The organism is Pseudomonas sp. DCB_BI (genome assembly GCF_026240995.1).
Lineage (GTDB): Bacteria > Pseudomonadota > Gammaproteobacteria > Pseudomonadales > Pseudomonadaceae > Aquipseudomonas.
Window position 1 is genome coordinate 1 of sequence record NZ_JAPFCG010000012.1, and the last position, 189,846, is coordinate 189,846.

The 189,846-nt window shown below is 61.0% G+C and carries 169 protein-coding genes, 2 tRNA genes and 1 other RNA gene; 104 read left to right on the forward strand and 68 right to left on the reverse strand.

The window, feature by feature from the left end:
* Positions 1-514: 514 nt before the first annotated feature.
* From lnt to OO258_RS14380, 4 genes are read right to left on the reverse strand one after another with little or no spacing between them, the layout of a single operon-like run.
* A complete protein-coding gene (lnt, locus tag OO258_RS14365; protein ID WP_266031107.1) occupies positions 515-2,032 on the reverse strand; it encodes an apolipoprotein N-acyltransferase in 1,518 nt (505 codons plus the stop codon).
* An 8-nt stretch (positions 2,033-2,040) separates the two neighbouring features.
* Entirely contained in the window at positions 2,041-2,880 is an 840-nt protein-coding gene (locus tag OO258_RS14370) for an HlyC/CorC family transporter (protein WP_110746040.1), read from the reverse strand.
* Between the two features lie 25 nt (positions 2,881-2,905).
* Positions 2,906-3,379 carry an rRNA maturation RNase YbeY gene (gene ybeY / locus OO258_RS14375; protein WP_266031109.1) on the reverse strand — a complete coding sequence of 158 codons (474 nt, stop codon included), beginning with the start codon at positions 3,377-3,379 and terminating at the stop codon, positions 2,906-2,908.
* The gene (locus tag OO258_RS14380; RefSeq protein WP_266031111.1) at positions 3,372-4,370 is read right to left on the reverse strand and encodes a PhoH family protein; all 999 of its coding nucleotides are present in this window, start codon (positions 4,368-4,370) and stop codon (positions 3,372-3,374) included. The genes ybeY and OO258_RS14380 overlap by 8 nt, the downstream gene beginning before the upstream one ends.
* Positions 4,371-4,550: 180 nt before the next feature.
* Here OO258_RS14380 and OO258_RS14385 point away from each other — a divergent pair, with 180 nt between their 5' ends.
* Positions 4,551-4,877 carry a DUF1820 family protein gene (locus tag OO258_RS14385; RefSeq protein WP_016489346.1) on the forward strand — a complete coding sequence of 109 codons (327 nt, stop codon included), beginning with the start codon at positions 4,551-4,553 and terminating at the stop codon, positions 4,875-4,877.
* 3 nt (positions 4,878-4,880) lie between these two features.
* Here the strand turns inward: OO258_RS14385 and OO258_RS14390 are convergent, their stop codons facing one another.
* The 4 genes from OO258_RS14390 to OO258_RS14405 all read right to left on the reverse strand — a co-directional run bounded on the left by OO258_RS14390 (position 4,881) and on the right by OO258_RS14405 (position 8,362).
* A complete protein-coding gene (locus tag OO258_RS14390; RefSeq protein ID WP_110746043.1) occupies positions 4,881-5,426 on the reverse strand; it encodes a tetratricopeptide repeat protein in 546 nt (181 codons plus the stop codon).
* A gap of 200 nt (positions 5,427-5,626) precedes the next feature.
* The gene (hemL, locus tag OO258_RS14395) at positions 5,627-6,910 is read right to left on the reverse strand and encodes a glutamate-1-semialdehyde 2,1-aminomutase (protein WP_110746044.1); all 1,284 of its coding nucleotides are present in this window, start codon (positions 6,908-6,910) and stop codon (positions 5,627-5,629) included.
* 17 nt (positions 6,911-6,927) lie between these two features.
* Positions 6,928-7,551: a thiamine phosphate synthase gene (thiE, locus tag OO258_RS14400; RefSeq protein ID WP_266031115.1), complete on the reverse strand. Its 624-nt coding sequence runs from the start codon at positions 7,549-7,551 to the stop codon at positions 6,928-6,930.
* Positions 7,552-7,564: 13 nt separating this feature from the next.
* The gene (locus tag OO258_RS14405) at positions 7,565-8,362 is read right to left on the reverse strand and encodes a hydroxymethylpyrimidine/phosphomethylpyrimidine kinase (protein WP_266031117.1); all 798 of its coding nucleotides are present in this window, start codon (positions 8,360-8,362) and stop codon (positions 7,565-7,567) included.
* Between the two features lie 265 nt (positions 8,363-8,627).
* On the opposite strand from OO258_RS14405, the gene OO258_RS14410 reads away from it, so the two are divergent.
* From OO258_RS14410 to OO258_RS14425, 4 genes are all read left to right on the forward strand, one after another.
* A complete protein-coding gene (locus tag OO258_RS14410) occupies positions 8,628-10,619 on the forward strand; it encodes a hybrid sensor histidine kinase/response regulator (protein ID WP_266031119.1) in 1,992 nt (663 codons plus the stop codon).
* Positions 10,620-10,776: 157 nt separating this feature from the next.
* On the forward strand, positions 10,777-12,429 hold the full coding sequence (locus OO258_RS14415) for an acyl-CoA dehydrogenase family protein (RefSeq protein WP_266031121.1): 1,653 nt from the start codon (positions 10,777-10,779) through the stop codon (positions 12,427-12,429).
* Positions 12,430-12,556: 127 nt separating this feature from the next.
* The gene (amn, locus tag OO258_RS14420; protein ID WP_110746049.1) at positions 12,557-14,020 is read left to right on the forward strand and encodes an AMP nucleosidase; all 1,464 of its coding nucleotides are present in this window, start codon (positions 12,557-12,559) and stop codon (positions 14,018-14,020) included.
* A 6-nt stretch (positions 14,021-14,026) separates the two neighbouring features.
* Entirely contained in the window at positions 14,027-14,659 is a 633-nt protein-coding gene (locus tag OO258_RS14425; RefSeq protein ID WP_266031123.1) for a pseudouridine synthase, read from the forward strand.
* 114 nt (positions 14,660-14,773) lie between these two features.
* On the opposite strand, the gene OO258_RS14430 is transcribed toward OO258_RS14425, so the two are convergent.
* Positions 14,774-14,977 carry a DUF2788 domain-containing protein gene (locus tag OO258_RS14430; RefSeq protein WP_110746051.1) on the reverse strand — a complete coding sequence of 68 codons (204 nt, stop codon included), beginning with the start codon at positions 14,975-14,977 and terminating at the stop codon, positions 14,774-14,776.
* A gap of 54 nt (positions 14,978-15,031) precedes the next feature.
* A complete protein-coding gene (locus OO258_RS14435) occupies positions 15,032-15,508 on the reverse strand; it encodes an Lrp/AsnC family transcriptional regulator (RefSeq protein WP_003249795.1) in 477 nt (158 codons plus the stop codon).
* Between the two features lie 395 nt (positions 15,509-15,903).
* Between OO258_RS14435 and OO258_RS14440 the strand changes: the two genes are divergently transcribed.
* A complete protein-coding gene (locus OO258_RS14440) occupies positions 15,904-16,746 on the forward strand; it encodes a DUF6515 family protein (RefSeq protein WP_266031125.1) in 843 nt (280 codons plus the stop codon).
* A 7-nt stretch (positions 16,747-16,753) separates the two neighbouring features.
* Here the strand turns inward: OO258_RS14440 and OO258_RS14445 are convergent, their stop codons facing one another.
* Both OO258_RS14445 and OO258_RS14450 read right to left on the reverse strand, forming a co-directional pair.
* Positions 16,754-17,626: a cation diffusion facilitator family transporter gene (locus OO258_RS14445; protein WP_323054382.1), complete on the reverse strand. Its 873-nt coding sequence runs from the start codon at positions 17,624-17,626 to the stop codon at positions 16,754-16,756.
* A 22-nt stretch (positions 17,627-17,648) separates the two neighbouring features.
* Positions 17,649-18,068 (reverse strand): polyribonucleotide nucleotidyltransferase, encoded by a 420-nt coding sequence (locus tag OO258_RS14450; protein ID WP_110746385.1) that lies wholly within the window; start codon positions 18,066-18,068, stop codon positions 17,649-17,651.
* Between the two features lie 116 nt (positions 18,069-18,184).
* On the opposite strand from OO258_RS14450, the gene hrpB reads away from it, so the two are divergent.
* Positions 18,185-20,713, forward strand: a complete 2,529-nt coding sequence (gene hrpB, locus OO258_RS14455) for an ATP-dependent helicase HrpB (protein ID WP_266031126.1) — start codon at positions 18,185-18,187, stop codon at positions 20,711-20,713.
* Between the two features lie 9 nt (positions 20,714-20,722).
* Here the strand turns inward: hrpB and OO258_RS14460 are convergent, their stop codons facing one another.
* The gene (locus OO258_RS14460) at positions 20,723-21,214 is read right to left on the reverse strand and encodes a hypothetical protein (protein ID WP_266031127.1); all 492 of its coding nucleotides are present in this window, start codon (positions 21,212-21,214) and stop codon (positions 20,723-20,725) included.
* 98 nt (positions 21,215-21,312) lie between these two features.
* Positions 21,313-21,969 carry a YciC family protein gene (locus OO258_RS14465; RefSeq protein WP_266031128.1) on the reverse strand — a complete coding sequence of 219 codons (657 nt, stop codon included), beginning with the start codon at positions 21,967-21,969 and terminating at the stop codon, positions 21,313-21,315.
* 167 nt (positions 21,970-22,136) lie between these two features.
* Here OO258_RS14465 and OO258_RS14470 point away from each other — a divergent pair, with 167 nt between their 5' ends.
* From OO258_RS14470 to OO258_RS14490, 5 genes are all read left to right on the forward strand, one after another.
* Positions 22,137-22,895, forward strand: coding sequence for a DUF2076 domain-containing protein (locus OO258_RS14470; protein ID WP_266031129.1), 759 nt, complete (start codon positions 22,137-22,139; stop codon positions 22,893-22,895).
* A gap of 160 nt (positions 22,896-23,055) precedes the next feature.
* Positions 23,056-23,535, forward strand: a complete 480-nt coding sequence (locus OO258_RS14475; RefSeq protein WP_016489324.1) for an NYN domain-containing protein — start codon at positions 23,056-23,058, stop codon at positions 23,533-23,535.
* 8 nt (positions 23,536-23,543) lie between these two features.
* Positions 23,544-24,149, forward strand: a complete 606-nt coding sequence (locus OO258_RS14480) for a PolC-type DNA polymerase III (protein ID WP_266031132.1) — start codon at positions 23,544-23,546, stop codon at positions 24,147-24,149.
* Positions 24,150-24,266: 117 nt separating this feature from the next.
* Entirely contained in the window at positions 24,267-25,187 is a 921-nt protein-coding gene (gene yedA / locus OO258_RS14485; RefSeq protein ID WP_266031135.1) for a drug/metabolite exporter YedA, read from the forward strand.
* Between the two features lie 54 nt (positions 25,188-25,241).
* Positions 25,242-26,564 (forward strand): DEAD/DEAH box helicase, encoded by a 1,323-nt coding sequence (locus tag OO258_RS14490; protein ID WP_266031137.1) that lies wholly within the window; start codon positions 25,242-25,244, stop codon positions 26,562-26,564.
* Between the two features lie 693 nt (positions 26,565-27,257).
* Here the strand turns inward: OO258_RS14490 and OO258_RS14495 are convergent.
* The 3 genes from OO258_RS14495 to OO258_RS14505 form a co-directional block, all read right to left on the reverse strand.
* Positions 27,258-28,496, reverse strand: a complete 1,239-nt coding sequence (locus tag OO258_RS14495) for a TIGR03862 family flavoprotein (RefSeq protein WP_266031139.1) — start codon at positions 28,494-28,496, stop codon at positions 27,258-27,260.
* 148 nt (positions 28,497-28,644) lie between these two features.
* Positions 28,645-29,559, reverse strand: coding sequence for a histone deacetylase (locus OO258_RS14500; RefSeq protein WP_266031140.1), 915 nt, complete (start codon positions 29,557-29,559; stop codon positions 28,645-28,647).
* A gap of 111 nt (positions 29,560-29,670) precedes the next feature.
* Complete coding sequence (locus OO258_RS14505; protein WP_266031141.1) at positions 29,671-30,357, reverse strand: histidine phosphatase family protein; 687 nt, start codon at positions 30,355-30,357, stop codon at positions 29,671-29,673.
* Positions 30,358-30,536: 179 nt separating this feature from the next.
* On the opposite strand from OO258_RS14505, the gene OO258_RS14510 reads away from it, so the two are divergent.
* The 4 genes from OO258_RS14510 to OO258_RS14525 all read left to right on the forward strand — a co-directional run bounded on the left by OO258_RS14510 (position 30,537) and on the right by OO258_RS14525 (position 33,887).
* The gene (locus tag OO258_RS14510; RefSeq protein WP_110746260.1) at positions 30,537-31,106 is read left to right on the forward strand and encodes a GNAT family N-acetyltransferase; all 570 of its coding nucleotides are present in this window, start codon (positions 30,537-30,539) and stop codon (positions 31,104-31,106) included.
* 149 nt (positions 31,107-31,255) lie between these two features.
* Positions 31,256-32,125 (forward strand): acyl-CoA thioesterase II, encoded by an 870-nt coding sequence (gene tesB / locus OO258_RS14515; RefSeq protein ID WP_110746262.1) that lies wholly within the window; start codon positions 31,256-31,258, stop codon positions 32,123-32,125.
* Entirely contained in the window at positions 32,122-32,712 is a 591-nt protein-coding gene (locus tag OO258_RS14520; RefSeq protein WP_266031144.1) for an HAD family hydrolase, read from the forward strand. Before tesB ends, OO258_RS14520 begins: the two co-directional genes overlap by 4 nt.
* Before the next feature lie 164 nt (positions 32,713-32,876).
* Positions 32,877-33,887, forward strand: coding sequence for a zinc-dependent alcohol dehydrogenase family protein (locus OO258_RS14525; protein ID WP_266031146.1), 1,011 nt, complete (start codon positions 32,877-32,879; stop codon positions 33,885-33,887).
* 83 nt (positions 33,888-33,970) lie between these two features.
* On the opposite strand, the gene OO258_RS14530 is transcribed toward OO258_RS14525, so the two are convergent.
* On the reverse strand, positions 33,971-34,672 hold the full coding sequence (locus OO258_RS14530; RefSeq protein ID WP_110746269.1) for a FadR/GntR family transcriptional regulator: 702 nt from the start codon (positions 34,670-34,672) through the stop codon (positions 33,971-33,973).
* Between the two features lie 259 nt (positions 34,673-34,931).
* On the opposite strand from OO258_RS14530, the gene OO258_RS14535 reads away from it, so the two are divergent.
* Positions 34,932-36,284, forward strand: a complete 1,353-nt coding sequence (locus OO258_RS14535) for an MFS transporter (RefSeq protein WP_266031149.1) — start codon at positions 34,932-34,934, stop codon at positions 36,282-36,284.
* Between the two features lie 19 nt (positions 36,285-36,303).
* Positions 36,304-37,659 carry a glucarate dehydratase gene (gudD, locus tag OO258_RS14540; protein ID WP_266031151.1) on the forward strand — a complete coding sequence of 452 codons (1,356 nt, stop codon included), beginning with the start codon at positions 36,304-36,306 and terminating at the stop codon, positions 37,657-37,659.
* 411 nt (positions 37,660-38,070) lie between these two features.
* On the opposite strand, the gene OO258_RS14545 is transcribed toward gudD, so the two are convergent.
* Positions 38,071-38,958 carry a LysR substrate-binding domain-containing protein gene (locus OO258_RS14545; protein WP_266031153.1) on the reverse strand — a complete coding sequence of 296 codons (888 nt, stop codon included), beginning with the start codon at positions 38,956-38,958 and terminating at the stop codon, positions 38,071-38,073.
* 99 nt (positions 38,959-39,057) lie between these two features.
* Between OO258_RS14545 and OO258_RS14550 the strand changes: the two genes are divergently transcribed.
* From OO258_RS14550 to OO258_RS14670, 25 genes are all read left to right on the forward strand, one after another.
* A complete protein-coding gene (locus OO258_RS14550; protein WP_266031154.1) occupies positions 39,058-40,008 on the forward strand; it encodes a 2-hydroxyacid dehydrogenase in 951 nt (316 codons plus the stop codon).
* A 94-nt stretch (positions 40,009-40,102) separates the two neighbouring features.
* On the forward strand, positions 40,103-41,446 hold the full coding sequence (locus OO258_RS14555) for an MFS transporter (RefSeq protein WP_014754540.1): 1,344 nt from the start codon (positions 40,103-40,105) through the stop codon (positions 41,444-41,446).
* Between the two features lie 416 nt (positions 41,447-41,862).
* Positions 41,863-43,254, forward strand: a complete 1,392-nt coding sequence (locus tag OO258_RS14560; RefSeq protein ID WP_110746284.1) for an amino acid permease — start codon at positions 41,863-41,865, stop codon at positions 43,252-43,254.
* Positions 43,255-44,159: 905 nt separating this feature from the next.
* Complete coding sequence (locus OO258_RS14565; RefSeq protein ID WP_110746287.1) at positions 44,160-44,426, forward strand: hypothetical protein; 267 nt, start codon at positions 44,160-44,162, stop codon at positions 44,424-44,426.
* The gene (locus OO258_RS14570; RefSeq protein WP_266031156.1) at positions 44,416-45,180 is read left to right on the forward strand and encodes a DotI/IcmL family type IV secretion protein; all 765 of its coding nucleotides are present in this window, start codon (positions 44,416-44,418) and stop codon (positions 45,178-45,180) included. The genes OO258_RS14565 and OO258_RS14570 overlap by 11 nt, the downstream gene beginning before the upstream one ends.
* 2 nt (positions 45,181-45,182) lie before the next feature.
* Entirely contained in the window at positions 45,183-46,196 is a 1,014-nt protein-coding gene (locus OO258_RS14575) for a DotH/IcmK family type IV secretion protein (RefSeq protein ID WP_266031158.1), read from the forward strand.
* Complete coding sequence (locus OO258_RS14580) at positions 46,193-47,623, forward strand: DotG/IcmE/VirB10 family protein (protein WP_266031159.1); 1,431 nt, start codon at positions 46,193-46,195, stop codon at positions 47,621-47,623. The genes OO258_RS14575 and OO258_RS14580 overlap by 4 nt, the downstream gene beginning before the upstream one ends.
* Before the next feature lie 10 nt (positions 47,624-47,633).
* A complete protein-coding gene (locus tag OO258_RS14585) occupies positions 47,634-48,257 on the forward strand; it encodes a hypothetical protein (protein WP_266031160.1) in 624 nt (207 codons plus the stop codon).
* A gap of 15 nt (positions 48,258-48,272) precedes the next feature.
* Positions 48,273-48,857, forward strand: a complete 585-nt coding sequence (locus OO258_RS14590) for a hypothetical protein (protein WP_019097480.1) — start codon at positions 48,273-48,275, stop codon at positions 48,855-48,857.
* A 37-nt stretch (positions 48,858-48,894) separates the two neighbouring features.
* A complete protein-coding gene (locus OO258_RS14595; RefSeq protein WP_110746298.1) occupies positions 48,895-49,275 on the forward strand; it encodes a hypothetical protein in 381 nt (126 codons plus the stop codon).
* Positions 49,276-49,348: 73 nt separating this feature from the next.
* Positions 49,349-50,095, forward strand: coding sequence for an HNH endonuclease (locus tag OO258_RS14600; protein WP_110746300.1), 747 nt, complete (start codon positions 49,349-49,351; stop codon positions 50,093-50,095).
* Between the two features lie 63 nt (positions 50,096-50,158).
* Positions 50,159-53,221: a type IV secretion protein DotO gene (locus OO258_RS14605; RefSeq protein ID WP_110746303.1), complete on the forward strand. Its 3,063-nt coding sequence runs from the start codon at positions 50,159-50,161 to the stop codon at positions 53,219-53,221.
* Positions 53,222-53,232: 11 nt separating this feature from the next.
* Complete coding sequence (locus OO258_RS14610) at positions 53,233-56,184, forward strand: type IV secretion protein DotL (protein WP_266031163.1); 2,952 nt, start codon at positions 53,233-53,235, stop codon at positions 56,182-56,184.
* A gap of 188 nt (positions 56,185-56,372) precedes the next feature.
* On the forward strand, positions 56,373-56,918 hold the full coding sequence (locus OO258_RS14615; protein WP_266031164.1) for a hypothetical protein: 546 nt from the start codon (positions 56,373-56,375) through the stop codon (positions 56,916-56,918).
* Between the two features lie 2 nt (positions 56,919-56,920).
* A complete protein-coding gene (locus OO258_RS14620; RefSeq protein WP_266031165.1) occupies positions 56,921-57,445 on the forward strand; it encodes a transglycosylase SLT domain-containing protein in 525 nt (174 codons plus the stop codon).
* 81 nt (positions 57,446-57,526) lie between these two features.
* On the forward strand, positions 57,527-58,027 hold the full coding sequence (locus OO258_RS14625; RefSeq protein ID WP_223279199.1) for a DotD/TraH family lipoprotein: 501 nt from the start codon (positions 57,527-57,529) through the stop codon (positions 58,025-58,027).
* 14 nt (positions 58,028-58,041) lie between these two features.
* Positions 58,042-58,935 carry a type IV secretory system conjugative DNA transfer family protein gene (locus OO258_RS14630; protein ID WP_266031167.1) on the forward strand — a complete coding sequence of 298 codons (894 nt, stop codon included), beginning with the start codon at positions 58,042-58,044 and terminating at the stop codon, positions 58,933-58,935.
* Complete coding sequence (locus OO258_RS14635; protein WP_014592463.1) at positions 58,932-60,131, forward strand: ATPase, T2SS/T4P/T4SS family; 1,200 nt, start codon at positions 58,932-58,934, stop codon at positions 60,129-60,131. Before OO258_RS14630 ends, OO258_RS14635 begins: the two co-directional genes overlap by 4 nt.
* 103 nt (positions 60,132-60,234) lie before the next feature.
* Positions 60,235-60,453 (forward strand): hypothetical protein, encoded by a 219-nt coding sequence (locus tag OO258_RS14640; RefSeq protein WP_266031169.1) that lies wholly within the window; start codon positions 60,235-60,237, stop codon positions 60,451-60,453.
* Positions 60,454-60,508: 55 nt separating this feature from the next.
* The gene (locus OO258_RS14645; protein WP_266031171.1) at positions 60,509-61,819 is read left to right on the forward strand and encodes a type IV secretion protein; all 1,311 of its coding nucleotides are present in this window, start codon (positions 60,509-60,511) and stop codon (positions 61,817-61,819) included.
* A 134-nt stretch (positions 61,820-61,953) separates the two neighbouring features.
* Positions 61,954-62,922 (forward strand): hypothetical protein, encoded by a 969-nt coding sequence (locus OO258_RS14650; RefSeq protein ID WP_266031172.1) that lies wholly within the window; start codon positions 61,954-61,956, stop codon positions 62,920-62,922.
* Positions 62,923-62,934: 12 nt separating this feature from the next.
* The gene (locus OO258_RS14655; protein WP_266031173.1) at positions 62,935-63,729 is read left to right on the forward strand and encodes a hypothetical protein; all 795 of its coding nucleotides are present in this window, start codon (positions 62,935-62,937) and stop codon (positions 63,727-63,729) included.
* A 288-nt stretch (positions 63,730-64,017) separates the two neighbouring features.
* The gene (locus OO258_RS14660) at positions 64,018-64,821 is read left to right on the forward strand and encodes a hypothetical protein (RefSeq protein ID WP_256590642.1); all 804 of its coding nucleotides are present in this window, start codon (positions 64,018-64,020) and stop codon (positions 64,819-64,821) included.
* Between the two features lie 5 nt (positions 64,822-64,826).
* Positions 64,827-65,399: a hypothetical protein gene (locus tag OO258_RS14665; protein WP_266031174.1), complete on the forward strand. Its 573-nt coding sequence runs from the start codon at positions 64,827-64,829 to the stop codon at positions 65,397-65,399.
* 36 nt (positions 65,400-65,435) lie between these two features.
* Positions 65,436-66,299, forward strand: a complete 864-nt coding sequence (locus tag OO258_RS14670; protein ID WP_110746326.1) for a hypothetical protein — start codon at positions 65,436-65,438, stop codon at positions 66,297-66,299.
* A gap of 36 nt (positions 66,300-66,335) precedes the next feature.
* On the opposite strand, the gene OO258_RS14675 is transcribed toward OO258_RS14670, so the two are convergent.
* Both OO258_RS14675 and OO258_RS14680 read right to left on the reverse strand, forming a co-directional pair.
* A complete protein-coding gene (locus OO258_RS14675; RefSeq protein ID WP_110746328.1) occupies positions 66,336-66,689 on the reverse strand; it encodes a hypothetical protein in 354 nt (117 codons plus the stop codon).
* A gap of 10 nt (positions 66,690-66,699) precedes the next feature.
* Positions 66,700-67,245 carry a hypothetical protein gene (locus OO258_RS14680; protein ID WP_256590644.1) on the reverse strand — a complete coding sequence of 182 codons (546 nt, stop codon included), beginning with the start codon at positions 67,243-67,245 and terminating at the stop codon, positions 66,700-66,702.
* A 976-nt stretch (positions 67,246-68,221) separates the two neighbouring features.
* Here OO258_RS14680 and OO258_RS14685 point away from each other — a divergent pair.
* The 5 genes from OO258_RS14685 (at position 68,222) to OO258_RS14705 (ending at position 74,687) form a co-directional block, all read left to right on the forward strand.
* Positions 68,222-71,209 (forward strand): DotA/TraY family protein, encoded by a 2,988-nt coding sequence (locus OO258_RS14685; RefSeq protein ID WP_266031175.1) that lies wholly within the window; start codon positions 68,222-68,224, stop codon positions 71,207-71,209.
* Between the two features lie 170 nt (positions 71,210-71,379).
* Complete coding sequence (locus tag OO258_RS14690) at positions 71,380-71,766, forward strand: hypothetical protein (RefSeq protein ID WP_110746335.1); 387 nt, start codon at positions 71,380-71,382, stop codon at positions 71,764-71,766.
* 73 nt (positions 71,767-71,839) lie between these two features.
* Complete coding sequence (locus tag OO258_RS14695) at positions 71,840-72,292, forward strand: hypothetical protein (protein WP_266031177.1); 453 nt, start codon at positions 71,840-71,842, stop codon at positions 72,290-72,292.
* Positions 72,293-72,320: 28 nt separating this feature from the next.
* Complete coding sequence (locus OO258_RS14700) at positions 72,321-74,144, forward strand: T6SS phospholipase effector Tle1-like catalytic domain-containing protein (protein WP_266031179.1); 1,824 nt, start codon at positions 72,321-72,323, stop codon at positions 74,142-74,144.
* Between the two features lie 111 nt (positions 74,145-74,255).
* On the forward strand, positions 74,256-74,687 hold the full coding sequence (locus OO258_RS14705; RefSeq protein ID WP_266031181.1) for a hypothetical protein: 432 nt from the start codon (positions 74,256-74,258) through the stop codon (positions 74,685-74,687).
* Between the two features lie 32 nt (positions 74,688-74,719).
* Here the strand turns inward: OO258_RS14705 and OO258_RS14710 are convergent, their stop codons facing one another.
* Both OO258_RS14710 and OO258_RS14715 read right to left on the reverse strand, forming a co-directional pair.
* Positions 74,720-75,973: a DUF6685 family protein gene (locus OO258_RS14710; protein ID WP_266031183.1), complete on the reverse strand. Its 1,254-nt coding sequence runs from the start codon at positions 75,971-75,973 to the stop codon at positions 74,720-74,722.
* Between the two features lie 38 nt (positions 75,974-76,011).
* Complete coding sequence (locus OO258_RS14715) at positions 76,012-76,545, reverse strand: hypothetical protein (protein ID WP_266031185.1); 534 nt, start codon at positions 76,543-76,545, stop codon at positions 76,012-76,014.
* A 291-nt stretch (positions 76,546-76,836) separates the two neighbouring features.
* Between OO258_RS14715 and OO258_RS14720 the strand changes: the two genes are divergently transcribed.
* Both OO258_RS14720 and OO258_RS14725 read left to right on the forward strand, forming a co-directional pair.
* Positions 76,837-77,328 (forward strand): hypothetical protein, encoded by a 492-nt coding sequence (locus tag OO258_RS14720; RefSeq protein ID WP_110746350.1) that lies wholly within the window; start codon positions 76,837-76,839, stop codon positions 77,326-77,328.
* Positions 77,325-77,978, forward strand: a complete 654-nt coding sequence (locus OO258_RS14725; RefSeq protein ID WP_266031187.1) for an OmpA family protein — start codon at positions 77,325-77,327, stop codon at positions 77,976-77,978. Before OO258_RS14720 ends, OO258_RS14725 begins: the two co-directional genes overlap by 4 nt.
* Before the next feature lie 20 nt (positions 77,979-77,998).
* Here the strand turns inward: OO258_RS14725 and OO258_RS14730 are convergent, their stop codons facing one another.
* A complete protein-coding gene (locus tag OO258_RS14730; RefSeq protein ID WP_014592445.1) occupies positions 77,999-78,346 on the reverse strand; it encodes a hypothetical protein in 348 nt (115 codons plus the stop codon).
* A gap of 145 nt (positions 78,347-78,491) precedes the next feature.
* Between OO258_RS14730 and OO258_RS14735 the strand changes: the two genes are divergently transcribed.
* Positions 78,492-79,073 (forward strand): hypothetical protein, encoded by a 582-nt coding sequence (locus OO258_RS14735; protein ID WP_266031189.1) that lies wholly within the window; start codon positions 78,492-78,494, stop codon positions 79,071-79,073.
* A 199-nt stretch (positions 79,074-79,272) separates the two neighbouring features.
* Entirely contained in the window at positions 79,273-80,019 is a 747-nt protein-coding gene (locus tag OO258_RS14740) for a hypothetical protein (RefSeq protein ID WP_266031191.1), read from the forward strand.
* Between the two features lie 71 nt (positions 80,020-80,090).
* Here OO258_RS14740 and OO258_RS14745 read toward each other — a convergent pair whose 3' ends face one another.
* From OO258_RS14745 to OO258_RS14790, 10 genes are all read right to left on the reverse strand, one after another.
* Positions 80,091-80,519: a hypothetical protein gene (locus OO258_RS14745; RefSeq protein WP_266031194.1), complete on the reverse strand. Its 429-nt coding sequence runs from the start codon at positions 80,517-80,519 to the stop codon at positions 80,091-80,093.
* A gap of 15 nt (positions 80,520-80,534) precedes the next feature.
* Entirely contained in the window at positions 80,535-80,960 is a 426-nt protein-coding gene (locus OO258_RS14750) for a hypothetical protein (RefSeq protein ID WP_266031196.1), read from the reverse strand.
* Between the two features lie 88 nt (positions 80,961-81,048).
* Positions 81,049-82,251 (reverse strand): hypothetical protein, encoded by a 1,203-nt coding sequence (locus OO258_RS14755; protein WP_266031198.1) that lies wholly within the window; start codon positions 82,249-82,251, stop codon positions 81,049-81,051.
* Between the two features lie 144 nt (positions 82,252-82,395).
* On the reverse strand, positions 82,396-83,532 hold the full coding sequence (locus OO258_RS14760) for a M23 family metallopeptidase (RefSeq protein ID WP_110746366.1): 1,137 nt from the start codon (positions 83,530-83,532) through the stop codon (positions 82,396-82,398).
* A 13-nt stretch (positions 83,533-83,545) separates the two neighbouring features.
* Positions 83,546-84,721: a hypothetical protein gene (locus OO258_RS14765; RefSeq protein WP_266031201.1), complete on the reverse strand. Its 1,176-nt coding sequence runs from the start codon at positions 84,719-84,721 to the stop codon at positions 83,546-83,548.
* Between the two features lie 7 nt (positions 84,722-84,728).
* Positions 84,729-85,820 (reverse strand): hypothetical protein, encoded by a 1,092-nt coding sequence (locus tag OO258_RS14770; RefSeq protein ID WP_266031203.1) that lies wholly within the window; start codon positions 85,818-85,820, stop codon positions 84,729-84,731.
* A gap of 46 nt (positions 85,821-85,866) precedes the next feature.
* Complete coding sequence (locus OO258_RS14775; RefSeq protein ID WP_266031205.1) at positions 85,867-86,622, reverse strand: hypothetical protein; 756 nt, start codon at positions 86,620-86,622, stop codon at positions 85,867-85,869.
* Positions 86,623-86,634: 12 nt separating this feature from the next.
* Positions 86,635-87,492 carry a hypothetical protein gene (locus tag OO258_RS14780; RefSeq protein ID WP_266031207.1) on the reverse strand — a complete coding sequence of 286 codons (858 nt, stop codon included), beginning with the start codon at positions 87,490-87,492 and terminating at the stop codon, positions 86,635-86,637.
* A complete protein-coding gene (locus OO258_RS14785; RefSeq protein WP_266031209.1) occupies positions 87,485-88,003 on the reverse strand; it encodes a type IV secretion protein IcmW in 519 nt (172 codons plus the stop codon). The genes OO258_RS14780 and OO258_RS14785 overlap by 8 nt, the downstream gene beginning before the upstream one ends.
* A 350-nt stretch (positions 88,004-88,353) precedes the next feature.
* Complete coding sequence (locus OO258_RS14790; protein WP_266031211.1) at positions 88,354-89,124, reverse strand: nuclease-related domain-containing protein; 771 nt, start codon at positions 89,122-89,124, stop codon at positions 88,354-88,356.
* A gap of 169 nt (positions 89,125-89,293) precedes the next feature.
* Here OO258_RS14790 and OO258_RS14795 point away from each other — a divergent pair, with 169 nt between their 5' ends.
* Entirely contained in the window at positions 89,294-91,687 is a 2,394-nt protein-coding gene (locus tag OO258_RS14795; protein ID WP_266031213.1) for a TonB-dependent siderophore receptor, read from the forward strand.
* Between the two features lie 128 nt (positions 91,688-91,815).
* Here the strand turns inward: OO258_RS14795 and OO258_RS14800 are convergent, their stop codons facing one another.
* Positions 91,816-92,463: a TetR/AcrR family transcriptional regulator gene (locus OO258_RS14800; protein ID WP_266031215.1), complete on the reverse strand. Its 648-nt coding sequence runs from the start codon at positions 92,461-92,463 to the stop codon at positions 91,816-91,818.
* A gap of 123 nt (positions 92,464-92,586) precedes the next feature.
* Between OO258_RS14800 and OO258_RS14805 the strand changes: the two genes are divergently transcribed.
* From OO258_RS14805 to OO258_RS14835, 7 genes are all read left to right on the forward strand, one after another.
* Complete coding sequence (locus tag OO258_RS14805; RefSeq protein WP_266031217.1) at positions 92,587-94,623, forward strand: NADH:flavin oxidoreductase; 2,037 nt, start codon at positions 92,587-92,589, stop codon at positions 94,621-94,623.
* 101 nt (positions 94,624-94,724) lie between these two features.
* The gene (locus OO258_RS14810) at positions 94,725-96,032 is read left to right on the forward strand and encodes a M24 family metallopeptidase (protein WP_014592431.1); all 1,308 of its coding nucleotides are present in this window, start codon (positions 94,725-94,727) and stop codon (positions 96,030-96,032) included.
* A gap of 13 nt (positions 96,033-96,045) precedes the next feature.
* Entirely contained in the window at positions 96,046-96,855 is an 810-nt protein-coding gene (locus OO258_RS14815; protein ID WP_004576155.1) for an amino acid ABC transporter ATP-binding protein, read from the forward strand.
* Positions 96,855-97,496, forward strand: a complete 642-nt coding sequence (locus OO258_RS14820) for an amino acid ABC transporter permease (protein WP_004576156.1) — start codon at positions 96,855-96,857, stop codon at positions 97,494-97,496. Before OO258_RS14815 ends, OO258_RS14820 begins: the two co-directional genes overlap by 1 nt.
* Positions 97,493-98,158: an amino acid ABC transporter permease gene (locus OO258_RS14825; RefSeq protein WP_266031220.1), complete on the forward strand. Its 666-nt coding sequence runs from the start codon at positions 97,493-97,495 to the stop codon at positions 98,156-98,158. The genes OO258_RS14820 and OO258_RS14825 overlap by 4 nt, the downstream gene beginning before the upstream one ends.
* 57 nt (positions 98,159-98,215) lie before the next feature.
* Positions 98,216-99,049: a substrate-binding periplasmic protein gene (locus tag OO258_RS14830; protein ID WP_004576158.1), complete on the forward strand. Its 834-nt coding sequence runs from the start codon at positions 98,216-98,218 to the stop codon at positions 99,047-99,049.
* Positions 99,050-99,279: 230 nt separating this feature from the next.
* Positions 99,280-100,287: an Ldh family oxidoreductase gene (locus tag OO258_RS14835; protein ID WP_266031223.1), complete on the forward strand. Its 1,008-nt coding sequence runs from the start codon at positions 99,280-99,282 to the stop codon at positions 100,285-100,287.
* Between the two features lie 330 nt (positions 100,288-100,617).
* Here OO258_RS14835 and OO258_RS14840 read toward each other — a convergent pair whose 3' ends face one another.
* The 3 genes from OO258_RS14840 to OO258_RS14850 all read right to left on the reverse strand — a co-directional run bounded on the left by OO258_RS14840 (position 100,618) and on the right by OO258_RS14850 (position 104,960).
* Entirely contained in the window at positions 100,618-102,486 is a 1,869-nt protein-coding gene (locus tag OO258_RS14840) for a DUF2075 domain-containing protein (protein ID WP_266031225.1), read from the reverse strand.
* A gap of 24 nt (positions 102,487-102,510) precedes the next feature.
* Positions 102,511-102,894, reverse strand: coding sequence for a nucleotide pyrophosphohydrolase (locus OO258_RS14845; RefSeq protein WP_266031227.1), 384 nt, complete (start codon positions 102,892-102,894; stop codon positions 102,511-102,513).
* A 623-nt stretch (positions 102,895-103,517) separates the two neighbouring features.
* The gene (locus OO258_RS14850; protein WP_266031229.1) at positions 103,518-104,960 is read right to left on the reverse strand and encodes a hypothetical protein; all 1,443 of its coding nucleotides are present in this window, start codon (positions 104,958-104,960) and stop codon (positions 103,518-103,520) included.
* Between the two features lie 711 nt (positions 104,961-105,671).
* Here OO258_RS14850 and OO258_RS14855 point away from each other — a divergent pair.
* The gene (locus tag OO258_RS14855) at positions 105,672-106,925 is read left to right on the forward strand and encodes a HEPN domain-containing protein (protein WP_266031231.1); all 1,254 of its coding nucleotides are present in this window, start codon (positions 105,672-105,674) and stop codon (positions 106,923-106,925) included.
* Positions 106,926-107,012: 87 nt separating this feature from the next.
* Here the strand turns inward: OO258_RS14855 and OO258_RS14860 are convergent, their stop codons facing one another.
* The 9 genes from OO258_RS14860 to OO258_RS14900 form a co-directional block, all read right to left on the reverse strand.
* Positions 107,013-107,972 carry a hypothetical protein gene (locus OO258_RS14860; protein ID WP_266031233.1) on the reverse strand — a complete coding sequence of 320 codons (960 nt, stop codon included), beginning with the start codon at positions 107,970-107,972 and terminating at the stop codon, positions 107,013-107,015.
* 77 nt (positions 107,973-108,049) lie between these two features.
* Positions 108,050-108,334, reverse strand: coding sequence for a hypothetical protein (locus tag OO258_RS14865; RefSeq protein ID WP_027610092.1), 285 nt, complete (start codon positions 108,332-108,334; stop codon positions 108,050-108,052).
* Positions 108,331-109,308, reverse strand: coding sequence for an integrase domain-containing protein (locus OO258_RS14870; RefSeq protein WP_266031237.1), 978 nt, complete (start codon positions 109,306-109,308; stop codon positions 108,331-108,333). The genes OO258_RS14865 and OO258_RS14870 overlap by 4 nt, the downstream gene beginning before the upstream one ends.
* A gap of 943 nt (positions 109,309-110,251) precedes the next feature.
* The gene (locus OO258_RS14875; RefSeq protein ID WP_266031239.1) at positions 110,252-111,508 is read right to left on the reverse strand and encodes an integrase domain-containing protein; all 1,257 of its coding nucleotides are present in this window, start codon (positions 111,506-111,508) and stop codon (positions 110,252-110,254) included.
* Between the two features lie 185 nt (positions 111,509-111,693).
* Positions 111,694-112,085: a transfer-messenger RNA gene (gene ssrA / locus OO258_RS14880) on the reverse strand.
* Positions 112,086-112,184: 99 nt separating this feature from the next.
* Positions 112,185-112,475 (reverse strand): hypothetical protein, encoded by a 291-nt coding sequence (locus tag OO258_RS14885; RefSeq protein ID WP_110748155.1) that lies wholly within the window; start codon positions 112,473-112,475, stop codon positions 112,185-112,187.
* A gap of 608 nt (positions 112,476-113,083) precedes the next feature.
* Positions 113,084-115,894, reverse strand: coding sequence for an FAD-binding and (Fe-S)-binding domain-containing protein (locus OO258_RS14890; RefSeq protein WP_266031242.1), 2,811 nt, complete (start codon positions 115,892-115,894; stop codon positions 113,084-113,086).
* A gap of 75 nt (positions 115,895-115,969) precedes the next feature.
* The gene (gene lldD, locus OO258_RS14895) at positions 115,970-117,115 is read right to left on the reverse strand and encodes an FMN-dependent L-lactate dehydrogenase LldD (protein WP_110746127.1); all 1,146 of its coding nucleotides are present in this window, start codon (positions 117,113-117,115) and stop codon (positions 115,970-115,972) included.
* 63 nt (positions 117,116-117,178) lie between these two features.
* Positions 117,179-118,849, reverse strand: coding sequence for a lactate permease LctP family transporter (locus OO258_RS14900; RefSeq protein WP_110746129.1), 1,671 nt, complete (start codon positions 118,847-118,849; stop codon positions 117,179-117,181).
* A 256-nt stretch (positions 118,850-119,105) separates the two neighbouring features.
* Here OO258_RS14900 and OO258_RS14905 point away from each other — a divergent pair, with 256 nt between their 5' ends.
* Positions 119,106-119,873, forward strand: a complete 768-nt coding sequence (locus OO258_RS14905) for an FCD domain-containing protein (RefSeq protein ID WP_003249911.1) — start codon at positions 119,106-119,108, stop codon at positions 119,871-119,873.
* Positions 119,874-120,005: 132 nt separating this feature from the next.
* On the opposite strand, the gene smpB is transcribed toward OO258_RS14905, so the two are convergent.
* Positions 120,006-120,488, reverse strand: coding sequence for an SsrA-binding protein SmpB (smpB, locus tag OO258_RS14910; RefSeq protein WP_266031246.1), 483 nt, complete (start codon positions 120,486-120,488; stop codon positions 120,006-120,008).
* Between the two features lie 163 nt (positions 120,489-120,651).
* Between smpB and OO258_RS14915 the strand changes: the two genes are divergently transcribed.
* The gene (locus OO258_RS14915; protein WP_110746133.1) at positions 120,652-121,086 is read left to right on the forward strand and encodes a type II toxin-antitoxin system RatA family toxin; all 435 of its coding nucleotides are present in this window, start codon (positions 120,652-120,654) and stop codon (positions 121,084-121,086) included.
* Positions 121,087-121,147: 61 nt separating this feature from the next.
* On the opposite strand, the gene OO258_RS14920 is transcribed toward OO258_RS14915, so the two are convergent.
* A complete protein-coding gene (locus OO258_RS14920) occupies positions 121,148-121,684 on the reverse strand; it encodes an outer membrane protein assembly factor BamE (RefSeq protein WP_266031249.1) in 537 nt (178 codons plus the stop codon).
* Between the two features lie 97 nt (positions 121,685-121,781).
* Between OO258_RS14920 and fur the strand changes: the two genes are divergently transcribed.
* Positions 121,782-122,186, forward strand: a complete 405-nt coding sequence (fur, locus tag OO258_RS14925) for a ferric iron uptake transcriptional regulator (RefSeq protein ID WP_110746137.1) — start codon at positions 121,782-121,784, stop codon at positions 122,184-122,186.
* Positions 122,187-122,376: 190 nt separating this feature from the next.
* On the opposite strand, the gene recN is transcribed toward fur, so the two are convergent.
* Positions 122,377-124,050, reverse strand: a complete 1,674-nt coding sequence (gene recN / locus OO258_RS14930) for a DNA repair protein RecN (protein WP_266031252.1) — start codon at positions 124,048-124,050, stop codon at positions 122,377-122,379.
* A gap of 192 nt (positions 124,051-124,242) precedes the next feature.
* Between recN and grpE the strand changes: the two genes are divergently transcribed.
* The 8 genes from grpE to OO258_RS14970 all read left to right on the forward strand — a co-directional run bounded on the left by grpE (position 124,243) and on the right by OO258_RS14970 (position 134,663).
* The gene (gene grpE, locus OO258_RS14935; RefSeq protein ID WP_110746141.1) at positions 124,243-124,800 is read left to right on the forward strand and encodes a nucleotide exchange factor GrpE; all 558 of its coding nucleotides are present in this window, start codon (positions 124,243-124,245) and stop codon (positions 124,798-124,800) included.
* 101 nt (positions 124,801-124,901) lie between these two features.
* Positions 124,902-126,827, forward strand: coding sequence for a molecular chaperone DnaK (dnaK, locus tag OO258_RS14940; protein ID WP_266031254.1), 1,926 nt, complete (start codon positions 124,902-124,904; stop codon positions 126,825-126,827).
* A 197-nt stretch (positions 126,828-127,024) separates the two neighbouring features.
* On the forward strand, positions 127,025-128,149 hold the full coding sequence (gene dnaJ, locus OO258_RS14945; RefSeq protein ID WP_110746145.1) for a molecular chaperone DnaJ: 1,125 nt from the start codon (positions 127,025-127,027) through the stop codon (positions 128,147-128,149).
* A 13-nt stretch (positions 128,150-128,162) separates the two neighbouring features.
* On the forward strand, positions 128,163-128,966 hold the full coding sequence (gene dapB / locus OO258_RS14950) for a 4-hydroxy-tetrahydrodipicolinate reductase (protein ID WP_266031257.1): 804 nt from the start codon (positions 128,163-128,165) through the stop codon (positions 128,964-128,966).
* Positions 128,967-129,293: 327 nt separating this feature from the next.
* Positions 129,294-130,430, forward strand: coding sequence for a glutamine-hydrolyzing carbamoyl-phosphate synthase small subunit (gene carA / locus OO258_RS14955; protein ID WP_110746147.1), 1,137 nt, complete (start codon positions 129,294-129,296; stop codon positions 130,428-130,430).
* Between the two features lie 105 nt (positions 130,431-130,535).
* Positions 130,536-133,757 carry a carbamoyl-phosphate synthase large subunit gene (gene carB / locus OO258_RS14960; RefSeq protein ID WP_110746149.1) on the forward strand — a complete coding sequence of 1,074 codons (3,222 nt, stop codon included), beginning with the start codon at positions 130,536-130,538 and terminating at the stop codon, positions 133,755-133,757.
* A gap of 2 nt (positions 133,758-133,759) precedes the next feature.
* Entirely contained in the window at positions 133,760-134,236 is a 477-nt protein-coding gene (gene greA, locus OO258_RS14965) for a transcription elongation factor GreA (RefSeq protein ID WP_024717413.1), read from the forward strand.
* Positions 134,214-134,663 carry an MFS transporter gene (locus OO258_RS14970; protein ID WP_110746151.1) on the forward strand — a complete coding sequence of 150 codons (450 nt, stop codon included), beginning with the start codon at positions 134,214-134,216 and terminating at the stop codon, positions 134,661-134,663. Before greA ends, OO258_RS14970 begins: the two co-directional genes overlap by 23 nt.
* 12 nt (positions 134,664-134,675) lie before the next feature.
* Here the strand turns inward: OO258_RS14970 and yhbY are convergent, their stop codons facing one another.
* The gene (gene yhbY / locus OO258_RS14975; protein WP_003249945.1) at positions 134,676-134,984 is read right to left on the reverse strand and encodes a ribosome assembly RNA-binding protein YhbY; all 309 of its coding nucleotides are present in this window, start codon (positions 134,982-134,984) and stop codon (positions 134,676-134,678) included.
* Positions 134,985-135,086: 102 nt separating this feature from the next.
* On the opposite strand from yhbY, the gene rlmE reads away from it, so the two are divergent.
* The 16 genes from rlmE to OO258_RS15055 all read left to right on the forward strand — a co-directional run bounded on the left by rlmE (position 135,087) and on the right by OO258_RS15055 (position 151,053).
* Positions 135,087-135,713: a 23S rRNA (uridine(2552)-2'-O)-methyltransferase RlmE gene (gene rlmE, locus OO258_RS14980; RefSeq protein WP_110746153.1), complete on the forward strand. Its 627-nt coding sequence runs from the start codon at positions 135,087-135,089 to the stop codon at positions 135,711-135,713.
* A gap of 203 nt (positions 135,714-135,916) precedes the next feature.
* Positions 135,917-137,821: an ATP-dependent zinc metalloprotease FtsH gene (gene ftsH, locus OO258_RS14985; protein ID WP_110746155.1), complete on the forward strand. Its 1,905-nt coding sequence runs from the start codon at positions 135,917-135,919 to the stop codon at positions 137,819-137,821.
* Positions 137,822-137,829: 8 nt separating this feature from the next.
* Complete coding sequence (gene folP, locus OO258_RS14990; RefSeq protein ID WP_266031262.1) at positions 137,830-138,681, forward strand: dihydropteroate synthase; 852 nt, start codon at positions 137,830-137,832, stop codon at positions 138,679-138,681.
* Between the two features lie 16 nt (positions 138,682-138,697).
* Positions 138,698-140,038, forward strand: a complete 1,341-nt coding sequence (gene glmM, locus OO258_RS14995; protein ID WP_266031264.1) for a phosphoglucosamine mutase — start codon at positions 138,698-138,700, stop codon at positions 140,036-140,038.
* Between the two features lie 65 nt (positions 140,039-140,103).
* Positions 140,104-140,859 carry a triose-phosphate isomerase gene (tpiA, locus tag OO258_RS15000; protein ID WP_266031266.1) on the forward strand — a complete coding sequence of 252 codons (756 nt, stop codon included), beginning with the start codon at positions 140,104-140,106 and terminating at the stop codon, positions 140,857-140,859.
* 4 nt (positions 140,860-140,863) lie between these two features.
* Positions 140,864-141,262, forward strand: coding sequence for a preprotein translocase subunit SecG (gene secG, locus OO258_RS15005; RefSeq protein ID WP_110746164.1), 399 nt, complete (start codon positions 140,864-140,866; stop codon positions 141,260-141,262).
* A 21-nt stretch (positions 141,263-141,283) separates the two neighbouring features.
* Positions 141,284-141,369: transfer RNA gene (locus OO258_RS15010), tRNA-Leu, on the forward strand.
* A gap of 100 nt (positions 141,370-141,469) precedes the next feature.
* Positions 141,470-141,546 (forward strand) — tRNA-Met (locus OO258_RS15015).
* Between the two features lie 130 nt (positions 141,547-141,676).
* Positions 141,677-142,135 carry a ribosome maturation factor RimP gene (gene rimP / locus OO258_RS15020; RefSeq protein ID WP_060509592.1) on the forward strand — a complete coding sequence of 153 codons (459 nt, stop codon included), beginning with the start codon at positions 141,677-141,679 and terminating at the stop codon, positions 142,133-142,135.
* A 59-nt stretch (positions 142,136-142,194) separates the two neighbouring features.
* Positions 142,195-143,676: a transcription termination factor NusA gene (gene nusA / locus OO258_RS15025; protein WP_009685349.1), complete on the forward strand. Its 1,482-nt coding sequence runs from the start codon at positions 142,195-142,197 to the stop codon at positions 143,674-143,676.
* Between the two features lie 27 nt (positions 143,677-143,703).
* On the forward strand, positions 143,704-146,232 hold the full coding sequence (gene infB, locus OO258_RS15030; RefSeq protein ID WP_266031269.1) for a translation initiation factor IF-2: 2,529 nt from the start codon (positions 143,704-143,706) through the stop codon (positions 146,230-146,232).
* 116 nt (positions 146,233-146,348) lie between these two features.
* Positions 146,349-146,747, forward strand: a complete 399-nt coding sequence (gene rbfA / locus OO258_RS15035; protein WP_051101213.1) for a 30S ribosome-binding factor RbfA — start codon at positions 146,349-146,351, stop codon at positions 146,745-146,747.
* 3 nt (positions 146,748-146,750) lie between these two features.
* Complete coding sequence (gene truB, locus OO258_RS15040; protein ID WP_110746168.1) at positions 146,751-147,668, forward strand: tRNA pseudouridine(55) synthase TruB; 918 nt, start codon at positions 146,751-146,753, stop codon at positions 147,666-147,668.
* A 147-nt stretch (positions 147,669-147,815) separates the two neighbouring features.
* The gene (gene rpsO, locus OO258_RS15045; RefSeq protein ID WP_003249971.1) at positions 147,816-148,085 is read left to right on the forward strand and encodes a 30S ribosomal protein S15; all 270 of its coding nucleotides are present in this window, start codon (positions 147,816-147,818) and stop codon (positions 148,083-148,085) included.
* 250 nt (positions 148,086-148,335) lie between these two features.
* Positions 148,336-150,441 (forward strand): polyribonucleotide nucleotidyltransferase, encoded by a 2,106-nt coding sequence (gene pnp / locus OO258_RS15050; RefSeq protein WP_110746170.1) that lies wholly within the window; start codon positions 148,336-148,338, stop codon positions 150,439-150,441.
* A gap of 261 nt (positions 150,442-150,702) precedes the next feature.
* Positions 150,703-151,053, forward strand: coding sequence for a BON domain-containing protein (locus tag OO258_RS15055; protein ID WP_012274238.1), 351 nt, complete (start codon positions 150,703-150,705; stop codon positions 151,051-151,053).
* A 75-nt stretch (positions 151,054-151,128) separates the two neighbouring features.
* Here the strand turns inward: OO258_RS15055 and OO258_RS15060 are convergent, their stop codons facing one another.
* Positions 151,129-151,431 (reverse strand): putative quinol monooxygenase, encoded by a 303-nt coding sequence (locus tag OO258_RS15060; RefSeq protein ID WP_266031274.1) that lies wholly within the window; start codon positions 151,429-151,431, stop codon positions 151,129-151,131.
* A 60-nt stretch (positions 151,432-151,491) separates the two neighbouring features.
* On the opposite strand from OO258_RS15060, the gene OO258_RS15065 reads away from it, so the two are divergent.
* Entirely contained in the window at positions 151,492-151,905 is a 414-nt protein-coding gene (locus OO258_RS15065) for a VOC family protein (protein ID WP_266031276.1), read from the forward strand.
* A gap of 98 nt (positions 151,906-152,003) precedes the next feature.
* Here the strand turns inward: OO258_RS15065 and OO258_RS15070 are convergent, their stop codons facing one another.
* From OO258_RS15070 to dksA, 13 genes are all read right to left on the reverse strand, one after another.
* Positions 152,004-154,940: a DUF748 domain-containing protein gene (locus tag OO258_RS15070; RefSeq protein WP_266031277.1), complete on the reverse strand. Its 2,937-nt coding sequence runs from the start codon at positions 154,938-154,940 to the stop codon at positions 152,004-152,006.
* Between the two features lie 78 nt (positions 154,941-155,018).
* Complete coding sequence (locus OO258_RS15075) at positions 155,019-155,888, reverse strand: oxygenase MpaB family protein (protein ID WP_266031278.1); 870 nt, start codon at positions 155,886-155,888, stop codon at positions 155,019-155,021.
* A 42-nt stretch (positions 155,889-155,930) separates the two neighbouring features.
* Complete coding sequence (gene acs, locus OO258_RS15080; protein ID WP_266031280.1) at positions 155,931-157,865, reverse strand: acetate--CoA ligase; 1,935 nt, start codon at positions 157,863-157,865, stop codon at positions 155,931-155,933.
* Between the two features lie 197 nt (positions 157,866-158,062).
* Complete coding sequence (gene pgi / locus OO258_RS15085) at positions 158,063-159,727, reverse strand: glucose-6-phosphate isomerase (protein ID WP_266031282.1); 1,665 nt, start codon at positions 159,725-159,727, stop codon at positions 158,063-158,065.
* Positions 159,728-159,903: 176 nt separating this feature from the next.
* Entirely contained in the window at positions 159,904-160,767 is an 864-nt protein-coding gene (gene panC, locus OO258_RS15090) for a pantoate--beta-alanine ligase (protein WP_266031284.1), read from the reverse strand.
* Positions 160,764-161,564: a 3-methyl-2-oxobutanoate hydroxymethyltransferase gene (panB, locus tag OO258_RS15095; RefSeq protein ID WP_266031286.1), complete on the reverse strand. Its 801-nt coding sequence runs from the start codon at positions 161,562-161,564 to the stop codon at positions 160,764-160,766. Before panB ends, panC begins: the two co-directional genes overlap by 4 nt.
* 262 nt (positions 161,565-161,826) lie before the next feature.
* Positions 161,827-162,306 (reverse strand): 2-amino-4-hydroxy-6-hydroxymethyldihydropteridine diphosphokinase, encoded by a 480-nt coding sequence (folK, locus tag OO258_RS15100; RefSeq protein WP_266031288.1) that lies wholly within the window; start codon positions 162,304-162,306, stop codon positions 161,827-161,829.
* Complete coding sequence (locus OO258_RS15105) at positions 162,303-163,691, reverse strand: polynucleotide adenylyltransferase PcnB (RefSeq protein WP_266031290.1); 1,389 nt, start codon at positions 163,689-163,691, stop codon at positions 162,303-162,305. Before OO258_RS15105 ends, folK begins: the two co-directional genes overlap by 4 nt.
* A 962-nt stretch (positions 163,692-164,653) precedes the next feature.
* On the reverse strand, positions 164,654-166,102 hold the full coding sequence (locus OO258_RS15110; protein WP_266031292.1) for a sigma-54-dependent transcriptional regulator: 1,449 nt from the start codon (positions 166,100-166,102) through the stop codon (positions 164,654-164,656).
* Between the two features lie 4 nt (positions 166,103-166,106).
* Positions 166,107-169,082 carry a sensor histidine kinase gene (locus OO258_RS15115; protein WP_177410769.1) on the reverse strand — a complete coding sequence of 992 codons (2,976 nt, stop codon included), beginning with the start codon at positions 169,080-169,082 and terminating at the stop codon, positions 166,107-166,109.
* Entirely contained in the window at positions 169,066-169,242 is a 177-nt protein-coding gene (locus OO258_RS15120) for a hypothetical protein (RefSeq protein ID WP_003250005.1), read from the reverse strand. Before OO258_RS15120 ends, OO258_RS15115 begins: the two co-directional genes overlap by 17 nt.
* Before the next feature lie 244 nt (positions 169,243-169,486).
* Entirely contained in the window at positions 169,487-170,374 is an 888-nt protein-coding gene (gene gluQRS / locus OO258_RS15125; RefSeq protein ID WP_266031317.1) for a tRNA glutamyl-Q(34) synthetase GluQRS, read from the reverse strand.
* A gap of 63 nt (positions 170,375-170,437) precedes the next feature.
* Complete coding sequence (gene dksA / locus OO258_RS15130) at positions 170,438-170,884, reverse strand: RNA polymerase-binding protein DksA (protein WP_016501618.1); 447 nt, start codon at positions 170,882-170,884, stop codon at positions 170,438-170,440.
* 210 nt (positions 170,885-171,094) lie between these two features.
* Between dksA and OO258_RS15135 the strand changes: the two genes are divergently transcribed.
* Together OO258_RS15135 and sfsA are read left to right on the forward strand one after the other, a co-directional pair.
* Positions 171,095-172,267 carry a pyridoxal phosphate-dependent aminotransferase gene (locus OO258_RS15135; RefSeq protein ID WP_266031295.1) on the forward strand — a complete coding sequence of 391 codons (1,173 nt, stop codon included), beginning with the start codon at positions 171,095-171,097 and terminating at the stop codon, positions 172,265-172,267.
* Positions 172,267-172,980, forward strand: coding sequence for a DNA/RNA nuclease SfsA (sfsA, locus tag OO258_RS15140; protein ID WP_266031296.1), 714 nt, complete (start codon positions 172,267-172,269; stop codon positions 172,978-172,980). Before OO258_RS15135 ends, sfsA begins: the two co-directional genes overlap by 1 nt.
* Here the strand turns inward: sfsA and OO258_RS15145 are convergent.
* Positions 172,970-173,287 (reverse strand): Rieske (2Fe-2S) protein, encoded by a 318-nt coding sequence (locus tag OO258_RS15145; protein ID WP_266031298.1) that lies wholly within the window; start codon positions 173,285-173,287, stop codon positions 172,970-172,972. The two genes, sfsA and OO258_RS15145, sit on opposite strands and share 11 nt — an antisense overlap.
* Before the next feature lie 148 nt (positions 173,288-173,435).
* Here OO258_RS15145 and OO258_RS15150 point away from each other — a divergent pair, with 148 nt between their 5' ends.
* From OO258_RS15150 to OO258_RS15165, 4 genes are read left to right on the forward strand one after another with little or no spacing between them, the layout of a single operon-like run.
* The gene (locus OO258_RS15150) at positions 173,436-174,320 is read left to right on the forward strand and encodes a heme/hemin ABC transporter substrate-binding protein (protein ID WP_266031300.1); all 885 of its coding nucleotides are present in this window, start codon (positions 173,436-173,438) and stop codon (positions 174,318-174,320) included.
* Between the two features lie 50 nt (positions 174,321-174,370).
* Positions 174,371-175,354, forward strand: coding sequence for a FecCD family ABC transporter permease (locus OO258_RS15155; RefSeq protein ID WP_266031318.1), 984 nt, complete (start codon positions 174,371-174,373; stop codon positions 175,352-175,354).
* Positions 175,354-176,121 carry a heme ABC transporter ATP-binding protein gene (locus OO258_RS15160; protein ID WP_266031301.1) on the forward strand — a complete coding sequence of 256 codons (768 nt, stop codon included), beginning with the start codon at positions 175,354-175,356 and terminating at the stop codon, positions 176,119-176,121. The genes OO258_RS15155 and OO258_RS15160 overlap by 1 nt, the downstream gene beginning before the upstream one ends.
* A 51-nt stretch (positions 176,122-176,172) precedes the next feature.
* Complete coding sequence (locus OO258_RS15165; protein ID WP_266031303.1) at positions 176,173-177,057, forward strand: ChaN family lipoprotein; 885 nt, start codon at positions 176,173-176,175, stop codon at positions 177,055-177,057.
* A 181-nt stretch (positions 177,058-177,238) separates the two neighbouring features.
* On the opposite strand, the gene OO258_RS15170 is transcribed toward OO258_RS15165, so the two are convergent.
* Both OO258_RS15170 and OO258_RS15175 read right to left on the reverse strand, forming a co-directional pair.
* A complete protein-coding gene (locus OO258_RS15170) occupies positions 177,239-177,517 on the reverse strand; it encodes a TfoX/Sxy family protein (protein WP_110746216.1) in 279 nt (92 codons plus the stop codon).
* Between the two features lie 245 nt (positions 177,518-177,762).
* Positions 177,763-179,325 carry an AAA family ATPase gene (locus tag OO258_RS15175; RefSeq protein ID WP_110746219.1) on the reverse strand — a complete coding sequence of 521 codons (1,563 nt, stop codon included), beginning with the start codon at positions 179,323-179,325 and terminating at the stop codon, positions 177,763-177,765.
* Between the two features lie 115 nt (positions 179,326-179,440).
* On the opposite strand from OO258_RS15175, the gene mrcB reads away from it, so the two are divergent.
* The 9 genes from mrcB (at position 179,441) to msrQ (ending at position 189,318) form a co-directional block, all read left to right on the forward strand.
* A complete protein-coding gene (gene mrcB / locus OO258_RS15180; protein ID WP_266031306.1) occupies positions 179,441-181,762 on the forward strand; it encodes a penicillin-binding protein 1B in 2,322 nt (773 codons plus the stop codon).
* Positions 181,763-181,777: 15 nt separating this feature from the next.
* Positions 181,778-182,581: a tetratricopeptide repeat protein gene (locus tag OO258_RS15185; RefSeq protein WP_110746223.1), complete on the forward strand. Its 804-nt coding sequence runs from the start codon at positions 181,778-181,780 to the stop codon at positions 182,579-182,581.
* On the forward strand, positions 182,581-182,913 hold the full coding sequence (locus OO258_RS15190) for a YqcC family protein (RefSeq protein ID WP_110746225.1): 333 nt from the start codon (positions 182,581-182,583) through the stop codon (positions 182,911-182,913). The genes OO258_RS15185 and OO258_RS15190 overlap by 1 nt, the downstream gene beginning before the upstream one ends.
* A gap of 408 nt (positions 182,914-183,321) precedes the next feature.
* Positions 183,322-185,046, forward strand: a complete 1,725-nt coding sequence (locus OO258_RS15195) for an acetolactate synthase 3 large subunit (RefSeq protein WP_110746234.1) — start codon at positions 183,322-183,324, stop codon at positions 185,044-185,046.
* Between the two features lies 1 nt (position 185,047).
* The gene (gene ilvN, locus OO258_RS15200; RefSeq protein WP_003250040.1) at positions 185,048-185,539 is read left to right on the forward strand and encodes an acetolactate synthase small subunit; all 492 of its coding nucleotides are present in this window, start codon (positions 185,048-185,050) and stop codon (positions 185,537-185,539) included.
* A gap of 56 nt (positions 185,540-185,595) precedes the next feature.
* Positions 185,596-186,612 carry a ketol-acid reductoisomerase gene (ilvC, locus tag OO258_RS15205; protein ID WP_056795202.1) on the forward strand — a complete coding sequence of 339 codons (1,017 nt, stop codon included), beginning with the start codon at positions 185,596-185,598 and terminating at the stop codon, positions 186,610-186,612.
* A gap of 150 nt (positions 186,613-186,762) precedes the next feature.
* Positions 186,763-187,614, forward strand: a complete 852-nt coding sequence (gene pssA / locus OO258_RS15210; RefSeq protein ID WP_201199954.1) for a CDP-diacylglycerol--serine O-phosphatidyltransferase — start codon at positions 186,763-186,765, stop codon at positions 187,612-187,614.
* A gap of 79 nt (positions 187,615-187,693) precedes the next feature.
* Positions 187,694-188,707, forward strand: coding sequence for a protein-methionine-sulfoxide reductase catalytic subunit MsrP (gene msrP / locus OO258_RS15215; RefSeq protein ID WP_266031312.1), 1,014 nt, complete (start codon positions 187,694-187,696; stop codon positions 188,705-188,707).
* Positions 188,707-189,318, forward strand: coding sequence for a protein-methionine-sulfoxide reductase heme-binding subunit MsrQ (msrQ, locus tag OO258_RS15220; protein ID WP_266031313.1), 612 nt, complete (start codon positions 188,707-188,709; stop codon positions 189,316-189,318). The genes msrP and msrQ overlap by 1 nt, the downstream gene beginning before the upstream one ends.
* Positions 189,319-189,846 lie beyond the last annotated feature (528 nt).

Genomic DNA, 189,846 nt, shown 5'->3' on the forward strand with positions numbered 1-189,846 from the left:
CCCCCCCCCCCCCCCCACCCCCACCACCCCCCGAGCCTCCCCCCCTACTGCATCAGCCTCACGCCAGCGGGGGTGCCTGTGGGAGCGGGCTTGCCCCGCGAAGAATCCAACACAGTGCATGGCACGGGCTTCGCCCGTGGTCGCGGGACAAGCCCGCTCCCACAGGGATTGCGCTAGCTTCTAGAAATTGAGCAAGCCAGTTGTTTCCCCAGGTACTGCATCAGCCTCAAGCCTGCGGGGTGCCTGTGGAAGCGGGCTTGCCCCGCGAAGAATCCAACACAGTGCATGGCACGGGCTTCGCCCGTGTTCGGGACAAGCCCGCTCCCACAGGGTGCCGCGCTAGATTCTAGAAATTGAGCAAGCAGGTCGTTTCCCCAGGTACTGCATCAGCCTCAAGCCTGCGGGATACCTGTGGGAGCGGGCTTGCCCCGCGAAGAATCCAACACGGTGCATGGCACCGGCTCCGCCGGTGTTCGCGGCTAAAGCCGCTCCCACAGGGGCCGCGTAACGCCACTTAGACGGTCTTGGCTATGCGCCCGGCCAGCAACGCCCACCCCAGCAGGAGCACGCAGGCAATCGCCAGCGGCCATGAGCGCCATTGCAGATACGGTGTCAGTTGCTGCATCGGCACCACCTCGCCATACAGCACCGCCTGCTGGAACTGCGGCACTTGCGCGGTAATGCGGCCAAACGGGTCGATTAGCGCGGTCACGCCGTTGTTGGTGGCGCGGATCATCCAGCGGCCTGCTTCCAGCGCACGCATCTGCGCCATCTGCAAGTGTTGCAGCGGGCCGATGGAGGTGCCGAACCAGGTGTCGTTGCTGATGGTCAGCAACAGGTCGCTACGTGCCGCCAGGCCTGCGGCAAACTCTGGGTAGACCACTTCGTAGCAGATGTACGGCGCAATCTGGTAGCCCTTGGCCTGCAGCAACGGCTGGTCCTCCGGCCCGCGGGCGAAGTCCGACATGGGCAGGTTGAAGAACTCGATGGCGCCACGCAGCATGTCCTGTAGCGGCACGTACTCGCCGAACGGCACCAGTTTCTGCTTGAGGTAGGTGCCATCGCCTTCGCCGGTCACGGTGATGCCGTTGTAGTAGCGACGCTGGTGATGCACCACTTCACGCACTGGCACGCCAGTGATCAGCGCCGAATGCCGCTCGGCGGCGAAGCGGCCCATCACGTCGATGTAGCCCTGGGCCTGGTCTTTCAGCACCGGTACGGCGGTTTCCGGCCAGATCAGCAGGTCTGCAGGCTTGGAGCTGAAGCTAAGGTCACGGTATAGCGCCAGTTGCGCATCGATGTGCGCCGGGTCCCATTTCAGGTCCTGCTCGACGTTACCCTGGATTGCCGCCACTTTCAGCGGGTCGCCGGCCGGTTTGGTCCAGGCATGGCCCTTGAGCGCAAGGCCCAGTGCCCAAGGCGCCAACAGCAGTACAGCGGCAATGGCCAGGAACGATGGGCGGGCGCGCAGGCGGTGCAGGTTGCACAGCAGGGCGGCAGTGAGTGCCAGGGTGAAGGAAATCAGCCACACCCCGCCCAGCGGCGCCAGGCCTGCCAGCGGACCATCAAGCTGGCTGTAGCCGGCGTATAGCCAGGGGAAGCCGGTGAGGAACCAGCCCCGGAAAGCTTCCTGCAGCAGCCATAGCGCGGCGAAGCACAGGGCATCGGCCAGTGGCGCCTCATTGCGCCTTAGCCAGCGTGCCCACAACCAGGTGGGCAAGGCAAAGAACCACGCCAGGGCGGCGAAAAATGCCAGCAACAGCAGGATCGCCAGCAACGGCGAGGCGCCGCCGTAGGTGTTCATGCTGACGTAGATCCACCAGGTGCCGGCGCCATACAGGCCAAAACCGAACCACCAGCCGCGCCACATGGCCTGGCGCGGGCTTAGCTCGCGCAGGCCAAGGTAGAGGATGCCGATGGACAACAGCGCCAGCGGCCAGATGTCGAACGGCGCCAGGGCAAGGAGGGTGGAGGCGCCGGCCGCCAAGGCCAGCAGGTTACCGGGCCAGCCGGGGCGGGTGATCCAACGCATGTTTTTCCTTAACGGCTGATCGGGGTCAGGCGCAGCAAATGTATCCGCCGGCTGTCGGCGTTGAGAATACGGAACTTGTAAGACCCGATCTCGGTGGTTTCGTTACGCTTGGGCAAATGGCCAAACGCACTCATCACCAGGCCGCCCACCGTGTCGAACTCGTCATCGGAAAACTCGCTGTCGAAGAACTCGTTGAAGTTCTCGATCGGGGTAAGCGCCTTGACCAGGAAATCACCGCTGGGTAGCGGCTTGATGTAGCTGTCTTCCTCGACGTCGTGCTCGTCCTCGATATCGCCGACGATCTGCTCCAGTACGTCTTCGATAGTGACCAGGCCAGCCACGCCGCCGTATTCATCGATGACGATGGCCATGTGGTTGTGGTTGGCGCGGAACTCGCGCAGCAACACGTTCAGTCGCTTGGACTCGGGCACGAACGTGGCCGGGCGCAGCAGGTCCTTGATGTTGAAGCTGTCGCCGTTTTCCTTGAGGATCAGTGGCAGCAGGTCTTTGGCGAGCAGGATCCCGAGCACATCGTCGTGGCTTTCGCCGATCACCGGGTAACGCGAGTGCGCGGCGTCGATCACTGCCGGCAGGAATTCGCGCGGCGACTGGCTGGCCTTGATGCTGATCATCTGCGAACGCGGGACCATGATGTCGCGAACCTGCAGGTCCGCGACCTGTATGGCACCTTCGACGATGGTCAATGCTTCGCTATCCAGCAGCTTGTTCTGATGGGCTTCGCGCAGCAGCTCAAGCAGCTCCTGGCGGTTTTTCGGCTCATGGACAAAAGCCTGGGTCAGTTTACCCAGCCAGGACTTCTGCCCGTTGCTCGATCGATCTTCGCTCATGGCGGTTCTCGTGATCCTTCGTGTATCAGTGTGTGTTGGTGTCGGTTTCATCGCCAGCGTACGGGTCGGGGTGACCCAGTTCTGCCAGCAATTCTCGTTCCAGGCCTTCCATTTCCTCGGCTTCCTCATCATCGATGTGGTCGTAGCCAAGCAGGTGCAGGCAGCCGTGGATGACCAGGTGCGCCCAGTGAGCTTCCAGCGACTTGCCTTGTTCGGCGGCTTCGCGCTCAACCACCGGCACGCAGATGACCAGGTCGCCCAGCAGCGGAATGTCGAGCAGGTCATCGGGCACGTCGGCCGGGAACGACAGCACGTTGGTCGCGTAGTCCTTGTGCCGGTAGGTGTGGTTCAGCTCGCGACCTTCGGCTTCGTCGACCAGGCGAATGGTCATTTCCGAATCGGCGCTGCGCTGGCGCAATGCAAGTTCGCACCAGCGGCGGAAGGCGGTGTCATCCGGGGCGGCAGCATCCGTGGCCCGTTGTATATCAAGTTCAAGCATCTTTGCCGGGCGCCTCGGGCTTGGCCTGGCGGGCTTCGAAGCGGTCGTAGGCTTCGACAATGCGCTGCACCAGTGGGTGACGAACCACATCTTTGGGTTGGAAGTGGGTAAAGCTGATCCCGGGAACGTCCTTCAGTACCTCGATGACGTGCGCCAGACCCGACTTGGTGCCACGCGGCAGGTCGACCTGGGTGATGTCACCAGTAATGACGGCGGTGGAGCCGAAGCCGATGCGGGTGAGGAACATCTTCATCTGCTCGAGCGTCGTGTTCTGGCTTTCGTCGAGGATGATGAAGCTGTTGTTCAGGGTGCGGCCACGCATGTAGGCCAGCGGGGCGATCTCGATCACCTGGCGCTCGATCAGCTTGGCCACGTGCTCGAAACCGAGCATCTCGTACAGGGCGTCGTACAGCGGGCGCAGGTAAGGGTCGATTTTCTGCGCCAGGTCACCGGGCAGGAAACCGAGCTTTTCGCCCGCTTCGACCGCCGGTCGCACCAGCAGGATGCGGCGTACCTGTTCGCGCTCCAGCGCGTCCACCGCGCAGGCGACGGCCAGGTAGGTCTTGCCGGTACCGGCCGGGCCGATGCCGAAGTTGATATCGTTGGCGAGGATTTCCTTGACGTAGCGCTGCTGGTTGAGCCCGCGCGGGCGGATATTGCCCTTGCGCGTGCGCAGCGACACGCTGACCTCATTGACGGCCGGGTTGTCGATGTGCTCGACGGCCGATTCCTGCAGGTACAGGTGCACGGTTTCCGGCGACAGGTCGCTGGCCTTGGTCTCGCGGTAGAGACGGCGCAGCAGCTGTTCGGCAGCGGAGGTGGTTTTGGGTTCGCCGATCAGTTCGAACTGATTGCCACGGTTGCGGATTTCGATGGCCAGGCGCTGTTCGATCAGGCGCAAGTGCTCGTCGAACTGGCCGCACAAGTTGGCGAAACGATGGGCCTCGAAGGGTTCGAGGATGAAACGATGGGGTTGTATGGGTGCGTTCAAGGTCGTTTTTAGCCGCTCGACGGCGATGGAGGTGAACTCAAGAATAACCCTTGAATGGCAGTGGCGAAAGCACTGAAACGATCAAGGGTACTCATGGACTGTTCCGGCAGGCAAAGCAGATCAGCAAGGCCATCTGTTATCATGCACCCCTTTTCTTACGCATGTGTTATCCCACCAGACATGAGCAAGCGCGAACCCGCCATCTACAAAGTGATCTTCCTCAACCAGGGGCAGGTCTTCGAGATGTACGCCAAGCAGATCTACCAGAGCGATTTGTGGGGCTTTCTGGAAATCGAGGAATTCGTTTTCGGCGAGCGCTCGCAGCTGGTGGTGGACCCGAGCGAGGAGAAGCTCAAGAGCCAGTTCGAGGGGGTGATCCGCAGCTTTGTGCCGATGCATTCCATCGTGCGCATCGATGAGGTGGAGCGGCTGGGCACGGCGAAGATCAGCGAAGCCAAGGGCGGCGGCAATGTCATGCCGTTCCCGATGCCAATGCCGGAAAAATGACCCTCAGGGGAGTGGCGAGAACGGCGTGCGCCCTTCGGCGTTCTGCAGCTCCAGCAGGTACTTGCGGAAAATCTGGCCGAGCACCTGGGTCGCATGCTCAAGCTCGTCGCGGGGCATTTGCTCGGTGACTTCGTCGGCCATGTCCAGCGCATCCTCGGCGCCGTTGACCGCGGCCATCTTCAACAGGATGTAGGCCTGCACATTGTTGGCCTTGACCCCTTCGCCATGGAAGAACATCGCGCCCAGCCGGTATTGGGCATCGGCGTGGCCCTGCAGTGAGGCCTTCTGGAACCAGTCCAGCGCCTTGTTCAGGTTTTTTGGCGTTTGCGTGTAGTAATACTCGCCCAGTTCGAACTGCGCCTGGGCATCCCCCGCGGTCGCCGTCTGCTCGCAGGACTTGAGGGCGTTTGCCAGGTCTTCAGGCTGAACGTTCAAGGTGCAGCGGCTCGTTGCCGGAATCAGCAGCGAGTTACCGCCCTCCGCCAAAGCCAGCAGGGGCTGAAGAAGCAACAGGCAGCCCAGGGTCAGGGCGCGGCCGGTGCGGTTCATGGGGATCGACTTACCTCTGCAAAGCTGCGGCCAATGTCTTTGGTGGCACATTATGGGATAAGCAGCGCCAACCTTACAAAGTTTTACTCGAATTTCTGCTTGGTTGGGGAAGTCAGCTGATTGTGCATGGGCAATTATTGCCTGTACCGGCCTCTTCGCGGGGCAAGTCCGCGCCTATAGAGACCGGTGCAGGCTGGCAATTACTTCAGTGCAGCAAAGGCCTTTTCAGCCGCATCCAGGGTGATCTGCAGCTCCTTGTCGCCATGGGCGATGGAGGTGAAGCCGGCCTCGAAGGCGCTTGGCGCCAGGTACACGCCACCGTCGAGCATCAGGTGGAAGAAGCGCTTGAATCGCTCGGCATCGCTGGCCATCACGTCGTCGAAAGTGACGATATCGTCGGCGCCGCTGAAGTACAGGCCAAACATGGCACCGGCCTGGGTGGTGACGAACGGTACACCAGCAGCATCGGCGCGCTGCTGCAGGCCGTCGAGCATGCGACTGGTGTAGTCGGTCAGTTCAGCGTGGAAGCCCGGGCGGCTGATCAGCTTCAGGGTGGTCAGGCCAGCGGCCATGGCCAGCGGGTTACCCGACAGGGTGCCGGCCTGGTAGACCGGGCCGAGCGGGGCGATGCAGCCCATGATTTCGCGCTTGCCACCGAAGCAGCCGACCGGCATGCCACCGCCGACGATCTTGCCGAAGGTCGACAGGTCCGGCTTGATGCCGTAATGGCCTTGGGCGCCGCCCAGGGAAACGCGGAAGCCGGTCATCACTTCGTCGAAGATCAGCACCACGCCGTGCTTGTCGCACTGCTCGCGCAGGCCTTCGAGGAAGCCTGGTGCTGGTGGTACGCAGTTCATGTTACCCGCTACTGGCTCGACGATGATGCACGCCACAGTCTTGCCGACTTCGGCCAAGGTTTTTTCGACCGCGGCGATGTCGTTGAACGGCAGGGTCAGGGTGTGCTTGGCGAAATCCGCCGGCACCCCTGCCGAGCTCGGGACGCCCTGGGTCAGCAGGCCGGAACCGGCTTTTACCAGCAGGCTGTCGGAATGGCCGTGGTAGCAGCCTTCGAACTTGATGATGGCGTCGCGGCCGGTATAGCCGCGGGCCAGGCGGATGGCGCTCATGGTGGCTTCAGTGCCCGAGCTGACCATACGTACCATTTCCATCGACGGCACGATTGAGCAGACCAGGTCGGCCATTTCGGTTTCCATGGCGGTCGGGGCGCCATAGGACAGGCCGTGCTCGAGCTGCTTGCGAACCGAATCAAGTACGTCCGGATGGCCGTGGCCGAGGATCATCGGGCCCCACGAGCCGACGTAGTCGACGTAGCGCTTGTCGTCCTCGTCAACGACGTAGGCGCCTTCGGCATGTTTGAAGAACAGCGGCGTGCCGCCAACGCTCTTGAAGGCGCGGACCGGCGAGTTGACGCCGCCTGGGATGTGCTTCTGGGCTTTGGCGAACAGGTCTTCGGAACGGGACATGAAAGGTTCTCTCGAAATCAGGATGCTAACAAGGCATTGAAGGCGCGGGCGCGGCGGGTGACTTCCTGCGCGCTGTCGGCACCGAACAGGCCATGGATCACCGCCAGCAGGTCGGCGCCATGGGCGACCAGCGGGGCGGCGTTGTCGAGGGTGATGCCGCCGATCACGGCAATCGGCAGTTTCACTTGGGCGCGCGCCTGCTCCAGCAGTTCGACGTTGGCGGCGGGCGCACCCGGTTTGGTAACAGAATTGAAGAAACGGCCAAACGCCACGTAGCTGGCGCCTTCACTGGCGGCCTGGACGGCCAGGTCGAGGTTGGCGTGGCAGGTGGAGCCGATGATCGCCTTGCGGCCAAGCAGGGCGCGGGCGGGCGTCAACGGGCCATCGGTCTGGCCCAAGTGCACACCCACGCCCAGGCGTGCCGCCAGTTCGGCGTCGTCGTTGATGATCAGCTGGGTGCCGTAGCGCTCGCAGAGCTTCAGCAGCCCTTCGGCTTCGCGCAGGCGGCGCGCCGCGTCGTCGCTTTTGTCGCGGTACTGCAGCAGGCACACGCCGCCTTCAAGCGCCGCTTCGACATGGGACAGCAAACGGCCGGCGAGCAACTGGCTGTCGGTGATGGCATACAGACCGCGTAACTTCATTGAAAGCCTCGTATCAGGAGCAGAAGTCCAGGGGCAGGCGACGTGGCACATACTGGCCCTTGCCCAGCTGTTCGGCATCACGCAGGGTGCGCCAGGTATAGTCCAGGGCGCTGCGCACGGCGCTTTCCAGCTGTTCGCCGAGGGCGAGGCGGCCGGCCAGGGCGCTGGCCAGGGTGCAGCCTGAACCATGGTAGCTGCCCGGCAGGCGCTGGCAGGTCCAGGTGTGAAGCTGGCCGTCCTGGGTGTACAGGCGGTTGTGAATTTCGTCTTCGTCGCCGTGACCACCGGTAATCAGCAGGTGTCTGCAGAACGGCAAGAGTCTCTCGGCACACTCGTCGGCGCTGCCTTCAGGCAGTTCAGCGAGTATCCGCGCTTCTGGCAGGTTCGGCGTCGCGATGGTCGCCAGGGGCAGCAGGCGTTCGCGCAGCGCGTAGCCCACTTCGTCCTTGCCCAGGCGGCCGCCGCCACCGGCACGCAGCACCGGGTCGCAGACCAGCGGCAGGTGCGGGTGGGCGGCGAGCAGTTCGGCGACGGTGTCTACCATCTCGATCGAGCCGAGCATGCCCAGCTTGACTGCGGCTACCGTGGAATCGGCCAGCACGGCATTGGCCTGGGCCAGCACCCACTCGCGGTCGAGCACGCGGAAGTCGGAAACATTGACAGTATCCTGTACGGTCAAGGCGGTCACTGCAGGTGCAGCGTGACAGCCTTGGGCGATCAGGGCTTCGATATCTGCCTGCAAGCCGGCGCCGCCACTTGGGTCGTGGCCGGAGAGACAGAGGACAACGGGGCGGGAGCTGTAGGTATTCATGGTCGGCGAGCTTACCACCAAACCTGTTTGGGCGGATCGTCCGACAAAACGGATTTGTTGATCGATCGGTCAGTTTATTGCTCGGCTAGTATCTGTAAGTGCTGATTTAGAGCCTTTTCTTTGTGTTTTGGTATCGCCGGTTGCCAGGTTGTGAAGCTATGCTAGAGTGCTCGGATAACTCTACAAACGGGTTCTGCAGGATCACGTCGTCTCAAACGGATGGGGGGCAACCGCGACGCGACCGGACAGGCCATGCTGGGGCTGTATGCGCTATTTGCTGATTGTGCTTCTGGGTTTGCTGCCCGTGCTGGCCGGAGCGGTCGATTTCGACGACGCGACCGGGCATGTTCCGTTGGGCAAGGCCATGCAGGTTTACGAAGACCTCGACGGCAGCGCCAGCATCGCTCAGGTCAGCGCCCCTGGCTTCGCCAAACGCTTTCGCCTCCATCAGGACGACGTGCTGAACGCCGGCTATTCCAAGTCGGTGTTCTGGCTCAAGGTCGATTTACGTCCCATTGCCGCGCCTGGCGCTGCCCCCCGGCAATGGCTGCTGGAGCTGGCCTACCCACCGCTGGACCACCTTGAGCTGTTTTTGCCCGATCACGACGGGGTGTACCGCCTGGCCCAGCGTACCGGCGATGCGTTGCCTTACGACAGTCGGCAGATCCGCCAGAACAACTATCTGTTCGAACTGCAACTGCCGCCTGGCCAGGTGACGACCGCTTACCTGCGGCTGCACAGTCAAGGTTCTGTGCAGGCGCCGCTGGCGTTGTGGTCCCCCGAGGCCTACATGGAGGCGCAACCTACTCGCCTGTACGTGCTGGGGATGATCTATGGCGTGTTGTTGGTGATGCTGGTTTACAACCTGTTCATCTACCTCAGCGTGCGCGATGTCAGTTACCTCTACTACATTCTCTATATCGCTTCGTTCGGCTTTTATCAGGTCTCGGTGAATGGCGCGGGTGTGGCTTACTTCTGGCCAGACAGCCCGTGGTGGGCGAACGCCTCGACACCGCTGTTCATTGGTGCTGCTGGGCTGTTCGGTTGCCAGTTCGCCCGGCACTTCCTGCAGGTGGGTAGCATCAGCCGTGGTCTCGACCGGTTGTTGCTGGCGCTGATGCTGGGCGGGGCAGTGGTCATGGTGCTGGCGGTGAGCATGCCTTATGGCCTGGCCCTGCGCATGGCCACGCTGCTGGCGTTGCTGTTTACCGTGAGCATTTTCGGCGCCGGGCTGTATGCCTGGTGGCGCGGCTTGCGCGTGGCGCGCTGGTTCATCATTGCCTGGACGGCATTCCTGCTGGGGGGCCTGGTCAACACCTTGATGGTGCTGGGGTACCTGCCGAACGTGTTCATCACGATGTATGCCAGCCAGCTGGGCTCGGCGCTGGAGGTGGCGCTGCTGTCGCTGGCGCTGGCCGACCGCATCAATAGCTTGCGCGAGCAACAGGCGCAGGCCTTGCGCGAAACGGGCCGCACGCTGGAGCAACTGAACCTGCAACTGGCCAGGAGCAACCGGTTGAAGGACGAATTCCTGGCCAGCGTGACCCACGAACTGCGCACGCCGATGAATGGAGTGATTGGCTCGCTGGAGCTGATGCATACGCTACCGATGGAGGCCGAGATGGCCCAGTACCATGGTACGGCGGTAGGGTCGGCGCAGGGCATGATGGACATGGTTGATTCAATACTTACCCTGTCAGAATTGCAGGCAGGCCGCTTGCGTGCCCAGCCGGCGCCGTTCAGCCTGCGTTCGCTGATGCAGGCTTTGCGCGCCGGTTATGCGGGGCAAGCGTTGAGTAAAGGCGTGTACCTGAGCCTGGACATCCCGGCCGATTTGCCCGATGGGCTGTTGGGTGATGGGCCGAAGTTGGCGCGTTGCCTCGAGTGCCTGGTCGACAACGGCTTGAAATTCACCCATCAGGGCGGCGTGGTGATCCAGGTGCGCGGGCGCCGCGTGGGGCCGGATGATCTGGCGCTGACCTTTACTGTCAGTGACAGTGGAATTGGGTTTGATGACCTGGACCAGGCGACCTTGTATCAGCGCTTCTTCCAGGTGGATGGCTCGATGACCCGGCGTTATGGCGGGTTGGGGATCGGGTTGTCGATTTGCCGGCAGATGGGGGAGTTGCTTGGCGCGCGGTTGGCGCACGAGTCGACGCGCGGATTGGGGAGCCGGTTCGAATTGAGTTTGAACATGGCGGTGGCGCAGGTGCAGATGAGCCCGAATATGCTGCAGACACGGCGCTCGATCTCATAGGGGCTGAAGAGGTTGCGGTGAACACCTGTCAGCCCAGGTGCATTGCCAAGGCATGCGCCACCCCCACCACATGTTTAGTCATTAATGCCCCTTTGACTACCCCGCAAGCAGTGCTTCACTGGGTCTCTCAAGCCTACCCGGATTCAGGAGCCCCCCGATGAACCTGCACCAGTACGCTGAAACCCACGAAGTTACCAACCAGCCTCCGTCCCTCGACGGTGCCAACCTGTACCGCCTCGACCTGCCATTGCAGGAGTGGGCACGGCGTTTCGGCGCGGGCTGGGCAGAGTCGCGGATAGATGCCTACGGCGCCCTGGCGGGCGGCCCGCTGATGCAGGCAGGTTTTCTGGCCAACGCGCACAAGCCCGAGTTCATCAGCCACGACCGCTATGGCCATCGCATCGACCTGGTGGAGTTTCACCCGGCCTATCACGAGCTGATGCGTACCGCCGTCGAGCATGGCCTGCCGTCGCTGCCGTGGGCAGAGCCCCGCGCTGGCGCCCATGTGGCGCGGGCTTCGATGACCTACCTGCACAGCCAGGCCGAAGCCGGCACTGGCTGCCCGCTGACCATGACCTTCGCCGCGGTGCCGGCGCTGCGCCTGCAACCGGAACTGGCCGAGTACTGGCTGCCGAAAATCCTTTCCTGCGAATATGACCCGCGCAATGTCGGCGACCGGCACAAGGCCGGGGTCACCCTGGGCATGGCCATGACTGAAAAGCAGGGGGGCACCGATGTGCGGGCCAATACCACCAGGGCCTACCCGGTCAGTGCGCCGGGGCCGGGCCAGGCCTATGAGCTGGTTGGCCACAAGTGGTTCTGCTCGGCGCCCATGTGCGATGCCTTCCTGACCCTGGCGCAAACCGAGAAAGGCCTGAGCTGCTTCTTGCTGCCGCGCCATCGACCGGACGATAGCCGTAACCAGTTCTACATCCAGCGCCTGAAGAACAAGCTGGGCAACAGCTCCAATGCATCCAGCGAAGTGGAGTTCCGCGGCGCGCTGGCGTGGATGATCGGCGAAGAAGGGCGCGGCGTGCCGACCATCATCGAAATGGTCGCCATGACCCGTTTCGACTGCATGGTCGGTTCCAGCGCGCTGATGCGCCAGGCGTTGACCCAGGCCACCCACCACTGCGCGCACCGCAAGGTCGGAGGGCGTGTGTTGAATGAGCAGCCGTTGATGCAGAACGTACTCGCCGACCTCGCTCTGGAGAGCGAGGCTGCGCTGGCCCTTAGCCTGCGCATGGGGCAGGCGCTTGAGCAACTGGATGATCCGCAGCAGGCGCACTTCGCCCGTTTGGTGACCGCCGTGGGCAAGTACTGGATCTGCAAGCGTGCGCCGGCAATGATCAACGAGGCCGCCGAATGCCTGGGTGGTGCGGGTTATGTGGAGGACAGCATCCTGCCGCGGCTGTACCGCGAAGCGCCGGTCAACTCGACGTGGGAAGGCTCGGGCAATGTGCAGTGCCTGGATGTGCTGCGGGCCTTGTCCAAGGAGCCCGGGGTGCTCGACGCACTGTTCGCCGAACTGGGCGACGGGCACGGCGACCCGCGCTTGGCCGCGCATATCGGCAACCTCAAGGGGGCGTTTGCCGATACGGGCGACATTCAGTACCGTGCGCGGCAGTTGACCGAGGATATTGCCTTGGCGCTGCAGGCCAAGCTGCTGCTGGAGGCGGGGAATGCAGTGGTCAGTGATGCGTTTATCGGCAGCCGGTTGACGGGTAGCGGGCGGGTGTATGGGGCGTTGCCGCGCGGTGTGGATGTGGACGCGCTGGTGGCAAGGGCTACGCCTGCCTGGGCGGGCTGAGCACGCAACCGGGCAAGTTCGGCACCGGTGGGAGCATGCCTGCTGATCAACACTGATCAATGGGGGTGTAATTAGTCTGGAAGGCAGGCAAGATGGTTCTCATGCATGTCCAGACAGGAAGCACAGTGTGAGCCACGCTTTTATCGTCGTTGATACTCCCGAACAGGCCGTCGACCGTCTGGCGGCTTTGCATGAACAGGCCACAGGGGCCCTTAGCCAGGCCCTGAAGCGTTACCTGAAGGACCGTACCGAGCCTGATGCCGAAGAGCGCAACCTGTTTCGCTACCCGGCACTGCGCCTGACCTACTACAGCCACGGCGAAGTCGCCGCTACCACGCGGGCCTATGCCAAGGTCCAGGTGGCCGGCACCTACAGCGTCACCGTTACCCAGCCCGCCGCATTCCGTGGCTATCTGCTGGAGCAGCTGCGCCCGCTGATGCACGACTACACCGTCACGGTGGAAGTCGGGGTCAGCGAGCAGAACATCCCTTACCCCTACGTGGTCGACCAGGGCGACGAGCTGGCCGGCAGCGGCATTACCGCTGCCCAGCTGGCACGGGTATTCCCCAGCACCGACCTTTCAGCCGCCACCGACAACATTGCCGATGGTCTGTGCGACTGGGAGCGTGCCGAAGTCTTGCCGCTGGCGCTGTTCGACGCCGCGCGCGTCGATTTCTCGCTGCGCCGCCTGGTGCACTACACCGGTAGCGACTGGCGGCATGTGCAGCCGTGGATCCTGCTGACCAACTACCACCGGTATGTCGACCAGTTCATCAGCCACGGCCTGGAGCAACTGCGTGACGACCCGCGCTTCGTACGCATGGTCTTGCCGGGCAATGTGGTGATCGAGAAGGGCATGGACCATGGTGAGACCCAAGCGCTGGTAGCCAGCGTGGTCTGGCACCGTTACCAGATGCCGGCCTACCACCTCATCGCCGGGGATGGTGACGGCGTTACCCTGGTCAATATCGGCGTGGGCCCGTCCAATGCCAAGAACATCACCGACCACTTGGCCGTACTGCGCCCGCACTGCTGGCTGATGATCGGCCACTGTGGCGGCCTGCGTCAGTCCCAGACCATCGGCGACTACGTGCTGGCCCACGCCTACATGCGCCGTGACGGCATCCTCGATCGCGTAGTGCCGCCAAATATCCCTATCCCGGCACTGGCCGAAGTGCAATTGGCGTTGCAGGAGGCCGCCGCGCAGGTTACCGGCGAGCGTGGCGAGCAGTTGAAGAAACGCCTGCGTACTGGCACCGTGCTGACCTACGATGATCGCAACTGGGAGCTGCGCTGGGCTCAGGAGCGTCCGTTGATCAACCTGTCGCGTGCGGTGGCGGTGGACATGGAAAGCGGCACCATTGCCGCCCAGGGTTACCGCTTGCGGGTGCCATACGGCACCTTGCTGTGTGTGTCCGACAAACCGCTGCACAGCGAGATCAAGCTGCCGGGTTCGGCCAACGCCTTCTACAACCGGGCGGTCAGCCAGCACCTGAAGATCGGCATTGCGGCCCTCGACCTGTTGCGCACCGAGCTCAATTCGCTGCACTCGCGTAAACTGCGCAGCTTCGATGAGCCGCCGTTCCGCTGAGGATCCATGCCACTGCCACCCCGTAACAAGCCGCGCCGCCCCCAGGCGCGGCCTGCCATTGGCCCGCGTCGCCAGCCCAAGGCACCGCCGGCCGAGCCGCGCCTGATCCTGTTCAATAAACCCTTCGACGTGCTGACCCAGTTCAGCGACGGTGAAGGGCGCGCGACCCTCAAGGATTTCATCGACATCCCGGGCGTGTACCCGGCCGGGCGGCTGGACCGTGACAGTGAAGGCTTGCTGTTGCTGACCAACGATGGCGGGTTGCAGGCCCGGATTGCCGACCCCAGGCACAAGCTGGCCAAGACCTACTGGGTGCAGGTGGAGGGTGAGCCGAGTGACGAGCAGTTGCAGCGCTTGCGTGATGGCGTGGAGCTGAACGATGGGCCGACCTTGCCGGCAGAGGCGCGGCGCCTGGAAGAACCCGAACTGTGGCCACGCAACCCGCCGGTACGCTTTCGCAAGAGCGTGCCGACCCGCTGGCTGGAGCTGGTGATCCGTGAGGGGCGTAACCGCCAGGTACGGCGGATGACGGCGGCGGTGGGGCTGCCGACCTTGCGCCTGGTGCGGGTGCGGATCGGGGATTGGGCGCTGGATGGGCTGGCGCAGGGTTGCTGGCGGGAGGTCCCTGCCAAGCTTTAGCTCAGATCAAAGGCCTGGTCGCGGGCACGCCCGCTCCCACAGGGACGGCGCAATACTTGAAGGCAGCGCCAAATCTGTGGGAGCGGGCGTGCCCGCGAATGGCCCTGGAATTTTTTACACGCCTTCGAGAAACCCCACCACCACGCTCTTGATGATAAAGGCCAACACCCCAAGCCCCAGCACGAAGAACAGGATCAGCGTGCCGAACTTGCCTGCCTTGGACTTTTTCGCCAGGTCCCAGACGATGAAGCCCATGAAACCGATCAGCACGGTGACCAGGACGATCATCATCCACTCTTCGAATACGGCGGGATCCATCGGTGTTCTCCAGGCGGGTTGAGCGCTCGATTATACGCCTGCTGGCGCGGGCGATTAACGCAGGTGGGTCAAGGGCAGCTCGGTGCTGGCCAGCACCTGGTTGAGCACGAAGCTCGAGCGCACGCTGGTGACGCCTTCGATGCGCGTCAGGCTGCCCAGCAGCAGTTTCTGGTAGTGATCCATGTCGGGCACCACCACTTTCAGCTGGTAATCGGCATCCATGCCAGTGACCAGGCTGCATTCGAGTACCTGTGGCAGGTTGCGGATGGCGGCTTCGAAAGTTTCGAAACGCTCCGGGGTGTGGCGGTCCATGCCGATCAGCACGTAAGCGGTCAGGCTCAGGCCCAGCTTCTTGCGGTCGAGCAGTGCCACCTGGCGCGAGATGTAGCCGTCGTCTTCCAGTTGCTTGACCCGACGCGAGCATGGCGAGGGCGATAGGCCGATGCGCTCGGCCAGTTCCTGGTTGGAAATGCGCGCATCGCGCTGCAATTCGGCGAGGATGCTCAGGTCGTAGCGGTCAAGTTTGCTCATGGCATTTGCCTTTTCTGTTCGAATTGCGGCGAATTATCAATCCAGGGTGAAAAATTGCGCAAGTGCTATTTATCCAAGCAATCTTCGCAATCCTCTGTCGCAACCTGTCCGGTATCTTTATCAACAGAATCACTGCCCGGACATCAGTCCACGGCGACGCGCCCTAGGCGGGCGGTCGCGGCCAGCCATCCAACAGGATCTGCAGGCCCCCGGGCTACACAGCTTCCAGAAGACGCTGTGAGGTGAGCCGGCGCCACAAGTGCCGAGCACGGACGACAATTCCTGAAGGGAGGCCCTGTGGCCTCCCTTTTTTAATGTCTGGAAATTTAATTGGCCTGTGTGACGGGCGCGGTAGACTGGTTGCGGGTGCAGTTTTTTCTAGCGAGAGGAATACCATGAAGTCGCGCATCTGGCAGTTGGCAGGTGTTGGTTTGCTGGGTTTGAGCATCAGCCTTGGAGCCTTGGCCGAAGGGCCGGGCGAGGGGCAGGGTGAACGCGGCCAGCAGCTGCAAGGTGAAGGTGGGCCTGGGCCGGGCCGATCGCTCAACTCGCGCGACGAAGTGCGCCAGACCCAGCCCCCGCGCCAGGGCTATTATCAGGACATTCCCCAACGTCATGGCGATAACCGCCACTGGCAAGCCGGTGGCCCTGGGCAGCGCCCAGGGGGTGACTGGCAGGGCCGCCCGGATGGTCATGGCAATGGCTGGGGGCCAGGCCCGCAATATCGCCCTGGGCACACCATCGATCATTTCCCCGACCGCTACTGGAAAGTGCCTTATCGCGGCAGTGAGTACTTCTACTCGGGTGGCTACTGGTACCGCCCGCATGGCGGCAGTTACATCGTGGTGACCCCGCCTTACGGCGTGCGGGTCAACTACCTGCCGCCCTACGCGCGGGAAGTGTGGCTGGGTGGTGCGCTGTTCTTCCTGGTGGCCGATACCTACTACCAGTACCTGGCAGACAGCCAGGAATACGTGGTGGTCAACCCACCGGTCGGCGTGCCGGCACCGGTCCCGGTGGCACCTTCAAATGGTGGCTATGACGTGGTGGCATACCCGATGTATGGCCAGGGCCAGGAGCAGCAGGAGCAGGACCGTTACCAGTGCCATCGGTGGGCCGTGAGCCAGTCGGGTTTCGACCCGGCGACGGCGACGTACGCGCCGCCGGCCAACGTGCTCAGCAACTACCAACGGGCGCTGGGGGCCTGCTTCAGTGGGCGGGGCTACAGCATCAACTGATCCAGGTTTACACTGGATCGGCGTGCACCATCACATCCGCCTGTGGATAACGCTGGCGGATCACCCGTGAAGCCTCTACGCATAACCCGTGCGCTTCATGCAGCGGCAGCTGCCCCGGCAACTCCAGGTGCAATTGCACGAACCACTGGTTGCCCGACACCCGCGTACGCAGGTCATGCACGCCTTTGACCCCCGCAATCGCCAGCACCAGCGCGGCCATCTCCTCGCCAACATCGCCTGGCAGTTCCTTGTCCATCAGGATCGCCGTGCTCTCACGGGCAATTTGCAACGCACTCCAGAGGATGTAGAGGGCAATGCCCAGGCCGAACAGTGCATCCAGCTGCGGCCAGCCAAAACGGGCCAGCAGCAACGCCAGCAAGATGCTGCTGTTGAGCAGCAAGTCCGAGCGGTAGTGCAGGGAGTCGGCTCTTACCGCCGTGGACCCGGTCAGGCGGATGACTTTGTACTGAAATGCCAACAGGGCAAGCGTGAGCACCAGCGACAGCAGCATCACCGCGATGCCGATGGCGGTATCACCCAGCGGCTGCGGGTTGTGCAGGCGCTCGACCGCCTGCACACCGATCAGCACTGCACTGACGGCGATGAACAGCGCCTGCGCCATGCCGGCCAGGGCTTCGGCCTTGCCGTGGCCGAAGCGGTGGTCATCGTCGGCCGGGCGCAGCGCGTAGTGCACCGCCAGCAGGTTGAGGAACGAGGCTACGGCGTCCAGGGCCGAGTCGGTCAACCCGGCCAGCAGGCTTACCGAGCCGCTCAGCCACCAGGCCAGCGCCTTGCTCAGCACCAGGATGCTGGCTACCGCCAGTGACGCGCGGGTGGCCAGGCGCAGCAAACGCTGGTGTTCAGCCGGGGTGGTGATCATCCGTGGTCAGCGTCCTTGTGGTTCAGGCTGCTGGCACCAGGCCCAGGCTGGCAAGCTGCTCGATGCTGCCGCGGTGCTGGATCAGCCGCGGGTCGTCCAGCGGCAGACGCTGGCCCAGTTCGCTTTCGAGAATGGCCTGCAGCTTCAGGTTGTCGACCTTGCCCTCTGGGCTGACGGCTTCCTGCAGTTTCGCCGGGTCGACCTGAGCGGTACGGCCACCTGGGTAGTAGATGGCGCCGGTCGCGAAGTCGATGCCAAAGGCGATCAGCCCGGGGATCACGTAGAACAGGATGCCGATAGCGTCCATTGCGGCAACCACGGGGTCGATCTTGCCGCCGATCTGGCCGCGACGGTCCGGGTAGAAAATGGTGCCGCAGGCGGTCAGTTGGGTCAGCAGGGTGGCAATCAGGACGCCACCGATGACGCGGGTTGGGATGCGCATGTAAATCTCCGAGAAGGTTTTCAGCAGGGCAAGCGAAGCGCCAGCACCTGAAGCTAAGACCATGATAGAGCAGGCTGGGTTCGCCGTTATACTCGCGGGACTGTTCGAGGACCACCATGATTTCTTTACCAATCGATGCCGTCTTGCCTGCGCTGTGCGAGGCATTGCAAAACCGTGACGAAGCGGTGCTTGAAGCGCCGCCTGGCGCCGGCAAGACCACCCGCGTGCCGCTGGCACTGCTGCGCGAGCCGTGGCTGGCCGGGCAGACCATTCTGATGCTTGAACCACGGCGCCTGGCGGCGCGCGCGGCAGCCGAGCGGCTGGCCAGCGAACTGGGCGAGCAGGTCGGTGAAACCGTGGGTTACCGCATCCGCCTGGACAGCAAGGTCGGGCCGAAAACCCGCATCGAAGTGGTCACCGAAGGTATCCTCACCCGGCGCCTGCAGGCCGACCCCGCGCTGGAAGGCGTGGGCTTGCTGATTTTCGACGAATACCATGAGCGCAGCCTGGATGCCGACCTTGCCCTGGCGCTGAGCCTCAATGGCCGCGAACTCCTGCGCGACGACCCGCCACTGAAAATTCTGCTTATGTCCGCCACGCTGGAGGGCGAGCGCTTGTCGCGGCTGCTTGGCGATGCCCCTGTGGTCAGCAGCGAAGGGCGTATGCACCCGGTCGATATCCGCTGGGGGCGGCCGTTCCAGCCCGGCGAATTCATCGAGCCCCGCGTCGTTGACAGCGTGCTGCAAGCGCTGGCCGACCAGGCGGGCAGTGTGTTGGTCTTCCTGCCTGGCCAGGCCGAGATTCGCCGTGTGCACCAGAGCCTGCAGGAGGCCTTGGGCGAGCGGCCCGATGTGCTGCTGTGCCCGTTGCATGGCGAGCTTGACCTCAACGCCCAGCGAGCGGCCATCGACCCGCCGGCAAAGGGCCTGCGCAAAGTGGTGTTGGCCACCAACATCGCCGAAACCAGCCTGACCATCGATGGTGTGCGGGTGGTGATCGATGCTGGTCTCGCTCGGGTGCCCCGTTTCGACCCAGGCAGCGGCATGACCCGCCTGGACACCCAGCGCATTTCGCGCGCCAGTGCCACCCAGCGCGCTGGGCGGGCTGGCCGCCTGGAACCAGGTGTGTGCTATCGCCTCTGGTCTGAGGCTCAGCATGACCAACTCGCCGCCCATGGCAGTGCCGAAATCCTGCAGGCCGACCTGTCTGGGCTGGCTCTGCAGCTGGCGCGCTGGGGCGTGGCTCCCGAGCAACTGCGCTGGCTCGACCAGCCACCGCTGGCCGCGTTTGCCCAGGCTCAGGACCTGCTGGCGCGGCTCGATGCCTTCAAACCGGGCAGCCGTGACAACCTCAGCGAACATGGCCAGGCCATGGCCGAATTGCCAGCGCATCCACGTATCGCGCATTTGTTGCTGCGCGGCCAGGCCCTGGGCCTGGCACAGATGGCTTGCGATGTCGCTGCGCTGTTGGGCGAGCGGGATATCCAGCGTGGTGGTGGTGCCGATTTGCATAGCCGCCTGGCGCTGGTCAGCGGCGAGAGCAAAGCAGGGCGTGGCGGCCAGGGTGGCGTGCAACGTGCCCGGCAGCTGTCTCGCCAATACCGCGGGCTGCTGCGGGGCAAGGCTGCTACCGCAGTGGCCGACCCGGCCCATCCGCGCTGGCTGGGTGCGCTGCTGGCGCTGGCTTACCCTGACCGTGTCGCCCAGCAACGTCGTGAAGGCGGTGCTGAATATCGGCTGGCCAACGGCCGTGCGGCGCTGTTTGCCGAGGTCGATGCGCTGATGAAGTGCCCGTGGCTGGTGATCGCCGACCTGGGAAGCCGCCAGGGCCAGCGGGAGGAGCGCATCTACCTCGCCGCCGAATTCGATCCGGCGCTGCTCGACAGTGTCCTCGCCGAGCAGGTCCAGCGGGTCGATGTGCTTGATTGGGACGAGCGGGAGCAGGTGCTGCGTGCCGAGCGCCAGGTGAAGGTTGGCGAACTGGTGCTGAGCCGCGAGCCGCTTCCCGGGCTGGACGATGAAACCCGAGCCCGGGCACTGCTTGGCCTGGTTCGGCGCAAGGGCCTGAACTTGCTGACCTGGACCCCTGAGCTTCGGCAGTGGCAGGCGCGGGTGGGACTGCTGCGTCAGTTGGACCTGGACAATGGCGGGCACAGTGAGTGGCCCGACCTGGCTGACGAGGCACTGCTAGCCAGCCTGGAAGACTGGTTGCTGCCGTACCTGGGCAAAGTGTCGCGGCTCGGTCATTTCGCCGCCCTGGACCTGCCAGCGATGCTGCGCAATCTTTTGCCCTGGCCACTGCCCCAGCGTCTGGAGGAGCAGGCACCGGCACACATTGCCGTCCCGTCGGGCTCGAACATTCGGCTGGATTACAGCGAGAACCCGCCGATTCTTGCCGTGCGCCTGCAAGAGCTGTTCGGCCTTGCCGACACCCCGCGCATCGCCAATGGCCGCCAACAGGTCAAGCTGCACCTTTTGTCACCCGCACGCCGCCCGGTGCAGGTGACACAGGACCTGGCCAGTTTCTGGCGTACCACCTATGCCGAAGTGAAGAAGGACCTCAAGGGGCGGTACCCGAAGCATTACTGGCCGGATGACCCGTTGGTGGCCGAGGCAACCGCTCGGGCAAAGCCGCGGGGCACCTGAAGGGCGGTTTCAGTCGACCTGCTGGAGGAGGAAGGTCAGGGTTTCGCCTTGCCTTGTATTCAGCAGGCTCATGACCTGTTGATCATGGTGTGGGTAGTCTTTTATGGCGCCCACCCGATGGCCCTCATGATCGCGGATGTAGCAGATCAGACCGTGTTCGGTAAGCTCCAGCGGCTCGAGCTTCCAGTAGTCGGACACTTGCGCCAGCTCGTAGAACCCCAGGTAGCCGTTGCGGCTGAGGCCGAGTTTTTTTCGAGCCTGGCTCCCGACCGGCCTGATGTGGAAGTGGAGCCGATCTTCGGACTGGGAATGAAAGGCGAACGACAGGAGGATCGACGGGGCTGTGCCGCCTGCCATCAGCCAACCGGATTGCGGCTCAAAGCCCCAGTCCCATCGCTCAGTGCCGGTGCTTTGGTGCAAGGGAACAGTCCTGTCGCTGTCTATTGCGTACAGCCGAGCGCTGAACGACCTGGCATATCTACGCTGTATTTCGTGGTTCATGTGGGGTCACCTGGGTTATCGGGATCCCACTGTAGGTACCGCAGCGGCAGCACTGGAGGCAGAACCGCTTCCTCCAGTGCTTTGCGCCCCTGGTGCGCTCAGGTGCTGGCCTCGCCCTCCAGCAGCATGAACAGGCGGTACAGCACCACGGTGCTGAACAGCTGCAGGAAGCCACTGAGGCTGTCCATGGCCAGTTCCATGCCGGGGGAGGGCTCGGGGAAGGCCATCAGCAGCAGCCCGTCGATCAGCCAGATCGGCGCCAGTACCGCCACCACACAAATCATGATGCGCATGAAGTGCCCGGTGGTCATGCTGGCACTGTCGCGCATTGCCTGCACCACCGGGCGGCCGCGCAGTACCAGCAGGTACTCGGCGAACACCAGGTTGATCATGATCCACACGCCCGGGAAGATGAACAGCGCAAGGCCAGCCATGATCAGCAGCGAACTGATCAGGATCAGCAGCGCCAGTTGCGGCCACAGCTGCACGGCCCGGGCGAACAGGTCGCGGTTGGCGATATCCTGGCCTTTGCTGCGGGTGTCCAGGTACAGGATCAGTGCAGCACTGTACAGCGGGTAGAACAGCAGGCTGACCAGCATGCCGTAGGCCGGTGATGCCTGGTCGCCCAGCTGCCGGTACAACAGTTGGGTGAGCAGGGCCTCCAGCACCACCAGCGGCAGGCACAGCTGGAGAATGTTTGGCAGGTGGCGGCGGAAGAAGTACAGGGAGTCGCGCAGGACGCTCAGCGGATTCATCGGTCAACATCGCATGGCAGTAAAAACAAGGGCATCACTTTAGCCCAAAGCAAGCCAGGGGCTGTCACTTGCTGAAAAAAGTTTCACCGCGGCGGAGATTGAATCCCGCGCCGGCACGCCCCATCTTTGACGCTGTCCGTTGTCCTGCTACCCCACGAGGTCGCCCCATGAACACTGAAGAACAAACCCTGATCGACGGCCTGTTCGGCCGCATCAAGCAAGCCGAAGACCCAAGCCAGCCGCGTGACCCACAGGCCCAGGCCTGCATCGAGCAGCACCTGCGCCAGCAGCCGGCGGCGCCTTACTACATGGCCCAGGCGATCCTGGTGCAGGAGGCCGCGATCAAGCGCCTCGACGAGCAGAACAAGCAGCTTGAAGCCGAGCTGCAACAGGCCCGCGCGCAGGCTCAGGCGGCACAAGCCGCCAGCAGTACGCCGAGCAGTGGCGGGGGTGGTTTCTTGTCCAGCATCTTTGGTTCGAGTGGGCGCAACGCAGCGCCGGCGGTGCAGCCGCAGCGCCCTTCGGCACCACCTGTAGCATCGGGTGGTGGCTGGCGTGAGCCATCAGCACCTGGCTTCTCCCAGCCGCAGGCGCAGCAGCCTGGCTTCGGTGCCGCACCGGCACGTGGTGGTGCCAGCAGCTTCCTCGGTGGGGCCATGCAGACCGCCGCCGGCGTGGCCGGTGGTGTGTTGCTGGCGCAGGGTATCAGCAGCCTGTTCAACCACAACTCGCAGCCCGAGGAAGTGGTGGAGGTGATCAAGGAAGAGCCTGCACCTGCCAGCGACACTGGCGGCTGGAATGACCAGGGCGGGCAACATCAAGTGGCTGGCAATGGTGGCTGGGGCAGTGACCAGGGTGGGTACGCCGACACCGATTACGGCAGCGATGACGGCGGGTTCTTCTCGGACGACGATTCTTACGTCTGACAGGTCTGGCATACTGCTTGCAACTCCGGGGGCGCTTTGCGCCCCTTCGCGGGCACGCCCGCTCCCACAGATGTGCGCGCGATACCTGTGGGGGCGGGCGTGCCCGCGAAGGGCTGCGGAGCAGCCCCCCAGCACTCCAGGCCATAAATGAGGTTCCCAGGTGAAAAAGATCGCGCTGTTCGCCGATGTGCAGAACCTCTACTACACCGTGCGCCAGGCTCATGGTTGCCATTTCAACTACACCGCCCTGTGGGCCGATGTCAGCCGCGAAGGCCAGATCGTCGAGGCCGTGGCGTATGCCATCGACCGTGGCGACAGCAAACAGCAACAATTCCAGCAGATATTGCGTAACCTCGGTTTCGATGTGCGCCTCAAGCCTTTCATCCAGCGCAGCGATGGCTCGGCCAAGGGCGACTGGGATGTGGGCATTACCCTGGACGTGATCGATGCGGCCAGCCGTGTCGACCAGGTGGTGCTGGCCTCCGGCGATGGTGATTTCGACCTGCTGCTGGAGCGGGTGATCCAGCGCCACGGTACTGAAGCGGTGGTGTATGGTGTGCCTGGGCTGACGGCACTGTCGCTGATCCGCGCTGCCACCCGCTATGTACCCATCGAGGGTAAGTTGTTGCTCAAGCACTGAGGTTATTCGTGGAACGCATCGCTGTCATCGACTTTGAAACCACCGGCATTTCCCCCGGTACCGGCTGTCGTGCAACCGAAGTCGCGGTGGTAATGCTGGAGGGCGGGCGCATCGTCGAGCGCTACCAGAGCCTGATGAATGCGGGTGTGCCGGTACCGGCATTTGTAGCCGGGCTGACCGGCATCACCACGGCCATGCTGCGCAGCGCGCCGCCGGTCGACCAGGTAATGAGCGAGGTGGCCGAGTTTGTTGGCGGCACCCCGTTGCTGGCGCACAACGCGGCGTTCGACCAAAAATTCTGGGATTACGAACTGAGCCGTATCGGCCGTACCCGCAGCCAGCCGTTCGCCTGTTCGCTGCTGCTGTCCCGGCGCCTGTTGCCGGCGGCGCCGAACCACAAGCTGGGTACCCTGACCCGTTGGGCCGGGCTACCGGACACGGGCACAGCGCACCGGGCGATGGCCGATGCCGAAATGGCGGCCAACCTGTTGCAGCATCTGGCCGGCGTATTGCGTCAGCACCATGGTGTGGAGCGGCTTTCTCATGAGCTGCTGTGCAGGTTGCAGAAGACCCCTGCGGCGAAGGTCCGGAACATCCTGGCAAATTGCAGGTAAGGGCCTTCGAGCCGAACGCACCAAAAGTGTGCCGCTCATTTCAAGCCATTTTGTAACTTATGTTTACCCAGGCAGGCTCGTAAACTGAGCCACCCGTAAATGGATTTCGAGTGTTCCATGCCTGCCTCCCGTCGCTTTCCCTTGCTCCTCATTGGTGCCTTCCTGGCCTTGTACCTGGTCTGGGGCTCCACCTACCTGTTCATTCGCATTGGCGTCGAGAGCTGGCCACCCATGCTCATGGCCGGGGTGCGCTTTCTGATTGCCGGTGGCCTGCTGTACGGCTTCCTGCGTTGGCGCGGCGTGCCGGCACCGACCTGGCCGCAGTGGCGGGCGGCAGGGGCAATCGGCTTCTTGCTGCTGAGCTGTGGTAACGGCGGTGTCACTGTTGCTGAACATGCGGGTGTGGCGTCGGGTGTAGCGGCATTGGCAGTGGCCACGGTACCGTTGTTTACGCTGCTGTTCGGCCTGTTGTTCGGGCACCGCAATTCGAAGCTGGAGTGGGCGGGGATTGCCCTTGGGCTGGTCGGTATCGGCCTGCTGAACCTGGGCTCCAACCTGCAGGCCAGCCCGATTGGTGCAGCGCTGATCATCTTCGCGGCGGCATCGTGGGCATTCGGCTCGGTGTGGAGCAAGTCCTTGCCGCTGCCACAGGGGCCGATGGCCAGCGCTGCCGAAATGCTGGTGGGGGGCGCGGTGCTGTTGCTGGGCAGCGTGCTGTCGGGCGAACGCATGACGCAGATGCCGACCGCTGCTGGTTGGGGCGCGCTGGCCTACCTGGTGTTTTTCGGTTCGATCCTGGCCTTCAGTGCCTATATGTACCTGCTCAAGCATGTGCGCCCGGCGGCTGCCACCAGCTATGCCTACGTCAACCCGGCGGTGGCGGTGCTGCTGGGCATTGTGTTTGCTGGTGAACAGATCGGCGCCGAGGAGTGCGTGGCGATGGCGGTGATCATTGGTGCGGTGGTGCTGATCGGCCTGCCGCAGTGGCGCAAGGCACCTGAACCTGCACAGCCGTTGAATGGCGAAATCTGCAAGTAGGCAGGGGCGATGCGGTAAACTTGCCGCCTTCGCTGAACCCCTGATGGTATTGCCATGAATTTCGCCAAACTCGGCCTGATCGAACCGCTGCTGCGCACCCTGCAGCAGCTGGACTACACCACCCCGACCCCGGTGCAGGCCCAGGCCATCCCCACCGTGCTTGCCGGGCGCGACCTGATGGCCGCAGCCCAGACCGGTACCGGCAAGACCGCCGGCTTTGCCCTGCCCGTACTGCAGCGCCTGGCGCTGGAAGGCGAGAAGGTGGCCAGCAACTCGATCCGTGCATTGGTGCTGGTGCCCACCCGTGAGCTGGCCGAGCAGGTGCACAATAATGTGCGTGAGTACGCCGAGAACCTGCCGTTGAGCACCTATGCGGTGTACGGTGGGGTCAGCATCAACCCACAGATGATGCGCCTGCGCCGTGGCGTCGACTTGCTGGTGGCTACTCCCGGCCGCTTGCTCGACCTGTTCCGGCAGAATGCGGTGAAGTTCAACCAGGTGCAGACCCTGGTGCTGGACGAAGCCGACCGCATGCTCGACCTGGGTTTCGCCGAAGAACTGCAGTCGGTGTATGCCGCGCTGCCACGCAAGCGCCAGACGCTGTTGTTCTCCGCGACCTTCTCCGAGCAAATCCGCATGCTGGCAGGGCTGGCGCTGAATGACCCGCTAAGCATCGAGGTAAGCCCGCGCAATGCCACGGCCAGCAGCGTCAAGCAGTGGCTGGTGCCTGTGGATAAAAAGCGCAAAGAAGACCTGTTCTGCCACCTGATGCGCAAGCAGCGCTGGAAGCAGGTGCTGGTGTTCGCCAAGACCCGCAATGGCGTCGACCAGTTGGTGGAGCGCTTGCTGGCCGAAGGGGTGAATGCCGACGGCATCCACGGTGACCGCCCGCAGGCCACCCGCCAGCGCGCACTGGACAGCTTCAAGGCCCGTGAGATCCAGGTGCTGGTGGCGACCGACGTGGCTGCCCGCGGCCTGGACATCGATGACCTGCCGCTGGTGGTCAATCTTGACCTGCCGATCGTTGCCGAGGATTACGTGCATCGCATCGGCCGTACCGGGCGGGCGGGTAACAAGGGCGAGGCGATTTCCCTGGTGTGTGCGGACGAAGTGCAGCTGTTGTCGGCGATCGAAGTGCTGACACGGCAGACCCTGCCGCGCCATGAAGAACCGGATTTCATCCCTGACCACCGGGTGCCGATGACCGATGCCAGCGGCCAGGTGATCAAAAAGCCGAAGAAGCCCAAGAAACCAAAAGAGAACAGTGCCAAACGTGGGCTGGGGCGCTGGATGGACGGTGGTGAGCCGGAGCCGGCGGTGAAGGCGGTGCGCAAGGTACCGAGCTTCAATGGTGGGCCGCGCAAGCGGAAACCGTGAGACTTTGGGGCCGCTTCGCGGCCCTTTTGCGACGCAAGCCCGCTTCCACAGGGGTTGCGCTAGATTCTGGAAATTGAGCACGCCAGTTGTTTCCTCAGGTACTGCATTAGCCTCAAGCCTGCGGGGTACCTGTGGGAGCGGGCTTGCCCGCGAAGCATCCAACACGGTGCATGGCACCGGCTCCGCCGGTGTTCGCGGCTAAAGCCGCTCCCACAGGGGTTGCGCTAGATTCTGGAAATTGAGCAAGCCAGTTGTTTCCTCAGGTACAGCATCAGCCCCAAGCCTGCGGGGTGCCTGTGGGAGCGGGCTTGTCCCGCGAAGCATCCAACACGGTGCATGGCACCGGCTCCGCCGGTGTTCGCGGCTAAAGCCGCTCCCACAGGGGTTGCGCTAGATTCTGGAAATTGAGCAAGCCAGTTGTTTCCTCAGGTACTGCATCAGCCCCAAGCCAGCGGGGGTACCTGTGGGAGCGGGCTTGTCCCGCGAAGCATCCAACACGGCGCATGGCACGGGCTTCGCCCGTGTTCGCGGGACAACACGGTGCATGGCACCGGCTCCGCCGGTGTTCGCGGCTGAAGCCGCTCCCACATGGATCGCGCTAGATGCTAGAAGCTGAGCAAGACAGTTGCTCTCACAGGGACTGCACCATTTGGAGGTTGACGCAGTACTTGTGGAAGCCGCCTCGGCAATCGGTCAGGAGGCCCGCACCCAATCCGCCGCTGCCCGCCCGGCGCGCAAGCCGCTGGCAAAGCACGCCGTGAGCAGATACCCCCCGGTCGGCGCCTCCCAGTCCAGCATCTCGCCGGCACAGAACACCCCCGGCACGGCCTTGACCATCAACCCCTCATCCAGCCCCTCGAAGCGGACCCCGCCGGCACTGCTGATCGCTTCATCCAGTGGCCGCGTACGCACCAAGGTGATCGGCAATGCCTTGATCGCCCGGGCCAGCGACCCTGGGTCAGCAAAGGTCGCCTGATCGGTCAGTTCGCGCAGCAGCGCCGCCTTCACCCCATCAATCCCCAGCTGGCTGTGCAGATGCTTGGCCATTGAGCGCGAGCCACGTGGCTTGGCCAGTGCCTGGGCAATCTTGTCCACAGGCTTGTCCGGCAGCAGGTCGAGCAGCAGTACCCCTTGGCCTTCGCGGTTGATGGCCTCGCGCACTGGCGCCGACCAGGCATATACCAGGCTGCCTTCAACACCTTGTGCGGTGAGGATGAACTCGCCCTTGCGCGGTGCGCTGCCGGGCACGCTGAGGGCAATGTTCTTCAATGGCGCGCCCGCGAATTTTTGCTTCAGCAAGGCGCTCCAGCCTTCCACCTCAAACCCGCAGTTGCTGGGTTGTATAGGCGAGATATCCACAGCCCGTTCGGCCAACAATGGCTGCCAGGCGCCGTCCGAACCCAATCGCGCCCAACTGCCGCCACCCAGCGCCAGTACCACGACTGCAGCCTTCACCGCGCGCTCGCCCTGTGGATAAGCAATCCGCAAGGCACCGTCGGCATTCCAGCCCAACCAGCGGTGACGGGTGTGGATAACTACGCCACTTTCACGCAGGCGCTTGAGCCAGGCGCGTAGCAGCGGTGCGGCTTTCATGTCGGAGGGGAACACCCGGCCCGAGGTACCGACAAAGGTTTCGACGCCAAGACCGTGAATCCACTGGCGCAAGGCGTCGGCGTCGAAGTCGCGCAGCAGGGCTTCGATGTTGCCCTGGCGCTCGGCATAGCGGGCGACGAACGCCGGGTAGGGCTCGGAGTGGGTGATGTTCATGCCGCCGACACCCGCCAGCAGGAACTTGCGCCCTACCGAAGGCATGGCATCGAACACTTCCACCGCCAGGCCTGCCTGGGCCAGGGCTTCAGCGGCCATCAGGCCGGCCGGGCCGCCACCGATGACGACTGCGAGGGGAGGGGAGGCGGGGTTGAGATCGGGCATGGTGGGTAGCGGGCTGTGGAAAAGATGCCCATTCTAGCGCAGCGTGGGCCCTGGAAGCACTGATCAAAAAATAACCAGTATTCTGCAGGCCTTGCTGGCTAAGGGCTACAGCGCCTTTCCCGCAGGTTATCCACAAGCGGTTCCACAGTCATTGTGAACAACCCAAGACATGCGCTGCGCTGTGGTGAAGGATGCCATGGCGCCTGGCCAGCGCGCTGCGGTCCTTGCTGTAGCCGCCGCCGATCACGCCCACCACCGGGATATCGCGGCCCAGGCAGTGGCGCAGCACCGCCTCGTCACGGGCGGCGACGCCGGCGTCGGTCAGTTGCAGGTAGCCGAGGGCGTCGTCCTTGTGCACGTCGACGCCGGCGTCATACAGCACCAGGTCGGGCTGATACAGCGGCAGCAGGTAGTTGAGGGCGTCGTCCACCACCTTCATGTATGCGTGGTCGCCCATGCCCCGGGGCAAGGGGATGTCCCAGTCGCTTTGTGCCTTGCGCGCCGGGAAGTTCTGCTCGCAGTGCAGCGACACGGTGATCGCCTCTGGCGTGTCGTGCAGGATGCGCGCGGTGCCGTCGCCCTGGTGTACGTCGCAGTCGAAGATCAGCACCCGGTGCACCCGGCCGGCCTCCAGGAGGTAACGGCTGATCACGGCCAGGTCGTTGAAGATGCAGAAGCCGGCCGGGTGATCGTAGTGGGCGTGATGGGTGCCCCCTGCGAGGTGGCAGGCGATGCCGTGCTGCAGCGCCATCTCGGCGGTCAGCAGCGACCCGCCCACCGCGCGCACGGTACGCCGGGCCAGTGCCTCGCTCCACGGCAGGCCGAGGCGGCGTTGGTCTTCGCGGGACAGTTCGCCGTTCATGTAGCGCTCGATGTAACCGCGGTCGTGGGCCAGGGCGAGGATATCGTTGGGGCAGATTTCCGGGCGCAGCAAGGCCTGGTCGGTGGTCAGCCCGGTGTCGACCAGGTGGTCGTGCAGCAGGCGGAACTTGTCCATCGGGAAGCGGTGTTCGGCGGGGAACTCCGGGCTGTAGTCTTCGTGGTAGATCAGCGGCAACGGCATGGGTGGAGGTCGCAATCAGGGCCAGTGCTGATCTTGCCATGGCTGGGGCTGCATTGCTGCGCAATCTCCGGCTAGCCAATGCCTGCATGGCGACCTGGGTGATCGGTTGTGCTACTTCGCAGCGCTGGCCAGTACCCGCTGCCAGTCGGGCTCGTTCAGGCGGCCGAGGATACGTGTCTTGCCGTTGCCGTCCACCGAGACGAACAGCGCACTGGCATAGCCGCTTGCACGCTCATTCCCCACGACGTTCTGCTGGCGGGCGAAATGGTCGATGCACCCGTTGTGGGTCACCAGCACCAGGTTGTGCCCGGCACGCTTGTGCGCCAGTGCGTCGCTGACGAACTGGCTGTCGCAGCTCTCTAGCCAGTCCTCGCTGGGCACTGCCTGGCCAAGTATGAAGTGCGCAGTCTGCCGGGTGCGCAGTTTCGGGCTGCTGAACAGGTCGGCGTTGTTCAGGCCCAGTTGGCGCAGCCCTTTACCTACGCGGCTGGCGGCTTGGCTACCGGCAACGGTGATGCCGGTGGGGTCGTCAAGGCAGGGGCCGGGGGCGCTGTCGCAGCGTTCGGCATGGCGGATCATCACGATCACCGCTCCGTCGGCCCATTCCTGCAGCAGGCCGCTGTCACGCAGTTGTTGCTCTTTGCCAAGGTCCACGATGTGCGTCCTCGTCGCCAGCCAGGTGGTCAACGCCGCCACGACCATGCACAGGCCAAGGGCGGCACCCAAGGCCTTGCGGCCAAGGCGGCGCTTGCGCCGGGCGTGAATGGCAGAATGCCCCAGGGTATTGCTCGATAGCATGCGTTGCTCCATTGGCATGGCCGTGGCAGGCACGGCAGAGATGGCGGCATTTTGCTAAGCGGCCTGTCGGGAGCCGGTGAAGGGCGTGTGAAAATTGCATTCGGCTACTGCCGGGTGGGTGAAACCCTTGCCCACGCCTAAGCTGTAAACTGCAAGACGGCAAAACCGGAGCAGGCCCGATGACCCCTATCCTTCAACTGGAAAGCGCACGGCTGGTGCTGCGCCAATGGCACGATGATGACCTGCGCGAGTTCGCCGCGCTGTGCGCCGACCCACAGGTAATGCGCTACTTCCCTGCGCCGCTGACGCGCCTGGAGGCTGCCGCGCTGATTGGTCGTATACGCGGGCACTTCAACGAGTACGGTTTTGGTTTATGGGCCCTGGAGCGTAAGGACAGCGGTGCGTTCATTGGCATGACCGGCTTGCTGCACGTGGGTTTCGACGCCGATTTCACCCCTGCCGTGGAGATTGGCTGGCGCCTGGCCCGCCGCCACTGGGGCCTGGGTTTTGCCAGCGAAGCCGCCTGGACCTGCCTGCGTTGCGCTTTCGCACAATTGCGCCTGGAAGAGGTGGTGTCGTTCACTACCGCGAGTAACCTGCCGTCGCAGAAGGTCATGCAGGCCATTGGCATGCAGCAAGACGTGCACGGCAGTTTTGAACACCCCCGCCTGCCCGAGGGCCACCCGCTGCGGCCACATGTGCTGTATCGCATCGACCGTGCGCACTGGGAGCGTACCCTGCGCGCCTGAATGCACGGCCATGCCCGGCGCGAATGACAAACGCTGTATCATTTGCCCACTTGGAAGGCGCTTGCCCGTAACACGTTCAGCGCCTGTGAAATCGAGCGCCGCTCGGGCGGCGCATCGCGAGCCAGTCTCGCTCCTACGGAGAACCCCCGATGAGTCATGTGTTGGACGACCTGGTCGACCTGTTGAGCCTCGAGTCCATCGAGGAGAACCTGTTCCGTGGACGCAGCCAGGACCTGGGCTTCCGCCAGCTGTACGGCGGGCAGGTACTGGGGCAGTCGTTGTCGGCAGCCAGCCAGACGGTCGAGGACGCGCGCCATGTGCATTCGCTGCACGGTTACTTCCTGCGCCCGGGCGATGCCACCCTGCCAGTGGTGTACTCGGTGGACCGCGTGCGTGATGGCGGCAGCTTCAGCACCCGGCGGGTAACGGCGATTCAGAAGGGCCAGACCATCTTTACCTGCAGCGCGTCGTTCCAGTACGACGAGGAAGGTTTCGAACACCAGGCGCAGATGCCTGACGTGGTCGGCCCGGAAAACCTGCCCACTGAAGTGGAGCTGGCGCGGGCCATGGCTGACCAGCTGCCCGAGCGCATTCGCGACAAGGTGCTGTGCGCCAAGCCGATCGAGATCCGCCCGGTCACCGAGCGTGACCCGTTCAACCCCAAGCCGGGCGACCCGGTGAAGTACGCCTGGTTCCGCGCTGACGGCAACCTGCCTGACGTGCCGGCCCTGCACAAGTACATGCTGGCCTACGCCTCGGATTTCGGCCTGCTGACCACTTCGTTGTTGCCGCATGGCAAGTCGGTGTGGCAACGCGACATGCAGATCGCCAGCCTCGACCATTCGCTGTGGTTCCACGGCAACCTGCGCGCCGATGAGTGGCTGCTGTACGCCACCGACAGCCCTTGGGCGGGCAATTCCCGTGGTTTCAGCCGCGGCAGCATCTTCAACCAGGCCGGGCAACTGGTGGCGTCGTCGGCCCAGGAAGGCCTGATTCGTTATCGCAAGGACTGGGCATGAGCCTGGGCGAGGTGCGCAACTGGGTGTTCGACATGGACGGCACCCTGACCGTGGCCGTGCACGACTTTGCCGCCATTCGAGTGGCGCTGGACATCCCGGCCGAACACGACATCCTCACCCACCTGGCGGCCTTGCCGGCAGACGAAGCGGCGGCCAAGCATGCCTGGTTGCTGGAGCACGAAAGGGATCTGGCAACTGCCTCCACGGCGGCCACCGGGGCGGTGGAACTGGTGCGCGAGTTGGCCGGGCGCGGGTGCCGGCTGGGTATTCTGACCCGCAATGCGCGTGAACTGGCGCATGTAACGCTGGAGGCCATTGGCCTGGCGGACTGCTTCCCGGTGGAACACATTCTCGGGCGTGACGAGGCGGCGCCCAAGCCGAGCCCGGATGGGCTGCTGAAGATTGCCAGCGCCTGGGGCGTGACCCCGAGCGAACTGGTGATGGTGGGGGACTACCGCTTTGACCTTGACTGTGGGCGGGCGGCGGGGGCACGCACGGTGCTGGTGAACCTGCCGGACAATCCCTGGCCGGAGCTCGTGGATTGGCATGCGGCGGATTGTCGGGCGTTGAAGGTGATGCTGGGCTGACGCTTGTGTTGGCAATGCGGGCCTCTTCGCGGGCACGCCCGCTCTCACAGGTATTGCGCCCGTCTCGAGTCCTGTGGTGCCCCTGTGGGAGCGGGGGTGCCCGCTAAAGGGCCGGATCTGTCTATGCTGAACCCCATTCTTTGCTCTGATACGGAGACCCACCCATGAGCAGCAAGGCCATCTACGTACAACCTGGCGGCGGCTACGACAAGGTCCAGGTCGGCACCTGCGAGGCCCAGGCCCCCAAGGCGGGCGAGATCACCGTGCGCCTGCACGCCAGTTCCCTCAACTACCACGATTTCGCCGTGGTCAGCGGCATGTGGGGCCCGAGCGAGCGACGCATCCCCATGGCCGATGGCGCCGGCGAGGTGGTTGCGGTAGGGGCTGGCGTCACTGAGTTCAAGGTCGGCGACAATGTGGTCAGCACCTTCTTCCCCGACTGGCTCGATGGCCAGGCCAATGTCGAGGGTTTTGCCCGGGTACCGGGTGACGGGGTCGATGGCTACGCCCGTGAGCAGGTAACCGCCCGCGCCACCGCCTTTACCCTGGCACCCAAGGGCTTCAGCCACGCCGAGGCCGCCACCCTGACCACCGCCGGCCTCACCGCCTGGCGTGCGCTGATGAGCGACGACCACCTCAAGCCCGGCGATACGGTGCTGGTGCAGGGCACGGGTGGCGTGTCCATCTTCGCCCTGCAGTTCGCCAAGCTGGCGGGTGCCACGGTGATCGCCACCTCGTCCAGCGATGCCAAGCTGGAGCGCTTGAAGGCCCTGGGGGCCGATCACCTGATCAACTACAAGAGCACGCCGGCCTGGGGCGAGAAAGTACGCGAGCTGACGGGCAACCGTGGTGTTGATCATGTGATCGAAGTGGGTGGCCCGGCGACGCTGGAGCAGTCGATGATTGCTGCGCGCATTGGCGGGCATGTGTCGCTGATCGGCATCCTTACCGGGGTGGCTGGGCAGTTGCCGCTGGTGCAGGCGCTGGTGCGGCAGATTCGCCTGCAAGGGGTGCTGGTGGGCAGCCGGGCGCAGCAGCAGGCGATGGTGCGGGCGATCGATGCCAATGGCCTGCGGCCGGTGGTGGACAAGCATTTCGAGCTGGAACAGATCGTCGAGGCGTTCCGTTACCAGGAGAGCAACCGGCATTTTGGCAAGATCTGCCTGACTTGGTGAGGGCAGGGTAGCTGGATGTAACGGCCACCCTGCACGCCATGCTATTCGTAGCATCAAACCCGAGGCCTTGCACTGCCTGACAGTCAGTCCGGCAGTAACCGGTCCCGGCTGTTGGACAGATGCAGGCACACTGCCGCACGCGCGGCATCCGGGTCTTGCCGGCGAATCGCGTTGAGGATCGCCTCATGCTCCAGGTTGGCCAAGTACGCTTGCCGCGCCAGCTTGGCTCCCCCGCGCTCGGCCAGGGCCATGCGGTTGCGCGGTATCAGGCCGTTACCCAGTTGCAGCAGCATCTCGGTGAAATACAGATTGCCGGTGGCCTCGGCAATCAACAGGTGAAAGCGCCGGTCGGCTTCGATGCAGCTGTCGCCGGCAGCGGCCAGGTCCTGGTAGTCATCCAGCGCCTGGCGCATGCGCGCCAGTTGCCCTTCATCACGACGCAGTGCGGCCAGCGCGGCAGCCTGGCCCTCAAGGCCAATACGCAGCTCCAGCAGATCGCGCACATTCGCCGCGCTCTCCGCCGCAACGCGCAGGCCGGCCTGGGCCTGGCGCTCCATCACGAACGTACCGATCCCGTGGCGCGGCTCCACCAACCCCGAGGCCTGCAGCTTCGACAAGGCTTCGCGAACCACTGTGCGGCTGACCCCGTGCTCGCGCACCAAGGTGTTTTCCGAAGGCAGTTTGTCGCCTGGTTTGAAGGTGCCCAGCAAAATCTGCTGGGTCAGGCTGGAAACCAGGTCATGGGCACGGCTGTGGCCGCGTTTGCGCGCGTGTTCGGGTTCCATGTGTGATCCGGATCTTGATTTACTTGTACGACAAGTTAATCGATAGAAATATTTTTTGCCGATTTTTCGCGCATCCAATTCGGCATGTAGCTGATCTGTTTTTGCATGTTCGGATCAAATTGGCATTATGACAGCTTGTATTTTGCTATTTTGCCGACGTTGACAACCTTGTCGTACAACCTCGCTGCGAATAAGCTCCTCCCCACTGCCATGTCAGACAACCCGACCCGCACAAAAACAATTAGTGGGAGATCCGCAAGTGAACGACACCCTCGCTCCGTCTGCCCGGCATGAAGGCGACGCGCTGGCCAGTGCCGTGGCCAAGGTCAAGCGCCACGTCCTGCCGCTGTTCGTCATCATGTTCATCGTTAACTACCTCGACCGCGTCAACATTGGCTTCGTCCGCCCGCACCTGGAAAGCGACCTGGGCATCAGCGCTGCGGCCTTTGGCTTTGGTGCCGGGCTGTTCTTCATCGGTTACGCGCTGTTCGAAGTGCCTTCGAACATGCTGCTGCAAAAGGTCGGTGCCCGGCTGTGGCTGACCCGTATCATGTTCACCTGGGGGCTGGTGGCCACGGCCATGGCCTTCGTACAGAACGAAACCCAGTTCTACGTGTTGCGTTTTTTGCTTGGGGTGGCCGAAGCAGGCTTCTTTCCTGGCGTGATCTACTACTTCACCCGCTGGCTGCCAGCGGCAGAGCGCGGCAAGGCGATTGCTATCTTCCTCAGCGGTTCTGCACTTGCCTCGCTGATTTCCGGGCCGCTGGCCGGGGCGCTGATGCAGATCCAGGGCCTGGGCCTGCATGGTTGGCAGTGGATGCTGTTCATTGAAGGCATGGCCTCGGTGGCGCTGTGCTTCTTTGTGTTCTTCTGGCTCGACTCAAAGCCGCAGGACGCCAAGTGGCTGAACCAGGCGGAGCAGGAGGCGCTGGTAGCGACCATCGACCGCGAGCAGCGTGAGCGCGAGGCGATCGGCGCAGTGAAGCCATCGGCCTGGAGCCTGCTCAAGGACCGGCAGATCGTGCTGTTCTGCCTGATCTACTTCTGCATCCAGCTGACCATTTATGCCGCCACCTTCTGGCTGCCCAGCATCATCAAGCGCATGGGCGACCTCAGTGACCTGCAGGTAGGCTTCTTCAATTCCATCCCGTGGCTGATCTCGATCCTGGCCATGTACGCCTTTGCTGCCGGTTCCGCACGCTGGAGGTTCCAGCAGGCCTGGGTGGCTGGCGCCTTGGTGATCGCTGCAATTGGCATGTTCATGTCCACCACCGGCGGGCCGGTTTTTGCCTTCGTTGCGGTGTGCTTTGCGGCCATCGGTTTCAAGTCGGCATCTTCGCTGTTCTGGCCTATCCCTCAGGGCTACCTGGATGCGCGTATCGCGGCGGCAGTCATCGCCCTGATCAACTCGGTCGGCAACCTCGGCGGCTTCGTCGCCCCTACCACCTTCGGGCTGCTGGAGCAGCAGACCGGGTCGATCCAGGGCGGCCTGTATGGCCTGGCGGTGACCTCGGTGCTGGCGGCGATTGCCATCTTCTTCGTACGCACCCGTCCCAAGGGCACCCCTTCCGATGACCTCAAGGCCCCCTCGGCCCTGGGCCATACCCATTGATGACTGCGAGACAACAACCATGAATATGCAGACCAATCCCGCCGTACATGCCAGCACCCCAGTGGTCACCGACTTGCGCGTGATCCCCGTGGCTGGCCACGACAGCATGCTGCTCAACCTCAGTGGCGCCCATGGCCCGTTCTTCACCCGCAACGTGGTGGTGCTGCGCGACAGCGCCGGCAATACTGGCCTGGGTGAAGTGCCCGGCGGCGAGAAAATTCGCCAGACCCTGGAGGACGCACGTAGCCTGGTGGTCGGTCAGCCGATCGGCCATTACCAGCGTGTGCTCAATGCCATGCGCCAGACCTTCGCCAACCGTGACTCGGCGGGTCGCGGCCTGCAGACCTTCGACCTGCGTATCACCGTGCATGCGGTGACGGCCATCGAGTCGGCATTGCTCGACCTGCTCGGCCAGCACCTGAATGTGCCGATGGCGGCCCTGCTGGGCGAGGGCCAGCAACGCGATGCGGTGAAGATGCTTGGTTATCTGTTCTACATCGGCGACCGCCAGCAGACCGACCTGGCTTACCGTCACGAAGCCGATAGCGATGACGATTGGTTTCGCGTGCGCCACGAAAAGGCCCTGACCCCTGAGGCGGTCGTGCGCCTGGCCGAAGCGGCGAAGCAGCGCTATGGCTTCAGCGACTTCAAGCTCAAGGGCGGCGTACTGCGGGGTGAGGAAGAAATGGAAGCGGTAACCGCCCTGGCCGAACGCTTCCCCGAAGCGCGCATCACGCTCGACCCCAATGGCGCGTGGTCACTCAAGGAAGCCATCGCCCTGTGCCGTGACAAGCACGATGTACTGGCCTACGCCGAAGACCCCTGCGGTGCCGAGAACGGTTACTCGGGCCGTGAGGTGATGGCCGAGTTTCGCCGGGCCACCGGGCTGCCCACTGCCACCAACATGATTGCCACCGACTGGCGGCAGATGGGGCATGCGATCCAGTTGCAATCGGTGGACATCCCGCTGGCCGACCCGCACTTCTGGACCTTGCAGGGCTCGGTGCGGGTGGCGCAGATGTGTAACGACTGGGGCCTGACGTGGGGGTCGCACTCGAACAACCACTTCGACATTTCGCTGGCGATGTTCACCCAGGTGGCGGCTGCTGCGCCGGGGGATATCACTGCGATCGATACGCACTGGATCTGGCAGGATGGCCAGCGGCTGACGCGTGATCCGCTGCGCATTGTCGATGGGCATGTGCGGGTACCGGCGCGGCCGGGCCTGGGCGTGGAACTGGACGAAGACCAGCTGGCCAAGGCCCATGAGTGCTACCGCAACATGGGGCTGGGCGCGCGCGATGACAGCGTGGCGATGCAGTTCCTGATTCCGGGTTGGAGCTTCGATAACAAACGGCCTTGCCTGGTACGGTAAGGCGGCTGGCCGCTCCCACCGGGATTGCGCAAGATTCTAGAAATTGAGCAAGCCAGTTGTTTCCCCAGGTACTGCATCAGCCTCAAGCCTGCGGGGGCACCTGTGGGAGCGGGCTTGTCCCGCGAAGCATCCAACACGGTGCATGGCACCGGCTCTGCCGGTGTTCGCGGCTAAAGCCGCTCCCACAGGGATTGCGCTAGCTTCTAGAAATTGAGCAAGCCAGTTGTTTCCCCAGGTACTGCGTCAGCCTCAAGCCTGCGGGGGTACCTGTGGGAGCGGGCTTGTCCCGGGTACAAACCGGAGACATCGTTTACATTTCAAACCGGGGACATGGTTTACAGGCTAAAGCCGCTCCCACAGGGATTGCACCTGGCTTCAGGCTGGTGTGGGGCCTGTGGGGGTGGCAGGCCCTCAAGCGGCTTCAAAAAAGGCCCGCGCCATTGCAACGAAAGACCCCAGCACCGGGTTGGGGCTGTCCCGGCAGAACGCCAGGAAGATTTCTGCCTGCTGCTCCATCCCCTCCAACGGCCGGAATACCACCTGCTCCAGGCGCAGTGCCTGGGCAGAGGCCGGCACCACGGCACAGCCCAGTCCCACATTGACCAGGCCCAGAATCGAATGAGTCTGACCCAACTGGTGCAGGTAGCGCGGCTGCACTTCGTGCCGCGCAAACAGGTTGGCAATACGGTCATGGAAATACCGCCCTTCGTTGGCGCTGTACATCACGAACGGCTGCTGGTCGAAGTCGCTGGGCGTCAGCCGTTCGTGGTTCGCCAGCGCGTGCCCGGCGGGCAGGGCGGCGACGAAGGGCTCGCGGTGGATTGGCAAGTACTCCACGCGCGCGCTGGGCAGTACCTGGCGCACCAGCCCGACATCGATCAGCCCTGCTTCCAGGTCATGCACCTGGGTGCTGGAGACGCGCTCGCTGAGCACCAGCTCGATGTCCGGCAGCGTCTGCCCGGCGTGCACCAGCAAACGGGGGACCATGCTGTACGCTCCAACGGCGGTGAAACCCAGGGTCAGGCGGCCTGCTTCGCCGTGGGCGATGCGCCGCGCGGAGTGGCTGGCTGATTCGGCAATCTGCAAAATGCGCCGGGCATCCTCAAGGAAGCTTGCGCCCGCCAGGGTGAGCCGCGCCTGACGGTTGTTGCGTTCGAGCAGCAGCACGCCCAAGGCATGCTCGAGCAGCTGGATCTGCCGGCTAAGCGGTGGCTGGGTCATGTGCAGGCGGGTGGCAGCGCGGCCGAAATGCAGCTCTTCGGCCACGGCCACGAAGCAGCGCAGCTGGTGCAATTCCACGATTCAAATCCTGAATTATTCAATCCAGCATCTATATTAGACCTGTATCAAATGCAGGCCTAGCATCGACTCATGTCTTCTCAATGCCGGAAGCCCGCGATGAATCACACCCCCATTGAAGTGCTGCTGACCCAGCCCGTACCCGAGGCGATCGATGCCCAACTGGTCAGCGCCTACCACGTGCATCGGTTGTACCAGCAGCACAACCCGCAACAGCTGCTGGACGAAGCCGCACCGCGTATTCGCGGCGTGGTCACCGGCGGTGCCAAAGGCCTGTCCACCGCGCTGATGGACCAGTTGCCTGCCCTTGAGATCATCGCCATCAGTGGCATCGGTACCGATGCGGTGGATCTGCGCCATGCGGCCAGCCGCGGCATCCATGTCACCACCACCCCGGGGGTGTTGACGGCCGACGTTGCCGACCTGGCCATGGGGTTGATCATCAGCAGCCTGCGTCGCCTGGGCGAGGGGGAGCGGCTGGTGCGCGATGGCTTGTGGGGCAAGGTCGACCTGCCGCTGGCGCGCAGGGTCAGTGGCTGCGCGCTGGGCATCGTCGGCCTTGGCCAGGTGGGCAAGGCCATCGCTCGCCGTGCCGCCGCCTTCGACATGAGCATCGCCTACAACGGCCGGCGCGAGCAGCCAGAAACGGGCTATCGCTATGAGCCGGATCTGGTTGAGTTGGCGCGCTCGGTGGATGTCCTGGTCGTGGCCGCTTCTGCTGACGGCGGGCAAGTGCTGGTGACGGCCGAGGTGCTGGAGGCGCTGGGTCCACAGGGTTACCTGGTCAATGTGGCACGTGGCAAGTTGGTCGATGAAGACGCGCTGGTGGAAGCGTTGCGCGAGCAGCGTATCGCCGGGGCAGGGCTGGATGTATTTGTCGATGAACCACGGGTGCCGCCGGCATTGCTGGACCTGAACCAGGTCAGCCTGCAACCGCACCGGGGCAGCGCGTCGCTGCAGACCCGGCTGGAGATGGGGCGCATGGTGCTGGACAACCTTCAGGCCTGTTTCCGAGGTGAAGTGCCACCGAATCGGGTGATCGACAGTTAGCCCCCTTTCGCCGGTACAGGTACTACAAGGCCCTTGCGGCCACCCCTTCTGCGTACAAGAACAATCGCTTCCATCGAGAAGCAAGAGGGTCCACATGAACAGCAAATCCGCCGTTGCCGCACCGCAGGCCGTGGCCGGGATCGGTCGCCATCGCTTCCTGGTGCTGGCGCTGATCTTCGTCATTACCGTCATCAACTACGCTGACCGCGCCACCTTGTCGATCACCGGCACCGAGGTGCTCAAGGACCTGGGGCTCGATCCGGTCATGCTGGGCATGATCTTTTCTGCCTTCGCCTGGGCCTACGCCCTCGGCCAAGTGCCGGGGGGCTGGCTGCTCGACCGCTTCGGTGCCCGCCGCGTGTACGGTATCAGCCTGATCCTCTGGTCGCTGTTTACCTTGCTGCAAGGCACTGTGGGCTGGATGGGGCTGGCCGGCGTCTCGGCAGCGGTGGCACTGTTTTCAATGCGCTTCATGCTTGGGCTGGTGGAGTCGCCGGCCTTCCCGGCCAACTCGCGCATCGTCAGCTGTTGGTTCCCTACCCAGGAGCGTGGCACTGCATCGGCACTGTTCAACTCGGCGCAGTACATGGCGGTGGTGGTGTTCGCCCCCTTGATGGCATGGATGACCCATGCAATGAGCTGGGAGCAGGTGTTCATCTGGATGGGGCTTCTGGGCTTGCTGCTGAGCCTGTTCTGGTTCCGCTTGTACCATGAGCCGCACAGCGCACCTGGGTTGAGCCGTGAAGAGCTGGAGTACATGCGCGAAGGTGGCGCCCTGGTCGACCTGGAAAAGGAACGCAAGGCCGCCAAGAGCAAGCCGACCCGGGCAGAGCTTGCGCAACTGTTCACCAGCCGCAACCTGTGGGCGGTGTACCTTGGCCAGTACTGCATCACTGCGCTGACTTACTTCTTCATCACCTGGTTCCCGATCTACCTGATCAAGGGCCGTGGCATGACCATCATGGAGGCCGGCTGGGTGGCCGCACTGCCGGCAATCTGTGGTTTCACTGGCGGTATTCTGGGTGGCTTCGTATCCGACTGGCTGATCCGCCGTGGCGTGCACCCGTCCAGGGCGCGCAAGACCCCGTTCATCATCGGCATGGGGCTGTCCACCAGCCTGGTGCTGGCCAACTATGTGGATGGCAACGCGGCGGTCATCGCCCTGATGACCCTGGCGTTCTTCGGCAAGGGCCTGGCTGCGGTGGGCTGGGCGGTGCTGTCGGACGTGGCGCCGAAGAAGATGGTCGGCCTGTGCGGTGGCGTGTTCAATGGCATCGGCAACATTGCCGGCATCGTCACCCCGCTGGTGATTGGTTACGTGGTTGCCAGCACCGGCTCGTTTCACAACGCACTCTGGTTCGTGGCCGCCCATGGCGTGCTGGGGATCCTCGCTTACCTGTTGCTGGCCAGGCGCTTCGAGCGTACCGGGCAGGCGTAGGCAGACGCCTTGGCAACAGAGGCCCCGGGAAGCCGGGGCTTTTTTTTTGGCGGCTTGCAGAAGCGGGTTCATCGAGCGTCGGCGCGCGGCGAAAATATCGGCCCCGGCAACACATTCAAATGAAAAACAAAAGCACCAAATGGCCCGGTGGCGCGATCGGGCATGCCATTCGCGACATCTGGCGCTATTGGAAATGCCCTGTCGTGATCGAACAGTTCCGGGGCGTTCTCGTGTAATTAGCCACAGCCCTGCGGGGCTTAAATGAACCCCGAACCGCACTGACACCTTGCTCTGTGACGCGTGCCAAATATCAACAACAGCGCGCGAGCAACGTGTCGACTTATTGATTTCAAAGGAGATATTTTCGCCTACGCCTGCCCGTCCATCCTTGTGTCAGCAAAAAGAGAACAACATCAATGAACACCGTGGGATCTGATGGCAACCTTGCACAAGGTTTCAAGCCACGTCATGTAACGATGCTGTCCATCGCCGGCATCATCGGCGCCGGACTTTTCGTCGGCTCTGGCCATGCCATTGCGGCAGCCGGCCCAGCTACCATAATTTCCTATTTCGTAGCCGGTACCCTGGTGGTACTGGTCATGCGCATGCTCGGCGAAATGGCCGTGGCACACCCTGACACCGGATCGTTTTCCACCTACGCCGACCAGGCGATCGGCCGTTGGGCCGGCTACACCATCGGCTGGTTGTACTGGTGGTTCTGGGTGCTGGTGATTCCTATCGAAGCATTGGCCGCCGGGCATGTGTTGAACGCCTGGTTCCCCCAGGTGGACAGCTGGATCTTCGCGCTGGCGTCGGTGCTGCTGCTGGCCTGCACCAACCTGTTCAGCGTGGCCAAGTACGGCGAGTTCGAGTTCTGGTTCGCCATCCTCAAGGTCACTGCCATTCTTGGCTTCATCGGCCTGGGCTTCGCCGCGCTGATGGGCTGGCTGCCCAACCGCGAAGTCAGTGGGCTGAGCGGGCTGATGGCCGAATACGGCGGCTTTGCACCGAAGGGCTGGTCGGCGGTGGTCGGCGCGTTCATCACGGTGATGTTCAGCTTCATCGGTACAGAGGCGGTGACCATTGCCGCGTCCGAGTCCAGCGACCCGTCGCGCAACATCGCCAAGGCCACCCGCTCGGTGATCTGGCGAATCAGCACCTTCTACATCCTGTCGATCTTCGTGATCATCTCGGTGGTGCCGTGGAACGATCCGCAGCTGGCGGTGGTGGGTTCATACCAGCGTGCGCTGGAAATCATGAACATCCCCAACGCGGCATTCATGGTCGACCTGGTGGTGCTGGTGGCCGTCACCAGCTGCATGAACTCGTCGATCTACATCGCTTCGCGAATGATGTACTCGCTGGCCAAGCGCGGTGATGCCCCGGCGTTCCTCAACAAGACCTCCAAGGTCGGCGTACCGCGTGCTGCGGTGTTCGGCAGTACCCTGATCGGTGCGGCCATCGCAGTCCTCAACTACTTCGCGCCGAAGGGCGTGTTCGAGTTCCTGCTGGCCAGCTCCGGCGCCATCGCCCTGTTGGTGTACATGGTTATCGCCATCTCCCAGCTGCGCATGCGCCGCCGGCTGGAGCGGGAGAACACCGAGCTGAAGTTCCGCATGTGGTTGTTCCCGTACCTGACCTGGGCGGTGATCATTTTCATCGCCGGGGCGCTGGCGGTAATGATGTACACCCCGGAGCACCGGGTGGAAGTGAGCTCGACATTGGGCCTGGCGATCGTGATTTCTTTCCTGGGCATCGTGACTTCCCGCGGCCATGCGCAACCGGTGGCGGCGCGGTCGATGGGGTGATCGAGTTCACCTGGCGGTAGGGCAGAGGGCACCCGTGGATGGGTGCCCTTTTTTTTGGTCTCGAAAAAGCGGCGGCGCTGAAGAGTTGTCGCACGTTTTTTATCGTCTGTGAGATAGAGCGCCGCCCCGGCAGCTTTGGATTTGCGTGGCGCCCAAAAATGATGGCAGTTTGATATCAAAAAGCCGCTATCGCGGAAAGTTGTGTATTTGTTGGAAAATCATATTTTAGCCATACCGGTGCGCTGCCCTGACGAGAGGACTATGCGCCTGGGTCGGATTTTATCCGCCGATTCTGCGGTTGAGCTACGCAACATGCCAAGCGGCAGAAAGCGCCTATAAAGTGCCATTTCCTTTGATTTTAAAGGGTTTTTATCCGGGCTGTGTAGGTTGTAGGCGTTCGGTGAAGCTCAGGAAGGAAAGCTGGAGCGAGTTCCAGGATTGTCATGAAGGATGTGTTGCACCCCCTCCGCCGCCAACCTGGAAGACAGGCCTTCAAAACCTCTGTAAGCCACGTAATTCTTGGGTTCTGTAGTTTTTACAGGGCTTTTCAAAACAGGCTCATTCGGCCTCTGCGCATGACTGAATGGTCAGGTTTATAGCATCAAAATAACCAGAAGGCCTTCATTTTTTAAAGCCTGCAGTGCTCAAGTACTCAGTCTAACCTGATGGCTAGGTGATCCATCACAAGACCTTGATTTTCTTAGCTTTTATTGGGTAAAAGCCCTGACTTAGGCAGGGTTTTTTTTGCCTGTGCGGTCACTTGATCTGCCCCCTTTAGTGTCAAAGGCTCTGGCGCTGGCGTGTCAAAATGCGTCGCGGATTGCAGGTATTATCTCAATCTGTCAAAATTTCGCTGTTGCAGCTTTCTAAGTTTTGGATGAAAATGCCGCCGCATGGAGCGAGATATGGATGAGCTGGGGTCTATCACTACGTCATGGGGCAGCGGTGCAGGGGAGGACGTGGATGTTCGCGCACTGCGACGCTACAACCGCTTGCTTGGCGTTTTGCTGAATGTCGGCGAGTGGGCGTGCATAGGCCTGCTGCCTTTTGTTGCGGTTGCTGCCATCTGGCTGGTGACTCAAACCAACTTTGAAAATGTCGTGTTCTATGACGGAACCGACTCGATTTGCATCTACGACGGAACGACAGGGGAAATCCGCAATGTCGAGTAAGGAAACCCAACACGGAACCCCTGGTGGCGAAGCGCAGGAGGCTCGGCGGGGCACGGACGAAGAGAAACTGCTGGAGCTGGCGCTGGATGAAACGCCGGGTGAAGCAGCGGCCACCGTGCGTGAAGTCAAACGCCTGCAGCTGGAATGCCTCGACCTCAAGCGCCGCAACAAGCGCGTATGGGGCCAACTGCTGGCGCTGACGTGCGTGTTTGGGGTAACCATTGCTGCGGTGGTGTTCTGGTACCCGAAGTACCGCTGGATCCCGACCACTGACAACCACGCCATCTGTGAAGTCTCGACCGAGAACAACCCGCGCGTCACCCCGGCCACCCTAGCCGAGTACGCCAAGGATGCCGTGGTCAATTCGTACTCCTACGATTATGTGAACTACCGCTCCAACCTCAATGCTGCGGGCGCCCGCTGGTACACCGACGAGGGGCGCAAGGCCTTCCTGAAGACCCTGGACGATTCCGGCAACCTGGAGCGCGTGCTCAAGGGGCGGATGATCCTGCGCGCCATGGCCACCCAGGTTGCCCAGGTCGAAGAGGCCGGTGTGCTGGCCAGCGGGCAGAACTACTGGCTGGTGCAGGTACCGATTGCCATCGAGTTCTATGTCGGCGGTGACCAGCAGGCGCGCTCGCGCCAGGACTTCCTCGCCGCCGTGACCATCGTCCAGATCCCCGCCTCGGCCACCAACATCAAAGGCATTGCCGTCGATTCTGTTCAGCTGTCGCCGTACACCTCAAGGAAGTGACCATGAAGAAGCATCTGATCGCATCGTTGCTTGCGAGCGCTATCGCTATGCCTGCATTTGCCAACGAGGCGCCAACTGCGCCCGCTGCCGAGGGTGGCGCAGGGCAGGTTGACGCGGCGCAAGGTAGCGAGGCTCCGCCCCAGCCGCCGATGAACGGCCTGGGCCGGCAGGTATCCAGCACTGCTCAAGTGGTCTATCCGCGCCCTGAAGATGTCATCAGTGACACGGTCAACGATGTGCAGGACTCGCAGCTTACCTCGTCGCAAGTCGAGTTGATCAAGCAGCTGTGGCTGGAGCGGGAAAAGCAGAAGGCCACCGCCTATGTCAGCCCGGCCAAGCCGGTGACCCGCACGCTGGCACTCAACCTCGACCCGGGGGTATCGCCACCCATCGTTCGCCTGAGCAAGGGCCAGCAGTCATCGATCGTGTTCTCCGACTATGCCGGCCAGCCGTGGATGATCCAGAACGTGTCGATCAACCGCGAGCTGTTCAGCGACGGTCGCGAGCGGGGCGGGCAGAACGGTCAGAACGGCACTGCCGCACCGACCAACATCCTCACCCTGGACCCCGCCACAGCGGCGGCCTATGGCAACGTCACCGTCACCCTGCGCGGCCTGGCTACGCCGATCATCCTGATCCTGGCCGCCGGCCAGGAAGAAGTGGACATGCGTGTCGATGCCAAGGTGCCGGGGCGCAACCCGGATGCGGCAGCGAGTGTGGCGATGCTGCGGATGCCGTCGATCGACGATGCGCTGACCTACTTCCTGGATGGTGTGCCACCGAAAGAGGCCAACCGCCTGAAGGTGACCGGGCTGGAAGGCGTCGAGGCCTGGAGCTATGGCCCGAACATGTACGTGAAAGCCAAGGCTGATGCGCAATACCCGGCCTACACCAACGCAGCGCGAAGCACCACCGGTGTGTCGGTGTATCGCTATGCGGGCCTGCAGAACAGCGTCACGTTCACGACTGGCGGGCAAGCCGTAACCGTCTTCATCGAGCAAGGGAATCTGCAATGAGTGATAACAACATGCCGCCGAACGACTCGGGCTTCGATGAAGAGGACGAGCACCTGGTAGCCGACCGCGACGGCCCGACTGGCTCGCACCTGAAGAAGGCGCGCAAGTCCGATGAGATGCAGCGCAACCTGCGGGCGGTGTTCGGGTCCGGTATCGGCAAGGTCTCGCTGATTGCTGCCGGGTTGGTCGTGCTGGCGCTGGGCGCCCTGGCCTACAACGGCATGTCTTCGAAGAACGCGCCTGCCGGTAAGGCGTCCACGGTGGACGTGCCGAATGCGCCGCAACCTGAAGTGTCGATCGACCCTATTTCCCCGGCCGAAGCAGAGCGCCGTGCGCAGCGAAGCTCGCTGGAGGCCGAACAGGCTGCCGAGCGCGGGATGTCATATCAGCCTGGCTTCGATCCGAACATCGTCCAGTCCACCGGAAAGGAGTGGGCCCGTGGCCAGACCGCCCAGTTCAATGTGCCCGGGCAGCCGTACAGTGACGGCAACCAGCGGCCGCCTGAGGTTTACATCGGGGCTGGCCAGCCGCCTCGTGACTCGGTTCCGGTTTCGCAGCAGGCTGGGGCGGCCAACGCGCAGTCCCAGGAGCAGGAACGCAGGCGCCTGGAGGAGGAGCTGAAAAAGGCCGAGGAGCAGCGCGATAAATACGTCAGCGAGCTGAAAAGCGAAACGCTGAAGTCGATCAAGCAGCTGATGGGCGAGTCTGAAAGTGCCAAGGGGTTCGCTGAGAAAAGCAGCTTCAGCACCGTCAGTTACTACCCGACCGAACGCGCTGGCAGCGGTGTGACAGGCCCCGCGGTGCGGACTGCCAAGGACGACAAGGACCCCAATGCCATCGAGGCCGTGGGTGATACCGACCGGGCCTTGCTGATCAAGACCGGTACCATCATGTACGCCACGCTCGATGCCGAGGTGAACACCGATGATGGCGGTGACGTGCTGGCGACCATTCGAGGCGGCAAGTGGAACGGCTCCAAGCTGATCGGCAAGATCGAGCAGGCGCCCGACAACATTCGCGTGAAGTTCACCATCCTTGCACCGCCGGTCAACGACCCTCGTCCGACCATGCGCATCAGCGCCGTGGCACTGCGCGAGGATGATGCCAAGCAGGGCATTGCCGAGACCAAGGACCACCACACCATGGAGCGTTATTTCGCCCTGGGTGCTGCCTCGCTGTTGTCCGGCTACGGTCGGGCTTACCAGCAGACAGCGGGTACCACGGTCATCAGCCCGAGCGGCGTCGTGGCACAGACCACTACCGAGCCTTCGACCAAGCAGGTGATCGGTTCGTCGGTCGGTGAAATGGGCACCGCCATCGCCGGCGAGGTGCGCCGCGGCTTCAACCGCCCGGCCACCTACGCAACGCCTGCGAACAAAGGCTTTGGCCTGTTCTTCCTGCAAGACGTTCACGATCAATCTCGATAAGGAGTTCGACATGAAGAACTGGTCGTTCGGAAAACTCATTGGCGTTTTTGCCGGCAGCTTCCTGGCGCTCATCGTGCTCGCCGTGGTCGTGATCAAGGCGACCTCGTCGCCAGCGGCCAAGGCCAGGCGCATCACGCCCGCCCAGGCACAATCGGCGCAACAGCCACGCATGGATGTGCTGAGCATCGAGCTGGCCAAGTCGCGGGAGCAGGCCCAGGCGGCGCTGCAGGCCCAGGAAAACAGCGAAAAACAGCTGAAGATCGTACGCGAGGAATCGCAGCGCAATACTCAGTTGCTGCTGAGCCAGATCAAAGCCCTGGATACCAACCTGTCCGACCTGCAGCAGCGCATGAAATTCTACGAAGACAGCCGTCAGCGCGTGGAGGTGATCAAGCCTCCGCGCAGGGAACCGGCGCCTGCTGTTGCGCAAGGGTACGCCAAGCGCGCTCACCCCATCCCGCAATCCACTGGCTACAAGGTACAGGCAGTGGTCGGGCATCGGGCCTGGGTAAAAAATGGCGATAGCGAAGACAGCGTCAAGGCTGGCGACCCGTTGCCGCCGGTGCAGCGCGAACTGAAAGTGCTTGCCGTGGATCGCGACAGCGGCATCGTGGTTACTTCACCCGCTCTTTAAAACAGGGACGTTGTCATGGCGGCCGGATTTGCCGATCTAGTAGATGTAATGGTCAATATCGGGAAGGTCATCCCGACAGCGATCATGATGTGCCAAGGTATTGCCGCGCTTATCGGCCTTTACCTGACCGGCGCTGCGTTGATTGAAATATGGGGTGTCACCCATGACAACGCATTGAAATACGTGGCGGGGCGGCAGCGATTTTCTGTCGGCTCTGCCTGTGTGCAATTGGTGATCGGTTCTATTTTGCTGGCGATCGGTACGCTGGAGTGGATGGGCATCATGTCGCGAACCCTGACCGGGGATTATGCCAATTCGCGCATGCTGTCCTATTCCTCGACCGGGACGACTTTGCAAGAACAGGCACAACTGGCAACCCTGGCCCTGCTGGGCATCATGCAGGTTGTCGGTTTGATCGCCATGGTGAAAGGTTGGTTGACGGTAAACGGTTATTACAACAATCAAACTCAAGCCGGCCTCGGTACCGCCAGCGGATGGATCATCGGCGGTGTCCTGGCGTGGAACTTCAAATGGTTCAGCGATGTACTCAACAACACAATCGGATTCAATCTGGTTGGCCTTTTCACGCCGTGGTCGTAACGGCGTTTCGAAACATGAAATCCAAGGAGCGTCACTCATGAAAGCACTCAAAACCCTGAAAGCTGCCTACGATTCGGCCAAGGTTCGTGCAACTACCGCTGTTATTGCTGCGCTGACTGCCCCGTCGGCATTCGCCATCTCCAAGACGGACCTGACCCAGGATACTTCCGGCGGCAAGACGGCCGATGACGTCATGACCAATATCGACAACACCGCTCAGGGTGGGGCCACGCTGCTGATCTCGCTGGTGTCGATTGGTGGTTTCGTGGTTGTCGCCATCTCGCTGTACACCCTGTGGAAAGCCTCCAAGGATGAGCGTGAGAAGCCGATGTCGGCGATTGTCGGCCTGTTCATCGGCGGCCTGATGGCGGGTGTCGGTACCGTGATGTGGATCATGCGCAACACCATGGTCGAATAAGGCTGTGCGCCGCTGAACCTATGGCGGGGCGTGAAGCCCCGCACCTCAAGAACAGTTTCGGGAATATTCGGACGTGAGCGAAACAAACGCTTCTGAACGCGGGGCAAACACGGTGCCCACGTTGTCGAGTGGCTATCTCAGTCGAACTGCCAACCAGCCGGTATTTGGCGTGCGTCGGCCACTGTGGCGCTCGGACGATGACCAACGCAAACTGTTCAGCGATGAAAACAGCAAACTTCGCACTTCGGTGTGGCAGCGCGACAATTACACCTGCCGCTTCTGCGGGTTCAAGTCTGCCAAGTTTCAGGAACTTCATGCACTGGACGGCAATGCCGACAACTGCACCAAGGAAAACCTGATCACCGCCTGCAACCTGTGTCGTCAGGTTCATCATCTTGGCGCCTGCGCCATGAATGACACCGGCTTTTTCGTCGCCGTGCAGGAACTGACGCAAACCGAGATCAATAACATTGCCCGCTGTATCTACGTTAATGAGTTGCTCGATGACGTGGCGGTCAATGAAAAACTGGCCAGCCTGCTGGCGGCTTTCAAGTTTCGGGGTAATGACACACTGAAAGCAATATTCGGTGGCGAAGTCATCACCGTGCTTGGCGTGGCGGAAACCCTCGCAAGCAAGCAACTTGTCAGCGATGAAGAATTTAGCAAGCGCGCTGAATGGTTGGCGCCGTTACGGCTGTTCCCAACCAAAAGCGCGTTCAAAGATGGACAACTCGAATACTACGCGGCCAATAACCGCGCGCTGTTTTTGCCAGCTAACTGGTCGGCATTGACCAGCCAGTTACTGAAGAATTTTGCTTGATGCAGCCGCTCGTACTGCTGCTCAGTCTCGCCGTTGAGAGCGTTGGCAAGGGAGAACAAGGAAATGTTTAACAAACTCGAGGCGGTGATCCTGACGGTGCTGAGCCAGCTCAAGGCAGACGTACAGGACTATTGCGACCTGGAAACGGTCGATGGCGGGCAGGCCATCGTCGCCAACGACGGTTCGCTGGCTTCCATCGTGCGCTTCAACGGCACCAAGAGCGTGCTTGGGCGCGAACAGTTCGAACGCTTGGTCAGCCTGCTGGAAGCGTCGCTCTCGGTGTATTTCAAGGTGCGCGGCCATCACCTGCAGATTGTCTTCAGCCGCGACCTGGATGCGACCGCCCCGCTGGAGCAGAACGCCTTGCAGCAGGCAGCAACCGCCGAGCGGCTGAACCTCAACGTGCGGCACCTGATCAACGAGGGTGTCAGCAAGTACGCTCAGTATGTGTATGACGAAGAATGCTACCTGGTGTTCTGGTCGCGACCTGCGCTGCTCGACCAGACCGAAAGGTCGATGGCGCGCGAGGCGCTGAACGAGTTCAGGAAGGAATCGGAGTGGCCGGCCACCGCCGAAGCGCAGAACCTGCTGCGGCCCATTTCCTACCTCAAGGACCGCCACCTTTCCTTTGTCACCAAAATTTCCGAAGACCTGACGTCCCCCGAGTTCGGTTGCTCGGCGGATGTGCTCGACGTCAGTGAAGCGATCCGCGCCATCCGTGCGAAGGTGAACCCCGACATCACGCCGCGTACCTGGAAGCCCTATATTCCGGGCAGCGCCATTCCCATGCGCTGGAAGACCAGCAAGCGCAATGGCGACATGTCGGAGTTCATGTACCCCACGCTGCCCAGCCAGATCATGGTCACTTCGGCTGAAATCGGCAGTGGTGAGCGCACCAGCCTGCTGCCGGACCCTACCAGCGTGCGGGTTGGCTCGCGCGTGTATGCGCCGTTGCTGATGTCGATTCCACCGGCAGAACCGCAATATTTCAACACCCTGTTCAACAGCCTCAATCGCGCGGAAACGCAAGAGAACGGTGTGTCGCGCGCTTTGCCGTATTCGGTGTCGATCATGCTGTCCTCCGACGGCATGAGCGTGCTGGCCTGGAAGAGCCTGTTCGCCCAGCTGCTGTCGGTCACCTCCGAGCAGAACCGCAACATCAACCTCGCCACCAAGGAACTGCGCGAGCGCGTGCGTGACGGTGAATGCATGGTCAAGCTGCAGGTGGCCGCGATGACCTGGGCCAGCCCGGACGAAAAGGGCGTTAAGGAACTGGCGCTGCGCAAGTCGAAGCTCTGGCGCACCCTGGAAGCCTGGGGCCAGCCGGTATTCATCGAGCGTACCGGTAACCCGATGCAGGCGTTCCAGTCCAACTGCCTGGCCCTGACTACCAAGCACATGGGCGACCCGGCCGCTGCGCCGTTGGGGGATGCAGTGGCCATGCTGCCGCTGACCCGGCCAGCTTCGCCGTTCCAGGAAGGTTCGACCATCTACCGCAGCCTGGATGGCAAGATCCTCAAGTACCAGCGTTTTTCCTCGCAGCAGACCACCTGGATCACCCTGATTGCAGGCAAGCCAGGTTCGGGCAAGTCGGTGTTGATGAACAACAACCACTTCGAATCGTGCCTGATGCCAGGCCTGACCGGGTTGCCCTACATCGGCATCACCGACATCGGTATTTCTTCGTCCGGTTTCTGCGACCTGGTGCGCGACAACCTGCCGCCGCGGCTGCATCATCTAGTGGTGTACAAGCGTTTGCAGAACGCCCGCAAGGACTGCATCAACCCGTTGGATACGCCGCTTGGCCAGCGTTACCCGCTGCCGAAGGATCGCGAGTTCAACAAGAACTTCCTCACTATCCTGGTGACGCCGCCCGAACGCGAAAAGCCCTATGAAGGGATGAGCAACTTCGTCGGCCGCATGGTCGACCTGGCCTACCGGCGCAAGGACGACAAGATCGAGCGGGCCAGCCCGGAGACCTACAAGCCCGGCCACAACGACGTGGTCGACAGCGCCGTGGCGGCGCTGGGCTTCCGCATTTTGCCGGCCACCACCTACTGGGAACTGGTCGATGCAATGTTCGATGCCGGCATGGTGTACGAAGCGGAAGTCACCCAGCGCTATGCGGTGCCTACCCTCAACGACCTGGTGGCAGTGGCATCCACCGAAGAGGTGCGAGCCGAGTACGAAGGCTCCGGCGAGGTAGGGCGTAGCCTGGTCGATGCGTTCATTCTCGGCATTCGCGAGGCGGTCGGCGACTTCCCGGTGTTCGCCGACCACACCCGTTTCGACGTGGGCAGTGCCCGTATCGTTGCCCTCGACTTGCAGGACGTGGCGTTGCAGGGCTCTGCTTCGGCCAAGAAGCAGACTGCCTTGATGTACATGATCGCCCGCCAGTGCTTCATGAAGAAGGTGGCCTTCTCGAAGGAGGACTTCCCGTTCTTCACCGAGAAGTACCTGCCGTTCTACGAGCGCCTGGTGGCCGACCTGGTGGATGAATACAAGGTCATGTGCATGGATGAATTCCACAAGACCGGTGGCCACGTGGGCTTGCAGGAACAGATGCAGACCGATGGCCGCGAGGCCCGTAAGTGGAACATGGAGATCATTCTGGCTTCGCAGTTGATGGAAGACTTCGGCCAGCTGACCAAGATCGCCACGGCCACCTTCATCCTCGACTCGGGCACCAAGGAAACCCGCGACTGGTTACGGAAGAACATCGGCCTGTCCGACACCGAAGAGCATGCGCTGGTCAACTTCGTGCACGGTGCGAACAAGCATGGCTGTACCTTCCTGGCCCGCTTCGAGACCAAGAATGCCACCTACAGCCAGCTGTTCACCATGTCGGCCGGGCCGATGCGCCTGTGGGCACTGACCACAACCGCCGAGGACCGTAAGCTGCGGACCATGCTCTACGAGCACATGCCGCGCCCGGACGCGCTGGCCCTGCTGGCCCGGCGCTTCCCGTCAGGGGGTTGCAAAGACATGGTCGAACGCTTGAAGCGAGAGACGTTCAAGGACGTCGAGTTCGTCGATGACGACATGGAACAGTCGGTGATCGCACGGATCGCCAAAGACCTGGTGGCTGACTACATCAGCGCCAGTGCATTCGAAGACGTAGTGTGAGGGAGTGACAGATGGCTCAGTACAAGGGCGCATCCCGTCAGCATGAAATCAGCAGCAGCCGCAGGCGCAAGGATACCCGCCTGGCCGGGCAGCGCTTCAGTGATTTCTTCCAGTCGGCCGATGGCGCGGTTTTCGGAACCTTCGCGCTACCGGTCCTGGCGCTGATTTCGATCAAGGTGCCCTTTTCCGGTGAGCTGCTGTTGCTGCTGGCGTGGGCGTTCAAGCGCAAGTTCGTCGACGTCGACAACCGCACGTTCGATTTCCCTTACCGGGTGCCCAAGCTGGCGGACGTCAATGACGGCTCGTACAAGGGCAAGAAGAAAGGCGAGGGCGTGACGCTCTTCGGCAATGACCTGGAGAGCAAAGAGCAGATCTACGCCGGCGACAGTGACCTGCGCACCCACCAGCTGGTGCTGGGTACCACTGGCTCCGGTAAGCCGCAGCCCAAGCATGCCAAGGTGCTGACCCCGGGTGGCTGGGTGCCAATGGGCCGCATCCGGGTCGGCGACAGCGTGTGCACGCCCGATGGCAAGCAAGCTGCGGTGCTGCAGGTGATCGAGCAGGGCATCCAGCCGATCTGGACCGTGGCCACGCGTGACGGGCGCCGGGCGCAAGCCACGGGTGACCATCTGTGGCGGGTGCTTACCCGCGGGCAGGATGGCAGCGAAGAAGCCCATACCGTGACCACCGACGCCATTCGCGAGCTGATGGGGCGCGGCATCGTGGTGATGCTGCCCAAGGTGCGCAAGAAGCGGGGCTCGGCCAAGTTCAACGGCTGGGCCGAGGTGTGGAAAGTGACTGCTGCCGGTCAGGCACCTTGCCAGTGCATCGAGATCGATCACCCGCATCACCTGTACATCACCGATGACAGCCTGGTCACCCATAACACCGAGCTGTTGCTCGGTATCGTCTTCAACGCCCTGGTGCAGAACACTGGTTTCATCTACGTCGACGGCAAGGGTGACCCCAAGCTGCAGAAGGAAATCTTCCGCCTGTCGCGCTACCTGGGCCGCGAAGATGACCTGCTGATCATCAACTTCATCACCTCTGGCCGCGACTTCGTCGAGAAGCAGGTCGACAAGGTGACCAACAACATGAACATGATGGGGAACACCTCGTCGGGCATGTTGATCGAGCTGATCGTGTCGCTGATGGATGATTCCGGCGGCGGCGGTGACATGTGGAAGGGGCGGGCGATCATGTTCGTTGCAGCCCTGACACGGCCGCTGACCTACCTGCGGGACAAGGGACACATCAACCTGTCGCCCGAGAAGTACCTGGAATATTTCGAGCTGAACGTCATCGAAGATCTGGTGTGGGAGCATGGCGGCAAGTACGGCGAGATGTTCGATGTGATCGTCGCCCCGCTGCGCTCGTACCTGCTGACGCTGCCGGGCTACCAGAAGGCCAAGTTCAAGAAACAGGAAACCAAGACCCTTGAGCAGCACGGCTACATCGTCATGCAGCTGGGGCGGATCTTCAACGACCTGACCTTCAACTACGGCCATATCTTCAAGACCCGCGTCGGTGACGTGGACTTCTACGATGTGGTGATCAACCGCCGCTTGCTGGTGGTGCTGCTGCCGGCGCTGGAGCGTGCACCGGACAGCATGCGCATGCTTGGCAAGATGATTGTAGGCAGCATCAAGCAGATGATGGCCGGCTGCCTGGGCAACCGGGTCGAAGGGGTAGTGCGCGAAATCATCGACAGCCGGCCGACCGGCTCGAAGTTCCCGTTCTACACCATCCTCGACGAATATGGCTATTACGCCGTGGTCGGCTTTGCCGTGGCCCCGGCCCAGGCGCGTAGCCTGGGCTTCAGTGTCACCTTCGCCGCGCAGGACTTCTCCTCGCTGAAGAAATCCAGCGCCGAAGAAGCGGATGCCACCTGGGAAAACACCAACATTCGCGCCGTCGGCCGCCTGACCTCGGGCACCGAATCGGAAACCTGGCGGCGCGTGCAGGGTGCGGCGGCCGAGTCTGCGCAGGCCATGCTGGGCAACTTTGAGCGTACTGCCGGCAACGAACAACTGCGGCAGTCGGACAACATTGCCATCGAGCAGCGCAGCCGGTTGAACTACGACGACGTCGCCATGCAGGAGAACGGCGAGTTCACCTTCCTGATCGGCAAGAAATCGCAAAATGGCAAGACCGGTGGCGTGGCGCTTATTCGTGGCCTGGGCTTCTACACGGCCGGCCCGGCGCCGAAGGAAATGCGCATCAACGATTTCATTCCGGTCGAGCCGCCCGAGCCTTCGGACCTGCCGCAGAACCGGCAGTCGCGCCAGGCATTCGTCGACAGCCTGAAGGATGGCTCTTTCGCCAAACGGGTGCGCGCGGTAGTGAAGGGTGACCCAACTTTTGCCCGCATGCACAGTGTGTTCGAGCATAACTATGCCGACCCTGGCCGGCCTTTGCTGGGCCGGCTGGACGCCTCGTTCGGCGTGCTCGGGGCGTATTTGTCCGGCGACCTGAAGAAGCCGGCTCCTGTAGCACCACTGGCAGAGAAGCCGGTGCCGCAGGCCCCCGCCGAGGTGCCAGTTGCGGCAGTGGTTACAGCAGCTCCAGCGCCCGCGCCACAAGTTGACCCCATGAGCCCGGAGGGGATCCAGGCAAGCATCCTGGCCGTTGCCGACCTTTTGGCCGTGACGCCAGTGACGCCAGCCGTTGCGCCGGCAGACGAGCAGGAGCTGGACGATGAATGGGCTCGTGAGCTGGCCATGGTCGTGCCACAGCAGATGCTCGACATGCAGCTGATGGCCCGTGGTGAAGGCTTTGCATCGCTGTCGGACAAGTGGGCCGCACAAGAGCGGATCGAGCAAACCTGCGCAGAAATTGCCCGGCAAACGAACTACAGCGTAACCCCTGAGCCCGGCGCTCAGGGTGTGGCCGGCATGCGCGAGCGGTTGAATGACCTGCAGGCCCAGTGCCGCGTGATGATGAAGGAGCAGTCGCACGAGTAAGGCTGGGCGTCAGGGCCGTCGGTCGGCGTGCGATACTATTTGATGTCATAAATTGACGACGATAGATATCTGACAGATAATCAGAAACAAGAATTTTTGCATGCTAGGGTGAGGCGATGGGGCTGTTCAGTTCAGGGAAGAAAGCTGCGAAATTCGCGTTCATCACCATGCCGATGGCGGCGCTGGGCGTGAATCAACTGCGTATGGGCAACCAGCACATCAAGGCACTTTGGCGTTCCAACTTCAGCCCAGCGTGCCCCCAGTGCGAGCGGGGTGTGCTGCTAAAAACGGAAGGTGACCACCAGGAGTTCGAGCAGGGGCCGCATGGCAAGATGCGTGTCCTGCACAGCTGGGGTTGCAACAACTGCGACTTCGCCTTGCTTGAAGAGGATGACGTCAAGAAGGTCAAGGCGCATGCCGCGCGCTATCGCAACGAGCGCGTCAAGGCGCAGTTGACCACCATCGAACGTGACGAGATCGACCGGATTGCCCGTAACCACCGCTTGCACTCCCGGGCGTTCTTCATTGCCAGCGCTGCTGCGATTGCCGGGTTCGTCTACATGCTGGCGACCGGCGCGGGCATCCTGATTGCCCTCAACTGGCTGTCGATCGGCTTCGCGCTGTGGGTCTTCGGCATGAAGAAATCCTATCGCAGCTGGCAGGTCTCGACCGGGCAGCTGTTTGTCGAGGGCGCGTTCTGGTTTTGGTTCCAGCACCAGAAATGGATCATCTGACCATGATGCGCAAACGGCCCCAGTGGCTGTTCATTCCCCTGCTGTGTTGCGCCATGCAAGCATTGGCCGATGACTTCTATGCCGTGCGCCCTGCGGATATCGACTGCGTCGTGCAGGCCGCGCAGCGCCAGGGTGTGCCGGCCAACGTGCTGTTGGCCATCTCCAGCAAGGAAAGCGGCAAGAACGGCCAAAGCGTGTCGAACCGCAATGGCACCTTCGACCTCGGCCACTTCCAGATCAATACCACCCACTGGGGTCCGAAAGGCGTGTTTGCCGCATACCCGGCGATCACCAAGTCCGATGTTGCCTGGCGCGGTTGCTACAACGCGGAGTTGGCGGCGTGGCTGCTGCGCCAGAAGCTGGACGAGAACAATGGCCAGGACTTCTGGACCCGCGCCGCCAATTACCACTCGCGCACCCGCAAATTCAACGACATCTACAAGAAAGACCTGATCCCGCTGGCGGTGAAATGGGGCAAGTACCTCGAGCGGCAGCGCCACGCCAGGCTGGTGGTCAGCTACCAGTAACGCAGGCCGCCGCAGAACGCCAAGGCTTCTGGGCGAGGGTTACCCCGGGTCGATGAACAAGACAACTTCAGGAGTTTTTACATGAAAGGAATACGCATGGGTGCACGCGCCTGCAAGGCTGGCGGTGTGCTGGTGGCACTGGTTGCGCTGGGTGGTTGTGCCAGCTCTGCCAAGCCTACTACCGAAGACACCGAGGCGTTTGCCAGCCGGATCATCGCCGACAAGGTGTCGGTAGCGGTCAATTCTCAGCACACCTACGTTTCGCGGCTGAACGCCGACCGTGTGCAAGCGGCTTCGCGGCAGGCTGCAGTAGACACCGACCAGGTCGATATCGACTTCATTGGCAAGCCCCAGGAGCTTCTGCAGACCTTCGCCAGCCGTTATGGCTACGCCTATGTCGAGAGCGGCAAGCGCGTCGATCTCAAGCCCATCAACGTGTGGGTGCGCAAGGCAACGCCGATCAACGTACTGAAGGATGTGGGTGCTCAGATCGATACCGGTGCCGATGTGGTGCTGGACAAGAGCACCAACACGCTGCGCCTGATCTACAAGCCGGTACCGCTGGCGCTGGGGAGGGGCTGAACATGGCGATGGACATGCCCCCGATGACTCTCGAGGACGCCGAGCGCCTCTATGACAAACCCGCCTACGTGCAGCAGCAGGGTGACGCCGGTGATGCCAGGTCGGCTATCGAGGCCATGCGTGACGAGAAGAACCAGGCATCGGCCGCGCGCGGCGAAGCCATTCTCGATGCGGCATTGCAGGTGGGGGTGAAGGCTGGCCTGGCGTGGCAGCTGACCAACATCAACAAAGCCCTGAAGCTGCGCGAGCGTGAGTTCGACACCGTCTATGACTTCAGCAGCCTGATGATCCAGGACCGCGTCGTGCCGCCGGTCATCACCGAAGCGCGCCACCTGTACAACCAGGACGGCGACTACACGCTGCGCTTGTCGGGGGCGGCCTACAAGATCGAGTCGCAGGCACGCTTTTCCTCCGTGCCGCCCAGCTGGCGCGAATACCTGAGCTTCCCGCCGCCCACCTTCGACCGCACCTCGTTGGTTTCGGCGCTGGTGCCGCGCTCCGACGAGGAAGAGCGGGTGTGGAAACTGGCCGTGCGCGAGGGCTGGCAACAAGGGGTCGAGCAGGCCAACCTGATGCTGACCTACGGCTTCGACCGGATGAACCGCGATATCGATGGTATGCGCCGTTTCAATGAATTTGCCCGCCACGGCCAGGTCACCATGCCGATCATCTCCGGTGCGGCGATCCCGGTTACCCGGGAAGGGCGGTCGATGGCGGTGGACGAAACCCTGCTGCGCATCACCGCCTTGCCCGAGTTCAACGACAACATGAACGTGTGGCGCAGTTCGATCGCTACTTCGACCATTGCCAACCCGCCCCGCCGTGCGCCGGTAACCGCCGCTGGCAGCCCGGCGCCATCGCCTGCTGCAGCCCGACAGCCTGCGGGCGTTGAAGGGGGGCGGCAATGAAGCAGGACTTCCACGACGACGTGATGATGCTGGAGCCGGGTGCGATGATCGAGCGCCTGGAGCGCCTGACCAGTTACGAAGACCCGTTTCGTTTCGATCGCGCCGACCAGTTCAAGGCCATGATGCTGGAAACCCTGACCCATGGCGTCAGCGACATTTTCATCCAGCCCGCATTGCCGGTGGTGGTGAAGAAGTACGGGCGGATGTATGCGGTCACCCGGCGTGCGCTGGATGTCGGGGAAGTCAACGAACTGCTGAAGATGGCGGCCAACCGGGACACCGCCACCACCGATATCGTCTCCGGCACGGCGGTCAACGAGCGTTACGAGTTGTTCGACCCGGAGCGCAAGGATGCGCGCGGTGCGCGCCTGCGTTATGCCTATCGGGTAAACGCCTCGCCCATCGCGTGCCATGGCGATACCTCGTGTCAGATTGTCATCCGGGCCATTCCCGATGATCCGCCACGCATCCAGGACGTGGGCCTGAGCGAGGAAATCGTCAGAATGGCCACGCCGCGTGATGGCATCGTCTACGTGGCCGGTGCCACCGGCCATGGCAAAACCACCACCTTTGCCGCCATCAACCGCTTCATCCTGGAAAACGACACGCCGATCAAGGGCAACCTGATCAGCCATGAAGAACCGATCGAATTCACCTACGACAAGGTCCAGAGCAAGCATTCGATCTTCGTGCAGTCGCAGATCCCCACGCACTTCAAAGACTTTTACCGGGCAAACCGCGAGGCCATGCGACGTGCGCCTGGCCTGTGCGTAATCGGCGAGCTGCGCGACCAGGAGACCATTCGCGCGGCGGTGGAGCTGTCGCTGACGGGGCACCCGGTGTTTGGCACGGTGCACGCCAAGGATGTGGCGGCGATCATGCGTCGGATGATTTCCCGCTTTCCGGAGCAGGAGCGTGCCACCGCCATCTACGACCTCGTCGATACCAGCCGTTTCATGATGGCGCAGAAGCTTGTGCCGACGGTGGATGGCAAACGCACCGCTGCGCGATCGTGGCTGAGGTTTACCGAGCAGGTGCGCGACACCTTGATGGACCTGACCGACATGGGTCGGGTAACCCAGCGGGTTGCCGAGTTCGTGCGTGAAGAAGGGCATACCTTTGCTGCCGAGGCGGATCGCCTGCTGGCCGCAGGCCTGATCAGCGAGGCGACTGCCCGCGACCTGCGCCACGGCTAAGGTGCTGGCTGCCCATTAATGCTGACTGCAACGAGTTTACGGAGAAGTTATGGCAACAGGACGGTATCACTGGAGCAGATGCGCTCCCCCCGCACGTTTTTTCGTGATCAACGCAAGCGCCGCCTTGCCGTGGTTGATGTTGCTGCTGGTACCGGCGCTGTGGAAGTTTCTGCTGCCCTTGGCGCTGTGCATGACGTTTGCCCTGGTCTACATCGAGGTGGTGAAGAAAATGACCGTGCGGGCGGTGTGCCGCCGAGTCGCAGTGTTCATGGTGGGGCGAGTGCGTACCACGCACAATTTGCTCAAGGAACTGGCCAGGTAGTTGGCAAGACAGACATGACCGGCAGAGTCTTTGTGGCGGCCAGAGGAGGCGTTGAATGAAGCAACAGGGAGGTGGGCAGAAGAGCTTTACCTGGGATGACCCCGCCATTTTGCTCGGGATCATGGCGGTGCTTTACCTCGGGGGGTGGGGTGCCTGGTACTTCGCTCACGACAAGATTGCCAAGGTGTACACCTACATTCGCTACGTCGAGCTGTGGTTGCCGAGTGTGCTGGGTGACTTCGCCGCGCTGCCAGGTATTGCCTCGATCAACCAGTGGGTTGGGCGCATGTGTGCGCCGGAAGGCATCATCGGTGCCTGTCAGCGAGATTTTTCCAGCGTCGCGTGGGGTGAAATCACTTCGTCGTCGCTGTTCATGAATGGTTTTTTCCTGCTGCTGATGGTGATCCTGTCGGTGCGCATGTTCCTGCGTATCAACAAGACCCACCCCAAGCTCAGGTTCACCAAGACGCACAATATCAAGAGCTTTGTGCAAGAGAACAAGGCGCAGTACCCGCACCTGCGCATGTTCGCCGAACTCGACCTGATCGCACAGCCGCTGGACCACCCCGTGTTCGGCATGTCGCAGACCTCCCGCCAGTTTGCCTACCGGCACTTGCTGATCAGTGGTTGGCAGGAGCAATCGGATCGCAGCTGGGCCCCAACCCTGGATCGCGAGAAAACCACCGAGGTGATGCGTCGCCAGTTGGGCCAGCACTGGACCCGGGTTGCCAACCTGACGCCGGCAGAAACACTGCTGGTGGCGATAGCGTTGCCGCGGGTGGTCGCCACCGATACAGCGCTGGATGACAATGCTTTCAAGGCGGCCATGGCCGACAGCGACTACATGGTTGCCTGGTGCTGGGACCAGTTCAAGGCACCTGTCGGCAAGGCCGAGCAGCGGGGCGATCTTTATGCCTGGCTGAAGCCCGAAGTGCCGCTGGAAGAGCCTCGGGCGATCATCCAGAAGTACATCAAACACCCCAATGCCAGTGCGATACTGCACGCGCACGCATTTGTCCGCACCATCATCTTTGCCATGTTCTTCCAGGCGCGCCGCCTGGGTGTGCTGCCCCCCGCAGAAATGCGCTGGCTGCGTTTCTTTGACCGTGACATGTGGTATGCCCTGCAGACGATCGGGCGCCAGGCCGGTTTCCCGGAAGCGCCGGGGATCCTGTCGCATTTCCTGTATGAGTGCAAAGCGGGTGTATCACTGGCGGAGCCCCAGCTGGACAAGGCAGTCAACGGTCTTGAGCTGGCGATGTCTGCGTACAAGTATTCCGAGGCCGACAAGAAGCGCTACGAGGACCTGCAGCAGGAAAGGTATGCCGCGGCACAAGGGGCAGCGCTCGATGAGGGGGCTGCTTGAAGCGCCAGTCTTGAAGGTTTGGATAGAAGCAAAGGGCCATCTATATAGATGGCCTTTTTTTGTTTTTTTGGTGCCTTTTTTTGCTTTTTTGTTAGAATACGGTCGTATTGGATTCTTAATAAGGACATCGAGCCATGAAGGGTGTGATTGCAAGACCTGTCGCCATGCTGGCGGCGCTTGTGGCGGGGGTTTCCGTCGCCCATGCCGCCCCGGCACAACCGGCGGACCTCTCTGCCTTCATCACCGCTCAAGGCACTGCACAGGTAAACCCCGCCCAACAGGAGCTTGATGACTTGACCGCGCAGCGGGTGTCGCGCTATGGGCGGATCGTCAGCGCCCGGCCGGTGGGCCTCGGCGGGCTGACCGCCTGGACTGTTGAAAAGAACGGCCATCAAGTGGTGCTTTTCAGTACGCCGGACTCTGCGGTGCTGTTCACCGGCGTGGCCTGGAATGCCGAAACCGGCAGCAATATCTCCGATGCCTTCCTGCCTGGCGTTGCCCAGGCCGTCGTCGCGCCGCCTGTTGCTGCCCCGGTCGCTGCCGCGCCAGCTGCGCCGCAGATGTCACCCGTTGAGGCGCCGAATGTGCGCGAAGCCGCCGCCATGGACGGCAGCTTCAAAGGCGCGATCCCGGAGTCGATGAAAACTGTCGACTCCCTGGCAGGCATCAAGGAAGGCAAGGGGGGTATCGGCGATACCGTCTACATCATCATCGACCCGCGTTGCCCGTACTGCCGCGAAGCATACAACCTGACGAGGGCTTACGCAGCCAAGGGCCACTCCATCAAGTGGATCCCGTCCGCGGCGCTGGGTAACCCGGCAGACGGCGTACCGCTGGCCGCCACCATTCTGCAGGCCAAGGATCAGAAGATGCTGGCGCGGGTGCTGGGCAAGCATGAGCAGGTGCGCTCCGAGCCATCGCCGGAAACCGTCGAACAGCTGAGCACCAACCTGGCGTTTCTGTTCGCCGCATTCGAACACAACGGCAAGGAACAGGCTGGTGTGCCGGCTGCGTTCTTCATCGATCACCGTACAGGGAAGCCAAGGATGATGACCGGCCTTTCACAGGCGGTCGTGCTTGAAGACATCTTTGGAAAACTTTAAGGAGCAAAGTACATGAAAGCCAAAGTGCCGAACTTTGAGTTCGACCCCAGTATCCGCATCTTCGGTTCGGGCGAGCACCTGCTGGTGGTGTTCGACAGCCAAAGCCCCCATGACGCACAGCGGGCTACCCGTACCGTGCGTATCACCGGGGCGTTCCAGCAGCTTTCGCTGGTAGTGGTCGGCTTCGACGCGGCTGAAGACGATGGCCATCAGCGGGTGCTCAAGGGTAGCGTCAGCCTGGCGATCGAGGGCGATGGCGGGCTGCAGGTCAGTCACGAACTGGCGGCCCTGCAACTGGTGTTTCATGCCGAGGCAGACCGCAAGGGTGCGCTTACCCATATCGAGCCTGCGCTGGTTGCCTACACCGTACGCCAGGCCCTTTCGGAATGCCTGAACGAGGCCCTGAACGACTACTTCCAGCGCCAGGAAGCTGAAAGGGCGTCTGTGCCAGCAGAGGTCGTGCGCCCGGTTCCGTTGACTGCTTCGCCGTACCAGGGTGCAGCGCCGCAGCCTTCGCGCAAGGCCTTGCGCGAGCAGGCCGCAAGCAGTGCCGAGAGCCAGGCCAGGTCACGCCGGCGCAAGACCGCGATGGCCTGGCTGGTGCCGCCTTTGGTGGTAATTGCGGTGATGGCGACCATGTCTCATCTTGCTTCCTCCCAGGCGCCGATTGAAAATGCTGTCGCGCAGCAGATGGCGAACGACCCGGAGTCGATCAAGGCGCAGGTGGAACTGACCAAGCAGACCCTGCAGTCCATGGGGCTTGATCCAGGTCAGGGCGGTGACATTGGGTGCCTGGCACCGCAATGATTGCCATTGCTTCCTGCTTCACGGATGGGGTATGCCTTTCGCTGGTTTGCGGGCGCGTAGAATGGCGGGGAGCCCTCTCGCGTCGCCCGAATGCTGCCTTACGGTGCCGAAGGAGGATCTTTTCCAGGATTGGAGAATGAGAGCGGGCCGGGCCTAAGAAGCCTGGTGCTGCTGTTCTGCTTGAGCGGAGTGTGTATGCCTGCGCAGGCACTTTAAGACTATTTTGGATTGGAAATCTTAGGTACGTATATGCGACCAGCGAATGAAGTTAAAGACGGGGCCAAGTTATTGTCCCTTGCCCAGGGCCTGAGGTCGCTGCTGGTCCCCTCGCCAGATGTACTGGCCGACACCGTCAAAGAGTTGCACCCGTTGGTCAACCTGTCCGACAAGGTGCTGCCTCTGAAGTCGTATTTCAACATGGTCCAGGACATCCAGCGGGCCAAGCATACCCAGGCCGCCATGCGCGCTGCCGACGAGCCGCTTAGCCGCGAGGCTATTCAGCAGGGCGTGTCGCGCAAGCTCTGTACCGAAGACATCTTCATGGTTGCCTGTTCGTTCCTGGAAGTGGAAATCGCCAAACAAGGCTCGGTGTACTACCTGAGCGGCGAATCACCCGATTTCAAGGAAACCAAGAAGAACCGAAACCCGCTCGACTTGTCCGACGAGGTCGTATTGAAGAACCTCTCGAGTGGCCTGGCGCGTCCGGACACCGATCGCGGGGCTGTAGAGCGGGGGCAAATCGACAGCGGTTTCAACCACCTGGTGCGGCTGAACCAGTTGCATAACCTGATGGTGGAGTCGGTGCGGTTGATGAAGGCGGACGAGCGCCTGACCAAGGTCGATATCCGCAAGAAATTCAACATTTCGCACACGGACTACGAGCGCATGATGTCGATGGCGCGCCGTTCCGGGCTGATTTCGTTCCGCAACCGCAAAAAGGACCCGTCCAACTCCTACACCTTGCGCAATGACAACCATGAGCGGGTGTCGGAGCACGCCAAGAACTTTGGCCACACGCCGCAGAAGATGCTGAACAAGATTCTGGATGACTTCTTCGGAATGCTGGAAAAACGCAAAAAGCACGAGGACTGATTTACATGGGGATCCAGGGCCATAAGGACGTCGGGCCGGCAATAAGTGCAGGGGAGCGGGCCCGTGTAGCGCGGGCGGCCAGGCAGGTGGTGGGGTATGCCAACTTTCTGCGCTGGACGGCGAACTTCAAGCGGGACGAAGTGCTGCGCCATCCTGAGCACGACCGCGTGATACTGCTCTCGCCCATGCAAAGTGGGCGTTTCAGCTTTGCCCTGGAGGGCGACACTTTGTATGTCGGTGTCCAGCCATTCGAGGCAGCCTGGGCTTCGTGCATGCCTTTCGAAGCTGCCTACGTCTCTGACCGGCTGTACCTGTCGGTGGAGGGCGTGAACTTCATGGATTCGCGCATGCCGCCGCTGGCGCTGGGTATCTTCGTCGACGAGGGTGAAAAGCGCGCGCTCATGGCCGCGGCTCGTTCCATCCAGTTCGTGCAGGTGTCGGTCCGTGACGGCTACGTGGTCGAGGTGGGCGAGCCGTGTGGCGAACCTGTCGAGATGCGCACAGGGGACGTGGTGCGCCAGCTGCGCGAGACCCGCCAGGCGAAGGTGCAGCAGCAAGACATGGGGCGGTTCTTCTGATGCGCTCAAGCAGACATTTCAAGTAAGGATACGTGCATGACCAAGTGTAAATTCCTCCTGCCCGTGCTGGCCGCCGTGGCAATGGCGGGCTGTGTCACGACCGAGCAGATGCCGGACGGGAAGACCAAGATTCGTTTCTCGGACGAAGCGGTCAGCTCGCTGACTTCGATGATGCCCAGCGGCCTTGTTACCGCTGTTGGTGGCGGGGCAAGCAGCGGCGAGCTGGACTTGATCCCGACCAAAAGCCTGGCCGGCAGCGGGCTCTACCTGTATTTCAATGGCCGATACGACTTCGCCTGCGCGAGCGCCTTGCTTTACAGTGCGAAATCCGGGCAGGACCTGGACAAGAACACCAATGCGTCATGTCGCGACAGGTATTTCCAGCGTCAAGCGGAACTGAAGCTGGCGGGTAGCCCTTATGACAGGGCCGCGCCTAGCTATGATGCGCGCAACCCACCTGATGCTTACTGGGGCAAACTTAAGGGCCAGACCCTTGCCCAGCTGGCAAGTACGCAGCAGTTTGCTGCGCGCTTCACGGCAATTCCGCGCATCGACAGCAATGGCAGCATCACCATAACGCCAGGCTTCATGGGCGAGGGAAGTGGGCGGCATGTGGCCGTGGTTACCACCCCTCACCGAATTCCGGTTGTCATGGATGATGCCGGTTTCGCGACGCAGATGCGCTCGCAGGCAAGCAGACTCAACACCCGATCCGGTGAGTGGACCACGTGCGATGCAGTGCTTGCCTACACCTCCACAAAGGACAGGGGTCGGCGCCCGGCTACTATCTCGGCGAACGAGTATTTGCAGTATGAGGTGCAGTTCACGGTTGCTTCGATGTCGTGCCGTGATGGTTTGCGCACCTACAAGAGCGCCTCACAGCAGGCCGCCGTGCGCTAATCCGTCTCTGTGAATCGGTGGGGCGGGGGGCGGCGCTTATGGCGCCGCATTCCAGGCATCGTCTGCTGCCGCCACCGCCTCGTCGATGCCGGAAGTATGCATATCTGCGGCGTTCAGCCAATTCTGATTGAGGTTTGCTTGCTGCGCTGCGTGGTCGTGAGCAAACTCGCGCTGCACGATAGCTTCTTCAATCCCGCTGACGAGCGCTGGCGAAGCCGTACCATATTCGCCTAGCAGCGCTCGTGAGGCCTCCGGTGGAAGCTGATTCACGGCACTGCGTAGCTGTTGGCCGTAATCGGCCAGTGCGGGCTGTTTGGCAATGACGATTTCCGCCGCTTGTGACGGAAAAACGGAGGCGGTGAAGCTCTGGAAGTCCTGCGCGTTCGGCATGGTTTTGTCCTTAGGGGCCGTACCCATCCAGGTCCTCGCTGCGCGACAGCGAAGGATTGGCGTAACGGGCAAATGTCTTGTCAAGGTCGGCAGCCAGATAGGCTTGTTCGCTATGGCGTAATAGCTGCTTCATGAAGTCGCCATCCGAGGCCACTGCAATCACTTGGTCGCGCAGGTTGGCCAGCAGCCCCTCTCGATCGGCTCGAGAGCCGGGAGCTTGGTCGATTGCTTCGATGGCGCTGGTCAGTGATTGGCGCAGGCCGGTTTCCGCTTCGCGCTTGTCACCTGCGCCTGCGGCTTCGAACACCACGCCGCTGATCACCGCGCGATGGATGGCTATGAATGCATCGGCCTCGGCTTTACGGCTTTGCATGACCCGGTCGGAACGCAGGGTGTGCGGTGGCGTATTACGCAGCCACGCCGATTCCTGCTCGCCCAGGGCGTCAATCGTCTGGCGAATTTTTTGGCCGTCAGGACCTTCCCGTAACGCGGCTTGCGCTACGTTTTCCAAGCTGATTGCCGGGTTGCCAGAGGCCGCTATGGCTCTGTCTCGCATGGACCCGGCACCGATCACGAATCGGCTGGCATCGCGTATTGATAGCTGCATCTATGTCCGTCGTTTTTTCACAGGGCTTGAACGCGCCCGAACCAGTCTGCATTCAGCGGTATCTGCTTCTCTGCGCGGTTCGCCGTAATTGCGTCGCGCAGGCATGCGGATCTCGTTAGCTCCTCCGCTGACGTGCTGCGGGTAAACCCATGCGAACCCTAAGGGTTCATCTGCTTGAATGACCTTAGCATTTTTGCTTTCACAATTCTTGTGGGTGCGCTTTAAAAATCGTTTTTTTTGGTTACTTGAAGTATCCCAGTAGATCTCGTTGAAAGCAGGGCCTTCCTCGTCGAGCACAATGCCTGTGCTGATCGGGCCTGCCTGGCTCCAGCGCCCGTAACATGGGTCTCCCGTCAATTCTTCAACTGCCTTTGGCGCAAAGCGTCGCTGGCGTGCGCTTTGCCTACCGAACCGCCGTCAAGCGACCTGAAATGCCTCGGTCAACGCTAAATTGACGCCTGAAAACTGGCTGAGTTTCCTATGAAAGCACCATCTGAAGAAAGATCAACCCGGCAAGGATTCTTCTCGTTCAGATGTGCAGGTTATCACGGTTTTTTCGCCTTTAATCGCTGATTTGGTGGCAAAATGCCAATGTTTACACGACTTTACATTTCCTTACGTAGTCCTTGCGGCATCGGTAGCTACAAGTACTTGTCGGCCTGTTTCGGTTTTTTGTTAGTTTTCTTTCATAACAATATTTTGATAAATGAGTGATTTCTGGTTTAAGATTGCCTGGCTTTGGATATCTGATGGGTCGCGGCTTGTAGCGTGACGCCATGGCTCAGGCTCGAAAGCAACGCTGTGCAGGCAACGCTTGCCGGGCTGCTCGACAGCTCAACTCAAGGACGACGGAGCATTCCAAGGGGAATTCGTCGCGAACGATTCAGATCAACCGTCCGCAACTCGATTCAGGTAGGTATCACAAATGGCCCAGATGCCGTTTTCTCCATGCAGCGACCCAAGCGCGTGTACCGATCAGTCGGTCGCGATGCTTGGCAGGATATTCGGCCCGGTCATCGACTCGCTGGTCATGGGCACCGACCCCAACTCTGTGGAGTCGGGCGCGAACATCCTTGCCACCATGTTCGGCTTCTTCAACAGCGGCATCCTGATCATCGGCTCGCTGATCGTCTCGTACGTGGCGGTGATGGGGGTAACCAACACGGCCAATGATGGCGAGGCAATGGGCAAGAGCTGGTCGTCCTTGTGGACGCCGGTGCGGATCGTGGCAGGTGGCGCCGTGTTGCTGCCGACCACCAGCGGTTTCTCTTTCATCCAGCTGATCGTTCTGATGTTTTCCCTGTGGGGCATCGGCTTTGCCAATGGCACCTATAAAGCTGGCATGGCCATCGGGGTCCTCTCGGCAGACGGTATCGTTCAGGGCGTCAACCAGGCAGGAAACTTCTATGGGCTGCGTGATTTCGCACGCCAGTACATTGGCGTTTCCTACTGTGCCAAGGCTGCAAATGCCATCTATGCGGGACCCACTCCGGCCGACGTGCCGAAAGTTCAGGCCAAGAGCGAAAGTATCAGCGAAGGCGTCAGCAAGCAGGCTGCCGACAAACGAGTCGAGATAGATGGCCGGTTCGAGTCCACCTTCCTCCTCAAGGACCGGAATGCGGTGACCAACCTGGCCGGTGGTCAGCCTTTCTGCGGTACGGTGAAGCTGTCCTCGTACATGGCCCAGACGAAATCCGATGCTATTCCCCAGGCCCTGGAGAAGGTGCGTCAGCAGGTGCAAGGGCAGAAGATCGAAGCCGCCGGCTACCTGATGGCAGATCTGGACGCGTGGGTCGACTCGTGGCCTGTGAGCATCAATGATTCAGGCTGGGAAGATGTCGATTCCGACCGTTTCAACCAGATTGTGAAGACCTGGGAGAACCATATCGCCACTGCGCTCGTCAATGAAGTCAACAACGAGCAGGGTGAGGTGGATAGTGGGCTGAAAGACTTCCTGAAAACCCTCACCGACGATGGCTGGGCAGCCGCTGGCGGTTGGTTCCAGCGCGTTGGCATGGTACGCGGCCAGATTGCAGGCGTGCTTGCGGAACCGGTCGGCTCCGTAGGCGCACCGTCTTTGGTCGGTTTGCCTGTGGATGCGCGTTATATGTTGCTGAGCAATAGCGTGACCACCGTTACCGAGGCAATAAACAAGAAGGCTGAAGAGAAGGATACTTACACCAAGGCCAAGACCACCAAGCCGGAAGACTTTGCCAGCCTCATACCCAAGGACCCCAAAACCGATATCAACGTGGGTTCGCTGCGGGCAGACATGGACAGCAAGATGTCATCGTTCGTCAACGGAATGATGCTGAATGTGGTGCAGATTGCCACCGGTGCCGGCAGCAACGGGCAGACGCCGCTCTGCGGAACGGCAGGACAGATGGGGGGGTCGCTCAACCGCATGAAGTGCGTGGGCGACTATCTGAGCGTTGCGCGCGCCGGGATCCTGCTTGCCGATGTCGCGATCAAGACCACGACCACGGCTGTGCGCTTGCTTGCGGGTACGGTTTCCGCAGCAAAAGTGTTGGGTAACGGCCTGGAGGCGGACAAGATCGTCACACCGCTTTGGGACTGGGTGATCGAGGTGCCAATCAAGCAGCTTGCGTTGATGGCCAGTTACATCGAGCCTCTGGCCTTTTACTTCAGTGTCTTCCTTCCTAGCCTGCCGTACACGCTGTTCATGATCGTATTCGTCGGTTGGGTGCTCGCCGTATTGCAATCGATCATCGCTGCGCCGCTATGGGCTGTGATGCACATGACGCCGGACAGAACGTTCGTGGGGTCGCAGACGCAAGGTTACTTACTGCTGCTGTCACTGTTCGCCCGCCCTGCGCTTGCGATTCTGGGGTTGTTCGCGGCGGTGCTGGTGTCCGACCCCGTGATCGACTACATAGCCACGGGCTTTTTCGCCATGCGCGGTGCAGTCGTGTCCTCGACGGGGGGAGTGGGTGTCATTGCGGAATTCTTGACGTTTGCCTGGTGGTTCATGGTGTTCGGGCTGACGCTGCTGCCCGTGCTGTACATGATCTTCGGCCTGCCGCAGACCTTGCCTGACCAGGTGCTGCGCTGGATCGGCGCGGGTATTGGTGACCTGGGTGAGACCAATGCGACTGGCCAGATGCGCGGCGGCATTGCTGCCGCAGGGGGGAGCATCAGTGGTACTGGCACGGGCATGCGCCTGGGTCGTGATCAAGGCAAGCTGCCCCCGCCGGATGGCTCCTCACCCGGTGGTGGGTCAGGCGGCGGTGGGTCAGGTGGCGGTGGGTCAGGTGGCGGAGGGTCCCGTGGTGGTTCCGGCGACAAAGCGGCGCTTGTCAACGCCAACGGTCAGGGGGTTGGCGGACCGGCCGCTGGCGACTCGAGCGCAAAAGCCGAGGCTGAGTCGGGAGACAAACGAACCTTGGGTGAAAAACGCACCGACGCTGCTGGGGTAGCGCTGGGGCGGGCCATCGCGGGTGGCACAGCTGCCACCGGCAGGACCATGCGCAGGGCCGGCAGTGTTGCCTTGTCCGCTGGGCGTGCTGGCGTAGATTCCTTCCGCGAGTCTGGGGCGGCCTCGCTGGGAGGGCGGGTACGTGATGGCGTTGCCAACGGTGTGCTGACTGCAGGCGCGGGTCTGGCGTCTACAGCAGGTGCCGCCGGGGCCGACTACAAGCAAGCCTTCAGCACAGCAGGTGCTGAGGGCAAGGCTGCGTATAACGAAGGCGCGGATTCGCGAATTCAGGCGTACCAGGATTCTCTGAGCGGTGGCTCAGCCCCCGCCGGGAGCGACACGACTCAAGAGCAGGACGCCTCGCCTGACGCGCAGGCGGAAAGTGCCGGCGCACAGGGTCAACAGTTCAATGAGGCTGCGCTTCCGGCCGGGGCTGACTCGGCAAACGGCAAAGGCGACGACGGCGAAAGCCGATGAGCGGCAGCGATGTGGGGATGCAGATATTCAGGCACTGGGTGGGTGCAGTTAAGGGATGGCAATTTGCTAGCCTGGGCGGAATTTTACTCGCCCCGGGTTGTCTTGGACGGTGACGCGCAATCGTGTGCGTATCTTGATACCTGACTCGGATCGCTTGGCGGAGGCTTGGCATGGATGACAATCAACTGGAAGACCAGCTTCGACGGCTTCTGACCGGCCTGGCAGACCAGGCCATCGTGCGCGGTGAGCAGTTTATCTACGATGGTGGTGAACTGTACGCTGATGATGTGGCGGAAATCGGCCTGGTGGCAGTGCTGTGCATCGCCCAGGCGCTGTCCGAACGCGCGGGGTTGGGCGGGTTTGGTTATCAGTTTCAGCTGGCTGCGCCGGCCAATCCGGTTTTTCCTATTCATGCCAGCGCTCCGCAGGTGCTGCCGGATTTCTTCAAGGTGGCGCCTTTTGTTTCTGCGGTTTTTCACAATGAAGTAATGGGTGCCAGGCAGGATCTGACAATTCTTTACCATGCTGCTGCTCAGCGGTTGCAGCAAGCGGGCTAGCCGAGCGGGCAAGCTTCAAGTACTGAAGCAGCCTCGGTAATCTGGATTTGGTATGTTGCATGAGGATGTTCATATGCAAGACGAAGACAACTTGGGCGACAACAAGGGCACGGGTGTTGAGTTGCCTCCCGGCGTATTTCCACCGATGCCAGGCTACACCACTGGGGACCTAATGGCAGTTGCCAACGCCCCTGTGGAGGCACTGCTTGAAGCGCACAATATTGATCCCGGTCTGATCCGTGAAACTGTTATCGCGCTGGCCGAGCATCTGTACCAGGCATTTGAGAGGGACGACATTCAATACCAGATCGCCACGTGGTATCAGAAGCCGTATGACGAGCCCTGGATGCGCAAGCGTAGTGTCGAAATAATTGCCGAGCAGTTTGCCATTGTCACCGTGGAGGCGGCTGCGGATTCATTGGACGGCTCACCGTTGCGGGCCTTGGGCAAGGCGTTTTTCGGCGACTTTATCGAACGGGCCGGTGCGGCCATAAAGGCCCATATTCTGAAGTTGAATGAAGGCTGACGCTTGCAGTTGTTCATAGGGATATGACATGAGTAAGACCGTATACTTTAGCGTGTACTTTGACGGTACGGCTAATAGCAAGGACAACGACAAACCGTTGGGCAGCCACACCAACGTGGCCCGTCTTTATGAGTGTGATGCGGCGAAAGGTACCAACCTTTCCCGAAACTCCGGCCATGCGCCCGTCGCCTATGATTCCGCCCATTACCTGGGTCTTTCAGAAAAGCTCTATTTCGACGGGGTGGGTAGCCATCAGCGCAGCACACCGACTGCCCTGATCGAGCGTGGTACCGGGCGCGGTGGCGATAGCCGTATCGAGCAAGCCTACGAGGCCGTTGTCGCGTTTTGTAACAAGAACCAGGATCTGCAGGTCGACCTGAACCTGATCGGCTTCAGTCGCGGCGCAGCGCAAGCACGTGCCTTGGCGAACGAGATCATTGATCGGGGTGTACCTAAGCTTGATAGCCAGTGGAAAGCGACCCGGGAGTACCTGATTCCGCCTGGTCAGGCGCAGGTGAACAAGCTCGCCATATTCGACACTGTTGCCTCCTACGGCTTGCCCATAACGGAAAGCCACCCTGACAAGAACCTGGAAATAAGCAGGAACGTAAAGTCGACCACTCACCTGGTGGCAATGCATGAGTATCGTACGACGTTTCCGCTGACCAGCGCGTTGCGTAACGACGACAACTCAAGGGTTGAAGAGATTAAGTTCGCAGGCGCGCACTCTCAAGTTGGGGGCGGCTACCGCAACGATTTGCTGGCTGCTGGTCCACTGGCCTTCATGTACGATCGCCTGAAGTCTGCTGGCGTCGAATTGGGGCCGTTGCCGCCGGAAGAAATGAAGCGCATCGAACAATACAACGCTTTGATCAAGCACCCTGACCGGTTGCAGGATGCGTTGATCGATTCTCGATTGCTCAAAGGCAATGAAGCATTCAGGCGCGAGGAAAACGGGTCCTGGACAGTGCTCAACAATCGACCGTTTCCGACGGAGCGTGGCACGGCCAATGTGCTGGGGTGGACAATTCTGGAGCGCCTGGAGTGGCAGAAACAGCCCTTCGATCACGCGGTGAGCGGCCGGAAAGTCATCTTTGAAAATGATGGTTCGCGCGGCGAGCCAGTTATCCGACGCATCGGCAAGGAGCTAGGTCAGAACTTCTTCGGGTGGAGCGACAAGGCCGAAGGTTCTTCGTCGTTGCCTGACTACCAGCCCGATAGCAGCTTTAGCGGGACAGTAGAGGCTCGACAAGAACGCTTCGAGGCACAAGAGGCTGCGCAGTCAAGGAAGCAAGTGGCTGAACTCTCGTTATTGCTCGCGGGCTCGAAGCCAGAGATAGCGCACATTCAACGGCTCGGCCTTGAAGAGGTGCCGCTGCCAACCCCGAGCCTGCCGCCTAGGTATGCAGTGCTTCGGATCGACCACGAAGGCTCATCGGCCTTTGCGGACCTAGGCTTCGAGTACGAGGCCAGCCGTATTGTCGAAGATGCCGGTGACTATGCCCGCAATCGAGGCCCCCTGAGTGTGGGTGACCCGGTCATGCTCCACGACACCAACGGCAACGTGGTGGGCGAGCTGGAGGCTGCCTATGAGGCGCCGACGTTCGCTGGAGAGTGCGGTGTCCTGATCGCAATCGACATGCAGCACGTGGCACAAGATGCGCAGGCAGGTTTCCTTCACGATGGCCTCAAGCAGGCAGCGCGATGGATTGCCGAGCGGCCGGAAGGCAGTTTGACGGATGATTACGAAATTCCCGGGGAAGATGGCAAGCCGCTGGGGCGTGCGATGGTCGCCCGCCCAGTCCCCCTTGAGTTGCAGCGAACTGTTACCTGGCAAGCTCCCGAGCCCTGATGGTCAGGCTGAGTTTCGCCAAGCACGGTAGTAAGGCTTTTTGCTGCCTGCTTGCTTAGAATGCACCTGTTGCCGGCGGTGGTCGGCCATTCAATCGGTAAGGGCGAGAAGATGAAAATCCACAAATACCAGCCAGGCACCTTCATCGAGGTCGATGACATGGCGGGTGGTCGCCGTGTGGGCATGGTCTGCAAGGACGGCGTAACGTTTTGGGATTTGCTCGATTCCGAACGCTGCACGCCGCTGACGATTCATCCTTCAATGCATCCGCAGGCACTGGGTACATTGGTCCAGTTCAGTCAGGACAAGGGATTGGTCAGTGCGACCCAGGCGCTGGTTGCTTACCTGCAGGCCTCGGGGGATACGCGACTGACTGAAGACCCGCTGTTTGTCATGCGCGCCCTGTGGTTCCTCGCTAAAAAGGCTATCACTGAGAATGTTCCTGATTCGGCGACGCTGTCGTGGGCTTGCGAGCAGGCTCGCGCTCAGGAGCAAGCCGCAGCGCGCATTCATCACTTGGCTGGACAATATTGCTCTGGCTGAGTTGAATGCGGAGTGACCAGGCGTCCCCGCACTCAGTCGGGGCTTGGTGCCTCGGGCGTAGGCAGGTTGGCCAATTGGCGCTCATGCAGCGCCGCGTAGCCATCGACTGTGGCGCGCAGTGTTTGCAGTGAATGCCTCGAAACGGCGCCCGGGCTATGTTGGGCGAGCGCTTCGTAAACACTTTGGGCGTCGAGTTGGTGAATGCCGAAGGCTTCATCCAGGGTGGCCTGCTCCACGGTTTGCCAGTCCACTTGTGTCGGCAGCTCATCGCGCAGGGCGGCTGCAGCGTGTTTGCCGAAGAGGTGTGCCACCCCGGCTTTTGCTTCCAGGCCTGGCAGGGCTTCAATGCGCGCGCGCAATATTTCCTGGCGCGCCCGGCGCTCCACAGCCGCATCCGGCGACGCCAGTTCCACCAGCATTTCACCTACATCGGTAAACCCTTCGCTGGCGAAAATTTCCGCAACCTTGCGTGAGCGCGCTTCCTCTCTGGGCAGGAAGATCGCCATACCGTCGTCGTACGGTTGCGGCAGGTCGCCCCAGTAGTGAGTGGCCTTGAAGTCGCGCAGGGCATCGAGTGCATCATTGAAGAACGCGTCCTTGTTCACGGCATAGATGGCGTACTCATCGTTGAGCTGAGCGGCAGCCCCGGCATCGAGGCCGTTGCGAACCAGGCGGCCCTGCAGCGCAACCGGCTGCTGCAACTGCCCGGCAATATGCCGGGCGGCGACGAAGTGGTGCGAGCCGCCGCTGTTGGCCAGGTACAGGCCATCATCCCAGTCGTACCGCACCATGAAGTCGCTGCTGCCATGCACGATGCCGATCTCCGGCCAGCGCAGGTTCTGCGCAAGCCCCTCCTGGCTCATGTCGCGGGTAAAAGCCTGGCAGGCTTGCTCGGCCATCTGTTGCAGGGAGAAAAACCGGTACAGCTCGGATTTGGAGGCGGACAGGCCAGTCACATCACCGATGTCACACGCGAACTCAGGCAGGGTTTCGGTTTTGCCCAGCCGCGCCAGTGCGGCGATCTGCCGATGCTCGCTGTGGTAATGGCCGTCGCTGGCGCGCCAGCCCCTGACCTCACCGTTCTGTTCGCTGCCCTGGCCGAAACCGATACGCTGCGACCACTCATGCCAGCGCACCACGCTCGATGAGGCAATGACGGCGGCGGGGTCATCCACCCTCATGCGTAACGTGGGGGTGTCGGCAATGACCCGTCGTAAACGGGCAGGGATGCCCAGGTCGTCCTTGACCGTTTCCAGAAACTTCGCAGCCAGTGTCCTGAAGCTCATGGCGTGACTCCTTTCAGCGCATACAGGTTCGCGAGGCGTTACTGGGTGGCGCGCTGTACCGCATCCGCTGCCTTGCGAGCTGTGCTCTTGATGGTCTTCACCACTGTGCGCATGTCGTACGAACAGCTGATGTAGGTGCTGTTGCCATCTTCATACAGCCACAGGTCGTGGTTACCGACTTCTTTCTTGTACTGGCCGAATTCGTCTTTGGGAATGTCGGCCAGCTTGGCCACTGCCTGGATGCTCTCGCCGGTGAACGCCCCGGAGTAGGTGTCGAAGTCACCTTCACCATTGGAGCCTGGGTGCATTGCAAGCTTGGTCACGGCGCGGCCGTAAACGTCCAGCGGGTTCGGCACGGTGTACTCGCCGTCGGATAGGTCCGAGGCCTGCACGATGGCCTTGCCGTTGGCCGCCTTGACCAGTGCCTCGAATTGTTCAGGCGAAACGTTGCGCTTGCAGGTGAGTGCCTGAGTGATGCGTGCATTGGCTTCGGCCTGATCGATCTTTGCGGCGTACGCCGACGTGCAGGCGAGCGAAACCAGCAGCGGCAGGGCGAGGTGCAGAGCTTTCATGCGGCAGATCCTTCTGGATGACAAAGTGCTATCAATTCTGGTTGTCAGAAAAATGTTTTTTACATGCCTCGAGTGTGCGCTACGCCCTGCGCTTGGTCAAGTGAGAGCCTGCGCGTGACGAAGATTCAAACCTTGACGGCAAAAGGCCTCAAATTCATACTCACCATCAATTTCGACATTTTTCTAACAGGTCATTTTGATAGATGACAGGATGTTGAACGTTGGCTGGCACACAGCGGCAGTTCTTTTGAATCTGGCCGTCCGGCTGACCCTTACAAGGAGTTTCCAGGCATGTCCTACGCATTACCTCCACCTGCCGTGAAGCCAGGCCTCACGGCCGTGGGCGATCGTCGCGCAGCCCTGTGGCTGCTGTCGGTGCCTCTGCAGGTGGCGCTGGTTGCTTTTGCCATTGCGGTGGTGGCGACCCTGATGGGTGAAATGGCCCAAGGTTCGCCGCGCTTCTACGCCGCGGCATTGTCCTTTTCAGCCCTGTTGCTGAGCGTCATGTTGCTGCCTGCCTACCTGCTCAGCCTGGGTTGGTACGCCTGGTGGACGCGCGGGGGCGACCATCGTCAGCTGCGCCTTGGCCTGTGGCTCGCACCGTTGGTGGCGCTGCTGTTCGCCTGGTTCCCGGCCACCCTGGTTCCCGGGCTTCAGCCGCTGGGCCAGGATGCCACGGACCCCCTGCGTATCTACCTGCTGGCAGGCATCCTGGTATTGCTGCTGGGGTATGCCTGGTCGGCCATCGTTTTCGTGATCCTGCGATATTGGAGAGATGTATGAGCACCCTCGTTTCCACCCCTCGCAGGTTGCTGCCGCTGGTACTTGCCGCCCTCTCGGTGGCACTTGCCCCGAAGGCTTTCGCAGGGTTCGAGCTGGTGGAGAGCCCGGCCGCGCCGGTGCCCTATGTGGCACCCTCGGCGCAAGGGCAGAACACCGCGCAAATGCAGCAGACCATCAATGCCCTGAACAGCGAAATCCAGAGCTTGCGGGTGCGGCTGGCTGCGGCTGAGGCCGACGCCAATGGTAGCCGTCAGGAGCTTTTGGCAATCAGGGCGCGGCAGGACCAGATCCAGACTTCGATCAACCACATGACGCTCAATTTTGCGTTCGGCCATTCACGCTTCAGCCCCAGCGCCGAGGATGGCGACGTGCTGGTGCGCTCGGCGCAGGACGCGCTGCAGGTGAAGATCGTCGGCTTTACCGACAGTGTGGGCACGATGGAGGCAAATCGCCGGGTTGCCTTGCTCAGGGCGCAGGCGGCGAAGATGTACCTGGTTCGGCGTGGCGTAGCAGCGGCGAAAATCAGCGCTGAGGGGCAGGAGGGCGACTACATCGCCGCGAATGACACCCCCGCTGGCCGTGCAGCCAACCGCCGGGTTGAATTCGAGTTCTTCGGTCAGTACCAGGCGAATACGGCCCTCGCTCGCTAGGCAGCAAGGGCCGCGTCAGGTCAGGCCTGCAGGCGCATGTTATCGAGGAACAAGCGTGCCTCGGCGGCAGCGGCGATGGTGGCGTCGGCAGGCGCCTCCCAGGCTACGCCGTTGTAACGCAGGCTGTAGCTCTCGCGGCAGGGGTGAAAGCCGATATGCGCCCAGTCGATGTCTTCACTGCCTACCCACTCGCCGAGAATCTCTGACCTGGCTACGCCGGCCGCCCGCCGCTTTTCGATCTGCCCGACCACATTGGCGAACAGGCAGAGGTTTTCCAGGTCGATGCTGACCGAGGCGGGGCCGATGTTCAGCACGCCACCGTCATTGCCCGGCGCGGGATGAAATGCACAGTGAAACTGATGGGTCATTGGTACATCCTTGAAGTTTGGGCTGCAAACATACAAAACACGAACGACTGAGGTTTTTGGACCTGCCAGCAGGTTGAAGTTCAGTCTAGTCGAGCCGTTGCGCGGGAGTGGGACCATGTATTCGTTGTATGAACTCGAGGCTTTCGTGGCGCAGGCCATCAGTGGCGATGTTCTCGCCCAGGCGGGTGGCGGCTTCGTCAGTGTGATGGCCAAGAGTGCGCCGGCCATCCAGAAGGACATTCCGGTCGCTTTCGAGATGTATACGCTGCTGGAGCATTTCCTCAAGTCGCTGCCCATTCGGCGGGAAGCGCTCGGCTTCGGCGCGCGAACGCTCGATCTTGAACCAGGCATTGTCGTTGATCATGACGGGCACAAGGTCGTTGCCCTGTTGCCGATCCAGGCCGGCCAGCTCGGCGAGGTGGCCTTCTGGCTGGCTGACGCGCTGCCCAGCCGGGAGGTCAAAACCATGCCTGGTATTCTTGCGTTGGTGTTCAGCGTGGAAACCCACGAAGATATAAAACACTTGCTGCCCGAATGGATGGCTGCTTTTTATGTCCAAGGGGAGGCAAGGCACTGTGTGCCGATCCTGGCGCTGAAGTCGGTGCTGGAGGACAAGCGTTTCGGTGGCGATTGGGTAGCGGTTGCCCTGCATCGGCTCGCCGATTTCGCCTTGCCTCAGGCCGAAGCCCAGCAAGCAGCTGGGAGCGATGTGAAGACCACGCGTTGAACTCGGTGGACAGTATCGGGTTTGGCATTGACCAGAATCTAGCGGCGCATGTTCAAGGGACGCGCCGATCCAGGGAGCATGGGCAGATGGCGCAGTCGGCAGCAACGCTGAAGGATGACGCGCCGGACCCGACGTTGTGAGTGATGCTCTGGAAAACATCCAGCCGCCAGGGGCGGCAGCAGCTTAAGCGAGGAAGCAAATGGACCATAACTGGGGTGCGGGGAGACCTGGTGGCGGCCTGGATGGTGGATATACCGGCTCGCTCGATCATGCAATTTCCAACCTGCATGTCGGGCGCAGCCAGGGGCGCCAGCAAGGTCGTAAAGAGGGCTTCGATGAGGGGCGCTCTCAAGGCTATGCGCAAGGCTGGGACGCAGGGGTGGCCTGTGCCAACGAGAAACTGGAGCCGCTCAGGGGGCACGTGAGGCAGTACTTCGAGGAGGCGGTGCAGCTTCGGACAGTGGTGCAGCGCCAGAAAACCATTATCGACCTGATGTACCAGCAATTGTCCGAGGTCGCCGGCGCGGCCAAGCGCGCTGAGGCTAAACCGACGGCTAGCGAGTCCGAAGCATTTGCAGCCTTGCAGAGCAGCAATGAGTTGCTACAGGCAAGGCTCGAGGTGATGGACATGCATTACGCAGCTGCGCTCGAGCAGTCCAGGCTGAAGCACCTGCAATACAAGCGCAGCCTGGTGTTCATGCAGGCGGTGCAAGGGCTACTGGAAGAACTGACGGGTGGCGATAGCCCCGAAGCGCGTGACATCCGCGAACGTTTTGTGACGCGCTACCAGGACCAGGTCGCACGGGGTTTGCGTGCAGGCGATATCCAGCTCGCCCCTGAGCAGGATGAGGTGTTCGGCAGGCAGCTGCCGGAAACGCAGCGGTTCATCATGGACATGTTGCAGTCGGCTGCACCCGGACCGGATGTCGACGACTCTGCCCCGTGATCATGAATGACAGGCGCGACACAAGGTCGTTACTGGGATCGCGCCATGTTTGATGGATCAGCCCTCAGGGGCTAGGGTGCTGGCTGTTCCGCTGGTGGGGCTGTCGGAGGCGGTTGGGGCGACTCGTGGCCTGGGTTGTCCGGGCCGCCAGCAGCCGGGTCCTCGACGGGCATACAAACCAAGGCTGTGCGCACCTGGGCGGGGTATTGCTGCATCTCGTAGCCATAGGCGGGCGGCTGTCGCATTTCCGGCGCCTGGCATGTGCCTTCGATCACTCCTTGGCGAGGGGTGGAGAAATCGCAGCGCTCACCTTCGTAGCGGTTCGAGCACGAACGATAAGCCGCAACCGGCGTGACCTGCTTGGGCACCGGCACATAGATGGTGGTATTGCGCGGTAGCTCCTGCCATTGCTCCTCGGCCACGGGGGCTTCCTGGGCCTGGGCAGCACTCACCAGAGCCGACATACCGAAGGCCAGCATGAGGGAAATGATCGCTTTCACAGGTACCTCCAGGCGTCACATGCCAGGCTCGTAGTCCGAGCCGCTGCGGTTCTTCGGCACTGGGTCGCTGTGGTCCAGGCCGGCATTCACTTCCACGCCGCGCTCTTTCATCTCGCTGATCATGTACTCATAGCCGATCGTGAAGTGGGCCAGGTCGTAGCCTGGGTCCGCCTCCTTGATCTTCGAGGTCAACTCGACGATCTCGAGCTTCACCGGGTCCGGCGTCTCGTCGGTATCCCAGCCGTACGAGTTGGCTTCCAGTTTGTTCAGGTGGAAGGCCTGGCTGAAGGCCTTGCCTTCCACAGTGATGTCCTTGGACAGCTTTTCATACAGGTTCTTGCCACCCAGGCCTTCTTCCAGCTTGCCGTCGATCACCCGCAGGAAATCCAGGTGCGCCTCCGGCGTGGCGGTGATTTCTTTCCAGCTGCTGTACTCGGTCATTCCGTTCTCCTTGCGTGGTGAATACGTCTGCCTTGAAGGCTCCATTTAGGTATCAGCTGGCCGGACAGCCTGGCGGCCCGAGCAGGTGTCAAGGCGCCATGTCATTGTCCTGGGAGTTGCCCCCGGCCTTGTTGCGAACCATGTTGACGACCCCTTGCACCATCTCCTTCAAGCGTTCGAAGATGCGCTGCATCGACTCTTGCAGGCGCTCCAGATGCGACTGTGTTTCCCCTTCGAATGCCGGAGTGTTACCTGCATTGCCGTGGATGTTTTCGCTGGAGGTCTCAAGGCGGGCCTTGAGCTTGTCATAATGCGGGTTGCCTTCGGTTTCGGGGTTCAGCAGCTCTTCCTGGGCCCGCCCATACTGGCGGGTCCAGCCGGTGAGTGCCTTGTCCATGGCTTTTTTATGGGTTTGGGCATCCGGTGACTGCCCGACTGCCTCGACGAACGTCTCATGCAGGTCATTGAATTCGCCGTCCGGCTTCATCTTTTCGATGACTTCGGGCACGGTCAGCCCGGTTTGCTCGGCACGTGCTTCGATCTGCTCACGAACCTGGGGCATGTTTCCAGCGTTCCAGAACGCCGTATGTGCCTTCTCGTAATTGCCGGCTGCTTTTTCAACCTGGTCCACCCGGTACTCGGACAGACGGGGCAGGACCTGCACTCGGCCCATCATCTCGTCAGGCCCTGCTGGCGCGGAAGAAGCTTCGACTTCCGCGGGCTTCGAGCCGTCACGCCAGGCATTGGCCAGGGCGCTTGCACCTCTGCCAATGCCTTGCAGGGCTGCCCCGGTCAACGACGCCACGCCGCCTACGAGTTCTGCACTGCCTTGCAACAGCGCTTCTGCGCCGTTACTTTCGCGCTGTGCGTGTTGGGAGGCTTTGCTGCCGGCAGCATCTGCTGGTTCATTCAGCGATTCATTGATGCGCCGCACTTCTTCCGGGTCGAGTGAAGCGTCCTTCGCCTTCATCTCACCCACGACCTTCATCAGCGCATCGAGTGCGCTTGGATCAATGTCAGCGGCATCTTTTTGTGCGCTGCTGCTGGCCGCTTCCGCGCTACCGGGCGTTTGCGGATTACCAGCCTGCGCATTGAATGCCTTCAAGGCAGCGGCATCTATCTGTTGCACGCTCCAGGCGCCTTCCTGGTGATCCAGGCGCACACTGTCGCCGAGCTGCACGGACGAGTCGTTCATGAGCTCGGCAAAACTGGGATCCTGGAAGGTCAGGTTACCTTCAGCGGTTTTCAGGGTGATGCTGTAAACGTTTTCGCTGTCACCGTTTTCGTTCAAGGGCGCTGCGCCATGATGGACCAAGATACCTGCATAACTCCGCCCTGGCTGGGCTGTTTGCCCGGCAGCAGAATCAGCGACGGCTTGATCAGGCTTATCGAGTTCTTTGGGTTCCATCTGTGTCTACCTTTCGTGGGCGCCGCGTTATTCAATGGATCTGGAAACAGCTCCTTTCTGGGCTCGCTGCTGGGCCCCATCGGTCTGAATCCGTTGACCTGCCAATTTCTGCGACGCGTAAACGGCAAGCAATGCTTCAACTTTTTCCTTCTTGCGATAAATCGCTTCCGACAAATAATTGCCGACACCTACCGCCCGGTTGTAGTCGACCCACAGGGCGCGGCTGGAAACATGGGTGATACTGTTGTTCCACTCGGCATCGCTGAAGCGCCGGGAGGCTTCGGTCGCCAGCATTTCTGATACCGACATGGTGTCGTAGCCACCGATCGGAGCGGTCGGCAAGGCACCATAGCCATCAGCGTCGGACAAGTACATCGCGGGCGTCTTGCCATCCGCTTCGGCCAGCGCTGCATCGGCGTTGGCTGCTGCCACCTGGACAGGCTCAACCGTGGAGTCTGGCGCAACCCCGCCCGAAGGTACATTACCGAAAAGGATCTGGTGCTGCGCCTTGGTGTCCTTACCGAGGATTGGGTAATGCTCGGGATGACCATCCTGGATGGCGTAAGTTTGGCAGAAATAGGGGGCCGGGTCAGTCTTCCAGCCAATGCCAGCCTGCGGGCTGACCACGGCGGAAGGCAACTGCGCCGGGTTGAATGGCCCTCGGTGAGCATTTTCCCTGAACGCCTTGGCCCTGGCCTCGTCTTTTTTCGTGGTGCCATAGGTGAAGTGCAAGTGCTTCACCATGGACGTACTGGGGGTGTTGCCTGACAGACCCAGTTGCTGCCCCGGCTTGACCGTGACGCCTTGCTTGATGCCGTTGGCGAAGCCGCTGAGGTGGTAGTAGGCGACGATATCGCCATTGGCCCGCTGGATCAGTATCGCATTACCCGCAGACCTTCGAGAGCCAGCGAAGGTGATCTTGCCCTCGGTGGTGGCATACACCGGTTGCGATGTACCGCTGGTGGAAAAGTCCAGGCCATCGTGCATGTGTGCCTTCTGGTTGGCCGAGCCGTGGTTGGCCGCGCCGCCACCCCGGAACTTGCCGAAACGGCCGGAAACAATTTCCTTGTCGGTGGGAGACACCATGCAGGTGTCCGCAATGGCGCCGTGGGCACACGCCAGCAGGCTCAGGCCGGCGAGGCCGCGCAAGATCGTTCTGTTCATCCCTTGCGCTCCGTCACTGCACGCTCTGTTGCACATTCTGCTTGGCGGCATCTGCTGCCGCTTGGCTGGTCTGGGTTTGCGCACCCGCGGCAGTTACCGACATGGACACCAGCGAAGCCAGTTGAGCCTCCATGCTTTCGTACTGGCGATATTGCTTTTCCTGGATGGCCAGGTCCAGCGCCTTGATCTTCAAGATCTCGATCAGCGCACCTCGCTCGTTCTGTGCGGCCATGACCCGGGCCCAGCTGTCATATTGAGGCGTATTGCCCGAGTAGCGTTTGACCTCGTTGCGAAAGTGCACGGCCAGTGGCAGGTCGGTGCCTGTTTCCGTGCCTTCCACGCCGGAATAGTCGAGCTGGATTGCCTTGAGGCTGGCCAGTGCCGGCGACACCAGCGCATCCTTGCGGGCCTTGGAAAGCGCATAGTCTTCGGTGGCTGCGGATTTGCCCGCCGATGCTGGCACCGGGCCGTCCGGCAGGCCGGCTACGTTATTGACGAACCCGACTTTCGCCTGGTACAGCGGCTCGTTTTCCATGACGGGTTCGAACAGGGTGGCCACGGTCAGGTCGGCGCCCGGCAGCGAGCCGACCGATTCGCACAAGCCTGAATCTGCCTGGTCCTGGGTGCAGAACTGCTTGCGCGCCTTGACCAGCGCAGCCTGGGCGCTGATGGGCTCGGCGTAGGTGCCTGGTGCCGCCACGATCTCGGACTTGACCCGCTGGCGCACTTCGGTGCCCATGTCGGCATCGCGGGCACTGATCAACGTTCGCGTCGCGTAGACCGAGCAAGGCGAAAAGCCTTGGCCGAATTCACCACCGTAGTCGAAGCGTGACTGCTTGACCCGCTGGGTCTGAGCCAGCACCTTGAGCCCCGTCGCCGTTTGCTGGGCAGCATTGTGCCCAGCTTCTGCGATCTGGTTTGCCGCCAGGGCTTTCTGCTTGGTCAGGATCGCGATGGCCGAGGTCAGGCGCTGGCTCTCGGTTTCAAGCAGGGCCGACAGCGAAGCATCTACCCCGGACACCAGGCCGTTGAGTGTCTGGGTGGCTGCAGTGAATGCCGGCGCTACGGTATTTTCCTGATACTGGGGCGGGCAATAGGCCCAAGCCAGCGTAGAGGTCAGCACAAGCGAAGCACCCAGCGAGACCTTCCATTTGCGCGCTTCACGCGCTGCGTCGAAATCCTTTTTCATGGGCACCTCACTGTACCGACTGCGCTGCTGTTTCAGACAACACTTTCTGGTAGCGCGCTTCCAACGGGGCGTCCAGGCCGTCAGAGGAGGCGATTACCAGCGTTGCCAGGTTGGCGAGCAGCCGTTGGTTCTGCTCGTACTGCTGCTGATGAATCCAGACCTCGAGGCCGCCCATCTTGGCAGCCTCCACCAGCAACCCGCGCTGGGTCTGGCGGGCCAGGTTGCCCGACCATTCCTGCGCTTCCTTGCCACCGAAGTACTGGTTCACGCGCAGCTTGAGCACTTCATTGGGGGACTTGCCGCCGAACTCCGTGCTGCGGGTGTTGGCGGCATTGATCATCGACAGGCTGTAGGCCGGTACAGACAACATCGAGTCCTTGCGGTTTTTCTGCACCATGTAGGTTTCGCCGGCGGGCGTAGCGCCAGCGGCCTTGACCAAGGCTTCGTCCGGTGGACCCATCACGTGCTGGATGTAGGCGGTACGCGCTTCGGTGGCCAGCGAGTCAGCATCCGCGGCTTCGAACAGCAGGGCGGCGTTGGTGTCACCACCGGGTAGTGTACTGAGCGTGCACAGCCCGGCATCTGCCTCTGCGGCGGTGCAGAACTTGTCGCGGTGCTCTTGCAGGCGTTGCTGCATCGCCTTGCCTGTGGAAGCCACCAGGCGACCCGGAGAGGCATCCAGCTCACCGACAGCTGCCTTGGCCTTGGCCGCCATGCTGGTGAATGCAATGTCCATCGACTTGTTCTTGATCACGGTGCCGCAAGGGTCGAAACCTTGGCCGGTCGCTGCGTTGAAGTCGAGGTAGGCCTTGGTCGCGGCCGCGTTCTGTTGCTGCGCGCGGCTGGCATTGATCAGTTGCTCGGCGGTTTGCCTGCTGTTGTCCGCGACCACGCTCGCTGACAGTGCTTCCTGCTTGGTGGCTACGGCCACGGCCGAGATGATCTGCTCGAACTTTATGGTCATCTGGTTACCGAAGGTCGTGCCGAACGTGGTGATGTTGGTACCCACGGATGCTGACAGCGCGCTGATCTGCGCAGCGGTCCACATCTCGGCAGGGCCGAAACCGTAAAGCGCACCGTAGGAAACACCCGAGAGCATTGTCGATCCCACGACAATGCTGGCTAGCTTGAGCCGAAAATTCATATCACTGCCCTGTGAGCATTGGCACGCGACGGTCCGTCACCTGCCCTACGAGAGAGTTGGCAGCCATCGCGGTCATGGCCGAGGCGGCGAGTTGCTGCGACTGGGCAGCATTGCAGGCGACCGTGGTGCAGTCGATGTGCGCTTCCGCGCGTTGATCCGTGATCATGGCGGTGTACGCATACGCTGCGGTCTCGCCTTCCGGGGCGAGGGTCATTTCGCTGAACGGCCCGGCGTAGTCCACATCCCAGCCCTGCATGCCGTTGGCGTTGAGCGTGCACATGCCCTGCCTGGCTTCGGACACGCTGCAGTAGTTGTCGCGGTGCATGGCCAGGGTTTCCCGGTCGGCCACTGCCCTGGAGCCCACCCGCTGCGAGGAATAGGTCGCCATCAGGCGCGCTGCGTCCTTGTCCCGCTGTGACACCGCTTCGACCATCAGCTTGCCCTGCTGCTGGGCGATGCATTTGCTGGTGACCGGTTGCCCCACTGCGGGGTCGAACGAGGTCACGGCCGCCATCGCCCGGTCGGACATCTCGATGGCCCCAACTGCGTTGGCAAGCTGCTTTTTCGAATCGTTGTCCATTTGCGAGACCACGTTGGCGGACAACGCGGTCTGCTTGACGGTCACCGACCAGGCACTCATCTCGCTCTGCATGGTGCTGATGAATGTCAGCACCGAAGCCCAGGTCAGTGCCTGGGCCGGAAGCGCCGTAGCGCCCAGGCCTAGGCCAACGGCCAGAACTGCCGCGACTTTCTTCATCGCCAGCCCCCTTTAGTTGAACAGGCCTGCAGCCGAGCCGGACGACCCGCTGGCTGACCCGGACGACGAACTGCTGGTACTGCTCGAGGTGCTCGAAGACGAGGTGCTCGCTGCAGGCGCCACGGTGCTGGTGGTGGCTGCACTGCTGGTGGTGGTGCCAGTACCGGTACCGGTACCCGTGCTGGCGCCGCCGCCGAAGTCGGTCTGTATGTAGTTGAACGGGTTGACGTCGACGGTGTAGGTGGCCTCGTAGCCGGCGGGGGTACTGTGGTAACTGCTACCCAGTTCCGGGTCGAGTGTACTCATGCCCTTGCTGACCAGGCCATTGGTCAGCCCGTTCAGGTCCGCCAGTGAAGTGCCGCTGCTGACCTTGCCGATCGCCTGGTTGATGGGGCTGGTGACCATCGAAGAAACCTGCTGTACCGCGGTACAGACTTTCTTCTGCGCGTATTTCAATACCGCTTGCTGGGCTGCCGCGAAAATGGAGCCCAGGCTCGGGATGGAGCCGGAGAGGTCGAACAGGCTGCCCAGGCCCCCAAAGCAATCCGCCGTGGCGCTGAACAGCGACTCGACATTGGGCGTTGCGGCAGCCAGTTCAGTATGGATTCTCAACGCGTCGTTGATGGAGGCACCGATCGTCCCCTCCTTGGTGCCGTCGGCGCAGTCCTGGGCGTCGGCCTTGATGGCCTCGGCCACCACGGAGCTTTGCTCCGAGAGCAGGGTGCTGGACGTGGAGCCCAGGCTGCTGGTGGCGGCGAACGCCGGCCCGGCCAGCAAAAGCCAGGCACCTAGCACACCCCCCAGCACCGCGCGCTTGCCCACAGATTTGCCCACTGCCACAGCGACAGGGTTCAGTCGTCCGTCATACATCTGCGTAACTCTCCATGATCTGTGAAATCTCGCGCAGCCGCTCTGCAGAGAAAATCTCGCTGAGCAGGTGAGCTTTGCTGAAGGCATCCAGCCGGCGGCGAAATGCCGTGAGGTCAGCGAGTTGTGACAGGTCGCCAGCCAGCAGCGGCGCCAGCGCACCGCTAAACGCGTCGTTGTGCTGTGCCACATAACGGACCAGGTACATGCAGCGCGAAGAGGTGAGGTGGGCCAGGAGCTCGGCAAAGGCCTGTGGAACCTGATGCAGGACGCGTGCATAGGTCTCGACGAACGACTGCAGCTCCTGCATCAGCAACTGGATCTCGAACTGATGCGCCGGGGCATCCTCGTCGAAGTCCACCGCCCAGCGGTCCAGGTGGTCCATGCTCACCAGAAACTTCACCAGCAGGGCATTGCGCGACGATTTCGCGAAATGGCCAAGGACGCCGTGTGCCGTGAGGTCCAGCGAGTCGATGGGCGGTATGTGCGCACCGGCGGTTGTGTATTCGTCCATTCCCTGCACTCGGTTAAAGCATACTGAAATACGCTAAAATGCATCCTGTTTCTAATTCTGTATCAAAAATGCTGGCGTATCAACTTTTTGACATGGGAATTACAAGTGCACGATGTTGGCAAATGGCCACTGTGCAGCGGGCGGTTCGCGCCTGAAGATTCAGTTGGATGCCTTGATTGGCGTGGCTTGCGCGGTGAAGGGTGGCCGCTGATACGCTGCGGAACTTGCTCACTCGGGAGCGGCTCGTGGTGCGTAATCAGCGGCTGAAGCGCAGGGTTTGCGCGAGGTGGGAGAAGGGAGGCCCCGATCAGGAGGAGGGCGGGCCTGACCCTATGGCGTGAACGCCTGCCTCAGAGACTCTGCATGATTCGGCATTTGGGAAATGCCGAGCAGCCCCAGAATTGCTGGCCGGCCTTGGTGCCCGACTTGTAGCTCCGAACCAGCAGGGCGCTGCCGCATTTCGGGCATTGCCGCTCGGCTGTCGGGTCGCTGCGGCGCTTGAGGTTTTGCACATGCGCGCGATGGGTGGCAAGCGTCGGCGCGCGGCGTCCGGCCTGCAGGGCTTCTAACATGGCGTCGACTTCGGCCTCGCTGAAAACCGCTTCCTCGTACGACTTCATGTAACGAATGAATTTGCTGCCTTGGGTGACGTTGGCTGGCATTGCGGTCTTGAACGTGCTGTCACCCACGAAGGTGATGACCGAATGCAGGTGCGTGGCGTCGACGCCCAACGTTGCCTCCAGCGCCTTGAGGTGCTTGTAGTTCTGCCGCAACGGGTTCTGGAACTTGAAAGTGCGCTTGTAGAGTTTCTGCGTCCACTGCGCCTGCTTTTCAGTGCCGAAGATCCAGCCGCTCATGTTTTTGGTTTCCAGCACGAAAATGCCGTACACCGAGATGAACACATGATCAATCTGCGTGGTGCCGTCCGGGGTATCCAGGGTGATGTTGTGCAGGCTGCGATAGACCTGCTCGTCCAGCTTCAGCCAGACGAAGTAGCGCACCAGCAGCTCGCCAAGATACCCCTTGGTCGCGGGCTGCTTGAGTACCATCAGGAGTATGACGAGCGGGACGAACCAGCTGAGGGTGCCCGCGTTCTGGCTGATAACTGCGATGAAGTCCATTTCGAGTTGCTCCAAGGTTCCATGGGGCTGCGGACTTTACCGAAATTGACGTGATGGCACGATGTCATTGCGCAGCAGCGAAAATAAATGAGGTGTTTTCTCATTCTCGTTCGGCCTGTGGATAAGGCCGGAATACAGGCCAGTTGCCGACCCTCCACGGAGCTAGAGAATGAGTTCGACACCGGTACCACAGCGCCATCCATTGAACCGTGCCTTGCACGCTGCAATTCTGGGTTTGGTAGTGAGCAGCCACGCATTGCCGTCGCTGGCGCAACCCTCGGGCGCTGATCAGAACACCCAGATGCAGCAGTGGAACATCCCTGGCGGCGCATTGGCACCGGCGTTGGACCGCTTTGCCCGGCAGGCAGGTATCAGCCTGTCCTTCGATGCGCAGAACGTGGCCAATCGCACGACCCAAGGCGTGCAGGGCAGCCTGGCGCCATCGGCAGCACTGTCGACGCTGTTGCAGGGTACCGACTTGCAGGTCGAGCAGCAGGGCCCGAATGCTTACCTGGTCATCCCCCAGGCAAAGCCTGCCGGCCCGCTGGAGCTTGGCGCCATCGAGGACTATCGCCTGGCGCCGGTCATCATCAATGCCAAGGTCAAGGCCAGCGCCGATGATGACCTGAACTCGGTAGTGGCCAAGGAGCTGTGGGTGGGCGGCAAGGTGGCGACCAGCATCCTCAACACACCCGCGTCCGTGTCTGTGGTGACCAACAAGGAAATGCAGCAGCGCAGCGTCAGCACCACCGAGGAGGCCCTGCAGTACACCCCAGGCGTGGTCAGTGACTTCTATGGCTCGGACGACCGCAACGACTACTTTCAGATCCGCGGCTTCCAGGCGACTACCTACCGTGACGGCCTGACCCTGAGCTCGATGCGTGGTGTGCGCGAAGACCCGTATGCCTACGAGCGCATCGAGATCCTGCGTGGCGCCAACTCCACCTTGTTCGGCCCGGCAGACCCGGGTGGCTCGGTCAACTTCGTGACCAAGCAACCACGCTTCGAGAAGTTTGGCCAAGGCTACGTGACCTACGGCTCCTACGACCATGCCGAAACCGGGATCGATGTAGGCGATGCGCTGAACGACGAACAAACACTGGCCGGCCGCTTCACGGCCAAGATGCAGAACAGCGACCGCGAGTACGACCATTCGCAGGACGATAACCGCTTCGTCATGGGCGGCCTGACCTGGGCACCCACCGACTTCACCTCGGCCACGGTGGTGCTGGATTACCTCAAGACCAACAGCTCGCCGAACAGCGGTGGCTACCCCCTGGACAAGGAGTACGACCGCAGCGACTTCTACGGCGAGCCCGGCTACAACTTCCACGATGTCGAGCGCACCAGCCTGAGCGGCAACATCACCCACGACTTCGACAACGGCTTCACCCTGCGCAGCAACCTGCGCTACAGCGAGCTGAGCGATGACTTCGGCTATGTCTACCTGAGCGACAGCGCCGCGCGCGTCGGCACCACCATCCCGCGCTACGTTTTCGGCACCGACAGCGATGCCGACCAGCTCAACGGCAACCTGATGCTGCAGTACGATGCCCAGTTCGAGCACATCGACAGCAGCACCCTGGTCGGTGTGGAGTACCTGGACTCGAGCACCAAACAGAGCTCGGTATACAGCCTTGCCCCCTCCATCGACATTGCCAACCCAGTGTTCACCGGTGTTCCCGGTGGTGTCACGCCCTACACCCGCAAGAAGAACGACGCCACCACCAAGGCGGTGTTCCTGCAGCAGAACCTGTCGTTCTACGACCGTGTGATCGCGACTGCCGGTGTGCGTAATGACTCCATGGACCTGTCCAGCACCGAATACGTCGGTGGCGTGAACAAGCAAAGCGACAACTTCTCTGAAACCTCATACCGCGGTGCGCTGACCTACATCGTCAACGACGAGGTGTCGACCTACATAAGCATGGTGGAATCGGTTTCGCCGCCTCAGGTTGGCGTTACCCCGCAGACCGGCAGGCAGTACGAAGTGGGCGTGAAATACTCGCCGCTGGGCATGGACGCATTGTTCTCCGCTGCCGTTTATGACCTGACCCAGGAAAACGTCACCATCGCTGTGGTGCTGCCCAGCGGCATTATCGAACAGCAAACGGTGGGCGAATCGCGAGCACGCGGCCTGGACCTGGAAGCCAAGGCCCAAGTCACGCAGAACCTCAGCCTGATCGGTGCTTATTCCTACATGGAGACCGAAGTGCTGCGCGGTTCGCTGTATGACGGCTCTTCGCTCAAGGGCAAGGAATTCACCGTCGCGCCCAAACATACCGCCTCGCTGTGGAGCTACTACGACATTCCCGCCACTGACGTAAGCGTTGGCCTGGGGGCGCGCTATGTCGGGGGGTACTACATGGATGCTGCCAACACCAAGAAAAGTGATGGCACCACACTGTTTGATGCGGCGCTCAACTACAAGATTGCCAAGGGGACAGACCTGGCGCTGAATGTGAGCAACTTGTTTGACGAACAGCATGTGGTGGGGTCGGGGACGGCGGATTACTACAACCCGGGGCGTGAGATTACGGCCAAGGTGAGTTATAGCTGGTAAGGCGGCCAGGGTATGGCACGGGTTGCGCACCTGTTCGCGGGTGAACCCGTGCCCACGGGTGCGCAAGATCCTGAAGCTTGCAATGAACCCCCGTATCTGCAAAGAGACTGACTTTTGAGCCGGTGTTTTTAGACCTTCAAATCGGCGTCGCTAAAACCGTTGCGCTGATAAAAACGCTCCAGCTCACGGGCTTCCGGTTCCCTGCCGGTGAATATCTTCAGGTACTCGGGAATGTAGCGCATGCGCTGGGCCAGGGGTTCCCGGGTTTTCATGCTGATGTAGCCGATTTGCGTCAGGTAGATGGAACGGGCGCGGGTAATCGCAGCATCGTGTTCAAAGCCGAAGCGGTCGAACATCTGCCGCAATGCCTCGACGCGTTGCGCGTCTGCCTGGCCGATTTCCTGCGCCACTTCTGGCGACTGCAGCGCCCAACTGCGCATGGCGAACTCGAATTGCGAGTCGAACAATTCGCTGTTCAGCCAGCAGTCGAAGACGTTGAGAATCGCCTCGGTGATGGACTCGGCATAGGCCTGGGATTTGGTCACCAGGTTGAAGGTGTTCTTGTTTTTCCATTGCTCGATCAAGGCCACGAGCAAGGCATCGCGGTCTTCGAAAAACCAGTAGAAGCTGGTGCGCGACAAATTCAGCTTTTTGGCCAGCGGCATCACTCGCACGGCATCCACACCTGACTCGGTCAGGCTTTCATAGGCCGCATTCAGCCAGCCTTCAAGTGAACCTCGGCCTGCTGCTTCCGCCTTTGAGGTGGTTCCTTTCATGGGCATTTCTTCCCTTTTCAATGTGCGCTTTGTGGCAACTGTACACCATCGTCAAGAGTATTGACACCTGTGTACACAGGGGCATATTGTCGGCGTGCCTGATGACCTGTTTGCGAGACCGATATGAAAAACGATCCGCTACTTCAGCCTTATCGCCTCAAGCATTTGACCCTGCGCAACCGCATCATCACCACGTCCCACGAACCGGCCTACCCGGAAGACGGGATGCCGAAAAAGCTCTACCGGGCCTACCACGTTGAACGTGCCAAAGCCGGCGTAGCCATGACCATGACCGCTGGCTCCGCCGCGATCTCCCGTGACAGCCCACCTGTGTTCAACAACATTCTGGCCTACAAGGACGAGGTGGTCGGCTGGATGAAAGACCTGACCGACGAGTGCCACGAACATGGTGCAGCGGTGATGATCCAGCTCACTCACCTGGGCCGGCGTACCCGCTGGGACAAAGGCGACTGGCTACCGGTGGTGTCGCCCTCCCACAATCAGGAACCCGCACACCGCGCCTTCCCCAAGCAGCTTGAACAGTGGGACATCGACCGCATCATTCGCGACTATGCCGATGCCGCCGAACGCATGAAGGCCGCCGGCCTGGATGGCATCGAGCTGCAAGCCTACGGCCACTTGATGGACCAGTTCTGGTCGCCACTGACCAACGAACTGGAAGGGCCGTACGGCGGCTCGCTGCAAAACCGCCTGCGCTTCACCTTCGATGTGCTTACGGCCATTCGCAAGCGCGTGGGCCCGGAGTTTATTGTCGGCATTCGCTACACCGGGGACGAAGTGCTCGCCGGTGGCCTGCAAAAAGAGGAGGGCTTGCAGATCTCTCAACTGTTGAAAGACAGTGGCATGATCGACTTCCTCAATGTGATTCGCGGCAACATCGCCACCGACGCCGGGCTGACCGACATCATCCCGATCCAGGGTATGCGCAATGCCCCGCACCTGGACTTTGCTGGCGAAATAAAGACGCTGACCGGCTTCCCGACCTTCCATGCAGCAAAAATTCCCGACGTGGCCACGGCGCGTCATGCCATTGCCTCGGGGTTGGTGGACATGGTCGGCATGACCCGCGCGCACATGACTGACCCGCACATCGTGCGCAAGATCATCGAAGGCCGTGAAGACGATATCCGCCCTTGTGTAGGCGCCAACTATTGCCTGGACCGCATTTACAACGCAGGCGCGGCCTACTGCATCCACAATGCCGCGACCGGGCGTGAAACCACCATGCCTCACGAAATACCCAAGGCTGTGCAGAAGCGCAAAGTGGTGATTATCGGTGCCGGCCCTGGTGGCCTGGAGGCGGCACGTGTGGCAGGCGAGCGCGGCCACGAGGTGGTGGTGTACGAGCTGGCGGACAAACCCGGCGGGCAGATTCGCCTGACCGCACAGTCCGAGCGGCGCAAGGAAATGATCAGCATCATCGACTGGCGCATGGCGCAATGCGAGCGCCTTGGCGTGAGGTTCCACTTCAACACCTGGGCAGACACCGCGATTGTGCTCGATGAAAATGCCGACGTAGTGATCGTGGCGACCGGGGGCATGCCGCACACCGAAGTGCTGGAGCACGGCAATCAGTTTCTGGTTTCAAGCTGGGACATCATTTCCGGCGACGTGAAGCCTGGGCGCAATGTGCTGGTGTACGACGATGCGGGCGACCACGCCGGCCTGCAAGCCGCCGAATTCATCGCCCGCAGTGGCGCCAAGACTGAAATCATGACCCCTGACCGCTCGTTCGCGCCAGAAGTCATGGGCATGAACTTGGTGCCCTACATGCGCGCGTTACAGCACCTGGACACCACGTTTACCGTCACCTACCGGCTCAAGGCCGTGGAGAAACAAGGCGACCAATTGCTGGCCACGATCGGCACCGATTACAGCGACCTGACCAAAACGCGCCTGGTGGATCAGGTGGTGGTCAACCACGGCACTCGGCCGCTGGACGAGCTGTATTTCGACCTCAAGCCCCTGGCCAGCAACGAAGGTGCCTTGGAGTACATGGACCTGATTGTCGGCAAGCCGCAAAATGTTCTCAGCAACCCCGAAGGGCGCTTCCAGCTGTTCCGCATTGGTGATGCAGTGGCGTCGCGCAATACCCATGCGGCCATCTACGATGCCCTGCGGCTGGTCAAGGACCTCTAGCTGCCGCATCTCGCCCACAACAATAAAGACAGCCGTCACCAGATTTAGAAACCTTTTAGTTACTGCCCCGAAAGTTGGTCTGACTCAGCGGAGGTTGTTGCATGCAAACGGGTTCTGATTCCATTGAGCTGCTCACGGCGTTAACCGAACGCGACCTGCGCTTTCGCAGCGATGCCAAGGTCACTGAACATGCCATCGCGCCGGTCGACACGGCGTTACTCGATGCGTATGCCGCCATCGATCGCAAAGCCTTGCGCCATTACCGCCTGGAGCGCATTCGCGAGCAACTGCGCGCCCAGGATTACGCCGGCATTCTGTTGGCCGATCCGATCAATATTCGCTATGCCACCGACACCAATAACCTTGGTTTGTGGGTGATGCACTCGCCCAGCCGCTATGTGTTCGTGGCCACCGACGGCCCGGTGGTGCTGTTCGAGTTCACCAGCAGCCGGCACAACAGCGAGCATGTTGAAACCATCGATGAAATTCGCCCGGCGATTCCCTGGCTGTATTTCCTCGCGGGCCCCCGCGTGCAGGAAAAAGCCGAGCGCTGGGCACAGGAGGTGGCGGACCTGATGGCCCGCCACGGTGGCGGCAATCGCCGCTTGGCGGTCGACCGCTGTGACCCTTGGGGCGCGCAGCGCCTGACACACCAAGGCATCGAACTGTTCGATGCGCAGCCATTGATGGAGCAGGCACGCTTGATCAAATCGGCTGAAGAAGTGGCCAGCCACCGGGTGTCCATGGGCGTGTGCGACCTGGCCATTGCCCGGATGCGCACAAGCCTGGTGCCGGGGGTTACTGAAAACCAGCTGTGGAGCATCATGCACGGCACCAATGTCGCGCACGGCGGAGAGTGGGCCGAAAGCCGCCTGCTCAGCTCCGGGCCGCGCACCAATCCGTGGTTTCAGGACGCCACCGACAAGGTCATCAAGGCCGGTGAGATGGTCTGTTTCGACACCGACATGGTCGGGCCCGGTGGTTACCTTTCAGACATCTCGCGCAGCTTCATCTGCCCCGGCAAGGCGCCGACCATGGCCCAACGCGACTTGCTGGACATCGCCTCACAGCAGATCAACCACAACGTCGAACTGCTGCGCCCGGGCCTGTCCTTTCGCGAGTTCGCCGAGCGCTGCTGGCCGGTGCCCCAGCGCTTCGAGCACAACCGCTACATGATGATGCTGCACGGCGTCGGGCTGGTGGACGAGTACCCCAGCGTCGCCTACGCGGTGGATTTCGCCGAGTGGGGGTACGACGGCCTGTTCGAGGAAAACATGGTGGTGTCGGTGGAAAGTTACATCGGTGAGCAAGGTGGTGGGGAAGGGGTGAAGCTCGAAGAGCAGGTGCTGATCAGCGCCAACGGGCCGATCAAACTCTCGCGCACACCCTTGGTCGACGGCGATCGATAGCTGGAGCAAAACCATGAGCAGCATGACTGTGATCGAAACCGCACCCACCTTGGCGCCGCGCCCGGTGGCCAGCGCCGAACCGTTCTTGCGCCTGGAAGGCATTCATAAACAGTTTGGCCCATACCCCGTCTTGCACGACGTGTGTTTTGAAATGAACAAGGGCGAGGTGGTGGCCATTATCGGCCCCAGTGGGTCGGGCAAAAGTACCTTGCTGCGCTGCATCAACCAACTGGAGCCACCGACCAAGGGGCGGGTCAGCATGGATGGCGTGCACATCGAAGCTGGCAAGGCGTTGCCCCGTACAGAGCTGCTGAAGTTGCGCCGGCGCATTGGCATGGTGTTCCAGTCGTTCAATCTGTTTCCGCACCTGACGGTGCTGCGCAACGTAAGCCTGGCGCAAATCCGCACCTTGGGCCGCAGCGCCAAAGAAGCCGACGCCCGCTCCTTGCAACTGCTCGAACGCGTTGGGCTGGCTGACAAGGCCCAGCATTATCCGGCGCGCTGCTCTGGTGGCCAGCAGCAACGGATCGCCATCGCCCGCGCCCTGGCACTGGACCCTGAGCTGATGCTGTTCGATGAGCCGACCTCGGCGCTGGACCCCGAGCTGGGCCTGGAGGTGCTGGCGGTGATGAAAGAGCTGGCCGGCGAAGGCATGTCGATGATTGTCGTGACTCACGAGATGCACTTCGCCGAAACCGTGTCCGACCGGGTGGTGGTCATGGCTGACGGGCGCATCATCGAACACGGGCCGAGCCAGCGCGTGATGCGCGAGCCTGAGCATGAACGGGTGATCCAGTTCCTCCAGGCAGTGAGGAATCGCTGATGAAAGACATCCTGATGATGCTGCTGAACGGCATACCCTGGACCATAGCCGTTACCGTGCTCGCATTCTGTGTCGGCGTAGTGCTGGGGTTTCCCATCTGTGCCCTGCGCATGTCCAGGTTCAAGGTGCTGAGCATTCTGGCTGCCATGCTGGTGCTGACCCTGCGCTCAATCCCCCCGATTGTCTGGCTGTTCTTCATCTTCTTCGGCATCGGTGGCGGCTATATCAGCCTGTCGCCGTTTACCGCAGCGGTGGTTGGCCTGGGGTTGATCACGGCGGCGCACATGTCCGAGGTGTACCGCGGTGCGTTCGCGGCAATTCCCGCCGGCCAGTTCGAAGCCGCCTATGTGCTTAACCTGTCGGCGCCGCAACGGTTTTTCGATGTGGTGTTGCCGCAGTTGGTGCGTATCGCCATTCCCACCTCAGCCACCTACGCCATTGGCCTGCTCAAGGATTCGGCCGTGGCCTCGACGATTGGCGTTGGTGAAATCAGTTTTCAGGCTTACCAGGTTTCACAGCAAACCTTTCAGGGCCTGAGCGTCTACAGCGCGGCGGCGGTGGTGTACCTGGTGCTCAGCGTGCCAGTGGCCTTGTTCTCTCGTTGGCTGTCGGCCACGTTGAAACAGAGGATTGCCCGATGAGCGAACTGCTGACGATGTGGATGCAATGGTTGCCGGAGTTGTGGAAGGGCTTTGTGCTGTCGATGCAGGTCACGGCCGTCAGCCTGGGCCTGGGCCTGGGCGTTGTGCTGGGGCTGTTGCTGGCACTGGGCGTTTCGTCGCCGAGCCGCTGGTTGCGTTACCCCTCCCTGGTGGTGGTGGAACTGGGGCGTGGCGCACCGGCGTTGATCCTGCTGCAGTATTTTTACTTTGGCCTGCCCAGCGTCAACCTCACCCTGACTTCGTTCTGGGCCGCTGCGCTGGCCATGGCGTACTGCACGGCGGCCTACACCAGTGAAATCATTCGCGGTGGCATCGAGTCGGTGGCCGCAGGGCAAACCGAGGCCGCCGAAGTGATCGGCCTCAACCGGTTCGACGCGCTGCGCTTTGTGATCCTGCCTCAGGCCTTGCGGGTGGCGCTGCCATCGCTGCTGGGGTTCTCGATCATGATGTTCCAGGCCTCTTCGCTGTGTTTCACCATCGCCCTGCCAGAAATTGTCAGCCGGGCGTCTTCCATTGGCTCTTCCACGTTCGAGTACATGCCGGTGCTGATACTGGCCGGTTTGATGTATGCCGCTGTCTGCGCCCCGGCGACCCTGGGTGTGGCAGCGCTGGAAAAAAGACTGGCCCCCAGCCAGCCATAACAACAAATCCACTCGCGCCGATTTCGGCTGCTGCTCTCTTATTGCAAAGGTGACGTCATGACTCGCTCATTCAAGCGTTTTACCCGTTGGATGTTCTTGTGCTCGACCTTGGCCGGCGCCCCGTACGCCCTGGCCGAATGCACCCCCGCGAACCAGTTTGAAACCATCACCCCGGGTGTGCTGACCGTGGCGGCGTATGTCTTCCCGCCTTACTCGATACCGGGGCCGAACAACCAGTTGAGCGGCGTGGACGGCGAGATCATCAAGCGCATCGCCGAGCGCGAATGCCTCAAAGTCAAAACCATGGTGGTGGACACGGCAGCCGTCGTCCAGGCAGTGGTGGCAAAGCGCGCCGATGTCGGCATCGGTGATTGGTATCGCACGGCAGAGCGCAGCAAGGCGTTGGGCTTGTCGGCACCCTTGTACCTGGACGTGATGGGCATCATTTCGGATGAGGGTTACACGAAGATTTCCGAACTGGATGGCAAGCGTATCGGCACCGTGCAAGGCTACCTGTGGGTGGACGATTTGAAGAAAGCCTTTGGCGATAACCTGGTGCTCTACCCGAACCCCGTGGCCATGGCCCAGGACCTGGCGTCCAGGCGCATCCAGGTTGGTGCGGACAGCTTCGCGGTGGCCGTGTCTTCGCAGCAGAAGGGCGGCTACCCCGGCAAGAGCATCAAGGTGTCCGAGCCCGATCAACGGGTCAAGGCCACGCTTGAGCCCGGGCAGAGCGCCTTCCCGTACACCAAGGCCAACGCCGCCCTGGGCGAGGCACTGGGCAAGAACATCCAAGCCTTGCACGCCTCGGGCGAAATCGCAGAAATCCTCGCCTCGTTTGGCCTGGACCGCGAGGCTGCAAAAGTGGGTGAGCCCAGGATGATTCAGTAAAGATGACTAACTGAACGACCCAAATCCTGTGGGAGATTGCCCAGCCCTCCGGGCAGCGCTGTCGCGCAGAGAACAAGGCCCGTGAGCGCGCCGCATACCCTGTGGGAGCGGGCGTGCCCGCGAAGAATCCAACGCGGTGGTTGGCACCGGCTGTGCCGGTGTTCGCAGGCAAGCCCGCCCCTGCAGGTTTTCAGCCTGCGGCACACCTACTATCCGGGAACACTGAAACCATGGACGACGAAAACCCCGAAAAGCGCCTGTCCCTGACCGATGCCACCACCTTCGCCCGACAGCTCTGCCTGGCCCACGGCGCCAGCTACGCCGTGGCCACGGCGCTTGCCAACGCCACCGTATCAGCCCAGGCCCATGGCCAACACGAACTCGGTTTCGGTCATTTACCTGACTACCTCAGCGGCTTTGCCACCGGCCGAATCGCCAAGGCTGCCGAGCCCATCGTGACCCAGGTCGCGCCAGCCATGATCCGCTGCGACGCGGCCCGAGGCATCGCACAACTGGGGTTCGATCGCGCCTTCCCACAGCTGTGCAGCAATGCGCATCAACTGGGTATCGCCCTGTTTGCGCAGTTCAACGCGTTCACCTGCGGCGAGTTGGGCTATTACACCCGTCGCCTGGCGCGCGAGGGCCTGGTCGCGTTGGCGTTCACCAATGGCTCACCGCTGCTCACCGTGGCCGGCCAGAGCCGACCGCTGTACTCCACCAACCCCATCGCATTTGCCGCCGCCAGTGACACGGGGCGGTTACTGGCGATTGACCAAGCTAGCAGCGCCACGGCTTACGTGAACCTGCTGCGGGCCGCTGAAGCGGGAGAGGCGATACCGGCAGGCTGGGCGGTTGATGGGCAAGGCAATGAAACGCGCAGCGCGCGGGAGGCACTGCATGGAACGTTGCTGGCGTTTGGGGGCGGTCGTGGGGCCAATATTGCGTTGATGGTTGAGGTGCTTGCGGCGGGGGTGACGGGGGCCAATTGGTCGTTGGATGCAGCGGATTTCCGTGCTGGTAGCGAATCCCCTGGGGCTGGGATGCTGGTGATTGGTATTGCTCCCAGGTTGCTGGATGAGTGCTTTGCTTTAAGGCTGGGCGAGCAGATGGCTCGGCTTGAGGCCTTGGGGGTTTACTTGCCGGGGAAGGGTAAAGAGCAAGCTTATGCTCGAGCGGTCTGTGAGGGGGTCAGCTTGCCGGTAGCGGCGTACGATGCGTTTAGGGGGCGGGTGGGGTAGGCATACCCTTTGCTACTGGCGACCAGGCTAGAAAACGCTGAAGGGCAGCAGTTGCGTTGGGAGTGCCTAGCAGGTTGGCGTGTTCGGACTGCAGGTGCCGGGGTAATTTGAAGCCGGTCGGTATCTATCTGTTTTGGCTGGTAAATAATTTTTTGGTCAACTTGCTTGGAATACCAGTTGGAACGCTGCGTTGTCTGGATTCCGATGGACGGTGCTTTTTGAGAACCGCCCCCGAAAACGAATCGGGGCCGAATCTATAAAGCAAATGGTCATCCTGTTGATCGTTGCCCCTGCGCTTGTCGGTACAGGGGCTCTTAGCAAACGATACCGTCAATGATTGCCGTGTTGGCTAAGCCGACTCTCGAAGTATTGCGCCGTCTCTTTGTCGGTGCAGTACAGGTAGCAACCCTTCATCCCCCGTGTCATCAGGGTTCGGTATGTATTTTTGATGATCAGGTCTGTTTCACTTTTCGCGAGGGTAGGTTGCTCTTTCATCATTTTTTTCCAGCCGCGAATCGATTTATCGTGCTTGTCGCGCTCATCCGGGGATGTCATTACCTGACCGTCACGCACGACCAGATCTGGTCCGATAATTACCCCGACGTAGTCGACTTCCAAACCTTGGCAGGTATGAATGCAGCCAACCTGCTCGATGGAGTTTTCAGCGATGATCCATAGGCTGCCATCCTGATCCAGATTCCATTGGCGTTTGTAGTCACCAATCACGATATCAGCAGCGGTGGGGTCTTTCTTGCTCAACCAAGGCCAGCAATAGCCCGCGACCACACGAGCTTTGTTCCCGTGGTTTTTCTCGTTGATTGCGTCATGCATCGCCTGAGGTGAGTCGAACACCTTAAACTCGTACTCTTGGGTCTCAAGCGTCGGATTTGCCGTCGAGCGAATGCCTAGCGTGTCATCCAGCCATGCCAGGTAACCGTCAGAACCACTGCAGCGAAACTGCGAAGACAGCACGTGTTCTTCAACCACCGCACCCTTGGCTTTCGCAAAGGCGCGAATCGCCTGCTTGCTGCCGATATCGCTCAAGGTTACACGCTGGTCCTCATCAATGAAGAAAATGGAGCATTTCGCTGAGTCAATCAGCTCCTTGATCTGGTTCTCCCCAAGGTTTCCATAAAGCCCGCTTTTCTCATTCAGCCGGTGAGCCTCGTCCACGATAAGCGCATCGAATGTGTTGGGCTCAGTGTCGATGAATGCCCCTGAGCCTGAAAAGAAATTCGAGAAATGGCTACGCTTGATGGTGCCAACCAGTTTGCTTTCGTAGACCTTGCGAGGGGCGGCATTCTTGGAAACGTATTTGCTCATCAGCTTCAATTCGGTGAGCTTCACCAGCAGATTGATAGCCAGAACAGTTTTTCCGGTGCCCGGTCCACCTTCGATGATCATCACCTTGGGTGCTTGGTCCGAGGCCTCGCTTGCCGCCGCTAGCACCGACTCAAAAATTGCTTTCTGATCGTCAATCAATACGAACTCGGGTTTGCCTTTCATCAACCCCGCGAGGGCTTCGGCTAGCGCCTTGGATGGGCGAATTTTTCCTTCGGACAGCTCGTACAGCACCTCTTTGTTGTCGCCATGGCTTATATGCTTTTTCAGAAAAGTTCTGAGTTTACTGAGCTCTTCCGGGCCTTTCAGAAACAGCGGAGCCTTGCTGATGTGGGGCTCATAGTGGGCTGAATCTATAACCCCGTCGCTGACGTAGTTGTGGAGGTAGGCACACGGACGGATTTCGATGCTTTTGTCATACACCGCCTCGTTAAAGCCTTCCAGCAGCGCTGCATAGGACCAGACCTGATAGGACGGGTGAATGGTCTCAATGAGGCCGCCACCCAATGCCGTTTTGACGATGGCGTCTTTGGTTGTGGCGTTGGCCTTACTCCATTGCTTCAGCTCAATCAGAACGGCCTTTTTTGCCTGGTTTTCGTCGCGACCGGTGAGTAGAAAGTCGATTCGCTTTGACGACTGCGGAATGTGCAATTCAATGGCCAGGCCTGCATCGCTCGGGAGGCCCTCATCTCTAAGGACCTTGGCCATGTACGTCAGGGACCCTTGCCACGACCTGATTTCCGAGGAGCCAACGTTCTTGCCGGTAGCTTCCTTGTAGTGCCTGAGGATCACCTCCTCAATGTCATCGTTATCGTTGTCTTTAAGAAATTGCTGTTTGGTCGCAGCGTAAACGATCACGGGTTGTCCTTAGGTGCGTGTTGGTCAGAGTTGGTCGTACTTTTTGCTGGTGCTTTTGGCTTTATCTACGGGGTATTTCTGGCCATTCGAGGCGAGTTTCTGTGTCACCGCCTCGTTGAGGTCAATGCCAAGTACGCTGCTCAGGCGAACCAGGTACATCAGTACGTCCGCCAGCTCATCCTTGATGGCTTGGCCGATTTCGGGATCTGTTGCGGCGGAGATCGAATCGGCATCGCTCATCCATTGGAAAATCTCGCACAGCTCGCCTACCTCGCCAGTGAGAGCCAGGATGAGATTCTTGGGGGAGTGGAACTGCTGCCAGTCGCGATCATCTGCGAACCGCTGAAGGGATGCGGCGAGCTTCACTACGTCAACGAGTGGCGTGGATGAGCTATCTGAGTCTCTCACGGGGTTATCTCTTGAGTATCGGGCGGCAAAAAAATCGTAGGAAATCTGACCTTAGATTGTAAGAGTTTTCGCTGCTTGCGCAGCTTTTTTGTGTTTTTTCTCACACCCTCTCTGCATCTCTAGATGCTTTGAGGGCTAAGTAGGCCGCGACGACCACCATGCCCATCGACCAGCGTCCTTTTCTCATCCTGCTCGTTAGTTTGCAGAGGGGCCGTTTGTGGGTAGCACGTGAGGACTGTCGGCATCCGTGACGTCAAAAAATTCGCGGAGGAGGAAATTAGTGGGTTTTTAGCGTGCCTCATTGAAAGGAAATGAACTCGGCGAGTAATGACTTTCATTAAATTTGAAAAAATAGCGTTGAGTGACAATTTTTTCTGCATAGGTTAGCTGATGCCGACCTAAATTGTTGCTATATCCAGAAGAACACTTCCTCCTCTTACTGGGCTGCGGCGCTAGCCATGGCGGGGCACGGCAAGAGGATTGATTGACGTTTTAGATGGAAACGTTTCGGCGGAGAAGGTGATATCATTTTTTACTTATTTTTACTGACCTGGTAGTGATGAGCTTAATGTGGCAGAAGTTGGAGTTTCGAATTCCAATTTCTGCCGTTGCTAATTGTTCTGTCAGGACATGATGATTTTGTTTTTGATCTCGTTGAGAGTATTTTCAAGTGGAGTCTTATGCTCGGATTTCAGCTTTTCAAGTGCTGATATTAAGTCAGTATCTGTTAGTGGTATTATCAGGCCGTGTCCGTTTCTGAATGAGTCTCGGCACCTTTCAATGAATAATTCTTTTTTTGAGATATCCCTGCACGTTATGATTCCGAACATGCCTCGGTTAACGGTCAGTCGCCCAATCATTTGATCAAGCTCGGGGTTTTGTATGTCCTTTGAGTAGTTCTTGCATTCTACGATTAGGTATGGGCATGGTATTTTGTGAATCATGTGGAGCATATGAAAGAATCCTTCCTTGGCTGAGTTCTCAAAGTATATATCAATCCTTTTCCTTCCCTGGTTGATCTCGGCTTCGAGTACCGGTGATGAGGCATTGGGGTAAAGTAGCATTTCAAGAATGCCAACTATTGTTTTGTGATAGTCTGATGCCGTTGATGGTCCATGTTTTATTGAGCGTAGCTTCGCAATCAATTGATCTACCACTAAATTCAAATTGAGCTCAGGATCAATTGAATCAGATGGGAGAGGTCTAACTTGTTCCGCTTGCTGGTCTCTGAAAGATTGAAAAACTAATGGGTGCTTTTCTGTAAAGTCGAATAACCACTCTTTAGTAAAGTGTTTTACTACATTTTCTTTCACTCTCTTTTTGGAAATGTATGGGGTTCCATCTTTACGGTGCTCGACCCAGATGCTCCCCGTTCTTATCTGCTCGTGTTGTAGATACTCAAGTACATGTTTATTGTAGTAGTTTTCAGGAGCATAAGCCTTGCTGTAAGATACAATTCCTTTCGGGGTGAGAAGGATCTTTTTTCCTTCAACAAGCAAAGTGTCCTCATGGGAGAATGTCCACTTTTTTCGGGATGTATCCCATATGGGGCCAGCGGAGACACCGGCTGTTAAATTTATTTTGTGTAGTTTGCATTGGGCCTGCGTATAGGTAATGAGGCTTCCTCGTATGAGATTAGTCGTCATATCAGAAACTTTGTCTTTACCGATTCCTGGGATAAATAGTCTAAAATCTTCTAAGTCGGTAATTTTTCCGGACTGTATTGCCTTGCTCCCCATAATGCTTTCGAAAAGTTTTTTTGCGTCTTCACTACCAATTCCGTTTCCTCTAGGTTTTCCTACAGAAAGCCCAAGGCAGGTTTCATTAGGCTCATGAAGATGTGAGAATAATTCAAAAGCCTCATCTTCTTTTCCTTGGCGCACTAAATCTAAGAAGTGAGAAAAGAAGGACCTTACTGCACTGGCAGCCTTCATCGACCAGCGATCTGGTCTTAACCCAAGAAGATAAGGGTCCACGAATAGTCTCGTGTCGAAATCAGTATCGATGTCGACAAAGTCGAGCTCGAATTGAGTCTTGGAGAGCTTGAATCTTTCCGAAAGCTTCATGTTTTAGCCTTTTGCAGTAATCTAAGTTAGTCGGTTGCTAATATTAAAAATGGGGGCGGATACTGCTTGTTCTTAGGAACTACCAAATGTCAGATTCGCAGAAGAGAGCATCAGTCCAAAAATAATTCCCTGCATCCTTGACCTCTATGGGGAGCGAGTATTTTTCGTAACCCGTTAACTTTAGAACAGTAGCGGCATTTTGCAATCACCAGGACAGGCTAGCGCCTAGTGGCGGGGGGGGGGGCACTAGCTCTTGGAGGGACGCAGAATTATTGCTATGCACCGTAGACCCAGAGCCTCAGATCGGGGCGTTTAGGCGAATTTGAAGCCCAGAATCGCTCAGTTTACTCAGGAAAGGCCCGATTTATGGAGCTCCCTGGAGGCCCCAATTCTGTATACGAAGGCATTTAGACGGTGGCCATGCCTGGCAAGAAGTGACTCGCCGAAGCAAGATAGCCCCATCCGGGTGAGCAGATGGGGCTTGTTAATATCATCGCTACGTTGATCTGACGTTGAGCTTGAACCTTATCCTTATTCAGGTAGTGATGACGCACTGCAACGCGCTAAATTAAATAGCGGAGCAGCATTTCATATAGTAGTGAGGTTCATTAGGTTTCATGATTTTAATATCCCACGTTGATCGGAAGATGTAGAGTTTTATTTTTCGTGATATCATAAGGCAATCATACCCCATAGCGTATATAAAAAAGCATGGAAAGCCTTAAAGTAGAATACTTAACAATTATTAATCCCAAGGAGGGTTTTTGCAGTTCCATACCTTCCTTTAATAGTCTTCTTCAGTCGTATGGAAGTATTGAGATAAAGCCCAAAGGTTTGATGTTTGCCGGGGCAAAGTTTGATTATGACGTTCAGCAAGGCGAAATACTAAATAATAACCATGTTTTCTTTCATGTTCGGCTGGCTTGTCAAGGTGATGCCGAGCGTCCGACTTTTTTACTTCTTCTAAAGTTAATCAGGACAATTCTAGCGAAGGTTGCAGAAAAGCCCGTAGAAGTACTTTGGGATGACGTTAGTAGTAGCCTTTCCGCTGCTGCTTATCCGGTTATACATGAAATAGAAAACATGATGCGAAAGCTCATAACAAAATTCATGTTGACGAAGATCGGATTGGGCTGGACGAAAGAAGCAGTGCCACGAGAGGTTGCTGAATCCGTAAAGACAAAAAAGAATGCCGCAGGAAATAATTATTTGTTTGAGACGGACTTTATTCAGTTGTCAGACTTTCTTTTTAAACCATACGCTACGGCAAACTCAACGACATTAATCGAAAAAGTCCGCTCTGCCGATTCAGTTAGTGATATCAGTATGGATGAGCTTAAAGAGCTGGTGCCAACTTCAAATTGGGAAAGATATTTTCAGCCAATAGTCAGTTGCAAGAGCGAGTATCTTCAGACTCGGTGGGTGAAGTTGTACGAGTTGAGATGTTTGGTTGCACACAATAATTTCATTTGTCAGGATGATTACGATAGCATCTTAAGGATTTCTAGCGAGGTCAAAGAGAAACTTGGTGAGGCTTTGAATAACTTAGATAGTATTCATATGTCTGCCGAGCAAAAGGAGGAGGTTGCTGAGAATATTGCGACCACTGTAAATAGAACGCACGCTGAACTAATCAATGCATGGGGGTCTATTCAGCAGCTTCTTATAGAAATCGCCATGACTGGCTTGGATCATGAGAAAGGTAGAGAGTTAATAAAGAATAAAACATCTACCAGGTTGATAATTGAGAAGTTGATGGATGAAAACATTCTCCCGGCAGATCTCTCGGGAGAATTAATAAAAATTCAACTTTCTAGAGATATTATTGTTCATAATGTGGACGCAGAGTTGAACGATAGTGTGATTGATGCCGCAGACCAAGCCAAACATCTTCTCATCGAGCTTCTTGAAGAACTCGATGAGCAGCATCCAGCTCAGTACAAGGAGTTAGAGGCTAGTGCTTGAGTTGTGTTGTTGAACTGTCGTTAGGTTTTTAAAAGCTCATATTTTATAACTTTGGTATGAGCTTTTATATAATGAGAGTTATTTTTGTTAGCATTTGTCCTTACGGTTTATCATCAACCCATTCGGTGAGAAAGTCTCACAAAATACTTCAACTCCAAACTTTATTGCTAGCGCCACAGCACTGGCAGCAAGCATGGTTGCGGAAATGCTGAATGATGTAAATGACGCAACAATTGCACCTGTTATGTATTTTTTATCATATACTACTGACAGTCCTTGGCTCCAAGCTTTATGTACTTCACTTTCAGGATTGCATACGGCTCGCCAGGCAACTCTTTTTAATGCAGAGCTTGCCCTTTTTCCTAATTCCAGCTTTGTTTCCTCTGTTATTGGAGGTGGTAAGTATTTTATGTCTGGCTTAGGTAGAGTGCGTTGGTAGGTTTCTCTAACCTCCGCCAATAAATCAATTGATCTTCTCGGTACGGCTTTTCCCATTTCGATGAGAATTTGATCTTCATTCTTGTTCATGATCATTGATATTGCGGCGTCATTTACTTCAATCAAGCTTAATGGGTCACCATTTTCATCGCGCAGGCCAATTAGAAGACTTTCTTCTTCCAGTCTCTCGATGAGACGCTTGTGAAATTGTTTGCGCCGCTCATCTGATTTGATGTTGCTTATACTGCGAACAGCATCCATTATAAGTGGGCGGCATTTGTCCAGTTCACCACTTTTAAGGTGGCATATGGCTAGCAGTGCGGTCGCCTCTAAGTTTATTCTTGTTCCCTTTGAGCTTTTCTTGATTACTCCCTCAAAGCCTAATTTTGCGTACGTAAGACTATTGGCTTCCATTGCGGTTTCAAAAAGCCAGTTTTTCGATTGCAGTAATCTTGTTTCATGTCCCGTCTTACGAAGCATTGTTTGAATTTCAGATGCGATTTTTTTTGCTTCTTGCAGATTTGCAGCCCTAACACATAGCTGTAATTTAGGTTCTAAGACTGCCAACTTTTTTATTTGGTCATTGGTCAGCGGTGGGGGCTTTGACATCTAATGGCTCCGGGTTAAAGTTTAAAACTCACCTGTCTTTATAGTTTTTGATTTTGCTCAAAAAGCAGTTAGTCTGTCTAGCCCTGAAATTGCTTGAAAATCCATGACTTTCCTAAGCGGCAGGTAAGCAGCCTTATTGTCAGACTGTAGTAGCACCGAGTCGCCTCACTTCGCCTATCGAGGTAGTGATCGATAAACCACACCACATGCTTTCTCTGCCAAGCCCAAGGTGTATTTCGCTGCCAGCGTCCTGCGATTGCAGCTTGGATAATTGCAGCCTGTCGCAAATGGCGTTGCCGCGTTGCGTGCGATCCGGTCAGCACGCCAGCCAAGAATAGCTCCATGTCGAACTGCTTACTCATGTCAATCCACCAATGTAGGCGGCGACCACCTCGATTCGACCGTGCCCCAGCTCATAGCTGATATGCCTCCGAGCCTCACGATCAAGGTGCCTATCTACCCCATAACATTGGCCGCCGTTGATGGGCGCGGGGTGCTGGGTGATATGCTCATAGCGTTCACATGCGTACGCCGCTCGTAGCTCATGGAAGCCTTTGAGGTTATGTGCATGGAGGATGCACCGTGCAGGTCGGACGATTTCCTGCAGAAGAGTCAGGTATCTTTCGTCTGGCGCAATCAGGTTGCAGCTACCCGCAGGTGACACCTGCCGTGCAAACCCAAGTGCACCTCGAACATGGTCGTCCACCGCAATCCAACGTGGCGCCGAGGCGCCGGCGCGGCCGCCTTTAGTGCCGTCCTGAATGTTAATCCTGCCTAAGTGAGCCTCACGAGTTAACCGCGGCAGGTCAGCCAAAATGGCCTCACGCAGGCGCATACCGGTGGCTCGCGCCAACAGAACAATCGCGGCTGCCCGTTGTTGATGATGGCGGCAAAGTGCATCGACGATCTGCTTAACCTGTTCGCGGTCTTGGCCCTGCGGCACTGAGTGTCGAACCCCGGTACGCCGCATACACAACGCCTTGCTCGGGCTTGGCAATTTCACGTGCTGATCACCGCGCAGCGCCGCCATGGTCCGGTTAACGCTGGATAGGCGGTTTTGTGCGGTGCTGATAGCGAGGCTACCGCACTCAACCGCATCGCGCAGATACGCCGCATAGTCCGCCAATACCTTCCGATCAATCTGCCGCGCATCATTGATACCGGGCCCATGTTCGGAGCGGCACCACTTCACGAATGCCTGCCACCGATCACAGTGCGCCTTGACCGTGCCGTAGTGGCCTCCGCCGAACATGTCTTTCAGCGCTTGTGGCCCTGCGTAGCTCAGTTGCCTGCCATACCCAAAATTGCGGCCATCCCGCCTACCTACCAATGCCATGTCGGTCACCTCATCTTCCGATTTCCAATCCTCGCCCCACGTCATCCCGCCAAGAATGTTGAGTGTTATCAGGGATCAAGGCCCCTGCGACCTGTGGGGAATGTCCACTACGCGGGACTGGCGGCTCCTTACATCCGGGAGCAAGGGCATCTCATGATCTGGCCTCCTGAACACCGTTGCCGGTGGGCGGGTGGAGGCAGTGCTGGCTGACTAAACCAACGCCTGAAGATCCTGAGCCGGGTGAACGCAGCAGTGCGATGACCGGGGCAAGCCTGACTGTCACTCAGGTGCAGTCCATTCCTTGGTCTGCGGCACCATCATCTACATCGCTGTTGCTGGTGACATCGGCGTTTGCCACGCCGATTGTTACGAGGGGGATTGCCTCAAAGCCATGTGCGATCAGGGCTGCAGCAGTGTTAGAAGTGCCCGTCTCTTTCCAGAAGAAGAGACGGACACAGGTTGGCGCAATAGTTCGGCTAAGCGGATGGGTTGCTGCAGGGCAGCACAGTACGGTGTCGCTGGCGCACGAGGGCCATGAGTTTAGAGAGCATCCATCACCGGGGAGGTGACCGGGCGAGCTGCCGGATGCGAATCGCCCTTGGGGAGAACTACCGCGGGAACGGCGTGACCTTGAAGGTTCGGGTCACCTGAGGTGCTGTCATCGACAGCCGTTGCACGGCCAGTTCTACGCCTGTGGATAAACCCGGTCAAGGGCCGAAATTAAGCGCCCTTGAGGACGTGAAAAGCGGTTATCCATCGGTGGAATTACTTGGTAAATCCCGGACAACGTCGTGGCTTTTAGCTCTTCAAAGTGAGGTCCATCCAAACAGGGCGGCTTTGCAGCCCTGTTTGGATGGACCCGTGCTGAGAAGCAGATAAGCGAGGCTGCTTGCCCCGAATCTTGGACGTTCAGTTGTTTCCGCAATTCTTGCGCCGTACAGAGCTAGCGGATCGGTACCACGTTCTTATCTCTGATTTGACCGTATGCTGAGGCAAGCAGGCTGCCGGTGGCGGCTTTCTGGATGTACTCACTCCACCAGGCCATCATCGGGCGCCGTCGCTCAATGTAGTCGGCTCGGTTGTAGGCGCTGCGCACCTCATCCTTGTCGACGTGCCCCAGTGCGACCTCAATGAGTTCCGGGTCCCACCCATGTTCATTCAAAATGGTGCTGGCCATTGAGCGCATGCCGTGGCTCACCAGCCGATCCTGGAAGCCCATGCGTTTCAATGCCATGTTGGCGGTCTGGCTATTGGCGTGGGTGCGTGGATTTCTGTCTGCCGGGAAGACGTATTCGCGATGGCCGCTGTGAGACTTGAGCGACTCCAGGAATGCGAAAGCATGATCACTCAACGGGATGCTGTGAGGGCGGCGCTTTTTCATCCGCTCCGCTGGGATAGACCAGACACGCCTTTCAAAGTCGATGTCTGCCCAGCGAGTAGTCGCCGCCTCGGTGGGGCGAGTCATCGTGTGCAACTGCCACTCGATCAGGCAGCGGGTGGTGCGTTTGATACTGGCGTTCGCGATCTCCAGCATGAGCTCGGGAAGTTCTTCGGGCGGAAGCGCAGCCATATTCTCTTTCTTGGGCTTCTTGAATACTGCCCTGATGCCGCTGAGCGAGTTGGCGAAGATCAGGCCGGCATTTACGCCGTATGTCATGATCTCGTTCAGCCGCTGACTAAGGCGCTTGACCGTCTCGAGGCTGCCTTTCGCTTCGATTGGACGAACCAATGCGATCACCATCGGCGCGGTGATTTTTGCGAGTGGTGTCGTCCTCAAGTCGGGGAGTACGTGCAGCGTGAGCGACTGCCAGATGTCCTCGGCGTATGCCGGGGTGACCGAGTGTTTCTTAAGCTCGAACCAGGCTGTGGCCACGTTCTCGAAGGTGTGTTCCGTTTCTGCGCGCTTGGCTTCACTCAGCGTGTTGCGCTGCACCTTCGGATCGATGCCTTGGGCGAGCAGCTCGCGGGCTTCGACTGCCTTCTTTCGTGCGTTCGCCAGTGAGAGTTCGGGGTAGATCCCAAAGCCGATGTTGATGCGCTTCTTGGTCACCGGTTCGCGGTAGTTGAAATTCCACAGTAATGAGCCATTGCTGCGTACGCGGAGCTGCAAACCGTCACCGTCAGTAAGGACGTAATCCTTGGACGCCGGTTTGACTCCCTTGAGCTGTCGATCGGAGAGGCGGAGGTTTTGAGCAGGCATGAGATTGTCCTCAGGCACTGATTCGGTATTCCAAAGATTGACACCGGGGGACTGGAATACCGTCTGGAATACCCGATCGGCTGAACTCAAAAACTCACAAAAGACCGCAAAAGCGCTGGAGGCCGCGTACTTACTGGATCGCAGGCACAAAAAAAGACGCCCGAGGGCGTCTTCTTCTTTGGATTTGGTGGAGCCGGGGGGATTTGAACCCCCGTCCGCCAGTACTCCGCTGTCGGTACTACATGCTTAGCCGTGTCTACTGATTTAATCCGCAGCCGCCCGACGGGCAGGGTGCTTTGGATGAGTTGTGTAAGTTTTAGTCACTTCGCCCACAACGTGCTACGCGACGATCCTGTTCTATATGACAATCAGTTCGGGTTTACAGGCATCCCCTAGTGATTGCTGGAGCCGAAGCTACCAGAAGCAAAGGTCACTTACGCTGCGAGAGCGTAGGATTCCTCGCCGAAGGTTTCGTCATTGGCAACTATAGAAGTTGCAACAGTGGATTTACGAGTTCTGTTACCAACTCGGCATGCACCTAGAGTTTCGCTACCGGCGTCGAATCCTAATCGGCCCCACACTAGCTCTTGGCTAACGCACCTTACGGCACGTAGGGCGGAGTATACGCCATTGCGCGGGCGACGTCGACAGCGGATCCGGTCGCCCGCGATTGGGCTTAGGCGCCGCCGCCGGCCGAGCCGCTGCCTTTCTCGGTTTTCTCAAGGCGCTCCAGCACTTTGCTGGTGATGGCGATGCATTCTTTGGTATCGCCCGAGGCTTGGGCGGCCTTGGCTTTGTCGACGTGCTCGGTGAGGGCCTTGTCCAGGCCTTCGGAGGTGGCGCCGGCGGTGGCCATGCTGTCGTCGATTTTCTGCAGGTTGGTGGTGCACAGGTCATCGGCGGCGAACACCGGCGAAGCCAGCAGGGTGGCGGCCGCGAACAGGGCCGAAAGCGCGGTACCTTTCATGGGAGTCTCCTCTGGGGCCTCGGGAAGGTGGGCCTGTAGGGTGGACTGTGGGGGGAGGGCGGGGGTTCAATCGGGATTCTTTTGGGGTGGGGTAGGTGCTTGGCGGGGCATGTTCGGGGGCTGGGAGATCGAGCGCCGCCCGCGCGGCGCTCGGTCTCACTGGGCAGGCCCAGCCATACCCTTAAAGCGACACCGCATGGCATGAGATTGCGGAATGCCCGGGAGTGTTTGGCGCGAGTTTTAGGGTGTTGCAGAAATCGAGCGCCGCCCGCGCGGCGCATCGCGAGCTGCGCTCGCTCCTACATTTGTTTCGGGCCAGTTACGCCTGTGACAGGCGCGCGCGACCGCCTTGTTTGTACGACGCGATATCGCGTCATGCGCCAGGGCGTTCGCGCGCAATTTCCCCAGGAATAATTGCGTGACAGGCGCGCGCGACCGCCTGGTTCATACGACGCGATATCGCGCCATGCACCAAGGCGTTCGCGCGCAAATCCCACAGGCATAATTGGCCCGAAACAAACGTGGGATCGAGCGCAGCTCGCGATGCGCCGCGCGGGCGGCGCTCGATCGCCCAGGCGCCGCACCCCTCACGGCGAACCGCCCCCCGCCTAAATACTACGCGGCCGGGTGACGCGATCGACCAGGTAAACCAACCCGTGATAGTCAATGCCACTGTGGCTCGACAGCCCAATCTCGCAGGTGCGACTGGTAGAAATCCCTTCACTGCAATACTGCACCGCATCTTTCAGGCTGCGCAGCGAGTGGGCGTTCAGCTCGGGGGTGGTGAAGCCCTTGTCCCCGGCGAACCCGCAGCAATGAATGCCTTCCGGAATCACCACCTGCTTGCTGCAACGCCGCGCCAGGTCGATCAAGGCCTGGCTTTCGCCCAGGTGCTGGGTGCTGCAGGTCACGTGCACAGCTACCGGTTCGTCCTGGGGGGTGAACTCCAGTCGGTCGAGCAGGTGGGTGCGGATGAAGCGCACGGGGTCGTACAGGTCCAGCCGGGTCTCGCCCAGGTCTTGCACCAGGCGCAGGGTGCAGGGGCTGGTGTCGCAATAGATCGGGTCGAGGCCGCCGCGGCTGGCGTGCAGCAAGGCGGTGATCAGCTCTTGGCGCTTGTGTTCGGCCTGCTCGGGGTAGCCCTTGGAGGCGAACGGTTGGCCGCAGCACAGGCTGTCGGCGTTGTCGGGGAACACCACCTGGTAACCGGCCTTTTCCAGCAGGGCGCGGGTCTTGTCCAGCAGCGAACTTTGCTCGCGATCGGAATACGCCGGGCCCATCACCCGCGACACGCAGGCAGCCAGGTACACCACGCGGGGGCGGGCGTCGTTGCTGGCCGGGCCGAAATCCAGTGGGCGCAGTGGTTGCGGCATGGCCGGGGTCCACTGCGGCAGGCGGCCCTTGCTGGCTTTGCTCATCGACGCACTCAGGCGGCCCAGGCGCGGGGCGCCTAGCAGCTTGCGTGCGGTGTTGGCAGCGGTCAGCGTCAGACGGGCGCCGCCCAAGGCCGTGTGGAAGTGTTCGGCCAGCCAGTTGGCGGTCTTGGTGTGGTCGGCGGCCTGGCTGCGCAGTTTCTTCACCAGCTCGCCGGTGTTGATGCCGACCGGGCAGCGCTGGGCACACAGGCCGGTAGCGGCGCAGGTGTCGATGCCCTGGTACTGGTAGGTCTGCATCAGTTCGCGGGTATCCATGCCGGCGCGCTGCTTGGCCTGGATGTCACGCCACATGACGATGCGCTGGCGTGGGCTGAGGGTCAGGCCTTTGGAGGGGCATACCGGTTCGCAGAAGCCGCACTCGATGCACTTGTCGACGATTTCGTCGGCGGCCGGCAGCGGCTTGAGGTTCTTCAGGTGGATGTCCGGATCTTCACTCAATACCACGTCGGGGTTGAGGATGCCGTTGGGGTCGAGCAGGCGCTTGAGCTTCCACATCAGTTGGTAGGCGTCTTGGCCCCATTCCAGCTCCACGAACGGTGCCATGTTGCGGCCTGTACCGTGCTCGGCCTTCAGCGAGCCGCCAAACTCCACCGCCACCAGTTGGGCCACGTCGTCCATGAACGCCTGGTAACGGGCGACTTCTTCGGCGCTGTTGAAACCCTGGGTAAAGACGAAGTGCAGGTTGCCTTCCAGCGCGTGGCCGAAAATGATCGCTTCGTCATAGTGATGCTTGTCGAACAGCTGGATCAGGCGGTTGACGCCCTCGGCCAGTTGCTCGACGGGGAAGGTCACGTCTTCGATGATGACCGTGGTGCCGGTCTGGCGCACGGCACCGACGGCGGGGAAGGTGTCCTTGCGGATTTTCCACAGCTGGTTGTACACGGCCGGGTCTTCGCTGAAGTCCACCTGTTGTTCCAGCGGGAAGTCGGCGATCGAGGCCATGATCTGCTGCAGTTGCTCGTGCAGCAGGCTCTGGCTGGCGGCGCGGGATTCGATCAGCAGGGCGCAGGCATTGTCCGACAGGCCTTTTACCCACAGCGGCATGCCGGGCATGTTCTGCACCGAGCGCAGGCTGCGGCGGTCGAGCAGTTCCACGGCCGAGACCGGCTGCTGCTTGAGCACGGGTACCGCGCGGCAGCAGCTTTCGACGCTGGGGAACACCAGCAGGGCGCTGGCCTTGTGCGGGTGGTCGGGCACGGTGTCGTACGTGACGGCGCTGATGAAGCCCAGGGTGCCTTCGGAGCCGACCAGCAGGTGCTGTAGGATGTCCAGCGGCTGGTCGTAGTCCACCAGTGCGTTCAGTGACAGGCCCGTGGTGTTCTTCAGCCGGTATTTGTGCCGGATGCGCTCGGCCAGCGCGGTGTTGGCGCGGGTTTCGCGGCCAAGGCGGGCCAGTGCTTCCAGCAGTTCGGCGTGGCTGTTTTCGAAGGCGGCGACGCTGGCCGGGTCTTCGCTGTCCAGGCGGGTGCCATCGGCCAGCACCAGGCGCAGGCCGGCCAGGGTGTGGTAGGTGTTCTGCGCGGTGCCGCAGCACATGCCGCTGGCGTTGTTGGCGACGATGCCGCCGATCTTGCAGGCGTTGATCGAGGCCGGGTCGGGGCCGATCTTGCGCCCGAACGGGGCCAGCCAGGCGTTGGCCTGGGCGCCGATCACGCCGGGTTGCAGGCGGATTTGCTCGCCCTGGCCACGGATCTCGCGGCCATTCCAGTTGTCACCGAGCACGATCAGCACCGAGTCGCTGATGGCCTGGCCAGACAGGCTGGTGCCGGCAGCGCGGAAGGTGACCGGCACCCGCTCGCGCTGGGCCAGCTTGATCAGGCCGACTACTTCGTCTTCGGATTCGACGCGCACCACCAGCTTGGGGATCAGCCGGTAGAAGCTGGCGTCGGTGCCAAAGGCCAGGGTGGACGTGGGGTCGTCGAAGCGGCGTTCGGCGGGTATCAGGCGCTCGGCATCACGCAGGAACGCGGCGGGCAAGCTCATGCAGTCTCCTCGCGGGGCTGTGGCGTCTGTGCGCCACATGCCCCAGGTCAATCAGGCGTTGGTTCTTGCAGGCGGTCAGGCGCCCAGTTCGCGTACCAGCGAGTCGCGGGTGATCTCGCTGATCGACTTGGCGCCGGTCAGCACCATGGCCACGCGCATTTCCTTCTCGAACAGCTCCAGCAGGTTCTTCACCCCGGCTTCGCCATGCACGGCAAGGGCCCAGAGGAAGGCCCGGCCGATCAGCACGGTGTCGGCGCCCATGGCGATCATGCGCACCACATCGAGGCCGCTGCGGATGCCGGAATCTGCCAGAATCTTCAGGTCACCTTTGACCGCGTCGGCGATTGCCGGCAGGGCGCGGGCGCTGGACAGCACGCCGTCGAGCTGGCGGCCACCGTGGTTGGACACGACGATACCGTCGGCACCGAACTTGACCGCATCGCGGGCGTCATCGGCATCGAGAATGCCTTTGATGATCATCGGGCCGTCCCAGAACTCGCGGATCCACTCCAGGTCTTTCCACGAGATGGACGGGTCGAAGTTGTTGCCCAGCCAGCCAATGTAGTCGGCCAGGCCGGTGGGGTTGCCGCGGTATTTCGAGATATTGCCCAGGTCGTGCGGGCGGCCCATTACGCCAACGTCCCACGCCCATTCGGGGTGGGTCATCGCTTGCAATACCCGGCGCATCGGCCCGTTCTTGCCGCTCATGCCGGAGTGCGCGTCGCGGTAGCGGGCGCCGGGCACCGGCATGTCGACGGTGAACACCAGGGTCTTGACCCCGGCAGCCCTGGCCCGCTCCAGCGCATTGCGCATGAAGCCGCGGTCCTTCAGCACATACAGCTGGAACCACATCGGCCGGTTGATGGCGGGCGCCACTTCTTCGATCGGGCATACCGACACGGTAGACATGGTGAACGGGATGCCATGGGCGGCGGCTGCACGCGCGGCCTGCACTTCGCCACGGCGGGCGTACATGCCGGTGAGGCCGACCGGGGCCAGGGCCACCGGCATGCTCAGGGTCTCGTCGAACAGCCGGGTCTCAAGGCTGAGTTCGGACATGTTTTTCAGCACGCGCTGGCGCAGGGCAATGCTGGCCAGGTCGGACACGTTGTGGCGCAGGGTGTGTTCGGCGTAGGCGCCGCCGTCAGCGTAGTGGAACAGGAAGGGGGGCAGCTTGCGTTGGGCCGCGGCGCGATAGTCGGTAGAGGCAGAAATGATCATGGATTCTCGCAGCGTTGCTTGTGGGGAATGCCGGGCGCTTGACGGCGCCCGGCCCCTTTCACTTTAGTGATGAACCAGCATGCCGGTCAGCCAGTAAGCCTGGATCAGGGTGATCAGGCCGACGATGGTGGCGAAGAACAGGCTGTGCTTGACGGTGAAGCGGAACAGGTCCGATTCCTTGCCGACCAGGCCGGTGGCGGCGCAGGCCACGGCGATCGATTGCGGCGAAATCATCTTGCCGGTCACGCCGCCGCTGGTGTTGGCGGCTACCAGCAGGGTGTCGTTGACCCCGATCTGGTGCGCGGTGGTGGCCTGCAGCGAGCTGAACAAGGCATTGGACGAGGTGTCCGAGCCGGTCAGGAACACGCCCAGCCAGCCGAGGAACGGCGAGAAGAACGGGAACGCTGCGCCTGTGCCGGCCAGCACCAAGGCCATGGTCGAGGACATGCCCGAGTAGTTGGTGACAAAGGCGAAGGCCAGCACCATGCCGATCGACAGGATCGGCCAGCGCAGTTCCCAGAAGGTCTCTTTGAAAGTGGTAAGACCAGTTTTGAAGTTGATCTTCAGTACCGCCATGGAAATCAGTGCCGAAAGGAAGATCGCGGTGCCGGTGGCAGAGATCGGGTCCAGCTTGAACACCGCTGGCATGGCGGTTGGCGCGGCAACGATCGGGGCGGTCTTGATGACCAGCTGGTCCAGGTGCGGGATGGCGAAGTTGAACACGAAGTTGTACATCGCGCCGCCCGGGGCGAAGGCCGCCTTGAACGGCTTCAGGGTCCAGATGGTGACCAGCACGGTGAGGATCAGGAACGGCGACCAGGCCTTGAAGATCTCGCCAAAGCTGTAGGGGCTTGGCTGGCTGCCGCTTGGCTGGACCACGGCGGCGCCGACGCTGCCCTTGGCTTCGCCGAACGAACGCTTGGGTTGCCAGACTTTCAGGAACAGGGTCAGGCAGATCAGGCTGGCCAGGGCCGAAGTGATGTCAGGCAGCTCTGGGCCGATGAAGTTGGAGGTGAAGTACTGGGTGACGGCAAAGCTCAGGCCGGCGACCAGGGCAGCGGGCCAGGTTTCCTTCACGCCACGCAGGCCGTCCATCATGAACACCAGCCAGAACGGCACGAACAGCGACAGCAGCGGCAGCTGGCGACCGGTCATGGCGCCGATGTGGAAGGCGTCGATGCCGGTGACCTGGCCGGCCACGATGATCGGGATGCCGAGGGCGCCGAAGGCCACGGGGGCGGTGTTGGCGATCAGGCAAAGGCCGGCGGCGTACAGGGGGTTGAAGCCCAGGCCTACCAGCAGCGCGGCCGTAATGGCCACGGGTGCGCCAAAGCCTGCCGCACCTTCCAGGAAGGCACCGAAGCAGAAGCCGATCAGCAGTACTTGCAGGCGCTGGTCGTCGGTAATCGACAGCACCGAGCTGCGGATCACTTCGAACTGGCCGCTCTTGACCGTGAGTTTGTACAGGAACACCGCGGCAACGATGATCCAGGCAATTGGCCAGAGGCCGTAGAGGAAGCCGTAACCCGCAGCGGCGAAGGCCATGTCGACAGGCATCTGGAAGGCGAAGATCGCTACCAGGATCGACAGTGCCAGGGTGATGCTGCCAGCCACGTGGCCCTTGAGTCGGAACACGGCCAGGGCGAGGAAGAAGAACACGATCGGGATGACCGCCGCGAGTGCGGACAGGCCAAGGCTACCAAGCGGGCTATAGAGTTGTTGCCAGGTTTGCATATGGGGTGGCCCCTAATTGTTGTTGGTCAGGCACTGGCATTGGATAATTGGTAAGACCAATTTACAATGGCTGGTCGCTAGGTTAAAAGGGCTGTCGTGGGTGTGTCAATTTGTCCCGTGCAAAACTTTGGTCGCGTGCCGATGAGCGGGGGTCTGATGTGCTCGGAAAATCGCGGCTTGATGGGTGTTTGCGTGGCCTGGATCGGCGAGAATAGGCACCCCCTGAAATTTGCCGGGGGTTTGTGGAGAGCATGTGATGGTTTTTGATCAGGTACGCCAACGGCGCCTGTCCGACGACATTGTCGATCGGCTGGAAGGGATGATTCTGGAAGGCACGCTGACCTCGGGGCAGCGGCTGCCGGCCGAGCGCGTCCTGGCCGAGCAGTTTGGTGTGTCCCGCCCGTCACTGCGTGAGGCGATCCAGAAGCTGGTGGCCAAGGGGCTGCTGGTCAGCCGCCAGGGTGGCGGCAATTTTGTTGCCGAATCGCTGGGGTCTACGTTCAGCGATCCACTACTGCAATTGCTCGAGCACAGTGCTGAGGCGCAGCGGGACCTGCTCGAGTTCCGCCATACCCTGGAGGCGTCCTGCGCCTATTACGCGGCCCAGCGTGCCACCGAGCCGGACCGGGCACGGTTGAAGGCGGCCTTCGATACGCTGCAGGACTGCTATGCCAGGGTCGATGAGGTGACCCGTGCGGAAGAGGGCGCGGCTGATGCGCGCTTCCACCTGGCGATTGCCGAGGCCAGCCATAACGCGGTGTTGCTGCACACCATCCGGGGTTTGTTCGACCTGCTGAAACGCAACGTGGTGACCAACATCGGGGGCATGTACCAGCAGCGTACCGAAACCCGGGACATGCTGATCAGTCAGCACCGGGAGCTGTACCTGGCGATTGTCGAGGGCAGGGCGGAGGATGCGCGGGAAGTGTCCAGCCGGCACATTTTGTATGTGCAAGAGGTGCTGCATGAGGCCCACGAAGAGGCGCAGCGGGTGGCGCGGGCGGAGCGGCGCAGCGGGCGCTGAGGCTTTTATGGGCAGTGCTGCCTTCTTCGCGGGCAAGCCCGCTCCCACAGGATAGGCGCCGGGCTTGAACCTGGTGCCATTCCTGTGGGAGCGGGCGTGCCCGCGAAGAGGCCGGAACAGGCTAGAGACTGATTAGTCTTCCTTGCCTTTGTTCCGCACAGCCCGCTGCAGCTCGCGGTTGGAATCGCGTTCGCGCACGGTGTCGCGCTTGTCGAATTCCTTCTTGCCCTTGCCGAGTGCGATTTCGCACTTGATCAGGTGCTTGCTCCAGTACAGCGACAAGGCCACGCAGGTGTAACCCTTTTGCGCGACCGCAGCTTCCAGCCGTTCAAGCTCGCGCTTGTTCAGCAGCAGCTTGCGGGTGCGGATAGGGTCGGCGATGACGTGGGTGCTGGCCGTGGTCAGCGGGGTGATGTGGCTGCCGAACAGCCAGGCTTCGCCGTCCTTGAGCAGCACGTAGCTGTCAACGAGGTGCGCCTTGCCGGCCCGCAGGCTTTTTACTTCCCAACCGGACAGGACCAGCCCGGCCTCGAACTTGTGTTCGATGAAGTAATCGTGTCGCGCCTTCTTGTTCTGCGCGATGGTCCCGGTCGGATGTTTCTTTTGCTTAGCCATAGGGGCCGCATTATAGGCAACTCGAAGCGTCGTCCGCTACGGGATTTCGGTGTGCTTGAGCCACCGGAATGAATACCGGACAATACAAGGCCTGTCATACGCACAGAACCTGTTTTCGGCACGCTGCGAAGCACCGCCACCCAGCCTTGGAAGTGACGCCTGGATGACTACCCATATTCAACGCTCCGCCCTGCTGCCTTACCCTGCCCAGGCGCTCTACGATCTGGTCAACGATGTGGCCAGCTACCCTGAGTTTTTGCCGTGGTGCTCGGCCTCGACGGTGATCGAAGCCGGTGACACCCACATGCGCGCCAAGCTCGAGGTGGCCAAGGGGGGCATGAGCCAGCACTTCGTGACGCGTAACGTACTGGTGCCGGGGCAGTCCATCGAGATGAACCTGGAGGAGGGGCCGTTCACCCAGTTGCATGGTGTTTGGGTGTTCAAGCCGCTGGGCGAAAAAGCCTGCAAAATCAGCCTGGACCTGTCCTTTGATTACGCTGGGCCGATTGTGCGCGCCACCTTGGGGCCGCTGTTCAACCAGGCAGCCAATACGCTGGTTGATGCGTTTTGCCAGCGTGCCAAGCAACTGCATGCCTGACTGAGTACGCGACAACAAAAAGCCCGGAACAAGTCCGGGCTTTTTTGCATCTGCGTGCCGATTACTGGGTTTCCAGCGGTGCCGGAGTCGGGACCGGGGTGGTCTCGATGGTATCGATCTCGCGCTGGATGGACTCTTCGGTCGAGCCAGGTTTGGCTGGCTTTTCTTCAGGCTGAACAGCTGGCTGCTTGGTCTGGCCTGGCTCGGTGGCCGGGCTGACCGTGGTGTCGCCGCTGCCACCCAGGATTTCCTGGTCGCGGCTGACGCCCGGCATGAAGTCGCCAGACAGGCTGACCAGCTGGTCGCTTTCGTTGAAGAAAATGCTCATGCGCTCCTGCTGGCGTTTGCCGCCACCAGGTTGCAGGCTGTACAGGTAATCCCACCGGTTGGTGTTGAAGGTGTCCTGAATCAGCGGGTTGCCCATGATAAACCTTACTTGCCGGCGGGTCATTCCGGGGCGTAATTGGTCTATCATGTCTTGCGTGACGACATTGCCCTGCTGGATGTCGATTTTGTAAACCCCGGGAAACGAGCAACCGGCGAGTGCGAGCAGTCCCGCGAGGGCGAGGCTGTTTAGCAAGAGCTTGGTGTTTTGCATCGGTGGGCGACTTCCACTATCTTGGCTGGACAACGTAAACCCCGATCATACCCGTATTAAGAGAAGCTGCGAAGCAGCATCGGCGAGAAAGCTGACCATGGTTGAAAATAGCGAATTGCGCAAAGCCGGTCTCAAGGTGACCCTGCCTCGAGTTAAGATCCTTCAGATGCTCGATTCTACCGAGCAGCGTCACATGAGTGCCGAGGACGTCTACAAGGCGCTGATGGAAGCTGGCGAGGACGTCGGCCTGGCCACCGTGTATCGCGTACTGACCCAGTTCGAAGCGGCGGGCCTGGTGGTTCGCCACAACTTCGACGGCGGCCACGCTGTGTTCGAGCTGGCCGATGGCGGTCACCACGACCACATGGTCAACGTGGATACCAGCGAAGTTATCGAGTTCATGGATGCTGAAATCGAGAAGCGTCAGCGTGAAATCGTGGAAGAGCACGGTTTCGAGTTGGTGGACCACAATCTGGTCCTGTACGTCCGTAAGAAGAAGTAACGATTTTTTCGTTACGGATGACAAAGGCGACCTTCGGGTCGCCTTTGTGCTTTCTGGGGTTGAAAAATGTGTTGCCCGTGCCGGCCTCTTCGCGGGCGCGCCCGCTCCCACAGGTACATCTCAGGTTTAAGATCCTGTGATCACCCTGTGGGAGCGGGCGTGCCCGCGAATCGCCCTGGGAAAGAAAGGATCAGGCCTTCCCGCTCACCACCATCTTGCGCGCATGGGCCAGGGATTCCTTGGTCAGGTCGATGCCGCCCAGCATTCGCGCCACTTCCTCGACTCGCTCGCGCTTGCCAAGGCTAGCCACGGCGGTATGGGTGGTGTCGCTGTTGCGTACTTTGTGCACGAACAAATGGTGATGCCCCTGCGCCGCCACCTGCGGCAGGTGGGTCACGGTCAGTACCTGGCCGCGCTCGCCCAGGCGCCGCAGCAGTTGGCCGACGATTTCTGCCGTTGGCCCGCCAATACCTACGTCAACCTCGTCGAACACCAGGGTAGGAATGCGCGAGGTCTGCGCGGTAATCACCTGGATCGCCAGGCTGATACGTGACAGTTCACCGCCCGACGCCACTTTCGCCAGGCCCTTGAGCGGCTGGCCAGGGTTGGCGCTGACCAACAGTTCGATCTGCTCCAGGCCATGGGGTGACAGTTCGGCGCCTTCGTTCGCTGTCAGTTCGATGCAGAAACGCCCGCCGGGCATGCCCAGGCGCTGGATTTCATGCTCCACGGCCACTGCCAGCTGCTGGGCAGCCTGCTGGCGCAGGGCGCTGAGTTCGCGGGCCTTCTCTTTATAGTGCTGGGCAAAGGCCGCCAGTTCTTCGCCAAGCTGCTCGATCGATTCGTCGCTGGCGTTCAGGCCTTCCAGCTCTTCCATCAGCTGTTGCTGCAGGTGGGGCAGCTCGGTCGGGTGCACGCGGTGCTTGCGTGCCAGTGTATAGATAGTGTCCAGGCGCTCTTCCAGTGCCTGCAGGCGCATCGGGTCGGCGTCGAAGTTGTCGAGGAAGCGATTGAGTTCACCCATGGCCTCCTCGACTTGAATCTGCGCGCTGGCGATCAGGTTGGCGGCTTCGCCCAGTGCCTTGGGCGAATTGGTGGCAGCGCCCAGGCGGTTGAGGCTGGCGGTGAGGGCGCTGAGCACATTCCCCGAATCGCTTTCGCTGCACTGGTCGATGACCTGCCGGCAGATGCCGAAAAGGGCTTCGGCGCTGGTCAGGTTTTTGTGTTCCTGCTCCAGTTGCTCCAGCTCGTGTTCACCCAGGCCGAGGTTGTCCAGTTCTTCCAGCTGGTAGCTCAGCAACTGATGGCGCGCGCGTTGCTCGTCACCGGAGTTGGACAGGCGCTCCAGCTCGAGGCGGGTCTGGTTCCAGCGTTTGGCGGCCAGTTGCACTTGGCGGGCCAGGTCGACCGCGCCGGCGTACTCGTCGAGCAGGCGGCGGTGGGTGTCGGTCTTGAGCAGTGACTGATGCTCGTGCTGGCTGTGGATGTCGATCAACAGCTCGCCCAGTGCCTTGAGGTCGCCAAGCGGGCAGGGCGTGCCATTGATGTAGCCACGGCTGCGGCCTTCGGCGGTGATGACCCGGCGCAGGATGCACAGGCCGTCGTTGTCCAGGTCACGCTCGGCCAGCCAGGTGTGCGCCTCGGGGATGTCCACCAGGTCGAACGTGGCGAGGATGTCTGCCTTGTCGGTGCCGGGGCGCACCACGCCGCTGTCGGCACGGTCGCCCAGGGCCAGGCCGAGGGCGTCGAGCATGATCGATTTGCCAGCACCGGTCTCGCCAGTGATGACGGACATACCGCGGGCGATTTCGAGGTCGAGGTGCTCGACGATGGCGTAGTTGTGAATGGACAGGTGCACCAGCATGGGGGCGGCTCCCGAAAGTCAGGTCTGGTTATTTATACAGTACTTTTTTCAGGCCTGCCAATGCCCCTTGGCAGATTCTGTTTCGGGCTGGAAAACCACCTTGCCCCTTGAAGCTGGTTTTTCCGGCCCCATATAGCCGACATCCAAGGCGAGCCTGGCTCGCAGTCCACAAAATTGCGCAGGAGAGACCCCATGGCTGACGAACAGCTGAACGAAAAAGACCTTAATGTTGAAGAAACTGGTGCAGAAACCACTGCTGACGCCCGTGTTCTGGAACTCGAGGAACAGCTGGCCGCCGCCAAGGACCAGTCGCTGCGCGCTGTAGCCGACTTGCAGAACGTGCGCCGTCGCGCCGAGCAGGATGTCGAAAAGGCTCACAAGTTCGCCCTGGAAAAGTTCTCCAGCGACCTGCTGCCGGTGATCGACAGCCTGGAGCTGGCCTTGGCCCACTCCAGTGCCGAGGACGAGCACGTCAAGCAGATCCGCGAAGGCGTCGAGCTGACCCTGAAGATGTTCCAGGACATCCTCAAGCGCTACCACCTCGAAGCGGTCGACCCGCACGGTCAGCCATTCAACCCTGAGCACCACCAGGCCATGGCCATGCAGGAAAACGCCGAGGTCGAGCCAAACAGCGTGCTGAATGTGTTCCAGAAGGGTTACCTGCTGAACGGCCGCCTGCTGCGCCCCGCCATGGTGGTGGTGAGCAAGGCGCCGAGCGCGGCGCAACCCTCGATCAATGAAAAGGCTTGAAATCCTCCGGGGCATCCCCATCTAGGTGTCAAGCCTTCAAGTATTACCGCAGTTGGCCAAAGTAGTCGCTGCTACCAAATTCAAGTTTCGGGAGAGTTAACATGGGTAAAATCATCGGTATCGACCTGGGGACCACCAACTCGTGCGTCTCCATTCTGGAAAACGGTAACGTCAAGGTCATCGAAAACGCCGAAGGTGCGCGTACTACCCCTTCGATCGTGGCCTACGCCAACGACGGCGAAATCCTGGTCGGTCAGTCGGCCAAGCGTCAGGCTGTGACCAACCCGCACAACACCCTGTTCGCAGTGAAGCGCCTGATTGGCCGCCGCTTCGAAGAAGACGTCGTGCAGAAAGACATCAAGCTGGTGCCGTACAAGATCGTCAAGGCGAACAACGGTGACGCCTGGGTCGAGGCTGCTGGCAAGGAAATGGCTCCGCCGCAAATCAGCGCCGAAGTCCTGAAGAAAATGAAGAAGACCGCCGAAGACTACCTCGGCGAGCCTGTGACCGAAGCGGTCATCACCGTTCCGGCCTACTTCAACGACAGCCAGCGTCAGGCTACCAAAGACGCCGGCCGCATCGCTGGCCTGGACGTAAAACGCATCATCAACGAGCCGACTGCCGCTGCACTGGCTTACGGCATGGACAAGGCCAAGGGCGACCACACCGTCATCGTTTATGACCTGGGTGGTGGTACCTTCGACGTTTCGGTCATCGAAATTGCCGAAGTCGACGGTGAGCACCAGTTCGAAGTACTGGCTACCAACGGCGACACCTTCCTGGGTGGTGAAGACTTCGACATGCGCTTGATCGACTACCTCGTCGACGAGTTCAAGAAAGAGTCGGGCATGGACCTGAAGAACGATCCTCTGGCCCTGCAGCGCCTGAAAGAAGCCGCAGAAAAAGCCAAGATCGAGCTGTCGTCCGCCCAGTCGACCGACGTCAACCTGCCGTACATCACTGCAGACGCCACCGGTCCTAAGCACCTGAACGTGAAGATCTCCCGCGCCAAGCTGGAGTCGCTGGTCGAAGACCTGGTCAAGCGTACCATCGAGCCTTGCCGCATCGCCCTGAAAGACGCCGGCATCGACGCCAGCAAGATCGACGACGTGATCCTGGTGGGCGGTCAGACCCGCATGCCACTGGTGCAGAAAGAAGTGGCCGACTTCTTCGGTAAAGAAGCGCGCAAGGACGTCAACCCGGACGAAGCCGTCGCCATGGGCGCCGCCATCCAGGGTGCTGTTCTGGCCGGTGACGTGAAAGACGTGCTGCTGCTGGACGTCAGCCCGCTGACCCTGGGTATCGAAACCATGGGCGGCGTGATGACTGCGCTGATCGAGAAGAACACCACCATCCCGACCAAGAAGTCGCAGGTGTTCTCGACTGCCGACGACAACCAGGGCGCCGTGACCATTCACGTACTGCAGGGTGAGCGTAAGCAGGCTGCGCAGAACAAGTCGCTGGGCAAGTTCGACCTGGCTGACATTCCGCCAGCACCGCGTGGCGTTCCACAGATCGAAGTGACCTTCGACATCGACGCCAACGGCATTCTGCACGTAGGCGCGAAAGACAAGGCTACCGGCAAGACTCAGTCGATCGTGATCAAGGCCAACTCCGGCCTGTCGGACGAAGAAATCGAGCGCATGGTGCGTGACGCCGAGGCAAACGCCGAGGAAGACCGCAAGTTCGAAGAGCTGGCCGCCGCCCGTAACCAGGGTGATGCGCTGGTTCACTCGACCCGCAAGATGGTCGCTGACGCGGGCGACAAGGTCACCGCTGAAGAGAAAACCGCCATCGAGGCTGCCGTTGTTGCCCTGGAAGCCGCTGTCAAAGGCGACGACAAGGCTGCGATCGACGCCAAGGTCGAAGAACTGTCCAAGGTGTCTGCCCCGGTTGCCCAGAAGATGTACGCCGAGCAGTCGGCCGAGCAGCCTCAGGGTGGCGCGCAGCAGGCTGAGCCGGAAGCCAAGCACGATGACGTGGTCGACGCCGAGTTCGAAGAAGTGAAAGGCGAAGACAAGAAGTAATCGTTGCATGTTGTCGGCCAGTTCATCGTCGTTTGCCGGTGAGCTGGTAGGATGTCGCCGCGCGGGGGCTTGCTCCCGCGTTGGCGTATCTGGAATTCGAGAATTTTTACAGCATCTGTCAGCGGCCTGTTCGGGCGAGTGGCAGGTGCTGATGGCGCGGCGCAGATGCCGGACGCCCAACAAGGTGCAAATGACCTATGTCCAAGCGTGATTATTATGAGGTACTGGGTGTCGAGCGCGGCGCCAGCGAGTCTGACCTCAAAAAAGCCTATCGCCGCCTGGCGATGAAATACCACCCGGACCGCAACCCGGGTGACAAAGAGTCGGAAGACATGTTCAAGGAGGCCAACGAGGCCTACGAAGTGCTGTCTGATGCCAGCAAGCGCGCGGCGTTCGACCAGTATGGCCATGCGGGTGTCGACCCGAGCATGGGCGGTGGTGGTGCGGGCTTCGGTGGCGCCAACTTCTCCGACATCTTCGGTGATGTGTTCAGCGACTTCTTTGGCGGTGGCCGTGGTGGTGGACGCGGTGGTGCCCAGCGCGGCAGCGACCTGCGCTACACCCTGGAACTGAACCTGGAAGAAGCGGTGCGCGGCACCACGGTCAGCATCCGTGTGCCAACCCTGGTCAACTGCCAGCCGTGCGACGGCTCCGGCGCCAAGAAGGGCTCGACCCCGTCGACCTGCCCGACATGTGGTGGCATCGGCCAGGTCCGCATGCAGCAGGGCTTCTTCTCGGTGCAGCAGACCTGCCCGCGTTGCCATGGCCAGGGCAAGATCATCACCGATCCATGCACCTCGTGCCACGGCGAAGGCCGTGTCGAGGAGTACAAGACGCTGTCGGTCAAGGTGCCGGCGGGTGTCGACACCGGTGACCGCATCCGCCTGTCGGGCGAGGGCGAAGCCGGTACCCATGGTGGCCCGACTGGCGACCTGTATGTGGTGATCAGCGTGCGTGAGCACGAAATTTTCCAGCGTGACGGCAAGCACCTGTACTGCGAAGTGCCGATCAGCTATACCGATGCTGCCCTGGGTGGCGAGCTGGAAGTGCCGACCCTCGACGGCCGCGTTAAGCTGAAAATCCCGGAAGGCACCCAGACCGGCAAGCAGTTCCGCCTACGTGGCAAAGGTGTGGCGCCCGTGCGTGGTGGTGGTGCCGGTGACCTGCTATGCCGTGTGGCGGTGGAAACCCCGGTCAACCTCAGCCGCCGTCAGCGCGAGCTGCTCGAAGAGCTGCGTGACTCGCTGGAAGGCGACAGTTCGCACTCGCCGAAGGCCAGTGGCTGGTTCGATGGCGTGAAGCGCTTCTTCGGCGATCTCTGACAAGGAAAAAGCTATGCGACGTATTGCAGTGATGGGCGCGGCTGGGCGGATGGGCAAGACCCTCATCGAGGCCGTGCAGCAACAACCGGGGGGCGGGCTGACGGCAGCGGTCCATCGTCCGGACAGTTCGCTGGTCGGCGCGGATGCAGGTGAGCTGGCGGGGCTGGGGCGCATTGGCGTACTGCTGTCGGATGACCTGGCCAAGGTGGTTGATGAGTTCGATGTTCTTATCGATTTCACTCATCCGTCTGTCACCCTGAAGCACCTGGCGTTTTGCCGCAAGCACGGCAAGGCGATGGTGATCGGCACCACCGGTTTCAGCGTCGAAGAAAAGCAGTTGCTGGCCGAGGCGGGCAAAGACATTCCAATCGTGTTCGCAGCCAACTTCAGTGTGGGCGTCAATCTGAGCCTCAAGTTGCTGGACATGGCTGCGCGGGTGCTGGGCGATGATGTCGATATCGAAATCATCGAAGCGCACCACCGGCACAAGGTCGATGCGCCGTCGGGCACTGCGCTGCGCATGGGTGAAGTGGTTGCCAATGCGCTGGGCCGTGATCTGCAGGAAGTGGCGGTGTATGGCCGTGAAGGGCAAACCGGCGCGCGTGATCGCAAAACCATCGGTTTCGCTACCGTGCGTGCCGGCGATGTGGTCGGTGATCACACCGTGTTGTTCGCTGCTGAAGGCGAGCGCCTGGAAATCACCCACAAGGCCTCCAGTCGCATGACCTTCGCCAAGGGTGCCGTGCGTGCGGCACTGTGGCTGGATGGGCGCGAGCCTGGCCTGTACGATATGCAGGATGTGCTCGAGCTGCGTTAAGCCGTGAGTGGGGTATTGGCTGCTTCGCGGGCTTGCCCGCTCCCACAGGTGCGGCGTTGTTTTTGGGGCTGGTGCGATCCCTGTGGGAGCGGGCGAGCCCGCGAAGAGGCTGGCGTGGATGTCAGCCTGTCGCATCGATGTGTTTTAGAGACACATTCACGGTAGACCGAAAACGCACTTTTCTGTAAGCTACAGCTTTAGTGTGTCCACTAAAAGCGCGCAGCGAATTGAATTCAGCACATGAAAGCGGGGTGACGTGTCCATACGTCACTCCGCTTTTTTGCAACCTGCGATCGCCCTTTCATGCTTGATTTACGGGAGGTCTTCTTGACAAAGCCAGCCATACTCGCCCTTGCCGACGGCAGTATTTTTCGCGGTGAAGCCATCGGTGCCGACGGTCAGACCGTTGGTGAGGTGGTATTCAACACCGCTATGACCGGCTACCAGGAAATCCTTACAGACCCTTCCTACGCGCAGCAAATCGTTACCCTGACCTACCCGCACATCGGCAATACCGGTACTACGCCGGAAGATGCCGAGTCGAACCGTGTCTGGTCCGCTGGCCTGGTCATCCGTGACCTGCCGCTGCTGGCCAGCAACTGGCGTAACACCCAGTCGCTGCCTGAGTACCTCAAGGCCAACAACGTCGTTGCCATCGCTGGCATCGACACCCGCCGCCTGACCCGTATCCTGCGTGAAAAAGGCGCCCAGAACGGTTGCATCCTCGCCGGTGACAACATCAGCGAAGAAGCCGCCATCGCCGCCGCCCGCGGCTTCCCAGGCCTGAAGGGCATGGACCTGGCCAAGGTAGTTTCCACCAAGGAACGCTACGAGTGGCGCTCCAGCGTGTGGGAGCTGAAAACCGACAGCCACCCGACCATCGACGCAGCCGACCTGCCCTACCATGTGGTCGCCTTCGACTATGGCGTGAAGCTGAACATCCTGCGCATGCTGGTTGCCCGTGGCTGCCGCGTGACCGTGGTGCCGGCCCAGACCCCTGCCAGCGAAGTGCTGGCACTCAACCCGGACGGCGTGTTCCTGTCCAACGGCCCTGGTGACCCTGAGCCGTGCGACTACGCGATCCAGGCGATCAAGGAAATCCTCGAAACCGAGATCCCGGTGTTCGGCATTTGCCTCGGCCATCAGCTGCTGGCCCTGGCTTCCGGCGCCAAGACCGTGAAAATGGGCCACGGCCACCACGGTGCCAACCACCCGGTCCAGGACCTGGACACCGGTGTGGTCATGATCACCAGCCAGAACCACGGCTTCGCCGTTGACGAGGCAACCCTGCCGGCTAACGTTCGCGCCATTCACAAGTCGCTGTTCGACGGCACCCTGCAGGGTATCGAGCGTACCGACAAGAGCGCGTTCAGCTTCCAGGGCCACCCTGAAGCGAGCCCAGGCCCGACTGACGTCGCGCCGCTGTTCGATCGTTTCACCGATGCCATGGCCAAGCGCCGCTGAGCATCCTGCTTCAAGGCCCCGGGCCGGCACACGCCGCGCCCGGCAGCGCCTGACCCAGATTGTTCAAAGCGGCTTGCCGACTGACCCCGGATTTGAGTGACCACCATGCCAAAACGTACAGACATCAAAAGCATCCTGATTCTCGGTGCCGGCCCGATCGTGATCGGCCAGGCCTGCGAATTCGACTACTCCGGCGCCCAGGCTTGCAAAGCCCTGCGCGAGGAAGGTTTCCGCGTCATCCTGGTGAACTCCAACCCAGCCACCATCATGACCGACCCGGCCATGGCTGACGCCACCTACATCGAGCCGATCAAGTGGCAATCGGTGGCCAAGATCATCGAGAAAGAGCGCCCGGACGCCGTCCTGCCGACCATGGGTGGCCAGACCGCCCTGAACTGCGCCCTGGACCTGGAGCGCCACGGCGTTCTGGAGAAGTTCGGCGTAGAGATGATCGGTGCCAACGCCGACACCATCGACAAGGCTGAAGACCGCTCGCGCTTCGACAAGGCCATGAAGGACATCGGCCTGGAGTGCCCGCGCTCCGGTATCGCCCACAGCATGGAAGAGGCCAATGCGGTCCTCGAGAAGCTCGGCTTCCCATGCATCATCCGTCCATCGTTCACCATGGGCGGCACTGGCGGCGGTATTGCCTACAACCGTGAAGAATTCGAAGAAATCTGCACCCGTGGTCTGGACCTGTCGCCGACCAAGGAACTGCTGATCGACGAATCGCTGATCGGCTGGAAAGAGTACGAGATGGAAGTGGTCCGCGACAAAAAGGACAACTGCATCATCGTCTGCTCGATCGAGAACTTCGACCCGATGGGCGTGCACACCGGTGACTCGATCACTGTTGCCCCGGCGCAGACCCTGACCGACAAGGAATACCAGATCATGCGCAACGCCTCGCTGGCGGTGCTGCGTGAAATCGGTGTGGAAACCGGCGGTTCCAACGTCCAGTTCGGCATTTGCCCGAATACCGGCCGCATGGTCGTCATCGAGATGAACCCGCGCGTTTCGCGTTCCTCGGCGCTGGCATCGAAGGCCACCGGCTTCCCGATCGCCAAGATCGCCGCCAAGCTGGCCATCGGCTACACCCTCGACGAACTGCAGAACGACATCACCGGTGGCCGTACCCCGGCGTCCTTCGAACCGTCGATCGACTACGTCGTCACCAAGCTGCCACGCTTCGCCTTCGAGAAATTCCCGAAAGCCGACGCCCGCCTGACCACCCAGATGAAATCCGTGGGTGAAGTCATGGCCATCGGCCGTACTTTCCAGGAATCCCTGCAGAAAGCCCTGCGCGGCCTGGAAGTCGGCGCCTGCGGCCTCGACCCGAAAGTCGACCTGGCCAGCCCGGAAGCCGGCAGCATCCTCAAGCGCGAACTGACCGTGCCGGGTGCCGAGCGTATCTGGTACGTCGCCGACGCCATGCGTTCGGGCATGACCTGCGAAGAAATCTTCAATCTGACCGGCATCGATATGTGGTTCCTGGTGCAGATGGAAGACCTGATCAAGGAAGAAGAGAAGGTCAAGACCCTGGCCCTGTCGGCAATCGACAAGGACTACATGCTGCGCCTCAAGCGCAAGGGCTTCTCTGACCAGCGCCTGGCTGTGCTGCTGGGTATCACCGACAAGAACCTGCGCCGTCACCGCCACAAGCTGGAGGTGTTCCCGGTGTACAAGCGCGTCGACACCTGCGCCGCCGAGTTCGCCACCGACACCGCCTACCTGTACTCCACCTACGAGGAAGAGTGCGAGGCCAACCCGTCCACCCGCGACAAGATCATGATCCTGGGTGGCGGCCCGAACCGTATCGGCCAAGGTATCGAGTTCGACTACTGCTGCGTACACGCCGCCCTGGCGCTGCGTGAAGACGGTTACGAGACCATCATGGTCAACTGCAACCCGGAAACCGTCTCCACCGACTACGACACTTCCGACCGCCTGTACTTCGAGCCGCTGACCCTGGAAGACGTGCTGGAAGTCTGCCGCGTCGAGAAGCCGAAGGGCGTGATCGTTCACTACGGCGGCCAGACCCCGCTGAAGCTGGCCCGCGCCCTGGAAGAAGCTGGCGTTCCGATCATCGGTACCAGCCCTGACGCCATCGACCGCGCCGAAGACCGTGAGCGCTTCCAGCAGATGGTTCAGCGCCTGAACCTGCTGCAGCCGCCAAACGCCACCGTGCGCAGCGAAGAAGAAGCCATCCGTGCTGCTGGCAGCATCGGCTACCCGCTGGTCGTGCGCCCGTCCTACGTACTGGGCGGTCGTGCCATGGAGATCGTCTACGAGCTGGACGAGCTCAAGCGCTACCTGCGTGAAGCGGTACAAGTGTCGAACGACAGCCCGGTATTGCTCGACCACTTCCTCAACTGCGCCATCGAGATGGACGTGGATGCGGTGTGCGACGGCACCGACGTGGTCATCGGCGCGATCATGCAGCACATCGAGCAGGCCGGCGTACACTCCGGTGACTCGGCGTGCTCGCTGCCACCTTACTCGCTGAGCAAGGAAGTGCAGGACGAAGTCCGTGTTCAGGTCAAGAAAATGGCGCTGGAGCTGGGCGTGGTCGGCCTGATGAACGTGCAGCTGGCCCTGCAGGGCGACAAGATCTACGTGATCGAAGTCAACCCGCGTGCCTCGCGTACCGTACCGTTCGTGTCCAAGTGCATCGGCACTTCCCTGGCGATGATCGCGGCCCGCGTCATGGCTGGCAAAACCCTGAAAGAGCTGGGCTTCACCCAGGAAATCATCCCGAACTTCTACAGCGTCAAGGAAGCCGTCTTCCCGTTCGCCAAGTTCCCAGGGGTTGACCCGATCCTCGGCCCTGAGATGAAATCGACCGGTGAAGTCATGGGTGTCGGTGACAGCTTCGGTGAAGCCTTCGCCAAAGCCCAGATGGGTGCCAGCGAAGTGCTGCCGACCGGCGGTACCGCGTTCATCAGCGTGCGCGACGACGACAAGCCACAAGTGGCTGGCGTTGCCCGCGACCTGATCGCCCTGGGCTTCGAAGTGGTTGCTACTGCCGGCACCGCCAAGGTTATCGAAGCGGCTGGCCTGAAAGTGCGCCGTGTGAACAAAGTGACCGAAGGTCGCCCGCACGTGGTCGACATGATCAAGAACGACGAAGTTTCGCTGATCATCAACACCACCGAAGGCCGCCAGTCGATCGCCGATTCCTACTCGATTCGTCGCAATGCGCTGCAGCACAAGATTTACTGCACCACTACCATTGCGGCTGGTGAAGCCATCTGCGAAGCGCTGAAATTCGGTCCGGAAAAGACCGTTCGCCGCTTGCAGGATCTGCATGCAGGACTCAAAGCATGAGTATTACCAAGTACCCAATGACCGTCCAGGGCGCCCGCGCCCTGGAAGAGGAGCATCTGTTCCTGAGCAAGACCGAGCGCCCGCGCCTGAGCCAGGCCATCGGTGAAGCACGGGAACTGGGTGACCTCAAGGAAAACGCCGAATACCATGCCGCCCGCGAGGAGCAGGGCATGGTCGAGGCGCGTATCCGTGATATCGAAGGCCGTCTGCAGAATTCGGTGGTCATTGATGTGACCACTATCCCTCATACTGGCAAGGTGATTTTCGGTACCACCGTGGTACTGGCCAACACCGAAACAGATGAAGAGGTGACCTACCAGATCGTTGGCGAGGATGAAGCCGACGTGAAGCAGGGCAAGCTGTCGAGCGGCGCACCCATTGCCCGTGCCATCATCGGCAAGGAAGAAGGTGATACCGTCGTCGTCAAGACGCCTAGTGGCACGGTCGAGTACGAGATTGTCGAAGTCAAGCACATCTGACCGGCGCCTGCGGGCGCCATCCCTTGAGGGGATCCTCTGGCAACTGGCCCAGGTATTCTGGGTCGGAGGCCTGTGGGTGTTCCACGTGGGGCTGGTGCCTGCGCTCAAGGTCAGTGGCCTGGCGCCGCTGCTGGTGCAGGATATCGCCGGGCAGATCGACCGCTGGTTGATCGGCGTGGCGTTACTTGGCTTGTTGACCCAGCTGGCAGTGCTGGCAAGGGTGGACGGCCTGGCGGCCTGGTGGCGGCAGTTCCGGGGCCAGATGCTGTTGCTCGGCTTCGGTGCCTGCGTGGGGTACTACACCTTGCGCTACGGCATTTCCGTCGGCGAGCGCTGGCAGATGTTCTGCTTCTTGGTGCTGGGCTTTTCCGGCATTGTCCTGGTGGCCCAGCCGGTGCCGGTCAGGGCGCGTCCGACGCGCCACTGACCGGAGCCACCGTTACTTGTAACGGTGGATGTTGGACAGCTGCTTGTTCGGCTGTGGGTTCTTGCGGTAGATCAGGGCTTTCTTGCCGATGGTCTGCACCAGCTCGGCACGGCCGGCCTTGCACAGCTCGGCAATGGTCTCTGCGCGTTCTTCGCGGTCTTCCGAACGGATTTCGACCTTGATCAGTTCGTGGTCGACCAGAGCACGCTCCAGCTCGGCGATGACGCCTTCATTCAAACCGTTGCCAGCAACGATCAGGACCGGCTTCAGGTCATGACCAATGGACTTGTATTGCTTCTTCTGCTCGTTATTGAGCGGCATAATCTGACCCTTTCCGTCTGATTCTGTAAAATTGACCGGCATTTTACCCGAGGGCCACCGGCTCCGCCCAGTCAATCACGACGCATATCATCGAGGTGCCCCGTGGTACAACGTTCCAAAAGCAGCGCAAACTGGCTGCGAGAGCATTTCAACGATCCTTTTGTAAAGCAGGCACAGAAGGATGGCTACCGCTCGCGAGCGAGCTACAAACTGCTGGAGATCCAGGAAAAAGACCGCCTGATCCGTCCCGGCATGAGCGTCATCGACCTCGGTGCGGCCCCGGGTGGCTGGTCGCAGGTGACCAGTCGTCTGATTGGTGGCCAGGGTCGGTTGATCGCTTCCGACATCCTGGAAATGGACTCGATCCCCGATGTGACCTTCATTCAGGGCGATTTCACCGATGATGCCGTGCTCCAGCAAATCCTGGAGGCGGTAGGGGATTCGCATGTAGACCTTGTGATTTCCGACATGGCCCCCAATATGAGTGGTACGCCCGAAGTGGACATGCCGCGCGCGATGTTCCTCTGCGAGCTGGCCCTGGATCTGGCAACCCGTGTACTGAAGCCTGGCGGTGATTTCCTGATCAAGATTTTCCAGGGCGAAGGTTTCGACATGTACCTGAAGGATGTGCGCACCAAATTCGACAAGGTGCAGATGCGCAAACCATCCTCTTCGCGGGATCGTTCGCGTGAGCAGTACCTGTTGGGCAAAGGTTTCAAAGGCGCTTGAAAGGCGTGAAGCGCGGCGGCTGATAGTTATTTCCAATTGGCCGCGGCGTCAGGATTGTCCGAACTTCGTGTAGTCTAGCTTTCACAAAGGGTTACAGACGGTGCCTGCGGCTGCGTAGGTAATGTAGTAAGTTAGGGCGATGAATATCATGCGAGGCACGGCTGCGTCGTGCGCCGGCCTCAGAGGGTAGCGAATTGAACGACATGGCAAAGAATCTGATCCTGTGGTTGATCATCGCAGCTGTCCTGGTGACAGTGATGAACAACTTCTCCAGCCCTAACGAGCCGCAGACCCTCAACTACTCCGACTTCATCCAGCAGGTCAAGGATGGCAAGGTCGAGCGTGTGACTGTCGACGGCTACATCATTACCGGCAAACGCGCCGACGGCGACAACTTCAAGACTGTGCGTCCGGCCATTACCGACAACGGCCTGATTGGCGACCTGGTCGACAACCATGTGGTTGTCGAAGGCAAACAGCCTGAGCAGCAGAGCATCTGGACCCAGTTGCTGGTAGCCAGCTTCCCGATCCTGGTGATCATTGCCGTGTTCATGTTCTTCATGCGCCAGATGCAGGGCGGTGCGGGCGGCAAGGGCGGGCCGATGAGTTTCGGCAAGAGCAAGGCGCGCCTGCTGTCGGAAGACCAGGTCAAGACGACCCTGGCTGACGTCGCAGGTTGCGATGAAGCCAAGGAAGAAGTCGGTGAGCTGGTCGAGTTCCTGCGCGACCCGGGCAAGTTCCAGCGCTTGGGTGGCCGTATTCCGCGTGGCGTGCTGATGGTTGGCCCGCCCGGTACCGGTAAGACCTTGCTGGCCAAGGCCATCGCCGGTGAGGCGAAGGTGCCGTTCTTCACCATCTCCGGTTCAGACTTCGTGGAAATGTTCGTCGGTGTCGGTGCCAGCCGCGTTCGCGACATGTTCGAACAGGCCAAGAAGCACGCCCCGTGCATCATCTTCATCGACGAGATCGACGCCGTTGGTCGCCACCGTGGCGCCGGCATGGGTGGCGGTCACGACGAGCGTGAGCAAACCCTCAACCAGTTGCTGGTGGAGATGGACGGCTTTGAAATGAACGATGGCATCATCGTCATCGCCGCAACCAACCGTCCGGACGTGCTCGACCCGGCACTGCTGCGTCCCGGCCGCTTCGACCGCCAGGTAGTGGTTGGCCTGCCGGATATCCGTGGTCGCGAACAGATCCTCAAGGTGCACATGCGCAAGGTGCCGATTGGCGAGAACGTCAACCCGGCCGTCATTGCCCGTGGTACCCCAGGCTTCTCCGGTGCCGACCTTGCCAACTTGGTCAACGAAGCATCGCTGTTTGCCGCGCGTTCCAACAAGCGCCTGGTCGAAATGAAAGAGTTCGAGCTGGCCAAGGACAAGATCATGATGGGCGCCGAGCGCAAGACCATGGTCATGTCCGAGAAGGAAAAGAAGAACACCGCTTACCACGAGGCTGGTCATGCCATTGTCGGTCGCCTGGTGCCTGAGCACGACCCGGTCTACAAGGTTTCGATCATCCCGCGTGGCCGTGCCCTGGGTGTGACCATGTTCCTGCCGGAAGAAGACCGCTATAGCCTGTCCAAGCGTGCGCTGATCAGTCAGATCTGCTCGCTGTACGGTGGCCGTATTGCCGAAGAGATGACGCTGGGCTTCGATGGCGTCACCACCGGTGCGTCGAATGACATCATGCGTGCCAGCCAGATCGCTCGTAACATGGTCACCAAATGGGGCCTGTCCGAGAAACTCGGCCCGCTGATGTACGCCGAAGAAGAGGGTGAAGTGTTCCTCGGCCGCAGTGCCGGCAGCCAGCACGCCAGTGTCTCCGGCGAAACTGCCAAGCTGATCGACTCCGAGGTCCGCAGCATCATTGATCAGTGCTACGCCACTGCCAAGCAGCTGTTGATCGAGAACCGCGACAAGCTTGAAGCGATGACCGAAGCGCTGATGAAGTATGAGACCATTGATGCCGATCAGATCGACGACATCATGGCTGGGCGTACGCCACGCGAACCGCGTGACTGGGACGATGACAAGGATTCGGGCACGCCTGCGGCCCAGAATGATCGCCCGGAATCGCCAATCGGCGGCCCAGCAGCTCAACACTAAGGGCATCTATGAGCTCAGTGCAGTACCCGACCCGGTTGCCTTGCGGCAACCGGGTTCTTGATTTGTCACGTACCCATGTCATGGGTATTCTCAATATCACCCCTGATTCCTTCTCCGATGGCGGGCGTTTCAGCCAGCGCGACGAGGCTCTGCGTCATGCCGAAGCCATGGTTGCCGCAGGCGCCACGCTGATCGACATTGGTGGCGAGTCCACCCGGCCGGGCGCGCGCGCGGTCTCGGTCATCGAGGAGCTGGAGCGGGTGGCGCCGATGGTCGAGGCCATCAATAGCCGCCTCGACGTGGTCATCTCTGTCGATACCTCCACGCCTGCCGTTATGCGTGAGTCGGCCCGTCTCGGTGCCGGGCTCATCAACGACGTGCGGGCCCTGGAGCGCGATGGTGCGCTGGATGCAGCGGCAGATACCGGTTTGCCCGTGTGCCTCATGCACATGCGTGGCGAGCCCGGTAACATGCAGGACGACCCGCATTACGAAGACGTGACTGCCGACGTTGCGCGATATCTTGAGCAGCGGATGGCCGCCTGTGCGGCCGCCGGCATCGACACGCACAAAATCATTCTTGACCCGGGCTTTGGTTTCGCCAAGACGCTGGCGCACAACCTGAGCCTGTTCAAGCACATGGAAGCGCTCTATCGCCTGGGGCGCCCGTTGTTGGTGGGCGTTTCACGAAAGAGCATGATCGGCCTGACGCTGGAACGTCCGGTCGGCGAGCGGTTGTACGGCAGCCTTGCGCTGGCGGCGTTGGCCATGACCAAGGGAGCCAGCATCCTTCGTGTCCATGACGTGGCCGAAACTGTCGATGTGGTGCGCATGATCGCTGCGGTGCAAAACGCCGAATAAGAACATTGGAGTCCCTATGAGCAGAAAATACTTTGGTACCGACGGCATTCGTGGCCGCGTCGGCGAATACCCGATCACGCCTGACTTCATGCTGAAGCTTGGCTGGGCGGCAGGCATGGCCTTCCGCAAGCAGGGGCACTGCCGTGTGCTGGTGGGCAAGGATACGCGTATCTCCGGCTACATGTTCGAGTCCGCACTCGAAGCCGGTCTGGCCGCGGCAGGTGCCGATGTCATGCTGCTGGGGCCAATGCCTACGCCGGCCATCGCCTACCTGACCCGCACCTTCCATGCCCAGGCGGGCATTGTCATCAGTGCCTCGCACAACCCGCACGAAGACAACGGCATCAAGTTCTTCTCGGGCCAGGGCACCAAGCTGCCGGATGAAGTCGAACTGATGATCGAAGAGCTGCTTGACCAGCCGATGACGGTTGTTGACTCGGGCAAGCTGGGCAAGGTTTCGCGCATCAACGATGCTGCCGGCCGCTACATCGAGTTCTGCAAGAGCAGCGTACCGACCAGCACCAGCTTCGACGGGCTCAAACTGGTGGTCGATTGCGCCCACGGTGCCACCTATAAGGTCGCGCCTAGCGTATTCCGCGAGCTGGGTGCCGACGTAACGGTGCTGCATGCCCAGCCGGACGGTCTGAACATCAACGAAGGTTGCGGTTCGACTCACATCGAATCGTTGCAGGCCGCCGTGCTGGTAGGCCATGCCGACCTCGGTATTGCCTTCGACGGTGATGGCGACCGCGTACTGATGGTCGATCACACCGGTGCCATTGTTGACGGTGACGAACTGCTGTTCATCATCGCGCGCGATCTGCACGAGCGTGGCAAGTTGCAGGGCGGGGTCGTGGGTACGCTCATGAGCAACCTGGGCCTGGAGCTGGCACTGAAGGACCTGGATATCCCGTTCGTGCGGGCCAAGGTCGGCGACCGGTACGTCATGGCCGAGCTGCTGGAGCGTGAATGGCTGGTGGGGGGTGAAAACTCCGGCCACGTCGTGTGCTGCAACCACACCACCACCGGTGACGCGATCATCGCTGCGCTGCAGGTGTTGATGGCGCTCAAGCGCCGTGGCGAAACCCTGGCTCAGGCCCGTCAGGCCCTGCGCAAGTGCCCGCAGGTGCTGATCAATGTGCGCTTCGGTGCCAGCAAGGTCGACCCGCTGGAGCACGCGGCCGTCAAGGAGGCCAGTGCCAAGGTTACCGAAGCACTGGCCGGTCGTGGCCGCGTGCTGTTGCGCAAGTCGGGCACCGAGCCCCTGGTGCGGGTGATGGTCGAGGGCGAGGACGAAAGCCAGGTGCGTGGTCATGCGGAAGCATTGGCCAAGCTGGTCGGCGAAGTTTGTGTCTGAAGGCGCTTGCCAGCGCAGATCTGGTTGGGTAAGATCTGCGCCCACTTTGACCGACGAGGTAAAGCATGCGTCGCCCTATGGTAGCTGGTAACTGGAAGATGCACGGTACCCGCGCTAGCGTCGCTGAGCTGACCGAAGGCTTGAGCAATCTTGCCTTGCCGAGCGGAGTGGAAGTCGCGGTATTTCCACCGGCCCTGTTCATCAATCAAGTGATCGATGGCCTGGCAGGTAAAGAAATTACTGTCGGCGCACAGAATTCTGCTGTACAACCCGAACAGGGTGCGCTGACTGGAGAAGTTTCTCCTGAGCAGCTGGTTGAAGCAGGTTGCAAGTTGGTGTTGATTGGCCATTCGGAGCGTCGTCAGATCATTGGCGAAACCGATGAAGTGCTGAATCGCAAGTTTGCAGCGGCCCAGGCCAAAGGTTTGAAGCCAGTGCTTTGTATCGGGGAAACCCTTGAAGAGCGCGAGGCTGGCAAGACGCTCGAAGTTGTCGGGCGTCAACTAAGCAGTATCATCGAAGCATTCGGTGTTAAGGCTTTTGCCAATGCAGTAATTGCCTATGAGCCTGTATGGGCCATCGGCACCGGCCTTACGGCCACGCCACAGCAGGCTCAGGATGTGCATGCCGCCATCCGAAGCCAGCTGGCGGCAGAAGATGCTGAAGTAGCTGCGAAGGTGCAGTTGCTCTACGGCGGCAGCGTGAAGGCGGCCAATGCGGCCGAACTGTTCGGCATGCCGGATATCGATGGGGGTCTCATTGGTGGGGCTTCCCTGAACGCAGACGAATTCGGTGCAATTTGTCGCGCCGCAGGAAACTGAACAAATGCTGGAAACAGTCATCGTTGTTTTTCATCTGTTGGCAGCGCTGTCGCTTGTAGTGCTGGTTCTGTTGCAACAGGGTAAAGGTGCGGAAGCAGGTGCATCTTTCGGCGCGGGTGCCTCTAATACCGTGTTCGGGAGCCAAGGCTCTGCAACGTTTCTAAGTAAATTAACTGCAATACTCGCTGCCACTTTCTTTTTGACAGCACTTGGGTTAGGATACTTCGCGAAGCAACAAGCTCACCAGCTTAGCCAAGCAGGTCTTCCGGATCCAGCAGTGCTAGAAGTGAAAGAGCCGCAAAAACCGGCAGTTAATGATGATGTACCGGTGCTCCAGCAGCAGAAGAGTGAAACCACCAATACCACTGGTGACGTACCTCCTCCAGCGCAAGAGCAGAAGTAACGGGTTTCAAGTAGTAATATTGCCGAGGTGGTGGAATTGGTAGACACGCAACCTTGAGGTGGTTGTGCCCATAGGGTGTAGGGGTTCGAGTCCCCTTCTCGGTACCAATTGAAGCTTGAGAGCCCGCTTTAGCGGGCTTTCTTGCAGGTGAAGGTTTGGATTTGACCCTCAACAGGGTTCGGTCTTATACTTTCGCCCCAGCTTTGTCGCGGGGTGGAGCAGCTTGGTAGCTCGTCGGGCTCATAACCCGAAGGTCGTTGGTTCAAATCCAGCCCCCGCAACCAGCTTCAGCGGAGCCCCTTTTCAGGGGCTTTTTGCTAACCGAACAGTTTTCGGCGTCGTTGTCCAACGGCGCTTTCAGGGATGGGCGCTTTGCCCATTTTTTATTTGCACAGCATGCACGAGGGGGTTCAGGTGTCGAGCAAGCTAGAACAGTTGCAGGCCTTGTTGGCCCCGGTTGTCGAGGGTCTGGGCTATCAGTGCTGGGGGATCGAGTTCGTTTCCCAGGGTAAGCATTCGGTACTGCGCATCTACATCGACAAGGAAGACGGCATTCTGGTGGATGACTGCGAAGCGGTCAGCCGTCAGGCCAGCGCCATTCTCGATGTGGAAGATCCAATCAGCAGTGAGTACACCCTCGAGGTGTCTTCTCCAGGCATGGATCGCCCACTGTTCACTCTGGAACAGTTTGCCTCGCATGCCGGCGAACAAGTGAAGATCAAGCTGCGCTCACCCTTCGAGGGTCGTCGTAACTTCCAGGGCCTTCTCCGCGGTGTGGAGGAGCAGGATGTGGTGGTCCAGGTGGACAACCAGGAGTTCCTGTTGCCGATCGACTCGATCGACAAGGCCAATATTATTCCCAGTTTTGACTGAGACGTGCCGGGCCCGGCGGACTATCCGGGCCCAATGGCTTGCGCAAGGCGAGGCGTACGATGAGCAAAGAAGTACTGCTGGTTGTTGAATCGGTATCCAACGAAAAAGGTGTACCGCCCGGCGTCATTTTCGAAGCGCTGGAAGTGGCCCTGGCCACTGCAACCAAAAAACGTTTTGAAGACGAAGTCGATCTGCGTGTGGAAATCAACCGCCACACCGGTAGCTACGAGACCTTCCGTCGCTGGACCGTGGTCGATGAAGCGGATCTTGATGATCCGGCGATCGAGACCTGGCTGGACAAGATCAAGGACACCCACCCTGAAGCCAAGGTTGGTGACGTGATCGAGGAGAAGATCGAGTCCATCGAGTTCGGTCGTATCGCCGCCCAGACCGCCAAGCAGGTCATCGTGCAGAAGGTCCGTGAGGCCGAGCGCGCCCAGGTAGTCGATGCTTACCGCGAGCGCGTTGGCGAGATCATTTCTGGTACCGTGAAAAAGGTTACCCGCGACAACGTCATCGTTGACCTGGGCAACAACGCCGAGGCCTTGCTGGCCCGCGAAGACATCATTCCGCGCGAAACCTTCCGTGTCGGCGTGCGCCTGCGTGCGCTGCTCAAGGAAATTCGCACTGAAAACCGTGGCCCTCAGCTGATCCTGTCGCGCACCGCGCCGCAGATGCTGATCGAGCTTTTCCGCATTGAAGTGCCGGAAATTGCCGAAGGGCTGATCGAAGTCATGGCTGCTTCCCGTGATCCGGGTTCGCGAGCCAAGATCGCCGTCCGCTCCAAGGACAAGCGTATCGACCCGCAAGGCGCCTGCATCGGCATGCGTGGTTCGCGCGTCCAGGCCGTATCCGGGGAGCTGGGTGGTGAGCGTGTGGATATCGTCCTGTGGGACGATAACCCGGCGCAGTTTGTCATCAACGCCATGTCGCCGGCTGAAGTCGCGGCGATCATCGTTGATGAAGATGCCCATGCCATGGACATCGCCGTCGCCGAGGACAACCTGGCCCAGGCCATTGGCCGTGGCGGTCAGAACGTTCGTCTTGCCAGTCAACTGACCGGTTGGACCCTGAACGTGATGACCGAGAAGGACATCCAGGCCAAGCAACAGGCCGAAACCGGTGACATCCTGCGCAATTTCATCGATGAACTGGAAGTCGACGAGGAGCTGGCCCAAGTGCTGGTCGACGAAGGCTTTACCAGCCTCGAAGAAATTGCCTACGTACCGTTGGAAGAAATGCTCAACATCGATGGCTTTGACGAAGATATCGTCAATGAGCTCCGCGCTCGAGCCAAGGACCGTTTGTTGACCAAGGCCATCGCTACCGAAGAAAAACTGGCAGACGCCCACCCGGCCGAAGACCTGCTCTCCCTTGAGGGCATGGACAAGGACCTGGCGGCTGAACTGGCGGTGCGCGGCGTGGTTAACCGCGAAGACCTGGCCGAGCAGTCGATCGACGATCTGCTCGACATCGACGGCATCGACGAAGAGCGTGCCGGCAAGTTGATCATGGCCGCCCGAGCCCACTGGTTCGAGTAATTAGGCGCGGCCTGAGGAGAGAAGTGCATGACGCAAGTCACGGTGAAAGAACTGGCCCAAGAGGTCGAGGCACCGGTAGAGCGCCTGCTGCAGCAGATGCGTGAGGCAGGTCTGCCGCACACCGACGCCGGTCAGGTAGTGACCGACAATGAGAAGCAGACCCTGCTGACTCATTTGAAAAGCAGCCACAAGAGCAAGGCGGAAGAGCCGCGCAAGATTACCTTGCAGCGCAAAACCACCAGCACCCTGCGTGTCGCCGGTAGCAAGAGCATTAGCGTAGAAGTACGCAAGAAGAAAGTTTTCGTGCAGCGTAGCCCGGAAGAAATCCAGGCTGAGCAGAAGCGTGAGCTGGATGAGCGCCGTGCGGCTGAAAATGCCGCTCGCGACAAGGTCGAGGCCGAAGTTCGCCAGCGCAACGAAGAGCAGGCTCGCCGTCACGCCGCCGACACCGCTGCAGCCGCCCCAGCGCCTGCCGCCAAGCCAGAGCCGGCTCCTGCCGCTGCCCCGGCCCCGGTTGTCGCCGACGCCCCGGCTTCCGAAGACGCCGCAGCTCGCGCTGCCGAGCGCAAGAAAGACGAGACCCGTCGCAACGAAAGCCGTACCCGTGATGACGACCGTCGTCGTGGCGAGGCGCCTCGTGTGTCGATCAAGGTCAAGGTCAAGGAGAAGGAAAAGGCGCCGACTCCACGTGCCGCTCCGCGTACCACCGACGAAGAGAGCGATGGCGCTCGTCGTGGTCGTGGTGGCAAGAGCAAGCTGAAGAAGCGTAACCAGCATGGCTTCCAGAACCCGACTGGCCCCGTCATCCGTGACGTGACCATCGGCGAGACCATCACCGTCTCGGAACTGGCCCAACAGATGTCGGTCAAGGCCGCAGAAGTGGTCAAGTTCATGTTCAAGATGGGCACTCCGGTCACCATCAACCAGGTGCTCGACCAGGAAACTGCCCAGCTGATCGCCGAAGAACTGGGCCACAAGGTCACCCTGGTCAGCGACACTGCCCTGGAAGACTCCCTGGCCGAATCGCTGAAGTTCGAAGGCCAGGCCGAGTCGCGTGCGCCGGTGGTTACCGTCATGGGTCACGTTGACCATGGCAAGACCTCGCTGCTCGACTACATCCGTCGTGCCAAGGTTGCCGCTGGCGAAGCCGGTGGTATTACCCAGCACATCGGTGCCTACCACGTGGAAACCGACCGCGGTATGGTCACCTTCCTCGACACCCCGGGCCACGCTGCTTTCACCCAGATGCGTGCCCGTGGTGCCAAGGCGACCGACATCGTCATCCTGGTGGTGGCGGCGGACGACGGCGTGATGCCGCAAACCCGCGAAGCCGTTCAGCATGCCAAGGCAGCTGGCGTCCCGCTGGTTGTTGCAGTGAACAAGATCGACAAGCCAGGTGCTGACCTCGATCGTATCCGTAACGAGCTGGCTGTCGAAGGCGTTACCTCTGAGGACTGGGGTGGTGACACGCCGTTCGTCAAGGTTTCGGCCAAGATGGGTACCGGTGTCGACGAGCTGCTCGAAGCCGTCTTGCTGCAGGCCGAGATCCTCGAATTGACCGCTACCCCGACTGCTCCAGGGCGTGGTGTGGTTGTCGAATCGCGCCTGGACAAGGGCCGCGGTCCGGTAGCGACCATCCTGGTTCAGGACGGTACCCTGCGTCAGGGCGACATGGTCCTGTGCGGCTCCAACTATGGCCGCGTACGTGCCATGCTCGACGAGAACGGCAAGCCTGTGAAGGAAGCTGGCCCGTCGATCCCGGTCGAGATCCTTGGCCTGGACGGTACCCCGGAAGCCGGTGACGAGCTGTCGGTGGTGGCTGACGAGAAGAAAGCCCGTGAAGTTGCCCTGTTCCGTCAAGGCAAGTACCGCGAGGTCAAGCTGGCCCGTGCTCACGCCGGCAAGCTGGAAAACATCTTCGAGACCATGGGTCAGGAAGAGAAGAAAACCCTCAACATCGTTCTCAAGACCGATGTGCGTGGTTCTCTGGAAGCGCTGCAGGGCTCGCTCGGCGGCCTGGGCAACGACGAAGTGCAGGTGCGCGTGATTGGTGGTGGCGTCGGTGGTATCACCGAGAGCGACGCCAACCTGGCACTGGCTTCGAATGCAGTACTGTTCGGCTTCAACGTGCGTGCCGATGCCGGCGCGCGCAAGATCGTCGAGCAGGAAGGTCTGGATATGCGTTACTACAACGTAATCTACGACATCATCGAAGACGTCAAGAAGGCCCTGACCGGTATGCTCGGCAGCGATGTTCGCGAGAACATCCTGGGTGTCGCCGAAGTGCGTGACGTGTTCCGTTCGCCGAAGTTCGGCGCCATCGCTGGCTGTATGGTCATCGAGGGTACCGTGTACCGCAACCGTCCGATCCGCGTACTGCGCGACGACGTGGTGATCTTCGAAGGCGAGCTGGAATCGCTGCGTCGCTTCAAGGACGACGCTTCCGAAGTTCGTTCGGGCATGGAGTGCGGTATTGGCGTCAAGAGCTACAACGACGTCAAGGTCGGCGACAAGATCGAAGTCTTCGAGAAAGTCCAGGTGGCTCGTACCCTTTAAGGGCGAGCGAACCGCAAGCGCGCGCTACAGGGCGGCTTGCGGTACCTCTTCAGGTAGCGCCCGGTCAGGCTCAGGTCTGTCCGGGCGTTTGCCGCTTTAAGTTACAGGTAGCAAGAATGGCAAAAGAATATAGCCGTACCCAACGTATTGGCGATCAGATGCAGCGCGAGCTGGCCGAGCTGATCCGTCGCGAAGTCAAGGACCCGCGTGTCGGCCTGGTGACCATCACCGCCGTGGACGTCAGCCGTGACTTGGGCCATGCCAAGGTGTTCATCACCGTCATGGGCGAGGAAACCCCGGACGCCGTGCAGCAGTCGCTGAAGGCACTGAACAGCGCTGCCAGCTTCCTGCGTTTGCACCTGGGGCGCTCGATGCAACTGCGCAGCGTGCCGCAACTGCACTTCCACTTCGATGAAAGCGTCAGCCGCGGTGTGCACCTGTCGGCGCTGATCGAGCGTGCAGTGGCCGAAGACCGCCTGCACAAGGAAGCCGACGAGCCGGACACCAAGGAGTAAGCGGTGGCCCAGGTCAAACGTATCCGCCGCAACGTCAGCGGCATCATCCTGCTCGACAAGCCGCTGGGCTTCACCTCGAATGCCGCCCTGCAGAAAGTGCGCTGGCTGCTCAACGCGGAAAAGGCCGGCCACACCGGTAGCCTCGACCCGCTGGCAACCGGCGTGCTGCCACTGTGCTTTGGCGAAGCGACCAAGTTTTCGCAGTACCTGCTCGATTCCGACAAGGGCTACGAAACCGTCATGCAGATGGGGCAGACTACCAACACCGGCGACGCCGAAGGTGAGGTTCTGCAGACCCGCGAAGTGACCGTTGGTCGCGCCGACATCGAGGCGTTGCTGCCACGTTTTCGCGGCCCGATCAGCCAGATACCGCCGATGTACTCGGCGCTCAAGCGTGACGGCCAGCCGCTGTACAAGTTGGCACGTGCAGGAGAGGTAGTGGAGCGCGAGGCGCGTTCTGTTACTATTGGCCGGCTGGAGTTGCTCGAGTGCGAAGGCACCCGTGCACGGCTGAGCGTAGGCTGCAGCAAAGGCACCTATATCCGTACCCTGGTGGAGGATATTGGCGAGGCCCTTGGTTGCGGCGCCTATGTCGCCGAGCTGCGCAGGACCCAGGCCGGGCCCTTTGCGCTGGCCCAGACGGTTACTCTCGAGGAACTCGAACAGGCCCACGCCGAAGGCGGCAACGAAGCGCTCGATCGCTTTCTGATGCCCTCGGACAGCGGTCTGCAGGACTGGCCAATGGTCAGCCTGTCCGAACACAGTGCGTTCTACTGGCTGCATGGTCAGGCAGTGCGCGCGCCGGACGCGCCACAATTTGGCATGGTTCGGGTACAAGATCATAATGCGCGCTTCATCGGTATCGGTGAAGTGAGCGAAGACGGGCGCATTGCGCCGCGTCGGCTGATTCGGTCGGAATGACCGAAACCGGGGGGTAAGGCAGTTGCCGAGCCCCACGGCATCAAGGGTGGCTGTCAGTAGGCACGGTCACACCTTTTTTATTAATACAGGGATTAGTCCCTGGCCTATTGGACCCCGCATGCGGGATCCGTTATCAGGAGAAGCCAAATGGCCCTCAGCGTTGAAGAAAAAGCTCAGATCGTTGCCGAATATCAGCAAGCCGCCGGTGATACCGGTAGCCCGGAAGTGCAGGTTGCTCTGCTGACCGCCAACATCAACAAGCTGCAAGGCCACTTCAAGGCCAACGATAAAGACCACCACTCCCGTCGTGGCCTGATTCGTATGGTCAACCAGCGTCGTAAGCTGCTGGACTACCTGAAGGGCAAAGACACCACTCGTTACAGCGCCCTGATCGGTCGCCTGGGCCTGCGTCGCTAATAGCGGCCTGGTCAGTGGTGTGCATGGCGTGTCGCAGGCTTCGGCTATGCTGTTTCGCAGCATTGTCGTCGGGCACGTCACGCGTATCTCCGAGGTTGGCAGCCTGGTTGAGCTGAGCGGTTTACCGCACAGCTGCCAGGCTCCCAACCTCGTGTTGTATCTGGACGGTCAATGGGGCCGATTCCCCGTTCTGCCCAAGAATTCGCAAGAAACCAGTTCCCCCAAGAGCCACTGAAAAAGGTAGGAAACCGTGAACCCGGTAATCAAGACTTTCCAGTTCGGTCAATCGACCGTTACTCTCGAAACGGGCCGTATTGCCCGTCAGGCAACCGGCGCCGTGCTGGTTACCGTCGACAACGACGTCACCGTGCTGGTGACCGTGGTAGGCGCCAAGCAGGCTGATCCAGGCAAGGGTTTCTTCCCGCTGTCGGTTCACTACCAGGAAAAGACCTACGCCGCTGGCAAGATCCCAGGTGGCTTCTTCAAGCGTGAAGGCCGTCCTTCCGAGAAAGAGACGCTGACCTCGCGCCTGATCGACCGTCCGATCCGTCCGCTGTTCCCGGAAGGCTTCATGAACGAAGTGCAGGTCGTCTGCACCGTGGTTTCCACCAGCAAGAAGACCGACCCGGACATCGCTGCGATGATCGGTACCTCGGCTGCCCTGGCCATCTCCGGCATTCCGTTCGAAGGCCCGATCGGCGCCGCTCGCGTTGCCTTCCACGAAAGCACCGGCTACCTGCTGAACCCGACCTACGAGCAACTGGCTGCCTCGAGCCTGGACATGGTCGTAGCCGGTACCTCTGACGCCGTGCTGATGGTTGAATCGGAAGCCCAAGAGCTGACCGAAGACCAGATGCTGGGCGCAGTGCTGTTCGCCCACGACGAATTCCAGGCTGTTATCCAGGCTGTCAAAGAGCTGGCTGCCGAAGCTGGCAAGCCGACCTGGGACTGGAAACCTGCCGTTGCCAACACCGAGCTGTTCAATGCCATCCGCGCCGAGTTCGGCGAAGCGGTTTCGCAGGGTTACACCATCACTGTCAAGGCCGATCGCTATGCGCGCCTGGGCGAGCTGCGCGACCAGGCGGTTGCCAAGTTCTCCGGTGAAGAAGGTCAGCCTTCGGCTGGTGAAGTAAAAGACATCTTCGGCGAAATCGAATACCGCACCGTTCGCGAAAACATCGTCAACGGCAAGCCTCGGATCGACGGTCGCGACACCAAGACCGTGCGCCCGCTGAACATCGAAGTCGGCGTGCTGCCGAAAACCCACGGTTCGGCACTGTTCACCCGTGGCGAAACCCAGGCCCTGGTCGTAGCGACCCTGGGCACTGCCCGTGACGCCCAGCTGCTGGACACCCTCGAAGGCGAGAAAAAAGACCCCTTCATGCTGCACTACAACTTCCCACCGTTCTCGGTAGGTGAGTGTGGCCGCATGGGCGGTGCTGGTCGTCGCGAAATCGGCCACGGCCGTCTGGCCCGCCGTTCGGTCCAGGCCATGCTGCCTGCTGCCGACGTGTTCCCGTACACCATTCGTGTGGTTTCGGAAATCACCGAATCCAACGGTTCCAGCTCCATGGCTTCGGTCTGCGGTGCTTCCCTGGCCCTGATGGACGCCGGTGTACCGATGAAGGCGCCAGTGGCCGGTATCGCCATGGGCCTGGTCAAGGAAGGCGACAAGTTCGCGGTCCTGACCGACATCCTGGGTGACGAAGACCACCTGGGCGACATGGACTTCAAGGTAGCCGGTACCGCCAAAGGTGTCACCGCGCTGCAGATGGACATCAAGATCAACGGCATCACCGAAGAGATCATGGAAATCGCCCTGGGCCAGGCCCTGGAAGCGCGCCTGAACATCCTCGGCCAGATGAACCAGATCATTGGCCAGTCGCGTACCGAACTGTCGGCCAACGCCCCGACCATGATCGCGATGAAGATCGACACCGACAAAATCCGTGACGTCATCGGTAAAGGCGGCGCCACCATTCGCGCCATTTGCGAAGAGACCAAGGCTTCGATCGACATCGAAGACGATGGCTCGATCAAGATCTTCGGCGAAACCAAGGAAGCGGCAGAAGCTGCCAAGCAGCGCATCCTGGGCATCACCGCCGAGGCCGAGATCGGCAAGATCTACGTCGGCAAGGTTGAGCGCATCGTTGACTTCGGTGCCTTCGTCAACATCCTGCCTGGTAAGGACGGCCTGGTGCACATCTCCATGCTGAGCGATGCTCGCGTCGAGAAAGTCACCGACATCCTGAAAGAAGGCCAGGAGGTCGAAGTACTGGTACTGGACGTGGACAACCGCGGCCGTATCAAGCTGTCGATCAAGGACGTTGCCGCGGCCAAGGCCTCGGGCGTCTAAGCGACTGCGACGCTACAGGAAAGGGCCCTTCGGGGCCCTTTTTTAATGCCTTGCGGGAACCTTTTGCGGACTTGCATCTTGCATGCAGGTTTACCGTGCAGATTGCAAATTGCACGACCCCTGCAGTGCTGGCTGTTTGCTAACTTGTTGATTTATAAGGGCTTAAGCGAAGCGGTAAAAGTGGCACAGCGCGTGCAACTACCTTCATACCTGACGCCAGGACCTTCGGCGCAGACCTTTCGAAAAACAGGAGTGACCCACATGAAGAAGTTCGCCATTGCTGCCGCTACTGCTACCGCTCTGACCCTGACCATGGCTAACGCGGCATTTGCCCAGCAGTCCACCCAGGCCCCAATGACGCTGGCGGCCGGTGAGGTGACCAAAGCCAAGGAAGCAACCTCCGATACCTGGATCACCACCAAGGTAAAGGCTGACCTGATGACCGAGAAAGGGGTGCCTGGCAGCGACATCAAGGTTGAAACCAACAAAGGCGTTGTGTCGCTGTCGTCTGACGTGGCTGTGACCGATGCGCAGAAAGAGATGGCTGTTGCCATCGCCAAAAAGATCAAAGGCGTACAGGCCGTGTCGGCTGATGGCCTGAAGTCCGAATAAGGATTGTCCCGTCGGCCAAAAGGATTTGGCCACCGTTTCACCAGCCCCGGCCTATGCCGGGGCTTTTCGTTATGACTAGTACATTGGGTTGCGCGCAATCACATCGCTTTCGAAGCACTCCTGCTCGATGATCAGTGGTTCCACCAGAGGCCTGCTGTCGCGAAAGTGCGCGGTCTGGGTATGGGCGTCATACGCAGCTTCATCACGGTAGATCTCGTAGAGGTAGATCACATGCGGGTCGACCCTGTCCTGTGACACATCGAACACCAGACAGCCAGGTTCGGTGGCAACGGAGGCTGCGGCATTGGCCTTGATGGCGGTCAGGAAAGCTTCAGCGGACCCGAGTTTGACTCGGGTTCTGATGAACAGACTGTACACAAATCTCTCCTTTTGTTTTAAATTCAAATGTGAATTGTATACAAAAATGGAGCCGCGCCAATGTCTGAATTACCCGCCCGCCCTGGCCGCCTGAACGGCCTGCGCCATATCGCCCTGCTGGTGCCCAACCTTGAGGAATGTGAGCGTTTCTACGTCGATGTGCTGGGCATGGAAGTGCTGAGTCGCGCCAATGAGGACCTGGTGTACCTCACCTGTGGTAACGACAACCTGTCATTGGGGCGTGGGGCAGGGGCGGCCAACGGGTTGCAGACCCTGGATCACTACGGCTTCATTGTCGACAGCGTGGAGGAACTGGAGGCCTGGTATGCCTACTTCAAGGCCCGTGGCGTGACCTTGCTCGACCGGCCGTTCAACCATGGTGACGGCGCACGTAGCTTCCACCTGCTGGACCCGGCCGGGAACAAGGTGCAGCCGTTGTACCACCCGGCGGTGTCGGGGCAGCGTTTGGTTTGAAGCCGAGCTGGCCTCTTCGCGGGTAAACCCGCTCCCAGAGATCGCAGTACCTGTGGGAGCGGGTTTACCCGCGAAGAGGCCGGGCCTGTGAACAGGGATTACTCGGCATCGAGGTGCATCGGTGTCACCACCCGGCCATCGCTCTCAGGCTGCCCCAGGCTGGTATCGATGAAGTACACCCGGTCGTCTTCCAGCTTGCCCTTGTCGACCAGGTAGTCCTTGATGCTGCTGGCCCGCTCCTGCCCCAAGGTACGCAGCAAGGCGGTACTCTCGGCCCACGATTTGATCACGGCCTCGCGCAGCTTGGCAGCGCGCTCGTCGCGGCCCAGCTGTTCCCATTCGGCAGGCGGCTGCTGCTTCAGGCGGGTGCGATAGATGCCTTCGAGCATCGCCGGTTTGTCACTGTCGTCAACCACCAGCATCGAGGCATTGGCTGGCACCTTGTCGCCACGACGCTGCAGGATCTTGTACCAGGTGGCCTGGTACTCGCGCTCGAGGCGCTGTTGGGCGATCAGCGGACCATCGCTGGCCTGGGCGCTGGTACCTTCGATTTCCAGGCGAAGTTCTGGGCGCTCTTTCAGTGCCGATGCCAGCTTGTCCAGCGACGACTGGGCATCACCGCTGAGTTCGCTGGAACCGGGTGCGAACGCGACGTTGCCGAGGTCTTCCGAACCCCCGCCAGTTATCAGCCCGCCAATGAACTTGAACGGCGCTTGCGCAGCGCGCAGCACCAGGTTGCGCAGGGTCTGCCAGACGATCGGCATCACGCTGAACTGCGGGTTGTTCAGGTCGCCAGACACCGGCAGCTCGATCGAGATCTTGCCCTCGGTATCCTTGAGCAATGCCACCGCCAAGCGGATCGGCAGGTCGACCGCATCTGGGCTGTCAACTTTCTCGCCCAGTTGCAACTGCTCCACCACCACCTTGTTCTCTGCCTTGAGCTGGCCGTTGGTGATCAGGTAGTGCAGGTCTAGGTTGAGCCGCCCCTTGCGGATGCGGTAGCCCGCGAACTTGCCGGAGTAGGGCGTCAAGGTAGTCAGCTCGACGCGCTTGAAGCTGGTGGCGATGTCCAGGCTGGCCAATGGGTTGAACGGGTTGAGGGCGCCCTTGATGGTAACCGGTGCGTAGCGGTCTACCTTGCCCTTGACGTCGACCTTGGCCGGCGTCGGCTTGCGGTTGTCGATAGTGCCGATCTGCCCGTTGAGTTGCTGGATGGCCGTGGCGAAGTTGGGGGTAAGCGACAGGTCGGCAAAGTTGGCCGAGCCATCGTTGATGTCGATCTGGCCGATGCGAATGCCGAGCGGTTTGCTGTTGCTGGCCGTGGTCGGCTTGGGCTGGCTGCTGGCGGGGGCGTCGGCCGGCTGCGGGATCAGCAGATCATTCACGTTGGTGGTGCGGTCTTCGTTGATGATGAAGCGCGCATAGGGTTGCAGCAGCGTCACCTTGTCGATCGACAGTGCGTCGCCGTGCACGTAGGACAAGCCGTCGACATTCACCTGCTGCCATTTGACGAAGTCGCGGCTCTTGATGGTGTCGAGGGTATGCAACTGGCTGACCTGCGCCTTGCCGGTAACATTGAAGGCCAGCGGCGTGGTGTTCTTCAGGTCGACCTTGAGGTCGGTCGAGAGCATGCCGCTGCGCAGTTCCAGCAGGATGAACGGGCTGATGTAGGCCTGGGCCACGCGCAGGTCGATATCGCGGGTGCTTACATCGAGCTTGGCCCACACCGGCGCCAGGTTGACCTGGCCGGCCGCCTGCAGCTTGCCTTGCTTACCGACGCCGGTATCCAGCTTGAGGTTGAAGGGTGTCTGGTTGAGGCTGTCGAAGCCCTGCAGATCGGCGTTGAGCGGGCCTACGTCCAAGGCTACCGGCTCTTTCTGCGTACGGTCAGCCAGGTGCACCAGGTAGTTGCGCAGCTGCACGTCCTTGAGCAGCACCTGCCACGGCTTGCCTGGCGCCTTGGCCTCTTTCTCCTCGGGCGTAGGCTCAGCGGCGGCCGGTTCGGCCTTTTCCTTGGGTGTAGCCTTGGCCGGCTGGCCGGCGAACAGTTTTTGCCAGTCGAGTTGGCCGTCTTTCTCTAGCGCGGCCCAGGTTTCCAGTTTTTCGCTACGGACCTTGCCCACGGTAACCAGCTGCTTCACCAGGTCGACCGAAGTCTCGCTCACTTCAAGCTTGGCCAGGCGTGCCAGTGGTCGGCCGTCCGGTGCCTTGATGGCGAATGGCGCGATGCGCACCGAGGTGTTGTCCAGTAGCAGCTCGGTCTGTTTGGCGAGGTTGAGCTTGTAGTGGGTATCCAGGCTGACAACCCCGTCTTCCAGCACCAGCGGTACGGCATCGCGCACATAGGGCCAGAACAGTTTCATCTTGGCGTCGGTGACCTTCAGCGTACCCTCGGAGGCGATCGGTGACAGGCTCAGGGTCCCGTTCCAGTCGATGCGCCCGCCGTTCGGGCCGTTGGCCACCAAGGTCATGTCGGCGTTGTCATCAGGCAAGGTGCTGAGGTTTTTCAGCTCCAGATTCATGTTGTCGTAGAGGAACTCGATCGGCTCGCTCGGGCGCATGTCCTGAAAGTGCAGGAAACCTTCCTTGAGCTTGATGCTGCCAATGCGCAGAGGAAACGGATCGCTGGGAGGCTCTTCAGTTTTGGCCTCGCTGGGCGGCAGCTTGAACAACCCGGTCAGGTTGAGGCTGCCGTCCTTGGCGAACAGCACTTCATTGCGCGGCTTGTCGAGTGCGACTGCTTCCAGGTGCAGGGCGCGGGTCCACAGGCTATCGAGCGAGAGGTTGGCGTATAGCCGCTCGAAGCCGACCTGCTCCTTGCCTGGCTCGCCAATCTGCAGGCCCCACAACGTGAGCTCCAGGCTGAAGGGGTTGAGCTCGATGCGTTCAAGGTGGGCCGGTACAGTGGCGTACTGGGCCAACTGCTGGTTGGCGATGCGCAGCGCGACACCGGGAACAATGAGAAAGCCGAGCAGGCTGTAGAGCGCTACCAGTGCCACGATTGCGCCAGCGGCGCGAGTCAATCCTTTGTACATGTGTCGCTTCGTCTGTCTTGGCAGGAGTGCTTGGAGTATGGCACGTTAAATCAGTTCCGCTGGGCGGACCATTTGCCCTCAGTCAATGCCCATGCGCCGCCTGGCACGGTGCGCCGAGCCGTCACGCATGGCCCAGCGCAGCACCGGTGCAGTACGTTTCAGGCCAAGGCGGATCAGGCGTTGCTGCAAGGGCCCGTGCTGCAGGCCGAGCATGGATTGGGCCCAGCCTGGCAGCAGGTCGATACCCGCGTGCAGCATCAGTTTGCCCACTGGTTGTGCCAGCCGGCTGGGGGCGGGGGCCGCTAGCAGGATCTGCATCACCTCATGGCTGCGTGCGTCGCAGTGCAGCTGCGGGCGCAGGCGTTGCAGGTAATCTTCCACCTGCTGGCGTGAACGCGGCACGTCACGTGCACCGAGGCGCTCGGCAATCAGGGCGATTTCGTCGTAGTAGGCATCCTGTTCTGCGGGCGACAGGTGTGGGTTGCGGTAGCGCAGATGGGCGGCGAGAAAACTGCTGACCTCCGCCACATGCACCCAGGTCAGCAAATCCGGGTCGCTGGCCGCATACGGTCGGCCATCCGCAGCGGTACCGGTCACCTGCAGGTGGATGGTGCGGACCTTGTCGATCAACCATTCAGCATCGCCTGTGGCGCCGAAGGTAGTACCGGAGATGAACTGGCTGGTACGGCGCAGGCGGCCCAGCAGGTCTTCACGAAAATTGGAATGGTCCCACACCCCGGCGAGGGCCAGCGGATGCAACAACTGCAACATCAGCGCACTGATCCCGCCCACGAGCATGCTCGGGAAGTCGCCGTGTACCTGCCAGCTGATGCTGTGTGGGCCGAACAGGCCAGGGTCACCTTTGGGCGATTCGAGGTCGAGCTGGCCGAGGGCCAGCCCGGTGAGGCTCATGACCTGGGTTTCGATGCGGCGGCGAAGGGCTTCCATGGCGACCTGCGGGGCAGGGCGGCCAGGAACTGTGGCCGCCGGTTACTGATTGAGGCGTTTGTCGATCAGGCCTTGCACCACGCTGGGGTCGGCCAGGGTCGATGTATCGCCCAGGTTGTCCAGCTCATTGCAGGCGATTTTGCGCAGTATACGCCGCATGATCTTGCCTGAGCGCGTCTTGGGTAGCGCGGGTGCCCACTGAATCAGCTCGGGCTTGGCGAAGCTGCCGATTTCCTTGCTGACCAGGGCCAGCAGCTCGGCCTTCAGTGCGTCATCCGGCGACACGCCATTCATGGTCGTGACGAAGGCGTAGACGCCCTGGCCCTTGAGGTCGTGGGGGTAGCCGACCACCGCTGCTTCGGCCACGCTGTCATGCAGTACCAGCGCGCTTTCCACTTCAGCGGTGCCGATGCGGTGCCCGGAAACGTTGATCACATCGTCGATGCGCCCGGTGATCCAGTAGTCGCCATCGGCATCGCGGCGGGCACCGTCACCGGTGAAGTAGTAGCCGGGCAAGGGCTTGAAGTAGGTGTCGACCATACGCTGGTGGTCGCCGTAGACACTGCGGATCTGTCCGGGCCAGCTGGCCTTGATCGCCAGCAGGCCGGCGCCGGGGCCTTCGATCGGTTGGCCTTTTTCGTCCAGCAGCACCGGTTGCACGCCGAACATGGGCTGGGTGGCGCAGCCGGGTTTGAGTGACTGCGTGCCCGGCAGTGGCGTGAGCATGATGCCGCCGGTTTCGGTCTGCCACCAGGTATCGACGATGGGGCAGCGCTTTTGCCCTACCTCCTCGAAGTACCACTCCCAGGCTTCGGGGTTGATCGGTTCGCCGACGCTGCCCAGCAGGCGCAGGCTTTTGCGCGAGGTACTCTGCAGTGGCGCCGAGCCCTCGCGCATTAGCGCACGCAGCGCAGTTGGGGCGGTGTAGAAGATATTCACCTGGTGCTTGTCCACCACCTGCCAGAAGCGCGAAGTGTCCGGGTAGTTGGGCACGCCCTCGAACATCAGCGAAATCGCACCATTGGCCAGCGGGCCATAGACGATGTAGCTGTGGCCGGTGACCCAGCCAACGTCGGCGGTGCACCAGAACACCTCGCCGTCACGGTAGTCGAACACGACCTTGAAGGTCATGGTCGCCTGCAGCAGGTAACCCCCAGTGGTGTGCAGTACCCCCTTGGGTTTGCCGGTGCTGCCAGAGGTGTAGAGGATGAACAGCGGGTCTTCGGCATCCATCGGCTCGGGGGCGCAAGTGTCGCCTGCCTGTTCCGTTGCCTCGTGGTACCAGAGGTCTCGGCCTTCGGTCCAGGCGACATCGCCACCCGTGCGACGCGCCACGAACACGCTGCTGACTGCAGGGCAACTGGCCAGTGCCTTGTCGACATTCTGTTTCAGAGGGATGCGCTTGCCACCGCGCACCCCTTCATCGGCGGTGATCACCGTGCGGCAGTCGGCATCGAGGATGCGGTCGCGCAGGGCATCGGGCGAGAAGCCGCCGAACACGACCGAGTGGATGGCGCCGATGCGGGTGCAGGCGAGCATGGCAAAGGCCGCCTCAGGGATCATCGGCATATAGATGCACACCCGGTCGCCTTTGTTTACCCCGCGTGCTTTCAGCGCGTTGGCCAGGCGGCAAACCTGGCGATGCAGTTCGCGATAGCTGATGGCCTTGGAGTCGCCCGGCTCGTCGCCTTCCCAAAGCAGGGCGGTCTGCTCGCCGCGCTTGGCCAGGTGGCGGTCGATGCAGTTGAAGCTGACGTTGAGTTGAGCACCGTCGAACCAGCGGGCCTTGCCGGTACGCAGGTCGCATTGCTGCACGCTTGACCAGGGTTTGATCCAGTCCAGGCGCTTGGCCTGTTCGGCCCAGAAGGTGTCTGGGTCTTCGACCGACTGGCGGTAGAGGCGGCGGTAGTCTTCGGGGGTGAGGGCGGCGGACTGGCTGACGGCCAGGGCCTGGGGGTAATTGCGGATATCGAACATGGCGGTGGTCCTGCTCTTGTAAGGGGCGAGGGACTGCAACGGCTATTCGATAGGACAGTGTAGCTGGGAGCGGTGTTCAACCTGTGCAGGCCACTTCGCCGGCTTGCCCACTCCCACAGGTACCGCACAGCCGTGGACGGCTGTGTTGTGCCTGCGGGGGCGGGCAAACCCGCGAAGAGGCTAGCGAAGGTCTCGAATCAACCGCGGTGACGGCCGCGGAAATAGTTGATCAGGCCTTGGGTAGAGCCGTCTTCGGCGCTGTCTTCCAGGCTGCCGACCAGGCGCTGGTATACGCCCTTGCCCAACTCCTTGCCCAGCTCCACGCCCCACTGATCGAAGGCATTGATACCCCAGATCACGCTCTGCACGAACACCTTGTGCTCGTACATCGCCACCAGCGCGCCGAGACGACGCGGGCTGATACGCTCGACCACCAAGGTGTTGCTCGGGCGGTTACCCGGGATCACCTTGTGCGGGGCCAGCTTTTCGATGTCCGCTTCGCTCAGGCCTTTGCCACGCAATTCGGTTTCGGCTTCGTCGCGGGTCTTGCCGAGCATCAGCGCCTGGCTCTGCGACAGGCAGTTGGCGTACAGCCATTGATGATGGTCGGCCACCGGGTTGAAGCTCACGACCGGTACGATGAAGTCGGCCGGAATCAGCTGGGTGCCTTGGTGCAGCAACTGATGGTAAGCGTGCTGGCCGTTACAGCCGACGCCGCCCCAGATCACCGGGCCAGTGTCGGTCTTCACCGGGGTGCCGTCCTGCAGCACGCTCTTGCCGTTGGACTCCATGTCCAGCTGCTGCAGGTGCTTGGTGATGTTGCGCAGGTAATGGTCGTACGGCAGGATCGCGTGGCTGCTGGCATTCCAGAAATTGCCGTACCACACGCCCAGCAGGGCCAGCAGTACCGGCATGTTCTTGTCGAATGGCGCGGTCTGGAAGTGCTGGTCCATGGTGTAGGCACCGGACAGCAGTTCCTTGAAGTTGGCCATGCCGATGGCCAGGGCGATTGGCAGGCCGATGGCCGACCACAGCGAATAACGCCCGCCCACCCAGTCCCACATCGGGAAGATGTTCTCTTCGCGAATACCGAAGGCCACCGCGGCGGCCTTATTGCTGGAAACGGCGATGAAGTGGCGGTACAGCTCGGCTTCCGACCCGCCCTGGGCCAGGTACCAGGTACGAGCGGCCATGGCATTTTTCAGCGTCTCGAGGGTGTTGAACGACTTCGACGAGACGATGAAGAGCGTGGTTTCGGCACGCAGGCTGGCCGACAGCTCGTGGAATTCACTGCCGTCGATGTTTGCCAGGTAATGGCAGCGCACACCGCGCTGGGCATAGGGCAACAGCGCCTCGGACACCAGCTCTGGGCCAAGGAAGGAGCCGCCGATGCCAATGTTGACCACGTCGGTGATCGGCTTTTCGCTGTAGCCGCGCCACAGCCCATCGTGGATACGGCCAACCAGCTCGGTGATCTGGTTCAGTACCTTGTGCACTTCCGGCATGATGTTCGTGCCATTGACACTGAGCTTGTCGCCCACGGGCCGGCGCAGCGCGGTGTGCAGCACCGGGCGGCCTTCGGAGGCATTGACGATTTCGCCGCCGAACATCGCCTTGATGGCGTCCTGCAGGCCCACCTCATCGGCCAGTTTGACCAGCAGGTCGCGGCTTTGCTCGGTGATCAGGTTTTTCGAGTAGTCGAGGAACAGGCCGCAGGCGCTAAGGGAAAACTGGTCGAAGCGTTTGGCATCGGCGGCGAAGGCTTCGCGCATGCTGAAACTCTGCATGGCGTCGCGGTGTTGCTGAAGCGCCTGCCAGGCGGGCAGCGCCGTCACATCGTGGGGTGTACGGTAATACGCCATTGCGCGGGATTCCCTTGGTGCGTGGTGAGGCCTTGGACACGGCAGTCGTTGCCGGGTTCAGGCTGGCATCATTATAGGCAAAGGCCACGCGCTGGGAATGGGTATGGCGGAGTGATTTTGGAGCCCCTGTGGAAGCGGGCTCTTGCCGCGAATGGGCTGCCAGGCAGCCCAGGCCGTTACGCGGTTTTTTCTTCCACATGCAGGTAAAGGTTGTCGATCAACCGTGTGTTACCCAGGTAAGCCGCCGCAATCACCACCAGGTCTCGATCATCGATCATGGCCGGGCGCAGGCTCACAGCATGGCGCACTTCCAGATAATCCGGGCGCAAACCCGCAGCACTCAGCTGTGCCTGCCCTTCAGCGACCAGTGCGGCAAAATCCCGTTGGCCACGGCTGATGGCCGCTGCAATGTGCTGCAACGTACGGTACAGCACCGGCGCAGTCGCACGTTGCTCCGGCGTGAGGTAACCATTGCGCGACGACAGCGCCAGGCCATCCTCCGCCCGTACGGTCGGTTCGCCAATGATCTGGATCGGCATGTTCAGGTCCCGCACCATGGCGCGGATAACCGCCAACTGCTGGAAGTCTTTCTCGCCGAACACGGCAAGGTCCGGCTGGACCATGTTGAACAGCTTGCTGACCACCGTGGCCACGCCCTCGAAATGCCCGGGTCGGCTGGCGCCGCACAGGCCTTCGGAAAGCCCGGGCACGCTGACGCGGGTCTGTACGGTCATGCCGTCGGGGTACATCTCTTCCACGGTGGGCGCGAACAGCAGGTTGCAGCCGGCCTGCAGCAGGCGTTCCTGGTCGGCGGCAAGGGTACGCGGGTATTTGTCGAGGTCTTCGTTGGCACCGAACTGCAGCGGGTTGACGAAGATACTGGCGACCACGAAATCGGCACGCTGCGCCGCCTTGGTCACCAGCGCGGCGTGGCCGCTGTGCAGGTTGCCCATGGTCGGCACGAAGCCGATGCGCTTGCCTTCACCGCGTGCGCGGGCTACTGCCGCGCGCAGTTCGCGAACGGTCTTGACTGTATTCATGCACTGAACCCGTGTTCGCTGCCTGGGAAGCTGACTTGCTTGACGGCCTCGACGTAAGCGACGAGGGCGCTGTGGATATCTGGCTGGCCTTGCATGAAGTTCTTCACGAACTTGGGGACCCGGCCGCTCAGCGACAGGCCAAGCATGTCGTGAAGCACTAGAACCTGGCCATCAGTGGCGCTGCCGGCGCCAATGCCGATTACCGGGATGCCCACGGCATTGGTGATTTCTGCCGCCAGTTCGCTGGGAACGCATTCAAGCAGCAGCATGGCCGCACCGGCCTGCTCCAAGGCAATGGCGTCAGCGCGCATCTGGCGGGCCTGGGCTTCCTGGCGGCCCTGCACCTTGTAGCCGCCCAGCACATTGACGGTTTGCGGGGTCAAGCCCATGTGTGCGCACACCGGCACGCCACGCTCGGCCAGCAGGCGGATGGTTTCGCCCAGCCAGGCCGCGCCTTCGATCTTGATCATGTGGGCGCCGGCCTGCATCAGCGTGGCGCTGTTGGCAAAGGCTTGTTCCGGGGTGGCATGGGCCATGAACGGCAGGTCGGCGAGGATCAGCGCGCCATCGTTGCCACGCTTGACGCTGGCGGTGTGGTAGGCCATGTCCGCAGTGGTGACCGGCAGTGTGCTGTCGTGGCCTTGCAGGACCATCCCCAGCGAGTCGCCCACCAGCAACACTTCAACGCCGGCCTGGCTCGCCGCCTTGGCGAAAGTCGCATCGTAGCAGGTCAGCATGGTGATCTTTTCACCCTTGGCCTTGAGGCCATTGAGGGTGGTGAGGGTTACTTCAGGCATGTCGGAAATTCCTCGTTCAGGCGCTGTAAAAAACGACTGCATTCAACGTGTGTAGTCATCTTCCGGAGCGGCACATCATCGCGCGTGATGTTCGGGCACAGGTCCGTCCGGGCCTAAATACGGGTATGCGGCACTTTGGTGCCACACGGGACGCCTATAGTCGTGAGCGAGGTGGGGGAAGTCAATCACCCTGTTACCGCATTGTTACGATCAGGGTGTTACGGGCGTTACCGGGAGTGTGTAGCCGCCTGGAACGCCCGGTTCACAGGCGTTCCAGGCCGACGAATGGGCATTCCTCGAGCAGTTGCGCGAGGGCGCGCCCATCGGCCAGGCGGAAGTCCCCCGGCACCAGTTCGGCCAGCGGGTACAGTACGAAAGGGCGAGCATGCATGTGGTAATGGGGCACTTTCAGGCGTGGCTCGTCGAGCACCTGGTCGCCGAACAGCAGGATATCCAGGTCCAGCGTACGTGGCCCCCAGCGCTCTTTGCGCACGCGGCCCTGGTCGTTTTCGATGGCCTGCAGCGCATCGAGCAGGGCCAGTGGCGCCAGGGCGGTGTCCACGGCAGCGACGGCGTTGGTGTAACGCGGCTGGCCGGGTAACAGCGAATCGCTGGTATACAAGGCCGAGGCTGCCACCAGGCGTGTGGCTTCAACCTGGTCGAGCGCCTGCAAGGCGCTGCGCAGCTGTTCGGCAGGTGCGTCCAGGTTGCTGCCCAGGCCTAGGTAGGCGCGCGTCTTCACTCGAACGCCTCGTCACCACTGCGCTTGCGTTTGCTGCCGCTGCGCTTGCGTTTGCGCGGGCCGGCTGCGCTACCTTCGTCCCGGCTGCCCAGTTCACGAATCATCTCGCGACGCTCGCTGTCGTTGGCATCCTGGTAATCGGTCCACCACTGGCCCAGGTCGTCGGTTTCTTCCCCGGCACTTTCACGCAGCAGCAGGAAGTCGTAACCGGCGCGGAAGCGCGGGTTGTCCAGCAGCATGTCGGCGCGCTTGCCACTGCGGCGAGGCAGGCGCTCCTGCATGTCCCAGATCTCGCGGATCGGCAGGGTGAAGCGCTTGGGAATGGCGATGCGCGCGCATTGCTCGGCGATCAGGTCGTGGGCTGCGCCATTCATGGCCGGAATCGGCGGCACGCCCTGGTTCTGCAAGTGCAGTACACGCGCCGGCAGGGCAGGCCACAGCAGTGCAGCGAACAGGAAGGCTGGCGTCACCGGTTTGCCCTGCTTCACCCGCAGGTCGGTGTTGTTCAGTGCCTGGCTGATCAGCGTGTGGGTGTAGGTTGGGCGCTCTTCCAGGGCGTGCGCACTGGCCGGGAACAAGGGTTCGAACAGCTCCAGGTCGACGAGCATTTCGAAGGCGATGGCGCCTTGGCCGGACAGGAACAGCTTGAGGCATTCTTCGAACAGGCGCGCTGGCGGGATTTCGCGCAGCAATGGCGCCAGTTCGCGGATCGGCTTGAATGTGTGCTTCTCGATACCGAAGTCCAGCTTGGCGGCGAAACGCACCGCGCGCAGCATGCGCACCGGGTCTTCCTGGTAGCGGTGGGTAGGGTCGCCGATCAGCCGCAGCAGGCGGTTGCGTACATCGTGCACGCCGTTGGCGTAGTCGAGGATGCGCTCGCTGACCGGGTCGTAGTACAGGGCATTGATGGTGAAGTCGCGGCGTTGCGCGTCTTCTTCAAGGGTGCCGTACACGTTGTCACGCAGGATACGACCACTGGCGTTATGCGACGAACGGTGGCTGTCACCTTGGTCTTCGTCCGAGTGGTGGGCGCGGAAAGTGGCGACTTCGATGATGTCACGGCCAAAATGCACGTGGACCAGCTTGAAGCGGCGACCAATGATGCGCGCGTTACGGAATTCGGCTCGGACCTGTTCGGGGGTGGCGCTGGTGGCGACGTCGAAGTCCTTCGGCGTAATGCCGAGCATCAGGTCGCGGACACAGCCACCGACCAGGTAAGCCTGGTAACCGGCACTTTGCAGGCGCTCGACAATGTTCACCGCATGGCGGCTGAACTGGTGGCGCTGCAGCGAGTGCTGGCTCTTGTTGATCACCTCAGGCGTGGTGCGCCTGTGGTGCTGGCCCGGTACGGGCGGGCGGAACGACTGGAACAGCTTCTTCAGCATGGGATGCACTGTTTGAAGGAATGTTCGGCCAAGAATAGGAGAATGGCCGCATGATGGGCGGGGATTCTAGCATTTACTCAGGGAATGGTGTAGGCGGGTAGCAGGATGCCTGCCAGGAAGACAGAAACGACAAGGGGAGCCTAAGCTCCCCAAGAAGTGTCGTTGCGTGCTCTTATTATTTTTTTGCTGGGCTTCTTGTTTTTGTTGAGTGCCCTGCCCACAAATCTCAAAGCTTGTGGACGACCCCCAAACCGGGGGTAAAGAGCAAACGGATTGCTTTGGCCGCTGATGTCACGTTGATCTGTCGATCCAACCAGTTCAGGCGCTGCTTTTTAGTGCAGTTTTTGTTGTTCTCTGCCTGGTCGTGGGGCAAGCCCCAAACACGCATCCTCTCCAAAAGAATCAGTTAGCTGCGCCTCCGCCGTCTTGTTTTTATTGTGCGTGAGCCGTTTCGTCTTGTTCTTATTTTAGATTCAGTGCTTGTTATTGTTTTTGTACTAAGCATATAGCAGGTGCCGTGCCAACTTTTTGAAACCCTTTAAAATCAAGGGCTTGAGAGAATTTGGCGGTTTCCGGCAGGTCCAAAATGGCGGGATTTCGTTACCGTACGCCTCGGGAACTGTTACGGCGAAAAGGTTGGGTAACAGATTTTTGGGGGGGCTGAGGTGTTACCTGGGGAGTTCTCCGTCAAGCATTCAGCGCCTGAGAGATCGAGCGCCGCCCGCGCGGCGCTTCGCGGGGCAAGCCCGCTCCCACATTTGTTTCGGGCCAATCAATCCTGAGCTATCGGCGCTCGCCCCTCTGTTGTTCCATTCAATGTCACGTCGTGCAGCAAGGGGCCGCGCGCCAATGGTGGCAGGAGATATTGGCCCGAAACAGATGTGGGAGCGGGCTTGCCCCGCGAAGCGCCGCGCGGGCGGCGCTCGATCTCGAAGGCGACAACAATGCTGTGCCGAACTCAATTACTCACTGGTGGCGTTGCTCTTGCGCCGTGGAATGCCCAAGCGCTGACGGCGTTCCCACAGGCACTTGCGGCTGACGCCGAGCTTGCGTGCCAGTTCGGTCTCGGTCATGTGGTCCTGATGCTCGAGCACGAAATGCTGGAAGTAGTCCTCCAGCGACAGGTCTTCGGTCGGCTCGTGGCTGGCATTGTTGCCGCCAGAACTCGCTGCGACCAAGGCATTGTCGAGGATGTCATCCTCTTCCAGGTCGCTCAGCTCGATGTCGATACCCAGCAGGTCGGCGGAAATTTCTGCGCTCTCGCTAAGAATCACCGCTCGTTCCACGGCGTTTTCCAGCTCACGCACGTTACCTGGCCAGCTGTAGTGACGAATGGCCTGCTCGGCCTCGGCTGAGAAGTGCAGGTCGTCACGGCCGATGCGTGCGCGCTGGCGGGCGAGGAAGGCACTGGCAATCTCGTTGACGTCGCTGCCGCGCTCGCGCAGGGCCGGCAGCTTCAGGGCGATCACGTGCAGGCGGTAGTACAAGTCCTCACGGAACTGCCCAGCCTTGGCAAGGTTTTTCAGGTCGCGGTGGGTCGCTGCGATCAGGCGCACATCGACCTTCTGCGACTGCACCGAACCTACCCGGCGAATCTCGCCTTCCTGCAGGACACGCAGCAGGCGGGCCTGGGCCTCGAGCGGCAATTCGCCGATTTCGTCGAGGAACAGCGTACCGCCGTCGGCAGCCTCCACCAGGCCGGCGCGGCCCGCGCTGGCGCCGGTAAACGCACCTTTTTCGTGGCCGAACAGTTCCGACTCGATCAGTGTTTCGGGAATGGCCGCACAGTTTACCGAGATCATCGGTGCCTTGGCCCGTCGGGACAGGTTGTGCAGGGCGCGGGCCACCAGCTCTTTACCGGTGCCCGACTCGCCCTGGATGAGCACGTTGGAGTCGGTAGGTGCGACCTTGCGTATCTTGCTGTACATGTCCTGCATGGGTGGGCACGAGCCAATGATGCCGATTTCGCCATTGGCCGCTGTGGCGCTACCTTTTTCGGCCGGGGCAGCCTTGCCATTGCTGACGCGTGGCTCGGCAGCCGGTGCAGCGGCCGGAGCGTTCTGGCGGTCGCGCAGGATGCGTGCCACGGCCTGCAGCATCTCGTCGTGGTCGAAGGGCTTGGCGATGTAGTCCACCGCGCCCATTTTCATCGAGTCCACCGCCGAGCGCAGGCTGGCGTAGCTGGTCATGATCAGCACCGGGGTACCTTGGCCAAGCTTGATCAGCTCGGTGCCAGGCGCGCCTGGCAAGCGCAGGTCACTGACGATCAGGTCGAAGGTGGCAATGCTGAAGCGTTCCTGGGCTTCCTGCACCGAGCCGGCTTCGCTGACCTGGTACTGGTTCCGCTCAAGCAGACGACGCAAGGCCGAGCGGATGATGGTTTCGTCTTCGACGATCAGAATATGCGGCATTGATTCAATTCTCTCGACGGTCTCGAATTTCAGGGGACGTCGCTACGACATGCCGGGGCAGGGTCACGCGGATCCGGGTGCCACGTTGCCGTTCGATATCGGCCGGGCTGTCGATGGTGATTTGCCCATAATGCTCTTCCACGATGGAATAGACCAGAGCGAGCCCCAGTCCGGTTCCTTCGCCCGGGTCCTTGGTGGTGAAGAACGGTTCGAACAGGCGGTCCATGATGTTCTTCGGGATCCCGCTGCCCTCGTCCTCGACGATGAGGTCGACGGTGTGCTCGCTGGCTTCGCTGCGCACACGCACGGCACTGCCGGGCGGCGAGGCATCGCGGGCATTGGAAAGCAGGTTGATCAGCACCTGGGCCAGGCGCTGCGGGTCCCCTTCGGCCCAGTGGTCCGGGTCGCAGAGGTTGAAGAACTGTACTTCGAAATTGCGCCGGTTCAATGCCAGCAGGCCGATGGCGTCCTGTGCCACTTCGGCCAGGCACACGGGTTCTTCGCTGTTCTGGACGCTACCGCCGGCATGGGCGAAGCTCATCAGCGACTGGACGATTCGCGACACGCGCTTGGTCTGTTCGAGGATCTGGCTGGACAACTCGGTGATCTCGCCATCGCCTTCGCGTTCTTCGCGCAGGTTCTGCGCCAGGCAGGCGATGCCGGTGATGGGGTTGCCGATCTCGTGGGCCACGCCCGCAGCCAGGCGGCCAATGCTGGCCAGGCGCTCGGAATGCACCAGTTTGTCTTCCAGCGCCTGGGTTTCGGTGAGGTCTTCCACCAGTAGCACCAAGCCACTGTTACCCGGGGCCAGCGGCTCGTCGATGGCCGCTTTGTGCAGGTTCAGCCAGCGCGGTTGGCCGTCCAGGGCCAGGCGCTGCTTGTGCAGGTGCTCGTCGGGCACATTGATGAAGCCTTGCAGCAGGCCGCGCCAGGGTTCGCCGATGGTCACCAGGCGTGAGCCGACCACGTGCTTGGCGGCAATGCCGGTGAGCTCTTCCATGGCCTTGTTCCACATGAGGATTTCCTGGTCCTTGGCCAGTGAGCAGACACCCATGGGCAACTCTTGCAGGGTCTGCCGATGGTAACGGCGCAAGGCATCCAGCTCGGCAGCCAGGCCGGTCAGGCGCGAGTGATAGTCTTCCAGGCGGCTTTCGATGAAGTGGATGTCCTCGGTCACGTAGTTTTCGTTACCGGACTTGTACGGCAGGAAGGTTTCGACCATGTCCTGGGCCACGCTTGGCCCCATCAGGCCCGACAGGTTGGCCTCGATTCGGTCGCGCAGACGGCGCAGGGCATAAGGGCGGCGCTCGTCGAACGGCAGGTACAGGTCACGCAGGGCCTGCTCCACTTCTTTTTGCGCAGCCTTGGCACCCAACGGCTTGGCCAGCTGGGTAGCGAATTCCTGCGGAGAGGCAGCGTGCAGCTCACGGCGCTGCGGGCGGCGCACGTTGTCCACCGCGCAGGCTTCGGCGGCGCTGACCTCTTCGCTGCTGGCGTTGGTGAACAGCGAGATGAGGGTGAACAGCAGCACGTTGGCCGCCAGCGAAGCAATGGCCGCCATGTGCCAGCTGGTATCGTCCAGCACATAGATCATGTCCAGCAGCGGGATGTAGAAACCCTGCAGGTTGCCCAGCAGCGGCAGCAGCATGGTTACCATCCACACCAGGGTGCCGGCCAGCAGCCCGGCGATGAAGCCACGGCGGTTGGCGGTTGGCCAGTACAGCACCGACAGTACCCCTGGCAGGAACTGCAATGTGGCGACAAAGGCAACGATACCCAGATTGGCCAGGCTCTGGTGGTTGTTCTGAGTCAGGTAGAACATGAAACCGGCGGTAATGATGGCGACGATCAGCGCACGACGAGTCCATTTCAGCCAGCGGTAGATATTGCCCTCGGCCGGCGGTTGGTACAGCGGCAGTACCAAGTGGTTGAGGGCCATGCCCGACAGGGCCAGGGTGGTGACGATGATCAACCCGCTGGCGGCGGACAGGCCGCCGATATAAGCCAGCAGCGCCAGAGCCTGGTTGTTCGCGGCAATGCCCAGGCCCAAGGTGAAGTACTCGGGGTTGGTGCTGGCGCCCAGGCGCAGGCCGGCCCACAGCACCAGCGGTACCGCCAGGCTCATCAGCAGCAGGAACAGCGGCAGGCCCCAGCTGGCGCTGACCAGCGAGCGCGGGTTGAGGTTTTCGGTGAAGGCCATGTGGTACATGTGCGGCATGACGATGGCCGAGGCGAAGAACACCAGCAGCAGGGTGCGCCATGGGCCTTCCTGCAGCGGGGTGTGCAGGGCTGCCAGGGCGGTCTGGTTCTGCAGCAACCAGACTTCCAGCTCGTGTGGGCCGCCGAACACGCCGTACAGCGCATACAGGCCGATGCCACCCAGTGCCAGCAGCTTGATCACCGACTCGAAGGCGATGGCGAATACCAGGCCTTCATGCTTTTCGCGCGTGGCGATGTGCCGCGAGCCGAAGAAAATGGTGAACAGGATGATCAATGTACAGAAGGCAAATGCCACCCGGGCCTTGACTGGCTCACCGGTGAGGATGCTGATCGAGTCGGCCACCGCCTGAATCTGCAGGGCGAGCAGCGGCAGCACGCCGATCAGCATGATGATGGTGGTCAAAGCCCCGGCCCAGGTGCTGCGAAAACGGAACGCCAGCAGGTCGGCCAGTGATGAAAGCTGGTAGGTGCGGGTGATCTTCAGGATCGGGTACAGCAGCACCGGTGCCAGCAGGAACGCGCCGGACACCCCCAGGTAACAGGCGAGGAAGCCGTAGCCGTACTGGTAGGCCAGGCCCACCGAACCATAGAAAGCCCAGGCACTGGCATACACACCCAGCGACAGGGTGTAGGTAAGTGGGTGGCGAATGATTGCGCGCGGGATCAGCCCACGCTCGCTGATCCAGGCCACGCCGAACAGCACCATGAGGTACCCGGCGCTGATCAGGATCATCTGGGTCAGGCTAAAGCTCATCGGCATCTCGTTGGCTCTGCAGGATAAAGGTGACGACGATCAGGATCAGCCAGAGCAGGTAGGGGCGGTACCAGGCTCCGGTCGGTTCGATCCACCAGTCCATGATGGCCGGGGAGAACAGGTAGATCCCCACGACCAAAAGCAGGACCAAACGATAGATGTACATGCTGGCCTCGATGGTTGGGCGCTGCGGGCTTGAACTTATTATTGGCGCAAATGGCAGGGGGGATGCTAGCGGGAATCCACAGCGTTCGCCAAGGGTTTGAATTTAATGGGCTTTTGTTTTTAGGGGGCCTTTGCCTGTGGCCGCGCTTTCATGGGCATGCCCACACCCACAGGTAGACCACAGGTCTTCAAGGTGGCGTGGTTCCTGTGGGAGCGGGCGCGCCCGCGAAGCGGCCGGTAAAGGTTCAGCGCAAATCAGCCTCTGGCACTGTGGTCCGCTGTGCGATCGCGTCCGGCCGCCATTGTGTGCGCGCGACTGCCAGTACCTCAGCTGGCGTAGCCAACAGAAGTTCCGGGTCTGCCTCCTGCCCCAGCGCCCGCAATGCCCGCAACAGCAGCGGTGTAGCATGCTCCGCCTGCAGTGGCGGCGAGCGGTACGATTTGCCCAGCTTGTGCCCATCCGGCTGCACGATCAGCGGTATATGCAGGTAGCGTGGTTGCGAAAAGCCCAGCAGCTCCTGCAGGTATAGCTGGCGCGGGGTGTTGTCGAGCAGGTCGGCGCCGCGCACGATGTCGGTAACACCCTGCCACGCATCGTCCAGTACTACCGCCAACTGGTAGGCATAGAGCCCGTCGCGCCGCTGGATGACGAAATCGCCCACCTCACGGCCCAGGTGTTGCTGATATTCCCCCTGCACCCGATCGGTAAAACGATAGATAAGCTCCGGCACCCGCAAGCGGATCGCCGCGCCTTCACGGGCATGCCCGGCGTTACGGCACAAGCCTGGGTAGATGCCGTTGTAACCCTCCAGCTGCTTGCGCGAGCAGGTGCAGGCGTAGGCCAGGCCCATGTTGAACAGGCGGTCGACTACTGCGGCATAGGCATCGTGGCGCTGGCTCTGGAACACAACCTCGCCATCCCACTCCAGGCCGTAGCGCTCGAGCGTCTGCAGGATCGCATCCCGGGCACCGGGCATTTCACGGGGTGGGTCGGTGTCTTCCATGCGCAGCAGCCAGCGGCCATTGACGGCGCGGGCATCGAGCCAGGAGGCGAGGGCGGCCACCAGCGAGCCAAAGTGCAGGAAACCGCTGGGGGTGGGGGCGAAACGCCCGATGTAGCTGGAGTGGGTCATGGTCTGGCTGGGCATATAAATGAAACGGGGCGCATGATGCGCCCCGTTCAGGTGGAAGAAAGATCAGCCTTTGCCGACCGTTTTTTCCTTTTTCTCGGCGATTTCCTTGCAGTCGAAGCACAGGTCGGCGGTTGGGCGGGCTTCGAGGCGGCGCAGGCCGATTTCGATACCGCACGACTCGCACCAGCCGTAATCTTCGTCCTGGATCTTCTGCAGGGTCTTGTCGATTTTCTTGATCAGCTTGCGCTCGCGGTCACGGTTGCGCAGCTCCAGAGCAAATTCTTCTTCCTGGCTGGCACGGTCGGCCGGGTCAGGGAAGTTCGCAGCTTCATCCTTCATGTGGTCTACAGTGCGATCCACACTTTGCATGAGCTCGCCTTTCCAGGCATTGAGAAGCTTGGTGAAGTGCTTCTTCATGGGCTCGCCCATGTACTCTTCGCCCTTGGTCTCTTTATAGGGCTCGACACCGTACATGGTTTGACCGGTTTTTTGCTTTTCTACGGTGGACATGAATAGACCGCCTCTCACTCATCTGATCCAATGCGCAGGATGCTCCATCCCCGGCGACCGCCGGCCCTGCGACTGCGAGCCGCCGAACTTACCAGATAGATCGGGGGTGCGCTACCCCGCCCGATCCTGCTTGTTGACATCGGCGCGAGCCGTACGTTCGTTGGCGTGCAGAGGTAGAATCTCCAGTTTAGACCCAATTGAGAGAAGGTCATGGCCCACCCCTACAGTGCGCGCAGCCGCGCCATCGAACCCTTCCACGTCATGGCGCTGCTGGCCCGGGCCAATGAGCTGCAGGCGGCCGGGCACGACGTGATCCACCTGGAAATCGGCGAGCCGGACTTCACTACGGCCGCGCCGATCGTCGCCGCCGGCCAGGCCGCGCTGGCCGCCGGGCACACGCGCTACACCGCAGCACGAGGCCTGCCGGCCCTGCGCGAGGCGATCGCGGGCTTTTATGAGCAGCGCTATGGCCTGGGCATCGACCCGGAGCGCATTCTGATTACCCCGGGTGGCTCTGGCGCGCTGCTGCTGGCCAGCAGCCTGCTGGTCGACCCGGGCAAGCACTGGCTGCTGGCAGACCCGGGTTACCCGTGCAATCGCCACTTCCTGCGCCTGGTCGAGGGCGGGGCGCAGCTGGTGCCGGTGGGCCCGGAGGTGAATTACCAGCTGACCGCCGACCTGGTCGAGCGCCACTGGGACCAGGATACCGTCGGTGCCCTGGTCGCTTCGCCTGCCAACCCGACCGGCACCGTACTGGGCCGTGACGCGCTGGCCAGCCTTGCCAAGGCCACCCATGAGCGCCATGGCCACTTGGTAGTGGACGAGATTTACCATGGCCTGACCTATGGCATGGATGCGCCGAGCGTGCTGGAAGTCGATGACTCGGCGTTTGTCCTGAATAGTTTTTCCAAGTATTTCGGCATGACCGGTTGGCGGCTGGGCTGGCTGGTGGCCCCCCCGGGTGCAGTGTCCGACCTGGAAAAGCTGGCCCAGAACCTGTACATCAGTGCACCGAGCATGGCCCAACATGCCGCGCTGGCGTGTTTCCAGCCGGAAACCCTGGCCATTTTGGAGCAACGCCGCGCCGAGTTTGCCCGCCGCCGCGACTACCTGTTGCCTGCCCTGCGCGAACTGGGCTTTGGCATTGCCGTCGAGCCACAGGGTGCGTTTTACCTGTACGCCGACATCAGCGCCTTTGGCGGTGATGCGTTCGCCTTCTGCCGGCACTTCCTCGAGACCGAGCACCTGGCCTTCACGCCGGGTCTGGACTTCGGGCGCCACCTGGCCGGGCATCATGTGCGCTTTGCCTACACCCAGAGCCTGCCACGCCTGGAAGAGGCGGTACAGCGAATTGCCCGGGGCCTGCGGAGTTGGCAAGGCTGATGCGTTTTTCTCCCAATCTTGAGCAAGGCCGCCTGCTGCGCCGCTACAAACGTTTTCTCGCTGATATCGAATTGGCCAGCGGCGAGCTGATGACCATCCACTGCCCGAATACCGGCTCCATGCTCAACTGCATGCGTGAAGGCGGGCAGGTATGGTTCAGCCGCACCAACGACCCCAAGCGTAAGCTGCCGGGCACCTGGGAAATCAGCGAAACCCCGCAGGGCCGGCTGGCGTGCGTGAATACCGGTCGGGCCAATGCCTTGGTCGAAGAGGCCTTGCGCGCCGGCACTATCGCCGAGCTGGCCGGGTTTACCGCGCTCAAGCGTGAAGTGGCCTATGGCGAGGAGGGCAGCCGCATCGACTTCCGCCTGGAGTTCGATGGCGCGCCGGCCTATGTCGAGGTCAAGAGCGTCACCCTGGGTTACCCCGACAGCACTGTCGCAGCGTTCCCCGATGCGGTGACCCAGCGCGGCGCCAAGCACCTGCGCGAGCTGGCGTCGTTGGCCCGGCAGGGTGTGCGAGCAGTACAGCTGTATTGCGTGAACCTGACCGGCGTCGACGCCGTGCGCCCGGCGGCAGAAATCGACGCGGCCTATGCCCAGGCCCTGCGCGCCGCAGTGGCCGATGGCGTCGAGGTGCTGGCCTATGGCACGCGCCTGGACGCCGAAGGCATCGTCATCGACCGCCGCCTGCCCGTGCTGCTCAACCCTTGAACCAGATGCCCTGGCTGTCCTCGTGGCAGCCAATGGCCTGAAGTTGCTCGCCCTCGCAGGGGCCGGCCACGCATTCGCCGCTTTCGATCAGGAACAACGCGCCGTGGTGGGCGCAGTGAATGAGGCTGGCGCTGTCATCGAGAAACGCATCTTCTGCCCAGTTCAACGGGATACCCTTGTGCGGGCAGCGGTTGCGGTACAGGTACACCTGGCCCTGGCGGCGCACGCCGAACAGTTCGAGGCCGTCTACGCTGAAGGCGCGGCTGTGGCCTTCGGCCAGGCTGTGTGAAGGACAGAGGAAGTGCATGGCAAGGACGACTCGTGAAACAGATGATGGCTTGACGCGTCAATGCGAATAATTATCAAATTGCCCGCATTCGCTGCGCCCGGCTGCCTATGGTGCGCAGTTCCGCCGCCCGCCACAAGGCGCGCGGCCCGCCTTCAGAAGGAACCCGATGATGCGCCGTCCCGCCGCTTTGCTCGCCCTGTGTGCAAGCCTTGTGCTCTCTACCCAGGCCCTGGCGGCCGAGCTGCCGCAACGCTGGGTCAGTGCCGGTGGCGCACTGAGCGAGTGGATCGCCGCGCTGGGCGGTGAAGCACGCCTGGTTGGCGTGGACACCACCAGCCAGCACCCGGCCTCATTGAAGTCACTGCCCAGCGTGGGTTACCAGCGCCAACTGTCGGCCGAAGGCATTCTCAGCCTGCGCCCGGATGTGCTGGTGGGCACAGATGAAATGGGCCCGCCACCGGTACTGGCGCAAATCCGCAAGGCGGGCGTGCGGGTGGAATTGTTCTCCAGCAAGGCCGAGTTGGCGGCGGTGGATGAGAACCTCAAGCACCTGGGGCAGTTGCTTGGCGCACAAGAACAGGCTTCGTCTTTGGCGGCCGGTTACCACCAGCAGATTGAAGCCGTGCAGGCCAAGGCCAAGCAGGCCCAGGCCGGGCACAAGGCGCCGGGGGTGTTGCTGTTGGTCGGGCATGCCGGGGCCAAGCCGCTGATCGCCGGGCAGGGCACCGCGGGTGACTGGCTGCTGGGCCAGGCAGGTGGGCGCAACCTGGCAGAGCATCAGGGCTACAAGCATTTTTCCAACGAAGCATTGGCGGCGCTGGACCCTGATGTGATCGTGTTCTCCGACCGAGCGTTGGCTGATGAGCAGGCTTTGCAGGCGCTGCTGAAAGAAAACCCGGCGCTGGCCGCTTCGCGTGCCGTGCGGGAAAAACGCCTGGTGTCACTCGACCCGACATTGCTGGTCGGTGGGCTCGGCCCACGCCTGCCGGCGACCTTGCGATCGCTGGCAGTTGCGTTCTACCCGGCAGCCAAGGCCAGCTTCGCACAATGAAACAGCGGGTACAGCCACGAACGTTGTTCATTTGCCTGAGCCTGCTATGCCTGTTGGCGGTGTGGCTGTCACTGGCGTTAGGGCCGGTCAGTTTGCCGCTGTTCGATACCCTTCGCGCGGGCTTGCGGCTGTTGGGCTTGCCCATCGCCGCCGACGGGCTGCAACAGGCCGAGATGATTCTTGGCCAGATCCGCCTGCCGCGTACCTTGCTGGGGCTGGCGGTGGGCGCGGTGCTGGCGCTGTCCGGGGTGGCCATGCAGGGATTGTTCCGCAACCCACTGGCCGACCCCGGTCTGGTCGGGGTGGCCGCTGGTGCGGCGATGGGGGCCGCGGTCGCTATTGTCGGCGGTGCCTGGTTTGGCGGCATGCCGGAAGTTTTCGCACCCTACCTGCTGTCGTTCTGCGCGTTCGTCGGCGGGCTGGGTGTAACTGCGCTGGTCTACCGCCTTGGGCGTCGTGATGGGCAGACCAACGTCGCCACCATGCTGCTGGCTGGCGTAGCGATGACCGCGCTGGGCGGCGCGGCCGTGGGGTTGTTCTCCTACCTGGCCGACGACGCCACCCTGCGCACGCTTACCTTCTGGAACCTGGGCAGCCTCAACGGCGCCAGTTATGAACGGCTATGGCCATTGTTGCTGGTAGCGGCGGGCGTTGCAGTGTGGCTGCCGCGCCGGGCCAAGGCGCTGAATGCCTTGCTGCTGGGGGAGTCCGAAGCGCGTCACCTGGGGGTCGATGTGGAGCGGCTCAAGCGTGAGCTGGTGTTCTGCACGGCGCTGGGCGTTGGCGCCGCTGTGGCGGCTGCCGGGCTGATTGGCTTCATTGGCCTGGTAGTGCCACACCTGGTGCGCCTGCTGGCCGGGCCGGATCACCGCGTGGTACTGCCAGCCTCGCTAATGGCCGGGGGCGTACTGATGTTGTTTGCCGACCTGGCGGCGCGGTTGCTGCTGGCACCGGCCGAACTGCCGATCGGGATCGTCACCGCCTTTATCGGTGCGCCGTTCTTTCTGTTCCTGCTGATGCGAGGGCGCAGTTGATGTTGCAAGTCGAGGGTCTGCACCTGCGGCGGGGAAGCAATGAGGTATTGCATGACATTCACCTCGCGTTGCACCCAGGGCAGGTTGTGGGTGTGCTTGGCCCCAACGGGGCCGGCAAGAGCAGCCTGCTGGGCGTGCTTTGCGGTGAGTTGGCGCCCGATCGTGGGCAGGTGACATTGCAAGGCCGCCCGCTGCTTGACTGGGCAGGGCAGGAACGGGCCAGGCGCCTGGCGGTGCTGCCCCAGGTGTCCAGCCTGGGCTTTGCGTTCAGGGTCGAGGAAGTGGTAGCCATGGGGCGCATGCCTCATGGCACCGGGCAGCGACGCGATTCGGAAATTGTCGAAGCGGCCTTGCAGGCGGCGGATGCCTGGCATCTGCTGGAACGCAGTTACCTGGCATTGTCCGGCGGCGAGCGACAGCGGGTCCACCTGGCCCGTGTGCTGGCGCAGTTGTGGCCGGGAGAGGAGGGCTCGACGTTGCTGCTAGACGAGCCCACCTCGATGCTCGACCCGCTGCACCAGCACACCACCCTGGAGGCGGTGCGCCGCTTTGCCGACCGTGGTGCTGCGGTGCTGGTGATCCTGCATGACCTGAACCTGGCGGCGCGCTACTGTGACCGTATCCTGTTGCTGGAACAGGGGCGCTGCCATGTGTTTGCCGCGCCTGAACACGTGTTGACACCGGCGGCGCTGAAGGCGGTTTACGGGATCGATGTGCTGGTGCAGGCGCACCCGGAGCGGGGTCATCCGCTGATCATCACCCGTTGAGGCTGGCGCGCCCGCTGGGAACCGTGCAGGTCATCAATGGAGGAAATGCCAATGCGACACCCGCTGCTGTCCGGTTTTTCGCTGTGCCTGCTGCTGGCGCTGGGCGGCTGCCAGGCCAGCCTGCCCCCGCTGCCTGCCTGGCAGAGTAGTGAAGGGCGCACCGATGCCGAACTGGGGCATATTGTCGATCTCGCTAATGGGCAGGTAATCAGCCCTGATCAATTGGTGCAGCGCCTGGCTGTCGTCCCGCGAGTGCTGGTCGGCGAAAAGCACGACAACCCCGACCATCACGCGCTGCAACTGTGGTTGCTGCGCGCCCTGAATAGCCAGCGTACCCAAGGCAGCCTGTTGCTTGAGATGCTGCAACCTGAACAACAGCCGCTGGTGGAAAAGCTTGCGGGGCAGCCTTTGCCGGCAGACGTGCCCAAAGCACTGGCCTGGCAGGAGGGTTGGGATTGGCAGTTGTACGGGCCGATCGTGCGTGAAGCCCTGCACCAGCAGGTACCCCTGCTGGCCGCCAACCTTTCGCCAGGCGAGATGCGCCAGGCTTATCGGCAACCGGCGCCGTTGCCGGGCGAAAAGTCCAATGCTGCGAACGTGAAAGCGATTCTGCTGGAGCAGGTGCGCGCCGGGCATTGCGGGATGCTGCCAGAAAGCCAGTTACCAGCGATGCTGGCCGTGCAACAGCAGCGGGACCGACGCATGGCCGAGCGCTTGTTGGCGGCGCCGCTACCGGCGTTGCTGTTTGCCGGGGCCTACCACGTGCGCAAGGACCTGGGGGTGCCGTTGCACCTGAGTGATCTGGGCGCGCAGGGTGAGAGCAAGGTGCTGTTGCTGGCTGAAGTGGGTGAACGGGTTGAAGCAGGGCAAGCCGACTACGTGTGGTACACCGCGGCGATGCCGGAGCAGGATTACTGCGCTCAACTGAAGCGATAAGACGTACCGAACGCCAGGCAAAAAAAGACCCGGCAAATTGCCGGGTCAATAACCGTGATTAGCCTGATGAGGAGATAATCTGAGAGTCCGAACCAGGGGCTCTTAGGTTATCCAACCAGTCTCGCGACCAGTTGTGATAATCATAACAATTCTCATTTAGCCGTCAATCCCCTTTTCTCGATTATTTTGGATTTTTTTGTGCAGGGCTTTTTGCATCCAGCTGTTGGTTGAGTGCTTCTTTGCGTTCGAGTGGCAAATCGTTCCAGTGCATGTCCAGCAGGGCGCCCTCAATGGCATACAACAGCACCTTCGATGCGCGAAACCCTCGTGTCTTCACGGCCTGGTATGCACCCACCGCGCCCAGGCGACGCAAATCCGATGCGCTGTGGATGCCGGCTGCATGCAGCCACTGCGCAGAGGTCTTGCCAAGGTTCTTCAGATGCTGCAATTCATCGTTCATCGAGCCTCCTTGCGATGGCTGAACGGGTCATGGGGAGATAAATCGCGAGCAGGTCAGAGAGGAGTGTAGCGGGGGATATGAAATGCGCGGCCTTTTGCCATCGGGGCGATGAGCTGCCGCTCACTGTGCCGACCCCTTCGCGGGTGAGCCCGCTCTCACAAACTGGTCTACAAGCCTCAAGGTTGGCGTAGTACCTGTGGGAGCGGGTTTATCCGCGAAGCGGCCACTGCAGGGAAACGATGAACTTACAGGCCTGGCAAACGCTGGCGAATCTGCTCGATCACCTGGTCCATGCTGCCAGCAGTCTGGGTGTCGACCGGGGTGCTCTGCACCAGCTCCTGTGCATCCAGCGCCTCGCGGCTGGCCTGTTGGGCCTTGACCACGTCCAGGGTAGCGTCCGACGGGTCGCTGTTCTCGGCCTGGCGCTGCTCCAGCCAACTGGCGATCACTGCATCCGGCGCGTGGCAGTCGAGAATCAGGAATGGCACTCCAGTCTGGCTGGCGACGTCTGCTGCGGCCTGGCGCTGCTCCCGCTTGAGGTAGGTGGCATCCAGTACCACCGGGAAGCCAGCCTGCAGCACGGTTGCGGCTATTTCGTGCAGGCGCTGGTAGGTAGCGGCGCTGGCGTCCTGGTCGTAGATGCCAGTGCTCAAGTGGCCAGCGTCGGCTTGCTGCTGTTCGCCGAACAGGCGCTTGCGCTCAACGTCCGAACGCACGCGCACCGCACCCAGGGCCTCGACCATGCGCATGGCCACGTGGCTTTTGCCCACCGCCGAAACGCCGTGGGTGATGGCCAGCAGGCGCGACGGTATGGCGCTGTAGCTCTCCGCCAGATTGGCGTAATTGCGGTAGGTGCGCAGGGTGGTGGCACGTTGCACGCCATCGGCATTGGCCGGCATGCTGAAGAGCGCGACCTTGGCCCGTACCAGGGCCCGGTAGGCTTTGTAGAAGTTGAGCACTTCCAGGCCTTCATAATCGCCGGTCAGCTCGAGGTACTGGCTGATGAAACGGCGTGCCAGGCACTTGAGGCCTCGATCCTCCAGGTCCATGGCAAGGAAGCCGGTGTCGGCCCAGACATCGGTCATGCGGAACGGTTCGTTGAACTCGATGCAGTCGAAGATCACCACCTGGCCGTTGATCAGGGTAGCGTTGCCCAGGTGGATGTCGCCGTGGCACTCGCGGGTGAAGCCATTGGCCTTGCGCGAGGCGAACAGGCCTTGCAGCCGCTCGAAACTGCTTCGCGCCCAAGCCTGCAGGTTGTCCAGTTGCAGCAGGTCGGCCTTGTCGCTGAGGAATGGGCGGATCTGCTCGAAGTTCTGCTCGACCGGGGCCATGACGCTTTCAGGCGAGCCATAGGGCTGCTCGGCAGATACCTTGGGGGTTTGCAGGTGGAACTCGGCGATCTGCCGGGCCATCTGGTCGATGTGCGTGGCATTCAACTCGCCATTGGCCTGCAGGGTGCTGAGCATCTGCCCCTGCGGGAACTGGCGCATCTTCAATGCATATTCGATGGCTTCGCCTTCGCCACCCAGCTGCGGCGTGTCGGCGCTACCGGTGATCGGCAATACGTCCAGGTACAGGCCTTCGGTCAGGCGCTGGTTCAGGCGCAACTCTTCGTTACAGAAATGCTGGCGCTGGCCCAGTTCGGTGAAGTCGAGGAAGCCGAAGTTCATCGGTTTCTTGATCTTGTAGGCGTACTCGCCAGTGAGCAGGACCCAGGAGATATGCGTCTCGATGAGCTGGAACCCATCCACGGGGTGGGGGTACAGGGCTGGGTTCTGCAACGCAGTGATAAGAGCTTGGCTCACGGCAAATCCTTCCGGGGGCAGGGAATTCGAATGCGCCATTATGGTCAATGGTGCCGTCCCTGCCTACCGCCGGGCCGTCTGCCCAGCCTTTATAAAGTGCGTATAATCCGCCGCCATGACCCGAACCCGAAATTCCCGTACTCCTCAGAAACGCCCGACCGGCCGCTCCCGCGCCTGGCTGGGCTGGGCTTTGAAGCTCAGCCTGGTAGGCTTGGTGATCGTTGCCGGCTTCGCGGTTTACCTTGATGCTGTCGTGCAGGAGAAGTTCTCCGGCAAGCGCTGGACCATCCCCGCCAAGGTGTATGCCCGGCCGCTGGAGCTGTTCACCGGCCAGAAGCTGAGCAAGAACGACTTCCTCACCGAACTCGATGCGCTCGGTTACCGCCGCGAAAGCGCGGCCAACGGCCCGGGTGCTGCATCGATCAACGGCAATACCGTCGACCTCAATACCCGTGGCTTCCAGTTCTACGAGGGCATGGAACCGGCGCAGTTCGTGCGAGTGCGGTTCTCTGGCGATTACGTGGCCGGCCTTTCCGGGGCCAACGGCAAGGCGCTCGACGTGGTGCGCCTGGAGCCGCTGATGATCGGCGGCATTTACCCGAAAAACCTTGAAGACCGCATTCTGATCAAGATCGACCAGGTGCCCAAGTACCTGCTCGAAACCCTGGTGGCCACGGAAGACCGTGACTTCTACAGCCACCACGGCGTGTCGCCCAAGTCCATCGCCCGCGCCATGTGGGTCAACACCTCATCGGGCTCGATGCGCCAGGGCGGCAGTACCCTCACCCAGCAGTTGGTGAAGAACTTCTACCTCAGCAGCGAGCGCAGCCTCAGCCGCAAGCTGACCGAGGCCATGATGGCGATGCTGCTCGAGCTGCATTACGACAAGCGCGAAATCCTTGAGGCCTACCTCAACGAGGTGTTCGTCGGTCAGGACGGCCAGCGTGCCGTGCACGGTTTCGGCCTGGCCAGCCAGTTCTTCTTCAGCCAGCCACTATCGGAGCTGAAACTGCACCAGATCGCCCTGCTGGTGGGCATGGTCAAAGGCCCGTCCTACTACAACCCTCGGCGTTACCCTGATCGCGCCCTGGCGCGCCGCAACCTGGTACTCGACCTGGTGGCCGAGCAGGGTGTGGCCAGCCAGGCCGAAGTCGATGCGGCGAAGAAGATGCCGCTGGGCGTGACCAAGCGCGGCAGCCTGGCCGACAGTTCGTTCCCGGCCTTCCTCGACCTGGTCAAGCGTCAGCTGCGCCAGGACTACCGCGATGAGGACTTGACCGAAGAAGGCCTGCGCATCTTCACCAGCTTCGACCCGATCCTGCAGATGAAGGCCGAAACCTCGATGAGCGAGACCTTCAAGCGCCTGGCAGGTCGCAAGGGCGCTGACGAGGTGGAATCGGCAATGGTCGTGACCAACCCGGAAACCGGCGAGGTTCAGGCGCTGATCGGTAGCCGCCAGGCGGGCTTTGCAGGCTTCAACCGGGCCATCGACGCGTCGCGGCCGATTGGCTCGCTGGTCAAGCCGGCCGTGTATTTGACCGCGCTGGAGCAGCCGAGCAAGTACACCCTGACCAGCTGGGTGCAGGATGAGCCGTTCTCGGTCAAAGGTGGCGATGGCCAGGTGTGGCGCCCGCAAAACTATGACCGCCGCCCGCATGGCACCATCTACCTGTACCAAGGGCTGGCCAACTCCTACAACCTGTCGACCGCCAAGATCGGCCTGGAAGTGGGCGTGCCTAACGTCATCAAGACCATCGGCCGGCTGGGGGTGAATGTCGACTGGCCAGCCTTCCCGGCCATGCTGCTGGGCGCCGGCGGCATGTCGCCGATGCAGGTCGCGACCATGTACCAGACCATCGCCAATGGCGGCTTCAATACGCCAATGCGCGGTATTCGCAGCGTCCTGACTGCCGAAGGCGAGCCGCTCAAGCGCTACCCGTTCCAGATCCAGCAAACCTTCGACCCGGGCGCCATCTACCTGGTGCAGAACGCCATGCAGCGGGTGATGCGCGAGGGTACCGGGCGCTCGGTGTACAACACTTTGCCGCGCTCGCTGACCTTGGCGGGTAAGACCGGCACCAGTAACGACTCCCGCGACAGCTGGTTCTCCGGCTTCAGCCAGGACCTGCTGGCGGTGGTGTGGATGGGCCGTGACGATAACGGCAAGACGCCGTTTACCGGTGCCACCGGTGCCTTGCAGGTGTGGACCAGCTTCATGAAGAAAGCCGACCCGCTGCCGCTGGACATGCCGCAGCCGGACAACGTGGTGCAGGCCTGGATCGACCCCTACAGTGGCCATGGGTCTGACGGTAGCTGTCCGGGAGCGGTGCAGATGCCGTATATTCGCGGCAGTGAACCGCCCGCCGGCGCCACCTGTGGCGGCGAGCAGAATCCAGCCGAATCGGTCATGGACTGGGTCAAGGGCTGGATGAATTAAGCACAGGCTGCATTGATGAGGTGTGAAGTGAACAAGTGGCTGTTTCCTGCCGTGACGGCGCTGGCTGTGCTCCAGGGGTGCTCCAGCGTCCCGCGCGGCAATATTCCGGTGGTCGATTCGAGCACCCGCGTGTCCAATAGCGAGCGTGTCCAGGCCCGTGCCCCAGTCGCCGGCATGAATAACGGCACCGCCCAGGCGCAGTCCCTGCCAGAAGATTCCGGTGTCACCGTGATGATTCCGCAGGGCGCTGGCGCTGCAGGCATCCAGACCTTCCCGGCAGCCAATGGCGCGGCACCGATCAGTACGTCGCCGATCACTCCAGGCCCGATTACCCCGGGCCCGGCAACTTCGGCGCCGATGACCACCGACCCGAACCCCGTTTCCGATGAACCGTTCGACATCGCCGCGATGAATGGCTCTTCGCCAAGCAGCAGCGCGCCAACCGGTATTCCGCGCAGTGGCACTGCTGCCGGGGGGCTGTCGGCTGATGAGCAACTCGACGGCCCGGTGCTGGCACTGCTGACCACCGCGCAAACCCAGCAGGGCAGCGGTGACTTCAACGGTGCCGCTTCCAGCCTGGAGCGTGCCCAGCGTATCGCTCCGCGCGAACCGCAGGTGCTGTACCGCCTGGCCCAGGTGCGCCTGTCGCAAGGGGATGCGCCGCAGGCCGAGCAGCTGGCGCGCCGTGCGCTGACGTATGCCAACGGTCGCCCGAGCCTGCAGGCCGAGCTGTGGAATACCATCGCCCAGGCCCGCGAAAAGCAGGGTGACAGCGCTGGCGCCGCACTGGCCCGCCAAAAGGCGCGGGTCAATTCGTGATGATCGAGCAACGTATTCTTGATATTGCCGACCACCTGCTGCTGATCGAGCGTGAGTTGCAGGTGCAAGGCTGGTGGGATGCCGAGCCGCCAAGCGACGAAGCGCTGGCCAGTACCATTCCGTTCGCCGTTGATACCCTGCGGTTCGAGCAATGGCTGCAATGGATCTTCCTGCAGCGCATGAAGATCATCATCGAACTCGGTCAGCCGCTGCCCAACGCCTCCAGCATCCTGGTCATGGCTGAAACGGTGTTTGCCGACCGGCCGGAGCAAAGTCGTGAGCTACGCCGCCTGTTGGCAGCTTTTGACCAATTGATCGCTCCTTCCGCCTGATTTCTTCAGTTTTTCCTTCAAGGGCCGCAGATTGTGGCCCTTTTTTATGGAAATCTTATTAATTCTGCTGCTGAAGCGATTTTTAGTGGTGGCGGGAATTCATCTTGGGGAAAAATTGGCAATAATTTTTCTTGACTTGTTGGCGCCGAATCACAAGAATCCAACTTCCGCTTTAGAGGGACTGCCAGAAGCAGACCCGCTAGGCAGATCATGAGGCGCACACCCGCGCCGACCTGTTACACCCCGCAACGCGTTACCTCGCGCTGGGTGGGAAAACCCCGCAACACTCAGGGGTGCTCCCAATACTTGCTCAGTCAGTGCTGACGTTCGCTCATGCTCTGCTTGGCAGTAAACCTATTAAGACCCGCCTAGTGAGGGCGGTATTCTGGCGTTTTAGAGGTGAACAACGTGGAGCTTTTATCTGGCGCTGAGATGGTCGTCCGCTTCTTGCGTGACGAAGGCGTTAAGCACATCTACGGGTACCCTGGTGGTGCTCTCCTGCATGTTTACGACGCCCTGTTCAAAGAACCGGAAGTGGAACACATCCTGGTTCGTCACGAGCAGGCGGCAACCCATATGGCGGACGGCTACGCCCGCGCCACCGGCAAGGCCGGTGTGGTGCTGGTAACCTCCGGCCCAGGCGCGACCAATGCCATTACCGGCATTGCCACTGCCTACATGGACTCGATTCCGATGGTCATCCTGTCCGGCCAGGTGCCTAGCACCATGGTAGGTACCGATGCCTTCCAGGAAACCGACATGATCGGTATCTCGCGGCCGATCGTGAAGCACAGCTTCATGATCAAGAACCCCACCGAGATCCCTGAAGTTCTGAAAAAAGCTTTCTACCTGGCGCAATCCGGTCGCCCAGGTCCAGTCGTGGTCGACATTCCAAAAGACATGACCAACCCGGCTGAGAAGTTCGAATACGTCTACCCGAAAAAGGTCAAGCTGCGCTCCTACAGCCCAGCGGTCCGTGGCCACTCCGGCCAGATCCGCAAAGCTGCCGAGATGCTTCTGGCTGCCAAGCGCCCGATCGTTTATGCCGGTGGTGGTGTGATCCTCGGCGGTGGCTCCGAAGCCCTGACCGAAATCGCCAAGTCGCTGAACCTGCCCGTCACCAACACCCTGATGGGGCTGGGTTGCTTCCCGGGTACCGATCGCCAGTTCGTTGGCATGCTCGGCATGCATGGCAGCTACACCGCCAACATGGCCATGCACAATGCCGACGTGATCTTCGCCGTCGGTGCGCGCTTTGACGACCGTGTGGTCAACGGCCCGGCCAAGTTCTGCCCGAACGCCAAGATCATCCACGTCGACATCGACCCCGCGTCGATCTCCAAGATGATCAAGGCCGACGTGCCGATCGTCGGCCCGGTCGACAGCGTGCTCAGCGAAATGCTCGGCATTCTCAAGGAAATCGGCGAGCAGCCTGACAAGGCGGCGCTGGATGCCTGGTGGAAGCAGATCGACGAATGGCGCGGCAATGGCGAACTGTTCCCTTACGACAAGGGCGACGGCAACGTCATCAAACCGCAGAAAGTCATCGAGACCCTGTGCGAAGTGACCAATGGCGATGCCTTCGTCACCTCCGACGTCGGCCAGCACCAGATGTTCGCGGCGCAGTACTACCGCTTCAACAAGCCGAACCGCTGGATCAACTCCGGTGGCCTGGGCACCATGGGCTTCGGCTTCCCGGCGGCGATGGGCGTCAAGCTCAACTTCCCGGACCAGGACGTGGCCTGTGTGACTGGCGAAGGCAGCATCCAGATGAACATCCAGGAGCTGTCCACCTGCATGCAGTACGGCCTGCCGGTGAAGATCGTCAACCTCAACAACGGTGTGTTGGGTATGGTCCGCCAGTGGCAGGACATGGCCTACAACGGTCGTCACTCGCACTCGTACGTCGAGTCGTTGCCTGACTTCATCAAGCTGGCGGAGGCCTATGGCCATGTGGGTATCCGCATCACCAGCCTGAAGGACCTCAAGCCGAAGCTGGAAGAAGCGTTTGCGATGAAAGACCGCTTGGTATTCATCGACATCGCGGTTGACCGCAGTGAGCACGTCTATCCGATGCAGATCAAGGATGGCTCGATGCGTGACATGTGGCTGAGCAAGACGGAGCGTACCTGATATGCGGCATATCATTTCCCTGCTGCTGGAAAACGAACCCGGTGCTCTGTCCCGTGTGGTCGGCCTGTTCTCCCAGCGCAACTACAACATTGAAAGCCTGACTGTGGCGCCGACCGAAGACCCGACCCTGTCGCGTCTGACGCTGACCACCGTTGGCCATGATGAAGTGATCGAACAGATCACCAAGAACCTGAACAAGCTGGTCGAAGTGGTCAAGCTTGTCGACCTGTCGGAAAGCGCTCACATCGAGCGTGAACTGATGCTGGTCAAGGTCAAGGCCACCGGTGCCCAGCGCGCCGAGATCAAGCGCACCACGGATATCTTCCGTGGCCAGATCGTCGATGTTACCGCCAGCGTGTACACCGTACAGCTGAGCGGCACCAGCGACAAACTGGACAGCTTCATCCAGGCGATCGGCACTGCATCGATTCTCGAAACCGTGCGCAGCGGCGTTACCGGCATTGCCCGTGGCGACAAAGTGCTCAGCATCTAAATTCAAAAATTAGCGATGGCTCCGCAGGGGGCCGAGATATAACCAGGGGTATTTTCATGAAAGTTTTCTACGATAAAGACTGCGACCTTTCCATCATCCAGGGCAAGAAAGTCGCCATCATCGGTTACGGCTCCCAGGGCCACGCTCAAGCGTGCAACCTGAAAGACTCCGGTGTAGACGTTACCGTCGGTCTGCGTAAAGGTTCGGCTACCGTTGCCAAGGCTGAAGCCCACGGCCTGAAAGTTGCCGATGTTGCTACCGCTGTCGCTGCGGCTGACCTGGTGATGATCCTGACCCCGGACGAGTTCCAGGGCGCGCTGTACAAGAACGAAATCGAGCCGAACATCAAGAAGGGCGCTACCCTGGCCTTCTCCCACGGCTTCTCGATCCACTACAACCAGGTTGTTCCGCGTGCCGACCTCGACGTGATCATGATCGCGCCGAAAGCCCCGGGCCACACCGTTCGCTCCGAGTTCGTCAAAGGCGGCGGCATCCCTGACCTGATCGCCATCTACCAGGACGCTTCGGGCAACGCCAAGAACGTTGCGCTGTCCTACGCTGCTGGCGTGGGTGGCGGCCGTACCGGCATCATCGAAACTACCTTCAAGGACGAGACCGAAACCGACCTGTTCGGTGAGCAGGCCGTTCTGTGCGGCGGTACCGTCGAGCTGGTCAAAGCCGGTTTCGAGACCCTGGTTGAAGCTGGCTACGCGCCGGAAATGGCCTACTTCGAGTGCCTGCACGAGCTGAAGCTGATCGTTGACCTCATGTACGAAGGCGGTATCGCCAACATGAACTACTCGATCTCCAACAACGCCGAGTACGGTGAGTACGTCACCGGTCCGGAAGTCATCAACGAAGAATCCCGCAAGGCCATGCGCAACGCTCTGAAGCGCATCCAGGACGGCGAGTACGCGAAGATGTTCATCTCCGAAGGTGCTACCAACTACCCATCGATGACCGCCAAGCGTCGTAACAACGCTTCGCACGGCATCGAGATCATCGGTGAGCAACTGCGCTCGATGATGCCTTGGATCTCGGCGAACAAGATCGTCGACAAAGCCAAGAACTAAGTAGTATCGCAACATGAAAAACGCGGCTTCGGCCGCGTTTTTTCGTTCTGGCAGCCAGCTTCTGGTATAAAGCAGACCAGTGGCCTGCCGTTAGAACCTGTTTCGCGGGCCCGTGTCGAACATTTTCCATCCTGTTGCAAGGTACCCTCCATGAGCGAACGTCCCGAAGAGCCGAACAAGCCCTCCGACGCCGAAAGCCTGCTACCTATTGATGAGCACGTTGAAGAAGGGCATGACGCTGAAGGCCGCAAGGTGCGCCATCGCGGCATTTACCTGCTGCCCAACCTGTTTACCACCGCCAACCTGTTTGCCGGCTTTTATTCCATCATCAGCTCCATGAGCGCGCAGAGCGCCCTGAGTGCCGGTGACCCGCGCGAGGCGAGCAAGTACTTCGCCTTTGCCGCGATCGCCATCTTTGTGGCCATGGTGCTCGATGGCCTGGACGGCCGCGTCGCGCGTATGACGAACACCCAGAGCGCGTTCGGTGCCGAGTACGACTCGCTGTCGGACATGGTCGCCTTCGGCGTGGCCCCGGCCTTGCTGGCCTTCGGCTGGGCGCTGGGCGACATGGGCAAGGTCGGCTGGATGGTCGCCTTCATCTATGTAGCCGGTGCGGCCTTGCGCCTGGCACGCTTCAATACCCAGGTCGGCACCGCCGACAAGCGCTACTTCATCGGCCTGGCCAGCCCGGCTGCCGCGGGTGTGGTGGCAGGTACCGTCTGGGCGTTCAGCGACTACGGTATCCAGGGTTCCAAGCTGTCGTTCCTGGTCGCGCTGCTGGTAGCTGCTGCTGGCATGCTGATGGTCAGCAACATCAAGTACAACAGCTTCAAGGAGCTGGACCTGAAAGGCCGCGTGCCGTTCGTGGCGATCCTGGCCGTGGTGCTGGTGTTTGCCGTGGTGTTCAGCGACCCGCCGCGCATCCTGTTGCTGATCTTCCTTGCCTACGCCGCATCGGGGCCGATCCAGTTCCTGCTCAAGGCGCGCCGGCGCAAAGCGTGAAAATCGCTTAACGCTGGAATAACCTTCCGGCTCCATAGTCATACTGGTACATCCGTTATCCAGTGCTGTGGAGCCGCCCATGCTCATCAAGCTTCCCAGATCCTCCGAGTGCAAGGCATCGGAGATCACCCCCGAAGGCGTCTATCTTTCCCGTCGTACCCTGCTGGGTGGTTCGTTCGCCGGTCTGGCTCTGGGCGCTTTGCCCGGTGTCGGGCATGCGGCCGAAGCCAGCCGTTATGCCGATGTCGAGGCTGGCAAGGCGCCTGGCTGGTTCAGCGAAAAGCTGGCAGCCACCCAGTGGCAGGCAGTAACAGTGAAGGGCGAGGCGATCACGCCGTTCAAGGATGCCACTCATTACAACAACTTCTATGAGTTTGGGCCCGACAAGGGCGACCCGGCTGCCAATGGCGACAGCCTGAAAACCGAGCCGTGGTCGATTGTTGTGGACGGTGAAGTAGGCAAGCCTGGGCGCTATGCGCTTGAAGACTTCGTCAAACCTTATCAGCTTGAAGAGCGTATCTATCGGTTGCGTTGCGTCGAAGCGTGGTCGATGGTCATTCCGTGGCTAGGGTTTCCCTTGGCACACGTGCTCAAGCAGGTCGAGCCGACTGCCAAGGCGCGATATGTGCGTTTCGAAACCTTGAAAGACCCCGAACATATGCCAGGGCAACGCTCTGGGTTTGCTCTGATCGATTGGCCTTATAGAGAAGGGCTGCGTCTGGATGAGGCGATGCATCCGTTGGCTATTCTTGCTGTGGGTATGTATGGCCGGGAACTGCCCAATCAGAATGGCGCGCCGCTGCGCTTGGTGGTGCCATGGAAGTACGGCTTCAAGAGCATCAAGTCGATCGTGCGCATCAGTCTGGTGGCCGAGCAGCCTGGTACTACCTGGGAAGGCCTGGCGCCGGATGAGTATGGCTTCTATGCCAACGTGAACCCGACCGTCGACCACCCACGCTGGAGCCAGGCGCGCGAGCGGCGCTTGCCAAGCGGGTTGTTCAGTCCGAATGTGCGGGAAACACAGATGTTCAATGGCTACGCCGATGAAGTGGCGTCGCTGTATACGGGGCTTGATCTGCGGAAGAACTATTGATGCGTTATCCCTGGTTTCGCCTGGCCATCTTCATTGTGGGCTGCCTGTTCCCGGCGTGGTGGCTATATGAAGCGGCGATGAACTTGCTGGGGCCTGATCCCGGGAAGATCGTGATGGATCGCCTTGGGCTTGGGGCGCTTACCTTCCTGTTGGTGACCTTGAGCATGACGCCGCTGCAGAAGCTGACGGGTTGGTCTGGCTGGATCGTGGTTCGCCGGCAGCTGGGGTTATGGGTGTTCGCCTATATAGTGCTGCACATTCTGGCTTATCTGTTTTTCATTCTAGGGTTGGATTGGGGGCAGTTGGCGGTGGAGCTGCGCAAGCGCCCCTACATTATTGTGGGGGCGCTGGGGTTCCTGGGTTTGCTGGTGTTGGCGGTCACCTCGAACCGTTACAGCCAACGGCGGCTGGGTGCGCGGTGGAAGAAGCTGCACAGGTTGGTGTATGCAGTGCTTGGGTTGGGCTTGCTGCATTTCCTGTGGATCGTGCGTTCGGACCTTCGGGAATGGGCGATCTATGCGTCTATTGGGGTTGTGTTGATGGTATTGCGGATACCTGCTGTAACGCGGGCTCTTCCCAGGGCTGCCAGGAAGCAGGGTAGGGCGGTTTGAGACTGGGGTGGGGCTGCCAAGGTCCTGTCTTGAGATAGCAATGGCTGTAGAGGGTGCCCGCCTTTGTTTCTCTGGCGTCTGTAAGATCGAGCGCCGCGCGGGCGGCGCTCGGTCTCACAGGCGCTGAATGTGTTGTGGCGACCACCTGGTAGCCTTGATACGGTCTTCCCCCTGGAATATTTCAAATAAATGAAATTAAAGGTTGACGGCCTTTCGAATCCCCTTATAATGCGCCCCACTTCCAGCGACAACGGAACGACAAACTCCTTGAGATTCAATGAGTTAGGCGATTCAGAAGGTGCTGTAAGGGCTACGATCTAATGATCGCCGGCGGTTGAGATGATGGTTGACAGCGCTTTCAAGTGCTGTATGATTCGCCTCCCGCTACGAGAGATCGCAGTGAGTCAAGTGTTTGAAGCTAAACGAGTTTCTCGCAAAAAACTTCAAAATAAACGCTTGACAGCAAATGAGGAAAGCGTAGAATGCGCGCCTCGGTTGAGACGAAAAGCTCTTAACCAAACGCTCTTT

What these genes read in the sequence shown, in the direction of transcription:
- OO258_RS14520 (WP_266031144.1), top strand. Translation starts at nt 32,122, where the DNA reads ATGAGCCTGGGCGAGGTGCGCAACTGGGTGTTCGACATGGACGGCACC.
- panC (WP_266031284.1), bottom strand. Translation starts at nt 160,767, where the DNA reads ATGAATACAGTCAAGACCGTTCGCGAACTGCGCGCGGCAGTAGCCCGC.
- OO258_RS14510 (WP_110746260.1), top strand. Translation starts at nt 30,537, where the DNA reads ATGACCCCTATCCTTCAACTGGAAAGCGCACGGCTGGTGCTGCGCCAA.
- OO258_RS14630 (WP_266031167.1), top strand. Translation starts at nt 58,042, where the DNA reads ATGCCCCCGATGACTCTCGAGGACGCCGAGCGCCTCTATGACAAACCC.
- OO258_RS15065 (WP_266031276.1), top strand. Translation starts at nt 151,492, where the DNA reads ATGTCTGAATTACCCGCCCGCCCTGGCCGCCTGAACGGCCTGCGCCAT.
- OO258_RS14390 (WP_110746043.1), bottom strand. Translation starts at nt 5,426, where the DNA reads ATGAACCGCACCGGCCGCGCCCTGACCCTGGGCTGCCTGTTGCTTCTT.
- gluQRS (WP_266031317.1), bottom strand. Translation starts at nt 170,374, where the DNA reads ATGACCCACTCCAGCTACATCGGGCGTTTCGCCCCCACCCCCAGCGGT.
- OO258_RS14430 (WP_110746051.1), bottom strand. Translation starts at nt 14,977, where the DNA reads ATGGATCCCGCCGTATTCGAAGAGTGGATGATGATCGTCCTGGTCACC.
- OO258_RS14680 (WP_256590644.1), bottom strand. Translation starts at nt 67,245, where the DNA reads ATGCGAGACAGAGCCATAGCGGCCTCTGGCAACCCGGCAATCAGCTTG.
- infB (WP_266031269.1), top strand. Translation starts at nt 143,704, where the DNA reads ATGACGCAAGTCACGGTGAAAGAACTGGCCCAAGAGGTCGAGGCACCG.
- OO258_RS14655 (WP_266031173.1), top strand. Translation starts at nt 62,935, where the DNA reads ATGAAAGCCAAAGTGCCGAACTTTGAGTTCGACCCCAGTATCCGCATC.
- OO258_RS14505 (WP_266031141.1), bottom strand. Translation starts at nt 30,357, where the DNA reads ATGCTATCGAGCAATACCCTGGGGCATTCTGCCATTCACGCCCGGCGC.
- rbfA (WP_051101213.1), top strand. Translation starts at nt 146,349, where the DNA reads ATGGCAAAAGAATATAGCCGTACCCAACGTATTGGCGATCAGATGCAG.
- OO258_RS14665 (WP_266031174.1), top strand. Translation starts at nt 64,827, where the DNA reads ATGGGGATCCAGGGCCATAAGGACGTCGGGCCGGCAATAAGTGCAGGG.
- OO258_RS14890 (WP_266031242.1), bottom strand. Translation starts at nt 115,894, where the DNA reads ATGAGCTTGCCCGCCGCGTTCCTGCGTGATGCCGAGCGCCTGATACCC.
- OO258_RS14785 (WP_266031209.1), bottom strand. Translation starts at nt 88,003, where the DNA reads ATGGACGAATACACAACCGCCGGTGCGCACATACCGCCCATCGACTCG.
- thiE (WP_266031115.1), bottom strand. Translation starts at nt 7,551, where the DNA reads ATGAAGTTACGCGGTCTGTATGCCATCACCGACAGCCAGTTGCTCGCC.
- folP (WP_266031262.1), top strand. Translation starts at nt 137,830, where the DNA reads ATGAGCTCAGTGCAGTACCCGACCCGGTTGCCTTGCGGCAACCGGGTT.
- OO258_RS14870 (WP_266031237.1), bottom strand. Translation starts at nt 109,308, where the DNA reads ATGGCATTGGTAGGTAGGCGGGATGGCCGCAATTTTGGGTATGGCAGG.
- OO258_RS14490 (WP_266031137.1), top strand. Translation starts at nt 25,242, where the DNA reads ATGAATTTCGCCAAACTCGGCCTGATCGAACCGCTGCTGCGCACCCTG.
- OO258_RS14555 (WP_014754540.1), top strand. Translation starts at nt 40,103, where the DNA reads ATGAACAGCAAATCCGCCGTTGCCGCACCGCAGGCCGTGGCCGGGATC.
- OO258_RS15105 (WP_266031290.1), bottom strand. Translation starts at nt 163,691, where the DNA reads ATGCTGAAGAAGCTGTTCCAGTCGTTCCGCCCGCCCGTACCGGGCCAG.
- msrP (WP_266031312.1), top strand. Translation starts at nt 187,694, where the DNA reads ATGCTCATCAAGCTTCCCAGATCCTCCGAGTGCAAGGCATCGGAGATC.
- glmM (WP_266031264.1), top strand. Translation starts at nt 138,698, where the DNA reads ATGAGCAGAAAATACTTTGGTACCGACGGCATTCGTGGCCGCGTCGGC.
- OO258_RS14775 (WP_266031205.1), bottom strand. Translation starts at nt 86,622, where the DNA reads ATGAAGAAAGTCGCGGCAGTTCTGGCCGTTGGCCTAGGCCTGGGCGCT.
- ilvN (WP_003250040.1), top strand. Translation starts at nt 185,048, where the DNA reads ATGCGGCATATCATTTCCCTGCTGCTGGAAAACGAACCCGGTGCTCTG.
- OO258_RS14730 (WP_014592445.1), bottom strand. Translation starts at nt 78,346, where the DNA reads ATGACCCATCAGTTTCACTGTGCATTTCATCCCGCGCCGGGCAATGAC.
- OO258_RS14825 (WP_266031220.1), top strand. Translation starts at nt 97,493, where the DNA reads ATGAGCGAACTGCTGACGATGTGGATGCAATGGTTGCCGGAGTTGTGG.
- ftsH (WP_110746155.1), top strand. Translation starts at nt 135,917, where the DNA reads ATGGCAAAGAATCTGATCCTGTGGTTGATCATCGCAGCTGTCCTGGTG.
- OO258_RS14450 (WP_110746385.1), bottom strand. Translation starts at nt 18,068, where the DNA reads ATGCGCATCCCAACCCGCGTCATCGGTGGCGTCCTGATTGCCACCCTG.
- OO258_RS14575 (WP_266031158.1), top strand. Translation starts at nt 45,183, where the DNA reads ATGAAGAAGCATCTGATCGCATCGTTGCTTGCGAGCGCTATCGCTATG.
- OO258_RS14610 (WP_266031163.1), top strand. Translation starts at nt 53,233, where the DNA reads ATGGCTCAGTACAAGGGCGCATCCCGTCAGCATGAAATCAGCAGCAGC.
- OO258_RS14705 (WP_266031181.1), top strand. Translation starts at nt 74,256, where the DNA reads ATGAAAATCCACAAATACCAGCCAGGCACCTTCATCGAGGTCGATGAC.
- OO258_RS15055 (WP_012274238.1), top strand. Translation starts at nt 150,703, where the DNA reads ATGAAGAAGTTCGCCATTGCTGCCGCTACTGCTACCGCTCTGACCCTG.
- OO258_RS14445 (WP_323054382.1), bottom strand. Translation starts at nt 17,626, where the DNA reads ATGATCACCACCCCGGCTGAACACCAGCGTTTGCTGCGCCTGGCCACC.
- pssA (WP_201199954.1), top strand. Translation starts at nt 186,763, where the DNA reads ATGAGCGAACGTCCCGAAGAGCCGAACAAGCCCTCCGACGCCGAAAGC.
- OO258_RS14410 (WP_266031119.1), top strand. Translation starts at nt 8,628, where the DNA reads ATGCGCTATTTGCTGATTGTGCTTCTGGGTTTGCTGCCCGTGCTGGCC.
- yedA (WP_266031135.1), top strand. Translation starts at nt 24,267, where the DNA reads ATGCCTGCCTCCCGTCGCTTTCCCTTGCTCCTCATTGGTGCCTTCCTG.
- ybeY (WP_266031109.1), bottom strand. Translation starts at nt 3,379, where the DNA reads ATGCTTGAACTTGATATACAACGGGCCACGGATGCTGCCGCCCCGGAT.
- OO258_RS14570 (WP_266031156.1), top strand. Translation starts at nt 44,416, where the DNA reads ATGTCGAGTAAGGAAACCCAACACGGAACCCCTGGTGGCGAAGCGCAG.
- OO258_RS14385 (WP_016489346.1), top strand. Translation starts at nt 4,551, where the DNA reads ATGAGCAAGCGCGAACCCGCCATCTACAAAGTGATCTTCCTCAACCAG.
- tpiA (WP_266031266.1), top strand. Translation starts at nt 140,104, where the DNA reads ATGCGTCGCCCTATGGTAGCTGGTAACTGGAAGATGCACGGTACCCGC.
- OO258_RS14790 (WP_266031211.1), bottom strand. Translation starts at nt 89,124, where the DNA reads ATGGACTTCATCGCAGTTATCAGCCAGAACGCGGGCACCCTCAGCTGG.
- OO258_RS14690 (WP_110746335.1), top strand. Translation starts at nt 71,380, where the DNA reads ATGGATGACAATCAACTGGAAGACCAGCTTCGACGGCTTCTGACCGGC.
- OO258_RS14760 (WP_110746366.1), bottom strand. Translation starts at nt 83,532, where the DNA reads ATGAACAGAACGATCTTGCGCGGCCTCGCCGGCCTGAGCCTGCTGGCG.
- OO258_RS15160 (WP_266031301.1), top strand. Translation starts at nt 175,354, where the DNA reads ATGTTGCAAGTCGAGGGTCTGCACCTGCGGCGGGGAAGCAATGAGGTA.
- secG (WP_110746164.1), top strand. Translation starts at nt 140,864, where the DNA reads ATGCTGGAAACAGTCATCGTTGTTTTTCATCTGTTGGCAGCGCTGTCG.
- OO258_RS14670 (WP_110746326.1), top strand. Translation starts at nt 65,436, where the DNA reads ATGACCAAGTGTAAATTCCTCCTGCCCGTGCTGGCCGCCGTGGCAATG.
- OO258_RS14725 (WP_266031187.1), top strand. Translation starts at nt 77,325, where the DNA reads ATGAGCACCCTCGTTTCCACCCCTCGCAGGTTGCTGCCGCTGGTACTT.
- dnaK (WP_266031254.1), top strand. Translation starts at nt 124,902, where the DNA reads ATGGGTAAAATCATCGGTATCGACCTGGGGACCACCAACTCGTGCGTC.
- OO258_RS14920 (WP_266031249.1), bottom strand. Translation starts at nt 121,684, where the DNA reads ATGCAAAACACCAAGCTCTTGCTAAACAGCCTCGCCCTCGCGGGACTG.
- nusA (WP_009685349.1), top strand. Translation starts at nt 142,195, where the DNA reads ATGAGCAAAGAAGTACTGCTGGTTGTTGAATCGGTATCCAACGAAAAA.
- OO258_RS14875 (WP_266031239.1), bottom strand. Translation starts at nt 111,508, where the DNA reads ATGCCTGCTCAAAACCTCCGCCTCTCCGATCGACAGCTCAAGGGAGTC.
- OO258_RS14850 (WP_266031229.1), bottom strand. Translation starts at nt 104,960, where the DNA reads ATGAAGCTTTCGGAAAGATTCAAGCTCTCCAAGACTCAATTCGAGCTC.
- OO258_RS14715 (WP_266031185.1), bottom strand. Translation starts at nt 76,545, where the DNA reads ATGAAAGCTCTGCACCTCGCCCTGCCGCTGCTGGTTTCGCTCGCCTGC.
- OO258_RS14435 (WP_003249795.1), bottom strand. Translation starts at nt 15,508, where the DNA reads ATGAGCAAACTTGACCGCTACGACCTGAGCATCCTCGCCGAATTGCAG.
- OO258_RS14865 (WP_027610092.1), bottom strand. Translation starts at nt 108,334, where the DNA reads ATGAGTAAGCAGTTCGACATGGAGCTATTCTTGGCTGGCGTGCTGACC.
- OO258_RS15135 (WP_266031295.1), top strand. Translation starts at nt 171,095, where the DNA reads ATGGCCCACCCCTACAGTGCGCGCAGCCGCGCCATCGAACCCTTCCAC.
- OO258_RS14805 (WP_266031217.1), top strand. Translation starts at nt 92,587, where the DNA reads ATGAAAAACGATCCGCTACTTCAGCCTTATCGCCTCAAGCATTTGACC.
- OO258_RS14645 (WP_266031171.1), top strand. Translation starts at nt 60,509, where the DNA reads ATGAAGCAACAGGGAGGTGGGCAGAAGAGCTTTACCTGGGATGACCCC.
- grpE (WP_110746141.1), top strand. Translation starts at nt 124,243, where the DNA reads ATGGCTGACGAACAGCTGAACGAAAAAGACCTTAATGTTGAAGAAACT.
- OO258_RS14855 (WP_266031231.1), top strand. Translation starts at nt 105,672, where the DNA reads ATGGAAAGCCTTAAAGTAGAATACTTAACAATTATTAATCCCAAGGAG.
- OO258_RS14495 (WP_266031139.1), bottom strand. Translation starts at nt 28,496, where the DNA reads ATGCCCGATCTCAACCCCGCCTCCCCTCCCCTCGCAGTCGTCATCGGT.
- OO258_RS14620 (WP_266031165.1), top strand. Translation starts at nt 56,921, where the DNA reads ATGATGCGCAAACGGCCCCAGTGGCTGTTCATTCCCCTGCTGTGTTGC.
- OO258_RS14695 (WP_266031177.1), top strand. Translation starts at nt 71,840, where the DNA reads ATGCAAGACGAAGACAACTTGGGCGACAACAAGGGCACGGGTGTTGAG.
- OO258_RS14625 (WP_223279199.1), top strand. Translation starts at nt 57,527, where the DNA reads ATGAAAGGAATACGCATGGGTGCACGCGCCTGCAAGGCTGGCGGTGTG.
- OO258_RS14565 (WP_110746287.1), top strand. Translation starts at nt 44,160, where the DNA reads ATGGATGAGCTGGGGTCTATCACTACGTCATGGGGCAGCGGTGCAGGG.
- OO258_RS14820 (WP_004576156.1), top strand. Translation starts at nt 96,855, where the DNA reads ATGAAAGACATCCTGATGATGCTGCTGAACGGCATACCCTGGACCATA.
- OO258_RS14580 (WP_266031159.1), top strand. Translation starts at nt 46,193, where the DNA reads ATGAGTGATAACAACATGCCGCCGAACGACTCGGGCTTCGATGAAGAG.
- OO258_RS15110 (WP_266031292.1), bottom strand. Translation starts at nt 166,102, where the DNA reads ATGCCGCATATTCTGATCGTCGAAGACGAAACCATCATCCGCTCGGCC.
- OO258_RS15075 (WP_266031278.1), bottom strand. Translation starts at nt 155,888, where the DNA reads ATGGAAGCCCTTCGCCGCCGCATCGAAACCCAGGTCATGAGCCTCACC.
- OO258_RS15185 (WP_110746223.1), top strand. Translation starts at nt 181,778, where the DNA reads ATGAGGTGTGAAGTGAACAAGTGGCTGTTTCCTGCCGTGACGGCGCTG.
- OO258_RS14585 (WP_266031160.1), top strand. Translation starts at nt 47,634, where the DNA reads ATGAAGAACTGGTCGTTCGGAAAACTCATTGGCGTTTTTGCCGGCAGC.
- msrQ (WP_266031313.1), top strand. Translation starts at nt 188,707, where the DNA reads ATGCGTTATCCCTGGTTTCGCCTGGCCATCTTCATTGTGGGCTGCCTG.
- mrcB (WP_266031306.1), top strand. Translation starts at nt 179,441, where the DNA reads ATGACCCGAACCCGAAATTCCCGTACTCCTCAGAAACGCCCGACCGGC.
- OO258_RS14800 (WP_266031215.1), bottom strand. Translation starts at nt 92,463, where the DNA reads ATGAAAGGAACCACCTCAAAGGCGGAAGCAGCAGGCCGAGGTTCACTT.
- ilvC (WP_056795202.1), top strand. Translation starts at nt 185,596, where the DNA reads ATGAAAGTTTTCTACGATAAAGACTGCGACCTTTCCATCATCCAGGGC.
- OO258_RS15170 (WP_110746216.1), bottom strand. Translation starts at nt 177,517, where the DNA reads ATGAACGATGAATTGCAGCATCTGAAGAACCTTGGCAAGACCTCTGCG.
- OO258_RS14595 (WP_110746298.1), top strand. Translation starts at nt 48,895, where the DNA reads ATGAAAGCACTCAAAACCCTGAAAGCTGCCTACGATTCGGCCAAGGTT.
- OO258_RS14425 (WP_266031123.1), top strand. Translation starts at nt 14,027, where the DNA reads ATGCCACTGCCACCCCGTAACAAGCCGCGCCGCCCCCAGGCGCGGCCT.
- OO258_RS14750 (WP_266031196.1), bottom strand. Translation starts at nt 80,960, where the DNA reads ATGACCGAGTACAGCAGCTGGAAAGAAATCACCGCCACGCCGGAGGCG.
- OO258_RS15120 (WP_003250005.1), bottom strand. Translation starts at nt 169,242, where the DNA reads ATGTACATCTATCGTTTGGTCCTGCTTTTGGTCGTGGGGATCTACCTG.
- OO258_RS14885 (WP_110748155.1), bottom strand. Translation starts at nt 112,475, where the DNA reads ATGAAAGGTACCGCGCTTTCGGCCCTGTTCGCGGCCGCCACCCTGCTG.
- hemL (WP_110746044.1), bottom strand. Translation starts at nt 6,910, where the DNA reads ATGTCCCGTTCCGAAGACCTGTTCGCCAAAGCCCAGAAGCACATCCCA.
- tesB (WP_110746262.1), top strand. Translation starts at nt 31,256, where the DNA reads ATGAGTCATGTGTTGGACGACCTGGTCGACCTGTTGAGCCTCGAGTCC.
- smpB (WP_266031246.1), bottom strand. Translation starts at nt 120,488, where the DNA reads ATGGCTAAGCAAAAGAAACATCCGACCGGGACCATCGCGCAGAACAAG.
- recN (WP_266031252.1), bottom strand. Translation starts at nt 124,050, where the DNA reads ATGCTGGTGCACCTGTCCATTCACAACTACGCCATCGTCGAGCACCTC.
- OO258_RS15070 (WP_266031277.1), bottom strand. Translation starts at nt 154,940, where the DNA reads ATGTACAAAGGATTGACTCGCGCCGCTGGCGCAATCGTGGCACTGGTA.
- hrpB (WP_266031126.1), top strand. Translation starts at nt 18,185, where the DNA reads ATGATTTCTTTACCAATCGATGCCGTCTTGCCTGCGCTGTGCGAGGCA.
- OO258_RS14720 (WP_110746350.1), top strand. Translation starts at nt 76,837, where the DNA reads ATGTCCTACGCATTACCTCCACCTGCCGTGAAGCCAGGCCTCACGGCC.
- OO258_RS14740 (WP_266031191.1), top strand. Translation starts at nt 79,273, where the DNA reads ATGGACCATAACTGGGGTGCGGGGAGACCTGGTGGCGGCCTGGATGGT.
- OO258_RS14650 (WP_266031172.1), top strand. Translation starts at nt 61,954, where the DNA reads ATGAAGGGTGTGATTGCAAGACCTGTCGCCATGCTGGCGGCGCTTGTG.
- OO258_RS15145 (WP_266031298.1), bottom strand. Translation starts at nt 173,287, where the DNA reads ATGCACTTCCTCTGTCCTTCACACAGCCTGGCCGAAGGCCACAGCCGC.
- OO258_RS14905 (WP_003249911.1), top strand. Translation starts at nt 119,106, where the DNA reads ATGGTTTTTGATCAGGTACGCCAACGGCGCCTGTCCGACGACATTGTC.
- OO258_RS15115 (WP_177410769.1), bottom strand. Translation starts at nt 169,082, where the DNA reads ATGCCGATGAGCTTTAGCCTGACCCAGATGATCCTGATCAGCGCCGGG.
- OO258_RS14710 (WP_266031183.1), bottom strand. Translation starts at nt 75,973, where the DNA reads ATGAGCTTCAGGACACTGGCTGCGAAGTTTCTGGAAACGGTCAAGGAC.
- OO258_RS14415 (WP_266031121.1), top strand. Translation starts at nt 10,777, where the DNA reads ATGAACCTGCACCAGTACGCTGAAACCCACGAAGTTACCAACCAGCCT.
- OO258_RS14795 (WP_266031213.1), top strand. Translation starts at nt 89,294, where the DNA reads ATGAGTTCGACACCGGTACCACAGCGCCATCCATTGAACCGTGCCTTG.
- dapB (WP_266031257.1), top strand. Translation starts at nt 128,163, where the DNA reads ATGCGACGTATTGCAGTGATGGGCGCGGCTGGGCGGATGGGCAAGACC.
- yhbY (WP_003249945.1), bottom strand. Translation starts at nt 134,984, where the DNA reads ATGCCGCTCAATAACGAGCAGAAGAAGCAATACAAGTCCATTGGTCAT.
- OO258_RS14440 (WP_266031125.1), top strand. Translation starts at nt 15,904, where the DNA reads ATGAAGTCGCGCATCTGGCAGTTGGCAGGTGTTGGTTTGCTGGGTTTG.
- pgi (WP_266031282.1), bottom strand. Translation starts at nt 159,727, where the DNA reads ATGGCGTATTACCGTACACCCCACGATGTGACGGCGCTGCCCGCCTGG.
- lnt (WP_266031107.1), bottom strand. Translation starts at nt 2,032, where the DNA reads ATGCGTTGGATCACCCGCCCCGGCTGGCCCGGTAACCTGCTGGCCTTG.
- rpsO (WP_003249971.1), top strand. Translation starts at nt 147,816, where the DNA reads ATGGCCCTCAGCGTTGAAGAAAAAGCTCAGATCGTTGCCGAATATCAG.
- lldD (WP_110746127.1), bottom strand. Translation starts at nt 117,115, where the DNA reads ATGATCATTTCTGCCTCTACCGACTATCGCGCCGCGGCCCAACGCAAG.
- OO258_RS15150 (WP_266031300.1), top strand. Translation starts at nt 173,436, where the DNA reads ATGATGCGCCGTCCCGCCGCTTTGCTCGCCCTGTGTGCAAGCCTTGTG.
- OO258_RS15190 (WP_110746225.1), top strand. Translation starts at nt 182,581, where the DNA reads ATGATCGAGCAACGTATTCTTGATATTGCCGACCACCTGCTGCTGATC.
- OO258_RS14590 (WP_019097480.1), top strand. Translation starts at nt 48,273, where the DNA reads ATGGCGGCCGGATTTGCCGATCTAGTAGATGTAATGGTCAATATCGGG.
- OO258_RS14370 (WP_110746040.1), bottom strand. Translation starts at nt 2,880, where the DNA reads ATGAGCGAAGATCGATCGAGCAACGGGCAGAAGTCCTGGCTGGGTAAA.
- dnaJ (WP_110746145.1), top strand. Translation starts at nt 127,025, where the DNA reads ATGTCCAAGCGTGATTATTATGAGGTACTGGGTGTCGAGCGCGGCGCC.
- OO258_RS15165 (WP_266031303.1), top strand. Translation starts at nt 176,173, where the DNA reads ATGCGACACCCGCTGCTGTCCGGTTTTTCGCTGTGCCTGCTGCTGGCG.
- OO258_RS14635 (WP_014592463.1), top strand. Translation starts at nt 58,932, where the DNA reads ATGAAGCAGGACTTCCACGACGACGTGATGATGCTGGAGCCGGGTGCG.
- OO258_RS14405 (WP_266031117.1), bottom strand. Translation starts at nt 8,362, where the DNA reads ATGAATACCTACAGCTCCCGCCCCGTTGTCCTCTGTCTCTCCGGCCAC.
- OO258_RS14530 (WP_110746269.1), bottom strand. Translation starts at nt 34,672, where the DNA reads ATGGAACCCGAACACGCGCGCAAACGCGGCCACAGCCGTGCCCATGAC.
- gudD (WP_266031151.1), top strand. Translation starts at nt 36,304, where the DNA reads ATGAATATGCAGACCAATCCCGCCGTACATGCCAGCACCCCAGTGGTC.
- fur (WP_110746137.1), top strand. Translation starts at nt 121,782, where the DNA reads ATGGTTGAAAATAGCGAATTGCGCAAAGCCGGTCTCAAGGTGACCCTG.
- acs (WP_266031280.1), bottom strand. Translation starts at nt 157,865, where the DNA reads ATGTTCGATATCCGCAATTACCCCCAGGCCCTGGCCGTCAGCCAGTCC.
- OO258_RS14685 (WP_266031175.1), top strand. Translation starts at nt 68,222, where the DNA reads ATGGCCCAGATGCCGTTTTCTCCATGCAGCGACCCAAGCGCGTGTACC.
- OO258_RS14830 (WP_004576158.1), top strand. Translation starts at nt 98,216, where the DNA reads ATGACTCGCTCATTCAAGCGTTTTACCCGTTGGATGTTCTTGTGCTCG.
- OO258_RS14550 (WP_266031154.1), top strand. Translation starts at nt 39,058, where the DNA reads ATGAATCACACCCCCATTGAAGTGCTGCTGACCCAGCCCGTACCCGAG.
- OO258_RS14465 (WP_266031128.1), bottom strand. Translation starts at nt 21,969, where the DNA reads ATGAATCCGCTGAGCGTCCTGCGCGACTCCCTGTACTTCTTCCGCCGC.
- OO258_RS14900 (WP_110746129.1), bottom strand. Translation starts at nt 118,849, where the DNA reads ATGCAAACCTGGCAACAACTCTATAGCCCGCTTGGTAGCCTTGGCCTG.
- OO258_RS14770 (WP_266031203.1), bottom strand. Translation starts at nt 85,820, where the DNA reads ATGCTCTCGGGTGTTTCCTACGGTGCGCTTTACGGTTTCGGCCCTGCC.
- OO258_RS14915 (WP_110746133.1), top strand. Translation starts at nt 120,652, where the DNA reads ATGACTACCCATATTCAACGCTCCGCCCTGCTGCCTTACCCTGCCCAG.
- panB (WP_266031286.1), bottom strand. Translation starts at nt 161,564, where the DNA reads ATGCCTGAAGTAACCCTCACCACCCTCAATGGCCTCAAGGCCAAGGGT.
- sfsA (WP_266031296.1), top strand. Translation starts at nt 172,267, where the DNA reads ATGCGTTTTTCTCCCAATCTTGAGCAAGGCCGCCTGCTGCGCCGCTAC.
- OO258_RS14815 (WP_004576155.1), top strand. Translation starts at nt 96,046, where the DNA reads ATGAGCAGCATGACTGTGATCGAAACCGCACCCACCTTGGCGCCGCGC.
- OO258_RS14605 (WP_110746303.1), top strand. Translation starts at nt 50,159, where the DNA reads ATGTTTAACAAACTCGAGGCGGTGATCCTGACGGTGCTGAGCCAGCTC.
- OO258_RS14780 (WP_266031207.1), bottom strand. Translation starts at nt 87,492, where the DNA reads ATGTATGACGGACGACTGAACCCTGTCGCTGTGGCAGTGGGCAAATCT.
- OO258_RS14560 (WP_110746284.1), top strand. Translation starts at nt 41,863, where the DNA reads ATGAACACCGTGGGATCTGATGGCAACCTTGCACAAGGTTTCAAGCCA.
- OO258_RS14525 (WP_266031146.1), top strand. Translation starts at nt 32,877, where the DNA reads ATGAGCAGCAAGGCCATCTACGTACAACCTGGCGGCGGCTACGACAAG.
- OO258_RS14860 (WP_266031233.1), bottom strand. Translation starts at nt 107,972, where the DNA reads ATGTCAAAGCCCCCACCGCTGACCAATGACCAAATAAAAAAGTTGGCA.
- OO258_RS14835 (WP_266031223.1), top strand. Translation starts at nt 99,280, where the DNA reads ATGGACGACGAAAACCCCGAAAAGCGCCTGTCCCTGACCGATGCCACC.
- dksA (WP_016501618.1), bottom strand. Translation starts at nt 170,884, where the DNA reads ATGTCCACCGTAGAAAAGCAAAAAACCGGTCAAACCATGTACGGTGTC.
- OO258_RS14675 (WP_110746328.1), bottom strand. Translation starts at nt 66,689, where the DNA reads ATGCCGAACGCGCAGGACTTCCAGAGCTTCACCGCCTCCGTTTTTCCG.
- OO258_RS14500 (WP_266031140.1), bottom strand. Translation starts at nt 29,559, where the DNA reads ATGCCGTTGCCGCTGATCTACCACGAAGACTACAGCCCGGAGTTCCCC.
- OO258_RS14810 (WP_014592431.1), top strand. Translation starts at nt 94,725, where the DNA reads ATGCAAACGGGTTCTGATTCCATTGAGCTGCTCACGGCGTTAACCGAA.
- carB (WP_110746149.1), top strand. Translation starts at nt 130,536, where the DNA reads ATGCCAAAACGTACAGACATCAAAAGCATCCTGATTCTCGGTGCCGGC.
- OO258_RS14765 (WP_266031201.1), bottom strand. Translation starts at nt 84,721, where the DNA reads ATGAAAAAGGATTTCGACGCAGCGCGTGAAGCGCGCAAATGGAAGGTC.
- OO258_RS14460 (WP_266031127.1), bottom strand. Translation starts at nt 21,214, where the DNA reads ATGAACCACGAAATACAGCGTAGATATGCCAGGTCGTTCAGCGCTCGG.
- OO258_RS14700 (WP_266031179.1), top strand. Translation starts at nt 72,321, where the DNA reads ATGAGTAAGACCGTATACTTTAGCGTGTACTTTGACGGTACGGCTAAT.
- OO258_RS14470 (WP_266031129.1), top strand. Translation starts at nt 22,137, where the DNA reads ATGAACACTGAAGAACAAACCCTGATCGACGGCCTGTTCGGCCGCATC.